The organism is Parageobacillus caldoxylosilyticus (assembly GCF_019272935.1).
Taxonomy (GTDB): Bacteria; Bacillota; Bacilli; order Bacillales; family Anoxybacillaceae; genus Saccharococcus; species Saccharococcus caldoxylosilyticus.
Window position 1 is genome coordinate 2,863,486 of the sequence record NZ_CP040553.1, and the last position, 229,821, is coordinate 3,093,306.

248 protein-coding genes, 5 pseudogenes and 3 riboswitches (2 of these 256 cut by a window edge) are annotated in these 229,821 nt (G+C 46.2%); of the genes and pseudogenes, 225 read left to right on the plus strand and 28 right to left on the minus strand.

The window, feature by feature from the left end; translation table 11 throughout:
- The 9 genes from BV455_RS14700 to BV455_RS14740 form a co-directional block, all read left to right on the plus strand.
- On the plus strand, positions 1-61 hold the 3' end of the coding sequence (locus BV455_RS14700; RefSeq protein ID WP_218687353.1) for a hypothetical protein. 110 nt of this gene lie to the left of the window's left edge; the window shows 61 of its 171 coding nt (coding positions 111-171); its start codon lies beyond the left edge, outside the window; it ends in the stop codon at positions 59-61.
- Between the two features lie 124 nt (positions 62-185).
- On the plus strand, positions 186-1,361 hold the full coding sequence (locus BV455_RS14705; protein ID WP_245005285.1) for an FtsK/SpoIIIE domain-containing protein: 1,176 nt from the start codon (positions 186-188) through the stop codon (positions 1,359-1,361).
- Between the two features lie 34 nt (positions 1,362-1,395).
- Positions 1,396-1,911, plus strand: coding sequence for a replication-relaxation family protein (locus tag BV455_RS14710; protein WP_245005359.1), 516 nt, complete (start codon positions 1,396-1,398; stop codon positions 1,909-1,911).
- 85 nt (positions 1,912-1,996) lie between these two features.
- Positions 1,997-2,263 carry a competence type IV pilus major pilin ComGC gene (gene comGC / locus BV455_RS14715; protein WP_218687355.1) on the plus strand — a complete coding sequence of 89 codons (267 nt, stop codon included), beginning with the start codon at positions 1,997-1,999 and terminating at the stop codon, positions 2,261-2,263.
- The gene (gene comGD / locus BV455_RS14720; RefSeq protein WP_017435168.1) at positions 2,253-2,690 is read left to right on the plus strand and encodes a competence type IV pilus minor pilin ComGD; all 438 of its coding nucleotides are present in this window, start codon (positions 2,253-2,255) and stop codon (positions 2,688-2,690) included. Before comGC ends, comGD begins: the two co-directional genes overlap by 11 nt.
- On the plus strand, positions 2,674-2,997 hold the full coding sequence (gene comGE / locus BV455_RS14725; protein WP_017435169.1) for a competence type IV pilus minor pilin ComGE: 324 nt from the start codon (positions 2,674-2,676) through the stop codon (positions 2,995-2,997). The genes comGD and comGE overlap by 17 nt, the downstream gene beginning before the upstream one ends.
- Positions 2,994-3,416, plus strand: a complete 423-nt coding sequence (comGF, locus tag BV455_RS14730; protein WP_017435170.1) for a competence type IV pilus minor pilin ComGF — start codon at positions 2,994-2,996, stop codon at positions 3,414-3,416. The genes comGE and comGF overlap by 4 nt, the downstream gene beginning before the upstream one ends.
- A gap of 16 nt (positions 3,417-3,432) precedes the next feature.
- Positions 3,433-3,825 (plus strand): competence type IV pilus minor pilin ComGG, encoded by a 393-nt coding sequence (gene comGG, locus BV455_RS14735; protein WP_017435171.1) that lies wholly within the window; start codon positions 3,433-3,435, stop codon positions 3,823-3,825.
- Positions 3,826-3,875: 50 nt separating this feature from the next.
- Entirely contained in the window at positions 3,876-4,055 is a 180-nt protein-coding gene (locus BV455_RS14740; protein WP_017435172.1) for a YqzE family protein, read from the plus strand.
- Between the two features lie 48 nt (positions 4,056-4,103).
- Here BV455_RS14740 and BV455_RS14745 read toward each other — a convergent pair whose 3' ends face one another.
- Positions 4,104-4,895: a YqhG family protein gene (locus BV455_RS14745; RefSeq protein ID WP_042408556.1), complete on the minus strand. Its 792-nt coding sequence runs from the start codon at positions 4,893-4,895 to the stop codon at positions 4,104-4,106.
- Positions 4,882-6,552: a DEAD/DEAH box helicase gene (locus BV455_RS14750; protein WP_033313715.1), complete on the minus strand. Its 1,671-nt coding sequence runs from the start codon at positions 6,550-6,552 to the stop codon at positions 4,882-4,884. Before BV455_RS14750 ends, BV455_RS14745 begins: the two co-directional genes overlap by 14 nt.
- 221 nt (positions 6,553-6,773) lie before the next feature.
- A riboswitch (glycine riboswitch) is annotated at positions 6,774-6,862 on the plus strand.
- A 155-nt stretch (positions 6,863-7,017) separates the two neighbouring features.
- Between BV455_RS14750 and gcvT the strand changes: the two genes are divergently transcribed.
- The 5 genes from gcvT (at position 7,018) to BV455_RS14775 (ending at position 13,360) form a co-directional block, all read left to right on the plus strand.
- Entirely contained in the window at positions 7,018-8,112 is a 1,095-nt protein-coding gene (gcvT, locus tag BV455_RS14755) for a glycine cleavage system aminomethyltransferase GcvT (RefSeq protein ID WP_017435175.1), read from the plus strand.
- A 21-nt stretch (positions 8,113-8,133) separates the two neighbouring features.
- Entirely contained in the window at positions 8,134-9,480 is a 1,347-nt protein-coding gene (gene gcvPA, locus BV455_RS14760) for an aminomethyl-transferring glycine dehydrogenase subunit GcvPA (RefSeq protein WP_042408553.1), read from the plus strand.
- Positions 9,473-10,930, plus strand: a complete 1,458-nt coding sequence (gene gcvPB / locus BV455_RS14765; protein WP_017435177.1) for an aminomethyl-transferring glycine dehydrogenase subunit GcvPB — start codon at positions 9,473-9,475, stop codon at positions 10,928-10,930. Before gcvPA ends, gcvPB begins: the two co-directional genes overlap by 8 nt.
- A gap of 102 nt (positions 10,931-11,032) precedes the next feature.
- Positions 11,033-11,758, plus strand: coding sequence for an MOSC domain-containing protein (locus tag BV455_RS14770; RefSeq protein ID WP_017435178.1), 726 nt, complete (start codon positions 11,033-11,035; stop codon positions 11,756-11,758).
- A gap of 408 nt (positions 11,759-12,166) precedes the next feature.
- Positions 12,167-13,360, plus strand: a complete 1,194-nt coding sequence (locus BV455_RS14775) for an ROK family transcriptional regulator (RefSeq protein ID WP_017435180.1) — start codon at positions 12,167-12,169, stop codon at positions 13,358-13,360.
- Positions 13,361-13,530: 170 nt separating this feature from the next.
- Here the strand turns inward: BV455_RS14775 and BV455_RS14780 are convergent, their stop codons facing one another.
- The gene (locus tag BV455_RS14780) at positions 13,531-13,905 is read right to left on the minus strand and encodes a rhodanese-like domain-containing protein (RefSeq protein ID WP_218687356.1); all 375 of its coding nucleotides are present in this window, start codon (positions 13,903-13,905) and stop codon (positions 13,531-13,533) included.
- A gap of 191 nt (positions 13,906-14,096) precedes the next feature.
- Here BV455_RS14780 and BV455_RS14785 point away from each other — a divergent pair, with 191 nt between their 5' ends.
- The 8 genes and pseudogenes from BV455_RS14785 to BV455_RS14820 all read left to right on the plus strand — a co-directional run bounded on the left by BV455_RS14785 (position 14,097) and on the right by BV455_RS14820 (position 23,115).
- Positions 14,097-14,933, plus strand: coding sequence for a lipoate--protein ligase family protein (locus BV455_RS14785; RefSeq protein ID WP_017435182.1), 837 nt, complete (start codon positions 14,097-14,099; stop codon positions 14,931-14,933).
- A 258-nt stretch (positions 14,934-15,191) separates the two neighbouring features.
- Positions 15,192-16,625, plus strand: a pseudogene (locus BV455_RS14790) (vitamin B12-dependent ribonucleotide reductase); the annotation flags it as partial.
- 261 nt (positions 16,626-16,886) lie between these two features.
- Positions 16,887-18,023 (plus strand): annotated as a pseudogene (locus BV455_RS14795) (vitamin B12-dependent ribonucleotide reductase); the annotation flags it as partial.
- Between the two features lie 120 nt (positions 18,024-18,143).
- Positions 18,144-19,553 carry a glycoside hydrolase family 18 protein gene (locus tag BV455_RS14800; protein WP_061579913.1) on the plus strand — a complete coding sequence of 470 codons (1,410 nt, stop codon included), beginning with the start codon at positions 18,144-18,146 and terminating at the stop codon, positions 19,551-19,553.
- 215 nt (positions 19,554-19,768) lie between these two features.
- A pseudogene (locus BV455_RS14805) lies at positions 19,769-20,347 on the plus strand (DUF2332 domain-containing protein); the annotation flags it as partial.
- 260 nt (positions 20,348-20,607) lie between these two features.
- Positions 20,608-21,633 carry a spore photoproduct lyase gene (splB, locus tag BV455_RS14810; protein ID WP_017435189.1) on the plus strand — a complete coding sequence of 342 codons (1,026 nt, stop codon included), beginning with the start codon at positions 20,608-20,610 and terminating at the stop codon, positions 21,631-21,633.
- 82 nt (positions 21,634-21,715) lie between these two features.
- Positions 21,716-22,144, plus strand: coding sequence for a transcriptional regulator MntR (gene mntR / locus BV455_RS14815; protein WP_017435190.1), 429 nt, complete (start codon positions 21,716-21,718; stop codon positions 22,142-22,144).
- A gap of 89 nt (positions 22,145-22,233) precedes the next feature.
- Complete coding sequence (locus BV455_RS14820) at positions 22,234-23,115, plus strand: patatin-like phospholipase family protein (RefSeq protein WP_042408545.1); 882 nt, start codon at positions 22,234-22,236, stop codon at positions 23,113-23,115.
- 97 nt (positions 23,116-23,212) lie between these two features.
- Here BV455_RS14820 and BV455_RS14825 read toward each other — a convergent pair whose 3' ends face one another.
- Together BV455_RS14825 and BV455_RS14830 are read right to left on the minus strand one after the other, a co-directional pair.
- Positions 23,213-23,578 (minus strand): SA1362 family protein, encoded by a 366-nt coding sequence (locus tag BV455_RS14825; protein WP_017435193.1) that lies wholly within the window; start codon positions 23,576-23,578, stop codon positions 23,213-23,215.
- Positions 23,579-23,598: 20 nt separating this feature from the next.
- Positions 23,599-24,543, minus strand: coding sequence for a DUF1385 domain-containing protein (locus BV455_RS14830; protein ID WP_017435194.1), 945 nt, complete (start codon positions 24,541-24,543; stop codon positions 23,599-23,601).
- A gap of 194 nt (positions 24,544-24,737) precedes the next feature.
- Here BV455_RS14830 and BV455_RS14835 point away from each other — a divergent pair, with 194 nt between their 5' ends.
- The 4 genes and pseudogenes from BV455_RS14835 to efp all read left to right on the plus strand — a co-directional run bounded on the left by BV455_RS14835 (position 24,738) and on the right by efp (position 27,425).
- Positions 24,738-25,265: a YqhR family membrane protein gene (locus BV455_RS14835; protein ID WP_218687357.1), complete on the plus strand. Its 528-nt coding sequence runs from the start codon at positions 24,738-24,740 to the stop codon at positions 25,263-25,265.
- A gap of 74 nt (positions 25,266-25,339) precedes the next feature.
- Positions 25,340-25,700 (plus strand): annotated as a pseudogene (gene aroQ / locus BV455_RS14840) (type II 3-dehydroquinate dehydratase).
- A 78-nt stretch (positions 25,701-25,778) separates the two neighbouring features.
- On the plus strand, positions 25,779-26,840 hold the full coding sequence (locus BV455_RS14845; RefSeq protein WP_061579914.1) for a M24 family metallopeptidase: 1,062 nt from the start codon (positions 25,779-25,781) through the stop codon (positions 26,838-26,840).
- Positions 26,841-26,867: 27 nt separating this feature from the next.
- Entirely contained in the window at positions 26,868-27,425 is a 558-nt protein-coding gene (gene efp / locus BV455_RS14850) for an elongation factor P (RefSeq protein ID WP_017435198.1), read from the plus strand.
- 61 nt (positions 27,426-27,486) lie between these two features.
- Here efp and BV455_RS14855 read toward each other — a convergent pair whose 3' ends face one another.
- Positions 27,487-27,684: a hypothetical protein gene (locus BV455_RS14855; protein WP_017435199.1), complete on the minus strand. Its 198-nt coding sequence runs from the start codon at positions 27,682-27,684 to the stop codon at positions 27,487-27,489.
- A gap of 174 nt (positions 27,685-27,858) precedes the next feature.
- On the opposite strand from BV455_RS14855, the gene BV455_RS14860 reads away from it, so the two are divergent.
- The 23 genes from BV455_RS14860 to spo0A all read left to right on the plus strand — a co-directional run bounded on the left by BV455_RS14860 (position 27,859) and on the right by spo0A (position 47,494).
- Complete coding sequence (locus BV455_RS14860) at positions 27,859-28,140, plus strand: YqhV family protein (protein WP_017435200.1); 282 nt, start codon at positions 27,859-27,861, stop codon at positions 28,138-28,140.
- Positions 28,141-28,199: 59 nt separating this feature from the next.
- Positions 28,200-29,126 carry a stage III sporulation protein AA gene (gene spoIIIAA, locus BV455_RS14865; protein ID WP_017435201.1) on the plus strand — a complete coding sequence of 309 codons (927 nt, stop codon included), beginning with the start codon at positions 28,200-28,202 and terminating at the stop codon, positions 29,124-29,126.
- Positions 29,123-29,635, plus strand: a complete 513-nt coding sequence (spoIIIAB, locus tag BV455_RS14870) for a stage III sporulation protein SpoIIIAB (RefSeq protein ID WP_017435202.1) — start codon at positions 29,123-29,125, stop codon at positions 29,633-29,635. The genes spoIIIAA and spoIIIAB overlap by 4 nt, the downstream gene beginning before the upstream one ends.
- Before the next feature lie 17 nt (positions 29,636-29,652).
- Complete coding sequence (gene spoIIIAC, locus BV455_RS14875; RefSeq protein ID WP_017435203.1) at positions 29,653-29,859, plus strand: stage III sporulation protein AC; 207 nt, start codon at positions 29,653-29,655, stop codon at positions 29,857-29,859.
- 18 nt (positions 29,860-29,877) lie between these two features.
- Positions 29,878-30,264, plus strand: a complete 387-nt coding sequence (spoIIIAD, locus tag BV455_RS14880) for a stage III sporulation protein AD (RefSeq protein WP_026078462.1) — start codon at positions 29,878-29,880, stop codon at positions 30,262-30,264.
- A gap of 21 nt (positions 30,265-30,285) precedes the next feature.
- Positions 30,286-31,452, plus strand: a complete 1,167-nt coding sequence (gene spoIIIAE, locus BV455_RS14885) for a stage III sporulation protein AE (protein WP_042408526.1) — start codon at positions 30,286-30,288, stop codon at positions 31,450-31,452.
- A gap of 10 nt (positions 31,453-31,462) precedes the next feature.
- Entirely contained in the window at positions 31,463-32,098 is a 636-nt protein-coding gene (gene spoIIIAF / locus BV455_RS14890) for a stage III sporulation protein AF (RefSeq protein ID WP_017435206.1), read from the plus strand.
- Complete coding sequence (gene spoIIIAG / locus BV455_RS14895) at positions 32,082-32,714, plus strand: stage III sporulation protein AG (RefSeq protein WP_017435207.1); 633 nt, start codon at positions 32,082-32,084, stop codon at positions 32,712-32,714. Before spoIIIAF ends, spoIIIAG begins: the two co-directional genes overlap by 17 nt.
- A gap of 25 nt (positions 32,715-32,739) precedes the next feature.
- Positions 32,740-33,312: a SpoIIIAH-like family protein gene (locus BV455_RS14900; RefSeq protein ID WP_042408571.1), complete on the plus strand. Its 573-nt coding sequence runs from the start codon at positions 32,740-32,742 to the stop codon at positions 33,310-33,312.
- 150 nt (positions 33,313-33,462) lie between these two features.
- Positions 33,463-33,981: an acetyl-CoA carboxylase biotin carboxyl carrier protein gene (gene accB, locus BV455_RS14905; RefSeq protein ID WP_017435209.1), complete on the plus strand. Its 519-nt coding sequence runs from the start codon at positions 33,463-33,465 to the stop codon at positions 33,979-33,981.
- Between the two features lie 15 nt (positions 33,982-33,996).
- Positions 33,997-35,349 (plus strand): acetyl-CoA carboxylase biotin carboxylase subunit, encoded by a 1,353-nt coding sequence (accC, locus tag BV455_RS14910; RefSeq protein WP_042408522.1) that lies wholly within the window; start codon positions 33,997-33,999, stop codon positions 35,347-35,349.
- A gap of 14 nt (positions 35,350-35,363) precedes the next feature.
- Positions 35,364-35,765 carry an Asp23/Gls24 family envelope stress response protein gene (locus BV455_RS14915; RefSeq protein ID WP_017435211.1) on the plus strand — a complete coding sequence of 134 codons (402 nt, stop codon included), beginning with the start codon at positions 35,364-35,366 and terminating at the stop codon, positions 35,763-35,765.
- Between the two features lie 245 nt (positions 35,766-36,010).
- Entirely contained in the window at positions 36,011-36,409 is a 399-nt protein-coding gene (gene nusB / locus BV455_RS14920; protein ID WP_017435212.1) for a transcription antitermination factor NusB, read from the plus strand.
- Positions 36,410-36,427: 18 nt separating this feature from the next.
- Positions 36,428-37,282 (plus strand): bifunctional methylenetetrahydrofolate dehydrogenase/methenyltetrahydrofolate cyclohydrolase FolD, encoded by an 855-nt coding sequence (folD, locus tag BV455_RS14925; protein ID WP_017435213.1) that lies wholly within the window; start codon positions 36,428-36,430, stop codon positions 37,280-37,282.
- Positions 37,283-37,311: 29 nt separating this feature from the next.
- A complete protein-coding gene (xseA, locus tag BV455_RS14930; protein ID WP_042408518.1) occupies positions 37,312-38,667 on the plus strand; it encodes an exodeoxyribonuclease VII large subunit in 1,356 nt (451 codons plus the stop codon).
- On the plus strand, positions 38,660-38,893 hold the full coding sequence (locus BV455_RS14935; protein WP_017435215.1) for an exodeoxyribonuclease VII small subunit: 234 nt from the start codon (positions 38,660-38,662) through the stop codon (positions 38,891-38,893). Before xseA ends, BV455_RS14935 begins: the two co-directional genes overlap by 8 nt.
- A 12-nt stretch (positions 38,894-38,905) precedes the next feature.
- Positions 38,906-39,790 (plus strand): polyprenyl synthetase family protein, encoded by an 885-nt coding sequence (locus BV455_RS14940; protein WP_174407481.1) that lies wholly within the window; start codon positions 38,906-38,908, stop codon positions 39,788-39,790.
- 212 nt (positions 39,791-40,002) lie between these two features.
- Positions 40,003-41,895, plus strand: a complete 1,893-nt coding sequence (gene dxs / locus BV455_RS14945; protein WP_042408512.1) for a 1-deoxy-D-xylulose-5-phosphate synthase — start codon at positions 40,003-40,005, stop codon at positions 41,893-41,895.
- Between the two features lie 3 nt (positions 41,896-41,898).
- Positions 41,899-42,732 carry a TlyA family RNA methyltransferase gene (locus BV455_RS14950; RefSeq protein WP_042408509.1) on the plus strand — a complete coding sequence of 278 codons (834 nt, stop codon included), beginning with the start codon at positions 41,899-41,901 and terminating at the stop codon, positions 42,730-42,732.
- A gap of 67 nt (positions 42,733-42,799) precedes the next feature.
- The gene (gene ahrC / locus BV455_RS14955; RefSeq protein WP_017435219.1) at positions 42,800-43,249 is read left to right on the plus strand and encodes a transcriptional regulator AhrC/ArgR; all 450 of its coding nucleotides are present in this window, start codon (positions 42,800-42,802) and stop codon (positions 43,247-43,249) included.
- Positions 43,250-43,268: 19 nt separating this feature from the next.
- Positions 43,269-44,990: a DNA repair protein RecN gene (gene recN / locus BV455_RS14960; RefSeq protein WP_042408507.1), complete on the plus strand. Its 1,722-nt coding sequence runs from the start codon at positions 43,269-43,271 to the stop codon at positions 44,988-44,990.
- A gap of 125 nt (positions 44,991-45,115) precedes the next feature.
- A complete protein-coding gene (gene spoIVB / locus BV455_RS14965; RefSeq protein ID WP_042408504.1) occupies positions 45,116-46,408 on the plus strand; it encodes a SpoIVB peptidase in 1,293 nt (430 codons plus the stop codon).
- Positions 46,409-46,714: 306 nt separating this feature from the next.
- Positions 46,715-47,494: a sporulation transcription factor Spo0A gene (gene spo0A, locus BV455_RS14970; RefSeq protein ID WP_017435222.1), complete on the plus strand. Its 780-nt coding sequence runs from the start codon at positions 46,715-46,717 to the stop codon at positions 47,492-47,494.
- A 943-nt stretch (positions 47,495-48,437) separates the two neighbouring features.
- Here the strand turns inward: spo0A and BV455_RS14975 are convergent.
- The gene (locus BV455_RS14975) at positions 48,438-48,584 is read right to left on the minus strand and encodes a YycC family protein (protein WP_070104534.1); all 147 of its coding nucleotides are present in this window, start codon (positions 48,582-48,584) and stop codon (positions 48,438-48,440) included.
- A 103-nt stretch (positions 48,585-48,687) separates the two neighbouring features.
- On the opposite strand from BV455_RS14975, the gene BV455_RS14980 reads away from it, so the two are divergent.
- Positions 48,688-49,416 carry a glycerophosphodiester phosphodiesterase gene (locus BV455_RS14980; protein ID WP_042408501.1) on the plus strand — a complete coding sequence of 243 codons (729 nt, stop codon included), beginning with the start codon at positions 48,688-48,690 and terminating at the stop codon, positions 49,414-49,416.
- A gap of 10 nt (positions 49,417-49,426) precedes the next feature.
- On the opposite strand, the gene BV455_RS14985 is transcribed toward BV455_RS14980, so the two are convergent.
- Positions 49,427-49,675: a DUF2627 domain-containing protein gene (locus BV455_RS14985; protein ID WP_026078465.1), complete on the minus strand. Its 249-nt coding sequence runs from the start codon at positions 49,673-49,675 to the stop codon at positions 49,427-49,429.
- Positions 49,676-49,813: 138 nt separating this feature from the next.
- On the opposite strand from BV455_RS14985, the gene BV455_RS14990 reads away from it, so the two are divergent.
- From BV455_RS14990 to BV455_RS15095, 22 genes are all read left to right on the plus strand, one after another.
- Entirely contained in the window at positions 49,814-51,880 is a 2,067-nt protein-coding gene (locus BV455_RS14990; RefSeq protein WP_042408499.1) for a sigma-54 interaction domain-containing protein, read from the plus strand.
- 143 nt (positions 51,881-52,023) lie between these two features.
- Complete coding sequence (gene yqiS / locus BV455_RS14995; RefSeq protein ID WP_218687358.1) at positions 52,024-52,923, plus strand: phosphate butyryltransferase; 900 nt, start codon at positions 52,024-52,026, stop codon at positions 52,921-52,923.
- A gap of 21 nt (positions 52,924-52,944) precedes the next feature.
- The gene (locus BV455_RS15000; protein ID WP_218687359.1) at positions 52,945-54,048 is read left to right on the plus strand and encodes a leucine dehydrogenase; all 1,104 of its coding nucleotides are present in this window, start codon (positions 52,945-52,947) and stop codon (positions 54,046-54,048) included.
- Between the two features lie 74 nt (positions 54,049-54,122).
- On the plus strand, positions 54,123-55,235 hold the full coding sequence (gene buk, locus BV455_RS15005) for a butyrate kinase (protein WP_218687360.1): 1,113 nt from the start codon (positions 54,123-54,125) through the stop codon (positions 55,233-55,235).
- Positions 55,236-55,250: 15 nt separating this feature from the next.
- Positions 55,251-56,672: a dihydrolipoyl dehydrogenase gene (gene lpdA / locus BV455_RS15010; RefSeq protein WP_218687361.1), complete on the plus strand. Its 1,422-nt coding sequence runs from the start codon at positions 55,251-55,253 to the stop codon at positions 56,670-56,672.
- A 23-nt stretch (positions 56,673-56,695) separates the two neighbouring features.
- On the plus strand, positions 56,696-57,691 hold the full coding sequence (locus BV455_RS15015) for a thiamine pyrophosphate-dependent dehydrogenase E1 component subunit alpha (RefSeq protein WP_061579915.1): 996 nt from the start codon (positions 56,696-56,698) through the stop codon (positions 57,689-57,691).
- 13 nt (positions 57,692-57,704) lie between these two features.
- Entirely contained in the window at positions 57,705-58,688 is a 984-nt protein-coding gene (locus tag BV455_RS15020; RefSeq protein WP_017435234.1) for an alpha-ketoacid dehydrogenase subunit beta, read from the plus strand.
- Positions 58,689-58,746: 58 nt separating this feature from the next.
- Positions 58,747-60,054, plus strand: coding sequence for a dihydrolipoamide acetyltransferase family protein (locus BV455_RS15025; protein ID WP_061579916.1), 1,308 nt, complete (start codon positions 58,747-58,749; stop codon positions 60,052-60,054).
- Between the two features lie 262 nt (positions 60,055-60,316).
- Positions 60,317-61,453, plus strand: coding sequence for a tyrosine-type recombinase/integrase (locus BV455_RS15030; protein WP_042409702.1), 1,137 nt, complete (start codon positions 60,317-60,319; stop codon positions 61,451-61,453).
- Complete coding sequence (locus BV455_RS15035) at positions 61,450-63,558, plus strand: tyrosine-type recombinase/integrase (RefSeq protein ID WP_218687362.1); 2,109 nt, start codon at positions 61,450-61,452, stop codon at positions 63,556-63,558. Before BV455_RS15030 ends, BV455_RS15035 begins: the two co-directional genes overlap by 4 nt.
- Positions 63,551-63,931, plus strand: coding sequence for a DUF6262 family protein (locus tag BV455_RS15040; protein WP_042409697.1), 381 nt, complete (start codon positions 63,551-63,553; stop codon positions 63,929-63,931). Before BV455_RS15035 ends, BV455_RS15040 begins: the two co-directional genes overlap by 8 nt.
- A gap of 154 nt (positions 63,932-64,085) precedes the next feature.
- Complete coding sequence (locus BV455_RS15045) at positions 64,086-64,457, plus strand: DUF3888 domain-containing protein (RefSeq protein WP_052510034.1); 372 nt, start codon at positions 64,086-64,088, stop codon at positions 64,455-64,457.
- 244 nt (positions 64,458-64,701) lie between these two features.
- Positions 64,702-65,868, plus strand: coding sequence for an IS256 family transposase (locus BV455_RS15050; RefSeq protein WP_218687363.1), 1,167 nt, complete (start codon positions 64,702-64,704; stop codon positions 65,866-65,868).
- Positions 65,869-66,375: 507 nt separating this feature from the next.
- The gene (locus tag BV455_RS15055) at positions 66,376-68,421 is read left to right on the plus strand and encodes a methylmalonyl-CoA mutase family protein (RefSeq protein WP_218687364.1); all 2,046 of its coding nucleotides are present in this window, start codon (positions 66,376-66,378) and stop codon (positions 68,419-68,421) included.
- Positions 68,414-70,609, plus strand: a complete 2,196-nt coding sequence (scpA, locus tag BV455_RS15060) for a methylmalonyl-CoA mutase (RefSeq protein ID WP_042408488.1) — start codon at positions 68,414-68,416, stop codon at positions 70,607-70,609. Before BV455_RS15055 ends, scpA begins: the two co-directional genes overlap by 8 nt.
- The gene (meaB, locus tag BV455_RS15065) at positions 70,606-71,706 is read left to right on the plus strand and encodes a methylmalonyl Co-A mutase-associated GTPase MeaB (protein ID WP_218687365.1); all 1,101 of its coding nucleotides are present in this window, start codon (positions 70,606-70,608) and stop codon (positions 71,704-71,706) included. Before scpA ends, meaB begins: the two co-directional genes overlap by 4 nt.
- A 39-nt stretch (positions 71,707-71,745) precedes the next feature.
- Positions 71,746-72,177: a BrxA/BrxB family bacilliredoxin gene (locus tag BV455_RS15070; RefSeq protein ID WP_017435240.1), complete on the plus strand. Its 432-nt coding sequence runs from the start codon at positions 71,746-71,748 to the stop codon at positions 72,175-72,177.
- A gap of 228 nt (positions 72,178-72,405) precedes the next feature.
- Positions 72,406-73,185 (plus strand): transporter substrate-binding domain-containing protein, encoded by a 780-nt coding sequence (locus BV455_RS15075; RefSeq protein ID WP_218687366.1) that lies wholly within the window; start codon positions 72,406-72,408, stop codon positions 73,183-73,185.
- Between the two features lie 75 nt (positions 73,186-73,260).
- On the plus strand, positions 73,261-73,920 hold the full coding sequence (locus BV455_RS15080) for an amino acid ABC transporter permease (RefSeq protein WP_017435242.1): 660 nt from the start codon (positions 73,261-73,263) through the stop codon (positions 73,918-73,920).
- Positions 73,913-74,635, plus strand: a complete 723-nt coding sequence (locus BV455_RS15085) for an amino acid ABC transporter ATP-binding protein (RefSeq protein WP_081159904.1) — start codon at positions 73,913-73,915, stop codon at positions 74,633-74,635. The genes BV455_RS15080 and BV455_RS15085 overlap by 8 nt, the downstream gene beginning before the upstream one ends.
- Positions 74,636-74,699: 64 nt before the next feature.
- The gene (locus BV455_RS15090) at positions 74,700-75,659 is read left to right on the plus strand and encodes an aromatic acid exporter family protein (RefSeq protein WP_017435244.1); all 960 of its coding nucleotides are present in this window, start codon (positions 74,700-74,702) and stop codon (positions 75,657-75,659) included.
- An 87-nt stretch (positions 75,660-75,746) separates the two neighbouring features.
- On the plus strand, positions 75,747-76,253 hold the full coding sequence (locus BV455_RS15095) for a L,D-transpeptidase (protein WP_017435245.1): 507 nt from the start codon (positions 75,747-75,749) through the stop codon (positions 76,251-76,253).
- Between the two features lie 97 nt (positions 76,254-76,350).
- Here the strand turns inward: BV455_RS15095 and prli42 are convergent, their stop codons facing one another.
- Positions 76,351-76,443 carry a stressosome-associated protein Prli42 gene (gene prli42 / locus BV455_RS20815; protein ID WP_017435246.1) on the minus strand — a complete coding sequence of 31 codons (93 nt, stop codon included), beginning with the start codon at positions 76,441-76,443 and terminating at the stop codon, positions 76,351-76,353.
- A 389-nt stretch (positions 76,444-76,832) separates the two neighbouring features.
- On the opposite strand from prli42, the gene mce reads away from it, so the two are divergent.
- From mce to BV455_RS15135, 7 genes are all read left to right on the plus strand, one after another.
- On the plus strand, positions 76,833-77,249 hold the full coding sequence (mce, locus tag BV455_RS15105) for a methylmalonyl-CoA epimerase (protein WP_017435247.1): 417 nt from the start codon (positions 76,833-76,835) through the stop codon (positions 77,247-77,249).
- Positions 77,250-77,252: 3 nt separating this feature from the next.
- Positions 77,253-78,803, plus strand: coding sequence for an acyl-CoA carboxylase subunit beta (locus BV455_RS15110; protein WP_042408466.1), 1,551 nt, complete (start codon positions 77,253-77,255; stop codon positions 78,801-78,803).
- Between the two features lie 141 nt (positions 78,804-78,944).
- Entirely contained in the window at positions 78,945-80,063 is a 1,119-nt protein-coding gene (locus tag BV455_RS15115; RefSeq protein WP_017435249.1) for a tripeptidase T, read from the plus strand.
- Between the two features lie 71 nt (positions 80,064-80,134).
- Complete coding sequence (locus BV455_RS15120; protein ID WP_081159907.1) at positions 80,135-80,593, plus strand: chemotaxis protein CheW; 459 nt, start codon at positions 80,135-80,137, stop codon at positions 80,591-80,593.
- A gap of 296 nt (positions 80,594-80,889) precedes the next feature.
- On the plus strand, positions 80,890-81,060 hold the full coding sequence (locus BV455_RS15125; protein ID WP_017435252.1) for a hypothetical protein: 171 nt from the start codon (positions 80,890-80,892) through the stop codon (positions 81,058-81,060).
- A gap of 178 nt (positions 81,061-81,238) precedes the next feature.
- On the plus strand, positions 81,239-82,651 hold the full coding sequence (gndA, locus tag BV455_RS15130; RefSeq protein WP_017435253.1) for an NADP-dependent phosphogluconate dehydrogenase: 1,413 nt from the start codon (positions 81,239-81,241) through the stop codon (positions 82,649-82,651).
- A gap of 152 nt (positions 82,652-82,803) precedes the next feature.
- Positions 82,804-84,171 carry a glycoside hydrolase family 1 protein gene (locus BV455_RS15135; protein WP_042408475.1) on the plus strand — a complete coding sequence of 456 codons (1,368 nt, stop codon included), beginning with the start codon at positions 82,804-82,806 and terminating at the stop codon, positions 84,169-84,171.
- Positions 84,172-84,218: 47 nt separating this feature from the next.
- Here BV455_RS15135 and BV455_RS15140 read toward each other — a convergent pair whose 3' ends face one another.
- Positions 84,219-84,836 (minus strand): cyclase family protein, encoded by a 618-nt coding sequence (locus BV455_RS15140; RefSeq protein WP_017435255.1) that lies wholly within the window; start codon positions 84,834-84,836, stop codon positions 84,219-84,221.
- Positions 84,837-84,856: 20 nt separating this feature from the next.
- Positions 84,857-86,335: a glucose-6-phosphate dehydrogenase gene (gene zwf / locus BV455_RS15145; protein ID WP_409978126.1), complete on the minus strand. Its 1,479-nt coding sequence runs from the start codon at positions 86,333-86,335 to the stop codon at positions 84,857-84,859.
- Between the two features lie 188 nt (positions 86,336-86,523).
- Between zwf and rnz the strand changes: the two genes are divergently transcribed.
- The gene (gene rnz / locus BV455_RS15150; protein WP_218687367.1) at positions 86,524-87,450 is read left to right on the plus strand and encodes a ribonuclease Z; all 927 of its coding nucleotides are present in this window, start codon (positions 86,524-86,526) and stop codon (positions 87,448-87,450) included.
- A gap of 21 nt (positions 87,451-87,471) precedes the next feature.
- Here rnz and namA read toward each other — a convergent pair whose 3' ends face one another.
- Both namA and proI read right to left on the minus strand, forming a co-directional pair.
- Positions 87,472-88,494 carry an NADPH dehydrogenase NamA gene (gene namA, locus BV455_RS15155; RefSeq protein ID WP_218687368.1) on the minus strand — a complete coding sequence of 341 codons (1,023 nt, stop codon included), beginning with the start codon at positions 88,492-88,494 and terminating at the stop codon, positions 87,472-87,474.
- A 91-nt stretch (positions 88,495-88,585) separates the two neighbouring features.
- Positions 88,586-89,428 carry a pyrroline-5-carboxylate reductase ProI gene (gene proI / locus BV455_RS15160; RefSeq protein WP_218687369.1) on the minus strand — a complete coding sequence of 281 codons (843 nt, stop codon included), beginning with the start codon at positions 89,426-89,428 and terminating at the stop codon, positions 88,586-88,588.
- 465 nt (positions 89,429-89,893) lie between these two features.
- On the opposite strand from proI, the gene BV455_RS15165 reads away from it, so the two are divergent.
- Complete coding sequence (locus tag BV455_RS15165) at positions 89,894-90,859, plus strand: MBL fold metallo-hydrolase (RefSeq protein WP_218687370.1); 966 nt, start codon at positions 89,894-89,896, stop codon at positions 90,857-90,859.
- On the plus strand, positions 90,856-91,644 hold the full coding sequence (locus BV455_RS15170) for an SDR family NAD(P)-dependent oxidoreductase (RefSeq protein WP_218687371.1): 789 nt from the start codon (positions 90,856-90,858) through the stop codon (positions 91,642-91,644). The genes BV455_RS15165 and BV455_RS15170 overlap by 4 nt, the downstream gene beginning before the upstream one ends.
- Positions 91,645-91,670: 26 nt before the next feature.
- On the opposite strand, the gene BV455_RS15175 is transcribed toward BV455_RS15170, so the two are convergent.
- Positions 91,671-91,865, minus strand: a complete 195-nt coding sequence (locus BV455_RS15175; protein WP_017435262.1) for a YqzH family protein — start codon at positions 91,863-91,865, stop codon at positions 91,671-91,673.
- Positions 91,866-91,883: 18 nt separating this feature from the next.
- Positions 91,884-92,102 (minus strand): CDGSH iron-sulfur domain-containing protein, encoded by a 219-nt coding sequence (locus tag BV455_RS15180; protein ID WP_017435263.1) that lies wholly within the window; start codon positions 92,100-92,102, stop codon positions 91,884-91,886.
- A gap of 89 nt (positions 92,103-92,191) precedes the next feature.
- On the opposite strand from BV455_RS15180, the gene BV455_RS15185 reads away from it, so the two are divergent.
- The 4 genes from BV455_RS15185 to BV455_RS15200 all read left to right on the plus strand — a co-directional run bounded on the left by BV455_RS15185 (position 92,192) and on the right by BV455_RS15200 (position 94,606).
- Positions 92,192-92,530, plus strand: a complete 339-nt coding sequence (locus tag BV455_RS15185) for an iron-sulfur cluster biosynthesis family protein (RefSeq protein ID WP_042408455.1) — start codon at positions 92,192-92,194, stop codon at positions 92,528-92,530.
- Complete coding sequence (locus BV455_RS15190; RefSeq protein WP_017435265.1) at positions 92,520-92,759, plus strand: YqkC family protein; 240 nt, start codon at positions 92,520-92,522, stop codon at positions 92,757-92,759. Before BV455_RS15185 ends, BV455_RS15190 begins: the two co-directional genes overlap by 11 nt.
- 372 nt (positions 92,760-93,131) lie before the next feature.
- On the plus strand, positions 93,132-93,374 hold the full coding sequence (locus BV455_RS15195; RefSeq protein WP_218687372.1) for a DUF3886 domain-containing protein: 243 nt from the start codon (positions 93,132-93,134) through the stop codon (positions 93,372-93,374).
- A 26-nt stretch (positions 93,375-93,400) separates the two neighbouring features.
- On the plus strand, positions 93,401-94,606 hold the full coding sequence (locus BV455_RS15200) for a CynX/NimT family MFS transporter (protein ID WP_244380189.1): 1,206 nt from the start codon (positions 93,401-93,403) through the stop codon (positions 94,604-94,606).
- Positions 94,607-94,654: 48 nt separating this feature from the next.
- Here BV455_RS15200 and BV455_RS15205 read toward each other — a convergent pair whose 3' ends face one another.
- Positions 94,655-95,575, minus strand: a complete 921-nt coding sequence (locus BV455_RS15205) for an aldo/keto reductase (RefSeq protein ID WP_017435269.1) — start codon at positions 95,573-95,575, stop codon at positions 94,655-94,657.
- A gap of 115 nt (positions 95,576-95,690) precedes the next feature.
- Between BV455_RS15205 and BV455_RS15210 the strand changes: the two genes are divergently transcribed.
- The 21 genes from BV455_RS15210 (at position 95,691) to lysA (ending at position 113,201) form a co-directional block, all read left to right on the plus strand.
- Positions 95,691-96,251 carry an NUDIX domain-containing protein gene (locus BV455_RS15210; protein WP_017435270.1) on the plus strand — a complete coding sequence of 187 codons (561 nt, stop codon included), beginning with the start codon at positions 95,691-95,693 and terminating at the stop codon, positions 96,249-96,251.
- Positions 96,244-97,407: an endonuclease Q family protein gene (locus BV455_RS15215; RefSeq protein ID WP_218687373.1), complete on the plus strand. Its 1,164-nt coding sequence runs from the start codon at positions 96,244-96,246 to the stop codon at positions 97,405-97,407. The genes BV455_RS15210 and BV455_RS15215 overlap by 8 nt, the downstream gene beginning before the upstream one ends.
- 128 nt (positions 97,408-97,535) lie before the next feature.
- The gene (gene spoIIM / locus BV455_RS15220; protein WP_017435272.1) at positions 97,536-98,180 is read left to right on the plus strand and encodes a stage II sporulation protein M; all 645 of its coding nucleotides are present in this window, start codon (positions 97,536-97,538) and stop codon (positions 98,178-98,180) included.
- Positions 98,181-98,294: 114 nt separating this feature from the next.
- Entirely contained in the window at positions 98,295-98,759 is a 465-nt protein-coding gene (gene fur, locus BV455_RS15225; protein ID WP_017435273.1) for a ferric iron uptake transcriptional regulator, read from the plus strand.
- A 98-nt stretch (positions 98,760-98,857) separates the two neighbouring features.
- Positions 98,858-99,070: a YqzK family protein gene (locus BV455_RS15230; protein ID WP_017435274.1), complete on the plus strand. Its 213-nt coding sequence runs from the start codon at positions 98,858-98,860 to the stop codon at positions 99,068-99,070.
- A gap of 6 nt (positions 99,071-99,076) precedes the next feature.
- Positions 99,077-99,973: a site-specific tyrosine recombinase XerD gene (gene xerD, locus BV455_RS15235; protein ID WP_017435275.1), complete on the plus strand. Its 897-nt coding sequence runs from the start codon at positions 99,077-99,079 to the stop codon at positions 99,971-99,973.
- A 248-nt stretch (positions 99,974-100,221) separates the two neighbouring features.
- Positions 100,222-101,403, plus strand: a complete 1,182-nt coding sequence (deoB, locus tag BV455_RS15240) for a phosphopentomutase (protein WP_042408451.1) — start codon at positions 100,222-100,224, stop codon at positions 101,401-101,403.
- 12 nt (positions 101,404-101,415) lie between these two features.
- Positions 101,416-102,240, plus strand: coding sequence for a purine-nucleoside phosphorylase (locus BV455_RS15245; RefSeq protein WP_042408448.1), 825 nt, complete (start codon positions 101,416-101,418; stop codon positions 102,238-102,240).
- Between the two features lie 15 nt (positions 102,241-102,255).
- Positions 102,256-103,557 (plus strand): pyrimidine-nucleoside phosphorylase, encoded by a 1,302-nt coding sequence (locus tag BV455_RS15250; RefSeq protein WP_026078470.1) that lies wholly within the window; start codon positions 102,256-102,258, stop codon positions 103,555-103,557.
- Positions 103,558-103,680: 123 nt separating this feature from the next.
- Complete coding sequence (locus BV455_RS15255) at positions 103,681-104,862, plus strand: D-alanyl-D-alanine carboxypeptidase family protein (protein WP_218687374.1); 1,182 nt, start codon at positions 103,681-103,683, stop codon at positions 104,860-104,862.
- Positions 104,863-104,969: 107 nt separating this feature from the next.
- On the plus strand, positions 104,970-105,341 hold the full coding sequence (spoIIAA, locus tag BV455_RS15260; RefSeq protein ID WP_221198337.1) for an anti-sigma F factor antagonist: 372 nt from the start codon (positions 104,970-104,972) through the stop codon (positions 105,339-105,341).
- On the plus strand, positions 105,342-105,782 hold the full coding sequence (gene spoIIAB, locus BV455_RS15265; RefSeq protein ID WP_015864379.1) for an anti-sigma F factor: 441 nt from the start codon (positions 105,342-105,344) through the stop codon (positions 105,780-105,782).
- 13 nt (positions 105,783-105,795) lie between these two features.
- Positions 105,796-106,548, plus strand: a complete 753-nt coding sequence (sigF, locus tag BV455_RS15270) for an RNA polymerase sporulation sigma factor SigF (RefSeq protein WP_017435281.1) — start codon at positions 105,796-105,798, stop codon at positions 106,546-106,548.
- A gap of 141 nt (positions 106,549-106,689) precedes the next feature.
- Complete coding sequence (locus BV455_RS15275) at positions 106,690-107,313, plus strand: stage V sporulation protein AA (protein WP_017435282.1); 624 nt, start codon at positions 106,690-106,692, stop codon at positions 107,311-107,313.
- Positions 107,303-107,731 carry a stage V sporulation protein AB gene (locus BV455_RS15280; protein WP_017435283.1) on the plus strand — a complete coding sequence of 143 codons (429 nt, stop codon included), beginning with the start codon at positions 107,303-107,305 and terminating at the stop codon, positions 107,729-107,731. Before BV455_RS15275 ends, BV455_RS15280 begins: the two co-directional genes overlap by 11 nt.
- Before the next feature lie 14 nt (positions 107,732-107,745).
- Entirely contained in the window at positions 107,746-108,183 is a 438-nt protein-coding gene (locus BV455_RS15285; RefSeq protein ID WP_042408442.1) for a SpoVA/SpoVAEb family sporulation membrane protein, read from the plus strand.
- Between the two features lie 19 nt (positions 108,184-108,202).
- Positions 108,203-109,216 (plus strand): stage V sporulation protein AD, encoded by a 1,014-nt coding sequence (gene spoVAD, locus BV455_RS15290; RefSeq protein ID WP_042408440.1) that lies wholly within the window; start codon positions 108,203-108,205, stop codon positions 109,214-109,216.
- Positions 109,217-109,219: 3 nt separating this feature from the next.
- Entirely contained in the window at positions 109,220-109,570 is a 351-nt protein-coding gene (locus BV455_RS15295; RefSeq protein ID WP_042408438.1) for a SpoVA/SpoVAEb family sporulation membrane protein, read from the plus strand.
- A 5-nt stretch (positions 109,571-109,575) separates the two neighbouring features.
- Positions 109,576-110,154: a stage V sporulation protein SpoVABEA gene (locus BV455_RS15300; protein ID WP_042408432.1), complete on the plus strand. Its 579-nt coding sequence runs from the start codon at positions 109,576-109,578 to the stop codon at positions 110,152-110,154.
- Complete coding sequence (locus BV455_RS15305) at positions 110,135-111,607, plus strand: spore germination protein (protein ID WP_017435288.1); 1,473 nt, start codon at positions 110,135-110,137, stop codon at positions 111,605-111,607. Before BV455_RS15300 ends, BV455_RS15305 begins: the two co-directional genes overlap by 20 nt.
- Before the next feature lie 274 nt (positions 111,608-111,881).
- Complete coding sequence (gene lysA, locus BV455_RS15310) at positions 111,882-113,201, plus strand: diaminopimelate decarboxylase (RefSeq protein WP_017435289.1); 1,320 nt, start codon at positions 111,882-111,884, stop codon at positions 113,199-113,201.
- Between the two features lie 42 nt (positions 113,202-113,243).
- Here lysA and BV455_RS15315 read toward each other — a convergent pair whose 3' ends face one another.
- A complete protein-coding gene (locus tag BV455_RS15315; protein WP_017435290.1) occupies positions 113,244-114,134 on the minus strand; it encodes a DUF1002 domain-containing protein in 891 nt (296 codons plus the stop codon).
- A 338-nt stretch (positions 114,135-114,472) separates the two neighbouring features.
- Between BV455_RS15315 and BV455_RS15320 the strand changes: the two genes are divergently transcribed.
- The 6 genes from BV455_RS15320 (at position 114,473) to BV455_RS15345 (ending at position 120,335) form a co-directional block, all read left to right on the plus strand.
- Positions 114,473-114,913 (plus strand): peptidylprolyl isomerase, encoded by a 441-nt coding sequence (locus tag BV455_RS15320; protein WP_017435291.1) that lies wholly within the window; start codon positions 114,473-114,475, stop codon positions 114,911-114,913.
- 256 nt (positions 114,914-115,169) lie between these two features.
- Positions 115,170-115,303, plus strand: a riboswitch (FMN riboswitch).
- 334 nt (positions 115,304-115,637) lie between these two features.
- Positions 115,638-116,729 carry a bifunctional diaminohydroxyphosphoribosylaminopyrimidine deaminase/5-amino-6-(5-phosphoribosylamino)uracil reductase RibD gene (gene ribD / locus BV455_RS15325; protein WP_190977356.1) on the plus strand — a complete coding sequence of 364 codons (1,092 nt, stop codon included), beginning with the start codon at positions 115,638-115,640 and terminating at the stop codon, positions 116,727-116,729.
- A gap of 14 nt (positions 116,730-116,743) precedes the next feature.
- Entirely contained in the window at positions 116,744-117,391 is a 648-nt protein-coding gene (gene ribE, locus BV455_RS15330) for a riboflavin synthase (RefSeq protein ID WP_017435294.1), read from the plus strand.
- Between the two features lie 23 nt (positions 117,392-117,414).
- Positions 117,415-118,608 carry a bifunctional 3,4-dihydroxy-2-butanone-4-phosphate synthase/GTP cyclohydrolase II gene (locus tag BV455_RS15335; protein WP_017435295.1) on the plus strand — a complete coding sequence of 398 codons (1,194 nt, stop codon included), beginning with the start codon at positions 117,415-117,417 and terminating at the stop codon, positions 118,606-118,608.
- 791 nt (positions 118,609-119,399) lie between these two features.
- Positions 119,400-119,864 (plus strand): 6,7-dimethyl-8-ribityllumazine synthase, encoded by a 465-nt coding sequence (ribH, locus tag BV455_RS15340; protein ID WP_017435297.1) that lies wholly within the window; start codon positions 119,400-119,402, stop codon positions 119,862-119,864.
- 123 nt (positions 119,865-119,987) lie between these two features.
- Positions 119,988-120,335, plus strand: coding sequence for a GNAT family N-acetyltransferase (locus tag BV455_RS15345; protein WP_042408418.1), 348 nt, complete (start codon positions 119,988-119,990; stop codon positions 120,333-120,335).
- Positions 120,336-120,358: 23 nt separating this feature from the next.
- Here the strand turns inward: BV455_RS15345 and BV455_RS15350 are convergent, their stop codons facing one another.
- Positions 120,359-120,907: a DUF309 domain-containing protein gene (locus tag BV455_RS15350; protein WP_042408415.1), complete on the minus strand. Its 549-nt coding sequence runs from the start codon at positions 120,905-120,907 to the stop codon at positions 120,359-120,361.
- 106 nt (positions 120,908-121,013) lie between these two features.
- Here BV455_RS15350 and BV455_RS15355 point away from each other — a divergent pair, with 106 nt between their 5' ends.
- The 4 genes from BV455_RS15355 to BV455_RS15370 all read left to right on the plus strand — a co-directional run bounded on the left by BV455_RS15355 (position 121,014) and on the right by BV455_RS15370 (position 123,358).
- Complete coding sequence (locus BV455_RS15355) at positions 121,014-121,769, plus strand: segregation/condensation protein A (RefSeq protein ID WP_026078473.1); 756 nt, start codon at positions 121,014-121,016, stop codon at positions 121,767-121,769.
- Between the two features lies 1 nt (position 121,770).
- Positions 121,771-122,361, plus strand: a complete 591-nt coding sequence (scpB, locus tag BV455_RS15360; RefSeq protein WP_017435301.1) for an SMC-Scp complex subunit ScpB — start codon at positions 121,771-121,773, stop codon at positions 122,359-122,361.
- A 61-nt stretch (positions 122,362-122,422) separates the two neighbouring features.
- Positions 122,423-122,842, plus strand: a complete 420-nt coding sequence (locus tag BV455_RS15365; protein ID WP_042408413.1) for a hypothetical protein — start codon at positions 122,423-122,425, stop codon at positions 122,840-122,842.
- 24 nt (positions 122,843-122,866) lie between these two features.
- Complete coding sequence (locus tag BV455_RS15370) at positions 122,867-123,358, plus strand: YpuI family protein (protein WP_042408411.1); 492 nt, start codon at positions 122,867-122,869, stop codon at positions 123,356-123,358.
- 39 nt (positions 123,359-123,397) lie between these two features.
- Here the strand turns inward: BV455_RS15370 and BV455_RS15375 are convergent, their stop codons facing one another.
- Positions 123,398-124,204, minus strand: coding sequence for a DUF2935 domain-containing protein (locus BV455_RS15375; protein ID WP_042408408.1), 807 nt, complete (start codon positions 124,202-124,204; stop codon positions 123,398-123,400).
- Between the two features lie 117 nt (positions 124,205-124,321).
- Here BV455_RS15375 and BV455_RS15380 point away from each other — a divergent pair, with 117 nt between their 5' ends.
- The 36 genes from BV455_RS15380 (at position 124,322) to BV455_RS15555 (ending at position 159,608) form a co-directional block, all read left to right on the plus strand.
- Positions 124,322-125,320: a superoxide dismutase gene (locus tag BV455_RS15380; RefSeq protein ID WP_042408406.1), complete on the plus strand. Its 999-nt coding sequence runs from the start codon at positions 124,322-124,324 to the stop codon at positions 125,318-125,320.
- Between the two features lie 180 nt (positions 125,321-125,500).
- The gene (locus BV455_RS15385; protein ID WP_218687375.1) at positions 125,501-126,664 is read left to right on the plus strand and encodes a D-alanyl-D-alanine carboxypeptidase family protein; all 1,164 of its coding nucleotides are present in this window, start codon (positions 125,501-125,503) and stop codon (positions 126,662-126,664) included.
- Positions 126,657-127,253, plus strand: a complete 597-nt coding sequence (locus BV455_RS15390; RefSeq protein WP_042408401.1) for a nucleoside recognition domain-containing protein — start codon at positions 126,657-126,659, stop codon at positions 127,251-127,253. The genes BV455_RS15385 and BV455_RS15390 overlap by 8 nt, the downstream gene beginning before the upstream one ends.
- Positions 127,253-127,786, plus strand: a complete 534-nt coding sequence (locus BV455_RS15395) for a spore maturation protein (protein ID WP_042408399.1) — start codon at positions 127,253-127,255, stop codon at positions 127,784-127,786. Before BV455_RS15390 ends, BV455_RS15395 begins: the two co-directional genes overlap by 1 nt.
- 156 nt (positions 127,787-127,942) lie before the next feature.
- A complete protein-coding gene (gene rluB / locus BV455_RS15400; protein ID WP_042408397.1) occupies positions 127,943-128,674 on the plus strand; it encodes a 23S rRNA pseudouridine(2605) synthase RluB in 732 nt (243 codons plus the stop codon).
- Positions 128,675-128,771: 97 nt separating this feature from the next.
- Positions 128,772-129,296 (plus strand): thiol-disulfide oxidoreductase ResA, encoded by a 525-nt coding sequence (resA, locus tag BV455_RS15405; protein ID WP_042408394.1) that lies wholly within the window; start codon positions 128,772-128,774, stop codon positions 129,294-129,296.
- Positions 129,297-129,309: 13 nt separating this feature from the next.
- Positions 129,310-130,977: a cytochrome c biogenesis protein ResB gene (locus BV455_RS15410; protein ID WP_042408390.1), complete on the plus strand. Its 1,668-nt coding sequence runs from the start codon at positions 129,310-129,312 to the stop codon at positions 130,975-130,977.
- On the plus strand, positions 130,961-132,148 hold the full coding sequence (ccsB, locus tag BV455_RS15415) for a c-type cytochrome biogenesis protein CcsB (protein WP_017435311.1): 1,188 nt from the start codon (positions 130,961-130,963) through the stop codon (positions 132,146-132,148). The genes BV455_RS15410 and ccsB overlap by 17 nt, the downstream gene beginning before the upstream one ends.
- Positions 132,149-132,265: 117 nt before the next feature.
- Entirely contained in the window at positions 132,266-132,982 is a 717-nt protein-coding gene (locus BV455_RS15420) for a response regulator transcription factor (protein ID WP_017435312.1), read from the plus strand.
- Positions 132,982-134,787 carry an ATP-binding protein gene (locus tag BV455_RS15425; protein ID WP_081159951.1) on the plus strand — a complete coding sequence of 602 codons (1,806 nt, stop codon included), beginning with the start codon at positions 132,982-132,984 and terminating at the stop codon, positions 134,785-134,787. The genes BV455_RS15420 and BV455_RS15425 overlap by 1 nt, the downstream gene beginning before the upstream one ends.
- A 383-nt stretch (positions 134,788-135,170) precedes the next feature.
- Positions 135,171-136,343: an N-acetylglucosamine-6-phosphate deacetylase gene (gene nagA / locus BV455_RS15430; protein ID WP_218687376.1), complete on the plus strand. Its 1,173-nt coding sequence runs from the start codon at positions 135,171-135,173 to the stop codon at positions 136,341-136,343.
- 17 nt (positions 136,344-136,360) lie between these two features.
- Positions 136,361-137,116: a glucosamine-6-phosphate deaminase gene (nagB, locus tag BV455_RS15435; RefSeq protein ID WP_042410988.1), complete on the plus strand. Its 756-nt coding sequence runs from the start codon at positions 136,361-136,363 to the stop codon at positions 137,114-137,116.
- Entirely contained in the window at positions 137,113-137,841 is a 729-nt protein-coding gene (locus BV455_RS15440) for a GntR family transcriptional regulator (protein WP_218687377.1), read from the plus strand. Before nagB ends, BV455_RS15440 begins: the two co-directional genes overlap by 4 nt.
- Before the next feature lie 16 nt (positions 137,842-137,857).
- Positions 137,858-139,222 (plus strand): N-acetylglucosamine-specific PTS transporter subunit IIBC, encoded by a 1,365-nt coding sequence (gene nagE, locus BV455_RS15445; protein WP_218687378.1) that lies wholly within the window; start codon positions 137,858-137,860, stop codon positions 139,220-139,222.
- 95 nt (positions 139,223-139,317) lie between these two features.
- Positions 139,318-140,235, plus strand: a complete 918-nt coding sequence (locus tag BV455_RS15450; protein ID WP_218687379.1) for a DUF7916 family protein — start codon at positions 139,318-139,320, stop codon at positions 140,233-140,235.
- 551 nt (positions 140,236-140,786) lie between these two features.
- Positions 140,787-141,536 carry a sensor histidine kinase gene (locus tag BV455_RS15455; RefSeq protein ID WP_017435320.1) on the plus strand — a complete coding sequence of 250 codons (750 nt, stop codon included), beginning with the start codon at positions 140,787-140,789 and terminating at the stop codon, positions 141,534-141,536.
- Entirely contained in the window at positions 141,533-142,234 is a 702-nt protein-coding gene (locus BV455_RS15460; protein ID WP_017435321.1) for a response regulator transcription factor, read from the plus strand. The genes BV455_RS15455 and BV455_RS15460 overlap by 4 nt, the downstream gene beginning before the upstream one ends.
- On the plus strand, positions 142,231-143,574 hold the full coding sequence (locus BV455_RS15465; protein ID WP_017435322.1) for a hypothetical protein: 1,344 nt from the start codon (positions 142,231-142,233) through the stop codon (positions 143,572-143,574). The genes BV455_RS15460 and BV455_RS15465 overlap by 4 nt, the downstream gene beginning before the upstream one ends.
- 81 nt (positions 143,575-143,655) lie before the next feature.
- A complete protein-coding gene (locus BV455_RS15470) occupies positions 143,656-144,561 on the plus strand; it encodes an acetamidase/formamidase family protein (RefSeq protein WP_081161260.1) in 906 nt (301 codons plus the stop codon).
- A 14-nt stretch (positions 144,562-144,575) separates the two neighbouring features.
- Positions 144,576-145,955 carry an APC family permease gene (locus BV455_RS15475; protein WP_017435324.1) on the plus strand — a complete coding sequence of 460 codons (1,380 nt, stop codon included), beginning with the start codon at positions 144,576-144,578 and terminating at the stop codon, positions 145,953-145,955.
- A 116-nt stretch (positions 145,956-146,071) separates the two neighbouring features.
- Positions 146,072-146,686, plus strand: a complete 615-nt coding sequence (locus BV455_RS15480) for a PH domain-containing protein (RefSeq protein WP_042410975.1) — start codon at positions 146,072-146,074, stop codon at positions 146,684-146,686.
- 125 nt (positions 146,687-146,811) lie between these two features.
- Positions 146,812-147,025, plus strand: a riboswitch (cobalamin riboswitch).
- 126 nt (positions 147,026-147,151) lie between these two features.
- Positions 147,152-148,114 (plus strand): ABC transporter substrate-binding protein, encoded by a 963-nt coding sequence (locus tag BV455_RS15485; RefSeq protein WP_017435326.1) that lies wholly within the window; start codon positions 147,152-147,154, stop codon positions 148,112-148,114.
- Positions 148,080-149,135, plus strand: coding sequence for a FecCD family ABC transporter permease (locus BV455_RS15490; RefSeq protein ID WP_042410971.1), 1,056 nt, complete (start codon positions 148,080-148,082; stop codon positions 149,133-149,135). Before BV455_RS15485 ends, BV455_RS15490 begins: the two co-directional genes overlap by 35 nt.
- The gene (locus BV455_RS15495) at positions 149,135-150,619 is read left to right on the plus strand and encodes an adenosylcobinamide amidohydrolase (protein WP_042410995.1); all 1,485 of its coding nucleotides are present in this window, start codon (positions 149,135-149,137) and stop codon (positions 150,617-150,619) included. Before BV455_RS15490 ends, BV455_RS15495 begins: the two co-directional genes overlap by 1 nt.
- Entirely contained in the window at positions 150,616-151,587 is a 972-nt protein-coding gene (cbiB, locus tag BV455_RS15500) for an adenosylcobinamide-phosphate synthase CbiB (RefSeq protein ID WP_042410969.1), read from the plus strand. Before BV455_RS15495 ends, cbiB begins: the two co-directional genes overlap by 4 nt.
- Positions 151,544-152,614, plus strand: coding sequence for a threonine-phosphate decarboxylase CobD (gene cobD / locus BV455_RS15505; protein ID WP_042410968.1), 1,071 nt, complete (start codon positions 151,544-151,546; stop codon positions 152,612-152,614). The genes cbiB and cobD overlap by 44 nt, the downstream gene beginning before the upstream one ends.
- On the plus strand, positions 152,611-153,168 hold the full coding sequence (locus BV455_RS15510; RefSeq protein WP_042410966.1) for a bifunctional adenosylcobinamide kinase/adenosylcobinamide-phosphate guanylyltransferase: 558 nt from the start codon (positions 152,611-152,613) through the stop codon (positions 153,166-153,168). The genes cobD and BV455_RS15510 overlap by 4 nt, the downstream gene beginning before the upstream one ends.
- Complete coding sequence (gene cobS, locus BV455_RS15515; RefSeq protein ID WP_061579934.1) at positions 153,168-153,956, plus strand: adenosylcobinamide-GDP ribazoletransferase; 789 nt, start codon at positions 153,168-153,170, stop codon at positions 153,954-153,956. The genes BV455_RS15510 and cobS overlap by 1 nt, the downstream gene beginning before the upstream one ends.
- Positions 153,914-154,567: a histidine phosphatase family protein gene (locus BV455_RS15520; protein WP_042410962.1), complete on the plus strand. Its 654-nt coding sequence runs from the start codon at positions 153,914-153,916 to the stop codon at positions 154,565-154,567. Before cobS ends, BV455_RS15520 begins: the two co-directional genes overlap by 43 nt.
- Positions 154,501-154,917 (plus strand): bifunctional adenosylcobinamide kinase/adenosylcobinamide-phosphate guanylyltransferase, encoded by a 417-nt coding sequence (locus tag BV455_RS15525; RefSeq protein WP_042410959.1) that lies wholly within the window; start codon positions 154,501-154,503, stop codon positions 154,915-154,917. The genes BV455_RS15520 and BV455_RS15525 overlap by 67 nt, the downstream gene beginning before the upstream one ends.
- Before the next feature lie 14 nt (positions 154,918-154,931).
- The gene (locus tag BV455_RS15530) at positions 154,932-155,507 is read left to right on the plus strand and encodes a cob(I)yrinic acid a,c-diamide adenosyltransferase (protein ID WP_017435335.1); all 576 of its coding nucleotides are present in this window, start codon (positions 154,932-154,934) and stop codon (positions 155,505-155,507) included.
- The gene (locus BV455_RS15535) at positions 155,504-156,001 is read left to right on the plus strand and encodes an ECF transporter S component (RefSeq protein WP_017435336.1); all 498 of its coding nucleotides are present in this window, start codon (positions 155,504-155,506) and stop codon (positions 155,999-156,001) included. The genes BV455_RS15530 and BV455_RS15535 overlap by 4 nt, the downstream gene beginning before the upstream one ends.
- The gene (locus BV455_RS15540) at positions 155,994-156,707 is read left to right on the plus strand and encodes an AIR synthase related protein (RefSeq protein WP_042410957.1); all 714 of its coding nucleotides are present in this window, start codon (positions 155,994-155,996) and stop codon (positions 156,705-156,707) included. Before BV455_RS15535 ends, BV455_RS15540 begins: the two co-directional genes overlap by 8 nt.
- A gap of 128 nt (positions 156,708-156,835) precedes the next feature.
- Positions 156,836-157,381 carry an RNA polymerase sigma factor SigX gene (gene sigX / locus BV455_RS15545; protein WP_042410950.1) on the plus strand — a complete coding sequence of 182 codons (546 nt, stop codon included), beginning with the start codon at positions 156,836-156,838 and terminating at the stop codon, positions 157,379-157,381.
- The gene (locus BV455_RS15550) at positions 157,359-158,510 is read left to right on the plus strand and encodes a GerMN domain-containing protein (RefSeq protein ID WP_218687380.1); all 1,152 of its coding nucleotides are present in this window, start codon (positions 157,359-157,361) and stop codon (positions 158,508-158,510) included. The genes sigX and BV455_RS15550 overlap by 23 nt, the downstream gene beginning before the upstream one ends.
- A 285-nt stretch (positions 158,511-158,795) precedes the next feature.
- Positions 158,796-159,608 (plus strand): histidinol-phosphatase, encoded by an 813-nt coding sequence (locus tag BV455_RS15555; protein ID WP_017435341.1) that lies wholly within the window; start codon positions 158,796-158,798, stop codon positions 159,606-159,608.
- A gap of 52 nt (positions 159,609-159,660) precedes the next feature.
- Here BV455_RS15555 and serA read toward each other — a convergent pair whose 3' ends face one another.
- Together serA and BV455_RS15565 are read right to left on the minus strand one after the other, a co-directional pair.
- The gene (gene serA, locus BV455_RS15560; protein WP_042410946.1) at positions 159,661-161,235 is read right to left on the minus strand and encodes a phosphoglycerate dehydrogenase; all 1,575 of its coding nucleotides are present in this window, start codon (positions 161,233-161,235) and stop codon (positions 159,661-159,663) included.
- A 181-nt stretch (positions 161,236-161,416) separates the two neighbouring features.
- Entirely contained in the window at positions 161,417-161,920 is a 504-nt protein-coding gene (locus tag BV455_RS15565) for an inorganic diphosphatase (protein ID WP_017435343.1), read from the minus strand.
- Positions 161,921-162,033: 113 nt separating this feature from the next.
- On the opposite strand from BV455_RS15565, the gene BV455_RS15570 reads away from it, so the two are divergent.
- Positions 162,034-162,207, plus strand: a complete 174-nt coding sequence (locus BV455_RS15570) for a hypothetical protein (RefSeq protein WP_190977357.1) — start codon at positions 162,034-162,036, stop codon at positions 162,205-162,207.
- Between the two features lie 37 nt (positions 162,208-162,244).
- Here BV455_RS15570 and BV455_RS15575 read toward each other — a convergent pair whose 3' ends face one another.
- Positions 162,245-162,493 (minus strand): ferredoxin, encoded by a 249-nt coding sequence (locus BV455_RS15575; RefSeq protein ID WP_003249499.1) that lies wholly within the window; start codon positions 162,491-162,493, stop codon positions 162,245-162,247.
- A gap of 258 nt (positions 162,494-162,751) precedes the next feature.
- Between BV455_RS15575 and BV455_RS15580 the strand changes: the two genes are divergently transcribed.
- The 5 genes from BV455_RS15580 (at position 162,752) to BV455_RS15600 (ending at position 167,032) form a co-directional block, all read left to right on the plus strand.
- On the plus strand, positions 162,752-163,804 hold the full coding sequence (locus tag BV455_RS15580) for a YpbB family protein (RefSeq protein WP_042410944.1): 1,053 nt from the start codon (positions 162,752-162,754) through the stop codon (positions 163,802-163,804).
- Entirely contained in the window at positions 163,798-165,294 is a 1,497-nt protein-coding gene (locus tag BV455_RS15585; RefSeq protein ID WP_033313725.1) for a RecQ family ATP-dependent DNA helicase, read from the plus strand. The genes BV455_RS15580 and BV455_RS15585 overlap by 7 nt, the downstream gene beginning before the upstream one ends.
- A gap of 18 nt (positions 165,295-165,312) precedes the next feature.
- Complete coding sequence (locus tag BV455_RS15590; RefSeq protein WP_017435347.1) at positions 165,313-165,915, plus strand: CPBP family intramembrane glutamic endopeptidase; 603 nt, start codon at positions 165,313-165,315, stop codon at positions 165,913-165,915.
- Positions 165,912-166,484, plus strand: coding sequence for a LysM peptidoglycan-binding domain-containing protein (locus tag BV455_RS15595; RefSeq protein WP_017435348.1), 573 nt, complete (start codon positions 165,912-165,914; stop codon positions 166,482-166,484). Before BV455_RS15590 ends, BV455_RS15595 begins: the two co-directional genes overlap by 4 nt.
- Before the next feature lie 98 nt (positions 166,485-166,582).
- Positions 166,583-167,032, plus strand: a complete 450-nt coding sequence (locus BV455_RS15600; protein ID WP_017435349.1) for a YpbF family protein — start codon at positions 166,583-166,585, stop codon at positions 167,030-167,032.
- 28 nt (positions 167,033-167,060) lie between these two features.
- Here the strand turns inward: BV455_RS15600 and BV455_RS15605 are convergent, their stop codons facing one another.
- The 3 genes from BV455_RS15605 to BV455_RS15615 are packed head-to-tail and all read right to left on the minus strand — an operon-like array spanning position 167,061 to position 168,151.
- A complete protein-coding gene (locus tag BV455_RS15605) occupies positions 167,061-167,630 on the minus strand; it encodes a manganese catalase family protein (protein WP_017435350.1) in 570 nt (189 codons plus the stop codon).
- Positions 167,631-167,663: 33 nt separating this feature from the next.
- Positions 167,664-167,924, minus strand: coding sequence for a spore coat protein CotJB (locus tag BV455_RS15610; protein WP_017435351.1), 261 nt, complete (start codon positions 167,922-167,924; stop codon positions 167,664-167,666).
- Positions 167,921-168,151: a spore coat associated protein CotJA gene (locus BV455_RS15615; RefSeq protein WP_017435352.1), complete on the minus strand. Its 231-nt coding sequence runs from the start codon at positions 168,149-168,151 to the stop codon at positions 167,921-167,923. The genes BV455_RS15610 and BV455_RS15615 overlap by 4 nt, the downstream gene beginning before the upstream one ends.
- Positions 168,152-168,258: 107 nt before the next feature.
- Here BV455_RS15615 and BV455_RS15620 point away from each other — a divergent pair, with 107 nt between their 5' ends.
- The 5 genes from BV455_RS15620 to BV455_RS15640 all read left to right on the plus strand — a co-directional run bounded on the left by BV455_RS15620 (position 168,259) and on the right by BV455_RS15640 (position 172,761).
- On the plus strand, positions 168,259-168,654 hold the full coding sequence (locus BV455_RS15620; RefSeq protein ID WP_218687381.1) for a hypothetical protein: 396 nt from the start codon (positions 168,259-168,261) through the stop codon (positions 168,652-168,654).
- A gap of 12 nt (positions 168,655-168,666) precedes the next feature.
- A complete protein-coding gene (locus tag BV455_RS15625; protein ID WP_017435354.1) occupies positions 168,667-169,452 on the plus strand; it encodes a metallophosphoesterase in 786 nt (261 codons plus the stop codon).
- Positions 169,453-169,557: 105 nt separating this feature from the next.
- Positions 169,558-170,148 carry a genetic competence negative regulator gene (locus BV455_RS15630; RefSeq protein WP_017435355.1) on the plus strand — a complete coding sequence of 197 codons (591 nt, stop codon included), beginning with the start codon at positions 169,558-169,560 and terminating at the stop codon, positions 170,146-170,148.
- Positions 170,149-170,406: 258 nt separating this feature from the next.
- Entirely contained in the window at positions 170,407-171,690 is a 1,284-nt protein-coding gene (locus BV455_RS15635) for a Glu/Leu/Phe/Val family dehydrogenase (protein WP_061579939.1), read from the plus strand.
- 90 nt (positions 171,691-171,780) lie between these two features.
- A complete protein-coding gene (locus BV455_RS15640) occupies positions 171,781-172,761 on the plus strand; it encodes a YpdA family putative bacillithiol disulfide reductase (RefSeq protein ID WP_026078478.1) in 981 nt (326 codons plus the stop codon).
- Positions 172,762-172,795: 34 nt separating this feature from the next.
- Here BV455_RS15640 and BV455_RS15645 read toward each other — a convergent pair whose 3' ends face one another.
- A complete protein-coding gene (locus tag BV455_RS15645; protein ID WP_081162012.1) occupies positions 172,796-173,767 on the minus strand; it encodes an asparaginase in 972 nt (323 codons plus the stop codon).
- Positions 173,768-173,876: 109 nt separating this feature from the next.
- On the opposite strand from BV455_RS15645, the gene prsW reads away from it, so the two are divergent.
- From prsW to BV455_RS15715, 14 genes are all read left to right on the plus strand, one after another.
- The gene (prsW, locus tag BV455_RS15650; protein WP_017435359.1) at positions 173,877-174,551 is read left to right on the plus strand and encodes a glutamic-type intramembrane protease PrsW; all 675 of its coding nucleotides are present in this window, start codon (positions 173,877-173,879) and stop codon (positions 174,549-174,551) included.
- Positions 174,552-174,705: 154 nt separating this feature from the next.
- The gene (sleB, locus tag BV455_RS15655) at positions 174,706-175,458 is read left to right on the plus strand and encodes a spore cortex-lytic enzyme (protein WP_409993900.1); all 753 of its coding nucleotides are present in this window, start codon (positions 174,706-174,708) and stop codon (positions 175,456-175,458) included.
- Between the two features lie 17 nt (positions 175,459-175,475).
- Positions 175,476-176,819: a germination protein YpeB gene (gene ypeB, locus BV455_RS15660; protein WP_218687383.1), complete on the plus strand. Its 1,344-nt coding sequence runs from the start codon at positions 175,476-175,478 to the stop codon at positions 176,817-176,819.
- 85 nt (positions 176,820-176,904) lie between these two features.
- Positions 176,905-177,591 carry a flagellar brake protein gene (locus BV455_RS15665; protein ID WP_081162006.1) on the plus strand — a complete coding sequence of 229 codons (687 nt, stop codon included), beginning with the start codon at positions 176,905-176,907 and terminating at the stop codon, positions 177,589-177,591.
- Between the two features lie 36 nt (positions 177,592-177,627).
- Positions 177,628-177,807, plus strand: coding sequence for a YpfB family protein (locus tag BV455_RS15670; protein WP_081162003.1), 180 nt, complete (start codon positions 177,628-177,630; stop codon positions 177,805-177,807).
- A gap of 174 nt (positions 177,808-177,981) precedes the next feature.
- Positions 177,982-178,152: a hypothetical protein gene (locus tag BV455_RS20455; RefSeq protein ID WP_245005286.1), complete on the plus strand. Its 171-nt coding sequence runs from the start codon at positions 177,982-177,984 to the stop codon at positions 178,150-178,152.
- A gap of 331 nt (positions 178,153-178,483) precedes the next feature.
- Entirely contained in the window at positions 178,484-179,158 is a 675-nt protein-coding gene (gene cmk, locus BV455_RS15680) for a (d)CMP kinase (RefSeq protein ID WP_081160947.1), read from the plus strand.
- A complete protein-coding gene (locus tag BV455_RS15685) occupies positions 179,155-179,742 on the plus strand; it encodes a lysophospholipid acyltransferase family protein (protein ID WP_218687384.1) in 588 nt (195 codons plus the stop codon). The genes cmk and BV455_RS15685 overlap by 4 nt, the downstream gene beginning before the upstream one ends.
- 152 nt (positions 179,743-179,894) lie before the next feature.
- Positions 179,895-181,058 carry a 30S ribosomal protein S1 gene (rpsA, locus tag BV455_RS15690; RefSeq protein ID WP_081160942.1) on the plus strand — a complete coding sequence of 388 codons (1,164 nt, stop codon included), beginning with the start codon at positions 179,895-179,897 and terminating at the stop codon, positions 181,056-181,058.
- A 13-nt stretch (positions 181,059-181,071) separates the two neighbouring features.
- Positions 181,072-182,121, plus strand: a complete 1,050-nt coding sequence (fni, locus tag BV455_RS15695) for a type 2 isopentenyl-diphosphate Delta-isomerase (RefSeq protein ID WP_218687385.1) — start codon at positions 181,072-181,074, stop codon at positions 182,119-182,121.
- Between the two features lie 332 nt (positions 182,122-182,453).
- On the plus strand, positions 182,454-184,064 hold the full coding sequence (locus BV455_RS15700; protein WP_081160937.1) for a spore germination protein: 1,611 nt from the start codon (positions 182,454-182,456) through the stop codon (positions 184,062-184,064).
- A gap of 2 nt (positions 184,065-184,066) precedes the next feature.
- Positions 184,067-185,176 (plus strand): GerAB/ArcD/ProY family transporter, encoded by a 1,110-nt coding sequence (locus BV455_RS15705; RefSeq protein WP_218687386.1) that lies wholly within the window; start codon positions 184,067-184,069, stop codon positions 185,174-185,176.
- 41 nt (positions 185,177-185,217) lie between these two features.
- A complete protein-coding gene (locus tag BV455_RS15710; RefSeq protein WP_218687387.1) occupies positions 185,218-186,420 on the plus strand; it encodes a Ger(x)C family spore germination protein in 1,203 nt (400 codons plus the stop codon).
- Positions 186,420-186,647, plus strand: coding sequence for a hypothetical protein (locus BV455_RS15715; protein WP_042412302.1), 228 nt, complete (start codon positions 186,420-186,422; stop codon positions 186,645-186,647). The genes BV455_RS15710 and BV455_RS15715 overlap by 1 nt, the downstream gene beginning before the upstream one ends.
- 289 nt (positions 186,648-186,936) lie before the next feature.
- Here the strand turns inward: BV455_RS15715 and BV455_RS15720 are convergent, their stop codons facing one another.
- A complete protein-coding gene (locus BV455_RS15720) occupies positions 186,937-187,071 on the minus strand; it encodes a YpzI family protein (RefSeq protein ID WP_071532948.1) in 135 nt (44 codons plus the stop codon).
- Between the two features lie 120 nt (positions 187,072-187,191).
- On the opposite strand from BV455_RS15720, the gene BV455_RS15725 reads away from it, so the two are divergent.
- From BV455_RS15725 to ypjB, 37 genes and pseudogenes are all read left to right on the plus strand, one after another.
- A complete protein-coding gene (locus tag BV455_RS15725) occupies positions 187,192-187,788 on the plus strand; it encodes a YphA family membrane protein (protein WP_042409805.1) in 597 nt (198 codons plus the stop codon).
- Complete coding sequence (locus BV455_RS15730; protein WP_017436772.1) at positions 187,785-187,928, plus strand: hypothetical protein; 144 nt, start codon at positions 187,785-187,787, stop codon at positions 187,926-187,928. Before BV455_RS15725 ends, BV455_RS15730 begins: the two co-directional genes overlap by 4 nt.
- A 71-nt stretch (positions 187,929-187,999) precedes the next feature.
- Positions 188,000-189,310 (plus strand): ribosome biogenesis GTPase Der, encoded by a 1,311-nt coding sequence (gene der, locus BV455_RS15735; protein WP_042409804.1) that lies wholly within the window; start codon positions 188,000-188,002, stop codon positions 189,308-189,310.
- A gap of 58 nt (positions 189,311-189,368) precedes the next feature.
- Positions 189,369-190,406, plus strand: coding sequence for an NAD(P)H-dependent glycerol-3-phosphate dehydrogenase (locus BV455_RS15740; protein ID WP_017436774.1), 1,038 nt, complete (start codon positions 189,369-189,371; stop codon positions 190,404-190,406).
- Between the two features lie 224 nt (positions 190,407-190,630).
- Positions 190,631-190,834, plus strand: coding sequence for a DUF2768 domain-containing protein (locus BV455_RS15745; protein ID WP_061579952.1), 204 nt, complete (start codon positions 190,631-190,633; stop codon positions 190,832-190,834).
- A 27-nt stretch (positions 190,835-190,861) separates the two neighbouring features.
- Entirely contained in the window at positions 190,862-191,584 is a 723-nt protein-coding gene (locus tag BV455_RS15750; protein ID WP_061579953.1) for a hypothetical protein, read from the plus strand.
- Between the two features lie 162 nt (positions 191,585-191,746).
- Positions 191,747-193,225 (plus strand): stage IV sporulation protein A, encoded by a 1,479-nt coding sequence (spoIVA, locus tag BV455_RS15755; protein WP_017436777.1) that lies wholly within the window; start codon positions 191,747-191,749, stop codon positions 193,223-193,225.
- A 507-nt stretch (positions 193,226-193,732) separates the two neighbouring features.
- Entirely contained in the window at positions 193,733-194,005 is a 273-nt protein-coding gene (locus BV455_RS15760) for an HU family DNA-binding protein (protein WP_017436779.1), read from the plus strand.
- A gap of 128 nt (positions 194,006-194,133) precedes the next feature.
- Positions 194,134-194,700: a GTP cyclohydrolase I FolE gene (gene folE, locus BV455_RS15765; protein WP_017436780.1), complete on the plus strand. Its 567-nt coding sequence runs from the start codon at positions 194,134-194,136 to the stop codon at positions 194,698-194,700.
- A 34-nt stretch (positions 194,701-194,734) separates the two neighbouring features.
- On the plus strand, positions 194,735-194,959 hold the full coding sequence (gene mtrB, locus BV455_RS15770) for a trp RNA-binding attenuation protein MtrB (RefSeq protein ID WP_017436781.1): 225 nt from the start codon (positions 194,735-194,737) through the stop codon (positions 194,957-194,959).
- Between the two features lie 94 nt (positions 194,960-195,053).
- Positions 195,054-195,860 (plus strand): heptaprenyl diphosphate synthase component 1, encoded by an 807-nt coding sequence (locus tag BV455_RS15775; protein ID WP_017436782.1) that lies wholly within the window; start codon positions 195,054-195,056, stop codon positions 195,858-195,860.
- A 4-nt stretch (positions 195,861-195,864) separates the two neighbouring features.
- Positions 195,865-196,569, plus strand: a complete 705-nt coding sequence (gene menG, locus BV455_RS15780; protein ID WP_017436783.1) for a demethylmenaquinone methyltransferase — start codon at positions 195,865-195,867, stop codon at positions 196,567-196,569.
- 17 nt (positions 196,570-196,586) lie between these two features.
- Complete coding sequence (gene hepT, locus BV455_RS15785; protein ID WP_017436784.1) at positions 196,587-197,555, plus strand: heptaprenyl diphosphate synthase component II; 969 nt, start codon at positions 196,587-196,589, stop codon at positions 197,553-197,555.
- Between the two features lie 102 nt (positions 197,556-197,657).
- Positions 197,658-198,104: a nucleoside-diphosphate kinase gene (gene ndk / locus BV455_RS15790; RefSeq protein WP_017436785.1), complete on the plus strand. Its 447-nt coding sequence runs from the start codon at positions 197,658-197,660 to the stop codon at positions 198,102-198,104.
- Positions 198,105-198,232: 128 nt separating this feature from the next.
- Positions 198,233-199,003 carry a CheR family methyltransferase gene (locus BV455_RS15795; protein WP_017436786.1) on the plus strand — a complete coding sequence of 257 codons (771 nt, stop codon included), beginning with the start codon at positions 198,233-198,235 and terminating at the stop codon, positions 199,001-199,003.
- A 122-nt stretch (positions 199,004-199,125) separates the two neighbouring features.
- Positions 199,126-200,292 (plus strand): chorismate synthase, encoded by a 1,167-nt coding sequence (aroC, locus tag BV455_RS15800; protein WP_017436787.1) that lies wholly within the window; start codon positions 199,126-199,128, stop codon positions 200,290-200,292.
- Between the two features lie 2 nt (positions 200,293-200,294).
- The gene (gene aroB, locus BV455_RS15805) at positions 200,295-201,434 is read left to right on the plus strand and encodes a 3-dehydroquinate synthase (RefSeq protein WP_218688055.1); all 1,140 of its coding nucleotides are present in this window, start codon (positions 200,295-200,297) and stop codon (positions 201,432-201,434) included.
- Positions 201,391-201,771: a chorismate mutase gene (gene aroH, locus BV455_RS15810; protein ID WP_017436789.1), complete on the plus strand. Its 381-nt coding sequence runs from the start codon at positions 201,391-201,393 to the stop codon at positions 201,769-201,771. The genes aroB and aroH overlap by 44 nt, the downstream gene beginning before the upstream one ends.
- Positions 201,772-201,973: 202 nt before the next feature.
- Positions 201,974-203,515 carry an anthranilate synthase component I gene (gene trpE, locus BV455_RS15815; protein WP_218687388.1) on the plus strand — a complete coding sequence of 514 codons (1,542 nt, stop codon included), beginning with the start codon at positions 201,974-201,976 and terminating at the stop codon, positions 203,513-203,515.
- The gene (gene trpD / locus BV455_RS15820) at positions 203,493-204,512 is read left to right on the plus strand and encodes an anthranilate phosphoribosyltransferase (RefSeq protein ID WP_218687389.1); all 1,020 of its coding nucleotides are present in this window, start codon (positions 203,493-203,495) and stop codon (positions 204,510-204,512) included. The genes trpE and trpD overlap by 23 nt, the downstream gene beginning before the upstream one ends.
- Complete coding sequence (trpC, locus tag BV455_RS15825; RefSeq protein ID WP_218687390.1) at positions 204,505-205,284, plus strand: indole-3-glycerol phosphate synthase TrpC; 780 nt, start codon at positions 204,505-204,507, stop codon at positions 205,282-205,284. The genes trpD and trpC overlap by 8 nt, the downstream gene beginning before the upstream one ends.
- A pseudogene (locus tag BV455_RS15830) lies at positions 205,241-205,908 on the plus strand (phosphoribosylanthranilate isomerase). Before trpC ends, BV455_RS15830 begins: the two are co-directional and overlap by 44 nt.
- Positions 205,901-207,121: a tryptophan synthase subunit beta gene (gene trpB / locus BV455_RS15835; RefSeq protein ID WP_061579960.1), complete on the plus strand. Its 1,221-nt coding sequence runs from the start codon at positions 205,901-205,903 to the stop codon at positions 207,119-207,121. The pseudogene BV455_RS15830 and the gene trpB overlap by 8 nt, the downstream one beginning before the upstream one ends.
- Complete coding sequence (gene trpA / locus BV455_RS15840) at positions 207,090-207,908, plus strand: tryptophan synthase subunit alpha (RefSeq protein ID WP_033313976.1); 819 nt, start codon at positions 207,090-207,092, stop codon at positions 207,906-207,908. Before trpB ends, trpA begins: the two co-directional genes overlap by 32 nt.
- A 24-nt stretch (positions 207,909-207,932) precedes the next feature.
- Positions 207,933-209,030: a histidinol-phosphate transaminase gene (gene hisC, locus BV455_RS15845; RefSeq protein ID WP_061579961.1), complete on the plus strand. Its 1,098-nt coding sequence runs from the start codon at positions 207,933-207,935 to the stop codon at positions 209,028-209,030.
- A 275-nt stretch (positions 209,031-209,305) separates the two neighbouring features.
- On the plus strand, positions 209,306-210,409 hold the full coding sequence (locus tag BV455_RS15850) for a prephenate dehydrogenase (RefSeq protein ID WP_061579962.1): 1,104 nt from the start codon (positions 209,306-209,308) through the stop codon (positions 210,407-210,409).
- 219 nt (positions 210,410-210,628) lie between these two features.
- Complete coding sequence (locus BV455_RS15855; RefSeq protein WP_218687391.1) at positions 210,629-212,197, plus strand: IS200/IS605 family accessory protein TnpB-related protein; 1,569 nt, start codon at positions 210,629-210,631, stop codon at positions 212,195-212,197.
- Between the two features lie 221 nt (positions 212,198-212,418).
- Entirely contained in the window at positions 212,419-213,702 is a 1,284-nt protein-coding gene (aroA, locus tag BV455_RS15860) for a 3-phosphoshikimate 1-carboxyvinyltransferase (protein WP_061579964.1), read from the plus strand.
- A 143-nt stretch (positions 213,703-213,845) separates the two neighbouring features.
- Positions 213,846-214,748, plus strand: a complete 903-nt coding sequence (locus BV455_RS15865; protein WP_061579965.1) for a hypothetical protein — start codon at positions 213,846-213,848, stop codon at positions 214,746-214,748.
- Positions 214,749-214,764: 16 nt separating this feature from the next.
- Positions 214,765-216,021 carry a tetratricopeptide repeat protein gene (locus BV455_RS15870; protein ID WP_218688056.1) on the plus strand — a complete coding sequence of 419 codons (1,257 nt, stop codon included), beginning with the start codon at positions 214,765-214,767 and terminating at the stop codon, positions 216,019-216,021.
- Positions 216,022-216,075: 54 nt separating this feature from the next.
- On the plus strand, positions 216,076-216,612 hold the full coding sequence (locus tag BV455_RS15875; RefSeq protein WP_026078515.1) for a ReoY family proteolytic degradation factor: 537 nt from the start codon (positions 216,076-216,078) through the stop codon (positions 216,610-216,612).
- Positions 216,613-216,699: 87 nt separating this feature from the next.
- Positions 216,700-217,155 (plus strand): YpiF family protein, encoded by a 456-nt coding sequence (locus BV455_RS15880; RefSeq protein ID WP_017435858.1) that lies wholly within the window; start codon positions 216,700-216,702, stop codon positions 217,153-217,155.
- 147 nt (positions 217,156-217,302) lie between these two features.
- The gene (locus tag BV455_RS15885) at positions 217,303-217,809 is read left to right on the plus strand and encodes a Rieske (2Fe-2S) protein (protein WP_017435857.1); all 507 of its coding nucleotides are present in this window, start codon (positions 217,303-217,305) and stop codon (positions 217,807-217,809) included.
- A 3-nt stretch (positions 217,810-217,812) separates the two neighbouring features.
- Entirely contained in the window at positions 217,813-218,487 is a 675-nt protein-coding gene (gene qcrB / locus BV455_RS15890; RefSeq protein ID WP_017435856.1) for a menaquinol-cytochrome c reductase cytochrome b subunit, read from the plus strand.
- A 45-nt stretch (positions 218,488-218,532) separates the two neighbouring features.
- Positions 218,533-219,300, plus strand: coding sequence for a menaquinol-cytochrome c reductase cytochrome b/c subunit (locus tag BV455_RS15895; protein WP_017435855.1), 768 nt, complete (start codon positions 218,533-218,535; stop codon positions 219,298-219,300).
- A gap of 80 nt (positions 219,301-219,380) precedes the next feature.
- Complete coding sequence (lhaT, locus tag BV455_RS15900; protein WP_042409737.1) at positions 219,381-219,974, plus strand: lipoprotein heptaprenylglyceryl N-acetyltransferase LhaT; 594 nt, start codon at positions 219,381-219,383, stop codon at positions 219,972-219,974.
- A 58-nt stretch (positions 219,975-220,032) separates the two neighbouring features.
- The gene (gene ypjB / locus BV455_RS15905) at positions 220,033-220,824 is read left to right on the plus strand and encodes a sporulation protein YpjB (protein WP_017435853.1); all 792 of its coding nucleotides are present in this window, start codon (positions 220,033-220,035) and stop codon (positions 220,822-220,824) included.
- A 20-nt stretch (positions 220,825-220,844) separates the two neighbouring features.
- Here the strand turns inward: ypjB and BV455_RS15910 are convergent, their stop codons facing one another.
- Positions 220,845-221,714 carry a YitT family protein gene (locus BV455_RS15910; RefSeq protein ID WP_017435852.1) on the minus strand — a complete coding sequence of 290 codons (870 nt, stop codon included), beginning with the start codon at positions 221,712-221,714 and terminating at the stop codon, positions 220,845-220,847.
- 142 nt (positions 221,715-221,856) lie between these two features.
- Here BV455_RS15910 and BV455_RS15915 point away from each other — a divergent pair, with 142 nt between their 5' ends.
- The 10 genes from BV455_RS15915 to panD form a co-directional block, all read left to right on the plus strand.
- Positions 221,857-222,192, plus strand: a complete 336-nt coding sequence (locus BV455_RS15915; RefSeq protein ID WP_017435851.1) for a nucleotide pyrophosphohydrolase — start codon at positions 221,857-221,859, stop codon at positions 222,190-222,192.
- A 2-nt stretch (positions 222,193-222,194) separates the two neighbouring features.
- Positions 222,195-222,995 (plus strand): 4-hydroxy-tetrahydrodipicolinate reductase, encoded by an 801-nt coding sequence (gene dapB, locus BV455_RS15920; protein WP_017435850.1) that lies wholly within the window; start codon positions 222,195-222,197, stop codon positions 222,993-222,995.
- Between the two features lie 54 nt (positions 222,996-223,049).
- Positions 223,050-223,469 carry a methylglyoxal synthase gene (gene mgsA, locus BV455_RS15925; RefSeq protein WP_017435849.1) on the plus strand — a complete coding sequence of 140 codons (420 nt, stop codon included), beginning with the start codon at positions 223,050-223,052 and terminating at the stop codon, positions 223,467-223,469.
- A complete protein-coding gene (bshB1, locus tag BV455_RS15930) occupies positions 223,462-224,166 on the plus strand; it encodes a bacillithiol biosynthesis deacetylase BshB1 (RefSeq protein WP_061579967.1) in 705 nt (234 codons plus the stop codon). Before mgsA ends, bshB1 begins: the two co-directional genes overlap by 8 nt.
- 2 nt (positions 224,167-224,168) lie before the next feature.
- The gene (bshA, locus tag BV455_RS15935; protein WP_061579968.1) at positions 224,169-225,296 is read left to right on the plus strand and encodes an N-acetyl-alpha-D-glucosaminyl L-malate synthase BshA; all 1,128 of its coding nucleotides are present in this window, start codon (positions 224,169-224,171) and stop codon (positions 225,294-225,296) included.
- Positions 225,297-225,300: 4 nt separating this feature from the next.
- The gene (locus BV455_RS15940) at positions 225,301-226,515 is read left to right on the plus strand and encodes a CCA tRNA nucleotidyltransferase (RefSeq protein ID WP_017435846.1); all 1,215 of its coding nucleotides are present in this window, start codon (positions 225,301-225,303) and stop codon (positions 226,513-226,515) included.
- Positions 226,473-227,462 (plus strand): biotin--[acetyl-CoA-carboxylase] ligase, encoded by a 990-nt coding sequence (locus BV455_RS15945; protein WP_061579970.1) that lies wholly within the window; start codon positions 226,473-226,475, stop codon positions 227,460-227,462. The genes BV455_RS15940 and BV455_RS15945 overlap by 43 nt, the downstream gene beginning before the upstream one ends.
- Before the next feature lie 264 nt (positions 227,463-227,726).
- On the plus strand, positions 227,727-228,566 hold the full coding sequence (gene panB / locus BV455_RS15950) for a 3-methyl-2-oxobutanoate hydroxymethyltransferase (RefSeq protein WP_026078514.1): 840 nt from the start codon (positions 227,727-227,729) through the stop codon (positions 228,564-228,566).
- Positions 228,563-229,411, plus strand: coding sequence for a pantoate--beta-alanine ligase (gene panC / locus BV455_RS15955; RefSeq protein ID WP_017435843.1), 849 nt, complete (start codon positions 228,563-228,565; stop codon positions 229,409-229,411). Before panB ends, panC begins: the two co-directional genes overlap by 4 nt.
- 27 nt (positions 229,412-229,438) lie before the next feature.
- Positions 229,439-229,821, plus strand: the 5' portion of a protein-coding gene (panD, locus tag BV455_RS15960; protein ID WP_017435842.1) for an aspartate 1-decarboxylase. Its footprint extends 1 nt past the window's final position; 383 of the gene's 384 nt are visible here — the first part of the coding sequence; its start codon is at positions 229,439-229,441; its stop codon straddles the right edge of the window (only 2 of its three bases are visible, at positions 229,820-229,821).

Consider the following 229,821-nt stretch of genomic DNA (forward strand, 5'->3'; position numbering starts at 1 on the left):
AGCGGGAATATGCGCGAGCATGTTTTATTTCATTCATAAGCTGTCCATTTTGTTTTTGTGACATGTTCCCACGCATATTCCCCTATGGACGGGGAGCGGGTTCATTTGAAACCCTATTATCATGCGTATGCCCAAGCCATCGGGAATATGCTCGATGATTGGGATAGTATCTCTTTTTTCTGGGGGTGTTTTTCTTGTTCGAATTGTTAGCGATTCCTGTCCTTGCTGGTTCAGCGGCAATCTTGGCCGGAGTTAAGAACAAGCATAAAGAGGAACGAGTGATTGATACAGTATTTCGTAATTTGAAAGTCGGAGCAGTCGAGGGAAAGGAGTTTGTCTATCCGAAGCTTGTTGCAACAGAACAAAAGGACTACTGTGTGCGTTATGTGTATCGCGTACCGTTAGGGATACCTAAAAAAGCGTTGGAACCAGTTGAAGAAATACTTGCTGCTACTCTGGATCGACCAGTTGAAGTCACGTTCAAGAAATGGTTATACATCGATGTTTTTCAAAACGACATTCCAGAAAAAGTACCATATAGTGATGTTCCGAACATGCCAGGCTGGGTCGTTCCACTAGGTTTCAATGAGAAAGGCTGGATTTTCCACGATTTCGATAAAACGCCGCATTGTGTAGCAGGAGGGACGACGAGATTCGGGAAAACAGTGTTTTTAAAAATGATGATGACATATCTCATTGAGCATCATCCCAACGATGTGGAATTTTTGATTATTGATATGAAAGGCGGTTTGGAATTTGATCGGTACCGTGAAATCAAACAAGTCATAGACGTCGCCAGTGACCCAATAGAGGCGTTTGAATGCCTAACGAGTATAAAGGTACTGCTCGAACAAAAAATGGCTGAATTTAAGCGAAATGGATGGTCTAACGTGGTGCATACGCCTATACAAAAACGAATGTTCATCATTGTCGATGAAGCAGCACAGCTCGTTCCAGAAAAGTTCATGGAAAAACCAATGCGTGATTTACTTTCGTATTGCCAAAGCATTCTTTCTGAAATCGCACGAATCGGTGGCGCGCTAGGAATTCGCCTCATTTTCTGCACGCAATATCCGACCAGCGACACTCTGCCAAGGCAGATTAAACAGAACGCGGACTTGAAAATCTCGTTTCGCCTGCCGACCGGATATGCGTCAGCTGTCGTGATCGACGAACAAGGCGCAGAAGAACTTCCGTCTGACATCCCAGGCCGCGCGATCATCAAGACGCATGAGAAAAAAATAGTCCAAGTACCATACATCACTGATGATGAAATGACGAAAAGGCTGGAGGTGTACCGCGTTGCTAAAGTTAGAAAAACTAACCGAACGGCAGATGAAGATACTATATTCTTTGAATAGCCTAGGCGCATTAAGCCGTTCGCAAATTCAATATATGTTCGACCTGGGAAGCAAACGGAATGCAAATCGGGTGCTACAGTCTATCCGGGAATATTTGAACTATAAAGCATTGAGGGAGCATGTGTACTATCTCAATAAAAAGGGGGCAGAAATGATCGGTGGCGAAGTGACGGTGACAGGAAACAGTCCACTCGAACACATAGTCATGCGGAATGACATCTATATCTTCTACCACTATCCGCACGACTGGAAAGCAGAAGCGAAAACAAGATGGAAAGAAGATGGCAAAGAATACAGTATTGTATCTGACGCACGGTTCACGTATCACGGGCAGATGTACTTCTTGGAAGTCGATATTCTGCAAAAAATGGCCGAAAACAAGCGAAAGGTCGAGAAGTACGCGTATTTGTTCCGATTCATACAGCGCCAGCAGATTGGAGAGCCAATTTTGTTGTGGTATACCGTTTCTCAAACGAAGAAAGAACAGCTTGAAGCATGGTGCCAGGAATATGGAGTACCATGCGAGGTGATGTATAAGCAGGATTTTTAAAGCATAAAAAGAAGGCGGAGTAAGACTCCGGCCTTCTTGATGAGCCATAACACGAAAATATGGGTATTTCCCTATATTTATTGAAATGCTAATCGTATTAATGGTTATTTCTGTCTTATTGTTGATTGTCATTCCAAATATAACCAAACATAACGGAATGATTAACAATAAAGGATGCGCGGCGTTTGTCAATACCGTCCAAGCGCAGGTTAAGGCTTATGAGATGGAGAATAACAAAATTCCTACTGTACAGGAGCTGATCGATGGAAAGTACATTAAGTCGGATAAATGCCCAAACGGCCACTCCATTCAAATTAATAGCGACGGGGAAGTAAGCGAAAGTGGAACGTGATCGCGGGTTTACCTTTACCGAAATGCTTCTCGTTTTATCCGCCATCACCGTGTTGATGGCGGTTTCACTTCCTTCATTAAGCAGCTTGGTGCGGCAGAAAACAGAAACATATGTCATTACGCAGCTGCGTGATGATTTACTATACGCGCAGCAATATGCGATGACGCATAAAACGCCGGTGGCAGTGACATTTTCGGAAAGCCGCCCCGAGTATCAGATGATGGAAGCGAAAACCGGAAAAATGATTTTCACCCGCACGCTTCCGAATCCATGGGAGTTTCAGATGACGACGCTGACGCTACCGCTTCTCTTTTTGGAAAACGGAAATGTGAATAAAGCGGGAGCGCTTTTATTAAAAGGAAAAGACAGTACCTATAAAATTATATTTTTGCTTGGGAAAGGGAGGTTTTATGTGCAAAAAATGTAGCGGATTTACGTTAATGGAAGCGGTTTTTGCCCTCGCGCTGCTGCTTGCTGTAACAACGGTATTGCTGCCGTTGTTTACGCAAATGGTGATGGAGCGGCAAAATATAGCGCTAAAAGCTAAAGCGCAGCAATTATTGTCTGTCGCCCTGCATGAAGAACATATGAAACCGGAAGCAACGGTAGTAGATGGAAGGACTACGTTTGTCCTTCATTCGTACTATGAAGAAAATGACATGTGGAAAGTGTGCGTGCGCTGGAACGACTATGCAGGACGTAACGTGGAAAGGTGTGGGTATGGAAAACGATGATTCATGCAAAAAAAGGCTTTACATTTTTAGAAATGATTGCCGTATTGTCTATCGTTTTATTGGTCACCTCGCTGTTGCCGTTTTTGTTCGATGCCCGTTTATTTACCTATGATAATGTGAACGGATTTCACCGTACGGAGTGGCACATTTTCCTGCAGCAACTGCAGGGGGAGCTGAACGAATCGAAACGATGGAAAAGCAGCGGGACGGTGTTATATTTAGAAAAGTTTACAGGGGAGCAAGTCAGTTTTGATCTATACAAATCGACCATCCGCCGGCAAGTAAACGGAACCGGCAACGAAACGGCATTGCAGTCTGTAAAGAGTGTCGCCTATACCGCGACAAATAACGGAATTTTTCTTCGTGTAATGGCGACGGACGGAAAAACGTATGAAGCGTTTCTTTCCCGACTTTTTTAGCAAGGTGGCGGTGTGCATGCGCAAGCAGAGTGGTGTCATTTTTCCGCTGACGGTCGTGGTTTCGTTTTTCTTTCTTCTTATGCTTGCTCACGTTCTCGCGCTGTATGAGGTAGAAATGGAAACGATGAAGTATGAGCAACAATCTTCTGAAGTGGAGTCTGTTATGCAAATGGCTGTCTTTGACATCAAAAAACAGCTGGCCTCCTTTTCTGATTTACAGCCGGGAAATGAAGGGACATTTTTGTACCCGATTGGAAAAGCGGATTATCAGTGGAAAAGGATAGATGAAACGACCATCCATGCAACGGTTTCCGCCTATTCCAGCGGAGGAATCCGCTATAGCGCCACTTTTCTCGTGTTGCTTCCGTCGCTCGATATTATCGAGTGGACGGAGAATGACGAGCCATGATTAAAAAATGACAGCAATGGAAAGGATAATATAAAAAGGGGGTGGCATCGATGGCGGCAAACGATTATGTAAAGTTTGTCACCCAACAATTGGTCGCTTATATGGATTTGCCGAAGGAAGAGCGAAAAAAGAAACGAATGCAACGAAAACAAGAAAAACCGCCGCTAGCGTATCACTGGTTTGGGATGATTCCCCTTTCCCTTCGCCTCCTGTTTCGGCGTCATTCCTAAAGGAGCGCTCTCGTATAGAGGGACGCTCCTTTTTTTACATAAAAACCGTTAAGAACGAGGAAGCAAATAAAATATTCCTCCGTTAATGACGGAAACGATAATGCGCGGCTTGTACTGCTGTTCCAGCGCCTCTTTTTCAATATAATAACATTCCGGCTTCTCTTCGATTCCTTCATAAAAGTGGTCAAGAAGCGCCAAGTCTTCCTTCCAGCGTTCTTTTGCTTTTTCCGCCCATGTATGATCGTCCGCGGCAATGCGGCTGCGAATATATTGTTCTAAACGACCAATCCCGCTTTTCGGTTTGATGAGCGGCGAAATCGTAAAACAGTAATCAGGAATTTTCGGCGTGAGCTTCCGTTTTTGCAGCCGCTCATGAAATGATTCGATAATGGTCCCGCCAATTAAGTGCAAACCGAGCGATAAAATTTGATCTTTTTTGCGATCGCATTGATACGAAATTTTTACATTCAAGCCAAGCCAGGGATGGAGCGGAACGTGTTTGTGCTGGAAAGCATCGGGTTCTTCATAAAGACGGATGAAGCTGCCGCGTTTTTGCGCAGAGCGGAAAATTTGATGCAATCGCGGTGAGCCGAAATGCAGCCGCTCCCCCTGCAGAGTTTTTGTCTTTTCCGTTGGTTTTGTAATCAGCGTCAGCTGCATCGGTTGCGGCGTGCCTCCAGTCCGTTCGATATAGTGCCAATAAAACGGCCGGTTCATTAACTCTTTGTCCATTTCGACCGTCAGCTGCACTGTCATATATTCGTCGTTCGCTTCAAGAATTGCGCATTCATTAGCGCGGAAATACCGCTCGACAAAGTGACGTATTTCATGTTGCTGCATACTGCTCTCCTCCTTTGGCAAGCTGGTCGGCTAATTCAATCATGGCTGTGATATTTTCCATTTTGATTTTCATTTCTCCTTCGCTTCTAGAGTGAACTAACGCATCTTGCAAATAACGCTCCAAGTTGGCAAAGTTCATTTTCGCCAAGATGTCGTCGAGTTCGCCGATGACCCGCTCAAACAGGCGGATTTTTTCATATAGGAGCGTTAAAATATGTTCTTCGACCGTGTTTTTAACTGCGAAATTATAAATATAGACGTCGTCCGTCTGGCCGAGGCGATGAACGCGGCCAATCCGCTGTTCAAGCCGCATCGGGTTCCAAGGCAGGTCATAGTTAATGACATGGCGGCAAAACTGCAAGTTGATTCCTTCCCCGCCCGCCTCGGTGGCGATAAAAACTTGGGCATGGTTTTTAAACAGCTCTTTCATCCAATCTTTTTTTCCGCGTTTAAAGCCGCCGCGAAACGGGACGGAAGAGATGCCGTGCTGCTTTAAAAACCATTGCAAATACAGCTGGGTTGCCCGGTATTCAGTAAAAATAATGACTTTGTCATTAATGGAGCGAATCAGCTCCAGCGCTTTTTCCGCTTTCGAATTGGTGGTGACGGCATTGATTTTTTCCATCAGTTTATGGAACGAATCCGGAACATCGCCTTCGTATTTGTCCATCATATTTTTGACGGTGAGAAACAGGGCTTCCCGGCTGCTGCACGCCTCCCTTAGCATCGTGATAAGGGAAAATTGACTGCCAAACAACAATTCCCCATCATGCTTTAATGCTTGCACCGCCTCATACAATTCACGTTCTTCTTTTGTAAATTCGATGAGCACCGGCTCTACATGGCGTTTCGACCATTCGATGCCGGTATCGGCGCGGCGATTGCGGATCATGACTTTATTGACTAGCGCTTTTAAATGCTCGTTGGTTTGCAGGGAGCGCGTTTTGCCGTACGTTTTTGCGAAATATTCGGCATTCCCTAAATGGCCGGGCTTCAGCAAAGAAACAAGGTTGAAAATCTCCTCGATCCGATTTTGAATCGGGGTGGCGGTCAGCAATAAACAAAACTTCTTTTTTAAATTTTGTACGAATTCATAGTTTTTGGTTTTGTTATTTTTCAGCTTATGCGCCTCATCAATGATGACCATGTCGTATTGCTGTTTGTAAATGATTTCGCGGTGCGGGCTTTTTTTGGCGGTGTCGAGCGAGGAGACGACGACATCGCATTGTTCCCATACATAGCTTTTTTTCTGCTGCACGGCGGGAATAAAGAACTTTTCATTCAATTCTTTCACCCATTGCGATACGAGGGAGGCGGGAACGAGAATGAGCACCTTCTTTACCAGCCCGCGGATCATATATTCTTTTAAAATTAGTCCAGCTTCAATCGTTTTGCCGAGTCCGACTTCATCGGCAAGGATCGCTTTTCCGTTCATATTCTCGACGACCTGTCTTGCGACTTCGAGCTGATGCGGAAGCGGCGTTAAGTGCGGCAAATGCTTTGGCGCCTGCAGACCGTCAAATTCAGGCACGCTTAAATGCATAGCCGCCTCCAATGCGAGCTGGTACATTTCCCAGCTCGCCCATGGACCATCTTTTTCAAACCGCTCGATAAATTCTTCCTTCCACGTCTCATCCATTTCAATGTCTAGCATCACATTCATCTCCTTCCCTTACTACGAATATTTATTTTTTTGTTTATGTAAACATCCCAGTAATTACTAACGTTTATTATTTATTAATATTTAAAAGTTCGTTTATTTTGTTATTGCCCTTCTCTGTTTGTTAATGGTAGTATAAAGTTAGAAAGTTAAAAGTTATTTTTCGATTTTTACCTTCATTAGTTTGCCCGTTTTCTTGAAAATTATATATGCGGCGGATGAGAACAAGGGGAGAGACTACGTGATGTAGCGCCGAAGGAGCAAGCGGAAACGCGAATCTCTCAGGCAAAAAGACTCTTGTTTGACGCAGCTCTGGAGAGCGTTCACCACCGGTGAACCACCCAAGAGGAAACCTATTTTAAATAGGGAAACTTTCAGGTGCCAGGACAGAGCCCACCACTCATGATGATGAGGGGGGAGTCTGTCCTTTTTGCGTTGATGGAAAAACGAGGAGGGAACAAAATGTTAAAACGCACGCCGCTATTTCCTGTTTACGAGCGCTATGGCGCAAAAACGATCGATTTTGGCGGATGGGAACTTCCTGTCCAATTTACGAGCATTAAAGAAGAGCATGAAGCAGTGCGCACACGCGCAGGTCTATTCGATGTATCGCATATGGGCGAGTTGGTCGTCAAAGGGAGAGACAGCCTTGCGTTTTTGCAAAAAATGATGACGAACGATGTTGCGAAATTGACAGACGGCCGTGCGCAATATACGTTAATGTGCTATGAAGACGGCGGTACCGTTGATGATTTATTAATTTATAAAAAAGCGGACGAGGAATATCTTCTTGTTGTAAATGCCGCAAATATAGAGAAAGATTTTGCCTGGTTGAATAAGCACGCATTTGGCGGCGTGCAGTTAGAAAACGTTTCAGCGGAAATTGCCCAGCTTGCGCTGCAGGGACCGCTTGCGGAACAAGTGCTGCAAAAATTAATCAATCTGGATTTATCCGCACTCAAGTTTTTTGCGTTTCAAGATAATGTCGACCTCCAAGGAGTGAAAGCGCTTATTTCCCGCACCGGCTATACGGGGGAAGACGGATTTGAAATTTATTGCCGCGCTGAAGATGCGATCGCCCTTTGGGAAGCGATTTTAGAAGCGGGAAAAGAAGAAGGCGTTATTCCGTGCGGGCTTGGTGCGCGCGATACGCTTCGTTTTGAAGCGGCATTGCCGCTTTACGGCCAAGAGTTGTCAAAAGATATTACGCCAATCGAGGCAGGACTTGGATTTGCGGTGAAAACGAATAAAGAAATAGATTTTATCGGAAAAGATGTGTTGAAAAAACAAAAAGAAGAGGGAACCGCGCGAAAACTGGTCGGTATTGAAATGATTGACAAAGGCATTCCGCGCCACGGCTATAAAGTATTTGCCAAGGGGGAAGAAATCGGCTTTATTACGACAGGAACGCAATCGCCGACGTTAAAGAAAAATATCGGCTTGGCGCTGGTGAAAACGGAATTTGCCGGACTTGGCAGCAAAGTAGAAGTGGAAATCCGCAACAAACGCCTAAAAGCAAAAGTCATTGCGACGCCGTTTTATAAGCGGGCAAAGTAATAGAAAAGGGGAGAATGAAACGTGCTGCATCGATATTTGCCGATGACGGAAGAAGATAAGAAGGAAATGTTAAAAGTAATTGGCGTTGACTCGATTGACGATTTGTTTGCCGATATTCCGGAAAGCGTGCGCTTCCGCGGCGAGTTAAATATAAAAAAAGCGAAGTCGGAGCCGGAGTTGTTCAAAGAATTGGCCGGACTTGCCGCGAAGAACGCCGATGCGAAAAAATACGTCTCCTTTTTAGGAGCGGGAGTGTATGACCATTATATTCCGGCCATTGTCGACCATGTTATTTCCCGTTCTGAGTTTTATACGGCATATACCCCGTATCAGCCGGAAATTTCGCAAGGCGAGCTACAGGCGATTTTTGAATTTCAAACGATGATCTGCGAGCTGACCGGCATGGACGTGGCTAACTCGTCGATGTATGACGGCGGAACGGCGCTGGCGGAAGCGATGCTGTTAAGCGCTGCGCACACGAAACGGAAAAAAATATTGCTGTCGAAAGCCGTTCATCCGGAATATCGCGATGTCGTGAAAACGTATGCGAAAGGACAGCGTCTTGAGGTGGTTGAAATTCCGTTTGCAGGCGGCATTACTGATTTAGAAGCGCTAAAGTCGGAAATGGCTGGCGATGTAGCTTGCGTCATCGTCCAATATCCGAACTTTTTCGGACAAATTGAACCGCTAAAAGACATTGAGCCGATTGTGCACGCTGAAAAAAGCATGTTTGTTGTTGCCAGCAATCCGCTCGCGCTTGGCGTGCTCACCCCGCCGGGACAGTTTGACGCCGACATTGTCGTCGGTGATGTGCAGCCGTTTGGCATTCCGATGCAATTTGGCGGACCGCATTGCGGCTATTTTGCCGTCAAAGCGGCGCTGATGCGGAAAATTCCGGGCCGGCTTGTCGGGCAGACGACCGATGAAGAAGGACGAAGAGGGTTCGTATTGACGCTACAGGCGCGCGAGCAGCACATTCGCCGCGATAAGGCGACGTCCAACATTTGCTCGAACCAGGCGCTAAACGCGCTTGCTGCATCGGTGGCGATGACGGCGCTCGGCAAAAAAGGCGTTAAAGAAATGGCGACGATGAACATTCAAAAAGCGCAGTATGCGAAAAATGAATTGGCAAAACGCGGCTTTGCCGTGCCGTTTACCGGTCCGTTCTTTAACGAATTTGTCATCCGCCTGTCTAAACAGGTGGGAGAAGTCAACAAACATCTTTTGACAAAAGGCATCATCGGCGGATACGACCTCGGCCGCGACTATCCGGAATTGGCGAACCATATGCTTATCGCTGTCACGGAATTGCGGACAAAAGAGGAAATCGACACGCTTGTGAAAGAATTGGGGGATTGCCATGCATAAAGATCAGCCGCTTATTTTTGAAATCAGCAAACCAGGACGCATCGGGTACAGCTTGCCGGAATTGGACGTTCCGGCGGTCGATATCGGCGAAATCGTGCCGGCAGATTATATACGCATGCAAGAACCGGAGCTTCCGGAAGTATCGGAACTCGATATTATGCGCCATTACACGGCTTTATCGAAACGAAACCATGGCGTCGATTCCGGTTTTTACCCACTCGGCTCATGCACGATGAAATACAATCCGAAAATCAATGAAAACGTCGCCCGCTTGGCAGGGTTTGTCCATATCCACCCGCTCCAGCCGGAAGAAACGGTGCAGGGCGCGCTTGAATTAATGTACGACCTGCAGGAGCATTTAAAGGAAATTACCGGCATGGACGCCGTGACATTGCAGCCGGCCGCAGGCGCCCACGGCGAATGGACGGGGCTGATGATGATTCGCGCCTATCATGAGGCAAACGGTGATTTCCAGCGGACGAAAGTAATCGTTCCTGACTCGGCCCACGGCACCAATCCGGCTTCGGCGACAGTCGCTGGCTTTGACACGGTGACGGTCAAGTCGACAGAGGATGGGCTTGTCGATTTGGAAGATTTAAAACGGGTCGTCGGTCCGGATACAGCAGCATTGATGCTGACAAACCCGAACACGCTCGGCTTGTTTGAAGAAAACATTTTAGAAATGGCGAATATCGTTCACGAAGCCGGCGGAAAGCTGTATTATGATGGAGCGAACTTAAACGCGGTGTTAAGCAAAGCAAGGCCGGGGGACATGGGTTTTGATGTCGTCCATCTCAACTTGCATAAAACGTTTACCGGTCCGCACGGCGGCGGCGGTCCAGGCTCCGGCCCAGTCGGGGTCAAAGCCGACCTTATTCCGTTTTTGCCGAAGCCGGTCGTGGAAAAAGGAGAAAGCGGCTATTATCTCGATTATGACCGCCCGCAGTCCATCGGCCGTGTGAAGCCGTTTTACGGCAACTTCGGCATTAACGTCCGCGCCTACACATATATTCGTTCGATGGGACCGGACGGGCTGAAAGCGGTCACCGAATACGCGGTATTAAACGCCAACTACATGATGCGCCGTCTCGCAGAATATTATGATTTGCCGTATGACCGCCATTGCAAGCATGAATTTGTGTTGTCGGGCAAACGGCAAAAGAAACTCGGCGTCCGCACGCTTGATATCGCGAAGCGTTTGCTAGATTTCGGCTTCCATCCGCCGACGGTTTATTTCCCGCTTATTGTCGAGGAATGCATGATGATCGAGCCGACGGAAACGGAATCGAAAGAAACGCTCGATGCGTTTATCGACGCGATGATTCAAATCGCCAAAGAAGCGGAAGAAAATCCGGAAATCGTACAAGAGGCGCCGCATACAACCGTTGTCAAACGCCTCGACGAAACGACAGCGGCGCGCAAGCCGATTTTGCGCTACCAAAAACAATAAAGCGAATGCTGCAGGCGATTCATTCTGCTGGGAATGGATCGCTTGTTTTTGTATATTAATGATAAACAGAAAAATGAGAAAATAAATGAAGGAAGTGAAAAGATGCTCATCGGTTACATACAGGAAATCATGCGTTATCCTGTCAAATCGTTTCAAGGAGAAAGTGTACAAAAAACGAGAGTAATGAATTATGGGCTGTACGGTGATCGAAGCCATGCATTTTTGGATGAAACGAGGCCGGGAAAGTTTTTAACGATTACGCAATTTCCGGAAATGATCCAGTACCGCCCGAAATTTATCGGTGAAGAAAGTTTAGAGGAATATCCGGCTGTAGAAATCATTGCTCCAGACGGAACCTGCTATCAATGGGGCGATAAAGAACTGATAAAAGAAATCGAAAGAAAATCAAACCGGAAAGTCTCCCTCATTCGTTATACTCCTGATCACGTTCCTTTTGGGGCAATTGAAGAAGAACATATTCAATTAGTAACGGACGCTTCTGTACAAAAGCTGGAGGAAATATGGGGAAAACCGGTAGATTATCGGCGATTTCGGCCGAATTTATTGCTGTCATTAGTTCATAAAGCTCCTTTTATCGAAGAAACGTGGTTTGGCCGCCGACTGAAAATTGGACAAGAGGTAGAAATTCAGCTAAAAAGGCATTGCGAACGGTGCATGATTATCACCGTTGAACCGGAAACAGGAGAAAAGGATCCTTCACTATTAAGAACGGTCGTTCAACATCGAAATAATTATTTTGGCGTTTATGCTTCTGTCATCAAGACGGGAGAAATTCATGTCGGCGACGAAGTGCATCTTTTAGATTAATGAAAGTAATGCTTCATAACTTCAAACAGATAGTTTCTTTCTCTGCAAAGAAGATAAATTCATCTGTTTTTTATTGACATAAAAACTATGTTAGTTTAGTATATAAACTAACATTATGAAACAGAAGCAGTAAGTCGTTTTTATTTTGCACATCACAGAGGAAAGAAAAAGATAAAATATAGAAGACTGGGGAACACCGATTTAGTAGGGAGTGGAATCAGCTTTGGCCGTGGGCGATCGGCGGATCGTGGAAAAAATAAACGATAAAGGATTGCTGCGTGCGTTTGCATATGTCATGGATCACGGGATAAATTTTTTTAATACAGCCGATATCGATGATATTGGCTAGAGGCTCATCCGCCTATTTGCGCGGCATGCTAAAAAAGTTTGCAGAAGGAATGGCTGTATATGGTGCGAACAGGAAATATAGGACTCGTCAAAAAAATCAATAAACATATCGTATTAAAGCTGATTCGTGAAAAAAATAATATTTCACGGGCGGAGATCGCCAAAATCACCGGATTAAACAAGGCGACGGTATCAGCGTTAGTCGATGAATTAATTTCCGAACATTTTGTCAGCGAAAGCGGAATTGGCGTTTCCACCGGCGGCCGCCGGCCGCTCATGCTCCGCTTTAACGAAGCGGCTGGCTCATTAATTGGCATAGAGTTAGGGGTCAACTACATTTATGCTGTGTTAACTGACTTAAACGCTGAGATTATTTGGGAAAAGATGTGCCATTTCCGCGCCAATGAAAAGCAGGAAGCAATCATTGAAAAAATGATCGCGATGATTCACGAAGCCATTCGCCATGCGCCAACGACTCCGTATGGAATAATGGGCATCGGCATTGGCGTGCCGGGGATTGTGAATACAGAGGAAGGACTTGTCATATTTGCCCCAAACCTTCATTGGGATCATGTTGCTCTTGCTTCCATTCTTCAAAAGCAATGGCCAAATTATCCGATTATTATCGAAAACGAAGCAAAGCTGGCGGCGCTTGGCGAGAAATGGTTTGGCGCCGGCAAAGAGTTTGCGAATTTTGTATATGTCAGCGCCGGAATCGGGATCGGCGCCGGAGTCATCATTCACAACCAGCTATACCGCGGGATTGATGGCATTGCCGGCGAAATCGGCCATCATGTCATTGACATTCACGGCGTTCGCTGCAACTGCGGCAATAACGGATGCTGGGAGATGTACGCATCAGAAAAGTATATTCAGCGCCGGCTCGAGCAAGAACATCATCATTCCATGCTAGAAGACTTTTCCATAGAAAAAGTGCGCGCATTGGCTGAACGCGGCGACAAGCAAATGGCGCAAATATTGGCGGAGGTCGGCCGCTACCTGGGAATTGGCATTTTACATATCATTTATGCGTATAACCCGGAAGCCGTCATCGTTGGCAGTACGATTGGCAAGGCGGGCAAATGGGTGCTGGAGCCGGCACGGGATGAAGTCGAAAAAAGGATATTGGTAAAAAACGGGAACGGCCCGTTCATTATTCCATCGCAGTTATTGGAAAAAAGCTGTGCGATCGGCGCTGTGGCTTCCGTATTAGAAAAAGTAGTGATGCCTTCGGAGTTAGAAGTCATTTCCTAGCAGTCTAAACCAGGTGCCCTAAAAGTTTTTTGGGACACCTTATTTTTGTATCATAAATTCTTCACTTTGGCAGAAAGTAAAGAGGTGCCTGCTGTTTTCTTTATATGACAACGAGAAAAAAGGATAGATGAAAGCAGTTTATGGCTTCCATCTATCCTTTCTAACGATCATTAAGCTTTTTTCTTAATTTTCCCTGTCCACGTTTTAAAACCGCCTTTTAAATGGTACAAATCGCGGTAGCCTTTGCGGTACAGCATTTGCGCGGCGCGGCCGCTGCGCAGCCCGTTTTGGCAATATAAGTAAATTGGCTGATCTTTTCGCAGCTCTTTCATGCGCATGCGTAGTTGGGTCAAAGGAATATTGCGCGCCCCTAAAATATGTCCAGCCGCAAACTCATCCGGTTCGCGGACGTCAATTAATTGTGCTTTGCGATAACCGGCGCGGAATTCTTCTTCCGTCAACGCTTTCACCATTTTTCGCTGCATCAAGTAGGTGATGACCGAATAAATGACAATCGCGCCGAGAATGATCAATAGTACTTTCACAAGCCAGTCCTCCTTTTTGTACATTCGCTAACATCTATTATATAAAGGTTGCTATTTGGAAGCAAAGCATTTTCATAGCAACGCCATGAAAGGAAAGAGGAACTTTTTTCACGATATAGCGTTTTTCTTTCCATGTTCCGTTTTGTTTGCTAAACTAGTAAACGCGAACTTAAAAAAAGAAGGGTTGAAAGATGGCAAAAGAAGTATGGCGCTTTATTGATTCGGGCTATTGTTCCCCATCGTTTAATATGGCGCTTGATGAAGCGCTGCTCGATTGGCATAGCGAAGGAAAAATTCCGCCGACAATTCGTTTTTACGGCTGGAATCCGCCGACGCTATCGATCGGTTACTTTCAAAAAGTCGAAAAGGAAATTGATTTAGAAGCGGTAAAACGCCATGGCCTCGGATTTGTGAGACGGCCGACAGGAGGACGCGGCGTTCTCCATGATAAAGAGCTGACGTACAGCGTGATTGTTTCCGAGGAGCATCCAGATATGCCAAAAACGGTAACCGAGGCGTATCGGGTGATTTCGCAAGGAATTTTAGAAGGATTTCGTTTTCTCGGCTTAAATGCCTATTTTGCCGTGCCAAGAACGGAAGAGGAAAAAGCCGATTTAAGAAGCCCAAGATCCGCCGTCTGTTTTGATGCGCCGTCATGGTACGAGCTCGTCGTCGAAGGCCGCAAAATTGCCGGCAGCGCACAGACTCGGCAAAAAGGGGTTATTTTGCAGCACGGCTCGATTTTGCTTGACTTAGATGAAGATTTGCTTTTCAGTTTGTTTAAATATCCAAACGAACGGGTAAAAGAGCGCCTGCAGCGAAATTTTAAAAACAAGGCGGTGGCGATTAACGAATTGACCGACCGCAAGATTACGATCGAAGAAGCGAAAGAAGCGTTTTATAAAGGATTTGAGAAAGGGCTCAATATCGTGCTGGAACCGTATACGTTATCGCCGGAAGAGCTCGAATATGTTCATAAGTTGGCGCGTACGAAATATGAAAGCGATGAATGGAATTTCAAACGCTGATTGGCAACATGGAAAATCATTCATTTATCGGCAAAAAAGGCGGGATTTTTCCGTTTCTCTCCCTTTTTCGCCGTTTTCTATTGTTTTTTTTATTTGACAAAATGAAAAACAGTTGACCTAAACACAATATATAGTATGTTTTTTAGTAAAAACCATACTATATATTGTTTTTTTATGGTTAATATGGTAAGGTAGAAAAGACAGAACATGCAGGCAGAAAAGTGATGAAGAAATAGAAAGAAGAGGAGAGATTGAAGAATGACGGTCGCGTCTTCAGAAAAAATGAAAATTGATATCGAAAAGCTGAATGAGGATATTCGCCTTTTTCCACAAGTGCATCCGATTACGGAGGACATGAAAATTACGCATAAAGGTGTTTCTCGTTTAGTGATGTTGGATCGCTACTCATTTAAAGATACGGAAAAATTAACGCTGGGAGTCGGCGATTTTGTCGTATTGACGATTAAAGAAGATCCGAAATTTCCGGCTCGCGGCTTGGGGTTTATCGTCGATATCGATTGGGAGACGAAAAAAGCGAAAGTGCTCGTTGAGGAAGAATATCGGCACGTGCTTGAAGGAGAAGAAGCAGAGACGGGAATCGTCGTCCGCTCGCTTGATGTGATCGACAAACCGCTCGAAATCTTTTATGAACAAATTGCCAAACGCAATGCGACAGGTTTGGCGGCGGTGGAAAAAACGGAGGAAAAACGGAAAGAGTGGTTTGAAAAGTTTTATCAAGAACTTGTCAGCTTAAACTTTGTGCCGGCGGGACGCGTATTGTACGGCGCTGGGTCTGGCAAAGAGGTAACGTATTTTAACTGCTATGTCATGCCGTTTATAAAAGATTCGCGTGAAGGGATTTCCGAGCATCGCAAACAAGTGATGGAGATTATGAGCCGCGGCGGCGGCGTCGGCACGAACGGTTCGACATTGCGTCCGCGCAACACGCTGGCGCGCGGGGTAAACGGCAAATCGTCCGGGTCGGTCTCCTGGCTTGATGATATTGCGAAATTGACCCACCTGGTTGAACAAGGTGGCTCCCGCCGTGGCGCGCAGATGATCATGCTTGCTGACTGGCATCCGGACATTATCGAATTTATCGTATCGAAAATGCAAAACCCGCGCATTTTGCGCTACTTGATTGAAAATATGGAAGACGAAGGCATTAAAAAAGCGGCACAAGACAAATTGAAATTCACGCCGCTTACCGAGCGGGAACGCGCGATGTACCAGGCCATCGTTAACTACAAAAACGTTCCGGGTTACGGCGGCTTCAGTGAAGAAATTATTAAAGAAGCCGAAGAAAAATTACGGACAGGCGGGACATACACGGTACATAACCCGGACTTTTTAACGGGCGCCAACATTTCCGTCTGCCTGACGAAAGAGTTTATGGAAGCCGTCGAAAAAGATGAAGAGTACGAACTGCGCTTCCCGGATGTTGAAACGTATTCCGAAGAAGAAATGCGGATTTACAATGAAAAATGGCACGAAGTCGGCGATGTGCGTGAATGGGAGAAAATGGGATACCGCGTGCGCGTGTACCGCAAAATTCGCGCCCGCGAGCTTTGGAAGCTGATTAATATTTGCGCAACGTACTCCGCGGAACCAGGCATTTTCTTTATCGATAACGCCAACGAAATGACAAACGCCCGCGCGTACGGTCAAAAAGTGGTTGCGACCAACCCGTGTGGTGAATAATCGCCTCACGTAAAAAACTGCGGAATTAAGCGGGGAGGCTGAGATGCTAACCCGAACCGAAGGCTGAGCCTAAAAACTCAGTCAGGGGCAACGCATAGGTGGTGAACCTGCGAAAGCAGAATATAATCCACCCACGAGGCCGCAGCATTGCACACGCTTATGAAAAATGTGTGCAATGAAGATGTATGCTGAGCTAACGGGAAATGAACCGTTAGAACTAGGGGATAAAAAGCCCCTAGGGTAACATAACTGGAACAACCTCTCGCACCATATTCCGTCTGCAACCTGGCCGCCATTAACTTAGCGAATATGGTCGATAAAGAAAAGAAAGTCGTCGACTATGAAAAATTAAAACGCACCGTCGAAATCGGCGTAAGAATGCAGGACAACGTCATTGACGCAACACCGTATTTCCTGGAAGAAAACAAAAAACAAGCGCTCGGGGAGCGCCGCATCGGCCTTGGCGTCATGGGATTGGCTGATTTGCTTATTTATTGCGAAAAAGAATACGGTTCCGAAGAAGGGAACAAGCTGGTCGATGAATTGTTCAAAACGATTGCGACGACCGCTTACCGCGCGTCGATTGAACTGGCCAAAGAAAAAGGCAGTTTCCCGTTCCTTGTCGGGGAAACGGAAGAGGAAACGCAAAAACTGCGGGAAGCGTTTATTAACACCGGCTATATGAAACGGATGCCGGAAGATATTCGTCAAGACATTTTAAAATACGGCATTCGCAATTCGCATTTGCTGACTGTGGCTCCGACAGGATCCACTGGGACGATGGTCGGGGTTTCTACAGGACTTGAACCATATTTTTCCTTTTCTTACTACCGGAGCGGCCGCCTCGGCAAGTTTATTGAGGTGAAAGCCGATATCGTTCAAGAATATTTAGACAAGCATCCAGAAGCGGATCCGAACAACTTGCCGCACTGGTTTGTGACCGCGATGGACCTATCGCCGGAAGCGCATGCCGATGTGCAATGCATCATTCAGCGTTGGGTCGACTCGAGTCTATCGAAAACGGTGAATGCGCCGAAAGGATATACCGTTGAGCAAGTGCAAAAGGTATACGAACGTTTATGGCGCGGCGGCGCAAAAGGTGGCACGGTCTATGTGGACGGAAGCCGCGATGCGCAAGTATTGACGCTGAAAGCAGAAGAAAATACGCTCGAAGAGCAGCTCGAACTGCTTCCGGAAGAGGGAGAGGATAAAGAAACAAAACGCGCCGTTGTTCTCGTCGATACGATTCAAGACTTACGCGCGACCGATGTAACGATCGGCTCTGAAGTCGGCAACATTTGTCCCGTTTGCCGCGAGGGTACGGTCGAAGAAATCGGCGGCTGCAACACGTGCACGAGCTGCGGTGCGCAGCTAAAATGCGGGCTGTAAGCAAAATTAAGTAGAGAAAGCTGGCTTCAACCATGAGGCCGGCTTTTTTTTTCATTCATGAAAGCATGGAAAAGAAAATATAGTAATATAAGGCGTAATTACTGACTAAGGGGGATAACAATGCTGATCCATGTTGTGCAGCGAGGGGAAACGCTTTGGGCGATTGCCCAACGCTACAGGGTGCCGCTTGACCAGGTCGTAGCGGCCAATGAGCTGAAAGATGTTAACCGTCTCGCGGTCGGTCAGGCGCTCGTCATTCCGGTTCCGTATCGCTATCATACCGTTCGTCCGGGAGAAACATTATGGGCTATCGCCAGACGATACGGCGTTTCGTTGGATGCGATTGTTCAGGCCAACCGAATCAGCAACCCTTCCGTCCTTTATCCAGGAACGGTTCTTTTTATTCCGCCTAGGACCCATACGGTGCAGCGGGGGGAAACGTTGTCGCAAATCGCCGCGCGATATGGGACGACCGTGCAAGACATCCTGCGAGTCAATCGGATTGCTGATCCGAATGTGATTTCCCCTGGCATGGTATTAACGATTCCTCATTCTAAGCCGATCATTGAAGTGAATGCGTTTACGATTGATCCAGGGGAAAAAGGAGCGCAGCAAGTCCGGGAAGTAGGCCGCCATTTAACGTACGCATCTGCGTTTGCGTACACGATCAGAGCAGATGGCGGACTCGATCCGTTCAATGATTCGGCCATCATTCAGGCAGCAACGGCAGAAAGGGTCGTTCCGATGATGGCGATCACCAATTTTACGTATAAAGATCCGGGGTCAAGATTGGCTCAGACGGTCCTTTCCAATACACAGTTGCAAAACCGGCTGCTTGACAATGTTGTCCGTGCGATGCGGGAAAAAGGATATCGCGGGTTGAACATTGATTTTGAAAATGTCTATCCGTCTGATCGTGAGCGGTATAATCAATTTTTGCAGCGCGTTGTGGAGCGGCTTCATCGGGAAGGATACTTTGTTTCGACTTCTCTCGCCCCAAAAACAAGCGGGGAGCAAAAAGGACTGTTATATGAGGCTCATGACTACCCGGCACATGGGAGAATTGTCGACTTTGTCGTGCTGATGACGTATGAATGGGGATACCGGCTCGGGCCGCCGCAGGCGATTTCCCCGATTCATCAAATTAGAAGAGTGCTCGATTACGCGGTCAGCGTGATACCAAGAAACAAAATTTTTATGGGGTTTCAAATTTACGCGCGCGACTGGGTGCTTCCGCATGTACAAGGGCAAGAGGCGGAAACGTTCAGTCCGCAGGAAGCAGTAGAACGCGCCATTCGTTATGGAGCAACGATTCAATACGATCCAATCGCCGCATCGCCGTTTTACCGCTATGTCGACAGCCAAGGGCGGGCGCATGAAGTTTGGTTTGAGGATGCCCGCAGCGCCCAGGCGAAATTTGAGTTGGTGAAAGAATATCAGCTAAGGGGAATTAGCTATTGGGTGCTTGGTTATTCTTACCCGGAAAATTGGGTATTATTAGAAGATAATTTTCGTGTTCGTAAGTTATGATAAATGGCTTTTTCAGGCGAGGTGCGTGTAAGCGGGCTACTCCGGCAGCACGCGCTTTTTTGTTTGAAATATTCCGTTTTCCTTTTTTGACTGTGAAGGATGGACGATGGAAGAAATGCTCGAGGCAACCTATGATATTTATACGAAAGAGAAGGGGAGTCGGCCATCCATATACCATTGCTAGAGGAATTAGAAAAAGAGAGGAGAAGACAAAGATGTCGTTAGAGGTTATTTCTGAACGGTTTCGCCGTTTTGCTATTCGTGAATGCCGAGACTCTAGTGAACTATATGAACAGTTGGCATTAAATATCGCCGAAGATGACGAACTATTGCGCCTTGCTTCAGCCGCTCGAAGCGGTCAGCCGATTCCGAACTTGTTATTTGGTGCGGTACACTATTTATTGCTTAAAGGATATAGGCATGAGCTGCGTGAATTTTATGGAAGTATAGTTGATCAGCCGCGAAACCCGCAACACGCTTTCCCTTATTTCCGTGATTTCTGTATCCACTATCAAGAAGACATTACAGCGATGTTGACAAGTAAACTTGTGCAGACGAATGAGGTTCGGCGTTGCGCGTATTTATATCCTAGTTTTTGTTTTATTTATAATATAGCCAAAAAGCCTCTATCGCTCATTGAAATTGGCACAAGCGCCGGTTTGCAGCTGGCGTGGGACAAGTACCGATATGATTACGGTTTGCACGAGACATACGGAAACCCGCATTCCAATGTTGTGATTACCTCCGAAATTTGCGGAGAGCGTTTGCCATTTTTGCTGCCGAAAAGTCCTCCTGCTTATGATTCGCCAATCGGCAAGATAACAGTGATCGCCGTTCCATTTCCTTTGCTGTTTACATTTCTATGGCACATGATGCATGAGCCCTAATCCACTTCCGCCTGAACGGTCCGCTTTATAGAATCGTTTAAACGTGCGCATTGTGAAAGATGAACAAAGGTTTTGCTATATAGTTGCAAGGCGACATCAATACGATATTTTTCCATTTTCCGTTCATACTAACGGTGGGTGAGTATGAATGGAAATGAGGTGAACGGATGAAACCTTTTGTTCCGCAGCTTGTTTATTTTGAGCCAGAAGCGCTTTCATATCCACTTGGAAAAGAATTGAAAGAGAAATTTGAAAACATGAACATTGAAATTCGCGAAACGACGTCACACAATCAAGTGCGCGGCATTCCAGGAGAAAATGAATTGCAGCGCTATCGGAACGCAAAATCCACGCTTGTCGTGGGGGTGAGGCGGACGCTGAAATTTGATACATCAAAGCCATCAGCGGAATATGCGATTCCGCTGGCAACTGGCTGTATGGGCCATTGCCATTATTGTTATTTGCAAACGACTTTAGGAAGCAAACCGTACATTCGTGTCTATGTCAACTTGGACGATATTTTTGCGCAAGCAGAAAGGTATATTAACGAACGAGCCCCGCAAATTACCCGCTTTGAGGCAGCTTGTACGTCCGATATTGTCGGTATTGACCATCTGACCCACTCGCTTAAAAAAGCAATTGAATTTATTGGCGCGACCGAATATGGACGCTTGCGTTTTGTCACGAAATATGAGCATGTGGATCATTTACTTGATGCGAAACATAACGGAAAAACTCGCTTTCGCTTCAGCGTGAATTCCCGCTATGTCATTAAAAACTTTGAACCGGGCACGTCATCGTTCGAGGCGAGGATCGAAGCGGCGCGCAAAGTGGCGAACGCGGGATATAAACTTGGATTTGTCATTGCGCCGATTTATATGCACGAAGGCTGGGAAGAAGGGTATTTGGAGCTGTTTAAACGTTTGTCCGAACAGCTCCAAGGCGTTGATTTGTCTGACTTGACGTTTGAATTGATTCAACATCGTTTTACGAAGCCGGCTAAGGCGGTGATCCAAAGACGTTATCCAAAAACCAAGCTCGATCTTGATGAAAGCAAACGCAAGTATAAATGGGGGAGGTACGGAATCGGCAAATACGTGTACCCGGATGATGATGCCCAGCGGCTGGAGATGACAATGCGCCGCTATATCGCCGAATTTTTCCCGGAAGCAGCGGTGCAATATTTTACGTAATCCTTGTCATTTTGCGCCTCCATGATATAATAATACTGATTGCTATTTTTTTCTTACAATGGTTTACGGGAGGGGACAGAAATTGCCGACACCAAGCATGGAAGATTATATTGAACAAATATATATTTTAATTGAAGAAAAAGGATATGCCCGCGTATCTGATATCGCAGAGGCATTGTCCGTACATCCCTCCTCGGTGACAAAAATGGTGCAAAAATTGGACAAGGATGAATATTTGGTTTATGAAAAATACCGCGGTTTAGTGTTGACGGCGAAAGGTAAGAAAATCGGCAAGCGGCTTGTATATCGCCACGAACTGCTCGAACAGTTTCTGCGCATTATCGGCGTGGATGAGGAAAATATTTATCGCGACGTCGAGGGAATTGAACATCACTTAAGCTGGAATGCAATCGACCGCATCGGCGATTTAGTGCAATATTTTCAGGAAGATCCCAACCGCATTGAGACGCTTCGAAACATTCAAAAACGTAATGAACAGGCAGAAGAGTAAGAGAGAATCTTACTCTTTTTTTATTGCTGTACTAAATCGAGGTTCTCTCTCTTACATATATACAAACGGCAAGTAAGGGGGAGACAAGGTTGGACATTGACATCGTATTTTCCGGAGGTGGAATAAAAGGATTTGCGTTCCTTGGCGCTTATGAAGCGATTGAAGCCAAAGGACTGCGATGGAGACGGCTTGCTGGGACGAGCGCGGGGGCGCTCATTGCCACGTTGATTGCCGCGGGTTACACAAGCAAGGAAATGATTGACTTGTTGGATGGATTGGAACTGCAGTATTTTTTGGATGAGCGGAAATGTCTTTTGCCATTTCCTGTATGGAAATGGGTGCGAATTTATTGGCGAATGGGATTGTATAAAGGCGAAGCATTGGAGCAATGGTTGGAAGGGGTATTAGCGGCACGGGGCATAAAAACGTTTGCCGATTTGCCAAAAGAAAGTTTATATCTTGTTGCATCGGATGTAACAAATGGACGAATGCTAATTTTGCCGGATGATTTGCCGCAATACGGGATGGATCCGTCATCGTTTTCTGTCGCAAAGGCGGTGCGGATGAGCATTAGCATTCCGTACTTTTTCGAACCGGTCAAACTGCAGACGAAGAAAGGAAAATATATTATCGTCGACGGAGGCGTGCTTAGCAACTTCCCTCTATTTTTATTCGATGAAGAAAAAAAGGTAAAAAAACGGCCTGTCCTTGGCATACAGTTAAGCGCAAAGCTGGCGGAAAGGCCAAAGCGGAAAATTAACAATGCGATTGATTTATATGAAGCGCTGTTTGTCGCCATGAAAGAAGCTCATGATGCCCGTTACATCTCACGGCGCCATGAAAAAAATATTGTCTTTCTCCCCGTCGAAAACGTTTTATCCACGGAATTTTCCGTCACCCCTGATACGAGAGACCGCTTAATTCAATATGGAAGAGAAAGAACGGAACAATTTTTAAAAACATGGCCATAATGAAACAGGAGGCGAGCACGACGGCTTCACCCGGCATCGTGTTGCTGTATTTGTTCTATGCCGCAGAAAACAAAGGCGAAAATAAAAAAGAATCAAGCTAGAAAGACGCTCGATTCTTTTTTTTGCCTTTTTTTCCGTCGATGACCGTTAAATGGGTCGTTGTCGCCCGTTTTCTCGGCGGCCGTTTCATTTTTAAATGCGCATGGTTTGTTTTTTGCTTTCTCACCGCTTGGGGATGGAGTTTTTTCGATTGACGCACCGCTTTTAAATAGGCAAGATGGTCTTTGTTTGTACGGCGTTTATAGATAAAGTGATAGAAAACGGATATTGCCGCGATGACAAGCATGACGAACACGATTTTGCGAAATAGAGCAGTTGGATGTGCGAAAAGCGTGTATAGGATGCCGAACACTCCGAGAAAAAGGGTAATCCCGACAAGCGGATGAATGGTACCGCGCCGCAATGAGTCCACCCCCTTACATGTTACTGGACAGCTTTTGTTTCCATTTCGATGTTTTCTTCTAAGCGGAGCAGCTCTTGGAAGGAAGCAATTGCCACTTCCACTTGGTCATCGGTCGGCTCTTTGGTTGTCAAAAGCTGCAGCCATAACCCCGGATAGCCGAGCCAGCGTAAAACGGGGATATCCCTCAATTTATTTGTAAACTGTAACACCTCAAATGAAACACCAAGCACGACCGGAATGAGGGCGATCCGGTTAACGACTCTTAGCCAAAGCGGATCTGTCGGCACAAACATATAGACAAAGATGCCGACGATGACGGTGAATAGAATAAAGCTGCTGCCGCAACGGTAGTGAAGCCGTGATGAACGCTGAACATTTTCCACCGTAAGCGGCAGTCCCGCTTCATAGGCGTTGATGACTTTATGTTCTGCGCCATGATATTGGAAAACGCGTTTAATAAGCGGCGTCATCGAAATAAAGTAAATGTACGCGAGAAGCAAAGCGAGCTTAAATGCTCCCTCGATCAAAATTTGTGCCATTTTCCCCGGAAACAGCGGCTTAAAGCATGCTGCTAAAAAGACGGGAACGAGCGTAAAAATCGTTTTGGCAAATAGAAAGGACAACACGCCGACGACCGCCACACCAAGAACGAGAGAAAGTTTGGACGAATCCGCTTTCGCTGTTTGCAATGCTTCCTCTTCACCTGGATCGAGATCATAGCGTTCGCTAGCAAACTGCAAATGTTTTGCTCCATTTGCGCTCGCTTCAATAATCGCGACGATGCCGCGAACAAACGGAATTTTTTTGAGAAACGCGAGCGTCGGATTTGCCTGGCGCGGCAAACGAAAGTATTCAATGGTATGATCTTTGCGGCGAACGGCAGTGACAGAATGGGTTTTTCCAGCAAACATGACCCCTTCGATTACTGCTTGACCGCCGTACATTGGTTTTGCGGTTTTTTCCATTGCTGACACCAACCTATTCTTTATCTTTATTATTTTATTCTACAAAAAACGTCTAGAAACCTCTAGGTTGATGTTATTATTATCATTTCCAAAAATTTCAACGTTTACACCTGCGGCTGTTGCACTTTTTTGCCGCTTTATTCATGACTTTGCAAATAACCGGTCATACTACGTACAAGGAGGTGCAAAACAAAATGGCGGAAAATCAAGAGCAGCTCGAACAAAATAAGAAAGAACGGCCGATGTCTCTTTTGTTGAAAACAGTCATTACAGGATTTGTTGGTGGCGTGTTTTGGAGCTTAATTGGATATTTAGCGTATTTTTTCCATTTCAGCGAAATAAGCCCGAATATGATTTTGATCCCATGGGTTGCCGGTGATTGGAAATATGGAAAGCTTGGCAATTATATCGCCATTTTGCTCATTGGATTATTATCCATATTAGTCGCCCTCATTTATTATGCTACACTAAGGCGAATAAAAGGAATGTGGGCGGGCATATTGTATGGCGTTGCCTGGTGGCTGCTTGTATTTTACGTATTGAATCCTCTCTTCCCTAATTTAGAAACTGTTTCCCATTTACAGCGGAATACCATCATTACGACGCTTTGCTTGTACATTTTATATGGCGTTTTCATCGGGTACTCGATTTCATTTGAAACGGAGGAAATGAATCGGCAAACGCAATCAACATCAACACCATCAACATCATCAAATAAGTAGTGGGAAGCGCCGGCTTTATGGTAAAATAAAGAATGTTTCAATATTTCTTTCGCTGGGTTAAAGGAGTTAAGAATATGGTGCATCTTCTTCTCATTAACGGTCCGAACTTGAATCTTCTCGGCAAGCGGGAGCCGCATATTTACGGAAGCACAACGCTTCATGAGCTTGAGCAAGAACTGATGTCGTTTGCAGGCGAACAAGGGGCGGAACTGACAAAGCAATCATGAAGGCGCGATTATGACCGAATTCATGAGGCGGAAGGAAAATACGACGGCATCGTTTTAAATGCCGGCGCGCTTACGCATTTATAGTTATGCGATTCGCGACGCGATTGCCAGTGTCAGCATCCCAGTGGTGGAAGTACATATTTCCAATATTCATGCGCGCGAGCCCTTTCGCCATCAGTCTGTGATTGCTCCGGTTGTTGCCGGATAAATTGTCGGTTTTGGATTAATGGGTTATCGGCTAACCATTTTAGCATTATTACAAATACAGGGAAGAGGAGATTGAAAGATGGAAAAACTCGAAAAATTACGCGCATTGTTTGACGAACATGATATTGACGGCCTGCTTGTCACCAATCCGTACAACCGCCGCTATATTACCGGTTTTACGGGAACGGCCGGCGTCGCGGTTATTAGCCGGGACAAAGCTGTGTTTATTACCGATTTCCGCTATGTCGAGCAAGCATCCCAGCAAGTGAAAGGCTTTGAAATTGTCCAACATACCGGCCCGATTGTCGACGAGGCTGCGAAGCAAGTCGCCCGCCTTGGCATTCAAAAGCTCGGCTTCGAGCAGGAAGATGTTTCGTATGCGACGTTTAGGGCGTATGAAAGCGCCGTAAAGGCGGAACTCGTCCCAACTTCGCATGTCATTGAAAAGTTGCGCTTGATTAAGTCGGAATCAGAGATTAAGATATTAAAGGAAGCAGCGGAAATTGCCGATGCGGCATTTGAACACATTCTTTCCTTTATTCGTCCAGGTGTAAAAGAAATTGACGTGGCGAATGAGCTGGAATTTTTTATGCGTAAACAGGGTGCGACTTCCTCTTCGTTTGATATCATTGTCGCATCTGGCTACCGCTCTGCATTGCCGCACGGAGTGGCGACGGAGAAATCCATCGAAAAAGGCGAACTCGTCACCTTGGATTTTGGCGCCTATTACAAAGGATATTGTTCCGACATTACAAGAACGATTGCCGTCGGTGCCATTAGCGAGGAGCTAGAAACGATTTATGACATTGTGCTTCAAGCGCAATTGCGCGGCATGGAAGGAATCAAGCCGGGAATGACCGGAAAAGAAGCGGATGCGCTGACGCGCGATTACATTAGCGAAAAAGGCTATGGCGAATATTTCGGACATTCCACCGGCCATGGAATCGGCCTTGAGATTCACGAGGGACCGGCGTTATCCGTCCGTTCCGATGTCGTGCTGGCGCCGGGCATGGTAGTCACCGTGGAGCCGGGGATTTATATCCCAGGACTTGGCGGCGTGCGCATTGAAGACGATACGGTTGTCACGGAAAACGGCAATGAATCGCTGACTCATTCGCCAAAAGAACTGATCATTTTATAAATTTATCGTGTGGGAGGATTTTAACGGATGATTTCAGTGAACGATTTTCGTACAGGATTAACGATTGAAGTAGATGGCGACATTTGGCGCGTCATCGAATTCCAGCACGTCAAACCAGGAAAAGGGGCAGCGTTCGTCCGCTCGAAGCTTCGCAACCTTCGCACAGGTGCGATTCAAGAAAAAACGTTCCGCGCCGGCGAAAAAGTAAACCGCGCCCAAATCGATACGCGCAAAATGCAGTATTTATATGCCAACGGCGATCAGCACGTATTTATGGATATGGAAACATATGAGCAAATCGAACTTCCAGCGAAACAAATCGAACATGAATTGAAATTTTTAAAAGAAAACATGGAAGTTTACATCATGATGTACCAAGGCGAAACGATTGGGATAGAACTTCCGAACACCGTCGAATTAAAAGTAGTAGAAACAGAACCGGGCATTAAAGGCGATACCGCTTCTGGCGGATCGAAGCCAGCGAAGCTGGAAACCGGTCTTGTTGTACAAGTTCCGTTCTTTGTCAACGAAGGCGATACGCTTATTATCAATACGTCAGACGGCACATACGTGTCCCGTGCGTAACGTTGTTTGCCCCTTGCGCTTGACGCAAGGGGCTTTTTTGCTGCGATGAAGCCTTTTTCAGCTAAGGTTTTTCTGAACCTTTTTTCTTTTCGTATAAAAATGATGTACTGATGAGCATGATGCCAATCAAGACATAACTAATCGATGCCGGTGTATCTCCCGATAGCAAAAAAACATGGAACAGACCAAGAATTCCGAGAACCGCAAATATACATCCAACCCAAAATGTCATTTTCCCGAACGTAGAGAGTTTTCTCATGATTTTCCCCCTTTACAACCTGCCTCTATTTCCATTATGAAACTATTTCCGCAAACATGGCCATATATTTCCTCTTAAGGGTTCTTTGCCACAAAAGAAAAAAATCCCTTCTGAAATTCTCTGTTCCGGCATACGTTTGTACTAACCATCTCATTTTTATATTAGGAGGAATATATGAAACGGTGGCTACCATTCATTGAACCAGCCGTTTTGTCAATGGCAGGAATGCGGTTGCTGTCAGCGACTCTGGAGATGATCGCTGCGCTTGCCATGCTGCTGTTCAATGATGTCAAAAAAGCGTTGGCCGTCAATGCGCTTCTTGCGGTGATTGGACCGACTATTTTTATCGTCACGATGACGATTGGGCTGCTTTCTTTAGCGGACGAGCTTTCTTATACGAAATTAGGTTTGATCGCTTTAGGAGTCATTCTTATTCTCATCGGCATTTATAAGTAAGTCATAAATTCGTTTTCCATCCCATACATATGAACTAGTCCAGCAGGGAGGGGAATAAAATGCAAGCAATATGGGATATACTTCCGAAAACGATTGCCGCCATACTGCAGCAACAGCCTCCTTCATGGCATGAACAGATGGAAGAAATTCGCATAAGGGTTCTTCGGCCATTAGAAATTATTGTGAAAGGAAAGTCTCAATTTCTCCCATATAAAGTGACTTGCGAAGATGGAATGCATTTGCTTAATAAATTGAGTCAATATTCGATTTATGCAATAGAAGAAGAATTGAAACGAGGGTTTATTACCGTACAGGGAGGCCATCGTGTTGGACTAGCAGGAAAAGTCGTAACCGAGGGCGGAAGCGTGAAAGCGATTCGTCATGTGACTTCTTTCAATATCCGTATTGCGAAACAGAAAATCGGCATCGCTGAACCGCTTGTGCCGTATGTGTATGACGGGCGCTGGCATAATACGATGATCATCGGTTCGCCGCAGACAGGGAAAACGACGCTGCTGCGCGACGCGGCGCGAATGATCAGCACTGGGGTTCGCGCGAAACATATTCCATCACAAAAAGTAGGGATTGTCGATGAACGTTCGGAAATTGCCGGGTGTGTGAAAGGCATTCCGCAATTTGAATTAGGCGACCGCATCGATGTGCTCGATGCATGCCCAAAAGCAGAGGGAATGATGATGATGATCCGCTCGATGAGCCCGGATGTGTTGATCGTTGATGAAATTGGCCGCGCCGAAGATAGCGAAGCAATTTTAGAAGCGGTGAACGCTGGGGTATGCATATGGACGACAGTCCACGGAAGAAGTTGGAAGGATGTGCTGCAGCGCCCGACATTGCGCCCCATCATTGAGCAAGGGGTATTTGAACGGTTTGTTGAACTGACGAACGAGTTCGGTCCGGGCACGGTAAGACGCATTACAGATGCGTATGGAACGGCGCTGTATGAGCGGATGGTGAAAAGTAGATGAAGCTGATCGGCGCAATGTTGATTCTCCTTACGACAACGTGGTTTGGATTTGAAGCGGCGCGAATGCTAAAGGAGCGTCCGAGACAGCTGCGCCAGTTGAAAGCGGCGCTCAAGGTGCTAGAAGCAGAAATTATGTATGCGCACACTCCGCTATCTGAAGCCGCGTTGCATATTAGCAAGCAAATATCGCTGCCGCTTTCCAAACTGTTCGAGCAATTCGCCGCCAAGCTGCAAAAAGGAGAAACGAGCGTTCAACAAGCGTGGGAAGAAAGCCTGCAAACGGTATGGAGTTCGACGGCGCTCAAGCAAGGGGAATTAGAGATTATGAGGCAATTCGGAGATACGCTTGGGCAGTACGACCGCTTGACACAGCAGAAACAAATCACGCTGGCGCTCGTTCATTTGGAGCGGCAAGAGGCCGAGGCACTCGAACGGCAGGCACGCTATGAAAAAATGGCGAAAAGCCTAGGAATTCTTACAGGATTGTTGCTTGTGATTTTACTGATTTGAACAGGAGGCAGAACGAAATGGGCATTGATGTCGATATTATTTTTAAAATTGCTGGCGTTGGAATCGTGGTGGCCTTTTTGCATACGGTGCTTGACCAAATGGGGAAAAAGGAGTATGCCCAATGGGTTACGCTGCTTGGCTTTATTTATATTTTGTTTATGGTCGCCTCGATTGTGAGCGACTTGTTTCAAAAAATTAAAGACGTATTTTTATTTCGCGGTTAGGAGGGATGGGCGATTGAAATTTTACAAATTGTCGGTCTTGGTTTGATTGCGACGTTTTTAGTCGTGCTCCTGAAAGAACATAAGTCGAGTGTTGCCTTTTTGCTAACGGTATTTGTCGGCTGTCTCATTTTCCTGTTTCTTGTCGACAAAATCAGCGCGATTTTAAATATGCTGCAAAAAATGGCAGCTAGCACCAAAATCAATATGGTTTATTTGGAAACGATTTTGAAAATTATTGGCATTGCCTATATTGCGGAATTTGCTGCGCAAATTTCCAAAGACGCCGGTCAAGGAGCGATTGCCTCGAAAATTGAATTGGGGGGGAAAATTATTATTTTGGCGCTGGCGATCCCGATTTTAACAGCGATTATTGAAACGGTCATCGGCTTGATTCCTGCGTCGTGACGGGAGAATGGGGGTGATGAATTGATCCGAAAAATCATAACAGCGGCAAGTTTCTTTTTCTTCTTTTTATCCCCGTTTGTTGTACAAGCTGCCACTTCTAATGAGCAGTTGGTGCAAAAGCAAATCGAACAGCTGGATGTCAGCGAAATTCGTCAATTTTGGGAAGATATTGTGACGAAATACGGCGGCTTTTTGCCGGAAAGCCAAAAAGGATCGCTTATGGATTTTTTAAGGGGCGAAAAAGAATTGTCGTTAAAAGAATGGCTTGTCGCGTTGATGAAATTTCTCTTTTACGAATTGCAAGTAAACGGAAAATTGCTAGGAACGTTAATTGTATTAACGGTGTTTAGCATGGTGCTGCAATCATTGCAAAACGCGTTTGCGCAACAAACCGTCAGCAAAGTCGCCTATGCCGTTGTTTACATGGTGTTGCTGATTATTGCGTTAAACAGTTTTCGCCTCGCAATGGACTATGCGCTCGACGCTGTAAGGACGATGAGCCATTTTATGATCGCGATGATTCCTCTGTTGTTGGCGCTGCTCGCGTCTTCCGGAGGAGTGATATCGGCGGCGTTTTTTCATCCGATTATTCTATTTCTGATGAATATGACAGGAACGATTGTTGAATATGTAACGTTGCCGCTTTTGTTTTTGGCCGCACTTTTAAGCATTGTCAGCACGCTCACGGATCATTATAAAGTCACACAGCTAGCGGGGCTGCTGACGAAAATCGGCGTCGGGATACTCGGAGTCATTTTGACGGTTTTTCTTGGAGTCATGTCGGTAAAAGGAACGACATCGGCGATTGCCGACGGGATTGCGCTGCGGACGGCGAAGTTTGTGACGGGAAACTTCATTCCTGTTGTCGGCAAAATGTTTACCGATGCGGCCGATACCGTCGTGGCTGCCTCGATGTTATTGAAAAATACGGTCGGCATAGTCGGAGTTGCCATTTTATTGATGATCGCCGTGTTCCCAGCGCTGAAAATTTTTGCCATTGCGTTGGTGTACAAAATTTCCGCAGCGATCATGCAGCCCTTAGGGGGAGGGCCAGTCATTTCTTGCCTCAGCATTATGAGCAAAAGCATTGCCTATGTATTTGCAGCGCTGGCCATCGTCTCGCTGATGTTTTTCCTCAGTTTGACTATTATTATTACGGCCGGAAATATTACAATGATGGTTCGATAGGGGGAAAACGATGCAATTTGTAACGGAATGGATCACCAATATTCTTATTTTTATTTTATTTGCGACCATCATTGATTTTCTGCTTCCCTCTAGCAACATGCAGAAGTACGTAAAAATGGTAGTGGGACTCATTTTGCTGTTGCTCATGCTATCACCGATTTTGCAGCTTATGTCCATCCATCCTGACCGTCTCGTCGCCTCTGCCATATCCAGTCTATCGGAAAAGGGGAATGAACAAGGAATGATAAAAAATGAAATGGAAATGAAGAAAAAAGAAATACAAGCCTCACAACGTGCATATATTTTAGAACAAATGGCTGTCCAGATGAAAAAACAGGTAGATGGGGAGTTGATGAAGGAATATGGATTAAGCGTGGAAGACGTCTCTCTGCAAGTAAAAGAAAAAGAGGATTTACAAATTCCGAGAGACATTGAAACGATTGAAGTAGTGCTTTCCAAACAAGAGACGCCGGAAAGGATTCAGCCTGTGGTAATTGACACATCAAGGCCGGTCCATTCACCAGATAGCAATCTTCAACTAGAAAAAGAACTACGCACTTTTTTAGCAGGCAAATGGGAAGTCGATGAAAATAAAATTGCGGTGGTAGTCAAAGGGAGGGAATGGGGGGATGCGCGAGCTCATTAAACGTTTTTTCTCATCGCCAAAAAAAGAAGCAGACGAACAGAAGAAAACGCCTTTTTCGTATATCGTCTTGCTGTTATTAGTAGGGATTGGGCTTATGGTGATGAGCCATTTTTCGAAGGAAGAGGAAGTGGCATCCGTTCATAAAGAAACAGCCGCGCCATCATCGCAGCAAGCAGAACCTGCTTTTGGAATCAAACAAGAGACAAAATCGAAAGCGATCGCCGCTTATGAAGAACGCTATGAAAAAGAGCTAAAAACAGCGCTCGAAGCGATTGAGGGAGTAGAAGATGTCACCGTTGTCGTCAATCTCGATACAACAGAAACGAAAATATTAGAGAAAAACCGCGTTTCTCAGCAACAAACGACCGAAGAAACGGACCGTGAAGGAGGAAAACGGAAGATTGAAAACAACTCTACGAATGACGAAGTTGTCATTGTCCGTGATGGCGATAACGAAACACCGATCGTCTTGACAACGAAAAAGCCGGAAATTCGCGGAGTGTTAGTAGTCGCGAAAGGTGCGGATAACTTGCAAATAAAGAAATGGATTGTCGAGGCAGTGACGCGCGTGTTAAACGTTCCAAGCTACCGCGTTGCCGTATTGCCGAAAAAATAATAGGATTTGGGGGAGGATGGTTATGATGTTAAGAAAACAGACGGTTTGGCTATTAACGATGTTAAGTTTAGTTGTTGTTTTGTCGGTGTATTATGTAACAGCGCCAAAAGATATGAATGACAATATCGCTTTTACGAGCCATGAAGATGCAACGAAACAAAAAGAAAGCAATAAAGATCAAGCCGATGTGGCGGTAGAAGAAATGGAAACGACAGATGGAAAAGTCACTTCCAGCACTTCCAGTGATGATATGTTTACTGCGCTCCGCATGCAAATTGAGGATGAGCGCAGCCGTCTGCGCGACCAATTAAATGCTATTGTTGCTTCCGCCAATGCCACCGCACAACAAAAAAGCGAAGCGATGGATAAAATTGAAAAGCTTCAGGCGTTAGCGGAAAAAGAGGCAACGTTAGAAACATTAATCAAATCGAAAGGCGGCTATGAGGATGTATTGGTGCGCGCGGAAGATGACCAAGTGCGAGTAACGATTAAAGCAAAAGAGCATTCCAAGAAATCGGCCAACGAAGTGATCCATATGGTAAAAAGTGAAATTCCGGAAGCCAATGATGTAGCGGTTGAATTTCAGCCGGCTGGATAATGAAAAGCTGCTCTTACCAAGGGCAGCTTCTTTTTTATGATAAAAAACCTTTTTATTGTGTGATTATTATGTGTATAATCGTTATGAGTAGATTTTATAACTAGCAGACAAAAAACTTAACACTTTGTATCGTAGAAAGGTGTGAGGAAAATGAAAATCCAAGAAATCCGCGAATTGATCCGTTTAATTGATCAATCAAGCATTGACGAATTTGTTTATGAACAAGATGGAACGAAAGTACATATGAAAAAAGCTGCGGCAGGAGCACCAGTCCAGGCAGTGGTTGCGGCACCGCCGGCAGAGCCGATAGCGAAGCCGGCAGCAGAAGAAGCAAAACCACAGGTGCAGGCGCCAGTGCAAGCGGCTAATGTGCAAGTGGAAACAATACCACAAGAAGCGCCGAAGCCAAAGACGGAAAATACAGAAAACTTACATAAAATCACTTCGCCGATGGTCGGTACGTTTTACGCTGCGCCGTCCCCAGATGCCCCTCCATACGTCAAAGTGGGAGATAAAGTGCAAAAAGATACGGTCGTCTGCATTATTGAAGCGATGAAGCTATTTAATGAAATCGAGGCAGAGGTAAACGGGGAGATTGTCGAAGTGCTTGTCCAAAATGGACAGCTTGTTGAGTATGGACAACCTCTATTTTTGGTAAAGCCTGAATAAGGGAGAGAACGAGCGATGATCAAAAAAGTATTAATTGCCAACCGCGGGGAAATCGCCGTTCGCATTATTCGCGCCTGCAAAGAGCTGGGAATTGAAACGGTGGCTGTTTTCTCTGAAGCAGACCGCGAGGCGCTGCACGTCCAGCTCGCCGATGAAGCGTACTGCATCGGACCGACCGCTTCCAAGGACAGCTATTTAAATTTCACCAACATCATGAGCGTCGCTACATTAACAGGATGCGATGCGATTCATCCGGGATACGGGTTTTTGGCAGAAAACGCGGCGTTTGCCGAACTTTGCCGTGAATGCAATATCACGTTTATCGGTCCGAGTCCGGAAGCGATTACAAAAATGGGGATTAAAGATATTGCCCGCGAGACGATGCGGGAAGCAGGAGTGCCGGTCGTTCCTGGATCAAAGGGCGTTATTGAAAATATCGACGAAGCGCTTGCCATTGCCAATGAGATTGGCTATCCGGTCATTATTAAAGCGACGGCAGGCGGCGGCGGCAAAGGCATTCGCGTAGCCAGAAATGAGCAAGAACTCATTAAAGGCATTAACATTACACAGCAGGAAGCGGCTACCGCATTTGGCAATCCGGGCGTATATATTGAAAAATATATTGAAGACTTCCGCCATGTGGAAATTCAAGTGCTGGCTGACTCCTACGGAAATGTGATTCATCTTGGCGAGCGGGATTGCTCGATTCAACGCCGCCTGCAAAAGCTGGTCGAAGAGGCGCCGTCGCCGGCGCTTGATGAAGAAACTCGCAAGCAGATGGGAGAAGCGGCGGTACAGGCGGCCCGCGCGGTGAACTACACCGGCGCCGGCACGGTAGAATTTATTTTTGACCATAATGCGAAAAAATTTTACTTTATGGAAATGAACACACGCATTCAAGTAGAACACCCAGTGACGGAATTAATTACGGGGGTGGATTTAGTAAAAGAACAAATCCGCATCGCCTCCGGCGAAAAACTGTCGCTGACCCAAGAGGAAGTCACCTTTAACGGCTGGGCGATCGAATGCCGGATTAATGCGGAAAATCCAGCGAAAAACTTTATGCCATCACCGGGCAAAATAGAAATGTATTTGCCGCCGGGAGGCTTGGGAGTACGGGTCGATTCCGCTGCGTACCCTGGCTATACGATCCCGCCTTATTACGACTCGATGATCGCGAAACTGATTGTGCACGCCCCTACGCGTGAGGAAGCGATCGCCCGTATGAAACGGGCGTTAAGCGAGTTTATTATCGATGGCATTCATACAACGATTCCGTTTCACATAAAATTATTTGAACACGAAAAATTTGTGAGTGGCGAGTTTAATACAAAGTTTTTGGAGTTATATGATATTATGAAGTCATGACGGGAGGTGGTATCATGTCAGAACATATTTTTGAGATGGAGCAAGATCATGGCACATTAGGAAAAGTGGAAATCGCCCCGGAAGTGATTGAAGTGATCGCGGGAATCGCCGCCAGCGAGGTGGAAGGAATCGCGCAAATGCGAGGCAACTTTGCCGCTGGTGTTGTCGAGCGGTTTGGCAAGAAAAATCATGGCAAAGGCGTCAAAGTCGATTTACGGGATGACGGCGTGGCCATTGATATTTACTGTCTTGTTCAATTTGGCGCATCGATTCCGAATGTAGCCAAAAAAGTGCAGGAAAACGTCCGCCAAGCATTGTTTAACATGACGGGGCTGGAAACGAGCGAAGTCAACGTTCATATTGTCGGTATTCAGTTTGAAACAGCAAAGCAGGAACAGGAAGTGGAGCAGGGATAAATCGGAAAAGGGCGCATTCGCTTGAGGCGATCGTGCCCTTTTGTTTTTGTATTTTTGCCGAAAGTTTGTTATTGTATTGAACGAGCCTTTTTGCAAAGAGGCCTCGAAGCATAAGGAGACGAATGGATGTTCCAAAATAAATAAAAAAATCAAGGCTAATGATTTGTGCGTAGGGGAGTGCCTTTTATCCGAAAAATATGGTATGATTCTGATATAAATGTTCGTGTTTGGAAAGGAGGAGCAAAATGAAGAGGCATGAAGCTCGGGAAAAGGCGCTGCAGGCATTATTTCAAGTCGATGTAGGCCACATCCCTCCGGAGGAGGCGCTGCAAAACGTGACAGGAGGAAAAGAAGCGGACCCGTTTTTGCAGCAGCTTGTGTATGGCGTGGTGGAACATCAGCAAGAAATTGACGAATTGCTGCGCGCCAACCTGGAAAAATGGACATTAGAGCGGGTAGCGAATGTCGACCGCGCGATTTTGCGCATGGCCACTTATGAAATGAAATATGTCGATGATGTTCCTGTCAAAGTGAGCCTAGATGAGGCTGTTGAATTAGCCAAAAAATTTGGCGATACGAAATCAGGGAGTTTTGTCAACGGTGTGCTTTCGAAAGTAAAAGATGCATTGCATATTCAAGAATAGAAAGGAGAAAGGTTGCCCATGACAGCACAAATCATTAGCGGCGCCGAGCTGGCAAAGGAAATAAGAGGACAATTGGCAAAAGAAGTAGAGGTGCTAAAGCAAAAAGGAATCGAGCCGGGGCTTGCGGTCATTCTTGTCGGCGATGATCCCGCTTCCCATTCTTACGTAAAAGGAAAGCAAAAAGCGTGTGCGGAAGTCGGCATTCGTTCAACACTGTTGACGTTTCCGGCGACGATTACGGAACAATTTTTATTAGAAAAAATTCAAGAATTGAACGCCGATCCATCCGTGCACGGCATTTTAGTGCAGCTTCCGCTTCCTAGCCATATTAACGAGCTAAAAGTGATTGAAACAATCTCTCCAGAAAAAGATGTGGATGGGTTTCATCCTATTAACGTCGGCAGAATGATGGTCGGACAAAAAGCGTTTCTCCCTTGTACGCCATATGGTATTTTAGTAATGGTGAAATCGATCGGCGTGGATATTGCAGGGAAACATGTGGTTGTTGTCGGCCGCAGCAACATTGTCGGTAAGCCGGTTGGACAGCTGTTTTTGCGCGAGCATGCGACGGTGACGTATTGCCATTCGAAAACAAACAATTTAGCTGCCATTACGCGTCAGGCCGATATTTTAATCGTTGCTGTCGGCAAAGCACGGTTGATTGGCGCTGATTATGTCAAACCAGGGGCGGTGGTCATTGATGTCGGCGTAAACCGGCTGGAAAATGGAAAGCTGTGCGGAGATGTCAATTTCGATGAAGTAAAGGAAGTAGCAAGTTACATTACACCGGTTCCAAAAGGGGTCGGGCCGATGACGATTACGATGCTGCTTCATAATACGATTGAAGCGGCAAAGGAGCTTATGCACCGGTAAAGTTCATTCCATAAGAGAGGGTTAAAGCGGTGGCAGAGATAAAATATGTAACCGTCGGAGCGCTGACGAAATACATTAAACGCAAGTTTGATGTGGATCCGCATTTGCGCGATTTGTGGATTAAAGGGGAAATTTCCAATTTTAAATATCATTCTCGCGGCCATATGTATTTTACGCTGAAAGATGAACAAGCCCGCATTCAGGCGGTCATGTTTGCCGGATATAATCAATATTTGCATTTTCGTCCGGAAGATGGCATGAAAGTGCTCGTTCGCGGCGAGATTTCCGTTTACGAGCCGAGCGGAAACTATCAAATTTACGTAAAAGAAATGCAGCCGGAAGGAATCGGAAATTTATATTTGGCGTATGAACAGCTAAAAAAGCGGCTTGAGGCGGAAGGATTGTTTTCGCCGCAGCATAAAAAGCCGCTTCCCGCCTTCCCACGCTATATCGGAGTCGCCACTTCGCCGACCGGAGCGGCGATCCGCGATATTATCACAACGATTCGGCGCCGTTATCCGATTGCCACGATCATTTTATTTCCGACGCTCGTTCAAGGGGAACATGCGGCAGAATCAATCGTCCGTTCCATCGAAAAAGCGAATGAACTTGGCTATATTGATGTTCTGATTGTCGGTCGCGGAGGCGGCTCGATTGAAGAATTATGGGCGTTTAATGAGGAAATCGTCGCCCGCGCCATTTTTGCCTCCGAAGTGCCGATTATTTCTGCGGTTGGCCATGAGACTGACTTTACGATCGCTGATTTTGTTGCCGACTTGCGCGCACCAACCCCAACGGGTGCGGCGGAATTGGCCGTACCGCATATAACCGAGCTGATTGAACGTATTTCCCAGAGAAGAGTTCGGCTTATACGCGCCATGAAAGAAAAAATAGCGATGGAATCAGAACGGCTGTCACGTGTGCAAAAGTCCTACGCCTTTCGATACCCGGAAAAACTGTATGAACAAAAAGAACAGCAGCTAGACGCTTTGCTGGAACGATTGCAGCGTCATACCGAGCGGATGTTCGATAAACAGCGCGAACGGCTTGAACAGCTGCGCTTGACTTTGTTGCGCTACCATCCGGCTGAACAGCTTTCGAGAATGAAAGAAAAACAGCAATCATTGGCGAAAACACTGGAAAAAGAGATGCGTACGATTATGCATCAACACGAGCTTCGTTTTGCATCGCTTGTTTCCCATTTGCATGCGCTTAGTCCGCTGAAAATTATGGAGCGAGGGTATAGCTTAGTTTATAATGAAAAAAAGGAACTTGTAAAAAGCATTCGCCAGCTTCAGATCGGAGATATGATTCAAGTACGCTTGCAAGATGGACAAATTGACTGCCACGTATGGGGAATGGAGGAGAAGCAGCTACATGAGTGAGGAAAAAGAACTGACGTTTGAAGAAGCAATACAAAAGTTAGAAGAGATCGTCGAAAAATTAGAAGAAGGAAATGTGCCGCTGGAACAGGCGATTTCTTTTTTTCAAGAAGGAATGAGACTTTCCAAGCTTTGTCACGATAAACTGCAGCATGTCGAAAAGCAGATGGAATATATTTTGCGAGAGGATGGACAGCTCGCTCCTTTCTCGATGCAGGAGGAGGAATAACGCTTGAACCGGATGGCAGTAGAACAATTTTTGCAGCAGCAAAAACAGCGTTTGGAAGCAACGCTGCCGCGTTATATTGCAAGGCTGCAAGCGCCTGATACGCTGAAACAGGCGATGGCGTACTCGCTGGAAGCAGGCGGGAAGCGGATTCGACCGCTGCTTCTGTTTGCCACTTTGCATTCGTTTGAAAAAGATCCGGATATTGGCCTTCCCGTCGCCTGTGCGATTGAGATGCTCCATACATACTCATTAATTCATGATGACTTGCCGAGCATGGATGACGACGATTTGCGGCGCGGCAAACCGACAAACCATAAAGTGTTTGGCGAGGCGATGGCGATTTTGGCTGGAGACGGATTGCTGACATACGCGTTTCAGGTTATCGCAGAGATGAAGGATGACCGCATCGCACCGGAAGTCCAAATTCGTTTAATCGAAGAGCTGGCGAAAGCGGCGGGGCCGGAAGGAATGGTCGCGGGACAAGTTGCTGATATCGAAGGAGAAGGTCGGGAACTGTCGCTTGCACAGCTCGAATATATCCATCGCCATAAAACCGGAAAAATGCTGCAATACAGCGTATTGGCAGGCGCATTGCTTGCTGGGGCTAGCGAAAGACAGCAACGTGATTTATATGAATTTGCCTCCCATCTTGGCCTTGCTTTTCAAATTCGCGATGATATTCTCGATATTGAAGGTTCGGAAGATAAGATTGGCAAACGGGTCGGCAGCGATGTGGAAAAGAAAAAAGTGACATATCCGTCGTTATTGACGATGGAGGGAGCGAAAGGGAAGTTAGCTTTGCACATTGCCGAGGCAAAGCGCTGTTTGCAAAAAGCAGGAGTGAAGGATGACGTATTGCAATATATTTGTGATTTAGTTGCTACACGCGACCATTAACACAGTGTTCATTGCTGATTGCAAACTAATATGTTATAGTGAAATAATGAGAGTTTTTCCTTGTATGCCGTTATCACATTCGTGTTAGCGGCTCTTTTTCTCTTACTAACAAAAATCGATTTTTTATGTCCAATCATGTATAATAATAACTAACTTCTTATTATAGCAACGTGGTTAGAGGAAAGGATAAAAACGAAAGCGAGTGATCTCGTTTGGATGTTACGAAAATCGAAAATCCGCGCTTTTTAAAAAATATGTCGACAAAGCAACTCATTGAGCTAAGCGCTGATATTCGCAAATTTTTAATTGAAAAGCTGTCGAAAACAGGCGGGCATATCGGCCCAAACCTAGGCGTCGTCGAGCTGACGATTGCGCTTCATAAAGAGTTTGACAGTCCAAAGGACAAGCTAATTTGGGACGTCGGCCATCAGGCATATGTTCATAAAATTTTAACGGGACGTGCCGCCGAATTTGATACATTGCGGCAGTACAAGGGGCTGTCCGGATTTCCAAAACGAAGCGAAAGCGAACATGACGTATGGGAAACGGGTCATAGTTCCACATCGCTATCCGCAGCGATGGGAATGGCCATTGCCCGCGATTTGAAGGGAACGGATGAATATATCGTTCCGATTATCGGTGATGGGGCGCTGACGGGCGGCATGGCGCTTGAGGCGCTCAATCATATCGGGCATGAGAAAAAAGATATTATTGTCGTTTTAAACGATAATGAGATGTCGATCGCTCCGAATGTTGGCGCGCTTCACAATGTGCTTGGGCGTCTGCGGACAGCAGGGAAATATCAATGGGTCAAAGATGAATTAGAGTTGTTATTAAAACGAATTCCGGCTGTCGGCGGCAAATTGGCGGCAACGGCGGAGCGCATTAAAGACAGCCTGAAATATTTGCTTGTTTCCGGTGTTTTTTTTGAGGAATTAGGATTTACGTACCTTGGCCCTGTTGATGGCCATAATTTCGATGATTTGTTCGAAAATTTGCGTTACGCCAAAAAGACAAAAGGCCCGGTGCTTCTCCATGTGATTACGAAAAAAGGAAAAGGGTATAGTCCGGCAGAAAATGATAAAGTAGGAACTTGGCACGGCACCGGCCCGTATAAAATCGAAACTGGCGATTTTCTAAAACCGGTGGAGACGGCCCCGTCGTGGAGCGAACTTGTCAGCGAAACGGTGCGGAAGCTGGCGCGCACCGATAAGCGAATTGTCGCGATTACACCGGCGATGCCGGTCGGCTCGAAATTAGAAGGGTTTGCAAGCGAATTCCCGGATCGGATGTTTGATGTCGGAATTGCCGAACAGCATGCGACAACGCTCGCGGCAGGTCTGGCGACGCAAGGAATGAAGCCGTTTTTGGCGATTTATTCGACATTTTTGCAGCGGGCGTATGACCAAGTTGTTCATGATGTGTGCCGGCAAAACTTAAACGTCTTTTTTGCGATTGACCGTGCCGGGCTTGTCGGTGCGGACGGGGAAACGCATCAAGGAGTGTTTGATATCGCCTTTTTGCGACACATTCCGAACCTTGTCATTATGATGCCAAAAGACGAAAACGAAGGCCAGCACATGGTATATACGGCCATCCAATATGACGACGGGCCGATCGCACTTCGCTTTCCGCGCGGCAATGGGCTTGGCGTGAAATTGGATGAGGAACTCAAGGAAATTCCGATCGGCACATGGGAAGTATTGCGTGAAGGCAGCGATCTGGCGATTTTAACATTCGGTACGACGATTTCCATGGCGCTTGAGGCGGCGGAGAAGTTGGCGAAAGAAAATGTTTCTGTAAAGGTCGTCAATGCCCGCTTCATTAAGCCAATGGATGAAAAAATGCTGCACGATTTGCTGGAAAGCAATGTACCGATTTTAACAATTGAAGAAGCGGTACTACAGGGCGGATTTGGCAGCGCTGTTTTGGAGTTTGCCCATGATCATGGCTACCATCAAGCAGTGATTAACCGCATGGGCATTCCTGATCGTTTTATTGAACATGGCAGTGTCAAAGAGCTGCTCAATGAAATCGGCTTAACCACTTCTCATATTATTGATCGAGTCAAAACGATCATACCAAAAAAGCAAAAAAGGGCATGAGAGATGAAAGCGAAAAAAGAACGTCTAGATGTGCTATTGGTAGAACGCGGCTTAATGGAAACACGGGAAAAAGCAAAACGTGCGATTATGGCTGGACTTGTTTATTCGAATGAAGTCCGCTTAGACAAGCCCGGAGAAAAGGTGCCCGTAGACATCCCGCTAACGGTGAAAGGAAACGCTATTCCGTATGTCAGCCGCGGCGGCTTAAAATTGGAAAAAGCGCTGCGTACGTTTGACGTCAGCGTCAAAGATAAAATTGTTTTAGATATTGGGGCATCTACCGGTGGGTTTACCGATTGCGCCTTGCAGCACGGCGCGAAACTATCTTACGCGCTTGATGTCGGCTATAATCAATTGGCGTGGAAACTGCGCCAAGACGAGCGCGTCGTCGTGATGGAGCGGACCAATTTCCGCTACGTTACGCCGGATTATTTTACGAAAGGGCTTCCACAATTTGCGACGATCGATGTTTCCTTTATTTCTTTGAAATTAATATTGCCGGTATTAAAAACGGTACTGGTACCCGGCAGCGACGTCATCGCGCTGGTAAAGCCGCAGTTTGAAGCGGGGCGGGAAAAAGTCGGCAAAAAGGGGATCGTTCGCGATCCGGCCGTGCACGAGGAAGTGTTGGAGTCGATCATAGCGTTTGCCCTTCGTGAAGGATTTGATGTCATGGATATATCTTATTCTCCGATTACCGGCGGCGATGGCAATATTGAATTTTTGCTCCACCTTCGCTTTCCGGGAAATCATGAAGAAGGAGAGAATCATTTGGTAGAGACGGTCGCTGAAGTGGTAAAAGAAGCCCATGTACAGCTAAAAAACAGTTCTGCTTAAGAAAAGGGAATAACGGTTGTTGTTATTCCCGTTTTTACCGTGACATTATTTTGGTGAGGTGGCGGATTTGAACAAAGGACAAAGGCACATTAAAATTCGCGAAATTATTATGACTCACGACATCGAAACGCAAGATGAATTAGTCGATATGCTGAAGAAAGCAGGGTTTAACGTAACGCAGGCGACGGTATCAAGGGATATCAAAGAAATGCAGCTTGTCAAGGTGCCGATGGCCAACGGGCGCTATAAATACAGCCTGCCTTCTGATCAGCGCTTCAATCCGGTGCAAAAACTCAAACGCGTTTTAGTAGATGTGTTTGTCAAATTGGATGGGGCCGGAAACTTGCTTGTTTTAAAAACGTTGCCGGGGAATGCGCATGCCATCGGTGTTTTATTGGATAATTTGGATTGGAACGAAATCGTCGGCACGATTTGCGGCGATGATACATGCCTCATTATTTGCCGCACGGAAAAAGATGCAAAAAAGGTGTCAAAACAGTTGATGGAAATGCTTTAAATAGAGGTGGTGATTCCCTTTGCTTGCGGAATTATCCATAAAAAATTTCGCCATTATCGAATCGCTGTCGATTTCGTTTGAGAAAGGGCTAACAGTATTAACAGGGGAAACGGGAGCAGGAAAATCGATTATTATTGATGCCATTTATTTGCTGATTGGCGGCCGCGGTTCCGCAGAATTTGTCCGTTATGGAGAAGAAAAGGCGGAAATAGAGGGACTTTTTTTATTAAACGATGAAACTCATCCGTGTTATGGCAAATGCGCCGAAGTCGGCATCGATATTAGCGAGGGAATGGTCGTGCTACGCCGCGAAATTTTCGCGACCGGAAAAAGCGTATGCCGCGTAAACGGAAAATTAGTAACGACAGCGGTATTGCGGGAGATTGGTTCGACGCTCGTTGATATTCACGGGCAGCATGAACATCAAGAATTGATGGATCCGGCCCGGCATCTTCCGCTACTGGATGAATTCGGGGGAGCGGAAATTGCAGAAGCGCTTGCCGAATACCGCTCGGTTTATGAGAAATATGAACAATTGCGGAAGAAGCTGAAAAAATTAAATGAAAATGAACAGCAAATGGCCCATCGACTTGATTTGTTGACGTTCCAGCTTAATGAAATTCAGCAGGCGAATTTGCAGCCAAATGAAGACGAACAATTGATGGAGGAAAAAGTAAAAATCGTTAATTTCCAAAAAATTTACGAAGCCTTGAAACATAGCTATGAAGCGCTGTCTGGCGAGCAGCGCGGCCTCGATTGGATAGGGCTGGCGATGAGCCATTTAGACGATGTTGCTTCCATTGATCCGGAGCTAAAGGAAGTGTATGAAACGATCGCCAATAGCTATTATTTATTAGAAGACATCATGTATAAATTGCGCGATCAACTTGAACAATTAGAATATGATCCATACCGTCTCGACCTCATCGAAAGCCGCCTAGGCGAGATTAATCAATTAAAACGAAAATACGGCCCGACGATTGAAGAAATTTTGCAATACGCGGAAAAAATTAGCGAAGAAATTGATACGATTCGAAACCGGGAAATCCATGTTGATGAGTTGCAGAAAGAACTAAAATCGGTGACGGAAGATTTATTAATTGAAGCAAAAAACGTAACCAATGTCCGCAAAAAATATGCAAAAATGTTAATCGACCGTATCCATCAGGAACTAAAAGATCTATATATGGAAAAAACGCAGTTTGACATCGTATTTGCCAAGCGGGAAGGGCCGCTCGATGCGCCGCTTTTGGACGGGGTGCCCGTCAAGTTCCATGAAGACGGCGTGGATGTGGTCGAATTTTATATTTCCACCAATGTCGGCGAACCACTTAAACCGCTTGCCAAAATTGCTTCCGGCGGTGAGCTGTCGCGCATCATGCTGGCGCTAAAAAGCATTTTCTCGAAACACCAGGGGGTTACATCGATCATTTTTGATGAAGTGGATACAGGCGTCAGCGGCCGTGTGGCTCAAGCGATTGCCGAAAAGATTTACCGCATTTCCATCGATTCGCAAGTGCTCTGCATTTCCCACTTGCCGCAAGTAGCAGCAATGGCAGATACGCATCTGTTTATCGCAAAAGAAACGGACGGAACCCGAACGAAAACGCTTGTGAAAGCATTGACAGAGGAAGAAAAAGTAAAAGAAATTGGGCGGATGATTTCCGGTGTGGAAATTACGGAGCTGACAAAAAAACATGCAAAAGAATTGCTTGAGCTAGCAACAAAAATCAAACAATGAAGGGCTATCCATTATGGGTAGCTTTTTTTATAGACCCATCGATTATATTTCCACTGTTTAAGGCAAAATTAAAACTGTAGCCGCCTTTTAAAGGGTGTAGGTGGGAGCGAGGAGAGTGAACAAGATTGAATACAGAAACCATCCGAAAAATCGTTGGGATGTTTCTCCTTATTTTATTAATGATTATTGGCATGTCTAAACCGATGAAGGAATATTTACAAATTCCAAAACAAATCGTTCTGTTTGAAGGAGAAGCGGTACGATTTCCTACCGCAGCACTTCCAGTTCAGGCAACGGTAAAAAACGCTCCCAAATCAATAGAAGTTCAGCGACAGACTCATTCGCTTTCTATAAAGGCAAAACAAAGTGGAGAAAAGAAAATGGTATTAGAAGTTGCCGGAGTGCCGATCAAACAAGTGGATGTAAAAGTACTGCCGACGTTAAAGGTCATTCCTGGCGGTCAATCGATTGGCGTTAAGTTAAATACGGTAGGAGTTCTGGTTGTCGGCTACCATCTCGTCGAAACCGAAAACGGCAAAAAATCGCCGGGAGAAATAGCCGGAATTAAAGTAGGAGATATAATTACAGGTATTAATGGCAAAAAAATTGAAAAGATGAGCGATCTCTCCCCTTTCATTGAGGAAGCAGGAAAAACAGGAAAACCGCTTCATCTCCAAGTTCTGCGTGACCAACACTCCTTTACGACTAAATTGATTCCGCTCAAGGATAAACATGACCACGCTTATCGTATTGGTCTATATATCCGCGATTCCGCAGCGGGAATTGGCACGATGACCTTTTATGATCCTATTTCGAAAAAATACGGAGCACTCGGCCATGTCATTTCTGACATGGATACGAAAAAGCCGATTGTCGTGCAAAATGGGCAAATTATGAAATCAACGGTTACGTCGATTGAAAAAGGAAGCAGCGGCAATCCCGGGGAGAAATTAGCACGATTTTCTGAGAATGAAGAAGTCATTGGAAATATTACAGAAAACAGCCCGTTCGGCATTTTTGGGACGCTGACGAAACCAGTGGAAAACGGAATTTTTACCAAACCGATCCCCATTGCTTTAGCGAACCAAGTAAAAGAAGGTCCAGCGAAAATATTGACGGTGGTGGAAGACAACAAAGTCGAGCAATTTGATATTGAAATTGTCAGCACCATTCCGCAAAAATTTCCGGCCACTAAAGGTTTGGTCATCCGCGTTACCGACCCGCGGCTATTGAAAAAGACGGGTGGAATCGTTCAAGGAATGAGCGGAAGCCCGATCATTCAAGACGGGAAATTAGTTGGCGCTGTTACACACGTATTTGTGAATGATCCGACTTCAGGATATGGCGTTCATATTGAATGGATGCTGAACGAAGCGGGAATTGATATATATGGCAAGCAGAACAAAAAGGCAAGCTGATCGATTCAGCTTGCCTTTTTCCAATTCAGTAAAAAATTTTATAAAAAACGTCAATAAATTCATTTTTTTTGCATAGATATTTGGTGAAACATTATATAAAATGAATGTATAAGGATTTTTCGACAAAAATGTAAAGATTTCCATTTACAATTGTCAAATTCACTCAATTTTTGTTATAATTTTTTGATCATTTGTTTTTTGATATTTTGTAAAAAATAAAAGGATTTTGTTATCCTATTGTCGAATGTACCTAAATGGAATTTTTCTACACAGCATGAAAAATAGGGAGTGGGGAGGAAGATATTCTTGAAAATTAAAGTATGTATCGCCGACGATAATCGCGAATTAGTTAGCCTGCTCGAGGAATATATTTCCAGCCAAAGCGATATGGAAGTAATCGGCACGGCTTATAATGGCCAAGATTGCTTATATATGCTCGAAGAAAAGCAACCGGATATTTTGCTGTTAGATATTATTATGCCACATTTAGACGGGTTGGCGGTGCTGGAAAAAATCCGCACGAAGCTGAAGCAGCAGCCGAACGTCATTATGCTAACGGCATTTGGCCAGGAGGATGTAACAAAAAAAGCAGTTGAACTTGGCGCCTCTTACTTTATTTTAAAACCGTTTGATATGGAAAATTTGGTGCATCATATCCGACAAATTCATGGAAAAACAACGCCGCTCATGAAAAAGACAGCTCCATCTTACCAGGCGCGCGACAACAAGCCGAAAAACTTGGATGCCAGCATTACGAGCATCATCCATGAAATCGGCGTTCCCGCTCATATTAAAGGGTATTTATATTTACGCGAAGCAATCGCCATGGTGTATCATGATATTGAATTGCTCGGCTCGATTACAAAAGTGCTCTATCCGGATATCGCGAAAAAATACAACACCACTGCTAGCCGTGTCGAACGGGCGATCCGCCATGCGATTGAAGTTGCCTGGAGCCGCGGCAATCTTGAATCCATTTCTTCCTTATTCGGCTACACTGTAAGCATGTCAAAAGCAAAACCGACGAACTCGGAATTTATCGCGATGGTGGCAGATAAGTTAAGATTGGAACATAAGGCTTCTTAAAGGCGCTAATTATCAAAGGTTTTATGGCTTCGAGTAAACATTCGTTACCGATAAATATCGAAATGAAGCCAGATAAATATTTATACGTACGCATACGAAAGGAAAACACCTCTTATTGCCGGCAAAACAACGGTAAGTAGGAGGTGTTTTGATTTTGTCCGATTTTGATATGGAATTAGACAGATGGTGGTGAGACAACTGGCGGATTTGTTAAGTTTATCATTGCCGTAAAATAAAAAACATCTCTCACAGAAGCAAACGAGAGATATTTTTTATACATAAGTCGTCGGATGCGAAATTCAACGCTTTGTAAAAATAATTTATCGATTTATATTTTTTAACCTTCGGAAGCATGATATAATATGATATGTGTGTGTCAACACCACAGTTTAAGTCAATCGCACGTCACAAGATGAGCGATTGGCAAAACTTCATTGGGATTTTTAGGAAAAGTAATCCACCCTCCGTCCGCCAAACACAGGGTGGGTTACTTTTTTATTTTATCGATCAGCAACACGACCAACGTTACCAACGAGATCATAAACATTGCTGTCGGCATGTCCATCGGATTCCCCTCCTTATTGGAGGCTCAACCGCCCACCCTGCTCGCACGATTGACCCTAAGTTAATATTACCCCAAATTAGGTAAAAAAGCGACTATTTCCCATTATTTTCCCAATGAACCACGAAAAAAATGGTGTTAATGCGCGGTGAGCCTTCCGCATCTCTTGACTTAGCCGCTTTGCGAATCCCTCTTGTTTGAATACGTTACTGACGTGATATGATGAGTAGTAGGCAAATTTTTTTGTCTGGCAGGAAAAGAACAGAAAAGAGTAGAACTCCCGTGAGGATGATTGGTTTGCCTAGTGAGTGTCGAACTCGGGGTTAAGATGGGGACATAAGGCTTCCTAATAAAAAAGGCAGTCCACATCGGACTGCCTTTTTATGATTGCTCGTTTTGCTTTTTTTCCAGTTCGAGCAATTTTTGCACTAAAATATGCTGCGGCATGTGCATGATTCGTTCGATCGGCATTCCTAGCGCTTTGGCCAGCTTTTGCGCCGTTTCCAAAGAAATTTTCAGCGGCTGCATCGTATCACCTCGCTTGCTTATAAAAAGTATAGCAACTTTTTGTTTTCTCGCATATATTTTTATGATCGCTTTTGCATCGGGAACGGAAAGGAGTAACAAACAGATGACGAAAATTTTCGCGCACCGCGGTTCCGCCGGCACGCATCCGGAAAATACGATGATTGCTTTTTATGAAGCAGAGAGGGTGGGAGCAGACGGCATTGAATTAGATGTGCAACTGACAAAAGACGGACAAATTGTCGTCATTCATGATGAAACGATCGATCGCACGACCGATGGGACAGGATGGGTCAAAGACTTTACGTACCATGAACTGCAGCAGTTTAATGCAGCATATAAATTTGCCGATCAATATGGCGTCTGCCGCATTCCGTTGTTAGAGGAAGTGCTTGCCTGGATTTGTTCGAAACCCCTCCTATTGAATATCGAATTAAAAAACAGCCTGATTGCCTACGAAAAGTTGGAACAAAAAGTGATTGACATGATCCGTCACTACCATCTTGAGGATAGGACCGTTCTCTCGTCCTTTAACCATAACAGCATGGCGTTGTGCCACCGCCTTGCTCCCGTGATCGAAACGGCTTTGTTGTATATCGAGCCGTTATATGAACCGTGGCACTATGTCCGCGTTATGCAGGCAAAGGGGCTGCACCCTTATCATCGCACGGTGACAGAGGCGTTTATCCGCCAAGCCCGCCATCACCAAATTGCTGTTCGCCCTTTTACCATTAACGGAGAATCTTTAATGAAAAAAATGTTCCAATACAAAGTCGATGCCATTTTTACCGATTATCCGCGCCAGGCAAGGGAAGTATTAAAAAAAACGCCTTAAACAAAAATGTTTAAGGTGTTTTTTTCTTGTTTTGAAACCGCGGCTGCACTTTATTGCGCTTGCGGTCGCGATGTAAAATAAATCCGCCGATAAATGCTAGACCGCCTGCAAACAAAAGGAAACCTGCTAAAAACTGCAGGGAAAGAAATGGAAATGGTGAATGCAAAATACCAAATAAGGTGTCGCGCATCCATTTAATTCCAAGCGCCGCCAATAAGCCGGGAATCACTAAAATAAGAAGAGCGATCATTCGTACCATCGTCATCGTGATCCTTTCGCGAAAAGGTAGTTTCATGAACCATCTTAACTGTTCCTCTGCGTTTGTCAAGCAAGGAAAAAACCGTTATGATAAAAATGCCTGCAAAAAATTGCATATGCCAAAGCGTGGTGAAGAACGATGAAAAAAGTATTAATTGTTGGCGCTGGAACTGGGGGAACGGCGCTGCTAAAACTGCTGCATAAAACGGCGGTGTTTCAAGTAACAGCCGTAGTAGATATCGATGAGATGGCTCCAGGAATCAAACTGGCGCGAGAGATGGATATCGCTGTCGGCACGGATTGGCGTGCTTTTATTAATAAAGAAATTGATCTCGTGATTGAAGCAACAGGGAAGCAGGAAGTGTTGGATGACATTCGCAGGGAGTGCGCTCCTAACATCACTGTCGTACCAGGAGCCGTTGCCCATATGATGGCAGAACTGGTGAAAGAAAAGGAAATGTTGATTGCAAAGTTGAAAAGCGAAACGACGAGACGCGGCTTAATTTTTAACGCTTCGCATGATGGCATGATTGTCGTGGATGAATATGCTTACATTACCGATATTAATAACAGCGCCGCCGAAATGATTGAAGTGGACAAGGAAAAAGTAATCGGGAAACACATTTTAGAAGTTCTGCCGACAAGCGGGCTGCCGCGGGTATTAAAAACGAAACAGACGGAATTTCACCAAGAAGTAAAGCTAGCCAACGGGAAAAAAGTTATCACGACAAGAATTCCGATGATCGATGAGACCGGGAAACTGTTCGGCGCTCTGGCGATTTTTAAAGATATTACCGAATTGGTGAAACTGGCCGAGGAAATTACCGATTTAAAAGAAATGCGCATGATGCTCGAAGCGATTATTCATTCATCAGAGGAAGCGATTTCCGTTGTCGATGAGCATGGAAACGGCATTTTAATTAACCCGGCGTATACGCGCATTACCGGCCTGTCGGAAGAAGAAGTAATCGGCAAGCCGGCGACAGCCGATATTGCCGAAGGGGAAAGCATGCATATGCAAGTGCTAAAAACGCGACGGCCTGTCCGCGGGGTGCGCATGAAGGTCGGCCCGAAAAACCGCGATGTGGTCGTGAATGTGGCGCCGATTATTGTCGACGGAGTGCTGAAAGGCAGCGTCGGGGTGATTCATGACGTATCCGAGATTCAGCGGCTGACAGCGGAGCTCAATCGGGCAAGGCAAATTATCCGCACGCTTGAAGCGAAATATTCGTTTGCCGATATTATCGGCACGTCGGAGGAAATAAAGGTAGCAATTGAACAAGCGAAAGTGGCCGCAAAAACGCCGGCGACGATATTGCTGCGCGGTGAATCCGGCACGGGAAAAGAATTGTTCGCCCATGCGATTCATAATGCAAGTGATAGAAAATACAACAAATTTATCCGTGTCAATTGTGCGGCCATTTCTGAAACACTGTTGGAGAGCGAGCTATTTGGTTATGAAGAAGGAGCATTTTCCGGGGCAAAACGCGGCGGCAAACGCGGTTTATTTGAAGAGGCGAACAACGGCAGCATTTTCCTTGATGAAATCGGCGAGCTTTCCGCGAATACACAGGCGAAATTGCTTCGCGTTCTGCAAGAAGGGGAAATCGTCCGTGTCGGCGGCACAAAGCCAATACCGATTAACGTCCGCGTCATTGCCGCCACGAATGTCAACTTAGAGAAAGCGATTGCCGAAGGGACATTCCGCGAAGATTTATATTACCGCTTAAACCGCATGCCGATTTACATTCCGCCACTGCGGGCAAGGAAGGAAGATATCCCGGCGTTGTGCCAGCATTTAATTCAGAAGCTGAACCAAGATTACGGGCGCAACGTCGAAGGAGTCACACCGGCCGCTCTTGATCGCTTGCTCGCTTACGATTGGCCGGGGAATGTGCGTGAATTGGAAAACGTATTAGGCAGGGCGATGATTTTTATGAAGTTTAATGAAGTGATGATCGATGTTCATCATATTCCGCCCCTTGATATTTCGCGGGCCGATTCCCCTTTCCGCAAAAATGAAAAGGAGCTGGAAATTCGTCCGCTTGAAGAGATGGTAGAGCAATACGAAGCGGGCATTATCGAGCAGGCGCTGCGAAAATACAACAACAATAAAACGGCGACAGCGCGGGCGCTTGGCATTTCTATTCGTAATTTATATTACAAGCTGGAGAAATATGGAATTGACAAAAATAGCACGCAATAATTTGCACGGTATGCAAATTATTGCGTATAACCAGCAAAATAAAATCCGAAAAAATAAAGCGCTTTCAATTTTTTGGGTTGGCACGCTTTTTGCATGTTAATAAAGTGCCACCGTAAATTTTGACGAAGAGGTTGGTGTATAAGATGAAGCTGCAATCGTTGATCGATCATGCAACCAAATATACCGATATGACGGTAGCTGTTGCGGCAGCGGAAGATGAAGAAGTGATTGATGCCGTGACGATGGCGCTCGATCGCCATTTCGGAAAGTTTGTGTTGTATGGAGACCGTGAACAAATTGTGCAATTGTTAAGGCGAAAAGGCTATGCGGATTCCGACCATATTCAAATCGTCCATGCCAATTCTACTGTGCAAGCCGCTGAGCTGGCGGTAAAATCTGTTCACTTAAATGAGGCAAATGTCCTGATGAAAGGAAACATCCCAACCGCTACGTTGTTAAAAGCAGTGTTAAACAAAGAGTACGGCTTGCGGACGGGAAAGGTGCTTTCCCATGTGGCTGTATTTGAAATTCCTGGCTATGACCGTTTCATCATGGTGACGGATGCGGCAATGAACATTTCGCCGGATTTAGAACAAAAAGTACAAATTGTGGCGAATGCCGTTGCCGTAGCACGGTCGATTGGCATTGACGCACCGAAAGTGGCGCCGCTGGCGGCGGTGGAAGTAGTCAACCCGGCGATGCCAGCCACTGTTGATGCGGCAGCGCTGACCATGATGCAAAAACGTGGACAAATAAAAGGTTGCATCATTGATGGACCGCTTGCCCTTGACAATGCTGTTTCGTCTATAGCGGCGGAACATAAGCGCATTGACAGCGAAGTGGCGGGCAGGGCAGATATTTTGCTCGTTCCCGACATTGAAGCGGGAAACATGCTGTATAAATCGCTTGTTTATTTTGCCAATGCCAAAGTCGGAGCCGTCATCGCTGGGGCGAAGGCGCCGATTGTCCTTACATCACGCGCCGATTCGGCGGAAAGCAAACTGTATTCGTTAGCGCTCGCGGTTTGTTCCGCGTCCAAATAAACTATTAGGGAGGAAGTCATCATGGAACTGTTTAAATATATGGAAAAATACGATTATGAACAATTGTTGTTTTGCCAAGACAAAGAATCGGGATTGAAAGCGATTATCGCTATTCATGATACAACGCTCGGCCCAGCATTAGGCGGTACGCGCATGTGGATGTATAACTCGGAAGAAGAAGCGATTGAAGACGCGCTCCGCTTAGCGCGCGGCATGACGTATAAAAACGCTGCGGCAGGACTCAATCTTGGCGGCGGGAAAACGGTCATTATCGGCGATCCGCGCAAAGATAAAAATGAAGCAATGTTCCGCGCGTTCGGCCGCTTTATTCAAGGATTAAACGGCCGCTATATCACTGCGGAAGACGTCGGCACCACCGTTGCCGATATGGATATCATCTACCAAGAAACCGATTATGTGACAGGCATTTCACCAGAATTCGGCTCATCGGGCAATCCGTCCCCAGCAACGGCATATGGGGTGTACCGAGGCATGAAAGCAGCGGCAAAAGAAGCGTTTGGAAGCGATTCATTAGAAGGAAAAGTCATTGCCGTGCAAGGGGTTGGCAATGTCGCCTATCATTTATGCCGCCATCTTCATGAAGAGGGGGCGCAACTTATTGTCACTGACATTAACAAAGAAGCGGTGCAGCGCGCCGTTGAAGAGTTTGGCGCCAAAGCGGTAGACCCGAACGATATTTACGGCGTCGATTGCGATATTTTTGCCCCATGTGCGCTTGGCGGCATCATTAACGACCAAACGATTCCGCAATTAAAAGCGAAAGTCATTGCCGGTTCGGCGAACAACCAGCTAAAAGAGCCGAAACATGGTGATGTCATTCATGAAATGGGCATCGTGTATGCGCCGGATTATGTCATCAATGCCGGCGGTGTCATTAACGTCGCGGATGAACTGTATGGCTACAACCGGGAACGGGCGATGAAAAAAATTGAGCAAATTTACGACAACATCGAAAAAGTATTTGCCATTGCGAAACGCGACGGCATTCCGACGTATCAAGCGGCAGACCGTCTTGCGGAGGAACGCATTGAAACGATGCGCAAGTCCCGCAGCCAATTCTTGCAAAACGGTCATCATATTTTAAGCCGCCGTCGCGGTCGTTAAGGACAATATAAGCGGAAGCGGAAAAGCAGGAAAATATTTTCTGCTTCCGCACCCAGAAATGGAGGTAGCAACCGTTGCAAGAGCAGAAGTTTCGCATTTTAACCATTAATCCCGGATCGACCTCGACAAAAATTGGCGTGTTTGAAAATGAACGCTCCATTTTTGAAAAAACGATTCGCCATGACGCAGAAACGCTGCAGCGCTATCCATCGATTATTGATCAATATGAATTTCGCAAACAAACGATTCTAGACGCTCTCGATGAAGAGGGAATTAATCTTTCCAAGTTAAGTGCTGTTTGCGGCCGCGGCGGGCTTTTGCGCCCAATTGAAGGCGGCACGTACCGTGTCAATGAACAGATGCTTGAGGATTTGCGCAAAGGCTATTCCGGCCAGCATGCTTCGAACCTTGGCGGCATTTTAGCTCATGAAATTGCTTCGGCGTTAAATATTCCTGCCTTTATCGTTGATCCTGTTGTCGTCGATGAACTTGAGCCAATCGCCCGCATTTCTGGATTTGCGCTCATTGAACGGAGAAGTATTTTTCACGCGCTCAATCAAAAGGCGGTAGCGCGCCGCGTCGCCAAGCAGCTCGGCAAATCGTATGAAGAGCTCAACCTCATTGTCGCTCACATGGGCGGCGGAATTACCGTCGGCGCTCATAAAAAAGGCCGGGTAGTCGATGTCAATAACGGATTGGATGGCGAAGGCCCATTTAGCCCGGAACGCGCCGGAACTGTACCAGCAGGCGACCTTGTTTCTCTATGTTTTTCCGGCGAATACTTCCGTGATGAAGTGATGAGCATGCTCGTTGGCAAAGGCGGATTAGTCGGTTATCTCGGCACCAACGACGCAGTAAAAGTCGAAAAAATGATTGAAGCAGGCGATGAAAAGGCGAAACTAGTATATAGTGCAATGGCCTATCAAGTCGCAAAAGAAATCGGAGCGGCAAGTGCTGTATTGGAGGGAAAAGTCGACGCGATTATTTTGACAGGCGGTCTTGCCTACGGAAAACAGTTTGTGAAGGAAATTAGCGACCGCGTTTACTGGATTGCCGATGTCATTGTCCATCCCGGCGAAAACGAATTGCAAGCGCTTGCGGAAGGAGCGTTGCGCGTGTTGTGCGGCGAAGAAAAGGAAAAAGTATATCCAAGCGGAAATGTGGCACACACAACCGTTTTGCGATAGAAAGGAGAAAAAGATATGGCAAAAGAATATGATCTCGTCATCCTTGGCGGCGGAACTGGAGGATATGTGGCGGCGATTCGTGCTTCCCAATTAGGGTTAAAAACAGCCGTTGTCGAAAAAGGCAAGCTGGGCGGAACGTGTCTGCATGCGGGCTGCATTCCAAGCAAGGCGCTGCTGCGGAGTGCGGAAGTATATGCGCAAACGAAAAACAGCGAAACGTTCGGCGTCGTGGCAAACGATGTGCGCCTTGACTTCGCCAAAGTGCAGGCGCGCAAAACAGCCATTATCGAACAGCTCCATAAAGGCGTCCAACACTTGATGAAAAAAGGAAAAATTGACGTCTATGCCGGCACGGGGCGCATTTTAGGACCATCGATTTTCTCGCCAATGCCGGGAACGATTTCCGTGGAAATGAATGACGGTTCGGAAAATGAGATGCTCGTGCCAAAAAACGTCATCATCGCCACAGGTTCGCGCCCGCGGACGCTGCCGGGTCTTGACATTGACGGCAAATTGGTCATGACATCCGATGAAGCGCTGCAAATGGAAACACTTCCTTCTTCGATTATTATCGTCGGCGGCGGTGTCATTGGCATTGAATGGGCATCCATGCTGAATGATTTCGGCGTTGACGTGACGGTGCTAGAATACGCCGACCGCATTTTGCCGACGGAAGATCACGACGTCTCCAAAGAAGTGGAAAAGCTCTTAAAACGCCGCGGCATTACGATTGTGACAGAGGCGAAAGTGCTTTCAGAAACATTGGAAAAAGGAAACGGGGTCACGATTAAAGCGGAATATAAAGGCGAACAAAAAACATTTACCGCCGAAAAAATGCTCGTTTCCGTCGGCCGGCAGGCAAACATTGAAGGAATCGGCATCGAAAATACAGATATTGTCGTAGAAAAGGGATTTATTCAAACGAACGAGTTTTATCAAACGAAAGAGTCGCATATTTATGCGATTGGCGATGTCATTGGCGGTTTGCAGCTAGCGCACGTAGCGTCTCATGAAGGAATCGTTGCTGTAGAGCATATCGCTGGCCAAAATCCATCACCAATCGACTATACCATGATTTCGAAATGCGTCTACAGCCGTCCGGAAGTCGCAAGTGTCGGCTTGACGGAAGAAGAAGCGAAAGCAAAAGGATATGAAGTAAAAGTCGGCAAATTCCCGTTTAAAGCGATCGGCAAAGCGCTCGTGTTTGGCGAAGCGGAAGGATTTGTGAAAATCATAGCCGATCAAAAAACGAACGACTTGCTTGGTGTTCATATGGTCGGTCCTCACGTAACCGATATGATTTCCGAAGCGGGACTCGCCCGCGTCCTCGACGCGACGCCATGGGAGGTCGCGCATACGATTCATCCGCATCCGACGTTATCAGAGGCGATGGCAGAAGCGGCGCTTGCTGTGGATGGAAAAGCGATTCATTTTTAAGCGAATAAAGGGAGGTTGTTTCGATGGCAGAAAATCGTCACCAAGCGCTAGGCTTAAGCGATGAAACGGTATTGCAAATGTATGAAACGATGTTGTTGGCTCGCAAAATCGACGAGCGTATGTGGTTATTAAACCGCGCTGGAAAAATTCCGTTCGTTATCTCTTGCCAAGGACAAGAAGCGGCGCAAGTCGGCGCGGCATTTGCCCTTGACCGCACGAAAGATTACGTTTTGCCTTATTACCGTGATATGGGCGTTGTTTTAACATTTGGAATGACACCGACGGAATTAATGCTTTCCGCGTTTGCAAAAGCCGAAGATCCGAACTCCGGCGGCCGGCAAATGCCGGGTCACTTCGGGAAAAAGAAAAATCGCATCGTCACCGGCTCATCTCCAGTAACGACGCAAGTGCCGCATGCAGTTGGCATCGCGCTGGCGGCGAAAATGGAAAAGAAAGATTTTGTCGCTTTTGTGACGTTCGGGGAAGGATCATCGAACCAAGGCGATTTCCATGAAGGTGCCAACTTTGCCGGCGTGCATAAATTGCCTGTCATTTTCATGTGCGAAAACAACAAATACGCGATTTCCGTGCCAATTTCAAAACAATTGGCATGCGAAAAAGTATCGGACCGCGCCATCGGCTACGGCATGCCGGGCTATACGGTAGACGGAAACGATCCGCTTGAAGTGTACAGAGTTGTCAAAGAAGCAGCGGACCGCGCCCGCCGCGGCGAAGGACCGACATTGATTGAAACGGTTTCCTATCGTTTAACCTCGCATTCTTCCGACGACGACCAACGCGCATACCGTTCCGAAGAAGAGTTGGAAGAAGCGCGCGCCAAAGATCCGATTATTTCGTTTGCGAAATATTTGAAAGAAGTCGGTGTATTGACAGATGAACTGGAGAAAAAAATTCACGACCGCGTCATGAAGCAGGTGAACGAAGCGACGGATTATGCAGAAAAAGCGCCGTATGCAGAACCAGAACATGCCTTAAAGTACGTATACGCAGAGAAGTAAGGGGGAATGGACGATGCCAGTGATTTCCTATATTGATGCTGTGACGATGGCGATTCGTGAGGAAATGGAACGCGACCCGCGCGTTTTCGTATTAGGGGAAGACGTGGGCAAAAAGGGCGGAGTATTTAAAGCGACGCAAGGATTGTATGAACAGTTCGGCGAAGAGCGAGTCATTGACACTCCGCTGGCCGAATCCGCGATCGTTGGCGTCGGCATTGGCGCGGCGATGTACGGACTGCGCCCGATTGCCGAAATTCAATTTGCCGATTTCATCATGCCGGCGGTCAACCAAATTATTTCTGAAGCGGCCCGCATTCGCTACCGTTCAAACAACGACTGGAACTGCCCGATCGTCATCCGCGCCCCGTACGGCGGCGGCGTTCACGGCGCATTATATCATTCACAATCGGTGGAAGCGATTTTTGCGAACCAGCCAGGTTTAAAAATTGTCATGCCATCGACTCCGTATGATGTGAAGGGGCTTTTGAAAGCGGCGATTCGCGATGAAGATCCGGTTCTTTTCTTTGAACATAAGCGCGCGTATCGTCTGATTAAAGGCGAAGTGCCGGAAGACGATTACGTATTGCCAATCGGCAAAGCCGACGTTAAACGCGAGGGCGACGATATTACCGTTATTACGTATGGGTTATGCGTTCATTTTGCGCTGCAAGCGGCAGAACGGGTAGCGCAAGACGGCATTTCCGTTCATATTCTTGATTTGCGTACGGTATATCCGTTAGATAAAGAAGCGATTATTGAAGCAGCAAGCAAAACAGGAAAAGTGCTTCTGATTACGGAAGATAACAAAGAAGGAAGCGTCATGAGCGAAGTGGCCGCCATTATCGCTGAACATTGCTTGTTTGATTTAGATGCGCCAATTATGCGCCTTGCCGGTCCAGACGTTCCGGCGATGCCATACGCGCCAACGATGGAAAAATTCTTTATGGTCAACCCGGATAAAGTGGAAAAAGCGATGCGCAAGCTAGCAGCGTTTTAAGCAGGCGGATTTTTGCGATTCAAAATGCAGATTTGAACGGAGATAGGAGGTCATCTACGTGGCAATTGAACAACTTACCATGCCCCAGCTTGGGGAAAGCGTCACCGAAGGCACGATCAGCAAATGGCTCGTTTCCGTCGGCGACAAAGTCAATAAATACGATCCGATCGCCGAAGTCATGACCGATAAAGTAAACGCGGAAATTCCTTCGTCATTTACGGGCGTGATCAAAGAAATTATCGCGAAGGAAGGAGAAACGCTGCCGGTTGGCGCCGTGATTTGTACGATGGAAGTGGAAGGAGAAGGAACAGCAGCGGAAACGAAACAAGAGGAAGCACCGAAAGCAGAAGAAACAAAGGAAGAAGCTGCCCAAGCTCCGAAAAAAGCGGATCGGGCCAATAAAGGGCGCTATTCGCCAGCCGTTCTTCGCCTCGCTCAAGAACATAATATTGATTTGGAGCAAGTGCAAGGAACGGGGCTGGGCGGACGGATTACGCGCAAAGATTTGTTAAAACTCATCGAATCCGGAAATATCCCGAAAACCGGTGGGCAGCCAGCCGCTTCGGCCCAGCCTGCACCGCAGCCGACACCAGCGCAGGAAGCGCCAAAAGCAGAACCAGCAGCTGCTCCAAAACAACCAACGGCTCCAAACGTCCCTGTTCAAGCAGGAGACATCGAAATTCCGGTCACACCGGTGCGCAAAGCGATCGCCGCGAACATGCTTCGCAGCAAGCACGAAGCGCCGCACGCCTGGACGATGGTCGAAGTCGATGTCACAAACTTGGTTGCGTATCGCGACTCAATCAAAGACGAATTCAAAAAACGCGAAGGCTTCAATTTAACGTATTTTGCCTTCTTCGTCAAAGCGGTCGCCCAGGCGCTCAAAGAATTCCCGCAGCTCAACTCGATGTGGGCGGGCGACAAAATCGTGCAGAAAAAAGATATCAATATCTCAATCGCCGTTGCAACAGATGATGCGTTATTCGTGCCAGTCATTAAGCACGCCGACGAAAAATCAATCAAAGGCATCGCCCGTGAAATCGCCGAGCTCGCCGCCAAAGTGCGCGCCGGCAAACTCCGCCCGGAAGACATGCAAGGCGGCACGTTTACAGTGAACAACACCGGCTCTTTCGGTTCGGTGCAATCGATGGGCATCATCAACTATCCGCAAGCAGCGATTTTGCAGGTCGAATCGATTGTCAAACGCCCGGTTGTCAAAGACGGCATGATCGCGATCCGCGACATGGTGAACTTATGTTTATCGCTTGACCACCGCGTTTTAGACGGTCTCATTTGCGGCCGCTTCCTGGCGCGTGTCAAAGAGATTTTGGAAAACGTATCGAAAGACAATACGCCGATTTATTAATATAGGAGAACCTCACCGCAAATTCGTTTAACTATACTATAATGATTAGAGGATATTATGTTCAGTATAAGGACATATATCCTCTTTTTTCATACATAATAGATTCATTATATAGATATTGAAAATATGGTCTATTATGTATACTTATAGGCAAAACATATTTTTGTTTTAAAAGAGGTGGAGGACATAGCCCACAGCGGGAGGCGTAGCGAGGTCTTTCGACCGAGCGTAAAAAAGAAAAGATATTAGGTGGTGAAGATCTATGAGGGTGCAAGAGGTTTTCTTAGAGAATAACATTAGATACATATTAGTGGATGAAAAAGGATTTCCTGTGATTCCTGTGGTAAAGTATCTGAAGTATTTAGATACAACAGGGAAAAGCAGGAATACACTGAAGACCTACTGTTATGCGTTAAAGCAGTATTTTGTGTTTTTACAGGAAAAGAAGAAGGATTACAGGAAAGTTCGTTTAGAGGACTTGGTGGAGTTTGTCGCATGGTTGAGGAATCCATATGAAAGCACAAAGGTGACTCCCCTCCAACCTGTGAAAGCAAAGAAAACAGAAAAAACGATTAATCTGACGATTACAGCCGTCACCAATTTTTATGACTATTTGTATCGAAATGAGGAACTTCCAAATGATCTGGTCGATAAGTTGATGAAGCAAGATTTTACAGGAGGAAGAACCAGATACAAGGATTTTCTGTATCATGTCAATAAAAATAAGCCTTCTAACCGTCATATTCTGAAGGTCAAAGAGCCAAGAAAAAAGCTGAAAGTTTTAACGAAAGAAGAAGTACAACAATTGATAAAAGCAACCACTAACATCCGAGATAGATTGTTAATTCAATTGCTTTTTGAAACAGGATTGCGAATTGGTGAGGTGCTTTCTCTATTCATTGAGGATTTTATTTTTGATCATAAGAACGGACATCGGATTCGTTTAGTCCATCGAGGGGAACTGGAGAACGGAGCAAAACTAAAAACAGGGGAACGGGAAATTTATGTTTCCCAAGCCTTAATGGATTTGTTGGATGATTACTTGTATGAGGTAGTGGATGAGTTGGACTTCAATACAAATTTCTTGTTTATCAAATTGCGCGGCAAGAACGTAGGTCAACCCATGACCTATAGCGATGTAGAAGCCTTATTTAAGCGATTGAAAAAGAAAACAGGGATCCATGTTCATCCTCACCTTTTACGCCATACACACGCTACCATGTACTACCAACAAACGAAAGATATTAAACAAGTACAAGAACGATTAGGACATTCTCAAATCCAAACCACGATCAATTTGTATCTCCATCCTTCGGATGAAGAAATCCGTAAGAATTGGGAGAAGGCACAACATGCGTTTGACATCACAAAAAAATCTGGAAAGGATTCGATCGAATGAATATTCAACAACACCCTATTCATCAATTAAGTTTCCATGAACGTTTACAGCAAGAGTTATCAACCTATACCGAAAAAACCATCCATAAAGACGGCTCGATAACTACCAAAGTTGAACCAAATCCATATTTTTTAGTCAATGATAAATGGGACATTAATGTAATAGGAACTATTTCTAACTTCAAAGAACAATTTTCAAACTATAAGGATTCACATAGATATATTCTATTTCAAGTGAAAAGCCCATCTGTCAACTTGGAAATTAAGTATGTGTTCTACCATAAGTTATTTCGGGATGAATGGAGTTTAACAACTGTTTGGATTGGACTGGCTGCAATTCTTCGAAAATTGACCGCCTTCCTAAATGCAAAGTACCCCACCTTATATTCCCTACTTGATTTGGAGATAAATCAAGTAGAGCGAGAATGGTTGCTTTGGTTAACCGAGCAAAGGATTAAAACACAAAAAATTAAAAAACATTATTATGGTGAACGCACAGTTAAATCACAAACAGCAACCATTTTACGAGTCTTACAAACGAAGCTTTTTGAATTAACTGACAATCGTGAAGAATGGGAAAAAGACCGATGGGATGTAAGGGTCCTACATGATAAGTATGGGATTGAGTACAACAAAAGTAAGTCTGACCATTACATTGACTTCACCAAGTTTGAAAACATGAACATACGTCAGCAAGTAAAACAGTATATCAAGCAACGCTTATTAAGTAAAAACCGTTTCGCTTGGAGTAGCGCAATAAACTATTTTACCAATTTACTAAAATTCTTCTCTTTCTTGTTTTCTTTAGAACCGACTTGGAATGATTTAAGTGGGTTAAAGCGTTCCCATATGGAACAGTACATTCAATGGTTGCATGAATATGCGGAAAGCAACTTAAAGCAAAAGAATGCGCATCCTGAACGCTATATATCATATGCCCTATATATCGTAGGAAGGTTTCTTGAAGACATTCAACGATATGGATACGATATCGCTCCCGAAACTAATGTAAATTTGTTAATTTTCCCAGAAGACAAACCAAAACCAAAGAAGAAATCCATTGACCAAATTGACTATATTCCTGATTATGTGTTGGAGCAACTATTCACTCATATCAATCATCTTCACAAAGATATTCAGACTATAATATGGGTAGCCTTTAAAACAGGATTGCGGATTTCCGATGTACTAGGCTTAACACAAGATTGTTTAGTCAAACTAAACGGAAAATATTATATCGAGACCGATATTGAAAAAACCTACGTAAAAGGACATCGGATTCCGATTGATGAAGAATTAGCCAATATTCTTGCGGTATTGATTGATAAATCCATAAAAAATAGCAATGACGACAACAATCCTGAAAAATTTATTTTCGTTCGTTATCGAGGTTCCCGCAAAGGAAAACCATTTAGTCAAGCTTTCATTCGGTATGAACTAAATAAATTAGCAAAAACCAAGAATATTATAGACGAAAACGGTCATGTCTTTCATTTTAAAACACATCAATTCCGCCATACCTATGCGGTCAAAATGTTAAATAGTGGAGTCGATATTTTAACGGTTCAAGAATTATTAGCACATGCTTCACCTGAAATGACCCTACGATACGCTAAGTTATTAGACGATACCAAGCGTAAAGCATTTGAGGAAGCAATAAAACAAGGTGTATTTAGTTTTGACCTAAATGGGGAGGTTCGGGAAGTAAAACCTAATAAGGATATTCCAGAAGATATCTTGGAAACATTGTGGCGTGATCATAAATTGAATGCGATTGATAATCCATACGGAACTTGTCACGCAAGAATCAACGGAAATTGTCCGTATGCCGAAGAACCACCATGTCTAACATGTAACGGTGGAAGCCCATGTAAGGACTTAGCCATCGGTTTTTCTGATTTGGATATACAGAAGTATGAATTATTAATCAAAACAACCACAAAAACGATAGAAGCTTTGGAACAGCGTGGCAGGAATGATATCGCTGAAAAGAATAAAAGGAATTTAGAGCGTTACGAGAAAATCTTAAACACCATTAAAGAAGGCAATATCATCTTTGGGCGATTAGAACGAATCAAACGAAAGCAAGGTGTTTCCAATGGCTAACTATGACCGTAGAGAGCATTTGAAAGCCATTCATGCCTCCAGAAAGGCTCTCACCTATCAAAAGGTCGATGAAGCCATTAAAAGGCTCATACGAGCCAATGAGAGCATTAATTTTAATAGCGTAGCAAATGAAGCAGGGGTAGCGAAAGCAACACTTTACAACCATTCTGAACTGCGTGAGCGTATTGAAACCTTACGCCAACAACAAGCACAAGCTCCTACTGCGAAACAAATAAAGCGAGAAATGAATGAGAGCAACAAAGACGCTCTTATTGAATCGTTGAAACGAAAAATCAAAAAGTTAGAAGACGAAAACAAGCAATTACGGGAACAGTTAAAATTAGCTTACGCAGAGGTATATAAGAAGTTATAGTAACAAAAGGGAACATTGTTTCCTTTCTTCTTCAACTAACGGTCAAGTTAGTTGAAGAAGAATTTATTATATTTAGGAGATTTTGAAGGCAAATTAACCAAAATAAATCATCTTTTTTAGGGGAGGCTATCTAAAAAAGGAGGTAGCTTTTTATATGAAACGGATTCTAATTTCACTTGTTATATGTTTATTATTCTGGAATTTATCATTGTCCTACCAAGTTGTAGCAAAGACTAATATTACTGGCGAGGAAAAACATACTGATTTTTATGATGCTTTGTTAGTTTTATTAGACCCATATGCGAGGAAAGCAATAAACAACAAGTACCCATCTCGCAGTTATGGGTTATGGAATGCAGAAATATTAGAAGTGAATCGGAAAACTGAAGGATATTCTCAATATGACTTTACAATAAAGGTTAAATATGATACTTATACAGGTCCTCATAATCCACCAGAAGGTCCAGTCATTCTAACTTTTGATGTAAAGTTAGATAGGGTTACTGTAACTAAGGTTGAAGGATGATTTTTGAAATCGTTTTGTTTAAGCTAACGGGATGCTTTAGTTGAATAAGAAAGGACATTACATATTAGTCATATACAATATGTAATGTCCTTTTATTTACTTATATTTCTCTAATTTAGGTCTTGATAAGCTTTTTTGGATGATGTATAAAATTTTGTGTAAAGCATTTTACTAGATCAAAATAAAAAAGGTAGGGTATTCTCTGATTGAACCCAAACATTCCAGAGAAAGGAGAACCCTACCTATGTCTAAAAGTATACCGAATGTCGACTGGGCAAATCAACTGGAAAGTGTCATTCGTCAGTTTGTAAAGGAAAAATTAGAACTGATCATGCGGGAAGAAATCAAGAATTTCCTCGAAATAGAACAGGCCGGAACATCAAATATGAGAAACGGCTACTATCAACGAAATCTAGATACGCAATATGGCCGGATTGAAGGTCTTTTGGTCCCTAGAGACCGAAACGGAGAATTTCAAACCCAATTGTTCGCTCCTTACCAACGCCACACCGGCTGGCTGGAGGAAGCCATCATCAGGATGTATCAAAGTGGCATGAGTACGCGTGAAATTGGCAAGTTTATTGAACGAATTTTAGGCAATGCCTATTCTCCTGCAACGATCAGCCGTATTACCGATGTAGTGAAGGAAGACATCGAGAAATGGCACACTCGTCCACTGCACAAGCGTTATTCCGTCTTATATTTGGATGGTTTATACGTAAAACTTCGTCGCGAAACCGTGGAGAAAGAAGTCATTTATGTGGTGTTAGGGGTGAACGAAGAAGGATATCGCGAAATTCTTGATTTTTTTGTGGGAGGACAAGAAAGCGCCTATGTATGGCAGGAAATTCTTCAACACCTCTACCAAAGAGGCGCCAAGGAAGTGCTTCTGGGCGTATTCGATGGACTACCAGGGTTGGAGGAAGCCTTTAAGGCGGTTTATCCGAAAGCCGATGTGCAGCGTTGTGTCGTTCACAAAGTCCGTAACACGCTCCATCGTGTTCGGAAAAAAGACCAATTTGAAGTGGCCGAGGATCTCAAGCTGATTTATCGCGCGCCGAATAAGGAGATGGCGTTACAGATGTTTCAACAGTTTGAGTCGAAATGGTCAAGCAAGTATCCGAGAGAAGTCCAATCTTGGGCCAATGAGTTGGATGTCCTCCTTACATTTATGGATTATCCAAGCAGTATTCGAAGTGTGATTTATACGACCAATGCCATCGAACGAACGATCAAGGAGATTCGGAAACGTCTAAAGCCGATGAACAGTTTGAATAGTTTAGAAGCCGCTGAAAAAGTCGTATATTTGACCATTCAAGATTTTAATGAGAAATGGGCAGGACGAAAGTTACGAGGATTTGCCGAAGCACAGGAAGCCCTCGAGCGAATGTTTGAAGAACGTTATCATTAACCAAATACTGTAAATAAACAAAATAGGGGGATTCTCCCTTTCCACACAGGAGACTGAATATTCAGTCTCCTGTGTGGAGGAAACTAGTTCCCTATTCATTCCAAATCCATTTCAGAGAAACCCTACCCCCATTATATTACACAAAATTCTTGACGGTACCCTTTTTTGTGGTGAGGTTTTTCGTGTTATAATACTCTTTAATAGAAATTTCTCTTAGAAAAAATGATTTATTATTACTGAAGTGATGGAACAGGAAAAATGAAAGCCGATAATTGTTGGTATGCATTGCAAGAATATACGGCCCATGGCATTGTTTTTGTTTTAGCGTCTATGAAAAAGCAAATGGAATTTGATCGATTTTAGGCTTTGTCTTTTCGCAAACGTTTTTTGTTCGTTGCTAGAACGATGCACATGTACTACAATAAAAAATATCAGTAATATTTTTAAAAGTGCAAAAGAAAGCGGTTTCTATGGATGGGAGAAAGCACTGAAAAGGGGGAAAACATAGTGAGCGATATTTCAACGATGAAAAATGTGACGTTTCCCGCTCCAAGCTTTGCGGAGTGGAAGCAGGAAGTGGAAAAGTCATTAAAAGGGAAACCGTTCGAAAAATTGTATTCGACTACATATGAGAATATCACGATTCAGCCTATTTATACGCGCCATGATGTAGAGAAGCTTGCCTATATCGAACAGTATCCGGGTTTTGCTAATTATATCCGCGGCACCAGGCCAAATGGATATATCAAAGAACCTTGGAAAGTAAGCCAGGAAATTTCCGCAAGCAGTCCAACCGAGTGGAACGAGATCGTCAAGCATGATTTGGAAAAAGGGCAAACGGAAATCCATATCGTATTGGAGCGGTTAGGGTTTCCAGTTACATCGCTTGACGATATCGAAGCTATGTTTTCCGGTATTTCATTGGATATGTATTCGCTTCGCGTCGATGCGGGAGCACAGTCGCTTTCATTTTTAGCGCTGTTCGCCGCTTATTTGCAACAACGGCAAATACCGTTTAATACGGTGCGCGGAACGATTGGCATGGATCCCATCGGCGCGCTGGCGGAAACAGGAAAGCTCTCTCCATCGGTTGCGGCTTTGTATGATGTCATGGCGGATGTAACGAAGTGGGCGCAAGAACATATGCCAAACGTAAAAACGGTGATCGTCCGCGGCGAGCCGTATCATAATGGCGGAGCGAACGCGGTGCAAGAGCTGGCTTTCGCCTTTGCAACAGCAGTGGAATATATCCGTGCTTGCTTGGATAGAGGAGTGGCGGTTGATGCCATTGCGCCGCGAATCCAGTTTTCGTTCTCTGTCGGCTCCAACTTTTTTATGGAAATCGCCAAGCTTCGCGCGGCAAGGCTCATTTGGTCCAATATTGTCAAAGCGTTTGGCGGCAGTGAGTCATCGCAAAAAATCGCGATGCATGCACGCACGTCCTATTTTACGAAAACGGTGTACGATCCGTATGTCAACATGCTTCGCGCGGCGGCCGAGGCGTTTGCGGCAACGGTTGGCGGCACAGACAGCCTTCATGTTTCTCCGTTTGACGAAGCGATCGGCCCAGCTGATGAATTTTCGCGGAGAATTGCCCGCAACACGCAGCTGATTTTGTTGGAAGAAGCGCATATCGCCAATGTCATTGACCCGGCTGGCGGTTCGTACTATGTGGAAACGTTGACGGCTCAAGTGGCGGAAGAAGCGTGGAAGCTGTTCCAGCAAATTGAAGCAAGAGGCGGCATCGTTCAGGCGCTCGCGGACGGCTTTGTGCAGGAGCAAGTGGAAGCAGTCGCAAGGCAGCGCAAGAAAAACGTCGAAACGAGAAAAGAAAAAATTGTCGGCACCAATTTTTACGCGAACTTGGCGGAAGCACCGGTTGAAAAAACGAATATAAGCAACGAACATCAGCGGTCTTCATCCGTCATCAACAAAGAGCATGCTGCCGCGCTGCAGGCGGGCTTTGCCAATCAGCAATGGATCGAAACGGCAGTTGACATGGCTTTGCGCCGAGCAACCGCTCGGGAAATCGAAGCAGCATTGAAAACAGAGGAAGCGTCCATCCATGTCAAGCCGATTACACAATGGCGCCTTGCCGAACCGTTCGAACGGCTGCGCAAAGCTTCGGAAGCCTATCTGAAAAAATACGGTTCTCGCCCTGCCGTTCATCTCATCAATATCGGAAATATTCCAAACTATAAAGCGCGCGCCGATTTTATTACCGGCTTTTTTGAAGCCGGCGGGATGGCTGTTGAAAAAAGCGAAGGCGTTCATAGCGCTGAGGAAGCGGTGTCAGAAGCAATCAATGCAAACGGGACGCATTATGTTATTTGCGGCTCGGATGAAAGCTACACTGATATTGTTCCGGCGATCGCCAAAGCGTTCAAGCAGGCAAAGCCAAACGTGAAGCTGTATGTCGCCGGAAAACAGCCGGCCGATATCGAACAGACTTTCATCGAGGCTGGGGTCGATGGCTTTATCCATATCGGTTCGAACTGTTATGAAATGATTGTATCGTTTATGAAAGAGATGGGGGTGGCCCTCAATGAATAAACAAGTTGATTTTACCAATCTTTCGCTAGAAATCACAAAACAAACGGCAGATGAGCGACAATGGAAACAGGCGATCGAAGACAAGGTGCGGGCATCCATCGATGACCTGCTGTTTCAGACGAATGAGCATATCGCCATTAAGCCGCTTTATACGAAAAAAGATATCGAAGATTATGATTTTCTTGATTATATGCCGGGAATCCCACCGTATTTGCGCGGGCCGTATCCGTCGATGTACGTGAATCGGCCGTGGACGATCCGGCAATATGCGGGGTTTTCGACAGCGGAAGAAAGCAATGCCTTTTACCGCCGCAATTTGGCGATGGGGCAAAAAGGGCTGTCCGTTGCCTTTGACCTTGCCACCCACCGCGGCTATGACTCCGATCATCCACGCGTCGTCGGCGACGTCGGCAAAGCAGGGGTGGCGATCGATTCGGTTTTGGATATGAAGATTTTGTTTGACGGCATTCCGCTTGACCAAATGTCGGTGTCGATGACAATGAACGGTGCAGTGCTGCCGATTATGGCGTTTTATATTGTCACGGCCGAAGAGCAAGGCGTCACGCAAGACAAGCTTTCCGGGACGATTCAAAACGATATTTTAAAAGAATATATGGTGCGCAACACTTACATTTATCCTCCGGAAACGTCGATGCGCATCATTGCGGATATTTTTGAGTACACTTCAAAATACATGCCAAAGTTTAACAGCATCAGCATTTCCGGCTACCATATGCAAGAAGCGGGGGCGCCGGCCGATATTGAATTGGCGTATACGCTCGCTGACGGATTGGAGTACGTGCGCACTGGCTTAAAAGCAGGAATTGATATCGACTCCTTTGCGCCACGGCTTTCCTTCTTCTGGGCGATCGGCATGAATTATTTCATGGAAGTTGCGAAAATGCGCGCGGCGCGCATCATGTGGGCGAAAATGATGAAAACGTTCAACCCGAAAAACCCGAAATCGCTCGCATTGCGGACGCACTCGCAAACATCGGGATGGAGCTTGACCGAACAAGATCCGTTTAACAATGTCGTGCGCACATTGATCGAAGCGCATGCGGCGGCGCTTGGCCATACGCAGTCGCTCCATACGAACGCGCTCGATGAAGCGATCGCGCTTCCGACCGATTTCTCGGCGCGCATTGCCCGTAATACACAGCTTTACTTGCAAGATGAAACGGGGATTTGCAATGTCATTGACCCATGGGCAGGTTCTTATTATGTAGAAACGTTAACGAACGAATTGATGAAACGGGCGTGGAAGCATATTGAAGAAATCGAAAGCCTTGGCGGCATGGCCAAAGCAATTGAAACGGGGATTCCGAAAATGCGCATTGAAGAAGCGGCGGCAAGACGCCAAGCACGCATTGACTCCGGGGCGGAAACGATCATCGGCGTCAACAAATACCGTCCGGAAAAAGAAGAGCCGATTGAAATTTTAGAAGTCGACAATACGGCGGTGCGGATGCGCCAGATTGAAAGATTAAAACAGCTGCGCGCCTCCCGCGATGAGCAAAAAGTACAAGAGGCGCTTGACGCGATTACGAAAGCGACGGAAACAGGAGAAGGAAATTTGCTTGAATTGGCCGTGCAGGCGGCGCGCGTCCGTGCGACATTGGGCGAAATTTCGTATGCGATTGAAAAAGTGGCGAAGCGCCATAAAGCGGTGATCCGCTCGATTAGCGGCGTGTACAGCTCCGAATTCCAAAATGAAGAGCAATTTGAACGCGTCAAAAAAATGACCGATGAATTTTATGAATTGGAAGGGCGTCGCCCGCGGATTATGATTGCGAAAATGGGGCAGGACGGCCATGACCGCGGGGCGAAAGTGATCGCGACGGCGTTTGCCGATTTAGGATTTGACGTTGACATCGGCCCGCTGTTCCAGACGCCGGAAGAAACGGCGCGCCAAGCGGTTGAAAACGATGTCCATGTCGTCGGCATCAGCTCGCTCGCCGGCGGTCATAAAACGTTGCTGCCGCAATTGGTGGAAGAACTGCGCAAGCTTGGCCGCGAAGATATTATCGTTGTTGTCGGCGGCGTCATTCCGCCGCAAGATTATGAGTTTTTATATCAACACGGCGCATCTGCCATTTTCGGGCCGGGAACAGTTATTCCAGTTGCCGCCGAAAAAGTGATCGAAGAAATTTATAAACGTCTCGGTTACGAGGAAGTGAGCCAATGAGCGACGAACGAACACAGCGCCCCGAATGGGTGGAAGAGGACAAGGGAGACGAATTTGCCACTACGTATGTGAAAGCGGCTCCTCCGTCCGCCCCAAAGCGGTGGGTGAAACGAAAAGAACGGTCCGTGGAGGAGTATGTCGCCGGCGTGCTAAACAATGACCGCACGATTTTGGCGCAGGCGATCACCTTGGTGGAAAGCAATGCCGCGAAGCATATGGACATCGCCCAGCAAGTGCTAAATAAACTTTTGCCGCACGTCGGCAAGTCGATCCGCATCGGCATCACCGGTGTGCCGGGAGCGGGGAAAAGCACGTTCATCGAAGCGTTTGGCACGTTTTTATGCGAAAAAGGCCATCGCGTCGCTGTGCTGGCGGTCGATCCGAGCAGTTCCATTACCGGCGGCAGCATCCTCGGCGATAAAACGCGGATGGAAACGCTGGCCCGCCATCCGCGCGCTTTTATTCGTCCGTCCCCGTCAGGCGGAGCGCTTGGCGGCGTGCACCGCAAAACGCGGGAAACGATGATGCTTTGCGAAGCGGCGGGCTATGACATCATTTTAGTCGAAACGGTCGGCGTCGGGCAAAGCGAGTTTGTCGTCCGCGGCATGGTCGATTTCTTTTTAATGCTGGTGTTGACCGGAGCAGGTGACGAATTGCAAGGAATGAAGCGCGGAATTATGGAATTAACCGATGCGATTGTGATTAACAAAGCGGATGGCGACAATAAGCCGAAAGCGTTGGCGGCCCAAAAAGAATACAATCAATTTCTCCACTATTTGCGTCCAGCAACGCCGGGCTGGGAAACAAAAGCGTATACGTGCTCGGCGCTTTTAGGAGAAGGCATCGAAGAGATTTGGAACGTGATTGAGAAGTTTGTGGAAACGACGAAACAGTCGGGCGTGTTTGATATGCGCCGGCGCCATCAACAAAAAGATTGGATTTACTCGATGATTAAAGATTATTTAGAAACAAGTTTCTTTTCCCATCCTGCGGTAAAAGAGAAGCTGCCGGTCATTGAAAATAAGGTTATTTCTGGAACACAATCCGTTACTTCCGCGGTACGGGAACTCATTAAGATATATGAAAGTAGGTCATAATGGAAAAATGTGATACGATAGGAGAAGGAGGTGCTTAGCATGTTTCAATTTCCACTATTTAATGATATTGTGGAACAATCACGCCGCGAAATCGTGGAGGCTGGCTTTGAAGAGTTGCGTACTCCTGAAGAAGTTGATGCGGCATTCAAGCGTCCAGGCACAACGCTTGTGATGATTAACTCGGTATGCGGTTGTGCGGGGGGCATTGCTCGTCCTGCAGCGGCACACGCGATTCATTATGACAAACGTCCAGACCATCTTGTAACCGTATTTGCCGGACAAGATAAAGAGGCAACGGCGCGGGCAAGGGAATATTTTGAAGGACAGCCGCCTTCTTCTCCATCTTTCGCTTTATTAAAGGATGGCAAGCTTTGTATGATGATTCATCGCCATGAAATCGAAGGGCATGAGCCGATTGAAGTCGTTCAAAAGCTGCAGGCGGCATTTGATCAATATTGTGATGAAGTATAACGGAGCTGAATTTTTCAGCTCCGTTATTTATTTGCTTGTTATTTTCAAAAAGTAAAAATGATTTATTTATAATAAAAAAATGAATTGCATAATTATTACTTAATGTGTTAATATACAAAACGTAGAATATATATTCAAAAACAAAGTGTGTATTATTAATCTTTAAAACTTATTCATAATATTATAAAAATTATTTAATTTTTTTGAGCAGAGAGGGAGAGACACCGTATGAAAAAATCGTTGTTGCTTTTTATTGCTAGCATTCTATTAATTGGTTTGCTCTCGGCGTGTGGCACAGGGGGGCAGAAAAACGGAAGCGGAGAGCAAAAGAAAGTATTAAAAATGGGCACTTCCGCCGACTATGCGCCATTTGAATATATTGATACGGCGAAAGGGAATGACATTATTGGCTTTGATGTCGATTTGGCGAAAATGATTGCGAAAGAATTGGGATATGAAATTCAAATCGTGGATATGGATTTTACTGGTCTTATCCCAGCACTGCAGTCGGGAAAAGTCGATTTTGTGTTGGCGGGAATGACACCGACGGAAAAACGCAAGAAAAGCGTTGATTTCTCGGATGTGTATTATGTAGCGCGAAACATGATCGTTTCCAAAAAAGGAAGCGGCATTAAAACGGTCGAAGATTTAAAAGGAAAAACGGTTGGTGTTCAAACTGGCTCGATTCAAGAAGGAGAAGCAAATAAAATTGCAAAGACAGTTGACATGAAAATTGAAAGCCGCAACCGCATTCCGGAGTTAATTCAAGAGATTCAAGCAGGGCGCTTTGATGCAGCGATTATCGAAGATACAGTCGCAAAAGGGTATTTGAAAAATAGCAATGGCAAATTAGAAGGGCACACGATGCCAACAAGCGAACAAGAAGCAGGCTCCGCTATCGCCTTCCCGAAAGGCAGCAAGCTGCGCGATGAGTTTAACAAAGTATTGCAAAAAAAAATGAAAAACGGCGAAGTGGACAAGTTGATTAAAAAATGGTTTGACCAGTAAAGTTATGCGTTCAAAAAGGATCTGATCTCCTTTTTGAACGTTTTCACTATGTTGCAAGGAAGGATGAAGGCTCACGTGAATTTAGATTTTTCGCAAATTGTTCCATCAATTCCGTATATATTGCAAGGAATCGCAGTTACGTTAAAAATTGTCGTTTTTGCGGCGTTGTTAGGGTTTGTGTTTGGAGTTATTTTAGCGTTAATGAAGATTGGCGGAATGAAGGTTTTGACATGGTTTGCCGATGCCTATACATCCGTGTTTCGCGGCACGCCGCTTGTATTACAGCTTGTTCTTATTTATTTTGGAATACCGCAGCTTACCGGTTTTGAAATTGACGCGTTTCCCGCAGCGGTCATCGCGTTCGGGTTAAACTCCGCCGCCTATGTCTCTGAAATTATCCGTGCCGGCATTTTAGCCGTTGATAAAGGACAGCGGGAAGCGGCGCTGGCGCTTGGTGTTCCGTATAAGCTAATGATGCGAGACATTATTTTGCCGCAAGCGCTGAAAAATATTTTGCCGGCATTGATGAATGAATTGATTACATTGACGAAAGAATCTGCGGTTGTAACGGTAATTGGAGCAATGGATGTCATGCGGCGGGCTTACATCGTTGGCGGACAAGTTTATCGGTATATTGAGCCGCTATTGATTGCTGGATGTATTTACTATGTTTTAGTCATGCTTCTTACGCTGCTTGGCAAAGCGTTAGAAGGGAGATTGAGAAAAAGTGATTAAAGTCGAGGATTTGCATAAATCGTTTGGGAAATTAGAAGTATTAAAAGGAATTACGACAACGATTAAGCAAGGCGAGGTAGTGGCGGTGATCGGTCCATCCGGGTCGGGAAAATCGACGTTTTTACGCTGCTTAAACTTGTTGGAGGAACCGACGCGGGGGAGAATTTGGATTGGTGACCAGGAAATTACGGATAAAAAGACAAACATTATGAAAGTGCGCCAGCATGTCGGCATGGTGTTTCAACATTTTCATTTGTTTCCTCATATGACCGTGCTTGAAAATGTCACGTATGCCCCGATTAAAGTAAAAGGAATGACGAAAGCCGAAGCGGAGGCAAAAGGCATCGAGTTGTTGAAAAAGGTCGGATTGGAACAAAAGGCAAACGAATATCCAAGCCGGCTGTCGGGCGGGCAAAAGCAGCGCGTGGCGATTGCAAGGGCGCTTGCTATGTCGCCGGATGTGATGCTGTTTGACGAACCAACGTCAGCGCTTGACCCGGAAATGGTCAAAGAAGTTCTTGAAGTAATGAAGTCGCTTGCCCATACGGGAATGACGATGGCGATTGTCACTCATGAAATGGTCTTTGCCCGTGAAGTCGCTGACCGGGTGTTGTTTTTAGACGGCGGCCAGCTTGTCGAGGACGCGCCGCCACATGAATTTTTTGCATCTCCGAAAAGCAAGCGGGCTCAAGAATTTCTTGAAAAGATGTTATAATGAAGTACAATAAAAAGATGATCTTTGGATCATCTTTTTTAATTTTGGTCAGGGGAATGAAGAAATGGTGAAAATCGGATACCGCACAGCGAAAACAGCAATAGGCACCGCGCTTTCGATTAGCATCGCCCAGCTAGCAGGGTTACATAATTTTGCCTCTGCCGGCATTATTACGATTTTATGCATTCAAGTCACAAAAAAACGATCGCTGCAAACGGCATGGGCTCGCTTTGTCGCCTGTGTCGTAGCGATGTTGTTTTCTTATATCTTTTTCCGAGGGATCGGCTATTATCCGTTTACGGTCGGACTATTGCTTCTCTTTTTTATTCCGACGACCGTATGGCTGAAGGTAAATGAGGGGATCGTCACCAGCTCGGTCATTATTCTCCATTTGTACGCAGCAAGGCAGTTTACATGGTCCATTATTTTCAATGAACTGCTGCTGATTGCCATCGGTATGAGCGTGGCGCTGTTGATGAATATGTATATGCCAAGCGCAGAAAAGAAGCTAAAGGAATATCAGCGCATTGTCGAAGATTTATTCCGCATTATTTTAAAAGAGATTGTCCGCTATTTGCGCACAAATGAAACGGATTGGGACGGAAAAGAATTGCCGCTTGCGGCCGAGACGCTGCAGCAGGCAAAGCAATTGGCGCTGCGCAATGTCGAAAATCGCATGCTGCGGTACGAGGACGAATATGTTCATTATTTTCGCATGCGGGAAAGACAGCTGGAAATTATAGAAAGAGTGCTGCCGCTTGTTACTTCGCTGACGTATACGGTAGAGCAACGCATGATGATCGCCGATTTTATCGACAAATTAAGCGATGCCATTCATCCGGGCAATACGGCCGACCGTTTTCTCCGCGAGCTTTATGATATGCGAAAACGGTTTGAAACGATGCCGCTTCCAAAAACACGCGAAGAATTTGAGGAACGCGCCGCGCTATTGCATTTAGTAAAAGAGTTGGAGCAATATTTGATTATTAAAAGTCAGTTTGGTGTATCGGAAAGGAAAAAATAAACTTCCGCTGCGATGGGCGAACGATGCATGCTTGCACTGCGTTTGTTTCACACTATAATAAAAACAACGGAAAAAGGGTGAAACAAAATGGTACGCTTTCTGCTAGCAGCCATGTTGTTCGTTTCTTCGTTCTTGTCGTTTCTTGACTTTTCCGCAGCGGAGATAACTCCGTTGATCATTATCAATAAGACAACCAATAAAATGGCCTTTATCCGTAACGGAAGAATTGAATCAGTATATCCAGTGGCGACGGGCGTCAATGCGTCATTAACGCCGGAAGGGCTGTTTACCGTGACGGTGAAAGCGAAAAATCCGTATTACCGCAAAAAAAACATTCCAGGCGGTGCGCCAAACAATCCGCTTGGAACGCGATGGATCGGTTTTAATGCGCGAGGAACGGGCGGCCGCATATATGGAATCCACGGCACCAACAACCCAGCCTCCATCGGAAAATATGTCTCGCTAGGCTGTGTGCGCATGTATAATCAAGACGTCGAACAGGTATACGAAAAAGTGCCGATCGGCACAAAAGTGCTGATTATCCGCAGCAATGAATCGTTTTATTCGATTGCCAAGCGATATGGGGCGCTTTGATGAAAAGGCAAGCTTCCTCATCACGGAGCTTGCCTTTTTCGTGCAGACAAAGCGACCTGTTGAAAAACGGATGACCCCGCCGCCTCCGCTTTTCTAATTAAAACCACATGCTAATGCCGGCTAAAATCGTGGTAATGAGCATGGAAATCAACATTAAATAAACGACGAACTTTTGTGTTTTCCGGGACATTGTATTTCCTGGTTACTAAAATCTATAAAAATCGACTCCTCGCGATGGAACCGGGAAACACCGCTTGCCGCTCAGGAAACACCTGAGTTCCATCAGGAAGGGAATCCCTCATGTCTCACCAGCTGCGAAAGACACCCCGTGGCTCGCTGTCAGCGACGGCGCCCGTCGCACACCATTCCTTCCCTCGGTCCGTACACGACAACGATTTTAGCAACCAGGTCTACACCTCCTTCTGCAAGACGGGCGTTTCTGTTTACCATTGTACAGTGGCGGAAAAATAAGGACAAGGGAAAAACTTGTCCATGATTGTCATGAAAAAGCAGGATTTTTTGTCGAAAGAGCGAACATACATAATGTTCACATTATTTTAACAGCAAAGGGGATTGACAATGAACGTAAAAAAGGTTGATCATGTCGGCATCGCCGTTAAATCGCTTGAGAAAACGCTGCCATTTTATGTCGATATACTGCAGCTAAAATTTCTCGGCGTGGAGGAAGTAGAATCGGAAAAAGTAAAAGTCGCCTTTTTGAAAGCAGGAGAAACGAAAATCGAACTGCTTGAACCTACATCGCCGGAAAGCGCGATTGCAAAATTTATTGAAAAGCGCGGTGAAGGGATTCATCACGTCGCGCTTGGAGTGGACGATATACAAGAACGGATCAACGAGTTGAAAGAAAAAGGAATTCGCATGATTCAAGAAACGCCAAAACGCGGCGCCGGCGGTGCGCTTGTCGCCTTTATGCATCCGAAGTCAACCGGAGGAGTTTTGTACGAACTTTGCGAGAGAAAGGATGCGGAGGTGTAAGCGATGGCTGACATGTATGACAAAATTAATGAGCTGTATGACCGGCGCCGCGAAATCGAGCTTGGCGGCGGCGATGATAAAATTGAAAAGCAGCACGCCAAAGGAAAACTGACCGCGCGCGAACGCATTGATTTGCTTCTCGACGAAGGGACGTTTGTCGAGTTGAATCCGTTTATTGAACATCGCTGCACCGATTTTGGCCTTGATGGAAAAAAAGGCCCTGGAGACGGCGTTGTGACCGGATACGGGAAAATCAACGGCCGCACCGTATTTGTCTTTTCACAAGATTTCACGGTATTCGGCGGTGCGCTTGGAGAAATGCACGCGAAAAAAATCGCCAACATTATGGATTTAGCGGCTAAAACGGGAGCGCCAGTCATCGGTCTGAATGATTCCGGTGGCGCGCGCATTCAAGAAGGGGTATTGTCGTTAGACGGATATGGACATATCTTTTACCGCAACGCCATTTATTCCGGTGTCATTCCGCAAATTTCCGTCATTATGGGACCATGCGCGGGCGGCGCTGTCTATTCGCCGGCGATCACCGATTTTGTATTCATGGTCGAAAAGACGAGCCAAATGTTTATTACAGGTCCGAAAGTGATCGAAGCGGTGACGGGAGAAAAAATTAGCGCTGAAGATTTAGGCGGTGCCCGCGTCCATAACACGATCAGCGGCAACGCCCACTTTTCCGGAGCAACCGAGGAAGAAGTGCTCCATCAAGTACGGCAGCTATTAAGCTATTTGCCGCAAAACAGTCAAGAAAAACCGCCGTTTGGCCCGATTCCAAACGAAGACGACTATCGTCCCGATTTAGCCGATGTCGTGCCGATTGATGCGGTCCGGCCGTATGATGTGCGCAACGTTATTTTGCAGGTCGTCGATGAAGGCTCGTTTATGGAAGTACAAAAAGATTTCGCGAAAAACATCGTTGTTGGCTTTGCCCGCATCAAAGGCGAAGTCGTCGGGCTGGTGTGCAATCAGCCGAAATTTATGGCCGGCGGGCTTGACATTGATTCGTCTGACAAAGCAGCGCGCTTTATCCGCTTCTGCGATTCATTTAACATCCCGCTTATTACGTTTGAAGATGTCACCGGCTTTTTCCCGGGTGTCAAGCAGGAGCACGGCGGCATCATTCGCCACGGCGCGAAAATTTTGTATGCGTATTCTGAAGCGACGGTTCCAAAAATTACTGTCATTTTGCGGAAAGCATACGGCGGCGCGTATGTGGCGCTTAACAGCAAGTCGATCGGTGCCGACGTCGTTTACGCGTGGCCGAACGCCGAAATCGCCGTGATGGGGCCGCAAGGAGCGGCGAACATTATTTTTGCGAGCGAAATCGAAAACAGTCCGAATCCGGAAGAAACTCGCGCGCAAAAGATTGAAGAATATCGGCAAAAGTTTGCCAACCCATATGTCGCTGCCAAATACGGCATGATCGATGACGTCATCGACCCGCGCGACACGAGAATCAAGCTTATTCAGGCGCTGGAGATGCTCCGACATAAACACGAGGAACGCCCTCAGAAAAAGCATGGCAATATTCCGCTATAAAATAGTAAACCCCGCTGTCCATTCGTGGCAGCGGGGTTGATTCATTCGCTTCTTATTCTTCAAAAACAATTTTTCGCAATCATTGGCAAAATCGGTTATACTTTTAAGTGAGTACATACATAAGCAGGAGGAAGAATGAAGATGATCAATCAGCAACGTTTGGTCGACGAATTTTTGGAACTCGTGCAAATCGATTCGGAAACAAAGCATGAAGGAGAAATCGCCAAAGTATTAAAGCAAAAATTCGAAGCGCTTGGACTGCATGTCATCGAAGATGATGCCGCGGCAAAAACCGGACACGGCGCCGGCAATTTAATTTGTACGTTAGAGGCGACAAAAGAAGGTGTTGATCCGATTTATTTCACGTCGCACATGGATACAGTCGTGCCGGGAAAAGGCGTCAAGCCGTCGATTCAAGACGGATATGTCGTCACCGATGGAACAACGATTTTAGGAGCGGACGATAAAGCGGGCTTGGCGGCGATGTTTGAGGCGATTCGCGTCTTAAAAGAGCAAAACATTCCGCACGGCGTGATTCAATTTATTATTACTGTAGGGGAAGAATCTGGGCTTGTCGGGGCGAAAGCACTCGATTCGTCATTGATTCAAGCAAAATTTGGCTATGCGCTAGACAGCGACGGCAAAGTTGGCAACATTGTCGTTGCCGCTCCGACACAGGCGAAATTGAAAGTCGTCGTGCACGGCAAAACGGCGCATGCCGGTGTCGCTCCAGAAAAAGGAGTATCAGCGATTACGATTGCCGCAAAAGCGATTGCAAAAATGCCGCTTGGACGCATCGATGAAGAAACGACGGCAAACATCGGCCGCTTTGAAGGCGGAACACAAACAAATATCGTTTGCGACCGCGTCGATATTTTAGCAGAAGCGCGCTCCTTAGTGCCTGAAAAAATGGAAGCGCAAGTCGCGAAAATGAAGGAGGCATTTGAAACGGTTGCGGAAGAAATGGGCGGACGTGCGGAAGTAGAGGTTGAAGTCATGTATCCAGGCTTTAAGTTCGGCGACGGCGACCATGTTGTCGAAATTGCGAAACGTGCCGCGGCAAAAATCGGGCGTCCTTGTGAATTATTGCGCAGTGGCGGCGGCAGCGATGCGAACGTTATTGCCGGTTTCGGCATTCCGACGGTCAACTTGGCGGTCGGCTACGAAGACATTCATACGACGAACGAACGCATGCCGATTGAAGAGCTTGTCAAATTAACGGAAATGGTTGTCGCAATCGTTGAAGAAGTAGCGAAATAATAACGGGGCATCCATGTTTGGATGCTCCTTCTATATAAGAAGAGTTGTGAGCAATGAGGGGAGACGGTGGAATGAACAAGTTTGTTGTTTTTCAGCTCGAGCGCGAGCAATATGCGGTTCCGATCGAATATGTCATTTCCATTGAAAAAATGGTGGAGCCGACCATTATTCCGCAAATGCCTGACTATATGGTCGGGGTCGTTCGTATTCGCGGCGAGTTGGTGCCGGTGCTTGATACACGCAAACTGCTGTACGAGCGCCCGTTTGAAGAAACGGACAAGACGCGGCTTGTTGTCACCATGGCCAAAGATATTTCGGTTGCTTTTATTGTGGATGAGGCGAAAGAGATTCTCGATATTCCGGAAGAAGCGGTAAAGCAAGTCAATATGCTTGCCTATCAGCAAACACCTTATCTTGTCGGGGTCGCCAGCCTGCCGGAGCGGTTGATTATATTAATGGACCCGAACCGATTATTTGCCCATTTGGAAGAAGCAGACGAGATTAAGGAGCATATCCATAGTCACCAATGATTGGTGGCTTTTTCCTTAGACAGTGATGATATTGTGGTTCATGATGATCAGGCGATCAATTTGCAGATCGTTCGAATGATTGTCGAAAAACATCTGGAGGATTTTCGCGAGTATGCGAAGCAAGTGCTGGCGCAAGAAGACGAGGAATAGTGATGAGGGGTTGCTGTACGCAGCCTTTTTATTTTTAGGTGTTTGCCCATACATTTTTGTATTCCGCACATATCCTAGAAAAGGAGAGAACGAACTCCACTCGTTTTCTTGTCATTACCACGTGAAGTGCCAAAGGAGGATCTTAAATGGACGAAAGACAATTTGGAATGTATCCGGGTGGCGGATACTATCCGTATCATCATTATCCGTATCATCATTACCCGTATTATCCTTATTACTATCATCACCACTATCATTACCCGCACTATCCGCACTATCCATACGGCCATCAATACGGCGGATATGGCGGATATTAAGATTATCTTAAAGAGTCCTGGGTTCGGGACTCTTTTTTTATTTAAGAAATATCGTGTTACGTACGCGGCAAGCTTTTCTAAATCGCTCTAAATGTAATTCAAAACTTGATATGATAAAATGAACTGTGGTATGTTCTTTCATGAACAAATAAAAAGTTATAGAAAGGAACGTTTGACGATGGCAAAACAACAAATTGGCGTCATTGGGTTAGCAGTAATGGGAAAAAACCTTGCGTTAAATATTGAAAGCAAGGGATATTCAGTTGCCGTGTATAACCGTTCCCGCGAAAAGACGGATCAATTTTTACAAGAAGCGCAAGGAAAAAATATTGTTGGTACATATAGCATTGAAGAATTTGTCAATGCGCTTGAAAAACCGCGGAAAATTTTGTTGATGGTGAAAGCGGGCGCACCGACGGACGCAACCATTGAACAATTAAAGCCATATCTAGAAAAAGGCGATATTTTAATCGATGGCGGCAACACGTATTTCAAAGATACACAGCGCCGCAACAAAGAATTAGCCGAACTTGGCATTCATTTTATCGGCACGGGCGTTTCCGGCGGCGAAGAAGGCGCATTAAAAGGCCCGTCGATCATGCCGGGCGGTCAAAAAGAGGCGCATGAGCTTGTGCGCCCGATTTTCGAAGCGATCGCCGCGAAAGTGGACGGCGAGCCGTGCACGACGTACATCGGTCCGGACGGCGCCGGCCATTATGTAAAAATGGTGCATAACGGCATTGAATACGGCGATATGCAGCTCATTGCCGAAGCGTACTTCTTGCTGAAGCATGTGCTTGGCTTAAATGCCCAAGAATTGCACGAAGTATTTGCTGAATGGAATAAAGGCGAATTAAACAGCTATTTAATTGAAATTACGGCCGATATTTTCACGAAAATCGATGAAGAAACAGGCAAGCCGCTTGTCGATCTGATTTTAGATAAAGCCGGTCAAAAAGGAACAGGGAAATGGACAAGCCAAAATGCGCTTGATTTAGGAGTGCCGCTTCCAATCATCACGGAATCGGTGTTTGCCCGCTTTATTTCTGCAATGAAAGATGAGCGCGTGAAAGCGAGCAAGCTTCTTTCCGGTCCGGCGGTGAAACCGTTTGAAGGCGATCGCGCCCACTTTATCGAAGCGGTGCGCCGAGCGCTTTACATGAGCAAAATTTGTTCGTATGCCCAAGGTTTCGCACAAATGAGAGCAGCGTCTGAAGAGTATAATTGGAATTTGCAATACGGCAATATCGCGATGATTTTCCGCGGCGGCTGCATCATTCGCGCCCAATTTTTGCAAAAAATTAAAGAAGCATACGATCGTGATCCACAGCTGCCAAACTTATTGTTGGATCCGTATTTCAAAGACATCGTCGAAAATTATCAGGAAGCGCTGCGTGAAATTATTGCGATTGCCGTCATGCGTGGTATCCCAGTTCCGGCGTTCTCGAGTGCATTAGCTTATTACGACAGCTACCGGACAGAAACATTGCCGGCAAACTTAATTCAGGCGCAGCGCGATTATTTTGGTGCGCATACGTATGAGCGCGTCGATAAAGAAGGTATTTTCCACACAGAATGGCTGAAAAAATAATAGGTGAAAACCCCAACCGCCAAGCGGTTGGGGTTTTTGTTTTTTTTATATAGACGTTTTATCTAGTTATCTGTTATTATTTTAAATAGGTATATACATATTTAAATAAAATAATATATAAATTTATATGACAGAAGAGGGGTATAAAAATGATGGATCAATCACGTCGAAATATTATTCCAGATGGGTTTCTTTGGGGAGGCGCGGTTACCTCTTTCCAAACGGAAGGAGCATGGAATGAAGGGGGAAAAGGGCTGTCGATCGTCGATGCCAGACCGATACCGGAAGGGCACTCCGACTGGAAAGTCGCTGTTGACTTTTATCATCGCTACAAAGAAGATATCGCGTTGTTTAAAGAGTTAGGTTTTAATGCATACCGTACAAGCATCGCCTGGACTCGGATTTTCCCAGACGGCGAAGGGGAAGTAAACGAAGAGGGTCTGGGGTTTTACGATGCGGTGTTTGATGAACTATTGGCGAATGGGATTCAGCCGGTCATTACCCTTTACCACTTTGACTTGCCGCTTGCTTTGGCGAAAAAATATAACGGCTTTGCTTCGCGAAAAGTGGTCGACTTATTTGAAACGTATGCAAGAACGGTATTTGAACGCTATCGTGATAAAGTGAAATATTGGCTTACGTTTAATGAACAAAATCTCGTATTAACGAATCCGCATTTATGGGGCGCGACATTGCCGGAAGGGGAGGATCCTGAGGCCTTCGCCTATCAAGTATGCCATAACGTATTTGTCGCTCATGCGAAAGCGACAAAAGCGCTTCATGAAATCATTCCCGATGCAAAAATGGGCGGAATGGTCACCTATTTGACGACATATCCGGCGACGTGCAAGCCGGAGGATGCGCTGGCAAACATGAAAGCGAAAGAACTTTTAGTCGATTTTTATTTCGATGTGTTTGCCCGCGGCGCTTATCCGAAATATGTGACTCGCCGTTTGGAAGCGAAGGGGATCATGCCGGTATTTGAAGAAGGAGATGTAGAGCTGTTAAAAGAAAACACGGTTGATTATTTATCTTTCAGCTATTATCAAAGTCAAACGGTGCGCCATACGGAAGAAACGGGACAACTAATTTCCGGATTAACGCCAAATCCATATTTAGAAAAAACGGAGTGGGGCTGGGCCATCGACCCAATCGGACTACGCATCGCGTTAAAAGATATATACGCCCGCTACGAGATGCCGATTTTTATTACGGAAAACGGAATAGGAGTCAAGGAAGAATTGAACGAGCATGGCACCGTCGAAGACGATTACCGCATCGATTATTTGCGCAGACACATTGAACAAATGAAACTGGCGATGGAGGAAGGCGTCGAAGTCATCGGCTATTTAATGTGGGGATCAACTGATATTTTAAGTTCGAAAGGGGAAATGAAAAAACGGTACGGGGTTATTTTCGTCAACCGTGATGACACCGATTTGCGCGATTTAAAACGGTATAAGAAAAAAAGCTTTTACTGGTTCCAGCGCGTCATCGCGACCAATGGAGAAGAGCTGTAAAAAGAGAAAGCACCCTTGGCCCAGGCTAAGGGTGCTTAATGATTCTCTTATAAACTTTCCGTAAATAATAGCACACGCGCCGGTGCGGCGTCCGTGCCGACGAGTTTGAGCGGTGCGGCGACCATAAAATATGAACCTTCTGGCACCTCTTTTAGCCGCAGCCCTTCAATGACGATCACACCTGCGGAAAATAGCGTTTTATGCGTCGGATGCCCCGGCTGGCTTCGCTCAATGCCCAGAGCATCGATGCCGACGCCGCGGATCTTTTTATCGGCGAGGTATCGCGCCGCATCTTCGGCTACATAAATAAACTCAAAGTTAAACGCGTCTTCAAGCGAGTTTTTCGTCTTGAACAAGACAAAATCGTTTTCTTGAATGTCTAAAGCGGCGATGTCGTCTTTCGAAATTTTGTCGCTGACATGCGTTAGATCAAACAATTTGCATGGGCCGACGAGGCGGTCGAGAGAAATCGTTTCAAACGTTTCGCCGCCTTTGACCATATGAAGCGGCGCATCAATATGCGTGCCGGTATGCACGTCCATGTCGATGCGCGATTCCGTGACGTAGTCGTTTGTCACGCTTGTTAGTTTCGGCTGTTTTTCCGGCTTATTTTTATATACAGGCATTCCTTCAAAAATGGGTGCAGTAACATCATAAAACTTCATCACTAAGCGTTCTCCCTTCTTTATTGATGATAATGAATGGGCCACCAATGGAATCCATCTTTTTTCAGTAATGCATCAGAAGCTTTCGGTCCCATCGATCCGGCTTCATAGTTTGGAAAGTCGACTGCTTTTGTGTTTTCCCATACTTCTGAAATAGGGTCGACAAATTGCCATGACGCGGCTACTTCATCCCAGTGCGTAAAGTTGGTGGCGTCGCCGTGCATGCAGTCATACAACAGCTTTTCATACGCTTCCGGCGTGTTAATGCCGTCGATGCAGTTGTTGCAGTAATCTAGTTCGATCGGAGTCGTTTTCATGCTTTCGCCGCTTTTTTTGCCGTTTAAATGAAGGGTGATGCCTTCATCCGGCTGAATGTGGATGATTAACAGGTTTGGTTCGATTTTTTCATTTGTTCGGTAATACAAGTTCATTGGTACATCTTTAAATTGAACGACAATTTTCGTTGATTTTTCCGTCATCCGCTTGCCGGTGCGAATGTAAAACGGCACGCCGGCCCAGCGGAAATTGTCGATCATCAGCTTTCCGGCGACAAACGTTTCCGTGTTAGAATTCGGATCAACGTTGTTCTCCTCGCGATAGCCGACAACTTCTTTTCCATTCACAACGCCTCTGCCGTATTGTCCGCGTACAAAATATTGATCTACTTCCTCATGGGAAATTGGCCGAAGCGCGCGCAGCACTTTTACTTTTTCGCTGCGGATTTCGTCGGTCGTCAGTTTAATCGGCGGCTCCATCGCCAAGAGCGCAACCATCTGCAGCATATGGTTTTGCACCATATCGCGCAGCGCCCCTGAATGGTCGTAATAGCGGCCGCGGTCCTCCACGCCAAGCGTTTCGCTGGAGGTAATTTGAATGTTGGAAATAAAGCGGTTGTTCCAAAGAGGTTCGAAAATCGCGTTCGAAAAACGGATCACCTCGATGTTTTGCACCATTTCCTTGCCAAGATAATGGTCGATCCGGTAAATTTCGTTCTCCGAAAACACTTGGCGAATTTCTTCATTCAGTTTTCGGGCGCTTTCAAAATCATGGCCAAACGGTTTTTCAATGACGAGGCGCTTCCAGCCGTTGGTTGCCGTAAGGCCTTCCGATTTTAGGCGCGATGTAACCGTACCGAAAAATTCCGGCGCCATCGCTAAATAAAAAATGCGGTTGCCATTGCTATGGTATGTGTCATCAAGCTCCTCAAGCAGCGACTTTAGCTGCCGATAGGAGGCGGTATCGGTCACATCAAATGGATGATAATAAAAATGGGATACGAATTGTTCATTGTTTAGCTCTTGCCGGAGCGCGTTTTCTATCGATTCGCGGACATAGTTGCGAAATTCATCGTTTGACAGTGGTCGGCGTGCGACTCCGACAACGGCAAACTCCTCAGACAAATTTCCTTTTTCATATAAACGGTAAATGGAGGGGAACAGTTTGCGCTTTGCCAAATCTCCCGTAGCGCCAAAAATCACGATTAATGATTTCGGATTCATGTTGTTCACGGTATGTACCTCGCTTTAGCCAAATTTGTCTCTTCAAGTAAATAATTGTAGAGATTTATGGCGGTGAACGCAAACATTTTAGCGTTTTGTTATAAAAGAGTGTTGAAATCATCCGGCAACCATTGGTACGCTAACAACAGGCGACCATCATAGATCGTTTTGCATAAGGAGTGGGTGTTTTGGAGCTATTGTTTTTAGGTACAGGGGCGGGAGTGCCGGCAAAGGAACGAAATGTTACAGCGATTGCGCTGCAGCTGTTGGAAGAACGCGGGGCGACATGGCTGTTTGACTGCGGTGAGGCGACACAGCATCAAATCTTGCGCACATCCATTCGTCCGCGTCGCATTGAAAATATTTTTATTACTCATCTTCACGGCGATCATATTTTCGGATTGCCGGGGCTGCTTGGCAGCCGTTCTTTTCAAGGCGGGGAAACGCCGTTAACGGTGTACGGACCGAAAGGAATTCGCGCGTTTATAGAAACGGCGATTTCCGTTAGCTTCACCCGGCTGAAATATAATTTGCAAGTGGTAGAAATCGAGGAAGGAACGGTGTTTGAAGATGAACGGTTTGCGGTCATCGCCAAACAGCTTGATCACGGCGTTCCTTCCTATGGTTTTCGCGTTGTGGAAAAAGATTTGCCTGGCACGCTTTTAGTTGATAAATTAAAGGCGCTCGGCATTCGTCCAGGTCCGATTTATCAGGAAATTAAGCTTGGGAAAACGGTGAAGCTAGAAGATGGGACGGTCATTGACGGCCGCGAGTTTGTCGGTCCGCCGCAAAAAGGAAGAATAGTTGCGGTCCTTGGCGATACGCGCTATTGCGAAGCAAGCATCGAGCTGGCCAAAGAGGCGGACGTGCTGGTGCATGAAGCGACGTTTGCCGCGGAAGAAAGCGATTTGGCGCACGATTATTTTCATTCCACCGCCGTGCAGGCAGCGGAAGTGGCAGTGCGAGCCGGCGCCAAAAAACTGATTTTAACGCATATCAGTTCACGTTATCAAGGAATGCTAAGCGAACAATTGCTCGTAGAGGCAAGAAACGTGTTTCCAAACACAGAATTGGCTGCCGATTTTTCTTCCTTTGCTATTGCCCGCAAAAAATAAGGCTGCCGAACATCGGCAGCCTTAAAAACGCCATCCTCGTTCGTATTGCACCGGCGCAGGGATCGTCGTTCCCAACTCTTTGGCGGCGGTGTATGGCCAATATGGATTGCGCAGCAATTCGCGTGCGAGAAACACTAAATCGGCGCGTCCGTTGCGCAAAATTTCTTCCGCCTGCCATCCGGAAGTAATCAAGCCGACTGCTCCAGTAGCGATTTCTGCTTCGCGGCGAATCAATTCGGCAAACGGAACTTGGTACCCTGGATACGCGTTAATCGTTGCCGGAACGACCGCACCGGAGCTGACGTCGATCAAATCGACGCCTTGTTCTTTCATGCGCTTGGCGTATGGAATGTAATCTTTCGCCGTCAATCCCTCCGGATGATAATCGGAAGCGGAAATGCGGACAAAGAGCGGTCCGTCCCATACTTGCCTTACCGCGTCGATCACTTCCCCTAAAAAGCGGTAGCGGTTTTCCGAGGAACCGCCGTATTCATCTTGCCGTTTGTTGGCAAGCGGCGATAAAAATTCATTAATCAAATAGCCGTGGGCGCCGTGAATTTCAATGACGTCAAAGCCGGCCTCCTTCGCGCGGCGCGCTCCGTTTTGAAACGCTTGAATCGTTTCTTCAATGTCCGTTTTCGTCATTTCTTTTGGCGTCCGTGTTTTTTCATTAAACGGAATCGCCGAAGGAGCGATAATTTCTCCTTCCACCTCCGCTTTGCGCCCGGCGTGGGCAAGCTGAATGCCGATTTTCGCGCCGTGTTCTTTCACTAGCGAAACTAATTCGCGCAAGCCGTCTACATGTTCATCGCTCCAAATGCCTAAATCGCGGGCGGAAATTCTTCCTTGCGCTGTAACGGCCGTCGCTTCGACGATAATCAGTCCGACTTGGCCAACCGCACGTGTCGGATAGTGGATTTTATGCCAAGTTCGCACTTTCCCGTCTTCCGTGTCGCACGAATACATGCACATCGGGGACATGACAATCCGGTTTTTCAGCGTCACGCCGCGGATCGTATACGGTGAAAAAAGCATCGTTTCCATTTGGCTATTCTCCCTCCAAGTCTTGTATCATTCTTCCAATTGAATGATAGCACGTTTTTTTGAGGGAAACAAAGTCAAACGCCTTGTCATGTCATGATTGCATCGCCGCGGAAGAAAGTAACGCTTTTCCTAATTCCTCCGACCGTTCCGTCGCCCGTTTAATACAAGCAGCGACCGCCTCTTGAAAACGGTATTGTTCCAGCACTTCGATGCCGGCTTCCGTCGTTCCGCCCGGGCTTGTGACTTCTTTGCGCAAGATGGATGGATGTTTGTTGGTTGACTGCAGCATGTGCGCGGCGCCGATAATCGTTTGCAAAATTAATGGTTTCGCTACAGAGCGGTCAAGGCCAATTTCTTCGGCTGCTTTTTCCATCGCTTCGACTAAATAATATACGTAGGCAGGACCGCTCCCGGAAAGGCCGGTGACGGCATGCAGATCCTGTTCGGGAACGATCGCAACGATGCCGACGGTCTCAAACAGTTTTTTGGCAATCGCTACATGGGCGGCTGTTGCAAAGCGGCCTTGGGAAATGGCCGTAGCGGATTGGCCGATGGCGGCCGATGTATTCGGCATTGCTCGAATGACAGCCACATTTTTGCCGACTAAAGAAACAATCGTGTCGGTGGTGACGCCGGCTAACAAGGAAATGATCAACTGATGCCCGTGGATTGCTGAGGCGACAGCGCCCATTGCCTCCGCTACATCTTTTGGTTTCATCGCTAAAATAATAATATCCGCCTCTTTGACTGCTTTTCTTTTATCCGTTTCGCTGCGAACCCCGTATGTTTTGTTCATGTATTCAAGCCGTGTTCGGTCGCAGCGGTTGGTCACGATAATTTGTTCAGGCACGTACAGCGTCTTTGTCATCCCGGAAATAAGCGATTCCGCCATGGAGCCAGCTCCGATAAACGTAATGGTTGGTCTGTTTTTCATCGCTGCATTCCTCCTTCTTGTTTAGAAAATAAAAAAGACCTTCATCCCCAAAAAGGACGGAAGGTCTTTTATTCCGCGGTACCACCTTTTTTGGCTCTGCCGGCAACTATCCCGAAAAAGAGCCCACCTCTGCACCGATAACGCCGGTGATGCGTTTAGGTTTTCCTAACAGCTCATAGGGTAGGTTCAACCATGAAGAGGGTAATGAAACCTTCCAGCCCCTGGGTTTCACTCTCTGGCTACCATTCATGGTTTACTGGCCCTACTCATCGCCCATTTGCAAATATTAATTTGTTTGCAATTATGCAATGAAATAAAGGGTGTTGTCAATAGAAAAGAGACAAAATTTTTTATATTTTTTTGCGAATTGTTTAAAAAAAATGACAAACAGCGAAAATCAGTGTAAACTGTAAAATAATGAATAACGATTCATTTTTTATTGCTGGAAAGAAGGGGAATGCAATCATGAAGGAACGCGTTTACCGCATTACTGTGCCAACACCGTTTCCGGTCGGAAATGTAAACATGTATGTTATTGAAGGCGACAACTTGACGCTGATTGATGCCGGAGTGAAAACGGAGGAGGCGTGGCAGTCGTTTCAACAACAACTTCGCGAATTAGGCTACACTCCTCGAGACATTGATCAAGTCGTGATTACGCATCATCATCCTGATCATGTCGGACTGATTGATTATTTGTCTGAGGAAATTCCGGTCATCGGGCATAAAAAAGCGGACCGCTGGGTTCGCCAAGACGAGACGTTTTTTCAGCAGCAACAGCAGTTTTTTGCGCAGTTTTTAGCCGAGTGCGGCGTTGACCAGTCATTTATTGCTCAGTTGCCTCAGTTGCGCCGCTCTCTTCGCTACGCATGCCGCCGTCCGCTTGCCGGTACGGTCCAAGAAGGGGATTCTTTGCCGGGGCTGCCGCATTGGAAAGTAATCGAAACGCCGGGGCATGCGCAAAGCCATATTGTATTTTATCGGGAAACGGATGGGGTGATGATCGGCGGCGATCATTTATTGCTCCACATTTCGCCGAATCCGATGATGGAGCCGCCTTTTGTCGGGGAGACGGAGCGGCCGAAGCCGCTATTGCAGTATAACGACTCCTTGCGGAAAATGCTCCGTTATGATATTGCTTATTGCATGACAGGGCATGGGGAAGACGTGACCGACGTGCCCGCTTTAGTGGAAAAGCGGCTCCGCAAACAGCGGGAGCGCGCCGAGCAAGTGCTCGAAATGATCAAGCAAGGTCCGCATACCGTATTCCAAGTTTGCCAAAAGCTATTTCCTGCCGTCTACCGGCAAGAGTTTATGCTGACGATGTCGGAAACGATCGGGCAGCTGGATTACTTGGAAGCAAACGGTGCGGTGAAAAAGAGACAGACAGGGGATTATTACGTGTATGAAGCAGTGGAGGTGTCTGTTTGAAACTAGAGGGAAAACATATTGTCATCACTGGAGCGTCGGGCGGCATCGGTGAGCAAATCGCCTATGAAGCGGCGCGGCAAAAAGCGGTTCCGATCCTCTTGGCCAGAAATGTAGAAAAGCTGCAAGCGATCGCACAACAAATTGAACGTACATATCGCGTGCCATGCCATTATTTCCGTCTGGACGTAAGCGACATAGCCGCGGTGGAAGATGTATTTCAACAGTTGTTCGATCAGCTCGGCGCCGTCGATGTATTGGTGAACAATGCCGGTTTTGGCGTGTTCCGCTATGTGGAGGATATCGATGTTGAGGAAATGAAGGTGATGTTTGCCGTCAATGTGTTTGGCTTAATCGCCTGTACGAAAGCGGTATATTCCCATATGAAGGCGCGACGCAGCGGCCATATTATCAATATCGCTTCGCAGGCGGGAAAATTAGCCACGCCAAAATCAAGCGTATATGCCGCCACCAAGCATGCCGTGCTTGGGTTTACGGACAGTCTGCGTATGGAAGCGGAACGATATGGGATTTTTGTAACGGCAGTCAATCCTGGGCCGATCCGCACTAATTTTTTCCAAATCGCCGACCAATCAGGGGAATATGTGAAAAATGTGGAGCGCTGGATGCTTGCTCCGGAGAAAGTAGCGAAACGGGTGGTGTCCGTCATGATGACGCCGACACGAGAAGTCAATATGCCGCGCTGGATGAACGCAGGCAGCCAGCTGCATCGATTATTTCCATCACTCTTCGAAAAAGTGGCTAAACGGGCGTTTTTCAAAAAATAGCACTCCTTGCCAAAAAGCAAGGAGTGCTATTTCGTAATATAGTCGTAAATGACATCGTGGACGATTTCGTACAGATCCATGTCGCCATCGTCCGTTTTTTTCGCTAAAATTTTCGCACATAACTGTTTCCATTCTTCGTTATTTAGCGGCAGTGATTCGTTGTCATATCCATATTGCAAAAAACAATTGCGAATGAGTTTACGCAGCCATTTTTCCTCCAATTGTGCCACTTCCTGAGCTTATTGCGATTCGGATTCAGAAGGGGTAGCGCGGACAACGGAATGGAATTTTCCTTTATGCGCGCCGTCGCAAAATGGTTTGTTATTCGACAATCCACAACGGCAGAGGGAAAACGTCTGTTTTGTTACGAATTTATTCCCTTCCGCATCAATCAGCTCGACATCGCCTGTCACCCGATACGATCCGTTGTCATTGACTTTAATTTGCACTTTGGCCATGATCCGTTCCTCCTTTTTATTTTGACAGCATCTTGCTTAAGTAGGTACAATAAAAGCAAAAACGAGAAGGAAAAGGAGCATCATTCGGCGTGAACATCACATTTACCGAGAAAGCAATCCAGCAACTTACTCCTATTTTAACGCAATCAAAGCGAATGTTAAAGCTAAAATATGACACAGATGGATGTGGCTGCCTTGTTGACGGCGTCATTGCCTTATGGCTCGTCGATGAGACGGATGAGGACGATCTTGTCATCGAAACGAACTTTGTTCCTATTCTCATCGAAAAGTCCCGTCTTGTCTTTTATGATGATGTAATGACGATTGACGCCGGGCAAGGGGCGAACGTATTTCAGCTGAAAAGCCCTAGGCAAATTTTAAATCCGCGCATGGCGCTTGTCGAAGCGAGTGAACAGCATGAACGATAAATTAAAGCAACTAAAAGATGTAGCAAAGCAGAAAACGTGGGTGTCGTTTTTGCATGGAAGCGACCCGTACAGTTTGCTGCATTGGTCGATCGCCGGCCCTTATCACGAGCCAAAAGACGTTTGGCTTTTGCAGAATGAAATGACGTTTGAAACGAAAGAATTTGCCACGCTCGACGAGGCGGTGTCGTGGATAGATGAACATATGCCGCATATTACAGAAATTTTATAAAAACCGTAACCATTCCGGTTACGGTTTTTCTGCTCGCCTCCGCTTTTCCGATTGTCTAGCTACAGCGCCTAGCCTTCTTCTGCCAAATAACCTTCGCCCTCGGGGTGGCAAGCACCCCTGCGGTCGAAGAACATTTGGCTTCGAAAGCTAAACACGGCGCTTCCGCTTTTCGTTATTGTGGGGTGTTTTGCCGCTTGGTCGGATGGACCGCTTTTTCTAGTTCTTCTTTGGCGATTGTTGGTTTGACGGTATCTGCGGTCGGTTTTCCTTTTTGGGCGCGATTTTCTGCCATTTTCTTTCGCTCCTTTGCGTAAAATTGGTTCGTTTTTATCATGCAGGAAGAAATAATGTTTTATTCATGGGGGGATGGATATGAATAAACGGAAAAAAGATCGGGGCAAGCAAGAAGAAGAGCCGCTTTTGCTAAAGGATCGTTTGAATGACGAATTATTTATGAGGCTAAAGAAGAAAAAAGAGGAGCTCATGCAGCAAGAAGAGCGGCGGAAAGCGGAAGAAGAAGCGCGGAAGCGGGAGGAGGCGCGGAGGAAGGAGCAACAGAAAACGTTTGCCCAGCTGCTGGATGAGAGCGACTTAGATTGGCGCCAATTTAAGTAAAAGTCGAAAAAAGGAAGGAGATTGCCATGGACGCTCATTCGATGGAAAGAACGGGTGAGTCGCGTCGTAAAGCCGCATGGATCTTTTTAGCGGTCGGCGTCGTTTTTCTTGCCGCCAACTTGCGCGCCCCGATTACCGCGGTCGGGCCGCTTGTTCCATCCATTCAGCAAAGCCTGCATCTTTCCAATACGGCGGCCGGCATATTGACAACCATTCCGCTGCTGGCATTTGCGGTTCTGTCTCCGTTTGCTTCGCGGCTGGCGCGAAGGTTCGGCATGGAGGCTGTTTTGTTATATTCCCTTCTTTTCCTGCTGATTGGGCATATCATGCGCCCGCTGGACAGCGCCTTTTTCCTGTTTGCCGGGACGATTTTCATTGGCACTGCGATTGCGGTAGATAATGTATTGATGCCGGCGCTAATAAAAGAAAAGTTTGCAAACCAGCTTGGCGCGATGATGGGAACGTATACGGTGGCGATGAATCTTAGCGCGGCGCTCGCTTCTGGATTCAGCATTCCGCTGGCGGAAACATGGGGGCTTGGCTGGAGAGGTTCGCTTCGCTTTTGGGCGGTGCTGACGATTGCTGCCTTCCTATTATGGGCGCCGCAAGTCCGCTATCGCAAAAAAGTTCCGCTGCTGCCGGCGGCACATGCAGGAAGAGCGCCGCTCTGGAAGTCGCTATTGGCCTGGCAAGTGACGATATTTATGGGAGTGCAGTCATTTTTGTTTTATTCGTTGATCACATGGCTTCCTGTTCTGCTGCAGAGCAAAGGAATGAATGAGGAAATAGCGGGATGGATGCTGTTTTTGTTTCAATTCGCCCAGCTGCCATTTATGTTTATCGTTCCGGTGATGGCAGAGAAAATGGAAAATCAAAAGCTGCTTGTGTTCCTTACTTTTTTGTTAATGGCAGCGGGAATAGTCGGCTGTTTGTTCCAAAGCGCATCGTTCATGTGGCTGTCGGCGGTTTTATTAGGGATAGGAGCAGGCTTTGCTTTTTCGCTAGCGATGATGTTTTTTACGCTTCGTACGCGTCATGCCATGCAGGCGGCCGATTTATCGGCGATGGCACAATCGTTCGGCTATTTGCTGGCCGCGTTTGGGCCGCCGGCGTTTGGGTGGCTTTACGACATCACGAAAGGATGGACCGCTCCGCTGGGCTTGCTGCTCTTCGCTTCTGGCTGTTTGCTTTTCTCCGGCCTCGGTGCGGCGCGAAACAAATATATCTCATAAAAACGAAAGCGGAAAGAACGCTGCTCTTTCCGCTTTTTGGCCGTTAACTTATCGATGCGCTTGATAGGTGGACGCTTTTGTTTGCTGGCGCAACCATTCGTATTCCTCTTCACTCAAAGGCGGCGCAGAAGCGGCATGGACATTTTCGATAAGCTGTTCAACGCTGCTTGCTCCTGGAATGACGGCGGCGACAACCGGGTCATACAAGCAAAACTGCAGCGCCGTTGCCGTAAGTGAGCGGCGTTCGCCTGTTTTCTCCTTCAGTTTTGGGAGCAGTGTCTTCAATTCCTCATATGTATAATCAAGATAGCCGTTTTCTTTGACGGAATCGCTTGCCGCCTCTAATGGCCGCTCCGTCAGCAGCCCTTTGGCCACAGGTCCGCGGACGATGACGCTGATATGATGCTCGCTTAGTAGCGGAAACCACTCTTCCGGACGGCGATCAAGCAAGCTGTATTGCATCATGACGCTGACGATGTTTGAGCGCTTGACGTATTCGCGGATGACATTGGGACGAATCGAGGAAATGCCGTAGTAGCGGATTACTCCTTCTTGTTTTAATTCTTCAAATGCTTCAATCGTTTCATCGATCGGATCGTCGATCGTGCCGCCATGGAGCTGGTATAAATCGATGTAATCCGTTTGCAGGCGGCGCAAGCTTTCTTTTACTTCCGCTTTAATGTATTGTTTCGATGGATCCCAAAACCAGCCGTCTTTTCCTTCTTCCCAGCGGTTGCCGACTTTTGTTGCGATGATGACTTGGTCGCGTTTCCCTTTGACCGCCTTGCCGACGAATTCTTCATTCAGTCCGCGGTCATACAAATCCGCCGTATCCAAATAGTTAATGCCCCGTTCGAGCGCCTCGTGAATAATGCGGATCGCTTTTTTCTCATCCGTGCCAAGCGACATGCAGCCAAGCCCGATTTCGCTCACATATAAATCGGATAAGCCGATGCGGCGTTTTTTCATGATAGGCATCCTCCCTTAATGATTGTTTTTTCATTAGTATACTGTAAAGTAAAACTTTCTCAAATGATGTAGTACAATAAATGGGAAAATAATTATTTTGACGGGAGAGAAGAACATGGACCATTTAGTAGAAAAAACGATTCGCAAAGAAAAAATATTTAGCGGCAAAGTTGTTCAACTATATGTGGAAGACGTACAACTGCCAAACGGAAAAACGAGCAAGCGGGAAGTCATTAAACATCCAGGAGCGGTGGCGGTGATTCCGATTACCAAAGACGGGAAGCTCGTGCTTGTCCGCCAATACCGTAAAGCGCTTGAACGAGTATTAGTGGAAATTCCGGCGGGCAAGTTAGAAAAAGGGGAAGAGCCGTTTGCCTCAGCACAGCGTGAATTAGAAGAGGAAACAGGCTACCGCGCCCAGTCGATGCGCCATATCGTGTCATTTTATACGTCGCCGGGATTTGCTGATGAACTGATTCATTTATATGTGGCGGAAGGGCTGGAGAAATTGGAAGATGCCGCATCGCTCGATGAAGATGAATTCGTTGATGTTTTAGAAGTGACGTTGGAGGAGGCGTTGAAAATGCTGGAGAAGCAAGAAATTTATGATGCAAAAACGGCGTACGCCTTGCAATATTTGCAACTGCGCCGTGTCACGGGAGAAAAACATGCATAACTATTATGTCGATTTACATATTCACATCGGCCGTACTGCTTCCGGCCGGCCGGTCAAAATTACCGGCGCGAAATCATTAACGCTGACGAACATTTTGTACGAGGCGGCGCATGTCAAAGGACTGAATATGGTCGGCATCATTGACTGCCACGTTCCTGAAGTGCTCGATGAATTAGAACAAGGGATGAACGCAAAAGGCTGGTACGAGCATAAGGACGGTGGTGTCATCGCCGGCGAGGTGACGCTTTTATTAGGAAGCGAAATCGAAGTTTATGACGAACATTGTCAAGGACCGATTCATGTGCTTGCTTTTTTGCCGACGGTTCTGGCGATGCGCGCATTTTCCGGGTGGCTGAAGGAGCGGGTGAAAAACATTTCACTCAGCTCGCAGCGCATGTACGGCACAGGTCGCGAGCTGCAAGGCGTCGTTAAACAATTAGGCGGATTGTTTATTCCCGCCCATGCGTTTACGCCGTTTAAAAGCTTGTACGGCAAAGGAGTGAAGAAAAGCTTAACGGAAGTGTTTGCACCTGATTGGATTGACGCCATCGAATTGGGGTTAAGTGCGGATACAGAGATGGCAGATCAAATCGCCGAATTGCACCGCTACCCATACCTTTCCAATTCCGATGCTCATTCGCTGCGGAAAATCGCGCGAGAGTACCAAGAGGTGCGCATGAACGCCCCGACATTTGCCGAGCTGAAAAAAGCGCTGCAACAACAGGATGGGCGAGGCGTCGCCGCCAATTATGGTTTAAATCCAAAACTCGGCAAATACCACCAAACGACATGCGAACGATGCTTTCAGCCGATGAATCCCGATGATGAACGCTGCCCAGCCTGCGGCCATCATCGGAAAGTGAAAGGGGTATTTGACCGGCTGCAAGAGCTGAAAACAGGCGGCGTTCCGCCAAAGCGCCCGCCATATATTTATCAAGTGCCGCTTGAGTTTATCCCTGGTCTTGGCCCGAAAACGTATAAAAAACTGCTCGATCGCTTCGGTACGGAAATGTACGTGCTTCATCAAGCGACAGAGGAAGAGCTGGAACAGGCCGTCGGGGAAAAGCTAGCGAAAGTTATTATTCTCGCGCGCCGGGGAGATCTCTCGATTCAAGCCGGGGGTGGCGGAAAATATGGAAAAGTTTTTTCCGAATAGTACAAGCTACGCATTTTCTACAAGGCTCGTCTTTTGTCAGACGGGCTTTTCTTTTTGCCGAAAATGTGTCATACATACAAGACTTGCACATACAATCTACTAAGAGAAAAATAGGAGGACGGAAAAAGATGAGAAGACATCCGCTGAAATCAATCGTTGCTGTACATATGCGCGAGCATGCGTCCATGTATTTATTTGTCATCGTCCTATTTTTAATGGGAGTTATTTTCGGTTCAATTGTTGTTAACAGCCTTAATTTCAGCCAAAAGCAAGATTTGTACTATTATTTGACGCAATTTTTTGGACAAGTGTCGAAAGGAAACCTTGCCAGCGCGCAGGATATGTTTCAACAAAGCTATTTTCATAATTTAAAATATATCGGTTTAATGTGGGTGTTGGGCATTTCCATTATCGGTCTTCCGATCATTTTAATTTTGCTATTTTTAAAAGGGATTGTCGTCGGGTTTACGGTTGGATTTTTAGTAAATCAAATGGGGTGGCAAGGCTTTCTATTGTCCTTTGTCTCGGTCATGCCGCAAAATTTAATTATCATTCCTGCTTTTATTGTCATGGGAGTCATTTCTGTGTCGTTCTCCCTGCAGATGGTGCGCAACCAGTTTATGAAGCGGACGCATGAACCGATTTTCCCAATGATTATGCGCTATACGATGGCAATGCTCGTCATTAGCGTCAGTTTGTTTGTTTCCTCTTCGTTAGAGGCGTATGTTTCCCCATTTTTTATGAAGCAAATTATTCAACTTATCGGAAATTAATAATTATTTTTATATAATAATCATTTTTATTCTCTTGTAATAATAACTTTATTTTGATACTTCCCTCTTTCTTTTGTTATAATGGTAGTTGAATGGCGAGGGAGGGAATAAAACATGGAAGATCGAGTTGAACGAATTAAGAAGCAGTTGCATACGGCTGGCTACAAGTTAACACCGCAGCGGGAAGCGACGGTGCGTGTTTTATTAGAGCATGAGGAAGATCATTTAAGTGCAGAAGACGTCTACCTCCTCGTTAAAGAGAAATCCCCGGAAATCGGGTTAGCTACTGTGTATCGGACGCTTGAGCTATTAACCGAGCTGAAAATTGTCGATAAAATTAATTTTGGAGATGGGGTGTCCCGCTACGACCTTCGCAAAGAAGGGGCAGCGCATTTTCATCATCACTTGGTGTGCATCGAATGCGGTTCGGTAGCGGAAATTGAAGAGGATTTATTAGAGGAAGTAGAAGCGATTGTGGAGCGAGATTGGAAGTTTAAAATTAAAGATCACCGCTTAACATTCCACGGCATTTGTTATCGCTGCCAGCAAAAACATATGGAAGAACAAAATGAAAAATAAAAAACCTTTTCCAGCGGGAAAGGTTTTTTATGTATAAACAGGAAAAATCATGGCATATCCTCATAGTAAGCATATATTTGAAAATGAGGAGGAGCGCCATGAGAACGTTATGGCAGATGGTGAAAGTATTTCTTTTATTTACGGGGTGTACAATTTTATTTTATTATAGTCTTGTATGGTTTAACCACGAATACGACAATTACCACCGTTACGATGAACCGCAGGGATCGGCCATAAAAGTTTCGACCGTTGAAAGCCCGTCATTCGACTGGCTTAGTCGGCTACTATTTTTTTATCGCGATGGGGAGTAGAGAGCGTTGGAACATGAAATGAAAGATTTCCTTCATTATTTAACAGTGGAGCGGAATTTGGCGAACAATACCATTGTTTCCTATGAAAGAGATTTAAAGAAGTATGCGCACTATTTGCGCCACGTCGAGCAAATTCATTCGTGGAACGATGTATCGCGTCTGCATATTATGCAATTTTTAAAGTTTTTAAAAGAAAAGGGGAGCTCGGCGAAAACGATTGCCCGCCATATCGCTTCCATCCGTTCGTTCCATCAGTTTCTTCTGCGCGAAAAAATAGCGGAGCAAGATCCGTCGGTACATATTGAATCGCCGCAGATGGAACGGACGCTGCCAAAGGTGCTGTCCATGGAGGAAGTAGAGGCGCTGCTCGAGGCGCCGAAGACGAATACACCGTTTGGCATTCGCGACAAGGCGATGCTTGAGCTATTGTATGCGACCGGCATGCGCGTTAGCGAGCTCGTAAACTTAAATCTTTCCGATGTGCATTTGACGATGGGATTTGTCCGCTGCTACGGAAAAGGAAATAAAGAGCGCATCGTACCGATCGGCAGCATGGCGATTAAAGCCTTAAAAGAATATTTGGAACACGCGCGCCCGCAGCTCATCGATCCAAAAAAACGGACAACCGATGCCTTGTTTTTAAACCATCATGGACAGCGCTTGACGCGGCAAGGGTTTTGGAAAATTTTGAAGAAACTTGCGAAAGAAGCAAACATTGAAAAAGAACTGACGCCGCATACGCTAAGGCATTCATTTGCGACGCATCTCCTTGAAAACGGTGCCGATTTGCGCGCCGTGCAAGAGCTGTTAGGACATGCTGATATTTCCACAACGCAAATTTATACGCATGTCACAAAAACACGCTTAAAAGATGTATATAAGCAGTACCATCCGCGCGCATAGCTTTCCGTCCCTGCAAGAAACGCCCGCTTAGTACGAGCGGGTTTTTTAGTTTGGCCATAAACAGGCTAATCAGTTGGAGAATGCGGCAGCTTCTGCATTCTTTGCCGATTTTTTTATTGCGTGTATTGTTGAAAACGTTTTATAATATAGTTGTCAGACTTCTGACCAATATAACATGGATGTGTTTCTTATTGCTGTTTCGGGAATGATAAGGAAAAATAGTTTTATGATGCTAGGAGGCATAGTAGATGGTTCATACATATAAACGCGTATTTTTAATTGTCATGGATTCGGTCGGGATTGGCGAGGCGCCCGACGCCGAAAAATATAACGATAAAGGCGCGGATACGCTCGGTCATATCGCCGAGCATCGCGGCGGTCTATACATGCCGAACATGGCAAAGCTCGGTTTAAGCAACATCCGCGAGATTAAAGGAGTACCGAAAGCAGAAAAACCACTTGCTTATTATACAAAAATGCAAGAAGCATCTGCCGGAAAAGATACAATGACGGGCCATTGGGAAATTATGGGCCTTCGTATTGACAAACCGTTTCAAGTGTTTCCAAACGGGTTCCCAAAAGAGCTGATTGATGAACTAGAAAAACGGACAGGGCGCAAAGTGATCGGCAACAAACCGGCAAGCGGTACGGCGATTATTGAAGAGCTTGGCAAAGAGCATATGGAAACAGGAGCGATCATCGTTTATACTTCGGCGGACTCCGTATTGCAAATTGCCGCTCATGAAGAAATTGTGCCGCTTGAGGAGCTGTATCATATTTGCAAAATCGCCCGTGAATTGACGCTTGATGAAAAATATATGGTCGGCCGCGTCATCGCGCGCCCGTTTATCGGTACGCCGGGCAACTTTAAACGTACGGCGAACCGCCATGATTATGCGTTAAAGCCGTTCGGCCGCACGGTCATGAATGAGCTGAAAGACGCGGGCTATGAAGTGATTGCGATCGGGAAAATTTCTGATATTTACGATAATGAAGGAGTAACGCAGTCGCTCCGCACCAAATCGAATATGGACGGCATGGATAAGTTAGTGGATACGTTGAAAATGGATTTCACCGGACTCAGTTTCGTCAATCTCGTTGATTTTGACGCGCTATACGGCCATCGCCGCGACCCAGAAGGATACGGGGATGCGCTCGAGGAGTTTGACGCCCGCCTTTCCGACGTGTTTCCGCTTTTAGAAGACGATGATTTATTGATCATTACGGCGGATCATGGAAACGATCCGGTTCACCACGGGACCGATCATACGCGCGAATACGTCCCGCTTCTTGTTTACAGTCCAAGCATGAACGGCGGCAAAGAACTGCCGGTCCGCAAAACGTTTGCCGATGTCGGCGCAACGATTGCAGATAATTTCCAAGTCAAGATGCCGCCCCACGGAACAAGCTTTTTAGCCGATCTAAAGTAGGAGGAAGAAGCGATGAATAAACAAGCGATTGAAAAAGCAGCGAGCTATTTGCGAGACAAAATTTCGACACCGCCGCGCATCGGCTTGATTCTTGGCTCTGGTCTCGGCGTACTCGCCGATGAAATCGAAGAAGCAGTGAAAATTCCGTACGAGAAGATTCCTGGGTTTCCTGTTTCCACTGTGGAAGGGCATGCCGGCCAGCTTGTTTATGGCCGGCTTGAAGGTGCGATGGTTGTCGCCATGCAAGGCCGTTTTCACTACTATGAAGGGTACCGCATGGATCAAGTGACATTCCCGGTTCGGGTCATGAAAGCGCTTGGCGTCAAAGAACTGATTGTCACCAACGCGGCCGGCGGAGTGAATGAGCGCTTTCAGCCGGGGGATTTAATGATTATTACTGACCATATCAACAATATGGGGAACAATCCGTTAATTGGCCCGAACGATCCGGAGCTTGGCGTCCGCTTCCCGGATATGACGGAAGCGTACAGCAAGCGGCTGCGCAACATTGCAAAAGAAGTAGCAGCAAATCTTGGCATTCCGATTCAAGAAGGGGTGTATGTTGCCAACACGGGTCCGTCTTATGAAACGCCGGCGGAAATCCGTATGATTCGCGCGTTCGGCGGCGATGCGGTCGGGATGTCGACCGTTCCCGAAGTAATTGTTGCGCGTCATGCGCAAATCGAAGTGTTAGGGATTTCGTGCATATCGAATATGGCGGCCGGGATTTTAGATCAGCCGCTTACCCACGACGAAGTCATGGAAACGACGGAACGAGTGAAAGCCAACTTTTTGCGGCTTGTCAAGGGAATTATCGCGGAAATGGCGAAACAATAGAAAAAGGTGATAAAGATGAGAATGGTCGATTTAATTGCGAAAAAACGAGATGGCCACGCGCTTTCAAAAGAAGAAATTGATTTTATCATCCGCGGCTACACCAACGGCGACATTCCTGATTATCAAATGAGCGCACTAGCAATGGCGGTGTTTTTCCGCGGCATGACCGAAGAAGAAACGGCCGCGCTGACGATGGCGATGGTTCATTCCGGAGATGTCATTGATTTATCGAAAATTGACGGAATTAAAGTCGATAAGCACTCGACTGGCGGCGTCGGCGATACGACGACGCTTGTGTTAGGCCCGCTTGTTGCGTCTGTCGGTGTGCCGGTCGCGAAAATGTCCGGCCGCGGCCTCGGGCATACAGGCGGGACGATCGATAAGCTGGAATCCGTTCCTGGGTTTCACGTGGAAATTGATAACGAGCAATTCATTGAACTGGTCAATAAAAACAAAATCGCCATTATCGGGCAGACCGGCAATTTAACCCCAGCCGATAAAAAATTGTATGCGCTTCGCGATGTGACTGCGACGGTTAACAGCATTCCGCTTATTGCTTCGTCGATTATGAGCAAAAAAATCGCGGCTGGCGCCGACGCGATTGTCTTAGATGTTAAAACGGGCACCGGCGCGTTTATGAAAGATTTAGAGGGAGCGAAACAGCTGGCAAAAGCGATGGTGGATATCGGCAAGCGTGTCGGCCGGAAAACGATGGCGGTCATTTCTGATATGAGCCAACCGCTTGGCTTTGCCATCGGCAATGCGCTTGAAGTGAAAGAAGCGATTGATACGCTCAAAGGAAAAGGGCCGGAAGATTTACAAGAGTTATGCTTGACGCTTGGAAGCTATATGGTATATCTAGCGGAAAAAGCGTCTTCATTAGAGGAAGCGAGAGCGTTATTAGAGAATTCGATTCAAGCAGGAAAGGCGCTAGAAACGTTCAAAGTGTTTCTCGAGGCACAAGGCGGCGATGCCACCGTTGTCGATAATCCGGAGAAACTGCCGCAGGCGAAATATCAATGGGAGTTGGAAGCGGCGGAAGATGGATATGTCGCGGAAATTGTCGCCGACGAAGTCGGAACGGCCGCGATGCTGCTTGGAGCCGGACGGGCGACAAAAGAATCGACGATCGATCTTTCCGTTGGGCTTGTCTTGCGCAAAAAAGTTGGCGATCCAGTGAAAAAAGGGGAATCGCTTGCGACGATCCACAGCAATACGGAAAATATTGAAGAAGTAAAAGAAAAGCTGCAAAAAAATATCCGCATCTCCCCAACTCCTGTCCGTAAACCGACGCTGATTTACGAAACGATTTCTTAGTAGAGAGGCTGAATCCCAGCCTCTTTTTTTTATGGCTAAAAATGGTTGAATTTCACTGCCTCTCTTGTATAAAAATATCTCTTTTGGAAAAAATGGCATGTATAAAGAATGGAGGTTTGGGAGATGAACAAGACACTGACTCGCTTACTAATATTTATCCTTGTTTTTCTCGTTCCTTTTTCCGCAAACGTCCATGCGGAAGAAAAGAAAACAGAAGCAAAAGGCCTTGAGCTAGCTGATGATGCGAAATCTGCCATTTTAATTGAACGTGATACAGGAGCTATATTGTATCAAAAAAACGCCCATGAAAAACTGCCGCCGGCTAGTATGACAAAAATTATGACCATGCTTTTGATTATGGAAGCGATTGATAAAGGAGAGCTTTCTTATAAGGAAAAAGTACGGGCGAGCGAATATGCCGCGTCGATGGGCGGATCACAAATCTTTTTAGAGCCCGGCGAAGAAATGACGGTAGATGAGCTGCTGCGCGGCATTGCCATCGGCTCTGCGAATGACGCTTCCGTCGCCATGGCGGAACGAATTGCGGGGTCAGAAGAAGCTTTTGTAAAAATGATGAATAAAAAAGCAAAAGAGCTCGGCCTGAAAGATACGATGTTTCAAAACGCGACAGGATTGCCTGCCGAAAAGCATTACAGCAGCGCCTATGATATGGCAATGCTGGCGCGCGAATTGCTGAAATATGAAGATATTACGAAGTATACCAGAATGTATGAAGATTATTTGCGCGAAAACACGGATAAAAAGTTTTGGCTTGTCAATACAAACCGGCTTGTGAAATTTTATCCAGGAGTGGATGGGTTAAAAACCGGATTCACAAGCCAAGCGAAATACTGCTTAACCGCAACGGCGAAAAAGAACGGCATGCGCGTCATTGCCGTTGTCTTCGGCGCATCGACGCCAAAATCACGAAACGCGCAAATTACAAAAATGCTTGATTATGCGTTTAGCCAGTATAAAACCCATCCTGTTTATAAACGGAATGAAGTATTAACCCGTGTCCACATCAATAAAGGAAAGAAAAAAACGGTCGCGCTCGTTACTTCCGAACCGATTTCTGTATTAACGAAAAAGGGGCAGTCGATCGATCAAATTAAAAAAGTGATTAAAGTCAAGGACGGCGTAAAAGCGCCGATTCAAAAAGGTGATGAGCTCGGGGTCCTTATTTTGAAGCAGGATGGAAAAGAGATATTGCGTAGCCCGATTGTTGCTAAGGAAAGTGTCGCGGAAGCTAGCTGGTGGGATTTGTTTAAGCGGACATTGCAAAATTTTACGAAATCCGCATAAGTGCTGTCAGTTTTTGCAGCAAGCGTTCTACATTTAGCGAATCGCCACTAGTTTTGTCGTAAAGCAGGATTTCTAGAGGGATGCAGCGAAACTTCTCCTTATCCGAAATGAATAAGGAGGAAAACGCTGTGAGTCTAATGATGGACTTTGAAGTAAAACGAGATGTGCTAATCATTCGACTGTCAGGCGAGCTGGACCATCATACAGCGGAAGAGCTCCGCGAAAAAGTAACGGACACGCTGGAAAGGGAAGCGATCCGCCACATTGTGTTGAATTTAGAGGGTCTAACGTTCATGGATAGCTCGGGGCTTGGCGTCATTTTAGGACGCTACAAACAAATAAAAAACCTTGGCGGGGAAATGATCGTATGCGCTGTTTCTCCGACGGTAAAGCGTCTGTTTGATATGTCGGGGCTGTTTAAAATTATCCGCTTAGAAAACAATGAACAGTTCGCATTACAGACATTGGGGGTGGCATAAATGCGCAACGAAATGCACCTCCAATTCTCCGCCCTCAGTCAAAATGAATCATTTGCCCGCGTTACAGTTGCCGCGTTTGTCGCGCAGCTGGATCCGACGATGGATGAATTAACGGAAATTAAAACGGTTGTTTCCGAAGCGGTGACAAACGCAATTATTCATGGCTACAATAACGACCCGAACGGAATTGTCTATATTTCCGTCGTCATTGAAGACGGAGTCGTCCATTTGACGATTAAAGATGAAGGGGTTGGCATTGCCAATATTGAAGAGGCGCGCCAGCCATTGTTTACGACAAAGCCGGAGTTGGAACGGTCCGGAATGGGATTTACCATCATGGAAAATTTTATGGACGAAGTCGTTGTTCAGTCGGAAGTCAACAAAGGCACAACTGTTTACCTAAAGAAGTATATAACGAAGAGCAAAGCCTTGTGTAACTAAGGGAGACATGCCTATGGATGTCGATGTCAAGCAAGATCAGTCGCAAATCAAAGATCATGAAATGAAGGAGCTGATTCGTCGCAGCCAACAAGGGGACCAAGAGGCGCGCGATGAAATTATTGAAAAAAACATGCGCCTCGTTTGGTCCGTCGTCCAGCGTTTTTTAAACCGCGGTTATGAGCCGGACGATTTATTTCAGATTGGCTGCATCGGCTTGCTCAAGTCTGTTGATAAGTTTGATTTGTCGTATGATGTGAAGTTTTCCACCTATGCGGTGCCGATGATCATCGGTGAAATTCAGCGTTTTATTCGCGATGACGGAACGGTAAAGGTGAGCCGTTCCTTAAAAGAGATGGGGAATAAAATCCGCAAGGCGAAAGACGAGCTTGCAAAAAAGCATGGGCGGGCGCCGACAGTGACAGAAATCGCCGGTTATTTGGAAATTTCCCCGGAAGATGTTGTGCTCGCCCAAGAGGCGGTCCGTTCTCCCGCTTCGATTCATGAGACGGTATATGAAAACGACGGCGATCCGATTACGCTTCTTGACCAAATCGCCGATTCCGACGAAGTTTCGTGGTTTGATAAAATCGCGCTAAAAAAAGCGATTGAGGAACTTGATGAACGGGAGCGGCTCATTGTCTATTTGCGCTATTACAAAGACCAGACCCAATCAGAAGTGGCATCTAGATTAGGCATCTCTCAAGTGCAAGTATCCCGGCTTGAAAAAAAAATATTGCAGCAAATAAAAGAGAGAATGGATGGATAGCCATCCATTCTTTTTTATTTTTATGAAATTGGTGGTAAGGGCTGCACGACCGCATGATTCCTTTTTTGGCCAAACATACTAAAGAAAAGCGAAGGGGCAACTTTAATATACAAAAAAATTACAAATTAAGGTGTGAGGCAGATGGGAGAAACTGTCTTTATCAAGTTGCGGCATCGTGTCCAAGTAAAACCCAACGCCGCTATCACTGTCGGCGATGTTGCGCAAGTCATGGCAACGGATAGCGGTATGGCGAAGCAATTGCAGACAATCCCGCTGTATCAAATTCAGCCGAGCGATAAAAATATCGTCATTATCGATGTCATGAAAGTAGTGAGAGCTGTGTTGCAAGCAGATCGTTCTCTTGATGTGCAAACGGTCGGACCATCGCAGACGATTATCGAGGTCGTCTACGAAAAGAGACGTTTTTCCACTGCTTATTTCCTTTTGATATGGTTGTTGCTTTTTGTCGGCTCGGCTATGGCTATTATGAACTTCCATGAAGATGTCAGCATGCAGCAAGTGCATCAGCATCTTTACGAAATAATCACGGGAAAAAAAGTCGATAAGCCGTTGTTGCTGCAAATTCCATATTCGCTTGGATTGGGGATCGGCATGATTTTATTCTTTAATTATGTGTTTCGTAAACGAATTAATGAGGAGCCTAGCCCTTTGGAAGTCGAGATGTTTAATTATCAGCAATCGATTGATCAATATGTCATTTTACATGAAAACAAAGAAAGTATGAGAAAAATTGATGACGATTGAGATTTTAACGGTGATCTTTGTCGGCTTCGCAGGAGGGCTGGCTGTTGGAACAGGGTTTGTTGCCTTTTTAGTCGTTCTTGGCGTCATTCCCCGCTTAACGCAATTAACGAAAACGATGAAACGAATTCATGCTTATGAATGGAGCGCAGTAGTCGGCGCGGTTGTAGGCGGGTGGATGAGTTTGCGTCACTCTATTTTATATGTATCCAAATATTGGCTGATTCCGATCGGCTTGCTCCATGGAGTATTTATCGGAATGCTTGCTGCTGCGTTAACGGAAGTGCTGAACGTATGGCCGATTTTAGCGAAACGAATCGGGGTGGAGGATAAAATTGTCATTTTATTGATGGCGATTGCTTTTGGCAAGGTCGTCGGCTCGCTGTTTCACTGGATTTATTTTGTCGATTACTTTCAATAAGGGGGGAAGGAAAGATGAGCTTAAAAACAAATTATCGCCAGGCAGTAAAAGCGTTTCAGCCTGCTCCCCCGTATTTTTTCAACAGCGTGAAAGCATTTGTTGTCGGCGGTTTGCTTTGTGCACTGGCGGAATGGCTGGCAAAATGGTACAGCAGTTTCTTCTCTATTTCCGCTATTTCCGCACAGCAGCTGGCGGTGATGACGATGATGTTTTTCGCGATTGTCCTCACGGGAGCAGGAAAGTATGACGATTTCAGCCAGTTTGCCGGTGCGGGGGCTACGATGCTGATGACAGGGTTGGCGAATGCGCTGGCAAGCGCGGCGATCGAACATCGCAGTGAAGGATGGACGGCAGGAATTGCTAGCCAAATGTTTAAATCAGGCGGTGCGGCGATTGTCTATGGCATTGTTGCTGCCTATTTGCTCGGTCTTTTCTATTACATCGTGTCTTGAGGAGAAAGAGGGATTTCTCATGAAGCTGGTTGGAAAACAAACATGGGTGTTTGAACATGGCATTTATATTCAAGAGGCGGGAACGGCAGTCGGGCCGTTAGAAGCAGAAGGGCCGCTGCGCGACAGTTTTGATATCGTGCACGATGACTTGTATTGCGGGGAGAAAACATGGGAGTTGGCTGAGCGGCGTTTAATGCAGGAAGCGATCCAAATTTGCCTAGAAAAAGCGCGCCTTTCTTTCGCTGATATTGATTTGTTTCTCGCTGGGGACTTGCTGAATCAAAACGTAACTGCCAACTACGTGGCTCGGGAGATTCCTGTCCCGTTTTTGTGTATGTTCGGTGCTTGTTCGACTTCCATGCAAACCATAGCGGCTGCTGCTGCTTTTATTGATGGAGGTTTCGCCCGATCGGTGCTGGCGGCAACAAGCAGCCATAATGCTACTGCGGAGCGGCAGTTCCGTTATCCGACCGAGCTGGGCATTCAAAAGCCGAAGACGGCGACGTTTACGGTGACCGGAGCAGGAGCGGTGGTACTTGGACGCAAGCCGGGACGATGGCGCATCGCCGCAGCGACGATCGGCAAAGTCGTGGACGCTGGAATGACGAATCCTTTAGATATGGGCTCGGCGATGGCCCCCGCTGCGGCAAGCACGATTGAGCAGCATTTTAACGATTTAGGCATTTCTCCTAGTGATTATGACTTGATTGTCACCGGTGATTTATCCAGGGTCGGAAGCGTGATCGTCAGACAGCTGCTTGCCGAATCAGGATATGATGTCACAAACAACTATAATGACTGCGGTTTAATGATTTACAATCCCGATCAAAAAATATTTGCCGGTGGAAGCGGCTGTGCTTGCTGTGCGGTCGTCACTTATGGGCATTTGTTGAAAGAAATGGAACGCGGGGCGTTTCGCAAAATTTTCGTTGTCGCAACCGGGGCGCTATTAAGCCAGACGATGGTACAGCAAAAACAGTCGATTCCAGCGATCGCCCATGGTGTGGTCATTGAAGCAGCGAAGGAGGAATGAGGAATGGATTATGTAGTGGCGTTTATGGCTGGAGGGGGGATTTGCGCGCTGGCACAGTTGGCCATGGATGTGGGCAAACTGCCACAACTGCATGTCATGAGCTTGCTTGTGGCCGTTGGCGTCATTTTGGGAATCAGCGGGATTTATGATCGAATTGTTGCGTTTGCCGGGGCAGGCGCGACGCTGCCGCTTAGCGGTTTTGGCTATTTTCTCACCAAAGGTATATTGTCGCAAAAAGAGCTGGACGGATGGCTGACGATCGGCGCGGCGATGTTTCAATTTACCGGCGCCATTCTTTCCTTTGCTATTGTCCTTTCCTTTTTCACTGCGCTTATATGCAAGCCGAAAGGATAATCGCTATGAAAAAAAGACGGGTCATATTAGTAACCGATGGGGATGAGTTCGCCTATCGAACAATTCAATATATTGCTGGGCAAATCGGCGGACGCTGTATTTCTCGCTCTCATGGCAATCCCACCAGACTAGCCGGCAAAGAGCTGGTGCAGCTGATTTTACAAACTCCATATGATCCTGTATTCGTCATGTTTGACGATTGTGGTGCTATTGGTGAAGGAGCGGGGGAACAGGCGCTCAAATATGTGGCAACCCATGAGCAAATAGAAGTGTTAGGAGCGCTTGCCGTCGCTTCCAATACACGTAAGCATGAATGGGCAAAAGTGCATGTCAGCATCGACCGTGACGGAAATGTAACAGAGTATGGGGTAGATAAAGAAGGAATTCGCGAGCTGGAAGTCGGACGGATTAACGGAGATACCGTCTATTGTTTGGATCAATTAAAGATTCCGATCATCGTCGGAATCGGCGATATTGGCAAAATGGGATACCGCGATCATATTAAATACGGTTCACCGATTACGCGAAAAGCAGTGGAGTTGATCCTGGAAAGGAGTGGTTATCATGCCGACCAAAACGAATAACATTCCTATTTTCGAAAAACTAGTCGACAACGAAAAATTTTTTAGAGAAAAAATTGGTATTGGGACAAGTTTTGATTTAGGAGTACGGAAGGTTCATGTATTAAACCGCGAAGTACATATTTACTATTGCAACGGTTTATGTGACACGCAATATTTAATGGAGCTGCTCAAACAAATTGTCCGCATTAATGACAATGAACGGCAGACGGAGCGGGCAAAGCAAATTATTGAAAATCGCCTTGTTCATCAGCAGGTAAGTCCAGTCACTAATTTAGACGAAGCAGTGGATAAGCTTCTGTCTGGTTTAATTGTCATTTTAATTGAAGGGGAATCAACAGGGTTCGTCGTTGACGTGCGTAGCTATCCGGGGCGGCAGCCGGAAGAACCAGATACAGAAAAAGTGGTGCGCGGGGCGCGGGACGGCTATGTCGAAAATATTATCGTCAATACTGCGTTGACGCGGCGGCGCATCCGTGATGAGCGGCTTCGTTTTGAAATCCTGCAGGTTGGCGAGCGTTCAAAAACCGATGTTTGCATCGCTTATATTAAAGATGTAGCTGACCCGGGACTGGTGGAGCTAGTAAAACAGGAGCTGCAACAAATGAGTGTTGACGGATTGACAATGGGGGATAAAACGATAGAAGAGTTTTTAGTGAAACAAGGATATAATCCGTATCCGCTCGTTCGGTATACGGAACGGCCGGACGTGGCTGCCACCCATTTGCTTGAGGGGCACGTTTTGATCATGGTCGATACATCGCCAAGCGTCATTATTACTCCGACGACATTTTTTCACCATGTGCAGCATGCCGAAGAATACCGGCAGTCTCCTGCGGTCGGAACATTCGTGCGCTGGGTGCGTTTTTTAGGAATCCTGACATCGCTGTTTTTGCTTCCGCTTTGGGTATTGTTTGTCCTTGAACCATCTTTATTGCCGGATTCGTGGGCATTTATCGGGCCCAACAAACACACGAATATCCCAGTTTTTATTCAAGTTTTATTGGCGGATTTCGGGATTGAGTTTTTGCGCATGGCCGCGATTCATACGCCAACGCCGCTTTCTACCGCGATGGGGTTAATTGCTGCTGTGTTAATCGGAGAAATTGCGATTGAAGTCGGACTGTTCGTTCCGGAAGTAATTTTATATGTTTCTGTCTCCGCCATCGGCTCGTTTGCGACACCAAGTTACGAATTGAGTATTGCGAATAAAATATCACGCCTAATTCTTGTCATTCTAGTGGAGATGTTTAAAGTGCCGGGACTTGTGATCGGCACAACGGTCTACTTGCTTTGGCTCGCTCATATTCGTTCCTTAAACACGCCGTATTTATGGCCGTTTATTCCGTTTAACCCGGCGGCGTTTATGCAAATTATCGTCCGTCGTTCTGTTGCAGGCGCTAAAGTAAGGCCAAGTATTGTTCATCCGCAAAACCAACGCAAGCAACCGTCCTAAATTTGCGAAAATGACGCGTGTGAATGATCCATATTGCAGCTGTCCCGCCGGCAAAGCGCAAAGCTGGCGGGCTTTAGCATGATCGATGCATAACTGGTTTTTATTAGTTCATCCACACACATGTTGCAACTTTTTTATAATTATGATAAGTTATACGTAATCTTTTCTCTGCAAAAAGGCAGTTATCCTGGATGTTAACTGTCTTTTTTGCTTTCGATATGCGTAAAAATTTCTTATATTGAATAATTTTATTTTTGGGGAATGAGGGATTTGTATGTTCTTTCATGGGACAAGCCGAGTCAATGACAAAGGGCATTTGGAAATCGGCGGTGTCGATGCGGTCGAGCTAGCGAAAGAATACGGGACGCCGCTGTATATTTATGATGTGGCTTTAATCCGTGCGCGGGCGCGCGCGTTTAAAGAAGCATTTCGTAAACAAGGCGTCGCAGCGCAAGTCGCTTACGCAAGTAAAGCATTTTCTTCGATTGCAATGGTTCAGTTAGCCGAAGAAGAAGGGCTGTCGCTCGATGTCGTATCAGGCGGGGAATTGTATACAGCGATACAAGCAGGATTTCCGCCCAAGCGCATCCATTTCCATGGAAACAATAAAAGCCGCGAAGAGTTAATGATGGCGCTGGACCATGGAGTTGGCTGCATCGTTGTCGATAATTTTTACGAACTGGAATTGCTAGAACAGCTCGGAAAACAATACGGAAAAACGATTGCCATTTTGATACGCGTTACTCCTGGAGTTGAAGCCCATACACACGATTATATTTTAACCGGTCAAGAAGATTCGAAATTTGGTTTTGATTTAAACAACGGTCAAGCGGAGCAGGCGCTTGTGAGAACATTATCTTCTTCCTCTTTTTCTGTATTAGGCATTCACTGCCATATCGGTTCGCAAATTTTTGAAACAACGGGGTTTGTGTTGGCAGCGCAGAAAATTTTCCAAAAAATTGCTCATTGGAAAGAAGCATACGGGTTTGTCCCTGCCGTTGTCAACCTCGGCGGCGGCTTTGGCATCCGTTACACCGAGGAAGATGATCCGATTCCGGTTTCCGAATATGTGGACCAAATCGTCAGTGAAGTGAAAAAACAAGTGAGCGAACAAGGCATCGCGATGCCAGAAATTTGGATTGAGCCGGGCCGTTCCCTTGTCGGTGATGCCGGGACGACGATTTATTCGATCGGTTCGCGCAAAGACGTACCGAACGTCCGGCATTATGTGGCCGTCGACGGCGGCATGAGCGACAATATCCGTCCAGCTCTGTATGAAGCGAAGTATGAAGCGGTGCTGGCGAATCGGGTGCTCGATGAAAAAAATGAAATTGTCTCCATCGCAGGGAAGTGCTGCGAATCAGGAGATATGCTGATTTGGGATTTGCCGCTTCCAAAAGCCAAGCCAGGGGACTATTTAGCCGTTTTTTGTACGGGTGCATACGGCTATTCGATGGCAAACAACTATAACCGCATTCCGCGCCCGGCTGTTGTGTTTGTCGAAAACGGCGAAGCGCAGCTCGTGGTGAAGCGGGAAACGTATGAAGATTTAGTGCGGCTGGATTTACCGCTAAAGACAAAAGTGAATAAGTAAGCAGACGAAAAAGGCGCCCTGTTTCCTTGGGCGCCTTTTTCGCTATTGATTGTTTTGCGGCTCGGAAGAAGAAAAGGCTGATTTAATGGCGTTCCAAATTTCCTTTAAAATGTCGATAATGTTTTGGATAAACGTTTTTCCCTCGTCTGATTGCAGAAAAGCGGATAGTTTGTCTTTCGCCTTGCTTAATTGATCATTTACTTGATTCCAATCAATATTAGCGTTTTTCATTTTATTGAATAATGAAATTAAACTGTTTATTTCATCTTCCGTTAACGTAATTCCAAGGTCCTTTGCTACTTTTTCAATAAGCGCTCGCAAATCGGCATCCGTTTGCGGCGGATTGTTGGCGATTTCCTCTTTTATTTTGGCAAGGAGAGCCACTGCTTTATCCTGTCCGATGGAATCACCAAGCTTTGCGGTTTTTACCATTTCTTCCGTTGCTACTTTTTTCACCTCATCAGGAATCACTTTATCGGAAGAAACTTCATACGCTTTCATCAACCCGGTCAATGCAGCTGTGCCGGATACCGGAGACGGAGCGGTGACATAAATTTTCGCGTCTTTTACCCCGGCTGTAATCAGCGCGTTTGTATACATCTCTTTTGTTACCCATGTAATGTTATGCGTTTCCACGTCCAATCCGGAACCTTGGGCGCCGATCGTGATCATCGCTGATGAAATCGCCCGCGTTCCAATTTGCGCTTTCGGGATTAGCCCATCGAGATATTTATGTTCTTCAGCGTTGGAAACGGTGATGATTTGCGCGTTATCCGGCGCGTTCATCTCTTCTAATACTTTTTGCTTTTGCGGCTCGGTCAAGTTCTCGCCCAACGTAATAATGACATCACCTTCCGCGGCATCGGCAGCCGCCATCGCCGGGAATGTAAAGAACAGCGCTGCAAGCAAGCAACTTGCCAATATTCGTTTCATAACGACATATCCCCCTTTGGTAAAGGTAAATTGATTATAACGTTTTCCGCCATTTTTTTCTACTAAAATGCCGTCTCTTGCATTTCCCTCACCATCCATTTTGTAAGTTTAACGTTTATAGGAGCAGGAGGGGTATGTAAGCGAGAATACCATAGCTTCCATCATTATATTAAAATATATGCGTTTTTAGTGCTATCATTTTATTGTATCATATGCGTTTGGCTATATTGCTTGCTGGATCTGCCAATATCAATGTGCTATGTGAAGTTTCTTGCTTTTTTTATATCAACTATAATAGTATGATAATGATGCGTAAGTCAAAAAAGGAGTTGGAATGTATGGCGAAAAAAGGATATATTTTAATGGAAAATGGCGGAAAAATCGAGTTTGAACTGTTTCCAAATGAAGCGCCGATTACGGTTGCTAACTTTGAAAAATTAGCGAATGAAGGTTTTTATAATGGGCTAACGTTCCATCGCGTCATTCCTGGGTTTGTCAGCCAAGGCGGATGTCCGTATGGCAACGGCATGGGGGATGCAGGCTATACGATTCCATGCGAAACGGACAACAATCCACATAAGCATGTGACTGGTGCGATTTCGATGGCGCACCGTGGACGAGATACAGGAAGCTGCCAGTTTTTTATTGTGCATGAACCGCAGCCGCACCTTGATGGCATCCACACGGTGTTTGGCCAAGTGACATCGGGAATGGATGTAGTAAAATCCATGAAAAACGGGGATGTCATGAAAGAAGTTAAAGTGTTTGATGAGGAATAAACAGGCGGAAAAAAGACTTGGCAGACGGCGGGGCTGTTAAGTCTTTTTTCCATGTCGTGTTCAGATCATAGCAAGAGGTGAAAAAATGAAGCGAAGAAATTGGCTTTTATTTTTTCTTCTGCTCGGAGCAAGCCTGCTGTGGGGAGCGATTTACTGGATATTCATTGCCAAATAACGACAATGCTATGGAAGAATGGACAAACGGTTATCATGTGATATAATAATTAAAAATTAAAAAATTTCAATTTCATACCGGTGTATCCTTCGGGGCAGGGTGAAATTCCCGACCGGCGGTGATGAAGCGATGCGCTTCTCAGCCCGCGAGCCGTATAGGCACGATCCGGTGCGATTCCGGAGCCGACAGTATAGTCTGGATGGGAGAAGGATCACAACGTATAAATGATTGCCTGTTCGTGTTGCGTAGGCATTTTTTCCCTGCGCGGTTTCTGCCTTTGTTGCAGGATGTCAAGGCATTTCGAACGGCAGCTGTTTGAGCGGGGAAACATCGCTTTTCGCAGTTCATTTTTCGTTTTTTTACGGATAGACGGCAACCAGTTTGTTAAAAATATCCATAGACGATATTTGTTTTTATGTCGGTCGGTTTATCTAAAAAAGAAACGAGCCCCGCTTTACGGTTTTTTACATACGTTGCTGATGATTCTGCATAACTTTGCCCCAGGATGTTGCGCCTGGGGCTTTTCTTTATGAAAAAAAGGAGGCAAACATGGTGCGAAGCGATGAACAATATATGCGCATGGCCCTTGAAATCGCCAAAGCAGGGATCGGGCAGACGTCTCCTAATCCGGTTGTCGGGGCGGTGGTCGTGAAAGATGGAGAAGTGGTCGGATTGGGCGCCCATTTAAAAGCAGGGGAGCCGCATGCGGAAGTACATGCCGTCCGCATGGCCGGCGAAAAGGCGAAGGGTGCGACGGTCTATGTCACATTGGAGCCGTGCAGCCATTACGGGAAGACGCCGCCCTGCGCCGATTTGTTGATCGAAACGGGCGTCCGCCGCGTCGTCATCGCTACGACGGATCCGAATCCGCTTGTGGCCGGAAAGGGAATCGAAAAGCTACAAAAGGCGGGAATTGAGGTACAGCTTGGCGTGCTGAAAGAAGAAGCAGATGAATTAAACCGCGTATTTTTCCACTATATTGCAACGAAAACGCCGTTTGTGACGCTCAAATATGCAAGCAGCCTGGACGGAAAAATCGCGACGTCGACCGGGGAAAGCAAATGGATTACATCGGAAGCGGCCCGGGAAGACGTGCATCGTTACCGGGCGCTGCACGATGCGATTCTTGTCGGGGTCAATACGGTGATTGCCGACAATCCGAGCTTGACAGTAAGGCTTGTGGAGGGCGGAAAAAACCCGATCCGCATCGTCTTGGATACGCATTTGCGCACCCCGCTCGATGCCAACGTGATCCGTGACGGCGCGGCGGAAACGTGGATCGTTGTCGGCAGTGAGGCCAGTGAGAAAAAAAAGAGACAGTATGAGAAAGAATATGTAAAAGTGATTTCCATGGATAAACCTTACATCGATATCAAAGAATTATTGCGCGTGCTTGGCGGAAAACGAATTACTTCGCTTTTTGTCGAAGGTGGGTCGCATGTGCATGACAGCTTTATCCGCGCGGGGGCAGTAAATGAAATTGTCGCCTATTTTGCCCCGAAAATCATCGGCGGAAAACAGGCGCCGACGCCAATCGGCGGGGTCGGTTTTGCCAATATGGCGGAGGTGATGGAGCTTCAAATCCGCCAAGTGGAAAGGATCGGTCCCGATATAAAAATCGTTGCCATACCGAACATATAAAGGGTGAATGAAGGATGTTTACCGGAATTGTGGAAGAAATCGGCACGATCGAACAAATACAGCAGTCGGGTGAAGCGATTGTGATGATGATCGGTGCAAAAAAAATTTTGACGGATGTCCATCTTGGAGACAGCATTGCGGTCAACGGGGTTTGTTTGACGGTCACGTCCTTTACCGACCGTACGTTTACGGTCGATGTGATGCCGGAAACAGTCAAAGCGACGTCGCTCCGCACATTAACAAAAGGGTCCAAAGTCAATCTGGAACGGGCGATGGCGGCGAATGGACGTTTCGGCGGCCATTTCGTTTCCGGGCATGTGGACGGCATCGGCCGGATTGTCCGCAAATGGCCGTCGGCCAATGCGGTATACTACGAAATTGAAATTCCAAAAGAACTGCGCAAATATATGATTTTAAAAGGATCGGTCGCGGTCGACGGCACAAGTTTAACGATTTTTGGGCTGACGGATCATACGTTTACGATTTCCCTCATCCCCCATACGCGTGCGGAAACGATTTTAGGGGAAAAACATCCAGGGGATATTGTCAACATTGAGTGCGATATGATCGGGAAATATGTTGCCCAATTTATGGAAGAAAAAAAGGAAGCAACGCAATCGGCCATTACGCTCGAATTTTTGGAACGGCACGGCTATAAGTAAAGCTAAAAAGGGGGCACAAACAGATGTTTGATACGATTGAAGCAGCACTTGAGGCATTGAAGCAAGGAGAAGTAATTATCGTATGCGATGACGAAGACCGGGAAAATGAAGGGGATTTCGTGGCACTGGCCGAAAAAGCGACGCCGGAAGTGATCAATTTTATGATTAAATACGGGCGCGGGCTTGTTTGCGTGCCGATTACCGAAGAATTGGCGGACAAGATGGACCTTGCGCCGATGGTGAACCATAATACCGATTCCCATGGCACGGCGTTTACCGTCAGCATCGATTATAAATCGACGACGACGGGAATCAGCGCCTATGAACGTTCGATGACAATTCAGGCGCTGCTCGATCCTGACGCCAAAGCAAGCGATTTTAAACGGCCGGGACATGTGTTTCCGCTCGTCGCGAAAAAAGGCGGTGTATTGCGGCGCGCCGGCCATACGGAAGCGGCGGTGGATTTAGCTCGGTTATGCGGAGCAAAGCCGGCCGGAGTGATTTGCGAGATTATTAAAGAAGACGGCACGATGGCACGCGTTCCGGATTTGCGCAACATCGCGGATGAGTTTGGATTGAAAATGATTACGATTAAAGATTTAATTCAATATCGCAGCCAGAGAGAAAAGCTTGTAAAACGCGAAGTGGAAGTGATGCTGCCGACAGAATTCGGTCGGTTTAAAGCGGTCGGCTATACCAATGTAGTTGATGGAAAAGAACATGTGGCGCTCGTAAAAGGCGAAATTGTTCCGGACGAACCGATTCTTGTCCGCGTGCATTCTGAATGTTTAACAGGAGATGTGTTTGGCTCGTATCGCTGCGATTGCGGACCGCAGCTTCATGCAGCACTCCGCCAAATTGAAGAAGAAGGGCGCGGCGTTCTCTTATATATGCGCCAAGAAGGGCGCGGCATTGGATTAATGAATAAACTGCGCGCGTATAAGCTGCAAGAGCAAGGCTATGATACGGTAGAAGCCAATGAAAAGCTCGGGTTTCCTGCCGATTTGCGCGATTATGGCATCGGCGCGCAAATTTTAAAAGACCTCGGTGTGACAAAAATACGTTTATTGACGAACAATCCGCGCAAAATCGCCGGCTTAAAAGGACACGGCCTTGAGGTAGTCGAACGCGTTCCGCTGCAAATGCCGATGAAAAAAGAAAATGAAAAATATTTGCGCACCAAGTATGAAAAGTTAGGGCATATGCTCCATTTATAAGCAATAGTTCGTGTCTTTTGCTGTTTTGGATTATGATAAAATCGATGGGTGGAAAAGATAGGAGGTATAAGCAGTTTGTTAAACATCTATAAAATCATGTAAATATCTCCTGTTATTTGTTATTGAACGCAAGGAGGCGGATGTTCTCCATCTTTTCCATCGTCTCCTGTCTTAGGATAAAAAATCCTCTCTCCTTTCCGCATGTAAAAAGGAAAGGAAAAAGAGTTAGCGAATATATGTTCTAAGGAATCCAAACAAGGGGGACGTCAAGGGGATGAAAACGTTCGGGTGATGAAAATTGTTTCCGATGATGAATCACAACTTCGTTCATATAAATGAATCACAACTTCGTTCATATAAAAACGAAAGTGAAACGCCATTTGGTTGCTGTGTTAGGATCGATGGAAGAATCCTACAAGCACTCAAAAAGCGGAATGAAACAACGACAATATCCTAGGTATGACGCTGAAAAAGATCGAGAACTTCAAAGAGAAACATGAATGGCCATTATGGAACATTCTGCACAAATGTTGTTGGCTAAGTCAGTATCAAATTCAACTAAAGGAGGTGTAGACCTGGTTGCTAAAATCGTTGTCGTGTGCTGACCGATGGAAGGAATGGTGCACGACAAGTGCCGCCGCTGACAGCAAGCCACGGGGTGTCTTTCACGGCAGGTGAGACATGAGGGATTCCCTTCCTGATGGAACTCAGGTGTTTCCTGAGCGGCAAGCAGTTTTGCTGGTTCATCGCGAGGGGTCGATTTTTACAGATTTTAGTAACCAGGACTAGCAATGAGAGTAATGGAAGGCAATTTAGTTGGCACAGGATTGAAAATCGCGATCGTCGTTTCCCGCTTTAATGAATTTATTACAAGCAAATTGTTGTCTGGAGCGCTTGATGGCCTGAAACGGCACGGGGTCAACGAAGACGAGGTGACGGTCGTATGGGTGCCGGGGGCGTTTGAAATTCCGCTGTTGGCGAAAAAATTAGCAGAATCGAAGCAATATGATGCGGTGATTGCGCTTGGCGCTGTCATCCGCGGCGCGACAAGCCATTACGATTACGTATGCAATGAAGTGGCAAAAGGAGTTTCGCACGCAGCGCTATCGACCGGAACACCGGTTATATTTGGCGTGTTAACGACTGATACGATTGAACAAGCGATTGAACGGGCTGGCACGAAAGCAGGAAACAAAGGCTGGGAAGCAGCAGTAAGCGCCATTGAAATGGCGAACTTGCTGCGGACGCTTGCATAAGTTGTGTTAAAAATGCGCGAAATAGTTCACAATATCATTAAGAACGTTTATAATACGTAATGAGAAAAATGACAAAAACTTTTCTGTTTTGGAAAAGTCTTTGTCGATAATGAGGGATTTTTTATGCTGATTCGTTATCGGAAAAACTATGAAAAGATTGCCATGGGGCTTCTGTCGTTCATGCCGACAGAAAAAGATCTAAAAAAGCTGCAGCAAACGATCAAACAGTATGAAACAAACGACGACTGGCAACTGTTTTTATGGAAAGAAGACGATGACATTGTCGGCATTATCGGAGTACTGCTGCGCGATCCAGACGTTGTCGAAATCCAGCATATCAGCGTCAACCCTTCGCACCGCCATCAGGGGATTGGAAAGCAAATGGTCAAAGCTCTAAAAGATATGTATCCAAACCATCGATTGCAGGGAAATGAATTTACCTCGTCCTTTTTCGATAAATGCGAGTGTTAACACCAATGCAAAAGAGCTGCCGCTTAACGGTCCGGCAGCTCTTTGTTCTTTCTTTTTCTTTCTCGAGCCGCGATCACTTCCGTGCGGTCGCGCAATTTATGCTTGTGCATTAAATAAACATTGTTTAAGTCGCTTGCTTGTCCCCAAGTAAGCCCCTGTTTTTCACATATCGTTTGACATATTTTCCGCAATGTTTCATCGCGAATTGGCAGTTCGATGCTTTCATATCCTTTATTTTGCATAATCCGTTCTATATAGCGTTCGAGCTGTTCGGCAAGCAGCTGTTCATCCAGACCCAGTCCATGGATGGCTCGCTCTTCTTTTTCTAAAAGCGATCGCGCTTTTTGCATCATGCGCAGCGCCCCTTGATTGTTGCCGCGACGATGATGGTACAGCGCGACGGCAATTTGAATAAGCACCACCCATACTTTTTTGTAACCATCTTTTTTCCAATGTTCTTCTAATATTTCATGACACTCGAAATAATCGCGGTCGGTATGAAAATGAACTAAATAACGGATATAGGCTTCAGGGATACATGACTTCACGACCTTTCCTATTGTTGTATCCATTTGTTGTATCCATATGGTATCCATTGTATCATATTAGTCGTAAAAAATTGCTTGGACAATGCCAGATTATCGTCTATACTTATCGATAGTGTCATAAAATGGTGGGATGAACGTGCAATATAACGTGAAAATTGATGCGTTTGAAGGTCCGCTTGACCTTTTACTGCATTTAATTAATCGCTATGAAATTGATATTTATGATATTCCAGTCGCGCAAATTACCGAGCAGTATATGGAGTATATTCATACGATGCAAGAATTGCAGTTGGATATCGCCAGTGAATATTTAGTGATGGCAGCAACGCTGTTGGCGATCAAAAGCAAAATGCTGCTGCCGAAACATGAGGAAGAAATATTGGACGAAGGAATGGAGCTGCCGGAAAGCGACCCGCGTGAAGAACTGATGCAGCGGCTGTTAGAATATAAAAAATATAAAGAAGCGGCGCAGGAGTTAAAAAAGAAGGAAGAAGAACGGGCGCTTTTATTTACGAAGCCGCCGAGTGATTTAAGCATATACGCGGACGAAAAGGAACTGATGCAGCGGCCGCTTCAAGTCAATGTGTACGACATGCTTGGCGCGCTCTCCAAGCTGTTGCGTCGTAAAAAATTGCAAAAGCCGCTGCGGACAAAAATCGCCCGGCAAGACATTTCCATTGAAAAGCGCATGGAAGAAATTTTACAAGAGCTAAAGCGCACGAAAACGCGCAAAAATTTTTATGATTTATTTCCGTATTATGACCGTGGATATATTGTCGTCACGTTTTTAGCGATTTTAGAGCTGATGAAAAAAAACGCAATCATTATTGAACAAGAACGGAATTTTGCCGACATTTTCATCTCTAGCAATGAAAGGATGGAATAACATGGAGATGAGCGAATATAAAGCGATTGTCGAGGGGCTGTTGTTTGCGGCCGGCGACGAGGGGCTGTCCCTTCAGCAAATCGCTTCCGTATTAGAAATCAAAGAGGAGCAGGCGAAAGAGATTATTTCTGCTTTAAAAGAAGAGTATGAACGCGGGCAGCGCGGCATTCAGCTTGTGGAGTTGGCGGGGGTGTTTCAGCTGGCGACGAAAAAAGAACATGCCCCTTATTTAAAAAAGCTTGTCGAATCGCCTAGCTCTACTTCATTGTCGCAAGCGGCGCTCGAAACGCTGGCAATTATTGCGTACCGCCAGCCGATCACCAGGGCGGAAATCGAAGAAATCCGCGGGGTGAAAAGCGACAAGCCGATCCAAACGTTAATGGCGAGAGCGCTGATCAAAGAAGTCGGGCGTGCGGAAGGAACAGGACGCCCGATTTTATATGGCACGACAAAAGAATTTTTGGACTACTTTGGGCTCAAAACGTTAGAGGAACTGCCCCCGCTTCCGGAATTACAGGCGGACGGCGAAATGGAGAAGGAAGCGGATTTATTTTTTGAAAAATTTGAAGAAAATTTTAACGAGTCAACGTGAGTATGATAAGATAAGAGTAAAGGGGGCATATCGTTTCGGATGTGAATAAGGGGGTCGTTTTATGCAAATTTGCCGCTTGCAAGGGCATGAACTGGAAAAATCGCAATCGAATACGTTTGAGGATTATTTCAACCGTTCAGAAGTAACGTTTCGTGAAGACGGAGTGGAAAAGACGCTTCATGTCTTATATTTGCGTTATTTTGAGCAATCCATTTCCGCGTATACGCCATATGAGGGCGATCCGATTTTTGCTGTTCCGGGGCGTGACGTTTATTTCCGCGACATTGTTGCCTTTGTCTGCTTATTGCAAAACCCGAGCTTCCGCCACCGCAAACGCGTATATATCAATGAGGAAGAAGAATTCCGTCGCTATTTTGCGCACATGGACTTTACGAAACTGCCGGAACTATTTACGGAGCTGGAGACAAAAGGGCAATATTCATTATCGTCGCCGCTCCTTTTTGTCCGTCAGCCATCTTAAACTAAGCAACGGGGGTTTTTCTGTATGGCAAACTCAATCGTTTTCCAGCAAACGAAACAAGTTGAAGCTTTTTTGCAAAACACGGTGCAGACGCTTACCGATTATTTAAACGAGACGACGCTGTCCAAACTATTGGAAGAACAAAGAGATGGAGATAAAGCATATTATCAATTGCTGCTTTCCAATTTGCGCCGCCTTGTTGTCTATTGTGAAGAGGGGCTTGAGGCGTGCCGCATCGTATTGAGTGAAGAGCCGTTTCGCAAAACGGCGGCGGAAAAGACGCTGTATCGCGTTTATCATTTATGTGTCGCGGAATATTTTACGCCGAAAAGCGATGCCTGGTATGAAGACAGCCGTTCTGCATACACGGGGCGCAACTCGCTGAAATTTCGCCAAACTCCTCCTACTTCGTTCAAGAAGCTGCTGCTGTCGCTGGAAAGCGAATTTCAGACGATTCGCGAAGAGCTGGAATTTTATGAAACAGACTATCGCACGAAGGCGATTCAATCCAAATAGGCAAGCTGTCCCCATAGGCGGGGCAGCTTTTTCTTTTCGTTATTCCACCCGTGGTTTCGTTGGATCGCAGACAGGCGGCTTTACTTCCGCCGTCGTTTCCGCTAATTTTTGCAAATAATAACATTCTTCCCTTGCCATATGGTCCGCCATCAGCGGCGTCAGGACGCCAAGCACTTCTTTGTTCAGCTCCATTTCTTCCAATTCACGTAAAAAGCACTGAAAAATAACCATTTCCAATTCAATGTCGTGATGGAAGCGATGCAGTGCTGGAAACTGATAAATATGGGCCCGTAAATACCCGGCCATTTCGATCGCTTTTAAGTAAAGCTCTTCCCATTCTTTTGCAAATACATGGCTCTGTCGTTTCAAATTTTTTTCCGCATGGTCAAGGCGGTCATGGATCGCATCGGCATGACCAGCAGCGTCAAGCAGCCATAACAAATCATGATGAAGCGGATGGACGCTAGGCGGACGCTTTCCTTGCGCGTAATAGCCGGCAAGCCGCAGCCATTCTTCTAATTCATTTACCATATGGTTGACGAAAGTGGGAGGAAGGGAAAAGCTGATTTTTTCTGTCAAAAGTCGTTTCAACAAATGAAGTTTAAATGCCCGCAGCTGTTCACCCGCCTCTTTTCCGCGCTGAATAAGCGCAGTCCAAGATTCTGCTGGCGGCCGGCGCGCTTCTTCTAACAGTTCATCAAATACATGCATGAATCGTTTCGCTTGATCGATTTCCGCCTTTTCTTTTTCTGCTAAAGATTCAAGAATAAATCGACAATGGTCGCCAAGAATTTGCATCCAAAAGCGCATTTCCCATAATGCTTCTTGTTCCAATGTTTTGTTCATTTGTTCCTCACCTCGATTTTATATGTATGAACGTAAAGGAAATGGGTGAATGCGGACAAGAACGAGTTTTAGGTTGTTGGCATACGATATGGGTGATAAAAAAAGGAGGGTTTCGAGATGAACGAACAAGAACTATTTCAACAATATGTGGCGGAAGTAAAAGAATGGGGAAAACAAGTGGAACAAATTTTGCTGCAACGGGGAGAGGGCAGCGACGATTGCCGCGTTGATTCCTTGCTTTCCTACATTGAAAATCATGGCGGCGAATGGGTGGAAGACGCCATTTATGAACTTCAGCGCATGGTGGACGAAGTATATGAAAAAGCGCTGGCGCTTCAGCAAAATGGACAGTCGGCCATCGGACAGGAGGAAAGCAGGATAGAAGAAAGGCAACAAACGGCTATCAGACAGGAAGAAAGCGGGATAGAAGAAAGACAACAAACAGCCATCGGCCAGGAAGAAAGCGAGGCAGAAGAAAGACAAGAAACATATGTGGCAGCAGGCAAGCATGTCCTCCCGCCGCTACCATACGGCTACGATGCGCTTGAGCCGCATATTTCCAGAGAAATTATGCAGCTGCATCATACAAAGCATCATCAAAGCTATGTGGACGGCTTAAATAAAGCGGAAAAAATGATGAAAAAAGCGCGCGAAACGAATGACTATGAACTGTTGAAGCACTGGGAGCGGGAAGCGGCGTTTCACGGTTCTGGCCATTATTTGCACACGATTTTTTGGAATAATATGCATCCAGAAGGCGGCGGGGAACCGCGCGGTGAGTTGCTAGAACAAATAAAACGTGATTTTGGCAGTTTTGAAAGATTTAAGCGTCATTTTACCGAGGCGGCAAAGAACGTCGAAGGAGTCGGCTGGGCGCTGCTCGTTTGGTCGCCGCGGTCGCACCGTTTGGAAATTTTACAGACGGAAAAGCATCAATTCATGACGCAATGGGATACGATCCCGCTGTTGGTGCTGGACGTTTGGGAACATGCTTATTATTTACAATATAAAAATGACCGTGCTGCATATATTAAGAGCTGGTGGAACGTCGTCAATTGGCGTGATGTGGAAGAACGGTTTGAGCAGGCACGAAAGCTGCGCTGGAAACCGTTTTGACGAGGGAGTAGCTCCTTCGTCTTTTTTTGTGTTAGTATCACCGACAAGCGATTTCGTTCGTTAACAAGCCGAGTGTATACTAACAATGACGCTTACGTTAGTGAACTTGTACATTTTACATTCATATCTATTTGTTTTGCGCATAAACTTGTACAAAACAGCAAAAGGGATGGGGATTACATGAAGATACGGAAACAAATTGTACTGTTCATCGCAGCGATGATGGTGCTTTTTTCATGTATTCCGGATCGAGCAAAGGCAATAGGCCAAGAAAAGGAAATGAACGGAATAAGTGCGCAAAGCGCGATTTTGATGGAACAGCGTTCGGGACGCGTGTTGTTTGAAAAAGACGCCCATACGAAGCGGCGCATTGCCAGCATTACAAAAATTATGACGGCGATTTTAGCGATTGAATCAGGAAAAATGAATGACACGGTAACGGTAAGCGCCCGCGCTGTCCATACAGAAGGGTCGTCGATTTATTTAAAGGAAGGAGAAAAAATAAAGCTTCGCCATCTTGTCTATGGGCTGATGCTTCGTTCGGGAAATGACGCAGCGGTAGCGATTGCCGAACATGTTGGGGGCAGTGTCGAAGGATTTGTTTTTTTAATGAACCAAAAAGCGGCAGAAATTGGTATGCGCAATACCCATTTTGCCAATCCGCACGGATTAGATGATTCGGAAAATCACTATTCCACTGCCTATGACATGGCGCTCCTTATGCAATATGCGATGAAAAATAAGGAGTTTCGCAAGATTTCCGGAACAGAAGTATACCGGGCTCCTGCTGCTCCCGGAGAAGATTGGGATCGGGTATGGAGGAATAAAAATAAGCTGCTCACCAGTTTGTATGAGTATTGTACGGGAGGAAAAACCGGCTATACAAAACGGGCAAAGCGAACGCTTGTGACTACCGCTTCCAAAGGCGGTATGGATTTAATTGCGGTAACATTGGATGCACCGGATGATTGGAACGACCACATCGCCATGTATGAATATGGTTTTAACCATTATATGACGGCAAAAGTAAATCGAAAGCGAATGGTGAAAAAGGTTCGAGATTCCTTTTACCGAAAAAACATACAAGCAAGCCGTGACCTACGATATCCTGTGACGGAAGAAGAAATAAAAGAACTGCATGTAAAAGTTTATCTTTTGCGTCCACAAAAGGAGTGGAAAAAAGACGAAAGCAGCATCCCAACCATCGTTGGGAAAGCAGTGCTTTACTTAGGAGATAAAGCAGTTGATGAAGTTCCGCTTTTGTATAAAAAAAGCATGAGCAAGGAAACAGATCATTCCATTTGGAACGTATTTCATTTTTTAGGTGTGGGAAGCGATGGTTAATCTTATTTGGGTAGCGATGGCTATAATCGGAATTGTGTTTGCGATGTTTCATGGCACGATGAATGAAGTGAACGAAGCAATTTTTAAAAGCGCGAAAGAAGCAGTCACGATCGCTATCGGCATGATCAGTATCCTGGTGTTTTGGCTTGGCTTGATGAGAATCGCAGAAGAAGCAGGGCTGCTTGAGAGGCTCTCGCGTTTTTGCAAGCCGCTCGTCCGCCGCCTTTTTCCGGAAGTGCCGCCCAACCATCCCGCGCTCGGCTATATCGTCTCCAACATGATTGCCAATATGTTTGGGCTTGGCAACGCCGCCACTCCAATGGGAATTAAGGCGATGGAAGAATTAAAAAAGCTCAATGGCCATAAAGATGTAGCAAGCCGCTCGATGGTGACGTTTTTGGCGATTAATACTTCAAGTATTACCTTGATTCCGGCCACAGTCATTTCGATCCGCATGACATACGGCTCGGCATCGCCGGGAGAAATCATCGGCACGACGCTTGTCGCTTCGACGATTTCAACCATCGGGGCCGTGCTGATTGATCGTTATTATTACTGGAAGCGCACGCGGAAGGGCGGGAAGAGGTAATGACGTTTATTCAAATTATTTCTACTTGGCTTATTCCGGTAACGATCGCATTTATCCTTTTATATGGAACAATAAAAAAAGTGCCGACTTATGAAGCGTTTGTCGAAGGTGGAAAAGAAGGAATACAGATTGCGTTTTCGCTTATTCCGTATTTAGTCGGCATGCTGGTGTCCATTTCCATTTTCCGAGCGTCCGGCGCGCTTGATTATATGATGAACGGGATTAAGCCGCTTGCCGATGCGCTCGGTCTTCCGGCTGAAGTGGTGCCGCTGGCGATGATTCGCACCATTTCCGGCACCGCCGCGCTTGGAATGACAACCGATTTAATTGCTACCTATGGCCCGGATTCGTTTATCGGACGATTGGCTTCCACGATCCAGGGAAGCACGGAAACAACGCTGTATGTGCTAACGGTATATTTCGGAGCTGTTGGGATTAAAAAGATGGGAGATGCGCTGAAAGTCGGAATTTTAGCTGATATTCTCAGTTTTATTGTTTCCTTCTTTATTGTTTTGCTTGTCTTTGGCAAATAGGCCGCCTTTATTGAGGCGGCTTTTTGCTTTTGCTGTTTTTCTGTCGGTATAGCTTTTGTATTTGTCGAAAAAAAGCGAGTATGATAAAAATAATGAGAGGGCACGCTTGTATCTTTTTTACGGAAAGAGTAAGATGATGAAAGAGGTGAAACAGCGATGGAACGCTTGCAAAAAGTGATTGCCCATGCAGGAATCGCATCAAGGCGGAAGGCTGAACAACTTATCCTGCAAGGGAAAGTAAAAGTAAATGGGAAAGTCGTTACCGAACTTGGCGTGAAAGTAGGCCCGCAAGATAAAGTCGAAGTAGACGGAATACCGGTTGAACGGGAGGAGCCGGTATATTATCTTCTTTATAAACCGCGTGGAGTAATTTCGAGCGTGAAAGACGACAAAGGCCGCAAAGTGGTGACCGATTTTTTCAAAGATGTTGATAAACGTATTTATCCGATTGGACGTCTTGATTACGATACGTCGGGAATTCTTTTGCTGACGAACGATGGCGATTTTGCCAATTTATTAATGCATCCGCGCTATGAAATCGAGAAAGTATATATCGCAAAAGTGAAGGGAATTCCGACGCGGGAGCAATTAAAACAGCTTGAAAAAGGGATTATGCTGGAAGATGGCATGACGGCGCCGGCGAAAGTAAAAATGCTTTCTATCAATAAACAAAAGCAGACAGCGATTATTGAAATCCGCATTCATGAAGGGCGGAACCGTCAAGTGCGCCGCATGTTTGAAGCGATCGGCTGCAAAGTGATGAAATTGAAGAGGGAACGTTACGCGTTTCTTGATCTAAAGGGGCTGAATCCCGGGGATTACCGCGAACTGACGCCGCATGAAGTAAAACAGTTGCGCGCGCTCGCGTTATCAGGCGGCGGAAAGTAAAACATTGTCACATAACGTTCATACAATGACGGTTAGGATGGTAAACAACACTGTTATAATGAAAAATGGGATATTACGATTTCAAGGGGTTTGAAAGATGAAAAAACAGCAGCGGCTTATCATGAGAACGGTGATTTTATTACTGTTATTGGCGGCGGTGGGATATACGATTTACGCGAACTTTTTTACGGAAAAGGCGCGTGTCACCGTCGGTTCGACGGCACCTGATTTTGTTTTGACCGATTTAAACGGAAAAGAACACCGTCTGTCTGACTATCGCGGCAAAGGCGTATTTTTAAACTTCTGGGGAACGTGGTGCAAGCCATGTGAGAAAGAAATGCCGTACATTAACGCGCAATATGGCACCTATAAAAACGAAGGGGTTGAAGTGCTCGCAGTCAATGTCGGCGAGACGAAACTGAGCGTGCAAAAATTTGCCGATCGTTTTGGCCTGACGTTTCCGATTATGATCGACCGCGAAGATCAAGTGATGAACGCCTATGATGTCAATCAATTGCCGGCTACGTTTTTGATTGACAAAAACGGCAAGGTGAAAAAGATTATTACTGGAACGATGACAGAAGAAATGGTAAAGCAGTATATGGAAAGCATTAAACCGTAAGGAGTTTTGCCAAATGGAACATGTAAAATGCGAATGCGGCCATGTTAATCCGCATGGGACTGCTTTTTGCGAATCGTGCGGAAAGCCGCTCGAAGAACACTCGGAAACGAAAAAGCAACTGTTGGATATGCGCTATGAAGGAAGCGCGCGCCGTTCCCAAACGTACAATAAGACCATTATCGATAAAATTTGGGCGTTTTTCTCTTCGGTGAAGGTCGGAGTGACGCTTATTGTCATTACGCTCATCGCTTCGGCGATCGGAACGATTTTTCCGCAGGAAATGTATCTTCCGCCAAATGTCAGTCCCGCTGAATATTACGCGGACCAATACGGCTGGCTAGGAAAGTTATATTATCAGCTTGGTTTTAATAATTTGTACGGTTCATGGTGGTACATGCTTTTAATCGCGTCGATCGGCGTATCGCTCGTCATTTGCAGTTTAGACCGCGTCATTCCGCTTTATCGTGCTTTAAAACAGCAGGGGGTTACTCGACATCCAAACTTCTTGCGGCGGCAGCGGTTGTTTAGCGTTTCGCAAGTTGCCGATATGGACGGCGTGCTAAAGCGGGTAAAAGAGAATTTGGCGGAGCGCCGTTATCATATTCGTGAAGAGAATGGCAATATTTTAGCGGAAAAAGGCCGTTTTTCCCGCTGGGGGCCGTATGTCAACCATATCGGATTAATTATTTTTTTAATCGGAGCGATGCTTCGTTTTGTCCCTGGGATGTATGTTGATGAAGTGATGTGGATTCGCGAGGGGGAAACGAAGGAAATCCCGGGAACCCATGGGAAATACTTTTTAAAGAGCGAAAAATTTATTTTTGAAACATACCAAAAAGGAAAAGACAATGAAGTGTTCAACGCGGCCATCGACCGGGTCGGCAACGGTATGGTGGCGAAAAACTACCAAACGAACGTCGTGCTTTACAAACGCATCGGGCCGGTGATTGCCGGCGAAGAGCCGAAGCTGAAAAAAATCAAAGAGTATAAGATTCGCGTCAATGAACCATTAAAATATGACCATTATGCACTATATCAAGTCGATTTTAAACAAAATGAGCCATATAAAATGGCGTTTCAGTTAATGGATAAAACGTCGGGAAAAACGTTTGGCACGGTTGATATTAATTTGCACAATCCAGAAGCTTCCTATAACCTTGGTCACGGTTACCGCGTCGAACTATTAAGCTATTTTCCTGATTTTTATTTCGATGAAGACGGAAATCCAGCGACGAAGTCGAAAATTCCAAACAATCCGGCGTTTGTGTTTAAAATGTTTGCCCCGGACAAGCCAAAAGGGGAAGTGAGTTTTGTAGCGATTCAGCAAACGATTGAACCGTTTGGAAACAACAAGTATAAAATGGCGTTTGCTGGATTGGAAACGCGGAACGTATCTGGCCTTACAGTGCGCCGTGATTTTACGCTTTGGATTTTGGGATTGGGCGGCGCTGTTTTCATGATTGGCCTCATCCAAGGCATGTACTGGAACCACCGCCGCATATGGGTGCAGCGCATCAATGGCGAAGTATGGCTTGCCGCGCATACGAATAAAAACTGGTTCGGTTTAAAAAATGAAATTCGCCGCATCCTTGATGGAACCGGATTAGCGATGCCGGTGGATCAGGCGGATCGGGAGAAAAACGCGGGACAAGGAGGGCAAGCGCATGGCGCAGCTCAGTAGCACGTTACTATATATTGCTTTTATTCTTTACTTAATCGGGACGTTTTTTTTCGGCGGCGCGATTCGCGATAAAAGAAAAGAACGAACGGGAAAAAATCGCTGGTCACAACTTGGAATTACCACGGCGATTATCGGTTTTCTTTCTCAATTAGGCTACTTTATTACACGGTGGATTGCAGCGGGACATGCTCCGGTCAGCAATTTGTTTGAGTTTACCACCTTTTTCGGAATGATGCTTGTCGCCGCCTTTATCATTATTTATTTTATTTATAAAATAAGCATTCTCGGCTTATTCGCACTGCCAGTCGCGTTATTGGTGATTGCTTATGCCAGCATGTTTCCGCGCGAGATTACGCCGCTTATCCCTGCGCTGCAAAGCGATTGGCTGCAGATCCATGTCACAACAGCGGCGACGGGGGAAGCAATTTTGGCCGTTAGTTTTGTTGCCGGCCTCATTTATTTAATCCGTGTCGTCGACCAATCGAAGCCAAGCAAGCGCACGTTCTGGCTCGAAGTGGTGATGTTCTGTTTGATCACAACGCTTGGCTTTGTGCTTGTATCCACGTCATTTGGCCTTGCGGATTATGAAGCAAAATTTACGTGGATTGATAAAAACAAACAACAGGCGGAAGTCGTTTACGATATGCCTGCATTAGTCGGCCCGCACGAAGGAAAATTGACAAAAGAAAGCGCTGGCCGTTTCGAGCCGCTTGTTTATATGCCGGCAATTATCAATGCGAAAAAATTAAATACAGTCATTTGGTCGTTGATTGGGGGAATCGTGTTATACGTACTATTCCGCCTCGTGCTGCGGAAGCGCATTGCCGCGGCGTTGCAGCCGCTCGTGAAAAACGTCAATTTAGATTTAACGGATGAAATCAGCTATCGCGCGGTGGCGATCGGCTTTCCAGTATTCACACTCGGGGCGCTTATTTTCGCGATGATTTGGGCGCAAATTGCCTGGACGCGTTTTTGGGGCTGGGACCCGAAAGAAGTATGGGCACTCATTACATGGCTGTTTTACGCCGCATTTTTGCATCTTCGTTTATCAAAAGGCTGGCATGGCGAAAAATCGGCATGGCTTGCCGTGATTGGTTTTGCGATCATTATGTTTAACCTCGTAGCAGTGAATTTAGTGATCGCGGGGCTGCATTCTTATGCTGGAACATAATGGGAAGGACGATTTGCTTTATGAAAGGATGCCCCAATATTGGCGTGGGCATCCTTTTTTACAGTAAAATATATATGGGGGATTTTTTGTACAATAGTGAACTAGGGAGGATGTTCTATGGATAAACAAGTGAAGATTTTGGTGGTAGACGATGAAGAACGAATTCGCCGCTTGTTGAAAATGTATTTAGAGCGGGAAAATTATGTCATTGATGAGGCGGACAACGGGGATGATGCGCTAACGAAAGCGCTCGAAAATGACTACGACGTCATTTTGCTTGACTTGATGCTGCCGGGGAGGGACGGCATCGAGGTTTGTAAAGAAATCCGCGAAAAGAAAGCAACACCAATTATTATGCTGACGGCAAAGGGAGAAGAATCGAACCGCGTTCAAGGGTTTGAAGCGGGAACAGATGATTATATTGTAAAGCCATTTAGTCCGCGCGAGGTCGTATTGCGCGTGAAAGCGCTGTTGCGGCGCGCGGCCAATACCGCGTACGTTCTTACAGATACGACGGCAAAAGATGTGCTTGTGTTTCCGCATTTAACGATTGATAACGACGCCCACCGTGTCACTGCTGATGGAAAAGAAGTGAATTTAACGCCGAAAGAATACGAGCTGCTTCTGTTTTTAGCAAAGTCGCCGGATAAAGTATTTGACCGCGAGCAGCTGTTAAAAGAAGTATGGCATTATGAATTTTTCGGCGATTTACGCACCGTTGATACCCATATTAAACGATTGCGGGAAAAATTAAATAAGGTATCCCCGACCGCGGCAAAAATGATTGTTACGGTGTGGGGAGTCGGTTATAAATTTGAGGTAGTGAACGACTGATGTGGCTGTTTCGCAGTGTTGTCGGAAAATTATGGTTTACCATTCTCTTACTGGTGTCGTGTGTATTGTTCATTCTAACGATTCTCCTTTTAAAGTTTTTTGAAAACTATTATGTACAGGAAGCAGAAAAGGAGCTAACGCGGCTGGCGACGAAAGTGTCAGAAGTGATGCATGATTACGAAGATGAAAAACTGGCTCGTTCCATTGCCTGGACGCTTGTCGGTAATATGTCCAAAGCTGTTATTATCGTTGATTCATCACATTACTGGTATTCGCCAACAAACGATGAATTGCGCGATTTGCCGTTATCATTAATTAAGCAAGATAAAGATTTGCGAAAAGTATGGACGGAAGGAAAAAGCGTAAAAAAGAAAACATATTTGCCAAACGTACAAACTGGTAAAAGTCAATATAGTGATGTTATTATTGTTGGCGTGCCGTTTGAGGTGGCAGATGGAAAACAGGGCGCGGTATTTATTTACCAATCATTGCGGGCAATTGAAGATACGACAGAGCAAACGAAAAAGTTAATTTTTCTTGCCGCATTTATCGCGATTGTGTTAACAACCTTTTTTGCTTTTTTCTTGTCCACCCGCATTACCGCGCCGCTGCGAAAAATGCGGCAGGCGGCGTTTGAAGTGGCGCGCGGCAAGTTTGATACAAAAGTGCCGATTTTGACGCACGATGAAATCGGTGAACTGGCAATGGCGTTCAACCAGATGGGAAGACGGCTGCAGTTTAATATCAATGCCCTAAATCAGGAAAAAGAGCAGTTGGCAAGCATTTTAAGCAGCATGGCTGACGGGGTCATCACCTTTAACCGCGACGGCGAAATATTGATTACAAACCCGCCGGCGGAGCGGTTTTTGCAAGCGTGGTATTTCGAGCAAGGAAACGGCTCCGAAACAATTGCGCCGCTGCCGCCGCAAGTAAAAGAACTGTTTGTCCGTGTTGTCCGCGAGGAAAAAGAGCAGTCGATCGAATTGACGATCCAAGGGCGGACGTGGGTCATTTTAATGACCCCGCTCTACGGCAAAACAACCGTGCGCGGTGCGGTGGCAGTGCTTCGCGATATGACGGAGGAGCGCCGTTTAGACAAGTTGCGCAAAGACTTCATCGCCAACGTTTCCCACGAACTGCGCACGCCGATCGCCATGCTTCAAGGCTATAGTGAAGCGATTATCGACGATATTGCCGCCACCGATGAAGAAAAGAAAGAGATGGCGAAAGTGATTTACGACGAGTCGCTGCGCATGGGCCGCCTTGTCAATGACTTATTAGATTTGGCCCGCATGGAAGCGGGACATATTGCGCTAAACTATGAAAATGTTCAGCTTGTACCTTATATCGGTCGGATTATCCGCAAATTTCAAGGTTTGGCGAGAGAAAAGCATATTGATTTGTCGGCCGAGTTTAAAGACGGGGATATCGACATCACGATCGACCCGGATCGAATCGAGCAAGTGCTGACGAATTTAATTGATAATGCGATTCGCCATACCGACCGAAACGGAATGGTCAAAATCATCGTCGAACGCAGCGGAGACGGCGTCACGATTCATGTGCGGGATTCCGGCTCCGGCATCCCAGAAGAAGATTTGCCGTTTGTGTTTGAACGCTTCTACAAAGCGGATAAGGCGCGTACGCGCGGCCGTTCGGGAACGGGATTAGGCCTTGCGATCGCGAAAAACATCGTTGAGGCGCATAAAGGGATGATTTCCGTTCATAGCAAGCTTCATGAAGGCACGACGTTTACGTTTTATTTGCCAAACGGCCACATGAAAACTAATATGCCCTTGCGTTAAGCGAGGGCAGTTTTTTAGGCGGCAAAAATAGCCTGTGCGAAGGCGATGACACCACTTCATCCAAGCAAAAAACATTTATTGGAGTGTGTTGACTTTGTTATCGGCAATTAGGCAGTAAAAAGAGATGCTCGATTAGCACATCCGAACGTCCGCGGGCCGTTTGCGCCAACGCCGACCATTGTAGGGGAGGCCATCTTGCATGCGATTTTCGTTCAGGCGATTACCATCATGACAGAGCAAGGAAACGAGCCGCCAGTTTGGATGAGCGGAAACATAATCAAAAATGGTAAAAGAACAGCCTCTTTTCTTTATGAAGAAAACATATAGTGGTATAGATAACTAGATAATATAATGTTAATATATAGAAAGAGGGTGTAATATTAGTGAAACGGCGGTTGCTGAAAAACGCGGTTATCTATGCGGAAACAGGGAAAATCGAGCAAGGGTATGTGCTGACAGAAGGGGACAAAATTGTAGAAGTAGGCCCGATGTCATCATGCCCGGCTTCGAGTGAAGCGGAGGTGGTGGAGCTCGACCCAAGCTTCTCCGTTGTGCCGGGATTTATTGATGTCCATATCCATGGCGCATTTGGAGCTGATGTAATGGATGCGACAGACGAAGCGTTGCGCACAATGGCAAAAACATTGCCAAAGGAAGGAACAACAAGTTTTTTAGCGACGACGATGACCGCACCTATTGAGCAGATTGAACGTGCTTTACAAAATGTTGCGCAATATATAGATAGAAGCAATCCATCTGGGGAAGCAGAGGTACTTGGCATTCATTTAGAAGGTCCATTTATTTCCCCAAAACGTGCAGGGGCGCAACATCCAAAAAATATCATCGAACCGAATATCGAACTATTTCAAAATTGGCAGAACATCGCAAATGGACATATTCGCCTTGTCACGCTGGCGCCGGAAGAAAAGAATGGCTTGGCGCTCACCGCTTACTTAAAAGAACATGGTGTTGTCGCCTCAATCGGCCATTCTGATGCGGTGTACAAACAAGTAAAAGCAGCGATTGACGCAGGGGTAAAGCATGCGACTCACCTATTTAACGGCATGCGCGGCATTCACCACCGTGAGCCGGGAGTTGCCGGGGCGGTGCTGATGCACGAGGAAGTAATATGTGAACTAATCGCTGATGGCGTTCATGTGGCGCCGGAGATGATTCGCTTCGCTTATCAGAATAAAGGAAGCACTGGGCTCATATTAATTACAGACGCAATGCGCGCCAAATGTCTTGGAGCGGGAACATATGAGCTCGGCGGACAGGAAGTGACGGTGCAAGGGGAAAAGGCGACATTGCGTGACGGCACGTTGGCGGGAAGCATTTTAAAATTAGGAGATGCGGTGAAAAATGCGATGGTGTATACCGGCTGCACTTTAGAAGATATCATCCGCATGACGAGCTGGAATCCAGCAAAGCAATTAGGCGTCTTAGACAGAAAAGGAAGCATCCGCGCCGGCAAAGATGCTGATCTCGTCGTATTAAATGAGCAGCATGATGTCGTAATGACGATATGCCGTGGTAAACTTGCCTATTCCAAATAAAAAGAGGGGGTCGGACGATGAAACTGATCGAAGCAGCCAACTATGAGGAGATGAGTCAAAAAGCGGCTGAAATCATCATTGCCCAAGTAAAGGAAAAACCCGATGCCGTTCTTGGCCTTGCCACGGGATCGACAATGCTCGGCACATATAAACAATTAGTCGAGGATCATCGCCAAAATGGAACATCTTATCGAAACGTTCGCACGGTTAATTTAGATGAATATATTGGTTTGTCGCCCGATCATCCGAACAGCTATCGTTACTATATGAATCAACATTTATTTTCCCATATCGATATTCCGCTTTCGCAAACCTATCTTCCAAATGGGGTGAGCGATGATGTGGAAGCGGAATGTCAGCGCTACGAACAGCTCATTGAAAACTTGGGAGGAATTGATTTACAGCTATTAGGAATTGGAAGAAACGGGCATATCGGTTTTAACGAACCGGGGACATCGTTTTCGACACCAACACATGTCGTCGAGCTGGCGCCATCAACACGGCAAGCGAACGCCCGCTTTTTCCCATCCTTAGAAGATGTACCTCACCAGGCGATTACGATGGGCATTGCAACGATTTTAAAAAGCCGGCATATATTGCTATTAGCGGCCGGAACGGCGAAGGCGCCAATTATGGCGAAGTTGTTCGAAGGAACCGTGACTATAGATATGCCGGCATCGGTGCTTCACACCCACCCGAACGTTACGGTGATTGCCGATCAAGAAGCATTGTCGCTTGTGCCAGATGAAAAACGAAAGGTGCATGCAAAATGATTAACAAAAGCTCGCCACTTCCGATCTATTACCAGTTGGAACAAGGAATTAAAGAAATGATCGAAAAAGGGCAGCTCAAGCCGGGGGAAATGATTCCATCCGAGCGCGAGCTGGCAGAAACCTACGACATTAGCCGAATGACCGTCCGCCAAGCGATCAATAACTTAGTGAATGATGGATATTTAGTAAGAAAACGGGGCAAAGGAACGTTTGTCGCCGCGATGAAAATCGAACAGCCGCTGAAAGGGTTGACGAGCTTTTCCGAAGATATGCGCGCACGCGGCATGGAACCGGGAACAACCGTGTTGGCTTTCAACATTGTTCCTGCCAGCACGTCGTTAGCACAGCTGCTCGATGTTCGCGAAGGAGCGAACCTTTACGAAATTCGCCGCATCCGTCTTGCTGATCAGCTGCCAATGGCGCTCGAAACATTATATATTCCATGTATGCTCGTTCCACATTTAACCCGCGAAATTGCAAACGGTTCCGTTTATGATTTTATTGAAAAAGAATTGGGGTTAATCATTCAATCGGGCGTGCAAGTAATTGAGGCTTCTGTCGCCCGCAAGATGGAGGCGGAGCTGTTGCAAGTGAAAGAAGGAGCGCCGGTGCTTCTTATGCAGCGCAGAAGTTATTTAAATAACGGCCGGCCGTTAGAAGTCGTCAAATCGGTTTACCGCGGTGACCGCTACAAATTAACGATTGAGATGGAACGTTCAAAATAAAAGAGGGGGAATTTCAATGTTAGGATTTTTACAGAGGCTTGGAAAAGCGTTTATGCTTCCGGTTGCCGTTCTGCCGGCAGCGGGATTATTGCTTCGTTTAGGACAGCCGGATTTATTGGATATTCCGTTTATCGCCGCGACGGGGGATGCTGTTTTTTCGAACTTGCCTCTCATTTTTGCGATCGGGGTTGCTGTTGGCTTTGCCAAAGACGGAAACGGTGCGGCGGCGCTGGCCGGGGCGATCGGCTACTTTGTGTTAACAAAAGGGGCCACTGCCATTGATAAAGATATTAACATGTCCGTACTAGGGGGAATCATTTCCGGTGTGATTGCCGGATTGCTGTATAACCGCTACCATAATATTAAGTTACCGGATTGGCTTGGATTTTTTGGGGGCAAGCGGTTCGTCCCAATTGTGACCTCGTTTGTCATGCTTATATTGGCACTGATCTTTGGATATGTATGGCCGACGATTCAGGACGGCATTAACGCGGTCGGCAAATGGATCGTCGGTGCTGGAGCGCTTGGGGTAGGCGTTTTCGGCTTCTTGAACCGATTGCTCATTCCGGTTGGCTTGCATCACGTTTTAAATAGCTTCGTATGGTTTGTGTTTGGCGAGTACAACGGAAAAACAGGGGATTTATGGCGGTTCTTCGCGGGGGATCCAGATGCCGGAATTTTCATGGCGGGATTTTTCCCGATTATGATGTTTGGTCTTCCAGCCGCAGCATTCGCAATGATTGCCGCAGCAAAAAAAGAGCGGCGCAAAGAAGTATCCGGTGCGCTCATCAGCGTGGCGCTCACTGCCTTTTTAACGGGAATTACCGAACCGATTGAGTTTTTGTTTATGTTTTTATCGCCATTGCTTTATGTCGTTCACGCTGTATTAACAGGTCTTTCGTTGGCGATCGCGACAATGCTGGGCATCCACCACGGATTTACGTTTTCTGCCGGTGCGATTGACTTTTTCTTAAACTATGGAATTGCGCAAAAACCGTATCTATTAATCGTGCAAGGAATTATCTATGCTGTTGTTTATTACGTTGTGTTCTATTTCTTGATTGTCAAATTAGATTTAAAAACGCCTGGCCGTGAAGAAATCGAAGGCGAATTTACGGAAAGCGACGCAGCGACATGGGGCGGCGGCTACAAAGATGTCGCGGTGAAGTATATGGAAGCGCTGGGCGGTAAAGATAACCTCATCCAGATCGACAACTGTGTGACCCGCCTGCGCTTAAAAGTAAAAGATATGTCGAAAGTCCATGAGGACGAACTGAAACGTTTAGGAGCAAAAGGAGTCATCCGCCTCAATCAAACGGATGTGCAGGTCGTTGTCGGCACGGATGTCGAGTTTGTCGCCAGCGAGCTGAAAAAGCTATAACCAAGAGGAAAGCGTTCCAGCTCTTTTCGTTAGCAGAGAAGAGCTGGAATCTCTATTTTCATAGAGATATTAATAGATCAAGGAGGAATTTGCTAATGAAGCGGTTGCTAGACTGCAGCGCCTCGGATTTTTGCCGTATGAACGGAAAAGAGCTGAAACAATCGATTCTGGCAGCAGAAGGAAGAACGATCGTCGCGGAAGTGATCGGCTCCGTTGCCCCGCTTTATCCGGCGGTGACGAATGCGGAATTGGCCGCGGCGTTTGGCGCGGATTTGCTTCTATTAAACATGTTTGATGTGTTTCAGCCGCTGGTGAACGGGTTGGATACGAAGGAGCCAAATCAAATGGTGAAGCGTCTGAAGCAGTTAACGGGGTGTCCAATTGGTGTCAATTTGGAGCCTGTTGACCCGAACGCGAAGCAGCTAGAGAGTCTTGCTTCTCTTCCAAAAGGAAGGATGGCAACAGAAGAATCACTGCAAGAAGCAAAACGTCTAGGTTTTGATTTTATATGCCTAACCGGAAACCCGAAAACAGGCGTGACAAATAATGAAATTATCCGCGCGATCGAAACAGCCCGTGATGTTTTTGGCGAATGCGGTCTCATTATCGCCGGGAAAATGCATGGGGCTGGCGTGGCCGGGGAAACGGGAGGCGGCATTATATCGGAAGACGTGGTGCTGCGCTTCGTTCAAGCGGGGGCCGATGTTGTCCTTATGCCGGCGCCGGGCACCGTGCCTGGTGTAACTCCCGAAAAAATAGCGAGCCTCGTCCGCGCTGCCCATGAACATGGGGCGCTGGCGATGCTGACGATCGGCACGAGCCAGGAAGGGGCTGACGAGGATACAATCCGTCAAATCGCACTCGCAAGCAAAATGGCCGGCGCTGATCTGTACCATATCGGCGACGCTGGCTACCACGGTATCGCCATTCCGGAAAACATTATGACGTATTCGATTGCCATCCGCGGCAAGCGTCATACATATATTCGTATGGCGAGATCGCCGCTGCGATAAAAAGATAATGTGAAAGCCTCACTGTGTAAACGAAGAAGGAGCGTTATTCCTTCTTCTTTTTTTCTAAACAGATTGTTCCTTCTTGCTAGAAAATTGATTCCTAAAAGTGAACATATCTACGTATTGCATAAGCGAGAAGTAGTTAGAAGGATTAGAACAGGACCGATATTGCTTACGGAATCCCTTAGGAAGACTTCCGATGAAGCCATCGAGCGGAAGGAAACCTCCTTCTTCTATGCAGAAGCTTCTTCGATGGAGATGGCAAGAAACTCCCGCCTCTAAATAGAATGAAGGTGGGAGAGGTTTATTTTCTACCATTCCTCTGTACTCAGGATAGCCCATATAAACATAAATCGGTTCATTATTTTGCAACCGCTTTGCCACAAACGGAACAAGATGGAGTGTTGGCAAACAACATTCTCATTATTATTTCCAAAATAGCTATAATTTCCTTTTTATTGAATATGTCGAAATATTTGATATTGTATATAAAATGGTGTACGTTGTTATCAAACTATTGTGCAGCGAAAAGGGAGGAAAGGAGGAAGGGGATGATTACCGAAGAATGGTTTCGTATTTTGATTTTTGTTAGTGTATTATTGCCACTTACCTCTCTTATCATGCTCTCATTGTTGAGTGTGGGAGAAAAAGAAATCGACTATTTGCAGTTGGAAAATGCGCGTGTGCGCCTCGAGAAAGAGTTGCAGCAAAGTAAGTACATGCAACTGCATCAGCAAATTCAGCCGCATTTTTTATTTAACACGCTAAATGCGTTTATTTCATTGGCTAGGTTAGGAAAAAATGAAGAAATGGTCAAAGGGATGGAACATTTGTCACTATTTTTGCGATATAGCTATCAATCGAAAGAAGCGCTTATCCCCGTAAAAGAAGAATTAGCCTATACGAAAAACTACTTAGCGATACAGAAACTACGGTTTGGCCGGAAATTAACAGCATTGGTGCGTGTCGATAAAGAGGCGGAAAGAGCACTAATTCCTCCATATACATTGCAAACGTTGGTAGAAAATGCGTTTAAACATGGACTAGAGAAGAAAATAGGAGAAAAATATATAGAAATTACATTATCCCGCGAGGGAAATTGGCTTTATTTGCGGGTTTGCGACAATGGAAACGAGGGACAAGCTGTATCTGTAGAGAAAGGTGGGATAGGATTGGACAATCTAAGGAAGCGGTTCAATCTTCTATTTGATATGCCAACAAGAATATCATTGCAAAAAAATAAGCGCGACTTGACAGAGGCGCTTATCGTTTGGCCTTACGTGCCAGGTGAAGAAAGATGAAAGTACTGGTCGTGGATGATGAATATTTGGAGCTGGAACAGTTAACGTATTTGGTGAAACGGAAGTATCCATATTGGGAAGTGTATGCCGCTGAAGATGCAGCGCAGGCAAAAAAATTAGCTGCGGTGCATCCATTTAAACTGGCATTCATTGATATTCATCTTCCAGGACAATCGGGGCTAGATTTGGTCCATACGTTAAAACAGCTCCATCCAATGATGACGTTTATTATTATTACTGCTTATCAAGATTTCGAATACGCAAAGCGGGCCATTCAGTTAGAAGTGTTGGATTATTTAGTCAAGCCGCTTATTGAGAGTGAACTAGATAGCGCCCTGCAAAAATTTATTCAAAAACACCCAGAGGCGTTAGTAAAATCCTCGATCATCCAGGAAGCAATCGAGTATATTCACGCAAATTATGGACAAAAAATTAGTTTATACGATATAGCAGAAGCAATTCATGTCAATCCAGCTTATTTAAGCAAACGGTTTACGGAAGAAACAGGAATGCATTTCAAAGACTATGTCATCCATTACCGGATTGAAAAGGCGAAAGAGCTACTTATCAAAAGGCAGGATTGGTCAGTGGCACGGATAGCGGAAGAAACTGGGTTTGCCAGCCAGCATCATTTTAGTAACTCCTTTCGAAAATACGTGGGCATGACACCAACCCAATACAAGGAGAAGTATGTATGATAGATTGGTACTCTCTTTTATTTCTCGCCTTTTGTTTATTGCTTACCGTGATCCATTATATCGGGGAACATTCGTCTGAATCTGTTTTGCATTTTTATCCAGAAAAGATAGGACTAAGCAAAGGGACGAATTTTCTGCTGATTCGTTTTGTTACAGGTGAGGTGTTGTTGTTTTCGTGTTACGCTTCTGTACAGTATGGGGCAGTTTCGGGATTTGTTATCGGAGCTGCCGGTGTTTTCTCGATCTACTGGCTGAAAAAGATAATGATGTATGTTACCATCCAGAAAAATCCACAAGAGTCAATGATGCATATATTTGCCGATCTGATGACTTCTCGTGCGTTTTCGTTTATGTATATATGGATTGTCCTTTTTTATGTGAACCGGCTCGTACTAGCTGCAGCGCTATCTTCATTTCTCTTTAGGCATGTATTCCATCTCCCTAATTACGCGTTATTCCTTTTGCTATTATACGTTTATGTTTTTGCTGTTCTTGCCGGTACACGGGGAATTCAGAAGATCGGCACCATTCAATTATATTTGATTTATATAGCCGTTTGCATCGTTCCACTGTCCTATTATTTAGCGAGCGGAATTATGAAGAATTACTCTGTTCTTGTAGACAAGTTTCCTTCTTTCCTGCAGGCCAACTCAACTCAGTTGGTTTCACTGTTTTTCGCCGTACTAGAAGTGATGATGGGGCAGCTTATTGTAGATGAATATATGTGGCGCATTGGTTTAGCTATGAAAAAGGAACGGATGAATATGATCTTTCATGTAGCCGCTTTTTGTTGGATGGCAGTTCCGCTTGCGGTCACCGCGTTGTTTATTCCTTTTGCAGTCCAGCTAGGCGAAGGAAGAAGTATAGCGGGAATGCTTCATAATCTGTTTAAAGCCCCTTCCGCTTTTTTTGTATTTTGCCTGACAGTTGCTTTTCTCGCCTCTTTCTCCTCTAGTATTGCCATATCCCTGCAGTCTCTCCTTCGGCTAATGGAGATGCAGGCTGTTTCACGGTTTAATAGGAAAGTCTTGGATCAAAGCAAATATTGTATCGGTTTTTGTATCGTTATCATTGTTTTTTGGGTGCATCATTGTTTTTCTATGAAGCAGGTGATGCTCTTTTTTGTCATGCTTGCCTCTTCTTTTTATGGATTGCTTGCCTTGTTTTATTTACAAAGAAAGGTAAGACTGGCAATGTTAATCCCAATTGTCGTTTTCTTTTTTATCAATTGGCAATGGATGATGTCGCGTGGGGAAGTGATGATTGTTGTAACCAACGGAATGGAATGTTTTTTCAGTTTGTTTATTTATCGTATAATTCAAAACATAAAGAAATTATAAAAATTAGTGAAGAAAATGCAAAAGGACGCGGATCAACCCCTTTATAATAAGAAATAACAAATGGAAAAGGGGGAAGGAGATATGACGCTCATTCCATGTGAAACATCGATTTATGCGTTTAGTAAACATCACCAGCCTGTCAAAAAGGTGAAATCCGGAGAAACAGTGGTGATTGAAACGTATGATTGCTTTCAAAATCAAATTGCTTCCAACCATACGCCGTTTGACTCCATTGACTGGAACCATATTAATCCGGCGACAGGGCCAATTTATATTGAAGGAGCAGAGCCGGGAGATATTTTATCCGTCAAAATTGAAGCAATTCATTTAAAAGGACAAGGAGTAATGGCGGTTGGGCCGGGACTCGGCGTATTGGGCGAACGGATTCCGCAGTTTGAAGCGAAAATCATCCCGATTCAAGGGAATAAAGCGATTTTTAACGAAAAAATTGCCATTCCATTAAATCCGATGATCGGCGTCATTGGAGTTGCTCCTAGCGGTGAGGACGTTTCCTGCGGAACACCAGGACCGCATGGCGGCAATATGGATACAAAGCTCATTACAACAGGAGCTACTGTATATTTTCCTGTTTTTGTCGAAGGTGCCCTTTTTGCGTTAGGGGATTTGCATGCAGCGATGGGGGACGGAGAAATCGGTGTGTCCGGCATCGAAATTCCAGGGGAAGTGACAGTTACGTTTCACGTTATTAAAGGTCATTCCTTAAAACATCCTCTTTTGCAAAACGAGGAAGGCATCGCGACGATCGTATCTGCCAAAACATTAGATGAAGCGGTGAAGCAGTCGGTGGAAGAGATGGTGGATTTGCTTCTTCCCCATACCGATTTAACATTAAATCATTTAACAATGCTGATGAGCGCGGTTGGACAGACGCAAATCAGCCAGGTGGTAGATCCGCTGGTTACGGCCCGATTCTTCGTGCCACGCTGGGTGCTCGAGGCATATCAAATTGAATTATTCCAATTGTAAAGGGGTGAAGGGCAATGGCACAGATGGAAGCAAAGCAGACGGAACAGATAACTATTGAACAGCTTGGATATAAGCAGGAATTAAAGCGTTCATTAAGCTTTTTGGATTTGCTTATTTATGGACTTGTATTTATGGTGCCAATTGCTCCTTTTGGTATTTATGGATATGTAGCGGAAGGCTCCAAAGGCATGGTTGCCCTTGCCTACCTTATCGGAATGATAGGAATGATTTTTACAGCACTTAGTTATGCGCGCATGTCCGAAGCGTTCCCCATTGCCGGATCTGTCTACTCCTATGCACAGCGGGGGATTAACGAGCATGTAGGTTTTATTGCCGGCTGGGTGATATTATTAGACTATATTTTTGTTCCAGCCTTGCTATATCTCGTCAGTGCGGCGGCTTTAGCTGATATTGTTCCACAAATTCCAATTTATGTATGGTTAGTGCTGTTCATTGGGATTAATACGGTGATCAATATTCTTGGCATTGAAATAACAGCGAGAGCGAATAAAATCATCGTCATTTTAGAGTTAATCGTTTTGACGATTTTCGTGGTAACCGGCATTATTGCCGTCGCGAAAGGGGTAAACGGAGCACAGTTCAGCTTTAAGCCGTTATACGACCCGCATCATTTTAGCATGGGAATGGTAATGGGGGCTGTTTCGATCGCCGTGTTAAGTTTTCTTGGCTTTGACGCCATTTCGACGCTGGCCGAGGAAACGAAAGGCGGAAAAAAATCGATTGGCAAGGCTATTGTATTTTCTTTATTAACAGTAGGGGTGCTTTTCATCATTCAAACGTGGGTAGCCGCTCTCATTTGGCCCGACTATACAACGTTTAAAAACGCGGATGTTGCTTTTTACCAAATTGCTGAAATCGCCGGCGGTTCATGGCTGAAGTGGACAACGATTTTGGCGACGGCATTTTCATGGGGGATTGCCAATGCGCTCGTAGCACAAGCGGCTATTTCGCGAATCCTGTATAGCATGGGAAGGGACAGAAAACTGCCAAAAATATTGTCAAAAGTACACCCAGAATTTCAAACACCATATGTTAGCACCATAATTGTCGCTGTCATTTCCCTTATTGTTACTACCGCTTTTGCCTCGCAAATTGATAAGCTTGCTTCGCTTGTCAACTTTGGGGCATTAACAGCATTTCTGTTCTTGCACGCTTCCGTGATCAACTATTTTCTGCGCAAACAAGGAAGCAAAGATTATTTGAACCACCTTCTTTTTCCACTTATCGGTCTAGTGATTATCGGCTATGTATGGTATAGCCTTGATCCGCTAAGCAAAAAACTTGGGTTGATTTGGCTCGCTATTGGCCTTGTATATTTGCTTTTCTTAAAATTAACAAACAAAGACTCTAGTTTCGGAGATGAACTGCAGTGATAAAATCCAACGCGTTTTCCGAACGCGTTGGATCTTATTTTTGCCTAAAGATTCGGGAATGAAAAACCATATGATATAATAAACTAATAAGTACCTTTAAAGAGAGGGGCTGTATGATGTTTGGAAAAGTCGCCGCTGATGTGCTTGGATTAAGTGATATCGGCTCGGTCATTAAGCCGGAAAACTACGATAAAGTTGATGCCGATGATTACGTAATGCATGAAGATGGGGAAAAGATTTATTTCTTAATTAAATCGAAATCAGATGAGTATTGTTTTACGAATAAAGCGCTTATTCATTTGGATGGCACGAGCGCAACCAGCAAGAAACGCGTATTGCGCCGCTATGATTATTACAAGCATCCGATTTCCGACGTGTCGCTCGAAACAGCGGGAACCGTTGATCTAGACGTGGAGATTAAATTTAAAATCGGTGCCCATGTCTATTCGATTGACGTTCATAAAAAGTATTTAGAAGAACTAAAAGATTTATATAAATCGCTGCTCGCCATCGCCGAGCTTTGTCATGAAAACGAAACGAAGCTGGAGTACGCGCACAAAAGTTTGGAATTGACCGCGAATGTATTCGGGCGCGTAAAAAGTGACACAAATAATTTCTTGGCTGATTTCAAAGCAGTGAATGAACTCGCGTTTCAATGGCTCGTTGACGCGAAGACAAAATATACGGTAAAAGACTTCGGTTTTGTGTTTGAACGCTATATTAATCATTGAATGGTTCCTTTGTCCCCCGCCATCGGGGGATTTTTACATACCTTGAATTCCATGAAACTTTCATTTTTTTATTGCCAAAGTTTTTCTTATCCTTTAATATTATAACTGTCAATTGTTCGACAATTTTATACATTCGCAGCAAGGTGCCAATGGAGCGATTCGCTCCGCACGGCTTAATAGGGAATCTGGTGAAAGTCCAGAACTGTCCCCGCAACTGTAAATGCGGACGAAATGAAATCGCCACTGTACGGTACGATGGCATGCGCCGTTTGCCGTATGGGAAGGTTCAGAGTAGGATGAAGCATGAGTCAGTAGACCTGCCTTGCCTGCTTATGCGTTTCCTAATCTTCGGGGGTGAGAGTAGGAAACGGCAACGGTGGCTGCCTTTATGCATACATATTGCCGTTTCTTGCTCATTCCCATTCGGAATGAGTTTTTTTATTTCTGTAAAAAGGGGGAACAGCAATGAGAAAGTGGAAACAGTACATCGCGCTGCTTGTCGTCGTCCTGACATTCGGCCTATTGTTCGGATGCAGCGGGGCGAACGAAAGCAAAGCGCCTGCGAACAAAGAAGCAACAAAAACGGAACAATCGCAAGCCGCGTTTCCGGTAACGGTGAAAGATGGATTAGGGGAAGAAGTGACGATTAAGTCAGAACCGAAAAAAATCGTTTCCTTAATTCCAAGCAACACGGAAATTGCCTATGCGTTGGGATTAGGCGACAAAATCGTTGGCGTCAGCGATTTTGACAACTATCCGGAAGATGTGAAAAAGAAAGAAAAAATCGGCGGCATGGATTTCAACATTGAAAAAATTATTTCGTTGAAACCGGATTTAGTTCTCGCTCATGCGTCAGGCGCGCACAACTCAAAAGACGGGCTCAAGCAGCTGAAAGATGCAGGCATTACGGTGCTAGTAGTCAATGATGCGAAATCGTTTGCTGATGTATACCATTCGATCGAATTGATTGGCAAGGCAACTGGAACTGCCGGCAAAGCGCAAGAAATTATCAACAATATGAAAACGAAACTGGAAGAAATAAAAGAAAAGGCAAAACAAATTAAACCGGAAGAGCAAACGAAAGTATGGGTGGAAGTATCGCCGCCGCCGCAAATTTATACGGCCGGAAAAGGAACGTTTATAGATGAGATGATTCAGGCCATTTCGGCGAAAAACGTTGCCGGCGGCCTGGAAGGATGGCCGATGGTGACGGAAGAAAAAGCGGTGGCATACAAACCGGATGTGATTGTTACTACCTACGGCGGAGCGAAACAGGTGTTAGAACGCGCGGCGTGGAAAGATGTTCCAGCGGTGAAAAACAAGCGGGTATATGATGTCAATACCGATTTAGTCAGCCGTCCGGGCCCGCGTCTTGTTGAAGGAGTAGAGGAACTTGCAAAAGTTATTTACCCGGAAATCTTTAAGTAATGCATCGATGTATATCATTGCCGCAACGGTTGCGGCGGTCTCGCTTTTATTAGGGATATCGATAGGTTCGTTATCGATTCCCTTTTCTACTATTATCAAGATTCTTTTTTCGGCCTGGCTTGGATTGCCGCTGTCCGGCGGCGATGCTCCCGATGATCTTGTGCAAATCGTGATGATGATCCGCCTTCCGCGCGTGGTGCTCGCGTTTCTCGTTGGTGCGTCGTTGGCGGTCGCGGGCGCGGCGTTTCAAGGGCTGTTAAAAAATGCGCTTGCCGATCCGTATACGCTCGGCGTGTCATCCGGCGCTTCCGTCGGTGCGGTGCTCGTCATTTTTTTCGGTATTCAACTGCCGCTCTTTGGCACGTTTACTTTGCCGATCGTCAGCATTTTATTTGGGCTGGCGACGCTCGCGCTTGTGCTTTTATTTACAAGGGCCGTGGAACGGCAAATGTCGGTGGAGACGATCATTTTGGCCGGGATTATATTTGGAGCGTTTTTCAGCGCCCTTATCTCTTTGATGATTGCGCTGACCGGGGAAGAATTGCGGCAAATTATTGCCTGGCTGATGGGAAGCGTCGCGATGCGGGGCTGGAAATATACGGTGCTTCTCCTTCCGTTTTTTCTGCTCGGAGTCGTCTTGCTTCTTCTGAATGCGCGCGAGCTTAATGCGTTTGCCTTTGGCGAAGCGGCGGCGCTCCATGTCGGGGTGAACGTGATGCGCCGCAAAATCATGATTTTAACGGGGGCTTCGTTATTGACAGGGGCGGCCGTATCGGTGTCGGGGACGATCGGATTTGTCGGGCTCGTCGTTCCCCATATGGTCCGCCTTGTCTGCGGTCCGAACCACCGTTTGTTGTTGCCGTTGTCTTTGCTCTATGGTGGGGCATTTCTCGTGCTTGCCGATTTGCTGGCGCGCACGATCATTTCGCCGCGCGAATTGCCGATTGGTGTCATTACTTCCTTGATTGGCGCCCCGCTGTTTGCGTTATTATTTTTCCGAAGAATGAAAAGAAAGATGTGATCGATGTGCTGGAAGTAAACAACGTGTCTTACCGCTATCAGCGTAAACAAGTGCTTTATGATATTACCTTTACGGTGGAAAAAGGGGAAATATTTGGCATTTTAGGGCCAAATGGCAGCGGGAAAACGACATTGTTGAAGCTATTAAGCAAAGAGCTGTCTGTGCAAAGCGGCAGTATCACCGTGAACGGACGGCCGCTCCCTTCTTTTTCGCATAAAGAGTGGGCTCGTTTTGCCGCAGTGCTTCCGCAAACGATCGATGCGGCGTTTGGCTATACGGTCAAAGAAACGGTGGAGCTCGGACGGTACGCCCATCAGCATCGTTTATTGCCGATGTGGACGGAGGAAGATGAGCAGGCGGTCGATGCGGCGATTCATGAAGTCGGCCTCACCGAAAAAGCGGGAGAGAGCATCGAGCGCTTAAGCGGAGGAGAGCGCCAGCGCGCCTATTTGGCTCGGGCGCTGGCGCAAAATCCCGAACTGCTGCTGCTTGATGAGCCGACGAATCATATGGATATTACCCAACAGCTCCATCTATTAAATCAGCTTGTTCGTTCGGCAAAAGAGAAAAAACTGACCGTGATTGCCATTTTTCATGATATGAATATCGCCAGTTTATATTGCGACAGGCTTTTAATGCTAAAAGAGGGGAAGGCGGTTGCGCTTGGCACGCCGGAAGAGCTGATGGAGCCGGCGCTTCTCCATTCCGTGTTTCAATCTCCGGTAAACAAACAGGCACATCCGACCGTTTCCAAGCCACTGCTGGCCTTTTTGCCAGAAAGAGGATTGTCGGCCATCGAACAGCGGGGGCTGCCTGAACTCCTTACATGGACAACGATGGACGACTGCATCGCCATCACTGCGGCGGAGCCGCTCAAAGTGCTGTCTTCCGCACTTGTTGGCTCGGGGTTTCAATGGGCGACCCATTTTGTCAACCGGCAAGTTTCCAAAGACTATAACCGTGAAGATGCAGAATTAGAGATGAAGCAATATTTACGGAAACGAGGGCTTCCTGTTTCCAGTACGATTGGAATGATGACGGCAGTCGACATACATGATGCCGTTTGCATATATGAAAAACAAGACGCGTTTTCGCTCTGGGCGGTGGTGACGGCGGGAGTAGGAAATGCCGTCGATGCCGCGCATGCGTGGAAACGGAAGCAATTCGAACAAAAAATCGGAACCATTAATATGATGATTTTTATCGATGGAACGTTAACCGATGCTGCCTATGTGCAAGCGGTGATGACGGCGACAGAAGCAAAGGTGAAGGCATTGTATGAAGAAAACGTCCTTGATCCCGAGACGAACACGTATGCGACGGGTACTTCGACCGATTGCATCGTCATTGCCGCGACGCAGACGGGCACCGCTTTTTCGTATGCGGGAACGATCACCCCGATTGGCCAAGTGATCGGGCGCGTCGTTTATGAAGCAACAAAGGAAGCGCTGCGCCGATATCGAAAGCGAAGGGATTTTTCATGAGCCATCTGCTGGCGATTGCGCTGGCATTGATGCTTGATTTTTGGCTCGGTGATCCGCGTTGGCTGCCGCATCCGGTGCGGGGCATGGGAGCGCTTATCGCTTTTTTTGACCGGCGGTTAAACAAAGGAGCATATCGGCGCGTAAAAGGAATGGTGACGGTAACGGCAGTAACAGGAACGGTGTATATCATTTCGTTGCTTGCCGTCAAAATTAGTTATTCGCTTTCTTGGCTCTTTGGGGTTGTCGTAGAAGCGATCCTGATTTTTACCACGATTGCAACGAAAAGCCTACAAGAGGCGGCATGGAATGTGCTGCTGCCGCTCGAGCGGGGAGATATGGAGCAGGCGCGCCGCGAGTTAAGCATGATTGTCGGACGCGATACGGAAAACTTGGATGAACCGGAAATCGTGCGTGCCTGCGTGGAAACGGTGGCGGAAAATACAAGCGACGGCATTACCGCGCCGCTGTTTTACGCATGGATCGGCGGCGCGCCATTGGCGCTTTTTTATCGCGCTGTCAATACGTGCGATTCGATGCTCGGCTATAAAAATGATACGTACCGCGCGTTCGGCTGGGCGTCGGCAAGACTGGATGATGTCATGAATTATATACCAGCGCGTCTGACAGCGGCCGTCATGGTGTTCGCTCATAGCGGCAAGCGGTTCCGCTACTGCTGGCGCGTGCTGCTTCGCGATGCCCGCAAGCATCCAAGCCCAAACAGCGGCTGGCCGGAAGCGGCGATGGCGGCGCTTTTAGGCGTGCGGCTTGGCGGAACGAATACGTATCACGGCGTCGTTTCCAGGCGGCCGACAATCGGTGACCCGCTCGTTCCTTTGCAAACCAATCATATTCGCCGAGCGCTCCGAATTATGGTGGTGACCGTTTTGTCGTTTGTGCTGCTATTGTTGATAGGAGGGATGATCGTTGCGTTTACCGGCGCATGGGGCGAATCCTCGCAAGCTATATGAATACTGCAATATTCCGCTTCCGGAAAGGTACATCGATTTTAGCGTCAATACGAACCCGTATATGCTTCCGCCATCGCTTTGGCCTTCGCAAACGGAGTTTTGCCAATGGGCGATGGAGTATCCCGATCCCGAGGCGCGGCAGTTGGCGGAGCTGCTTGCTGAAACAGAAGGGGTATCGCCAGCAAAATTGCTTATCGCCAACGGTGCTTCCGAGTGCATTTATTTGCTCGCCAAACTGTTTGCCAATAAGCGGGCCGGCATTCTCGAACCGACGTTTTCCGAGTATCGCCGCGCCTGTCAGGCGCACGGCTGTAACATTGTCCTGCTTGTTGCAACGGAAGAACGAAATTGGAAATATGAGCAACAGGAGTTAATGAAATTAATAGAGGAGGTCGATGTTCTCTTTTTATGCCATCCAAACAATCCAACGGGAACGGTGATGAAAGAAGATGAGCTCTATGCGTTGCTTGCCGCGGCGGAGGAAGCAAGGACGTTTACGGTGATTGACGAGGCGTTTTACCCTTTTTGGTTTGGCGGCTTTACGGCAATGCAGTGGATGAATGACTTTTCCCGCTTAATCGTGTTGCGCTCCTTAACGAAAATCCATCATTTAGCAGGAGCGCGTATTGGCTATATGGCTGCAAATGAAGCGGTCATTGAAAAAGTAAAGGCGTTGCAGCCTCCATGGAGTGTAAGCCGGATTGCCCAGCAGCTTGCGCTCCGTTTTTTGCCGCTCGAGGAGTTTGCCGCGCAAACGAAGCAAATGATTGCCCAAGAAAGGGAAAGAATCACGGGCATATTGCGCGCATATGGCTATTCTGTTTCTTCGTCTGTCGCTAACTTTTATTTATTGCGGCGGCCGGGGTGTCCAACAGAAGAACTGTTTTTTTCTTTATTAAAGGAAGGGATCGTGCCGCGCCATACCGTCAATTTTCCTGGTCTTGACGGCCGTTATTTGCGCTTTGCCGTGAAAACGAAAGAAGAAAATGACGAATTATTGCATGTGTTAAAGCGGTGGGGAACATGATGGTGTTTATTAGCGGCGGCGTCCGCAGCGGAAAAAGCAAAGTGGCCGAAGGGTACGCGCGAAAGCTAGCGATCCCGGAATTCTCCTTGCACTATATTGCGACGGCAAGCGCTGATGACGACGAAATGAAGCAACGCATCATCCATCACCAAAAGCGGCGGGAGAAACAGCCGATTCAATGGGCAACGTGGGAGCAACCTGTTTGTCTTGACCAGCTGGTCGGATCGTTTACGAAAGAAGATGTCGTGCTGCTCGATTGTTTGACTAATTGGCTCGCCAATGAGCTGTTTCGTGATGACAGCTGGAAAGAGGAAAAATTATGTTTCCGTAAAGCGGCGTACATGTGGGAAACGCTAGAGCGGCTGGCGGGAGCGTGCAAAGCGTTGATTATTGTTTCCAATGAATTATTTTGCGGGGGAGTACCCGCTGATATCGGGACCTATCACTATATGAAAATGCTCGGCTGGCTTCACCAGCAAATTGTTGCGGAAGCGGAGGTCGCTGTTTTAGTCCAGCACGGGTTGGCAACGGTCAAAAAAGGAGAGTTGTTCTGATGAAAGCAGCTTGGAGCGGGTTATTATTATCGTTGCAATTTTTAACGGTGATTCCGGTTCGGAGGCAAATCGAGTGGAACGGTGACGTAGCGCGCTGGTCTGTCCGTCTTTTCCCGCTTATCGGCGCCATCATCGGAGCTGTCGCGGCCGTGATGTACTACCTGTTTTCTGCTTTTTCTTCCTTTTCTCCGCTGTTTCTGGCGCTGTTTCTTATGTGGCTGTCGGTTTGGCTTGCCGGCGGTTTGCACGCCGATGGTTGGATGGATGTCAGCGATGCGTTTTTTTCGTATCGGGATGTAAAGCGACGCCAAGAAATTATGAGCGATTCGCGCGTTGGAGCGTTTGCGGTATTATCTATTTTGTTTTTGCTTTCATTTCGCTTTTTATTTATGTTTGAAACAATATGTTCCGATTTTGATATATTTCTTATTGCTGTTATTCCGGTGTTTTCGAGAACAGCGATGGCATGGCTGCTTATTTGCGGAAAACCAGCGAAGCAAACCGGCATGGCTGCTGCTTTTCGGGAACATGCCGATCGTTACGATGCGCATGCCGCAATGACAATTGGCAGCTGTTTGCTCGCATGTTTATGCGCTACCCATCTTTCTGTTTTTAACACTATTATTTTTCTAGCATGCGGGACCATATTTGCTGCTTTCGCTGCACGTTTATTTTTTGAAAGACAATTTGGCGGCATTACCGGCGATACGCTTGGGGCGTTTGTGGAAGGGATGGAGACGTGGCTATGGTTTATTATTTGGCTATTACGTTCATACGTCACGGCATGACGCCGGAAAATGAAGCAAGGCGATATATTGGACATACGGATGTGCCGCTTGCAGGTCAGGAAAAAACACGGCTTCTCCAAGCAGACTTGCAGTTTTTCAAGCCTGTTGATTTGCTTGTATCAAGCGATTTGCTGCGCTGCCGGCAAACGTGCGAGAGGTTGTTTAGAAACTATTGCGGCGCGAAATGCGAAATGGAGCAATGGCGGGAAATAAATTTTGGCGATTGGGAAGGAAAAACTTTTCCAGAGTTGAAAGAAATAAAAGAGTATCAGCAATGGCTGCATTCTCCGTTTTCCGTAGCGCCGCCCAATGGGGAAAGCTACAAAGCTTTTTGCCGGCGGGTGGAAGAAGCGCTTGAACAAACCATACTGCTTGCCGAACAAACAAACGCGAGGCATGTCGCCGTTGTCACGCATGGCGGCCCGATTCGTTACGTATTGGAACGCTACGCTCCGGTAGAACGGCCGTTTTGGGAATGGGCAGTGCCATTTGGCGGCGGGTTTACACTGCAATCGACGCTTGAGAGGTGGAAGGAGAAAAAACGATGCATTTCATTGTCGGAGGTGCTTTTCAAGGAAAACGAAAATGGGCGTGCACTTACTACCGAATAACAGAACGGAAGGATGTCGTTTGGTATAACGGATATGAATGCGAATATGGCGAGCCGGATGTGAATATACTCGAACGAATCGTTGTAATGGAAGGATTGGAAGCAGCGATTCGGCGTATTCCAGATTTAACTTATTGGAAACGTATGTTTCAAATGTGGCATGAGTGGGAACGACAAGATTCTGGACGAACGGTTGTGTGGATTGGTTCAGACATTACGCAGGGGGTTGTCCCGGTGGAAAAAGAGGAACGATTATGGCGCGATGTAACCGGTTGGTGTTACCAGCAATTGGCGCAGCTTTGCGACCGCATTGATCGTGTTTGGTGTGGATTAGCAGAACGAATGAAATAAGGGGGAGAAACGATATGAGGCTATATACGAGAACAGGTGACAAAGGGAAAACGAGTTTAATCGGCGGACGTGTCGATAAAGACCATCTGCGCGTGGAGGCGTACGGTACGTTAGATGAAGTAAATTCATTTGTCGGGCAGGCGATGACACTGTTAGATGAGGAGAAATTTCAAGATATTTACGCTGAATTGCAAAAAATTCAACATGAATTATTTGATTGCGGCGGCGACTTGTCCATTGTGAATGGAAAGCTTCCGTATAAAGTAACGGCGGATATGGTAGCCTTTTTGGAAACGCGTATCGATGAATATGTGAAAGAAGCTCCGCCGCTTGAAAAATTTATTTTACCTGGCGGCTCCCCGGCTGCAGCGGCGCTCCATGTTGCCCGTACGGTAACAAGAAGAGCGGAACGGTGCATCGTGTCTTTGAGCAAAGCGGAGCCGGTTAATGAAATTGTATTGCAATATGTGAATCGTCTATCTGATTACTTTTTTGCTGTTGCCCGTGTCATTAACGCGCGTTTGGGAGTAAAAGACGTCGAATATGAGCGGAGCGCCATCGTGTTTCGCGATAAGGAGGAGAAAAAATGATAGGAAGCCGGAAACGATTTGCCGCGACAATCGTGTTGATTAGTTTATCGGTGATCGGTTCGTTATTGAAGCTGCCAACTTCGCTTGGCAGCATTGCATTGGATAGCGCTCCAGCACTTGTTGCGGCAGCGATTCTTGGAGCGAACAGCGGCGCTCTCGTTGCCGCGTTTGGTCATTTCATATCAGCGTTTTTTGCAGGGTTTCCGTTAGGAGCGTTTCATTTGCTAGTCGCTGTGGAAATGGCAGCGCTTGTATATGGATTTGCTTGGCTATATCAACATAAATGGAAAAAGGCTGCTTTTTTCTTTTTCTTTGTTGGCAACGCCTTTTTAGCGCCGCTTCCATTTGCTTTATGGATGGGAAAAGCGTTTGTTTTGGCGATTATTCCTTCTTTGACGGCTGCGACGGCTGCGAACATCATCGTTTCATCTCTCGTTATTCCGGTGCTTTGGAAATTGACAATCATGGAATCGGAGAAGATGCCACGTGCGTGATGTATTGTTTGTACCTTTTTACGATGGCACAGAGTTAGTGGTTGCGACGGATGGTTCGGCAGCTATTGGAGAGAAAGAGAAGGATATTGTACACGCTCCATATGATGTCGTTGCGTATTTCGCTGCGCGCGTTGCATTCATGGAAGTATTGAGTGTTGGAGCAAAGCTGCATGCCGTGGTACTGCAAAATTTTGTGCATGATGAAGCGTGGGAAACACTTTGCAATGGCATTCGCAGGACGTGTCAAGAATTACATATAGACATTCCGGTCATCGGGAGCAGTGAAACGAATTTTCCAACGCTTCAGTCCGCTGTTGGCATAACGGTTGTTGGTACGGTGCAAACAGAGCGGAAACGGGTCGGAATAACACCAAAAGACGCAAAATTTGCGGTAATCGGCGAGCCTCTTGTCGGTGATGAAGTGTTGAAGCGCAATGAACGAGTTCTCTCTCTTTCGTTATTTCAAGCATTATTGAGACAAACGTGTATTTATGAAATTGTCCCGATTGGTTCAAAAGGAATTTATTACGAACTGCAGCAATTGCTACAGGCAAACGGCCTTGCTTTCTCATCATGTTCCTGCAAGCTGCCCCTTTTTGCTTCTGCCGGTCCGTCTACCGCTATATTAATTAGTTACCATCCTTGTGTGGAAGAGGAAGTCAAAAAGATTGCCAAAAGTTTATTTTTTCCGCTCTTCATAGATTAGTAAAATGGAAGAGAAAAGAAGGAAGAATATTTTGCAATATTCTTCCTTTTTTCACGTGGAAATTTTATCATGATTGTAACGAAACGATTTGTCGCGGCGACAAATGAAGTAGAATGGGAGGAGAAAGGATGGACTCCGTCTTTGAGGAGTTGTACGAAAAGTATCATGATGATATTTTTAATTTTTTATTTTATATGGTACGAAATCGAGAGCAGACAGAAGATCTCGTTCAGGAAGTATACATAAAAGTACTGCGTTCTTATAAGCGGTTTAAAGGGGAAAGCAGTGAAAAAACATGGTTGCTGTCGATTGCGCGCCATGTGGCGATCGATTTTTTCCGCAAACAAAAAAGCCGACAGCAGAAATTAGGAAAATTAGATTGGAGTGAAGAACAGCTTGGTGATGGACAGCCGCTGCCGGAGGAAATCGCGATTCAAAAAGAGGAGATTCAGCTAATGTACCGCTGTTTAGAACGTTGTACGATCGATCAGCAGCTTGTTATCGTGCTTCGCTTTATCCAATCGCTGTCGATTACGGAGACAGCGGAGGCGTTAGGATGGACGGAGAGCAAAGTCAAAACGACGCAGCACCGGGCGTTGAAAGTGTTGAAAAAGTATATGGAAGAAGAAATGGAGAAAGGAAGAGGACAGCGTGAAAAAGTTTCGGTGGAATGACGAATGCCTTGAGCATACGCTACAGCAGATGCCGATGATTAAAGATCATCGTTCGAAGGAAGAAATATATCAACAATTAATCAAAGCAAGAAAAACGGCACGCTGGAAAGCCTGGTTTCTTCCATCACTGATTTCCGTCGTTGCGGCGGTGTCTGTGGTGGCGATCTATGCACCTAGCCTTCCATTCACACAACGTCCGGAAAAAAGCTCTGAGAAGTTAGATCGGCATATGATAACGCTACAGGCGGAACAGCCGGCAAAGGAGAGCCAAACGCTTTTGTCTGCTAGGGAGCACGATTCGTTTTTATCGCGCATTGTGACCAAAGATGCATTGAATGATCAAGATATTGTCGTAGTAGGAATCCCTGATCAACAGTCGCAAATCATCATTCCCATTAGCGTTCCGGTAAAAAAATATGAACAAGCGGCTGAGCAGCTCAAAATGGCCAAATCACAAATTGATGAACAAAAATGGGGGTTATCAAAGCGGCTGCTTAATGGTGTCACGATTGCCCCTTCTCGTGAAAGCAATCGAGTCTGGCTGGTCCGGGTGTCAAAACAACATCCAGTTTTTTCCGAAGGATCGATGGGTGAATCATTGTTTCTTGCCAGCGTTGAAGAAACGATTCGCTGGATGGGTGGAAAGAAAGTCCGTTTTTTTACCGAAAAGAAGGAAGGAATGGCGTTTCATCATAAAGGATATATAAAGGAAGTGGAAATTCCGAATAAGAAGCGGGCGTATTATTTATATTGGTCCGGTTCGACGCATTCTGTGTTTCTTGTTCCGTCGCCGCAGCATGTTTCGACGTTTTTAGAAGCATTAAAACAGATGAAAAAAGATGGAGGTGGGCCGTTGCGCTCCACTGTCCCAAAAGGAGTTCGCATTAAGAAGGTGAGCGTGCAGAATGATCATGTCGTGATCCAGTTTACGGAAGATTCCAAGCTAAACGGACTGCCATCGATTCAATGGATGATGGAGGCGATTTTGCTTACGGCGAAAGAGTTCGGCTTTCGCACCGTTACATTTAAAGGCGGGGGAGTCAAGCAAATTGGCCCGTATATGTTTGGGAAAAAAATCGCCGTACCCGTTGGTCCAAATCCGATTACAGTATATGCATCTGCCCAATAAAAAGGAAGCGTTTTTTGTTACAATTTTGTTAATGTAGCAATGGCAACGTTCTATTTGCCGCTTTTCTCACATAATACAATATATGGCGGAATGATAACGAAAGGGAGGAACGGATGATGGGAGATGTGATGAGACGTTTGCTTGTCGTGGCAGGCATGGCTGCCTGCATTCGTTTGCTATTTATGGTTGGTATGGCGGGGTGAATGTGCGAAAATTCGCAAAACCGTTGTCCTCCTCATCTCTATGCGATATAATGATAGAAACGTAGAGGGAGGAGAGAGAAACATGTTAACCGATTATCACAATCATCTTGAGCGGGGAACGCTGACCCTCGAATATTTGCGGCAATTTACGGATGAAGCAGCAAGAAAGGGAATTCAGCATTTTGGCATATCGGAACATGCCTACCATTTTTACCAAACAAAAAATATTTTATCCAATCCATGGGTCGACGCGCGCCGTTACTATGATATGGATGACTATGTCCGGCTGTTCCATGAAGCGTGGGATGCCGGAATTGACGTAAAAATGTCCATTGAAATGGATTATACGCCGGGAAAACATGAAGAAATGGCGCAATTTATCCAATCTTATGAGTTTGATTATGTGATCGGTTCAATTCATTGGGTTGATGATTTTGGCATTGATTTGGCAGAGTACCGTCAAGAATGGGAACGCAGGGATCTATACGATACATACCGCAAATATTTTGACCAAGTTGTCACCTTGGCTGAGTCCAATTTATTCGATATTATCGGTCATCTGGATTTGGTCAAAATATTTAAATACGTTCCAGAAGATGAAGAATTTTTGCTCGAGCAATACGATCGCGCGACAACCGCGCTGGCAAACTCGAAAACATGCGTCGAAATCAGCACAGCAGGGCTGCGGAAACCGGTTGGCGAGCTATACCCGGATAAACGGCTATTGCAAATGTGCTACGATAAAGGCATCCCAATTGTGCTTTCCTCCGATGCGCATGTCCCTGAGCATGTAGGGGCAGATTACGACAAAGCGATTGCGCTTGCGAGAAGTGTCGGTTATACGGAGTTGATGACGTTTCATAAGGGGGAACGGAAGGCGGTGCCGCTAGGATAAAAGCGGTGATCACACAAAAAAGGAATGGGGTCGTGCCCATTCCTTTTTTGTTTTACACTTCTAATCTTTTTACGGTGTCAATATCTTCGATTTCGGTTAATTTTTGCATAACAGCATCATCAATTGGCTTATCTAGCGAAAGCAACATAATCGCTCTGCCGCCCGCTTCTTGTCGTCCGACTTGCATCGTGGCGATGTTTACTTGATGTTCGCCAAGCACGTTTCCGACTTTTCCGATCATCCCCGGGCGGTCTTGGTGTTGAATGTAAAGGAGATGTCCTTCCGGCGCAAAATCAATCGTAAATCCGTCAAAGTGGACGATGCGGTCGCCGTAGTTTGGAATGTGCGTGCCTTTGATCGTAAATGTTCTATTTTCGCCATGAACGGTAAGGGAGATGCAGTTGGCATAGCCGTGTGTTTCGTCAGAAAACTTTTCGCCGTACGTAATTCCCCGTTCCTTTGCGATCATGGCGGCGTTCACTTCGTTGACCGTCGAAGCGACACGCGGCCGTAAAAATCCAGCGAGCAGACTGCGCGTGATATAAGTCGTTTCTAAATCGGCGACGGTTCCTGCATACGTAACGGACAGTTCTTGAACCGGAATATTCATATATTGTGAGGCAATCATGCCCATCTTCTTCGCTAAATGGTAGAATGCTTGAATTTTCTCGTATACGTCTTTGGACAAGGCTGGCAGATTAATAGAAGATGTAACCGGTTTTCCTTCTAAAAACTGTAATATTTCCTCGGCAACTTGAGTAGCGACATTTAATTGCGCTTCGACAGTGGAAGCGCCAAGATGCGGAGTGACGATCACATTATCAAACGACAATAATGGATGGTCTCCCGGCGGTTCTTGTTCAAAGACATCGAGGGCGACCCCTGCCACATGGCCATTTTGCAAAAACGGAATGAGAGCCTTTTCGTCAATAATGCCGCCGCGGGCACAGTTGATGAGATACACGCCTTTTTTCGTTTTTGCCAAATTTTTCTCGCCGAGAAGTCCTTTTGTTTCTTTTGTCAGCGGAGTGTGCACGGTAATAATGTCGGCGCAAGCGAGCACCTCATCGAGCGTATGAATCGACACACCGAGTTTTTCGGCGCGTTCTTTCGTTAAAAACGGATCGTACACGTGCACGGTCATGCCAAAGGCGCGTGCACGTTTCGCTACTTCAGAGCCGATGCGGCCGAATCCGATGATGCCTAAATGTTTTCCTTTCAGCTCCATGCCAACAAACGCGGAGCGATTCCATTCCCGCGATTTGACCGAAATATGCGCCTGCGGAATGTGGCGTACGAGCGCGGCCATCATTGCAAAAGTGTGTTCGGCGGCGGAAATCGTATTTCCATTTGGCGCGTTAATGACGACAATCCCGCGCTTTGTCGCCGCTTCTACATCAATATTGTCAACCCCGACGCCGGCGCGGCCGATAATTTTTAAGTTCGGCATTTTTGAAAGCAGTTCTTCTGTCACTTTTGTCGCGCTGCGAACGAGCAAGGCATCAAATTCATGCAGTTCGTTTTCTGCTTCACTGACATTTTTTTGCACGATTTCAATTTGTTCGGATTTTCGTAGTGGGGCTAATCCTTCTTCGTTAATTGCGTCGGAAACTAAAATGCGAAACACGTCGATGTGCTCCTTTCTTATTCAAGAATTTTAAATTTCTGATAATTTACCATACTAAAGCGCTTTCTGTCAATGATATGAAAAGAAGTCATACCAATGTAAACGTTTTTATCATCGAATGTTCGGATTTTGCTTAATAAAATGCGCCCAAGCCGTTATGGAAACTTGGGCGCTGTTTTGTTTATTTATTTTTTTGTTCGTTGTAGCGGGCGATGCATTCTTCAATTAATTTGGCAGCAGCTTCCGGACCTTCCCATGTGCCGATTTCCGTCCGTTTTCCTTGCAAATCTTTATAACGCTCAAAGAAATGGGCGATTTCTTTTAATTTGTGCTGCGGAAGATCTTCAATGCTGCGGATTTCGTCGAAACGCGGATCTTCAACCGGAACGCCGATCAGCTTTGCATCTTCTTCGCCGCTGTCAACCATGTTTAAATAACCGATGACACGTGTGTCAATCACGCAGCCAGGGAACGTTGGGTTGGTGGTGATGACTAAAATATCGAGCGGGTCGCCGTCTAAAGCGAGCGTGTTTTGCAAATATCCGTATTCTGCTGGATAAAACATCGGTGAGTACAGGACGCGGTCTAGTTTGAAAATGCCCCGTTCTTTGTCGAATTCGTACTTGTTTTGGCTTCCTGCCGGAATTTCGATAAATGCTTCAACCACTTTATTTTCGAATGCCACAACACGTTCCTCCTTTAAATTATGTATGCGTTTCTATTATAGAATAGATGGTAAAGGGTAGCAACTACAGAAATAGGCCGTTCGCAAACACGTGAATGTGGATGATCCATTGCTTGCAAATATTTCATGTTGCGGTGAAAAGCAGTTCAGACGATTCACGCTTTTCTGTCGCAACAGATGGACGAGAACGCCGGCCGGCAAATGCATTTGCCCGCGGAAAAGCAGCTTTTGCATCCATTTCGCTTGATTTTATTGACCAATCAACATTCTCGGCGAAACATAAATAAACCCCTCTTGCATTGTTGGCAAGAGGGTGTATGTTTATCAATCAAATTTATTTGGGTCTCCGTCAAACGGCTCGTCGGCGACTTTAATCGACTCGGTTGGGCAGCCTTCGTAGGCGTCCATCATGTCGTCGATCAGAATTTCCGGAACTTCTACGATGCCTTGATTATCATCTAAAGTAACGTAGGCGATGCCGTCTTCATCGTAGTCGTAAATGTCTGGAGCCGCCGCGCCGCACGCTCCGCAGGCGATACATGTTTCCTTATCCACAATCGTATATTTTGGCATGATAAAAACCTCCCCAAGTTCTATTCGAAACGGACGATTCATCTCCGTGTTCTATACTCGGAAATGAACTTTCAATTTTATAATAAGGCTGTTTCAGCAACTTTTCAATATAAAAATGTCACATCTGCGTTTTTAATATATAAACGGTGTCTACTTTGCCTATTATGCATTCTTTCTAAACAGAAAAACTTTATGCGCGAAACAAGGCAGGTAATTCTGTTACAATATAATGTAGATTTGCATAAAGGAGCAGCTGACATGAAAGACGGATATGCTGCGTTTTTGCTGTCGTTTTGTCTGCACCGCTTCAACGGCGAAAGGTCGTTGGCGGCGGTCTATCACTTATTTTCCGGAAAAAAATCAGCGCAAACGCTGCAGGACAGTAAATGGTTTCAGCTTGCGCCGTTTTTTGGCGTATGGAAAGATATTACGTTCAGCGAGATCGAGGCAGCAGCACAGTCGTTGTTCGAAAACGGCTTGATTGTCCCTGTGCAAAATCGCGCTTATATATTGACAGAAAAAGGAAAAAGATGGCTGGATGAACAGCTGCAGCGGACATTTTTTCCGACGCATCTCAATGGATGGCGCTATCACGACTTGGAAAAATGGTTTTGGTACCGTTTGTCCCTGCTTGTGCAAACATTATCGAACCTCCTTCACCACACCAGTTTTGAGCCGATTCACCGCCATGAAAAAACATTGATGTGGGTGAAGCGCTATTTACTATCACAGCGAAGAACGGTGCGAACATTAGCAGAAACGCTTTATGGGGAGCTATACCGTCTTCTCGATGACGTTTCCGAGGAAGAGGCGACGGTGTTTACCTTGCGTTTGACGAGTTATGCGCGAATCGGCTGGACGAACGAACAAATTGCATCGTATTTGCAAAAAGATCGCGTATGCGTTCAGTTTCAATTTCAAAATGTGCTTCATTACATGATGGCGTCAGCAGAAGCGGACCGCTCCTCTATTTTATATGAATTAATGCACGGATTGTCATTGCCTATACCACTGACGCTGTCCGCACAAAAAACGTATGAATGGCTGTTGCGCGGGAAACCGCTCGGCGAAATTGCGCGGCTGCGCCGTTTAAAAAGAAGCACGATTGAAGATCATGTCGTGGAAATTGCCGCCAATATTCCACAGTTTTCAATCGCGCCGTTTGTGCATGAAAAAAAGGCGGCGAAAATTATCGAGACGGCGCGAAAGCTCAAGACCCGCAAATTAAAGCGGATTCGCGATGCGATCGGTGACGACGTCAGCTATTTTGAAATCCGCCTCGTATTGGCAAAGGAAGGGGAAATGTGGTGACGTTAACGCAACTGCTTCAGAAAAAGTTCGGCTATTCTTCGTTCCGCAAAGGACAGCAGGAGATTATCGAAGATCTTTTGCGCGGATATGATGTGTTGGCGATGCTGCCGACGGGCGGAGGAAAATCGCTTTGCTATCAGCTTCCGGCCTATTTATTGCCAGGCAGCGTCTTGATCATTTCCCCGCTTGTTTCGCTCATGGAAGATCAAGTGCGGCAGCTGCGGGAGCGTGGGGAAAAGCGGGCCATTGCCTTTAATAGTTTTTTAGAAACAAGGGAAAAGTGGCGGGCGCTTGAGCAGCTCGACCAGTTTCGCTTTATTTATGTCTCTCCAGAAATGCTGCAGTCGGAGCGGCTGCTTATTGCCTTAACGAATACTCCTATTTCTTTATTTGTCGTCGATGAAGCTCACTGCATTTCTCAGTGGGGATATGATTTCCGTCCTGATTTTTTAAAGTTAGGGGAGATCCGGCGCCAGCTTGGGTCGCCGCCGTGCCTCGCATTGACAGCTACGGCGCCTCCGGAAGTGATGAATGATATTATCGATATTTTGCAGCTTTCTCCGCTGCGCTGCCATATTCATTCCGTCGACCGTCCGAATATCGCAATCAAGGTAGAAAAGCTGAGCTCACTTTCCGAAAAAGTGGACCGCTTGCTCGACTATGTCAAGCGTCTTCAAGGCCCTGGAATCATTTATTTTTCGAGCCGGCAATGGACAGAAACGATGGCGCGCCAACTGCAGCAGGAAGGAATCGAGCGGGTGGCGTATTATCATGCAGGCATGGATGCCGAACAGCGGATGCTGGTGCAGCAGCAGTTTTTACGCGGCCAGTTAGACATCGTATGCTGCACGGCTGCGTTTGGCATGGGAGTCAATAAAGAAAATATCCGCTTTGTTCTTCATTTTCATATGCCCGGCCAAATGGAAGCATACCTTCAAGAAATCGGCAGGGCGGGGCGCGACGGAGAAAAGAGCATTGCGATTTTACTATATACCAATGGGGACGATGGCATGATACAATCGCTAATGGAAGCGGAACTGCCGGACGACGCGCAGGTGAAACAGCTGTGTGAAAATTTATTATATGGCGCTTCCCGAGATGATGTCGAGCAATACATGGATATGTGTCTGTTTACGGACGTCCAGAAGCGGATTTTTACGTACTTTTTGGAAAAAGAAGGGGTTTTTTCTTCCAACCGGCCGCTTGCCAAGCAAGAAATTGACCGCCTATATGGAAAAGTAACAAAGAACATCGAACTACGCCGGCAATGGAAGCGGAAAAAGTTAAAGGAAATGGAAAAATGGATTTTTCGCCGTTCCTGCCGGCGGGAGGCGATTGTCCAGGCCTTTGGGCAGACCCTGACGGACAAGCCGGAGCAGTGCTGTGATTGTTGCGGGCTGTCATTAGACGGCTACTTGCGTACGAACGAGGAAAAACACCCTACCCGTTTCCTTGGTTGGCGGGTCGAATTGCAGCGTATTTTCTTTTAAAGCGAGGCGTAGTGAAACATGAAGCGGCAAAGTGAACAAATCCAAATGATGAGCGATCGCGAAGTACTGCTCCATTTATATTTGACGCAATTATTGCTAATTGTCGCGTCCGTCGTGATCGCATTTTTTCTTTTTGATCTTTCGACGTTGCGGCGAATTTGGCAGTTTGATTTGGCTGCGGTGATTGCCTATGGCGGGGGAAGCGCCGCCCTCGTGTTAGCGCTTGATTTTTTGGCGATGCGCTATTTGCCGAAACAATGGCAGGATGACGGGGGAATTAATGAAAAAATTTTCCGTAGCCGCTCGATTCCGCATATCTTTTTTTTATGTTTATTGATCGCTTTCAGCGAAGAGTGGCTGTTTCGCGGCGTCATCCAGACATATTTCGGCCTGTTTGTCGCCAGCACGGTGTTCGCCTTGTTGCACATCCGCTATTTAGAAAAATGGTTTTTGTTTGTGATGGTAGTGCTGTTAAGCTTTTTTCTCGGATGTATTTATGAGTGGACTAAAAGCCTGTGGGCAACGATTTTTGCCCATTTTCTGATCGATTTTATTTTAGCGGTAGATATTCGTCTCCATTATGTGCGCGAAAGGAAACAAAACGGGGGTAATCGTGAGTGAGTGAGCAGCGTATCGAAGATCAAGCGGAAGTATTGCGGGAATTGGCGCAGCCAAAAAATAAGCCGGCAAAAGAAGACGGGCTGCCGCTTCCATCGCGCAGCGAGGTGCGTCGACAGAAGAAGACAAGAAAGCGGGAAAAGAAAAAGAAGTGGAAGCTGAAATATCCGCTCATACGTTTGTTAGTACTGTTTTTCATTTTGCTGCCGATTTCGATGTTAAGCATTTATTATGCGAATCAAGACTCAAAAACGGTGACGGTTGTCACCCGCAGCGAAACAGGCAGTTATGAATTAGTTGATATTGATCCAGTGAAGAAGGGAACGACCGAGTCGAGCAGTTCAACAACAAGGGCACAAAATCAGCCTGCATTAAAGAAAAACAAAAAAGAAACAAGAAAAAAAGTAATCACACATATCGTGCAGGAAAATGAAACGCTATACAGTATTGCGATGAAATATTATCAGAGCGATCGCGGAATGGAAATCATAAAAAAATGGAATCATTTGCAAAATGCAAAGCTCCATCAAGGACAAGTATTGCAAATTCCGTTGACAGATGTGGAAAAATAGAGAGATAGACAAACGGTCGTTTTTTCGTTCTAACGAAGCAGGCTCGTACATACGTTTATAATAAGAAAGGGTGGAGGAAAAATCGAGGGGATGGAATGATGGGAAATTTTCTCGAGCATGTGCCGATAGATGAAGTGACAAGGCAAATGCTGATTGGAGTGATTGAAAAAAAACAAAAATGGGAACGGCTGAAGAAAAAAGTTTTTTCCTTGCAGCTCGTTACTTTCGGCGGGTTCGCGCTGTTTTCCATCTACATTTTATTTTATTTAATTTTTCCAAGCGGCACATGGACGGAGCTGATCAACGGATTTTTGGGAAAAACGGTGCATTTATATATATTGTTACTGCTGTTTACCTCGTATTGGGCCGTTTTATATTACAAAGGAAAATGTGATAAAGCGGAAGAGGAATTTCATTCCCTTCGTTGCGAAATCATTCAAAAAAGCATCGATTTATGGAAAGATGAACAGCAATGGAAAGAGCGGCATAAACTGTTTGAAATGATGAAAAAGGAGTACGATATTAATTTGTATTATGAAAATAGCTGAATGGTACTCCCATTCAGCTATTTTCCGATTAGAAAAATTTCTTCCGGTCACGCTCTTCTTTTAAAATTTCGACTGCTTCGCGAAAACGTTGAGCGTGAATGATTTCACGTTCGCGTAAAAAACGAAGCCCATCGTTTAAATCTGGATCATCGCTCATATTAATAATCCATTGATAGGTTGCCCTCGCTTTTTCTTCGGCAGCGATATCTTCATACAAATCGGTAATCGGATCTCCCTTCGCTTGAATGTATGTCGCCGTAAACGGAACGCCGGCGGCATTATGATAAAATAAAGCGCGGTCATGATCGACATAGTGTGCGTCGAGACCTGCTTCTTTCAGCTGTTCTAGAGTGGCGTCTTTTGTTAGTTTGTATACCATTGTTGCAATCATTTCCAAATGAGCCAATTCCTCTGTTCCAATATCTGTGAGTAAACCCATTACTTTATCAGGAATGGTGTAGCGTTGATTTAAATAACGAAGCGCGGCAGCGAGTTCTCCATCCGCCCCTCCATACTGTTCAATTAAATATTTCGCCAGTTTTGGGTTGCACGTGCTGACACGAACGGGATATTGCAATTTTTTTTCATAAATCCACATTATCATTTCCTCCTTTTACAGCGAGTGGCGTTGCTATACTTGCCAAGGCCAAGGAGAATCATTCCAATTCCACGGATAGTTGGAATAGCTGTTTCCATATTGTTGCAGTGGACCATAACAGGACTCAAACTGTTTCTTTAGCTGTTTCCGTTTTTGCGCAAGCTGGTTAAATTGCTGGATCGCTTGGTAGTCGGTAGGATGGGTGTCGAGGTATAACGTTAAGTCGACGAGGGCAAAATCAACTGCTTGGAGCTGCTCTAAAAGTTCATAGTATTCTTGTGGCACCTGCTTCATTGTCCATCACCTTTAGTTTTCATTTCGTAAGGACCGTAATATGGATCATAAAAAATTTTCCAGAGGGTACCTTTTTTCAATGCTTCATGCAAAGGGAATTGCGGCAAGTTAGGCGGTTGAAATCCGACATATTGGTTCGGCGCGGTGACATATGTTTTGACGCGAATTGGCGGACAAGGATCAAATGGGCTTACATAGGGTTCATATTGCTTTCGTGTGGTGAACATAAAAAACCTCCTTTTTATAAAACTTCAGTCTATATTTATGACTGCAACATTTTACTCATGCCTCCCTTTTTCGTGAATACATGTAGAAGAGGGAGGGGGGAAATGGTATGTGGGTTCGTCTGTTGTGTGTGATGGTTGGATTTTTATGCGGATATTTGCTGATTCATTGGATGCCGCCATTGACTCCGTTTGATTTCACCCTTTTTATCACCGAGCTTATTTTTAATCCTTTGCGGACGTTTTTGGCGCTGACCTGCTTTTTTATTGGTTTTTTGGCAAATGCGGTAGTGATTCGCACCGTCATCGAAGGAATTGTGTTATGCCTGCAGGGAAAGCGGGTACTCTGGATGGAATGGTTTGTTTGCTGTGGAGGGATAGCGACCTTTTATTGGTTATTTCAATGGGAAAGAAAGCTGGCTGTTTTATTTTTTATTTTCTCCTTTATTTATGGTATGATATCGATGGATTTGGATCGTTCTCGGCAATATCATCGAAATTTATAGGGGGCATTATACTTGGTTTGGATCGTCTTTTTTTCTTTTTTCTGTATATTGGCTTATATGTGGTGGGAAGCGCATCGAAACCGCGTTGTTCACATTGAGTTGACCTTTCCTCAGTTTCCAAGTAGTTTTCGGGCGTTTTCCATTTTTTTTATTTCCGACCTTCATCGGCGGATATTGGCGAAAAAAATTGTGGAGGAGATCAAAGGAAAGGCGGATATTGTTTTAGTCGGCGGGGACCTTACGGAAAAAGGGGTGCCCGCTGCGCGTGTCAAGGAAAATATTCGCCGCTTAAAAATGATTGGACCGGTTTATTTTATTTGGGGGAATAATGATTATGAAGCGGAATATGATTTGCACTCGCTTTTGCTCGAGGAAGGAGTGCATATATTGGAAAATAGTGCTGTGATGCTGCAATCCCGGGATGGGGAGAAGCTTGCCCTCATTGGAGTGGAGGATATGAGCAAACGGCGCGCAAGATTAGACAAAGCGCTTCAAGGGGTGGATGAGAATGCCTTCCGCATCCTTGCTTCGCATAATCCGAAAATTGTCGGGCGTCTTCGTCCCGAACATCGTATTTCGCTTGTGATCAGCGGTCATACGCATGGAGGGCAAATTCGTTTCTTTTCGTTTGGGCTCTATGAAAAAGGTGGTTTAAAAAGTGTGAACGGCACTGCCGTTTTTGTCAGTAACGGATACGGGACGACAACCATTCCGCTTCGCCTTGGAGCGCCTGCGGAAACGAATTTGATCACCATTCGTTCATGGAAAGAAGAAGATAAAGAAAAAATGCTTGTCTAAATGACGGAAAACGATGTAAACTCATTAATAATAACAACGAACCATTTATGAATTATTTCATACAATAAACATAAGAGATGGCTGTGTAGGTAAGGAGGGGTGTTGATGCGTCTTGAACGCTTAACCCACAATAAAATTAAAATTTTCCTTACGTTTGATGATTTGATGGATCGCGGTTTAACGAAAGACGATTTATGGAAAGATACGTTTAAAGTTCATCAATTGTTTCGCGATATGATTGAGGAGGCAAGCGAAGAGCTTGGCTTTGAAGTAAACGGATCGATCGCGGTGGAAGTATACTCTTTACCGGCACAGGGAATGGTTGTTATCGTAACAAGCGAGGGCGAATACGATGAAATGGAGGAAGAATTTGCCGACGATTACATTGAAATGCAAGTAACGCTCGATGAGAGCGATGACATATTTTACGAATTTCAAACGTTTGAAGATGTCATTCAGCTTGCTCATCGTCTCTATGCGATCGGTTGTTTAGACGGAACGCTTTATTCTTACCAAGACCGATTTTACTTGCATGTTGCGGAAGAACCTCCTATTCCGGTTGATAACTTTGTCGCTTTGTTGGCGGAGTTCGGCAGCCCCTCGACGATAACGATACATCGTGTGCAGGAATATGGCAAAAAACTAATCGAGCATCGAGCGATTGAACAACTCGTTCATTATTTTCCGGCACGTTAACGCATGACCAGACTCCTTCATGTGGACAAGGAGTCTGGTTTTTTTTACCTCGGCTCTGTTGTTCAAGGGCAAGAAAAGCCGCCATATAATAAGGAAAAAACAGCATATAAACATAATAAAGATGGAAATAGTTATAAATAGCCATAAATCGTTTGCCATTTTATTTTTTTTCCTTTGCATAAATAGTAAGAAGGTGTATACTATGACATGGAAGGCGACAATATCAAATATCAGAGTGAACTTATAGGAGGTTTACGTATGGTAGCCGATAAGCATACCAGCGAAGAAAAAGAACAGAAAGAAAAAGAATATGACGTATTAGCAGCAACGCAAATCGTTATACATAGAGCTCTGGAAAAGCTGGGATATCCGGAAGAAGTATACGAGTTGCTAAAAGAGCCGATTCGCATGCTGACAGTGAGAATTCCGGTGCGCATGGATGACGGTACGGTGAAAATTTTTACCGGCTACCGAGCCCAGCATAATGATGCGGTTGGTCCAACTAAAGGAGGGGTTCGTTTCCATCCAAACGTCACGGAGCGTGAAGTGAAAGCGCTATCTATTTGGATGAGCCTAAAATGCGGCATTGTCGATTTGCCGTATGGCGGTGGAAAAGGTGGAATTGTCTGTGATCCGCGTACGATGTCATTCCGTGAATTAGAGCGGTTAAGCCGCGGTTATGTTCGTGCGATTAGCCAAATCGTTGGTCCGACAAAAGACATTCCTGCACCAGATGTCTTTACGAACTCGCAAATTATGGCATGGATGATGGACGAATATAGCCGCATTGACGAATTTAACTCTCCTGGATTTATTACAGGAAAACCGTTAGTGCTAGGTGGATCTCACGGCCGTGAAACGGCAACAGCAAAAGGAGTGACGATTTGCATTCGCGAAGCGGCGAAAAAACGCGGCATTGATTTAAAAGGCGCCCGCGTTGTCATCCAGGGCTTTGGAAATGCGGGCAGCTTTTTGGCGAAATTTATGCATGATGCCGGCGCGAAAGTTATCGGTATTTCCGATGTATACGGAGCGCTTTATGATCCGAACGGTTTGGATATCGATTATTTGCTCGAGCGCCGCGACAGCTTTGGCACGGTAACGAAATTATTTAAAAATACGATTACGAATAAAGAGCTGTTGGAGCTCGACTGCGATATTTTAGTGCCGGCAGCGATTGAAAATCAAATTACGGAAGAGAATGCACCGAATATTAAAGCGAGCATCGTCGTGGAGGCGGCCAATGGCCCGACGACGTTAGAGGCAACGGAAATTTTAACAAAACGAGGCATTTTGCTTGTCCCGGACGTATTGGCGAGCGCGGGTGGCGTAACGGTTTCGTATTTCGAATGGGTGCAAAACAATCAAGGATATTATTGGACGGAAGAAGAAGTGGAAGAGCGGTTAGAAAAAGTCATGGTGAAAGCGTTCAATAACGTATACGAAATGGCGCAAACACGCCGTGTCGATATGCGTTTGGCCGCTTATATGGTCGGCGTCCGCAAAATGGCGGAAGCGTGCCGTTTCCGTGGCTGGGTATAATAAAGATGAATTAACTTATTTGCAACATGCCAAAAAATCCCCTATCATATGATAGGGGATTTTTTGATGCTATAAGGAGTGAAGGGCATGGTGAAAGAAGAAAAGATCATTATTGTCGGCGGGGGGCCTTGCGGGCTTGCTGCAGCGATTGCTTTACAAGATGTCGGTTATCGTCCGTTAGTGATAGAAAAAGGAAATATTGTCCATTCCATTTATCGATTTCCAACTCATCAAACCTTTTTTAGCACGAGCGACCGCCTCGAAATCGGCGGCGTGCCGTTTATTACGGAAAATCGGAAGCCAAAGCGCAATCAAGCGCTTGCCTATTACCGCGAAGTAGTCGCGCGAAAGCAAGTGCGCGTGCAAACGTTTGAGGAAGTGAAGCAAGTAGAAAAACAAAAAGATGGAACGTTCCTTGTAAGCACGACAAAAGGACTATACCGTGCTGAATATGTCATTGTGGCGACAGGATATTATGACCACCCAAACTATATGAACGTGCCGGGGGAAGATTTGCCGAAAGTGACACACTATTTTAAAGAAGCGCATCCATATTTCAATACCGACTGCGTGGTCATCGGCGGAAAAAACTCGAGTGTTGATGCAGCGCTTGAGCTCGTCAAAGCGGGGGCGCGCGTCACGGTTTTGTACCGGGGAAGCGGCTATTCGCCAAGCATTAAACCTTGGGTTTTGCCGGAGTTCGATTCTCTCGTGCGCAAAGGTATCATTAAAATGGAGTTTAACGCTCATGTAAAGGAAATTACTGAAGATGCTGTCATTTACGAAGTAGAAGGAGAAACGAAAAAAATCAAAAACGATTTTGTCTTTGCGATGACGGGATATCATCCTGACCATGAATTTTTAAAGAAAATGGGAGTGGAAGTCGACCCTGAAACGGGGCGGCCGCTTTATAATCCCGAAACGATGGAAACGAACGTCCCTGGCATTTTCATTGCCGGCGTCATCGCCGCCGGCAATGATGCCAATGAGATTTTTATTGAAAACGGCCGCTTTCACGGCGGGCAAATTGCCGCTTGCATTGTCAAACGGGAGCGGGAGAAGCAGCAATAACGGGAGGAGGCTGGAACAAGCCAGCCTCCCTTGATTATTCCATAAACATTTCTTGCAGTTTTTGCGGGTTGTTTGTGATTTCTAGGGCGACAAGCAGTTTGATGCGTGCTTTTTGCCCGTTTAGCCCGTTGGAAAAAATGACGCCCATTTCTTTCAGCTGCTTTCCGCCTCCTTCATATCCGTAGATATCTTGTACAATTCCGTTAAAGCAGCGGGATACAAGAACGACCGGAATGCCGGCGTCAAGCAAAGAGCGCACCCCTTTAGCGGCGCGCGGCGGCAGGTTTCCCTGCCCTAACGCTTCAATGACAACTCCATCAAGCGGAAGCGTTTGAATGGCATGAAAAATTGCTTCATCCATACCTGCATATGCTTTTAATAAAATCACGTTTTTCGATATCGTTTGAACCGGATATGTCGTGCGTTTCGTCGGCGCGTGGTGAAAAAACACCCCTCGCTTTGTGACGATTCCAATCGGTCCGTACTGCGGGCTTTGGAATGTCGCAATGTTGGATGTATGGGTTTTCGTCACGTTTTTAGCTGTGTGGATTTCGTCATTGAGTACGACCAATACTCCTTTTCCGCGCGCTTCGTTACTTATCGCCACTTTTACTGACGAAATTAAGTTGTACAGCCCATCCGCGCCGATTTCATTGCTGGAGCGCATCGCGCCGGTAACGACAATCGGCACATCGGTCCGTGCGGTTAAATCTAAAAAATATGCCGTCTCTTCAAGGGTGTCTGTTCCATGTGTAACAACAATGCCTTCTATTTGTTCATTGGCAATTTTTTCTTCGATGCGATTGCGCAATTGCAGCATTTCCTGCGGCGTCATATGCGGCGATGGCAAGTGGAACAGCTCTTCTACATAAATATCGGCAAGGCTTGCCAATGGCGGCGCCACATCATGCAACGGATGTGTTTCATCAGGACGTACGGCTCCTGTTTCTTCATCCTCTTTCATGGAAATGGTGCCGCCTGTATGAATAATTAAGATTTTTTTCATTATTTTCCCTCCATTCGAAAGTTCGATGATGCAATAATAGAAGAAGGTCATTTTCAAATATTCCATTCTCATGTTACCATAAAGAAAACGAATGGAAACGGGGATTTGTATGTTCACATTAATTTCCGCTGGCGTTGCTCCAGGAATTGCACTGCTTAGCTATTTTTATTTGAAAGATGAATACGAAACAGAACCGTTATCTTTTGTATTGCGAATATTTATCATCGGAGCGCTGCTGGTGTTTCCGATTATGTTTATTCAATATGTGTTTCATGCTGAAGGAATGGCGACTTCTAAAGTCGCCCGCGCCTTTTTTTTGTCAGGATTGTTGGAGGAGTTCGTCAAGTGGTTTATCGTTTATTTTTTTGTTTATGACCATTATGAATTTGACGAGCCGTACGACGGCATTGTGTATAGCGCCAGTGTGTCGCTCGGGTTTGCGACGATGGAAAATATTTTGTATTTATTGGCGAACGGTGTGGAGTTTGCTGTGACAAGGGCGCTTTTGCCGGTTTCCAGCCACGCTTTATTTGCAGTCATCATGGGTTTTTATTTTGGCAAAGCAAAATTTACGAGAAAGAAACGGCGTTACTTATTTTTGGCGTTTTTGTTGTCCTTTCTTCTGCACGGAATGTACGATTTCATTTTGTTAACGCAGGAGAAATGGAGTTATTACATGGTTCCCTTCATGTTGTTATTATGGTGGTTTGCGCTTCGCAAGATAAAACAGGCAAAAGCATTACATGGTTACGAAAAAATTTTTTCTGCAAAAAGTCAAGCATAATAAGCTTGGCTTTTTGCTTTTTTTGCATAAAAAGGCAAATTCGAAAGAAAATAGGGATAAAACAATAGTTGCAATACGGGAGGGTTTGCGCATGGTTAGTAAAATGCAGAGATATCTATGGTTTAGTATTCTTATTGCTTGTCTGTTTATTTGTATGAAACCGGCTGAAGAGGCAAAAGCATTTTCGAACCAGGTGATTCAGCGCGGGGCAGTTGGGGATGACGTCATCGAATTGCAGGCGCGGCTGCAGTATATCGGATTTTACAATGGAAAAATTGACGGCGTTTTCGGCTGGAGAACGTACTGGGCGGTGCGCAATTTTCAATATGAATATGGGCTTCCAGTGGATGGCCTCGTCGGTAATAGCACAAAAGCAAAACTAGTAAAGGTATCGAAATATCATGAGCAATTTGTGAAGGAGCAAATTCGCAAAGGAAATGAGTTTACCCATTATGGAGGCAAGCCGTTAAGCCAGCAAGTAAAGAAAAATAATAGAGGCGGCGACGGAAACAGATCGGTAAAAGCGACAGCAGCCAATGTGCCAAAAGGTTTTTCGCAAAACGATATTCAACTGATGGCAAACGCGGTACATGGGGAGGCGCGCGGGGAGCCTTATATCGGTAAAGTCGCGGTGGCGGCCGTCATTTTAAACCGTCTTGAGCATCCTTCGTTCCCGGATACAGTGGCGGGCGTAATTTTTCAACCTGGGGCATTTACCGCGGTAGCCGATGGACAAATTTGGCTGACGCCGGATGAAACATCGAAAAAAGCGGTACTCGATGCGATTAACGGCTGGGATCCTACCGATGGAGCCATTTATTATTTCAACCCGGCCACCGCAACGAGTTCATGGATTTGGAACCGACCGCAAATTAAAAGAATTGGTAAACATATCTTTTGTAAATAATGCAGGAGGTGAGTGAAATGATACGGAATTTATTAATCGGCGCACTGTCACTTGCTGTGGTAGGAACAGCGTATTGGGGATACCGGGAGCATCAGGAGAAAAATGCCATCTTAATTCATGCGGAAAATAACTATCAGCGTGCTTTCCATGACTTAACGTACCAAATCGATTTGCTGCATGATAAAATCGGAAACACGCTTGCCATGAATTCTTCCACTTCCTTGTCTCCAGCTTTAGCGGAAGTATGGAAAATTGCTGCGGAAGCCCACTCCGATGTCGGGCAGCTGCCGCTTTCCCTGCTACCGTTTAACAAAACACAGGAGTTTCTCGCTAAAATAGGGGAGTTCAGCTACCGGACAGCGATTCGCGATCTAGAAAAAGAGCCGCTTACGAAAGAAGAATACCGTACGCTGCAAGCACTATATAAAAATGCGGCAACCATTCAGCAAGAACTGCGCAACGTCCAGCATTTAGTTTTAAAAAATAACTTGCGCTGGATGGATGTCGAATTGGCGCTCGCAACTAACGATCGTTCCGGAGATAACGTCATTATTGACGGGTTTAAAGCAGTAGAAAAAAATGTAGATACCTTCTCGAAGTCGTCTGAATTTGGACCGACTTTTATTGGCCTCGAAAATACGGAAAAAGGCTTTGTCCGCGCAAAAGGAAAATCGATTTCCAAACATGAAGCAAAGCGCATAGCCCGTTCTTTTCTTGGGTTAAAGGGTACGGAAAGCATTAAAGTAACGGCGAGCGGAAAAGGAGCAGATGAGCGCTTTTACAGTCTGACGATTCATGATCCGAAAACAAAAGGCGATATTTATATGGATATTACAGCAAAAGGCGGTTACCCAATTTGGGTGATCAATAGCCGTCCAATTGTCAAACAAGCGATTAGTTTACATGAAGCGGCAAATAGAGGAATGAAGTTTTTGCAGCAACATCAGTTTAAAAACTTGGAGCTTTATGACAGCACCCAATATGATAACGTTGCGGTATTAACATTTGTGACAAATGAAAACGGAATTCGCATCTATCCGGAAGCAATTAAAATGAAAGTAGCTCTTGACAATGGAACGATTGTCGGCTTTTCTGCGCGTGATTATTTGTCTTCTTCCATCCAGCGTCCGCTCCCGAAACCGAAATTGACGGTGGAACAAGCAAAGAAAAAAATCAATCCGAATTTAAAGATTATGGAACAGCGCCAGGCCGTCATTATGAACGACATGAACGAACCAGTGCTCTGCTATGAATTTTTAGGGACGCTCGGAGAAGACACCTATCAAATTTTTATTAACGCAAACAGTGGAATGGAGGAACAAGTGGAAAGACTGCAAAGCACAGAACCAAGTTATAGTTAAGGTCATTGTTTAGGGAAAAGCTTGATGAAAGCTTTTCCTTTTTGTTTTAATAAAAATATTAAGGGGAAAACGAAAGGGAGAGACCATGTTGAAAATAGGGGACATGTTAACGTTAGAGCCATTGGATGGCGGGAAAGAAAAATATAAAGGAAAAGTAATGGAAATAGGAGATCACCATATCCACATAGGTTATCCGGTTGATGAAAAGGCAGGGAAAACGGTGTTTTTCCTGAACGGAATGCGATTGAAAGCAAGTTTTGTCGGGCAAGATGGCTGCCTTTATTTATTTGAGACAGAAGTGACCGGAAAGCTGCGGCGGCCGGTGCCGATGATCGTCCTTGCTTATCCTAGCGCAGACAAACTCGTGCGCATTCAGCGCCGCCGCTATGTGAGAGTAAAAGTCAATGCCGATGTGGCGATTCACCCGTTTCATCAGGAGTTTGCGCCATTTGCGACGATGACGACCGATATTAGTGCTGGCGGAGCGGCGGTCGTATTGCCGCCGTCATACCATCAGCAGCTGCTCCCTGGAATGGTTGTCGAAACATGGCTAGTGCTCGCAATGAGGTCAGGCGAATATCACTATTTAAAATTAAAGGCAAAAATTATCCGTATATTTCAAGGTGCAAATGGCGTCTATAAAGCATCGCTGCAATTTTTAGACGTAGCTCCCCAGGACCGCGTGCGATTAATTCGCTATAGTTTTGAACGGCAATTAGAAGCAAAAAAGGCAGAGAACATAGTGAATAAATGGGAGGAAAGCGTGGAATAATGGCCTATAAAAAATGAAAGGCAGGCCGATATCGCAATGAAACGCTTTGAATCCCTTTTATGGAAGCTTGTCATTATTCAATTTATTTTTTTAATCATAGCGCAATGGCTTATTTTATATACTCCGCTTCATCTTTATTTGGGAAAAGTTTATGAATATGAAGGGGTTAGCAAGCAGGAAAAAACAAAAACGATCGAAACAACCGTCGACCGTTGACGGTCTATATGATAAAATGACATCGAAGCATGCAGGGGTTTCCTGCTTTTTTCTTTGATAAAAATATTAAGTGAGCAGGAGGTATAAGCAGTTTGTTAAACTTTATAAAATAGTGTCATCGGACGTTTCAAATATAGGAAAAAGTATGGGTTATCCGTCCATGAAAACTCCGCTTTGGTGATTGGCAGACGGGGATTAGGGTATCAGGAACGATTGCCAAAAGAACTCATTCACATCATAAAAACGAAAGTGAAGCGCCATTTGATTGCCGTGTTAGGGTCAATGGAAGAATCCTCTACAAGTAATCAAAAAGCGGAACGAAACAACGCCAATATATCGCGATGATGTTACGCAAAATCGAGAATTTCAAACAAGAGCATGAATGGTCATTATGGACTATATTGCACAAATTCTGCTGGCTGAGCCAGTATCAAATTCAACTGAAGGAGGTGTAACCCTGGTTACTAAAATCGTTGTCGTGTACGGACCGATGGAAGGAATGGTGCGCGACAGGCGCCGTCGCTGACAGCGAGCCACGGGGTGTCTTTCACAATAAATAGGTGAATGACAAGGGGATTCCCTTCCCGATGGAACTCAGGTGTTTCCTGAGCGGCAGGCAGTTTTGCTGGTTCCATCGCGATGTGTCGGTTTTTATAGATTTTAGTAACCAGGAGTTATGGGAAAAAGAATCAATATTGCTATTGACGGACCGGCGGCAGCAGGGAAAAGCACGGTGGCGAAAATGATCGCCAAGCGGCTCTCTTATATTTATATTGACACGGGCGCGATGTACCGGGCGCTCACATATCGGGCGCTGCAGCAAGGAATCTCGCTTGACGACGAACAAGCGTTAATTTCGTTATTAAAAGATACATATATTGAATTAAGGCCGTCGCATGAAGGACAGCTTGTGCTGGTCAATGGAGAGGACGTTACAAACGTAATCCGCAGCAAAGAAGTAACCAATGCGGTGTCATTAGTCGCCAAACATCCGCTAGTCCGGGAAGAGATGGTAGCGCGTCAACGTGCGCTGGCCAAAAATGGCGGCGTCGTCATGGATGGACGTGATATTGGTACACACGTCCTTCCGAATGCGGAAGTAAAAGTGTTTTTAAAAGCCTCCGTAGAAGAGAGGGCAAGACGCCGACACAAAGAGAACATTGCGCGAGGGTTTCCATCCGATTTAGAAACGTTGAAAAAAGAAATTGCCCGCCGCGACCAGCTCGATTCCGAACGGGAAGTAGCGCCGCTTAAGAAGGCGGAAGATGCGATCGAAATCGATACTACATCATTATCCATCGAAGAAGTTGTTGAACGCATTATGGAAATCGTAAACGAAAGGATTGAATGACGTTGGACTTTTATTCGTTTGCCAAGGGAGTTGTAAAAGGGATTTTAACCCCGCTTTACCGCATCAAAGTAATAGGGGTGGAACAGTTTCCAAAAGACGGTGGAGTGCTTCTTTGCGCAAACCATATTAGCAATCTCGATCCGCCGATCCTCGGCATTACCGCGCCAAGGCCGATTCATTTTATGGCAAAAGAAGAATTGTTTCGCGTTCCCATTTTAAAAAACTTGATCAACCATTTGCACGCGTTTCCAGTCAAGCGGGGAATGAGCGACCGCCAAGCGTTGCGAACCGGGTTGGAAGTGCTAAAACAAGGGCAAGTGTTGGGCATTTTTCCTGAGGGAACAAGAAGCAAAGATGGAAAGTTAAAGAAAGGGCTGCCCGGCGTCGGTTTTTTTGCGCTCCGGACAAGCGCCGCCATTGTTCCTTGCGCCATTATTGGTCCGTACCGAGCATTTGTGCCGCTGAAGGTGGTTTACGGGGCACCGATTGATATGGCACCGCTGCGCGAACGAAAAGCGTCTCCGGAAGAAGCGACAGATTATATTATGCAGCATATTCAGGCACTGCTAGATCAACATCGTTAAGCATTCGATTACATGTATATTGAGAAAATATGGTATACTAAATAGAAAAGCGTTCCTATCGTCCGTTATCGTCAACGTTTTTCGATGGTGCGGCGTTGATGAAAGAAGGCACGCTTTTTATAGGATCGTCAGTTGATGGAGGAGGGTTAACGATGGCAGAGGATATGAATTTGCAGGTAAACGTCTATAAAGTAGGTGATATCGTTCGAGGAAAAGTGGTGAAACTAGAAGACAAGCAGGTACTTGTCGATATTGAAGACAGCAAACAAAGCGGGATTATCCCGATTAGTGAATTATCCAACTTGCATATTGAAAAAACAAGCGACGCTGTTTCCGTCGGGGACGAAGTGACAGCGAAAGTGAAAAAAGTAGAGGAAGGCAAAGAGGGAGAAGAGGATTTGCTGATTTTATCGAAAAAAGCGGTAGATGCAGACCGTGCCTGGGAAGAGCTGGAGAGAAAATTTGCCAGCGGCGAAACGTTTGAGGCGGTAGTAAAAGATATTGTCAAAGGCGGGCTTGTAGCGGATATAGGAGTGCGCGGCTTCATCCCTGCCTCCCTTGTTGAACCCCATTATGTCGAGGATTTTTCTGATTATAAAGGAAAGGCGCTTGCCGTGAAAGTAGTCGAGCTGGATCGCGAAAAAAACCGCGTCATTTTATCGCATCGTGCCGTTGTCGAAGAAGAACAGCAACGTCAACGGAAGGAGGCGCTGAACCGTTTACAACCGGGGCAGGTGCTTGAGGGAGTCGTACGCCGCATCACCGATTTTGGTGTGTTTGTCGATGTTGGCGGCTTTGATGGTCTTGTACATATTTCGCAGCTTTCCCATACCCGTGTCGCCCATCCGTCTGAGGTTGTAAAAGAGGGAGAAACCGTCAAAGTAAAAGTGCTTGCGGTTGATGAAGAAAATGGCCGCGTCTCCCTTTCGATAAAAGAAGCAATACCGAGCCCTTGGGAAGGAATTGCGGAAAAAATCGCCCCTGGCGATATTGTCACTGGCAAGGTAAAACGGATTGTGCCGTTTGGCGCGTTTATTGAAATTTTCCCAGGCGTGGAAGGCCTTGTCCATATTTCCCAAATCGCTAATAAACGAATCGGAACGCCGCATGAAGTGCTAAAAGAAGGGGAAGAAGTCAGAGCGAAAGTGCTCGATGTAAATGAAGCGGAACGCCGCATTTCGTTAAGTATACGCGAGCTGATCGAGGAAGAAACAGCCTCCGAAGAAGACTATAGCCAATATACAAAACCGTCCAATGAAGTAAGTGGTTTTCAAATTGGCGAAGTCCTTGGGGAACAGCTAAAAAAATTAAAATAACGAGGATGAGGCAATGGATAGAGCAAAGCGAAAGATAGAACATATTCAGCATGCGCTTTCTACTGCCGACCAAGGTGAAAGCGGATTTGATGACATTACGTTTGTTCATCAAAGTTTACCTGATGTACGCATGAACGATATTCACTTGCATACTACTTTAGGCGAACTTTCGTTAAGTTCGCCTTTCTTTATCAATGCCATGACCGGCGGCGGAGGGAAAAAGACGTTAGAAATTAACAAAGGATTAGCAGAAGCGGCAAAGCATGTCCAAATTGCGATGGCGGTTGGTTCGCAGACGGCGGCGTTAAAAGATGATGCAGAGCGGGAAACGTTTACGGTCGTACGAAAGGTGAACCAAAACGGCATTATTTTCGCAAACGTTGGCAGCGAAGTGAGCGTGGAGGATGCGAAGCGCGCCGTCGATATGATTGAGGCGGATGGCCTGCAAATTCATTTAAATGCGGTGCAGGAGCTTGTCATGCCGGAAGGGGATCGCGATTTTACCGGGGCGCTGCTTCGTATCGAACAAATTGTTCAAACCGTCCAAGTCCCGGTTATCGTAAAAGAAGTAGGATTTGGCATGAGCAGGGAAACCGCTTTGCGTTTAAAAGAAGTGGGCGTGAAAATCGTCGACGTTGGCGGCTTTGGCGGCACCAATTTTGCCCGTATTGAAAATAAACGCCGTTCCAGCATCATAACGCATTTTAATAATTGGGGAATTCCAACGGCAGCGTCGATCGTCGAGGTAGTCCAAACCGCTCCTTCCTTAGCGGTGATCGGCAGCGGCGGTGTTCGCACAGCGCTGGATGCTGCGAAAGCGATCGCGCTGGGGGCATCGGCGGTAGGAATGGCGGGTCCGTTGTTGCGGACGCTTGTTGAACAAGGGGTGGAAGGGCTAGTCGCCTATATCGAGGAGCTTCATCACGATTTAACATTGATTATGGGAGCGCTGGGGGCAAAGACGATCGCCGGGCTGCAGGGTGTGCCGCTTGTCATTCGCGGTGATACGCATCATTGGTTGACAGAAAGAGGTTTTGACACGAAAGTATATAGTTGTCGATAAATTCACCCCTTCATCCCGATGACGAAAATCACGGGATGAAGGGGTTTTTCATTGAACATTTCCCACCCGTTATCTCTAAAAGAAATACTTCAAGCACGAAATGGGCGAAAGACGGCTTCACTATCCATAAAAAACGGAAAAATTCGAATGGTTGATGGGCATCCATCACTTATCGGCTATGCTTCCCATCCCCTTTGGAATTCAGTTTTTCTCAGAAATGAGATTATGCGTTAGCATAACTTTATTGCCAGAAAAGGGATTATCGCATTTTAAAATGGAAAAAATAAAAATAAAGGTTGAGAACGTCGATCGTTAGAAAGAAGGGAAATTGCATGTTTTTTTTTAAACAAAGCAAGAAAAAACGACAAATGGCAAAGAACCAGAAAAAGCAAAATCAAAATCAGCAACAACAGGCCTTTCTTTCTACCGACTTAGATCAAAATCTACAAGAGCTGCAAAATATCTATAAAAATTGTATGGATGTCGTTTTTCGCCAATTTCAAATTGGTGGAAAAACAAAGGCTGCTCTTATCTATATCGACGGTTTAGCTAACATCGAAGAAATCGATGCGGGCGTGCTCACCCCTTTGATGAAAGAAAATCATGCCAAGGAGAATACCGATCAGTTCATTCATGTCAATGATATACTAGAACAAAAATTGACCGTTTCCAAGGTAAAGAGAGTACAAACGACGACAGAGTGCATTGAACAGATCTCTGGTGGAAACCCGGTCTTGCTTATCGATCAACAAAGCGAAGGATTTGCTTTAGGGTTGTCAAATCCAGAAAAGCGTTCCATCGAAGAACCGGGAGGGGAATCCGTGGTAAGGGGACCGCGGGAGGGCTTCACCGAATCATTAGGGACTAACCTTTCTTTATTGCGCAGAAAAATAAGAAGTCCGCAGCTGAAAGCAAAATCAATAAAAATTGGGGAATACACCCAGACCGAAGTAGTCATCTCTTATATTGAAGGAATTGCCGAGCAAACGTTAATCCAAGAAGTAGAGGCCCGGCTTAACCGGATCAAGTTAGACGGGATTTTGGAAACCAGCTATATTGAAGAGTTAATTGAGGACAATCCTTATTCCCCGTTTCCACAAATCTTGAATACCGAACGGCCTGATGTTGTGGCGGCGAGTTTGCTTGAAGGACGAGTAGCAATTCTTCAAGATGGCACTCCTTTCGTTTTGGTTGTACCGGTTTCTTTTTATTCCTTGCTGCAATCAAGTGAAGATTACTACGAACGATCCTTAATCAGCACGGCAACCCGCTGGTTGCGCTACGCATTTCTCTTGGTATCTCTTTTACTGCCCTCGTTGTATGTGGCGATCCTTACCTTTCATCAGGAAATGCTTCCTACTACGCTTTTGGTCACCATCGCTGCTTCTCGGGAGCAGATTCCCTTTCCGGCACTGGTTGAAGCGTTGCTCATGGAAATTGTATTTGAGGCCCTGCGTGAAGCGGGATTGAGGCTTCCTAGACAAGCGGGTGCTGCGGTTAGTATCGTTGGTGCGCTGGTGATTGGGCAAGCTGCGATCCAAGCAGGTCTTGCTTCTGCACCTCTGATCATGGTAGTTGCCTTGACGGGAATTGCCTCTTTTACCATCCCTCGCTATACAGCTGGGATCGCATTAAGGATGCTGCGCTTTCCCATGATCTTTTTGGCAGGGACGCTGGGGCTTCTCGGGATTATGCTTGGGCTGCTCATGATTGTTACTCATATGGCGACGCTGCGTTCTTTCGGCGTTCCCTATTTATCTCCTATGGCTCCAATGCAAGGCCGTGAAATAAAAGATGTGTTGATGCGCGCACCTTGGTGGAAGTTCAATACGCGCCCCCGCTTAACGGGAGACCATAAGAATATTCAACGTCAAGGTCCGAATCAGAAACCGGGTCCTGATTACGGAGATGACAAGACGAGTAAAGACCAAGGAGGATCATGATCATGATCGAGAAAGGAAAAATATCTGCCGCACAAATGGGGATGATGATGTATCCTACGATTATCGCAACAGCCATTCTCTTAGTCCCTGCAATCACCGCCCGGCACGCAAAGCAGGATATGTGGCTCTCTCCTCTTTGGGCTTCTCTCATCGGTTTTTTGACGGTTTATATTACTGTACGGTTACATGAGCTATATCCAGAAAAAACCATCATCGAGTACAGCGAAGATATTCTTGGCAAGTTTCTGGGGAAAGTGATTGGGTTGATCTTTTTATTTTACTATTTGTATGCAAATGGAATTATTATCCGAGAGTATGGCGAATTTGTTGTAGGTAATTTTCTTTTCTATACCCCGTTGGTTGTTGTGATGGGAAGCATGGTCCTGGCGTGCTCTTTTGCCGTCCGCAGCGGTGTGGAAGTGATAGGCAGGCTTGCGCAAATGATCGTGCCTATTGTGATTATTCTGATAGTGATCAATATTATCCTTTTGATCCGGGATATGGAAGTAGCGAATATGTTTCCAATCATGGAAAAGGGGATAATGCCCTCGTTGAAGGGCTCGATAATCCCGCAAGGTTGGTTTAGTGAATTCCTTCTTATCGCTTTTCTGCTTCCTTACGTAGCCGATCGCAACAAAGGAAAAAGATGGGGCATGATCTCGGTTGCCGCGGTCATGTTGACCTTATCTTTAGTCAACATTGCCGTCCTTTTCGTCTTGGGAGGAATCACGGACCGTTTTACCTATCCCGCGTTTAGCGCCGTCCGCTATATTAGTATCGCGGACTTTTTAGAACACATTGAAGCCATCGTAATGGCCCTTTGGGTAGCAGGGATCTTTATGAAGGTTGCTGTCTTTTATTACGCTTTAGTGTTGGGAACGGCGCAATGGATGAATTTGGAAGATTATCGCCCGATCATTTTTCCTATGGGATTTTTAATTCTGTTATTTGCCGTCTGGTCAGCGCCGAGTTTAATGGAATTGACCCATTATCTAGGAAGCACTTCCCCGTTTTATCGGATTTCGATTCAAGTAGGAATTCCTCTCCTTCTCCTATTTGTCGCAAAATGGCGCAAAAGAGCAAACAACCAAAAGTTAACACAACAAGGATAAGGACAGCAACGAAACAAGGGGTAAAAAGGAGATAAACAAGAATGGGCATCTTACAAAGGGTAGCAAAAATTCTTTTGGTTTGCGTGAATCTTATTTTGCTAAGCGGATGTTGGGACCGAAAGGAAGTAAACGATTTGGCGCTAATCGTAGGATTAGGAATTGATCAAAAAAAAGACGGGAAAATCATGATTACAGTAGAACTCATTGCCCCGAAAGCAGCCGGTGGAGGCCAGATGCTGGGTGGCGGCGGTGGCGATGGGGGCGGTGGCGGGGGAGGGAAAATAGTAAGATCGGGAACGGGAGCCACCGTGGCTGACGCAATCTCGAACCTGCAAGAAAAGCTTCCTCGCCGTGTCTTCTGGGGACACACCAAGGTAATCGTGTTCGGGGAGAGAGCGGCAAGAGCAGGGATTCGCCAGCATCTGGACTTTCTGAGCCGCAATCCGCAAGCTCGCCTTCGTTCCAATGTATTAGTGAGTAAAGGAACTGCGAAAAGTGTGCTTGAATTGATCCCCCCGATCGAACAAAGCTCATCAGAAGTGCTGCGGGAATTGTCAGAATCACAACTTTTATTGCGAGTAACGATAAAAGATGCTCTGCAAATGCTAAGCGGCGATACCGGTGCAGCGGCTCTTCCCATGGTGAAGATTTTACCGCGGGAAAAAGGGGCAAAAGAGCTGCAAACCATTGCGTTTACCCAACGTACCGCCATTTTTAAGAAAGATAAAATGATCGGGGACATTGATGATAAGTTGACTCGGGGCGTGCTTTGGCTCAGAAATGAGATCAAACGTGCGAATATCACGGTTTCGCTTAAAGGAGAAAAGGGAAATATCACCGCTACAATGATAAGAGCGCATACGGAATTCGTCCCTAAATATGAGAAAGGTAAATGGAAGATGATCGTGAAAGCGACTACAGAAGACGATATCATATTAAACGGAACAAAATTGGACTTGCTAAATCCTAAGTATGCGAAAATGGTCGAAAAAGAATTAGAAAATCAGATGAATAAGCGTATTAGAGACGCATTGAAAAAAGTACAAAAAGAGATGAAGGCCGATATTTTTGGATTTGCCGAGATTTTCCACCGGAAATATCCAAGAGAATGGAACCGGGTAAAGAATCGTTGGGAAGAGATCTTTCCTACCGTGGAAGTAGTCGTAAAGACGAAGGCATACGTCCGCAGGCCGGGCATAGATACCGCTCCGCAAGGATTGCCTGAACAAGAGGTGAAAAAATAATGAAAACTGGTTCTATACTAGGCACTTTTGTCCTAGTTGCGCTTATCTTTCTATACGAGTGGCCGCGAATCCATCAGACACAGAAAAAAGAAAAAGTTGCTTTTGTTGCGTTGCTGAGTTTAGGAACGATTCTTGCGATGGTGTTAATATGGAATCCCGATCTTCCGGGTCCGACGCAGATGATCGACTACATTTATAAACCTTTCGGACGAATGCTTGAAAAATAAAGGAAAATTCCTTAATTCTCCCTCATGTATTTTGCCTTGAGGAACAAAAACAGTGATGGATGGAAAATAGAAGTACAGAGCAAGATTTATCGATGAAGTTGATCTGGGTTCACCCCCTTGCTGCGATGAAGGGAGGTGAACGCCAAATACATGATAAAAAGCTCTTGATGTTCGGCTTTTTCCATACTTTAAAAGCTGACTCATTGTAATCATTGAGTCAGCTTTTTTCATACTATCTTTCCGATTCCCCCAGCACGTGTCGTAAATAGATGCGCCGTCTCCGTTTTCCTTAGTGTTTATTTCTTTCTCTGGCTGATTCCGGGTCTTCCAGTCTTGTCGCGCCTTTGTATTCGAGGGATTGATCACGGTCTGATTCGACGCGTCTCGATTGTTTTAGCTTTTTTTCTTGCCGGTCTCTACCCAATGAATTTCGCTCCTTTCTTTTAATAGATATCATTCTTACTATGACTATTTTTTGTTTTGCTTATGCACGAATGAATGTTCATAAAAGATGAAATAATGAACATAATAAGGGGTGGAAAATATGGATGGCATTTATTTTTATTCATTTTTTTGGATAGTATGGGTGATTGCCACTTTTTTTATGAAAAAAACAGCTTGGCGGACGATGGTGGCAGCAGCCGCTCTCATCACGATTATTTTTTCTTCTGTTTCGTTAAATATAGGCGGCTTCCAAATAACGCTTTCTTTTCTGTTTCTTTTTTTCTTGTCTTGCTATTACGCCGCAAAGCAATCCCGGCGAAAACTTGTCTATATGGCGATAGCTGTATTGACGATTGCTTTTGCTTACACATCCTTTCAACTGCTCGTTTTCTTTGATCCGGTATGGATATGGATGGACCATAGATGGATGCTGGCAATCCTATTAGTCATTCTATGCTTTTTATTTTACGAAAATATTCAATCGCGCTTACTATGTTTAGTCATTGGCAGCTGCCAAGGGGAAATGTTGTATTCTATTATTTCGCAAAAAATTTCGTTTTCGTATATCATTGGATCTTATTCTTTTTTAGATACGGTCTCCCTTAGCGCATGCTGTACGTTTATTTGGGCGCTAGTCGATTACATTCCGGTGTACATAGACGGAAAGAAACCGATAAGGGGGACAAGACAGCCATGAATGAAGGCACTTTCCCCATTCTATATGGGGTTGGGACGGGGGTGCTGACACGGCTTTATTTATTGCGGACGGACTATCAAATGGCTCATTATCGTCAAACATTAGATGATTGTTGGGAGATGGTGTTTTTGATAAAATAAAACAGTTGTAGCCATGCCCTTCCGAAAAGGGTGTTTTTTACCGTCGCGATACGTAAAGAAAGGGTGATAGTATGACCAATCCAGTCGTGGCTATTGTTGGCCGTCCGAATGTCGGAAAATCAACGATTTTTAACCGCATTGTCGGTGAACGTATTTCCATTGTCGAGGATGTGCCCGGGGTAACTCGCGACAGAATTTACAGCAGTGCAGAATGGCTGAACCATCAATTTTACTTGATTGATACAGGCGGAATCGATATTGGCGATGAACCGCTTCTAGTGCAAATTCGCCAACAGGCAGAAATCGCGATCGATGAAGCGGACGTCATTATTTTTATGACAAACGGCCGGGACGGTGTAACGGCTGCCGATGAGGAAGTAGCGAAAATTTTGCATCGTTCGAACAAGCCGGTCGTTCTCGCCGTCAATAAAATCGATAATCCGGAAATGCGCGACTTGATTTATGATTTTTATGCGCTTGGATTTGGCGATCCATACCCGATTTCCGGCGCACATGGAACAGGGCTTGGCGATTTGCTGGATGCAGTTGTCCGCCATTTTCCGAAACGAGGTCAAGAAGAATATGAAGAAGACGTGATTAAGTTTTGTTTAATCGGGAGGCCGAACGTTGGCAAATCGTCCCTTGTTAATGCCATTTTAGGAGAAGAGCGCGTCATCGTCAGCGATATTGCCGGTACGACGCGTGATGCTGTCGATACATCATTTGTAAGGGAAGGACAAGAATATGTTATTATTGACACAGCAGGAATGAGAAAAAGAGGAAAAATTTATGAGAGTACCGAAAAATATAGTGTGCTGCGCGCGCTAAAAGCGATTGAACGTTCGGATGTCGTTCTTGTCGTCTTAAACGCGGAAGAAGGCATTATTGAACAAGATAAAAAAATTGCGGGATACGCTCATGAAGCAGGGCGCGGTGTCATTATTGTCGTCAATAAATGGGACGCCATTGAAAAAGATGACAAAACGCTGATCGAATTTGAGCGGAAAATTCGTGATCACTTTCCGTTTTTGGACTATGCGCCAATCCTTTTCGTTTCGGCAAAAACAAAGCAGCGGTTACATAAGCTGTTGCCGCTTGTCCGCATGGTGAGTGAAAATCATGCGATGCGCGTGCAAACAAACGTGCTGAACGAAGTGATTATGGATGCCGTGGCGATGAATCCAACCCCGACGCATAATGGGCGGCGCTTAAAAATTTATTACATGACGCAAGTGGCTGTAAAACCGCCAACGTTTGTTGTTTTTGTCAACGACCCGGAGCTGATGCATTTCTCCTACGAGCGCTTTTTAGAAAACCGCATCCGCGATGCGTTCGGTTTTGAAGGGACGCCGATTAAAATCATCGCCAGACCGCGGAAATAAAGAAAAGCGGAGGCGGCGCGATAGATGACAGATCATGGATAAAAGGAAGTGAGAAACGGTGGAGAAGATTGCAGTGCTAGGAGCGGGAAGCTGGGGGACAGCGCTTGCGCTGGTCCTCGCCGATAATGGGCATCAAGTCCGGCTTTGGGGACACCGTGCAGAACAAATCGAAGAAATAAATCAAAAACGAACGAACGAAAAATATTTGCCCGGCATTCAACTGCCGGAAGGAATCGTTGGCTATACGGATCTTTGCCAGGCGTTAGACCGTATTCAAACCGTGGTGCTGGCTGTGCCGACAAAGGCGATTCGCGAAGTGCTGAGGAAAGTGCGCGATTGTATTCGTGAACCGATTACGATCGTCGCTGTCAGTAAAGGAATCGAACCGGATACACATAAGCGTGTTTCCGAAATGGTCGAAGAGGAAATGGGCGAGCTTTTAAAAGATGTTGTCGTTTTATCCGGCCCGAGCCATGCCGAGGAAGTGAGCTTGCGCCATCCGACGACGGTGGCCGTTTCCGCGAAAAACATGGAAGCGGCGGAGTGCATTCAAGATTTGTTTATGAATCATCAATATTTCCGCGTTTATACCAATCCTGATTTAATCGGAGTCGAACTGGGCGGGGCGCTGAAAAATATCATTGCGCTAGCGGCCGGCATTTCGGATGGATTAGGATATGGGGATAATGCAAAAGCGGCGCTTATGACAAGGGGGCTGGCAGAAATCGCCCGCTTAGGCTGCGCGCTTGGCGCCAATCCGCTGACCTTTGCTGGTTTAACAGGGGTTGGTGATTTAATTGTAACATGCACAAGTGTTCATTCACGAAATTGGCGCGCTGGTCATATGTTAGGAAAAGGAAAAAAGCTTGATGAAGTTCTTGAAAGCATGGGAATGGTCGTCGAAGGGGTAAGAACAACGAAAGCGGCCTATCAGCTCGCGAAAAAGCTTGGAGTAAAAATGCCGATTACGGAAGTGCTTTATGAAGTATTGTTCGCCGGAAAGGATCCAAAAGATGCGGTCGATTCGTTAATGTCGCGCGTGAAAACGCAAGAAATGGACGATTTAATGAATATTCTTACGGAACCGCAGCGGTAAAAAATGGAGAAAATAGGCGTTCGAGGATACAAGTTGTTCACGCACTGCATACAATACTACGAACAATTATAGACTTGAGCTTCCGGAAAGGGTATTATAGTTGAACTGAAGTAAAGAAAGCCCCGCTTTACTTCAGTTTTTTTTTGCAAAGGGGAGAAAACAGACTTAGGTGCAATGAAACACATTTGCTGTTATAATAAGTGTCGAAAAAGGAGGAAAAACGGATGTCGCCAGCTTTAGCGAAAATGTGGGTTGCCATCACATCGATGGTATTTATGTTTATTTCCGTCGCTTCTATTTACATTAGCCGCTATAAAGCAAAAAACAAGATCATCCGCTTTATTTTGGCATTCATCGCTTATATTTTGATGATTTTAGCGGGAATTATTATTATTTTTGTCGTCTTTAGCGGCCCTACACCAGAATAACAGTCGCAGTTAAAGGATGGATTGTAAATGAGATGGATCATTCGTTGTATTGCCTCATGTCTGATCATATTATCTCTTTCCGGTTGTTTATACCCAAAAGAGCGCCTAAAACAAAATCAAATTCCGTATGAAGATCAAGTGGCGGCGGTACAATCAGCAGTAAACCAGTACCGCAAAGCAACAGGGGGGCTTTTGCCGATTAAAACGCGCGACATGAAAACACCAATTTATCAGAAATATCCGGTTGATTTCAACAAGCTAATCCCCCGCTATATGCAGGAACCACCGGGAAACGCTTATGAAAGCGGCGGCGTTTTCCAATATGTCATTGTCGATGCGGAAAAGAACCCAACTGTAAAATTGCTGGACTTGCGTCTGGCTGAACGGATTCGCGACTTAAAGCTGCGCTTGCAAATGTACCAAGACAATCATCGATATCCGCCGTTTAAGAAAATGATCGCACCGGGAGTGTTTACCCTGGATTATAAAAAGCTCGGTTATAAAGAACCGCCGTATGCGGTCAGCCCGTTTTCCGGCAACAATTTGCCGTTTGTCATCGATGGAAACGGAGAAATTTATATCGATTATCGCATCGACTTATATAACGCATTAAAAAAAGAGAAACATCACTACCGTCCGGGCGATGATATTCGCGGCATTTTGGTGAAGCATTCGTTATTCGTGCCCGCCTACTCCCTTCCATACACTATTGATGCGAAAACAAATGAACCGATTTTTTTAACAAAATGAGTCATGAACCCTTCTCTAGGAAAATACATTCTAGAGAAGGGATTTTTTATACATTTTTAGTCATAAATGAATAGGACAACATCATATGCATATAGTGTCCTACAATACTAGCAAAAAATTTGGTTGTTTATGATAACGACCCAAAGACTGGAGGGGAGTCATTTGGAAAAAGTCGATATTTTTAAAGATATCGCCGAACGGACAGGTGGCGATATTTATTTAGGAGTAGTCGGTGCGGTCCGAACCGGCAAATCGACTTTCATAAAAAGGTTTATGGAGCTTGTCGTCATCCCGAATATTAAAAATGAAGCAGATAAAGCGCGTGCGCAAGATGAATTGCCGCAAAGCGCCGCAGGGAAAACGATTATGACCACCGAGCCGAAATTTGTGCCAAATCAAGCGGTAACTGTAAAAGTCGACGAAGGATTGGAGGTAAATATCCGCCTTGTTGACTGCGTTGGCTATGCCGTCCCTGGTGCAAAAGGGTATGAAGATGAAAACGGCCCGCGCATGATTCATACGCCATGGTACGAGGAACCGATTCCGTTCCAGGAGGCGGCGGAAATCGGCACCAGAAAAGTCATTCAAGAACATTCAACGATTGGTGTGGTTATTACGACGGACGGCACGATCGGCGAGATTCCGCGCCAACATTATATCGAAGCCGAAGAGCGCGTCATTAACGAATTAAAAGAAGTCGGCAAACCGTTTATTATGATTATTAACACCGTACGTCCGCACCATCCGGAAACGGAAGCGCTGCGCCGCGAGCTTGCGGAAAAATACGATATTCCGGTGTTAGCCATCAGCGTCGAAAGCATGAGAGAAGCCGATGTGTATAACGTGCTTCGTGAAGCATTATATGAATTTCCGGTGTTAGAAGTGAATGTGAACTTACCGAGCTGGGTTATGGTGCTCCGCGAAGATCATTGGCTTCGCGAAAGCTATCAAGAAGCCGTGCGCGATACGGTAAAAGACATCAAACGGCTGCGCGATGTCGACAGAGTGGTGCAGCAATTTAGCGAATATGATTTTATTGAAAGAGCAAGCCTGGCCGGCATTGAAATGGGGCAAGGAATAGCCGAAATCGATTTATACGCTCCGGATGAATTGTATGATCAAATTTTAAAAGAAATTGTCGGCGTAGAAATTCGCGGAAAAGATCATTTATTACAGCTTATGCAGGACTTTGCCCATGCGAAAGCGGAATATGATCAAATTGCCGATGCATTAAAAATGGTGAAGCAAACCGGCTATGGCATTGCAGCGCCGGCGCTTTCCGATATGAGCTTAGACGAGCCGGAAATCATCCGCCAGGGCTCCCGTTTCGGCGTCCGTTTAAAAGCGGTCGCTCCATCGATTCATATGATTAAAGTAGACGTCGAATCGGAGTTTGCTCCAATCATCGGCACGGAAAAACAAAGCGAAGAACTCGTCCGCTATTTAATGCAAGATTTTGAAGATGACCCTCTCTCGATTTGGAATTCCGATATTTTTGGACGTTCGCTCAGCTCGATTGTCCGTGAAGGAATTCAGGCGAAACTAGCGATGATGCCGGAAAATGCCCGTTATAAACTAAAAGAAACGCTAGAGCGCATCATTAACGAAGGCTCCGGCGGGTTAATTGCCATTATTTTATAAAGAAGGACTCCATGTTTGGAGTCTTTTTTTGTTGGCAGCTGGTGCAAATGAATAGAAACCCTTAAAAACAAGGATTTTGTCTTGATAACCTATAACGCATATGGTAATCTTTTATCAGAAAAAGCTGCATTCATTGGCAACGAAAGCCTGTGCCGGAAGTCATCGGGATGAAACGGAACCGCTTTGGAACCGAGCCACAGGACGCAAAGCACGAACAAAAGGGTTGCCGGGAAAGTCTAGCGGAACAGGAATGAGCGTCGACTTAAAGGTGCAGAAAACCCTTTTTGTATGATAAAATGTGCCGATTTCCATCGTGCAGGGGTTTGGTTTTTTGATGAAATATACCTAAATTTTATCGATTCGCGGAAAAATATGTTGAATTATAGCGATAAATTGGTTAATATTAGGCATGTCACCGCATTTTATACGTATAGAAATGCGAGAAAGTGTGAAGAAATGGTATTAAGCAAGTAATTTTGATAATCCTCTTGGGAGGAGGTGAATGGTATGAATAAGACAGAATTAATTAACGCAGTTGCCGAAACTAGCGGTCTTTCCAAAAAAGATGCAACGAAAGCGGTAGACGCTGTATTTGAATCTATTACAGAAGCGCTAAGAAAAGGCGATAAGGTCCAATTAATCGGCTTCGGGAACTTTGAGGTGCGCGAGCGCGCGGCTCGTAAAGGGCGTAACCCGCAAACAGGCGAGGAAATGGAAATCCCTGCGAGCAAAGTTCCTGCATTCAAACCAGGCAAAGCTCTTAAAGACGCTGTAAAATAAGCTTACATAAAAGGAGCTTAGAAGGGAAGGGTAAGCGACGCGCTGCCCTTCTTTTTTGCTTTTTTTTTGCTAGTTATGCTAGAATCGGATTACATTCAGCTTTTATGATGCAGGAGGATGTTGCTTTTATGTCACACGTGAATTATGAACAAATCGAATATGCCGTTCGGTTAATTTTAGAAGCGATTGGCGAAGATCCAAATCGCGAAGGACTGATCGACACGCCGAAGCGGGTCGCGAGAATGTATGCCGAAGTATTTGCGGGATTGCACGAAGATCCGAAGGAACATTTTCAAACAGTGTTTAGCGAAGACCATGAAGAGCTTGTGCTGGTGAAAGATATTCCGTTTTATTCGATGTGTGAACATCATTTAGTCCCGTTTTTCGGCGTTGCCCATGTCGCCTACATTCCTCGTGAAGGGAAAGTGACAGGATTAAGCAAGCTGGCGCGGGCAGTCGAGGCGGTGGCGCGCCGTCCGCAACTGCAAGAACGCATTACCGCGACAGTGGCCGATTCGATTGTGGAAGCGCTCGACCCCCACGGGGTCATGGTGGTTGTCGAGGCGGAACATATGTGCATGACGATGCGCGGCATAAAAAAACCGGGAGCGAAAACAGTGACAACGGCGGTGCGCGGCGTGTTTGAAACCGATCAAAACGCCCGGGCCGAGGTGCTGTCTCTCATAAAATCATAAAAAATGCAAATCATTAAAAAAGGAGGAGAGAATGATGTACGTAAACAGCGATTATGTGGTCATTAAAGCGCTAGAGGACGGAGTGAATGTCATCGGATTAACAAGAGGGGCGGATACACGTTTCCATCATTCGGAAAAGCTTGATAAAGGCGAAGTGTTAATCGCCCAATTTACGGAGCATACATCGGCGATTAAAGTGAGAGGAAAGGCGTATATTCAAACAAGACACGGTGAAATTGAGTCGGAAGGGAAAAAGTAATTGTACTATTTTCTACGAAACTAGAGCGTTTGCAAAAAAATTATGGTATAATTACTCCGTTATATTGTATGCAAATTTTTGGGGGACAAGGGTGATGATTTTGAAACACATCATGAAAAAAATTGCGCTATTAAAAGAGCAAATCGAACGTTTTCTCCATCATTCCTATTTGTTCGAGCATATACCAGCGAGACAAATTGATGAAGACCGCATTTTGTTATCCTTATCCGTATTGGAAGATGCATCCATTGATCCAGAAAAAGTCGATCACTATATTATTCCAATGATGCTTGTACAAATCGCCCTTGATACCCACGATGAAGTAACGAATTCTGTTTCTGAACAGGATGATTTGAAAACGCGGCAATTAGTTGTTCTTGCCGGCGATCTATATAGCGGTTTATATTACGATTATTTAGCGAAGTTGAATGAAATACCGCTCATTCGTCTCTTTGCAGAGGCGATTCGCGACATCAACGAGCAAAAAGTCCGATTGTATCAAAAAGACATCGAGCGGATCGAAACGTTATTTGACAGCGTCGGAACGATTGAATCCGCATTAATTTGCAAGATGGCCGCCCATTTTTCCACACCTGTATGGGGGAAGTTTTCCTATTATTATTTGCTGCTAAGGAGGTTAATCGCGGAAAAGGAAACGTTCGTCCGCTCCGGTTCTTCCGCTTTGTTTGAACTAATGGGAAATATTCTCTTTCCAAAGTCCAAAACGGTAACGAAAGAGCAGAAGCAATATTTGCTTCATATTTGCAATCGATATATCGATCATTGCAAAGAAGCGGTGCTAAACGCGAAATTACAAGTCAATGAGATGTTGCAAATCCGCATTTCTGAGCTAACTGGCGGTTTTTCAACCATCGCGAAAAAGACGGTGGAAGAAGGGTAGAAGTATGCATCAATCGAAAGAAGAACGGGTTCACCATGTGTTTGAAAAAATTTATCAACATTATGACCGCATGAATTCGGTCATTAGCTTCCGGCGCCATCTCAAATGGCGGGAAGATACGATGAAGCGGATGAATGTGCAAAAAGGAAAAAAAGCGCTCGATGTTTGCTGCGGCACGGCTGATTGGGCGATTGCGCTCGCCGAAGCGGTCGGGCCAAGCGGTGAAGTATACGGGCTTGACTTCAGCCAAAACATGTTAAAAGTAGGAGAACAAAAAATAAAAGAGCGGCAGCTGACGAACGTCAAGCTTATTCACGGCAATGCGATGAATTTGCCGTTTCCCGATAACATGTTTGACTATGTGACGATCGGTTTTGGATTGCGCAATGTGCCTGATTATATGACGGTTCTAAAAGAAATGTACCGCGTCGCAAAGCCAGGGGGAATGGTTGTTTGTCTCGAAACATCTCAGCCGACGTTAATCGGTTTTCGTCAGTTATATTATTTTTACTTTCGCTTTATTATGCCTTTATTCGGAAAATTATTGGCGAAAAGTTATGAAGAATATTCATGGCTTCAAGAATCGGCGCGCGATTTTCCGGGCAGAGATGAGCTGGCGCAAATGTTTCGCGAAGCCGGTTTTGTCGATATCGAAGTGAAACCGTACACCTTTGGCGTTGCGGCGATGCACTTAGGTTATAAACGATAATAGTTAAGGTGAACATCATGAAGCTAAAGGCGATGTATTCGTTTTTGAATACGGATTTACGTGAAGTGGAAAAAGAGTTGGAAGAAACAATCCAGTCCGATTATGCGCAGCTTAGCGAGGCGGCGCTGCATTTATTGCAGGCGGGCGGAAAACGGATCCGTCCCGTTTTTGTATTGCTTGCCGCCAAATTCGGCGATTATGATATCGAGCGCATTAAGCATGTAGCGGTGGCGTTAGAACTCATTCACATGGCTTCCCTTGTGCATGATGATGTGATTGACGATGCCGAGCTGCGCCGGGGCAGACAGACGATTAAAGCGAAATGGAGCAATCGTTTTGCCATGTATACCGGCGACTATATGTTCGCCCGTTCCCTCGAACGGATAACACGTCTTGACAACCCGCTTGCCCATCAAGTGTTAGCGAATACGATCGTGGAAGTATGCCGGGGGGAAATTGAACAAATTAAAGATAAATATCGCTTTGAGCAAAATTTACGCTGCTATTTGCGGCGCATTAAACGAAAAACCGCGCTGTTGATTGCCGCCAGCTGCCAGCTTGGGGCGATTGTCGCCGACGCGCCGAAAGACGTGGCGGAGCGCCTCTACTTATTTGGATATTACGTTGGTATGTCGTTTCAAATCACCGATGATATTCTTGATTTTACCGGGACGGAAGCGCAGCTCGGCAAACCGGCAGGGAGCGATTTATTGCAAGGAAATGTAACGCTGCCTGTTTTGTTTGCCATGGAAAATAATGAGCAGCTCAAAGCTAAAATTACAACAGTGGTGCGCCCGGAAACAACGGCGGAAGAAATGAAGGAAATTATTGCGCTAATTAAACAAACGGATGCGATTGAAAAATCGTATGAGCTGAGCGACCGCTATTTACACAAAGCGCTGCGTGTATTAGAAACGCTGCCGAACAATAAAGCGCGTTCGACATTATATGATATAGCGAAGTATATTGGAAAAAGGGATTCTTAGCGTTTTCAAGGATATTATTGCTATTGGCTGAAAACAATGGTACTATTTTGGTGGGGAACCCGGTTTCCTAGTACATATTACAGTAGGGGTGGAGTATACGTGATGGAAAGAACGTTTATCATGGTCAAGCCTGACGGGGTTCAGCGCAATTTAATCGGCGAGATCGTTTCCCGCTTTGAGAAAAAAGGCTTCCAGCTTGTCGGGGCAAAATTAATGCAAGTATCGCGCGAATTAGCAGAACAGCACTATGCGGAGCATAAAGAACGCCCGTTTTTCGGGGAATTAGTCGATTTCATTACATCCGGTCCGGTGTTTGCCATGGTTTGGGAAGGAGAAAATGTCATTGCGACTGCACGGCAAATGATGGGAAAAACGAATCCACAAGAAGCGGCGCCTGGCACGATTCGCGGCGACTACGGACTAACAGTTGGCAAAAATGTGATTCACGGCTCCGATTCACCGCAAAGCGCAGAACGCGAAATCAATCTCTTTTTCAAAGAAGAAGAACTTGTCAATTATTCGAAATTAATCAATCAATGGGTATACTGAAAAGCCGGTCAGCGATATGACCGGTTTTTGTGTTGCGGTTTTTTCTTTCTTCCCTATCAGCATTGCGATATACTTATGGCATAGATAGCTATCGCTGGAAAAAGGGAGAAAAGTGAGGAAAAACAGGGATGAACGACTATCAGCAATTTATCGCAAATATCAAGCGGAAAACGGGCATTGACTTGTCTTTGTATAAAGAAGCGCAAATGAAAAGACGGCTGACATCGCTTTATGAAAAAAGAGGGCTGAAAAACTTTCAGCAATTTTTCGCAGCGATGGAAAAGGATGAAGGGCTGTTTCACGAGTTTTTGGACCGGATTACGATTAACGTATCCGAATTTTATCGAAATGCGAAACGGTGGGAAGTGCTAGAAAGGAAAATACTGCCGAAACTGCTTGCGCAAAACCGCCGTTTAAAAATATGGAGCGCCGCCTGCTCCACCGGGGAAGAACCGTATACGCTAGCCATGATATTATCCAAATTTGTGCCGCTGGCTGATATTTCGATTCTCGCTACCGATATCGATGAAAACGCGATCGCCCGCGCGCAAATCGGGCTGTATACGGAGCGCTCCTTGCAGGAAATTCCGGAAGAAATGAAAAAAAAGTTTTTTACAAAAGAAGGAATGTATTATAAGATAGACGAAAAGATAAAAAAAGCGGTGAAATTTAAAAAACATAATTTGCTTGCCGACCCGTTTGGGCGTTTCTTTGATTTAATTGTGTGCCGCAACGTGCTTATTTACTTTACGGAAGAGGCAAAACAAAAGCTTTATCATCAATTTAACGAAGCCCTGCGGCCAGGCGGGATTTTGTTTGTCGGAAGCACGGAGCAAATTTTTAATCCGGTTTTGTACGGTTTCGAAATAGAAGATACGTTTTTTTATCGCAAAAAGTGAATCATTCGCCAAAGAGTTCATCGCTAAGATGAATTCTTTTTTTATCCAAAACTATTTTCATTTTTTAAATTTATGATATATTTTTACTTAACCGCGTTAAAGAGTTGAAGGGAGAGAAAAACATGCGCTATTTAACAGCAGGAGAATCACACGGCCCGCAGCTGACAGCGATTTTGGAAGGAGTGCCAGCGGGATTGACGCTGCTTGCCGAGCATATTAATAAAGAGCTGGCAAGACGGCAAAAAGGATACGGGCGCGGGCGGCGGATGCAAATCGAAAAAGACGAAGTGAAAATTTTAAGCGGCGTCCGCCATGGAAAAACGCTTGGTTCGCCGATTACGCTTGTCGTCGAAAACCGCGACTGGAAACATTGGCAAAGCATCATGGCTATCGAACCGATCGATAATGCGGAAGAAGTGAAGCGAAAAGTGACGCGTCCGCGTCCGGGGCATGCCGATTTAAACGGCGCGTTAAAATACGGGCATCGTGATATGCGCAATGTGTTGGAACGTTCATCAGCGCGCGAGACAACGGTGCGGGTTGCGGCCGGAGCGGTGGCGAAGCGGATTTTAGAGGAGCTTGGCATCCGCGTGGCCGGACATGTGTTGGAAATCGGCGGCGTCCGCGCCAAGCGGCTTGATTATCAATCGCTCGAGGAGCTGCAGGAAGTGACAGAGGCCTCACCGGTGCGCTGTTTTGATGAAGAAGCAGCCGTTAAAATGATGGAAGCGATCGACAACGCCAAGAAAAACGGCGATTCGATCGGCGGCATCGTCGAGGTGATTGTCGAAGGAGTGCCGGCAGGGGTAGGCAGCCATGTTCATTATGACCGCAAGCTTGATGCTAAAATTGCCGCGGCGGTCGTCAGCATTAACGCCTTTAAAGGGGTGGAGTTTGGCATCGGCTTTGAAGCGGCGCGCCGCCCGGGAAGCGAAGTGCATGATGAGATTATTTGGAGCAAAGAAAAAGGGTTCACGCGCCGGACGAACCGCGCCGGCGGCTTTGAAGGCGGAATGACAACCGGCATGCCGATTGTCGTGCGCGGAGTGATGAAGCCGATTCCGACGCTGTACAAGCCCTTGCAAAGCGTAGACATTGAAACGAAGGAGCCGTTTGCGGCCAGCATTGAGCGCTCGGACAGCTGCGCCGTGCCGGCGGCCAGCGTCGTTGCCGAAGCGGTGGTGGCCTGGGAAGTGGCTGCTGCGATCGTCGACCAATTCGGACAGGATCGCATGGACCTCATCAAGGAAAACGTTGAAAAAATGCGCCGTTATGCGAGGGAGTTTTAATGATGAAACAGCTGCTTATTGAAACGAAAACAAAACAGTATCCGCTCTTTCTCGGGGAGGGGATTATCCATTCCCTGCCGGAAATTCTCCGATCTTTATCTTTCCCTAGAGGAACGAAACTGCTGATTATCACCGATCAAACGCTGGAACCGTTGTATTTAGCGGAGCTTCGTGCAATGCTGGCCGATGACTACGAAGTGTACACGCATGTCATTCCGAGCGGGGAAGGGGCAAAATCGTTCGAGCAATATTATGCATGTCAAACTGCCGCACTCGAGTGCGGCCTTGACCGCCATTCCCTTATTCTTGCCTTTGGCGGTGGCGTGGTCGGCGATCTGGCCGGGTTTGTCGCAGCCACTTATATGCGCGGCATTCGATATATACAAATCCCAACCACGTTGCTTGCGCATGACAGCGCCGTCGGCGGCAAAGTGGCGATCAACCATCCGCTCGGAAAAAACATGATTGGGGCGTTTCACCAGCCGGAAGCGGTTGTTTATGACATCGCCTTTTTGCGCTCTCTGCCGGAAAAAGAACTGCGCTCCGGTTTTGCCGAAGTCATTAAGCATGCGCTGATCCGCGACTGCCGCTTTTACGAATGGCTGCGTCAGGAAATCCATACGCTTGCCGACTTAACGGGAGAGCGGCTTCAATATTGCATTCAAAAAGGAATTGAAATCAAAGCAAGCGTTGTGCGTGAAGATGAGAAAGAAACGGGAGTCCGCGCCCATTTAAATTTCGGCCATACGCTTGGGCACGCGTTAGAAAGCGAACTTGGCTACGGAGCGATCACCCATGGCGATGGTGTAGCGCTTGGGATGCTGTTTGCCATTTTTGTCAGCGAGAGAGTATATAAGCGCTCGTTTGCCGACCATCAGTTTTCAGCCTGGTTTCGTACATACGGATTTCCTGTTTCCATCCCAGCATCGCTAAAACTCGAGTGCCTTCTCAAAAAAATGAAAGGCGATAAAAAAGCAAAGGCGGGAACGGTGCGCATGGTGCTATTAAAAGATATTGGCGAAGTAGACATCGAAACACTGGATGACGACACATTATCCACTTTGCTTCATGAATTTGCCCAACGGGAGGGGGTAGAGTATGATTCGCGGCATTCGGGGAGCGATTACGGTAGAGCGCAATGAAGCAAACGAAATTGTCGACGCCACGGAAACGTTGCTGAGGGAAATGATTCGGGCCAACGACGTCGCAGCAAGCGATGTATCGTTTGTGCTTATTTCGGTGACGGAAGATATTACCGCGACCTTTCCGGCGCAAGCGCTCCGCCGCTTGGAAGGGTGGACGTATGTTCCGGTCATGTGTATGAGGGAAATTCCGGTGCCAAATTCCCTGCCGCGCTGCATCCGGGTGATGATGACCGTTCATACAACGAAAAAGCAAGAAGAAATCTCTCATGTTTATTTGCGGGATGCAGTCGTCCTGCGGCCAGATTTATCGTTGACAAAAAAAAACGAAATGTAATATGATAGAAAGCAAAGTTATCCATAAGCAGAGTGAGAGCAGAGTTTAGGGTAGATGAGAATGAGCGAGTTTAGTTGAGGTGAGCGTTTGTTCAATGAATGCACAGTCTACCCAAAGACATCTCTGTCTTTGGGTTTTTTCATTCCCCTATTTCGCCTCACAAACCCTCATTCTCCATCCGAATAAACGGAGGAGGAGAATCATGTCCAACTACACGCTTGCCGCATTTTTGGAAGATGCGCGCCACTTCCGCACGATTCCGATTGTGCGCCGCTTTTTAGCCGATGTATTCGAGCCGCTAAAAATCTTTGAAAATTTGCGCGAGGATGCGGTGTTTTTGCTAGAAAGCAAAGATGACCAGTCGCCGTGGGCTCGCTATTCTTTCATCGGCTTGTCACCGTTTTTGACGCTGGAAAGCAAAAATGGCCATACGTTTTCCGTCATCGATGAGCGCGGTGAAGAAATAGCAAACACTTCTTCGCTGAAAGAAGCGTTTTGCTTCATTGAGCAGAAGCTTTGCGTCAAACGGCTGAACGAAGCGATTCCGTTTACCGGCGGCGCGGTTGGTTTTTTAGGATATGACTTTATTTCTGCCATCGAAAAAGTTCCCATTCATCCGAACCGGGACCTTTCCATGAAGATCGGCTATTTTACTTTTTGCGAATCTTTGATCGTATTGGATCATCATAAACGTGAGCTTGTCTTCATCCATTACGTCCGTTTAACGGAGCAAGATACGGAAGAAACGAAGAAAAAAAAGTATGAACAAGGACTTAAACAGATCGCCGCATTAATGAAAAAAGCAGCAAGCGGAAGAGAAGAGCGTTTGTTATTGCTTGATCGCGCAGACGAAGAAGCGGGCGTTTCCTTTCAAGGGGTTATCTCCAATTATGACAAGGCAAGATTTTTACAAGATGTAGAGACGATTAAACGGTATATTGCCAGCGGGGACGTGTTTCAAGCGGTTTTATCGCAGCGGTTTGCTGTCCCGGTTCGCGTCAGCGGATTTCAAGTATACCGGATGCTGCGCCACATTAATCCATCGCCGTATATGTTTTATTTTTGCCTTGACAATTTTGAGATTGTCGGCAGCTCTCCGGAAAAGCTCATTCAGGTGTATAACCGCCATATGGAAATTCATCCGATCGCCGGAACGAGAAGACGGGGACGGTCGCCAGAAGAGGATGAGCGGCTTGCCGAGGAGCTTTGCCATGACCCAAAAGAACGAGCCGAACATTATATGCTCGTCGATTTAGCCCGCAACGATATCGGAAAAGTGGCCAAATATGGAACGGTTCGGACGCCTGTATTAATGGAAATCGGCAAGTTTTCGCATGTCATGCATTTAATTTCGAAAGTAACAGGCGAATTAAAGGAAGAGGTGCATCCGATTGACGCCTTGCTTGCCGCGTTTCCGGCCGGGACGGTAAGCGGCGCGCCAAAGGTGAGAGCGATGCAAATTTTACAGGAGCTAGAACCGACGGCGCGCAATTTGTACGCCGGCACGATTGCCTACATCGGCTTTGACGGCAATATTGATTCATGCATTGCGATTCGCACGGCGATCGTCAAAGACGGTTGCGCGTATGTGCAGGCCGGCGCGGGGATTGTCGCCGATTCGGTTCCTGAACTCGAATGGAAGGAAACACGCAATAAGGCGAGCGCTTTAATGAAGGCGATTGAGCGTGCGGAACAATTATTTATGAGAGGGGAGAACCTATATGTTGAAACAACTTCTTCATAAATGTATTGACGGATATGTGCTGACGGAGGAAGAAGCGTATGAAGCGATGATGGCGATGATGTCCGGGGCAGCGACAGCGAGCCAAATTGCTAGCTTTCTATCGATTTTGCGCTTGCGCGGGGAAACGGTCGATGAATTGACGGGATTCGTGAGAGCGATGCGCAGCCGCATGATGACCCTCGATTATGAAGAAGAAGTCATCGATACGTGCGGAACGGGAGGAGACGGGGCATCGACGTTCAACATTTCAACAGCAGCAGCGATCGTCGTTTCTTCGCTCGGCGTCAAAGTGGCGAAGCACGGCAATCGCGCCGTTTCCTCCAAAAGCGGAAGCGCGGACGTGTTAGAAGCGCTTCGCATTGGCATTCAAACCACTCCAGAGGAAGCGAAACGAGCGTTAAAAACGAAAGGGTTAGCGTTTTTATTTGCGCCGCTGTATCATTCGGCAATGAAACATGCCGCACTGCCGCGGAAAGAGATCGGCTTTCGCACCGTATTTAATCTCATTGGGCCGCTTGCCAATCCAGCGCGCTGCAAGCGGCAAGTCATCGGGGTTTATTCGACACAGTATGCGGAAAAACTTGCGGAAACACTGCGCCGCCTTGGTTCTGAACATGTTTTGTTCGTAACGGGGAAAGATGGGCTTGATGAATGCAGCATCGCCGCAGAAACGGATGTGGTCGAACTGAAACACGGAGAAATCTGCCGCTTTGTCATCACGCCGGAACAATACGGGCTTGCGCGCGGAAAATTGGAACATATTCAAGTGAACACTGTGCAGCAAAGCGCCGAGCTGTTAAAAGCGGTTATGGAAGGAAAGGCTAATGAAAGTGCGACCAATATTGTCGTTTTAAATGCTGGCATCGCCTTATATGCGGCGGGGGAAGCGGACACGATTCACGAAGGGGTGGAAATGGCGAAAGAAGCGCTGATGACAAAGAAAGCGTATGAACAATTCGAGCGCTTGCGCCTGAAAGAGGTGGAACAATATGCTTGAACAAATTATTGCTACGAAACGCGAAGAAATGAAAACACTCACCTTGCCGGAGCCGCTGTCAGCGAGAACGCAGCGTTCGCTGCGGGCGGCGCTCGAGCAGCCTAACCGCTCGCTTGGCTTAATCGCTGAGGTGAAAAAGGCTTCTCCGTCCAAGGGGGTCATCCGCCCCGATTTCCATCCAGTCGGTATTGCTAAAGCGTATGAAAAAGCAGGTGCCGATGCGATCAGCGTATTGACGGATGAACGTTATTTCCAGGGACATCGCCGTTATTTGCGCGAGGTGAAGGAGGCGGTAGGCGTTCCGGTTTTGCGCAAAGATTTTATTATTGACCGCTTGCAGATCGAGGAGAGCGTGCGCATCGGCGCCGATGCGATTTTATTAATCGGCGAAGCGCTGCCGCCAAAATTGTTGTACGAACTGTATCAAGAGGCGTATGACAAAGGGCTGGAATGTTTAGTCGAGGTGCATGCGCGCGAAACGCTGGAGCGAATTTTGGACTTGTTTACTCCAGAAATAATTGGGATTAATAACCGTGATTTGCATACGTTTGTGACAGCTTTGGAAACAACCGAAAAAGTGGCTCCGTTCATTCCGGATTCGAGCATCATCGTCAGTGAAAGCGGCATCGCCACTTTCGACGATGTCAAGAAAGTGCAAACGTACGGGGCCAATGCCATGCTTGTCGGCGAAGCGCTGATGCGCAAAGCCGATGTGCAGGCGGCGGTGTATGAATTGTTTGGGGAGGTTGATTCGCTTGCCCGTCCGTCTTAAATATTGCGGCAACCGTTCCGCGTCTGATTTGCAAAAATCGCTGCAAAGTAAAGCGGATTACATTGGACTGATTTTTGCCGAAAGCAAGCGGAAAGTAGAAGTGGAAGCAGTGAAGCAATGGCTGCAAACGATCGAGCTTGGCAATAAGCAGCTTGTCGGCGTGTTTGTCAATGCGCCGACGGAGCTGGTTGTCAACGTTGCATCGCAGCTGCCGCTTTCAGTCATTCAATGCCACGGTCATGAAACGGCGGCGCATGTCGCAGCGATCAAAGAAGCGACAGGACTTGTTGTTTGGAAGGCGATTCATCATGATGATGATGCCGTTAGCAAGATGCAACAATATGCTGGCGTCGCCGACGGCTATGTCGTTGATAGCCGTGTAAGCGGGGCGTGGGGAGGAACGGGAGTTGCCTTTGACTGGAGCAATGTTCCGCTTTATTTAGAAGAAGCGGCCCGACAAGCTGTCCCCTGCTTTATTGCCGGGGGATTACGCCGAAAAATGTTGAGCGGCTTTTAGCCTATCGGCCGTACGGCATTGACATTAGCAGCGGGATTGAAGAAAACGGCGAAAAAAGCGTGGAAAAAATGAGAGAAATCGAAAAGAAGGTGGCGAACTATGTATAACGTTCCAAACGAGAATGGCAGATTTGGAGATTTCGGCGGAAGATTTGTGCCGGAAACGTTAATGCTTCCGCTTGAGGAAATAGAAGAAGAACTAACGAAGGCGCTGGCTGATGAGACGTTTAAAGCGGAGTATATCCGCATTTTGCAGCAATATTCCGGGCGCCCGACTCCGCTTACGTTTGCGCCGAATTTAACGAAACTGTTAAACGGTGCTAAAATTTATTTAAAGCGCGAAGATTTAAACCATACCGGCGCTCATAAAATTAATAATGCCATTGGACAGGCGCTTTTGGCGAAGCGGATGGGCAAGAAAAAAATTATTGCCGAAACGGGTGCAGGGCAGCACGGAGTCGCCGCTGCCACCGTAGCGGCGCATTTCGGCATGGATTGCATCGTCTTTATGGGAGAGGAAGATATGAAGCGGCAGGAATTAAACGTCTTTCGCATGAAATTGCTGGGCGCTGAGGTTGTTCCGGTATACAGCGGCAACCGGACTCTAAAAGATGCGACGAACGAAGCGATTCGCTATTGGGTGCAGCATTGCGACGATCATTTTTATATGATCGGCTCTGTCGTTGGGCCGCATCCGTATCCAAAAATGGTGCGTGAATTTCAGCGCATCATCGGAGATGAAGCGAAGCAGCAGATTCTTGAACGCGAAGGAAAGCTGCCGGACGTCATTGTCGCATGTGTGGGCGGCGGAAGCAATGCGATTGGCATGTTTTATCCGTTTTTGGAGGATGACGTCAAGCTTGTCGGCGTAGAAGCGGCGGGGAAAGGAGTCGATACCCCGTATCACGCCGCGACCATCACCAAAGGCACGAAAGGCGTTATCCACGGCTCTTTAACATACTTGCTGCAAGATGAATATGGGCAAATTATCGAACCGTATTCCGTTTCCGCCGGTCTCGATTATCCAGGCGTCGGCCCGGAACATGCATATTTGGCGAGCATCGGCCGCGTTCGCTACGAAAGTGTGACCGACGAGGAAGCGATCGCCGCGTTTCAATTGTTATCGCGGGAAGAGGGAATTATTCCGGCGATCGAGTCGGCACACGCATTGGCCAAAGCAGTGGAGCTGGCGAAAACGATGGACAAAAGCCAGACAGTGCTCGTCTGCCTGTCGGGCCGCGGGGATAAGGACGTGCAAACGATGATGCGCTATATCAACGTAAAGGAGGATGGCGACGTTGCCGCTGTGTACCGTAACTAAACCGATGTTTATTCCGTTTATTGTCGCCGGGGATCCAACCCCAGATATTACGGTGGAACTAGCGTTTGCGCTTCAAGAAGCAGGCGCCGATATGTTAGAGCTCGGCGTGCCGTATTCCGATCCGCTTGCGGATGGCCCGATTATTCAGCGGGCAGCCGCGCGGGCGCTGCGCGGACAGATGACGCTGCAAAAAGCGGTCGAATTAGTTCCGGAAATGCGAAAAAAAGGCGTAAAAATTCCGATTATTATCTTTACGTATTACAATCCTGTGTTACAATTAGGAGAAGAATCCTTTTTTACTTTAGCGCAACAAAACGGAGTGGATGGGGTGTTAATTCCAGATCTTCCGTTTGAAGAAAGCGGCCCGATCCGCCGGCTTGGCGAAAAAACAGGCATCCCGCTTATTTCGCTAGTGGCGCCGACATCGAAAAAGCGGATTAAAACCATCGCTTCCCATGCGCAAGGGTTTTTATACTGCGTTTCATCGCTTGGGGTAACCGGGGTGCGCGACACGTTGCCGGAAACATTAAACGACTTTTTAACGGAAGTAAAGCAGCATAGCCGCGTCCCTGTCGTTGTCGGATTTGGCATCTCCACTAGCGAACAAGTGAAGATGTTAAAAGACTATTGCGACGGTGTAGTAATTGGCAGTGCGCTCGTGCAAAAAATAGAGCAGCTGAATGAACAGTTGCAAACACCAGCAAACAAAGAAGAGGCGCTTGCTGAGTTTCAACGTTACGCCCGTTCGCTTGTAGCGCCGCTGAAGCATGCGTGTTCATCGCTATGAAAGCTCGAAATAAGGAGTGTCGTTATGGAAATCAAAGCACAGTTAAGGGGGTTGTCCCCTTATCAGCCGGGGAAATCGATTGAAGAAGTGAAGCGGCAGTACGGACTTTCCGATATTATTAAACTAGCATCCAACGAAAATCCATACGGATGTTCACCTGCTGTAAAAGAGGCGATCATCCGCGAATTAGACCGTCTTGCCGTTTATCCAGATGGATATGCGCGCCTGTTGCGGGAAAAAGTGGCGGCACATTTAGGTGTAAAAGAAACGCAGCTTATTTTTGGCAACGGGTCGGATGAAGTCATACAAATTATTTCGCGTGCGTTTTTATCGGCCGGCACGAACACGGTCATGGCTGCGCCGACATTTCCGCAATATCGTCATAATGCGGTCATCGAAGGAGCGGAAATTCGCGAAATCCCGCTTGTTAACGGACGCCATGATTTGGAGGCGATGTTTGCGGCCATTGATGAAAATACGCGTGTCGTTTGGATTTGCAACCCGAATAACCCAACTGGAACGTATGTCACGGAACAGGAGCTGCGATCGTTTTTGGAGCGCGTTCCTAAACATGTCCTCGTGGTGCTGGACGAGGCATATTATGAATACGTGAGGGCGGACGATTATCCGCAAACCGTTCCGCTTCTTGCGCAATATGATAATATGATGATTTTGCGGACGTTTTCCAAAGCATATGGGCTAGCGGCGCTCCGGGTCGGATATGGCATTGCCAGTGAAGCGCTTATTCAAGGGATGGAGCCGGCGCGCGAGCCATTTAATACATCCAGCGTCGCACAAGCAGCGGCGATCGCAGCACTAGATGACCAAGCGTTTATCCGCGCCTGTTCGGACAAAAACAGAGAAGGGCTTGAGATGTTTTACCGTTTTTGTGAGGAAAACGGCTTGCGCTACTATCCTTCGCAGACGAATTTTATCTTGATTGATTTTGCGATCGAAGGAAATGAAGTCTTTCAATATTTGCTTGAGCGCGGCATTATCGTCCGCTCCGGCAATGCGCTCGGCTTTCCGACGTCCGTGCGTATTACCGTTGGTTCGAAAGAGCAGAACGAACGGGTAATTAGCGCGTTGGCGCAAATGATCCGGGAAAAACAACTTGTATAGCGGATGAACCGTCCCGTTGCTTCCCCAGGCAGCGGGCGCATTTTTACAAATGCATATACCACAAAAGCCCGTGACTTAAGGCGCTGGGATGAAGTGGAAAAGAGTTTTGAACCGAGCCGGCAGGGCGCTAAACACCGGTCCGTTGAGGTGTTTGTCGATGAAAGTTTGGCGGAACAAGAGTAAGTGCTTGCACACAGATGTAGGAAAAACTCTTTCGTACGCCAGAACCCACCGACTTTAGTCGTGTGGAAGTTCAGATGAAGAAGGTGAAGCGATTGGAAGGAAACGTCTTTGTCGTTGGTCTTGGTTTAATTGGCGGGTCCATCGCGCTGGCGGTGAAAAAAGTACACCCGGACGCTGTCATTATCGGATATGACGTCAACGAACAGGAGCTGAAACTTGCCCGTTCCTTAAAAGTGATTGATGAAGCCGCTTCGTCACTGGAGCGGGGAATGGAGAATGCGGACTTGATTATTTTAGCGACGCCTGTCATGCAGACGGAAAAAATTTTAGCGCAAATGCCCGTCCATCTACTAAAAGAGAACGTGATTGTCACCGATGTAGGAAGCACGAAACAGCGGATTGTCCACCATGCGCAGCGGTTGGGAAAGCAAGGAATCACGTTTATCGGCGGCCACCCGATGGCGGGCTCGCATAAAAGCGGCGTTGCTGCAGCGCGGGCGCATTTGTTTGAGAACGCTTTTTACGTATTGACGCCGACAAACGGAGTGGCAGCGGAGAAAATCGAGCGCCTCAAAGAATGGCTGAAAGGAACGAAAGCGCAGTTTGTCGTGCTGTCTCCGGAGGAACACGACCGTATTACCGGGGTGATCAGCCACTTTCCGCATATTATCGCCGCAAGTCTGGTTCACCAAGCCCAACAGTATGAAAAAGAAAATCCGCTTGTCAGCCGCCTTGCCGCGGGAGGCTTTCGCGATATTACGCGCATCGCCTCGAGCAACCCGGAAATGTGGCGCGATATTTTTATACATAATAAGGACGAGCTTTTAACGTTGTTTGACCGCTGGATCACGGAGATGAAAAAGCTCCGTTCCATCGTGGAAGAGGAAAACAGCGCAGCGATTTATCATTATTTCCTAGAGGCAAAACAATTTCGCGACGGTCTGCCGGCGCGGACAAAAGGGGCGATTCCATCGTTTTACGATTTATATGTTGATGTACCCGATTACCCTGGAGTTATTTCCGAAGTCACTGGCTATCTAGCCAAAGAGAACATCAGCATCACCAATATCCGCATTATTGAAACAAGGGAAGAAATATACGGGGTATTGCGGCTTAGCTTTCAAAGCGAAGAAGATCGAGCGAAGGCGAAAGCGTGCATTCAAGAACATACGAATTATGAAACGTATGAAGTATAAAATGGAGGTATAAGCAGTTTGAGAAACTCTATAAAAATGTATGAAATCATGTAAATATCCCCTGTTATTGAACGTGAAGAGGTGGATGTTCTCCATCTTTTCCATCGCCACCTGTCTGATGATTAAAAATCATCTCCTCCTTCCTCATGTAAAAAGGAAATGAAGAAGATTTGGCGAATATATGTTCTTAAGGATCCAAACAAGGGGGAAGGCAAGGGGATGAAAACGGTTCGGGGGATGAAAATCATTTCTCATGATGCATCACAACTTTGTTCATTGGATGAGTTGATGCGCGTCTTTGGTTCCGCGAAGCGATACGCGTTCAACCGTTTGCTCGAGGGAAGGAACGCAAAAGACATCATCAAGCACCTTCCGCACCAATTTCAGCTCAACAAACGGTTTGCCGAAGACGCGGTCTTGCTTGCTCAATCGCTGATTTCTTCTCAACGTGAGTTACTTCCAATGCGCTTAGAGGATGTGCAGGCAAAAATCGAAAAAACCGAACAGAAAATCGATGACTACCAACATGGAAGAAAAACACCGAAGAATGTCGATTTTCCAACATGTCTTGGTGGATTGCACCAACGGTTAGAAAAGCTCAAAGCGAAAGAAGCCGAGCTAAAGCAACATCTCGACCAAGGGACGATTCCACGTGTGATTTTTGGCGGAAGAGAGAACTTTTATAAGCGCTTGAAAGGAAACATCACGAACGAAGAATGGAAAGATTTGCGCTCGAATCAGTTGTACGCCAGAGGCGATAAAAGCAAAAAAGGGAATTTAAATATTCGCCTAGTGTATGACGACAACACGAATCAATGGTATGTAGAAATCGCCAACCCGCTGGAACAACAAAAAGGGAAACACGCTCCTCGTTTGAGGTTGCCTGTGTTGGTTCCTGAAGAATATGAAGAGGAAATCATCGATCTCGTCATGGGAGAACAAGTCGGAGTGAATGCAAAAGGAAATCCCATTATCGAATATCGACCATATACCGTTGAAATCCAACGCAAAAACGGGGAATATTATGTCCATCTCATTTATGAGGAAGAAGTGTATGGCAGGGAACTTGCCTATGATGAACCGATTCAAGCGGAACGAATAGCGGGAATTGACATCAACATTGACCGCATCGCCGTAAGCATCGTTTCGAAACAAGGAAACTTCATCCAATCGAAAGTGTTTTACTGTCATGAACTCGAATATGTGCGGGCGAATAAACGAAACAACATCGTTGGTGAAACAGTAAGAGATGTGTATGACTGGCTGCTTCAAGAGAATGTTGGGGCAGTGGTCATCGAAAACATCCAACTAAGACAACAACATGATACGGACAAAAGATTTAACCGTTTCACCCACAACTTCAAAAAGAAAAAACTGACTGACACTATCATTCGTCGGGGGATGCGGCTTGGGTTTCGCATCAAAAAAGTGAATCCGGCGTACACCAGCGTCATTGGACGTTTCAAGTATAGGAAAAAGTATGGGCTATCCGTTCATGAAAGCGCCGCTTTGGTGATTGGCAGACGTGGATTAGGATATCAGGAACGATTGCCAAAAGAACTCATTCACATCATAAAAACGAAAGTGAAACGCCATTTGATTGCGGTGTTAGGGTCGATGGAAGAATCCTACAAGCAATCGAAAAGCGGAACAAAACAACGACAATATCTCAGCATGATGTTACGTAAAATCGAGAACTTCAAACAAGAGCATGAATGGTCGTTATGGAATATCTTGCACAAATGTTGTTGGCTGAACCAATATCAAATTCAACTAAAGGAGGTGTAGACCTGGTTGCTAAAATCATTGTCGTGTACTGACCGACGGAAGGAATGGTGCACGGCAGGTGCCGTCGCTGACAGCGAGCCACGGGGTGTCTTTCACAGCAGGTGAATGACAAGGGGATTCCCTTCCTGATGGAACTCGGTGAGAATCCGAGCGGTAAGCGATGTTACCTGGTTCCGTCGCGATGAGTCGATTTTTATAGATTTTAGTAACCAGGGGACGCCGTGCAGTTACGAACCAATATTTCATCATTGCAAGGAATCATCCATGTACCCGGAGACAAATCGATTTCCCACCGTGCGGTGATGTTGGGAGCGATAGCGCACGGTACGACGACGATCGAAAATTTTTTGCCGGGGGAAGATTGTTTAAGCACGATTGATTGTTTCCGGAAAATGGGGGTAGTGATCAAGCAGGATGGAAGCCATGTCGTTGTCGAGGGAAAAGGGCAGAACGGACTACAGGAGCCGTCTGACATTTTACATGTTGGCAATTCGGGAACAACGGCGCGGCTATTGCTTGGCATTCTAGCCGGATGTCCGTTTCACGCCTGCCTCATCGGCGATGAATCGATCGCCAAACGGCCGATGGGAAGAGTGACGAAGCCGCTGAAAATGATGGGGGCGCGCATTGACGGGCGCGAACATGGAAACTATACCCCGATATCGATCCGCGGCGGTGAACTTCAGCCGATTCATTATGAATCTCCTGTTGCGAGCGCGCAAGTAAAATCGGCCATTTTATTGGCGGGCTTAGCAACGGCTGGCACGACAGCAGTAACAGAGCCAAATCGTTCCCGCGATCATACGGAGCGCATGATTCGGCTGTTTGGCGGCAATGTGGCGGTGGACGGCCTTACGGTGTCGGTTACAGGGCCGCAGCAGCTGGCAGGGACCAGTATATACGTTCCTGGAGATATTTCTTCAGCTGCCTTTTTCTTAGTAGCGGGCGCTGTTGTCCCAAACAGCGAAATTACGTTAAAAAACGTCGGATTAAATCCGACAAGAACCGGAATTATCGATGTACTGCAAAAAATGGGTGCCGATATAACGATTGCGAACGTTCGCAATGAACAAACCGAGCCGTTTGGCGATATTACCGTCCGCACTTCGCGGTTAGCGGCAACGGAAATTAGCGGCGAATTAATTCCACGGTTAATCGATGAGATCCCGATCATTGCCCTCCTTGCCACCCAGGCGGAAGGAACGACGGTTATTAAAGATGCAAGCGAACTAAAAGTGAAGGAAACGAACCGAATTGATACGGTCGTGACTGAATTAAGAAAGCTCGGTGCCGAGATTGAGGCGACGGAAGACGGCATGATCATTCATGGCAAATCAGCTTTACAAACAGAGGAAGCTGTTGTCGACAGTCATGGCGATCATCGCATCGGCATGATGTTGGCGATTGCCGCCTGCATTACGAAAGGAGCCGTCCATTTAAAACGCCCGGAAGCGGTCGCCGTTTCGTATCCGGCGTTTTTTGACCATCTTCATTCTTTAATGTGAGCAAAAAAGCAAGAAACGGTATGCCGGTTTCTTGCTTTTTTATCATAACGAGGCGCCCCACTTTCACCGAAAATAAGTGGGAAGAAGGCCAATCATATGTTGCCTCATTCCCTCATATCCTGTCGTAAGGGGGGAATGAAGACATGCCATATATTATTGAAAGCGCATATGTCATTCGTCAAGAACGGCTGCAACACTGTGCGCTCGTGGTGGATCATAATCGCATTGACTACATAGGTGAACAAGCGAAGCACTATACATGGATGCGCATGGAAATAGGAGAAATGATCGTCACACCCGGACACGTGATGGTCGATTTTTCTTTTCAGCAGCCGCGGACATTTGCCCAATTTAAACAATATGTTCAGCAATATCTCATCAAAAACGGCTGCACCACGCTGCTAGCTGTTTGTGATGTCCCTTCGGAACAGGAGCTCGCTCCCACACTGCGTAAGCTGCGACAGCATTTGTTAAACAGCCCCATCGATTATTTCATCGGTGTAAAAGTACCCGCCCGTATGCTGACCCCGTCCTTTGTGCTTGCCTGCAGGAGATGGAAAATACGAATCATTTTCGTTGAAATTAAGGAGAGCGATGTTTTGCATTCCGTACCATGGTATTGGATTGCCGATATCATAAAAACAGCCCCGCTTGCCTTTGTGCCGTATTGGCCAAACGAAAAACGAATGAAAAAGCAGGAAACGGCATGGCGAAACTTGCTTGCTGCGCACCATATTCCATTTATTCCGTTTCCGCTACGGGAGCGAACGCCGCTAGGGCTGAATGTGTTAAAAAAAATTGGCATTTACCCGCAAAAAGGAGATCTGCGGATTGGCGGCGAAGTAGATTATAATCTATATAGGAAGGAAGCGATGAGCCGTTTAGTTGCCGAAACGCTTATTGTCGATTATGATAATCATGTTCCGGTTATTACGGTTCATAAAGGAAGGTTGCTGAAGGTGGAAAATCAACTTTATTTTTATCCCGGATTTGGCACGGAGCGGATCATCCGTGCGGCTGGGATGTTTGTCGCACATTTTTCGTAAGGAAGGGTTAATGTCTATGACACGCGTCGAAGAAATTGTCCGTTTGGTTGAAAATGGAGAAGTGAATAAAGCGTTATCTTTGGTGCCTGAAGTGAAGAAAAACGGAAGTGATGAAGAAAAATATGAACTTGCCGATTATTTATATTCGTGGGGAATGCTAGAGGAAGCGAAAGAACTGCTTGAAGAGTTGTCCCTTCGCTATTCGGACGAAGGGGAAATCCGTTTGTTTTTGGCGGAAGTATATACAGAGCTCGACGAAGAGGACAAGGCGCTCGAGATTTTAGCGCGAATTGAGGAAGACGATCCGCTGTTTGCACGCGCCTGTCTGCTTGCCGCCGATCTGTATCAAATGCAAGGGCTTGAGGAAGTCAGCGAACGAAAGTTAAAGCAGGCATATGAAAAAATGCCGGATGAACCGATTATTCAATTTGCCTTAGCGGAGTTATATTTTTCGATGGGACAATATACAAAAAGCATTCCATTTTACGAAAAAGTGCGGGAAAAAACAAAGGAAATGGCCGGCACCCTCATTGCTGAGCGGCTTGCCGAGGCGCTCAGCCTATGCGGGGAGTTTGAGCAAGCGCTGCCGTATTATGATGAAGCGCTAAAAACAAAAGTCGACAGCCGGACGTTATTCGGCTACGGGGTGACGGCATTCCAAGCGGAATATTATCAAACCGCCATTGAAAAGCTAAGCGAGCTAAAAGAACTCGATCCGGAATACGTTCCGCTTTACCTGTACTTAGCGAAAGCGTATGAGCATGAAGGAAAGCTGAAAAAAAGCTATGACATTGCCAAGGAAGGCATCCATGTCGATGAGTGGAACAAAGAATTGCTGCTCTATGCCGGAAAAATGGCGCTAAAGCTGGGAAAGCCGGATGAGGCGGAATCATGGCTGAAAAAAGCAATCGAAATTGACCAAGGCTATATTGAAGCGCTGACGACGTTATGTGCGCTGCTCTTGCACGAGGAGCGGTACGAAGACGTTGTTTCCTGCCTAGAAGAAGCGCTGGCGCAAGGAGAGTATGACCCGCAGTTTGAATGGGATTTAGCACGTGCGAAACATAAGCTTGAAATGTATTCCGATGCATTAAACCATTACCAAGAGGCATATACTTTCTTTAAGAACAACATTGATTTCCTTGAGGAGTACGGCTATTTTCTCATCGAAGAAGGCGACAGAGAGAGAGCTAAAGAAATATTCCAGCAAATTGTACGTCTTGATCCTGGGCACATGGAGGCAGCCGACATGTTGCTGCAGTTAGAGGAGTAGGAGAGCCGCGGTCCATATTACCTCTTTCTTGGAAAATGATAGAGGGGGAAGCGCATAATGACGCACGTATCTGTAAATGAAAAAAAAGAGTTTATTCGTTGGTTTTTAAGTAACTACCAGTTGAAGCGTCGCGAATGTGTCTGGATTTTAAACTATTTAATGAGCCATGACCAGCTGATGCAAAAGGTTCATTTTGTGGAAAACGCCCAATATTGTCCGCGCGGCATCATTATGTCAACCCATTGTGTCGATGATGTTCCGTTCCGTTTTTACAAAGGCAATGTGATGACGACCGACGCGGAAAAATCGTTCCATGACATCCGTCTAAACCGTGATGAGGATATTTATATCCAGCTGAATTTCCGCGCTTCTTTTCATTCGCCGCAATATGTTGCCGTACTGGAAGAAAACCCGTATGCGCCAAAACAAGTGCATGTCAGCGAAAATGATCAGCGTTTGGCCGAGCAATTTTTAGAAAAATCGCTGTATGAATTTCAGCGGGAACGGTTAATGAAGCTGATTGATGAGGCGCTAGACCGCCAAGATAAAGAAGCATTCCGCCGTCTTACCGAAGAGTTGAAAAAGTTATGAAACCTTGCTGCATGCAAGGTTTTTCTTTTGCTGAAAAATATGGTATGGTGATAGGGGACATGAACTTTTGAAAAAAGGGGAGTACATATGAAGTGGACAGCAGCGGATGTGGAACTGTATCAAAAAGAAAAAGATTATATTGACACGGCGCTTATTCCTCTTATTCCTATTACGATGGCCGATGGCGCCAAGACGGCTGCTTCTGGGGGAGAGTTTGTGCAGCTTGTTGCCGGGGAATTGGAGCGGCAGTTAAAAGGCAGAGTGTTTTTATTTCCACCGTTTTCCTATTTCCTCAGCGAATCGAGACAATCGCTTGTAGAAAGGCTGACGGATTGGACAAGCCTGCTAATGGAACAAGGAATGAAATATGTGTTTTATGTCACATGCGACCGCGAATGGAAAGGGAAAGAAACAGCGATTTCGGACAGGTTGTGGCTTGTTCCGGCCGTTCCGTTAGAAAATATGGACGAATCATATAAGTACGAGCTGATCCGTGACCAAACATCCGGACTGCTTCGCTTTTTTATTTCACAATGGTCATGATGAGGCGAGGCAGAAAGTTGGCAGGTTAGAGCGAGGACGATATTGACCTTGTCCGCCGATTGAGCTATCATTAGAATGTCCTAGTTTTCTATTGTGTTATACAATACTGTCCGGATGGACTTCATTTTGTATAGAGGGGGGAAGACGATGAGTGACAAACATCGCGTAACGAGACGCCAATTTTTGAACTATACGCTAACTGGCGTAGGCGGCTTTATGGCTGCTGGAACTTTAATGCCGATGCTCCGTTTTGCTTTTGATCCGATTTTAAAGGATGAAGCGGGAACGGAGATGGTAGCGGTAGCGGATGTAAAAGACATTACGGCCGAGCCAAAGCGTTTTGACTTCAAAGTAAAAGTAAAAGACGCTTGGTATGAGTCGGAAGAGCCGAGATCGGCATGGGTGTACAAAAACGAAAAAGGAGAAATCGTTGCACTGTCTCCGATTTGTAAGCACCTTGGCTGTACGGTAGACTGGAATACGGATAAGGAACATCCGAACCAATTTTTCTGTCCGTGCCATTACGGGCGCTACACGAAAGACGGCACGAACGTTCCGGGAACGCCGCCACAAGCTCCACTAGATCGTTACGAGTACAAAGTGAAAGACGGAAAATTATACTTAGGAAAAGCGAAACCACGAGGGGAGGCGTAATACATGTTAAACAAACTGTATGACTGGGTTGACGAACGTTTGGATATTACGCCTTTGTGGCGGGATATCGCTGACCATGAAGTTCCGGAACATGTGAACCCGGCCCACCACTTTTCCGCATTCGTTTACTGCTTTGGCGGGTTAACGTTCTTTGTTACGGTCATTCAAATTTTGTCCGGAATGTTTTTAACGATGTATTACGTTCCGGATATTAAAAACGCTTGGGAATCTGTTTATTACTTGCAAAACGAAGTGGCGTTCGGTCAAATCGTGCGCGGTATGCATCACTGGGGTGCAAGCCTTGTTATTGTCATGATGTTTTTACATACATTGCGCGTCTTTTTCCAAGGTGCATACAAAAAGCCGCGGGAATTAAACTGGATCGTTGGCGTGCTTATTTTTATGGTCATGATGGGGCTCGGCTTTACTGGCTACCTGTTGCCATGGGATATGAAAGCGCTGTTTGCGACAAAAGTAGGTTTGCAAATCGCGGAGGCAACACCGGTGATCGGTCCGGCGATCAAAACATTGCTCGCAGGGGATCCGGAAATTGTCGGGGCACAAACATTGACAAGATTCTTTGCGATTCACGTTTTCTTCTTGCCTGCCGCACTGCTCGGCTTAATGGCAGCGCACTTTTTAATGATTCGCAGACAAGGTATTTCCGGTCCACTATGATGCGATGAACGTTGCTGATTGATAGAAAAAAGGAGGGAAATATGAATGCATCGCGGTAAAGGAATGAAATTCGTCGGCGATTCCCGCGTTCCCGCCGTGAGAAAGCCGAATATTCCAAAAGATTATTCGGAATATCCTGGGAAAACGGAAGCGTTTTGGCCAAACTTTCTATTAAAAGAATGGATGGTCGGTTCTGTCTTTTTGATTGGCTTTTTATGTTTGACGGTCGCCCATCCGTCTCCGTTAGAACGTATTGCTGACCCGACGGATACGGCATATGTTCCGCTGCCAGACTGGTATTTCTTGTTCCTGTATCAATTGCTCAAATATTCGTATGCGTCAGGTCCTTATACCGTCATTGGAGCCATTGTCATACCAGGTTTGGCATTCGGTGCGTTATTATTGGCGCCATTTTTGGATCGCGGTCCGGAACGCCGTCCATGGAAGCGTCCAGTCGCTACCGGGATGATGCTTCTAACGCTTGCGGCAATGATATATTTAACTTGGGAAGCAGTTGTGACGCATGACTGGAAAAAAGCTGCGGAACAAGGGAAAATCCGTGCGGAAGTGGAAATTGACAAAAACGCCGAAGGGTATAAAATTGCCCAAGCTAACACATGTACGTCCTGCCACGGCGAAAACTTATCCGGCGGCGCGGCTGCACCATCGCTTATCGGTACAGGCTTGAAGCCGGAAGAAATCGCAAACATTGCGAAAAATGGTAAAGGCAACATGCCTAAAGGCGTTTTCAAAGGTACGGATGAAGAGCTGAAAAAGCTTTCTGAGTTCATTGCGGGATTAAAAGAGAAATAAACGATTCATCGAGAAAAAAGCTGGCTATGGTTAGTCAGCTTTTTTCATTCACGACAAGCATAGAGAGCAGGTGCATAGGAGTGAAATGGCTGTATCCGATATTAGCATATCGGCCATTTTTATGGCTTTTATTCATCATAAATATCCTTGGAACGATTTACGGGTATATATGGTACCGTTATCAATTGGCGGAAACACCGCCCATTTTTTTGCCGTTTGTGCCTGATAGCCCGACGGCAAGTCTCTTTTTTGTGTTCGTTTTGCTCGCGTTTTTGTGCCGCCGCCATTTTCCTTTATTAGAAGCATTAGCGCTTGTCACGTTAGTAAAGTATGGGATTTGGGCGGTAGTGATGAACTTATTGGTATGGAAAGTGACAGGAGAGCTCGATGTGGCGGGCTGGATGTTAATCGTTTCGCACGGCGCGATGGCGATAGAAGGAATGCTCTACGCGCCGTTTTATCGCTTTCGCGGCATGCACCTAGCGATTGCTGCGGTTTGGGCGCTGCACAATGACATCATCGATTATGTATTTGGAATGATGCCCCACTATAGCGTGCTGCAGCAGTATGCTGCCCAAATCGGCTATTTTACGTTTTGGCTCAGCATTGTTTCGATTGCGATTAGCTATTTATTATGTGTACGAAAAAACCGTTTTGTCCTCCCGCTAAATTAATGGTCTACTCTTGTCCACTCCTTCATACATTGTAGTAGTTAATGGAGGAGGGACAAGGATGAAGCGAATATGGCTGCTTGCTTTGATGGTATTCGTCTTTTTATTTCCATCGCTAAACGATGCCGCGGAACAGGATGATGGCTGGAAAAAACTAGATCAAATTTCGGATCAAGCGCTGCGATTGGCGAAAAATGGACAATTTGAAGAAGCAAAAGAAGTATTGCTCTATTTTTCCGAGCAGTTTTTTGCAACGAATGCGCGCGACCGGCTGAAATCAGCCGACGAACTCCGCGCTGTTACGATCACTCATGAAAACGCCCTGAAAACGGTTGCCGCCTCTTCATTGCCGGCGGAAGAAAAAATCGATAAAATCACGCAGTTTCGTCTTGTTGTTGATGCCATTCATTCGGCTCATCAGCCGCTTTGGTCAGAGATGGAATCAACGGTGATGGAAACATTTGACCAGCTTGAGAAGGCGGTAGATCAAGAAAGGGATGAATCGTTTGCCGCTTCCCTCCACAACTTTTTAAATCGTTATGAACTAATTGAGCCGAGCGTCAAAATCGATGTGCCGGTTGAGGAAGCGAAAAAAATAGATAAAGACATAGAAATGTTACAAGCTCCCGCTTTTGGGCAACTAAGCCTCAAGGAGAAGCACGAACATTTAAAACAGATGCGCGAAGATTTGCAGGCGTTGTTTGACGATGTTCGAAAAGATGAAGCTGATCCGTCTTTAATATGGGTGATGGTTTCGACAGGAGGAATTATTATATTGACGCTATCTTACGTAGGCTGGAGAAAATATCAAGGCGAGAAGGAAAAAAACCGTACCCGCCAAAAAGAAGAGTAAAAGGGGCATTGTGCCCCTTTTTATTGTTCAATCGGCTGTTTTCGCTCATCAAGCGTAAAGCCTTCGCCGAGCACATCATGAACGTCTGTGACCGCCACAAACGCATGGGGATCGACGGAAGTAATGACACTTTTCAGACGCGGCAGTTCATTTTTTGCTACCACGCAGTACAGCACATCGCGGTCGCGTTTCGTGTAGGAACCTTGCCCCTTTAATATCGTGACACCGCGGTCCATTTCTGTTAAAATCCGGTTGGCGATTTCCTCGCTCTTTTCCGAAATAATCGTCGCTCCTTTTGCCGCATAGCCGCCTTCCTGCATAAAATCAATGACGCGGGCCGCGATGAACACCGCCACAAGCGTATACATCGCCTCACGATATGAAAGATACAGCAAGGAAAGGGTGATGACGACCACATCAAACGTAAACATCGTTTTTCCCATGCTGATTCCTTTATATTTATAGACGAGTCTGGCGATAATGTCGACGCCGCCGGTCGTTCCGCCGTAGCGGAAAATAATGCCAAGGCCGACGCCGATAAAGACGCCGGCAAACAATGCGGCCAACGTCATATCGTGTTTCAGGGGCATATGAATGGTGTAGCGTTGAAAAATCCAAAGAAAGAGAGAAACGCTAATGGTTCCGATAATCGTGTATAAAAAAGTTTGGCGGCCAAGCAATTTCCAACCAATAAAAAAGAGCGGAATATTTAATGCCAAGTTTGTATAGGACGGATCAATGTCAAACAAAAAGTAAAGCAGCAGCGTGATTCCGGTAAAGCCGCCTTCTGCTAAATTATTTTGCATGTTAAAATGGACAAGCCCAAACGCAAAAATCGCAGCGCCAAGCAAAATGAAAAGGATGTTTTTTATTTTTAGCCCGAAAATCATACATTCCCTCCATATTCAGAGTAGTCGGCGTCCTTAATTATAGATGAAGTTGTCCATTCAGGCAACGCGGACAGGCGGCGTGCGAAAATATTTGTCAAAAACGCCGCTTTTCGCTAACATGAAAACATGAGAGGTGACATGGATGCAGGAAAAAACAATCAAGCAACTGCAACAAGAAGTCGACGAATATATTAGCCAATTTAAAGAAGGGTATTTCAGCCCGCTGGCAATGCTGGCACGGCTGACGGAAGAGCTTGGCGAACTGGCGCGGGAAGTCAACCATTATTATGGGGAAAAGCCGAAAAAACAGACGGAAAAAGAAAAAACGGTGGCGGAAGAACTCGGCGATTTGTTATTTGTGCTCATTTGTTTTGCCAACTCTTTAAACATTGATTTAGAAGAGGCGCATGATATGGTGATGAAAAAGTTCCGCACCCGTGATAAAGACCGTTGGACACGAAAAGAGGAGGAGAAATAGTCATGGAAACGATTCGCATTGCCATTGCTGGCCCGCGCGGCCGCATGGGGCGTGAAGCCGTTTTGCTTGTACAAAAGACCGAGCATTTTCAACTTGTCGGCGTCATTGACCGGAAAAATGACGGCGGAGACTTAGCGGACATCGAAGGGTTTTTCGGCATCCACGCTCCGATTTACACCGATGCGGCCCGATGTTTTGAGGAAGTCAGACCGGATGTGCTCATCGATTTAACGACACCGGAAGCAGGAAAAAAACATGCGGAAATCGCGCTTCACTACGGAGTCCGTCCGGTTGTCGGCACGACCGGCTTTACGGATGAAGATATTAAACGGCTGACTGCATTGGCGGAAGAAAAAGAAATTGGCGCGATCATTGCTCCTAACTTTGCGGTCGGCGCGGTGCTAATGATGAAATTTGCGCAAATGGCAGCCAAATATTTTCCTGATGTCGAAATCATTGAATTGCATCACGATCAAAAATTAGACGCTCCATCGGGAACAGCATTGAAAACAGCGCAGCTCATTTCCACGGTGCGTCCATCGAAAAAACAAGGGCACCCCGATGAAAAAGAAACGCTTGCCGGGGCGCGCGGCGCAACATATGATGGCATTCCGATCCACAGCGTCCGGCTGCCTGGATTGGTCGCCCATCAGGAAGTGATTTTCGGCGGCAACGGCCAATCGTTAACGATTCGCCACGATTCTTTTCACCGAGGTTCGTTTATGTCAGGCGTAAAGTTGTCTGTCGAAACGGTGATGAAGTTACATACGCTTGTATACGGGTTAGAACATATTATCGAGTAGCGCTGCTGCAGGCCTAGCGAGAAACAATAAGCAAAAACGAGCGGGGGTGCTATCGTGAAAATCGCATTAATCGCGCATGATAAAAAGAAAGAGGATATGATTGCATTCGTAACCGCCTATCAGCCGATTTTGGCGCAGCATGAATTATATGCGACCGGCACAACCGGCCTTCGCATTCAAGAAGCAACCGGGCTGCACATCCATCGCTTTCAATCTGGTCCGTACGGAGGAGACCAGGAAATCGGCGCAATGATTGCCCGCAATGAAATAGATATGGTTATTTTTCTGCGCGACCCGCTTACGGCGCAGCCGCACGAACCGGATGTGAGCGCCTTGATTCGTTTATGCGACGTGTACTCTGTACCGCTGGCAACGAATATGGGGACGGCGGAAATTTTAATCAAAGGATTAGAACGCGGCGATTTTGCGTGGCGCAATATTGTCCGCGGCAGAAAAGGTGAAGACGATGAATGAGGAGCTGCATATACTGGCGTTTGGCGCCCATCCCGATGATGTCGAAATCGGCATGGGCGGAACGATTGCGAAGTACGCGGAGAAAGGCTACCGCATCGGCATTTGCGATTTAACGCTTGCCGAATTGTCGTCCAACGGCACGGTCGAACGGCGGCAACAGGAAGCGAACAATGCCGCGCGTATTTTAGGCGTTGCCACGAGAATCAACCTTGGACTCCCCGACCGTGGTTTATATCCGACCGAGGAAGCAATTAAAAACATTGTTACTGTCATCCGGCGCTATCGTCCACTTGTAGTGTTTGCGCCTTACTGGGTGGATCGCCACCCGGACCACGGACATTGCGCCCGGCTTGTCGAAGAAGCAGTTTTTTCCGCCGGCATCCGCCGTTACCAAGCGGAACCGGATTTGCCGGCTCATCGTGTGTCTTCTGTCTATTATTACATGATTAACGCCTGGGACCGTCCGCATTTTGTCATCGACATTAGCGATACGATCGAGAAAAAAATCGCCAGCTTGCGCGCTTATGAAAGCCAATTTACAAAGACAGCGGGTTCGGTTGATACGCCGCTTACAAACGGTTATATTGAAACCATCGAAAGCCGCGAACGCCTGTTTGGGAAAGAAGTCGGCGTTATGTTCGCTGAAGGCTTTTTCACCAAAAAGCCAATTCATATTCATGATTTGCTAGGAGTGTGACGATGAAGCTAAAAATAGGCATCGTTTGTTACCCGTCTGTAGGGGGTTCGGGCGTTGTCGCCACAGAGTTGGGAAAACTGCTGGCGGAAAAAGGCCATGAAATTCACTTTATTTCTTCAAGCATGCCGTTTCGCCTAAATAAAATATACGGCAATATTTATTATCATGAAGTGAGCGTCAACCAATATTCCGTTTTTCAATATCCGCCGTACGATTTAGCGCTTGCCAACAAAATTGCTGCAGTGGCGAAACGCGAGCAGCTGGATGTGCTGCATGCCCATTATGCCGTCCCGCACGCCGTTTGCGCCGTGCTCGCGCGGCAGATGGTCGGGGGGAAATTAAAGATTGTCACGACATTGCATGGGACGGATATTACCATTTTAGGATACGATCCTTCGCTGAGCGATATGATTAAATTCGGCATTGAACAATCCGATGTCGTTACCGCCGTTTCTAACGCGCTCGTTCGGCAGACGTATGAGCTGCTTGACGTGCAAAAGCCGATCCAAACCGTCTATAATTTTGTCGATGAACGGGTATATTGCCGCAAAGATGTCAGCTACTTAAAAAAGGAATACGGAATTGGCGAAAATGAAAAAGTGATCATTCATGTATCCAACTTTCGCAAAGTGAAGCGGGTCCCTGATGTCGTGCGTGCGTTCTCGCTTATTCGCAAACAGTTGCCGACAAAGCTTTTGCTTGTTGGCGATGGCCCGGAAATGCCGGTCGTTTGCCGCTTAGTCAGGGAGCTTGGGCTTCAGGAAGACGTGCACTTTTTAGGAAAGCAGGACAAGCTTGATGAGCTGTATTCGATCAGCGATGTCATGTTGCTATTGTCGGAAAAAGAAAGTTTTGGTCTCGTCCTTCTCGAGGCAATGGCTTGCGGCGTGCCGTGCATCGGCACAACGATTGGCGGCATTCCGGAAGTGATTGAAGACGGGGAAACAGGATTTTTATGCGAACTTGGCAATGTCGAAGAAATAGCAGAGAAAGCAATGCGGATTTTAACCGATCCACATCTTCATATGTATATGGCCAAACAGGCAGTCCAAACCGTATATAAAAAGTTTCATTCCAGAGAAATTGTCGAACAGTATGAAGATATTTATGTTTCGCTCGCAAAGAGGTGAGTCCATGAAAGAACCTTTTCAAAAAGCGCTTGGCATTATTCGCCAGCTAAAACAGCACGGGTATGAAGCGTATTTTGTCGGTGGGGCGGTGCGCGACCTTTTGCTCGGGCGGAAAATTGGCGATATCGATATCGCGACAAGCGCGCTGCCGCATGAAGTCATGAAATTGTTTCCGAAAACGATTGATATCGGTTCGCAGCATGGCACCGTCGTCGTTATTTGCGGAGGGACTCCGTATGAAGTGACTACGTTCCGCACGGACGGCGACTATGAAGACCACCGCCGGCCGGAATCAGTGACATTCGTCCGTTCTCTTTATGAAGATTTAAAGCGCCGTGATTTTACGATGAATGCGATCGCCATGGACGAAGAAGAAAAGCTGATCGATCCGTTCGGCGGGCAAGATGCCATAAAAAAGCAGGTCATTTGCACCGTTGGTGAAGCAAAGCAGCGCTTTTCCGAAGACGCTTTACGAATGATGCGGGCGATCCGCTTTGTCAGCCAGCTCGGCTTTTCTCTTGCCGAAGAAACAAGGCGGGCGATTGTCGAAAACGCCTCGCTGCTTTCTCATATTTCGGTAGAGCGGATGACGATGGAATTTGAAAAGCTGCTCGAGGGGCCGTTTGCCAGCCGCGGCTTATCCCTGCTGGTGGAAACGGGTCTGTTTTCCTACTTGCCTCAGCTTCACGATAAGGAGCGTGAACTAAAGGAAGCGGCCGGCTACGACTGGAACCTGCTTGACTCGCGCGGACAGCGCTGGGGGCTGTTGTGCCAAGCGCTTCATATCGGCGATGCCGATGCCTTTTTGCGTGCCTGGAAATTGCCGAATCGGCTGATTAAAGAAGTGAAGGCAGTGCTCTTGATTTTGCAGACGATCCGTTCATTTGGCGACTGGACGAAAGAGCGGTTATTTGTTTTTGGATTGGAACACGCCATTTCCGCGGAAACGGTTCGTTCGGTGATAAGCGGAGAACCGGTCGAAAAGCATCGCCAAATATTAAACGAGATGTTTGCTGCCCTTCCGATTAAAACAAAAAATGAGCTGGCTGTAAGCGGAAAGGATTTGATGGAATGGTTCGAAAAACCGGGCGGCCCTTGGGTAAAAGAAATGCTCGCCGCAATTGAGCACGCCGTGATTCATGGAGAAGTAGATAATCATAAGGAGCGGATTTACGAATGGCTCATGGATCGCAATCGGATACAAGAAAAAAATTGTTAGAGCTATTTGCGGAAGCGAACGGCGATTTTATTTCCGGGCAAAAAATCAGCGAAATACTTGGCTGTTCGCGCGCCGCTGTGTGGAAGCATATTGAAGAGCTGCGCAAAGAAGGATTTGAACTCGAGGCGGTGCGCCGTCTCGGCTACCGGATCGTCAGCACTCCCGATAAAGTGACCGCCAATGAAATTCAGCTCGGCCTCAAGACGAAAACGTTTGGTCATTTCGTTCATTTTGTGGAAGAAGTCGATTCCACGCAAAAAATCGCCTTGAGGCTTGCCTATGATGGGGCGAAAGAAGGAACGCTCGTCATTGCTGAGCAGCAGACAGCAGGGCGCGGCCGCATGGATCGCAAATGGTTTTCGCCAAAAGGGACGGGCATCTGGATGAGCCTCATTTTGCGCCCGCCAATTCCGCCGCAAAAGGCGCCGCAGCTGACGTTGTTAACAGCGGTGGCGGTCTGCCAGGCGATTCAGCAAGCAACCGGTCTCGTGCCCGATATTAAATGGCCGAACGATATTTTATTGAACGGAAAAAAGTGTGTCGGCATTTTAACGGAGCTGCAGGCTGATCCGGACCGCGTTCATTCCGTCATTATCGGCATCGGCGTGAACGTCAACCAAACGATCGAGCAGTTTCCGGAAGACATTCGCACCGTCGCGACATCGCTTGCCATGGAAAAGGGCGAACGGATCAAGCGCGCGCATCTCGTGCAGGAAATTTTGCTTCAGCTCGAGCGGCTGTACCACCAATATTTGCAGCATGGATTCCGTCCGATTAAGCTGTTATGGGAAGGGTATGCCGTCAGCATTGGTAAAAAAATTACGGCGCACACGTTAAACGGCTCCATAAAAGGAACCGCTCTTGGCATCACCGACGAGGGGCTGTTGATGCTTGAGGATGAGGACAAACATATTCATTATATTCATTCAGCGGATATTCAATTATAAAATACCGTCTAGAAAACTTGTGACAATTTTGTTAAAATACAAACGAACAAGGAAAAGGGCAGTATCTTTCGCGAAAGAACTGCACCGTGCATCAAGGGAAACAACAAAAAATGCGATCTGCCTTGATCCTTAGAAGGACTGGGACAGAGGGGTGAACTCAGCCGATGATGGTCAAGAACGTCCTTCTTTCTCAAGGTAGAGAAAGAAGGCTTTTTTGTTCGGTCGATTCATCTCCTCTGCAAAAAAAAGAGGAGGGAATAAGTGGTGAAAACGAAAACGGACTTTCTGAAAATGAAAAAAACGAATGAGCCGATTGTCATGGTAACCGCCTATGATTTTCCGTCGGCGAAACTGGCGGAAGCGGCGGGGGTGGATATGATTTTGGTTGGCGATTCGCTCGGCATGGTCGTTTTAGGATATGATTCGACGATTCCAGTTACCGTCGAAGATATGATTCACCATACGAAAGCGGTCCGCCGCGGCGCGCCGAATACGTTTATTGTCACCGATATGCCGTTTATGTCCTACCATTTATCAAAAGAAGAAGCGCTCCGCAACGCACAGCGGATTATGCAGCAATCCGGGGCGAACGCCGTGAAGGTCGAAGGTGCGGACGATGTCGTTCAGGTGATTCGCGCCTTGACACAGGCGGGAGTTCCGGTCGTCGCCCATCTTGGTCTGACGCCGCAGTCTGTTGGGGTTCTCGGCGGTTATAAAGTGCAAGGAAAAGATGCGGAAAGCGCGAAAAAATTAATCGATGATGCCAAGCTTTGCGAACAGGCTGGCGCGATTGCGCTCGTATTGGAATGTGTGCCAAAGCAAATCGCCGCCGCCGTTACGAAAGAGCTGGAAATACCAGTCATTGGCATCGGCGCCGGCGATGAAGTCGATGGCCAAGTGCTCGTCTATCATGATATTCTCGGTTATGGAGTGGATCGGGTTCCGAAATTTGTGAAAAAATACGCCAATATTCAAGAAGCGATTACCCACGCGCTTGCCAATTACGTCGCTGACGTCAAACTGCGCCAGTTTCCGGAGCCGAGCCATATGTTTATGATGAAAGAAGAAGAGTGGACTGCGCTTTATGGAGGAAAACAATCATGATGGTGATAACGAAGATAAAAGATATGCAAACAGCCATGCAGCAATACCGACGCGAAGGAAAAACGATCGGCTTTGTCCCGACGATGGGCTATTTGCACGAAGGCCATGTCGCTTTAATCAAAAAAGCGCGTGAGGAAAATGACATCGTTGCTTTAAGCGTGTTTGTCAATCCATTGCAGTTTGGACCAAATGAAGATTTTGAGCGCTATCCGCGCGATCTCGAACGCGATCAGCGCATTGCCAAAGAACATGGCGTCGATGTTTTCTTTTCTCCAGACGTCAAGGAAATGTATCCGCACCCGTTAAGCGTGCAAGTAGTCGTCAAAGAGCGTGTCGATGTCCTTTGCGGCAAATCGCGGCCAGGCCATTTTGACGGAGTGGCTACCGTGTTAACCAAGCTGTTTCACATTGTGATGCCGGACCGCGCTTATTTTGGTTTGAAAGATGCCCAGCAAGTGGCGGTGGTGGACGGGTTGATTCGCGATTTTCATTTTCCGATTCAATTAGTGGCGGTGCCGACCGTTCGCGAGGAAGACGGTCTTGCCAAAAGTTCCCGCAATGTTTATTTATCGCCGGAGGAACGAAAAGAGGCGCCAGCATTATACAAAGCGCTGCTGCAGGCAAAAGCGGCTGTCGAAAACGGGGAAAGAAACGCAGAGGCAGTTTGTGCGCTAGTAAAACAATATATTCAAACCCATACTCACGGTGAAATTGATTATGCGGAAATTTATTCTTATCCGGACTTAAAACCGCTCGAAACGCTCGCTGGAAAAGTGATCATTGCGGTGGCGGTCCGTTTTGCAAATGCACGTCTGATCGACAACATTATCTTAGATATAGCGTAACAGCCGGTTTCTAAGGAGGGATTGCTTATGTTCCGCACATTAATGAACGCGAAAATTCATCGTGCCCGTGTGACAGAAGCCAATTTAAATTATGTTGGCAGCATTACGATCGACGCCGATATTTTAGACGCCGTCGGCATGGTTGCTAATGAAAAAGTGCAAATCGTCAACAATAATAATGGTGCGCGTTTTGAAACGTATATTATTCCCGGCGAGCGGGGCAGCGGGGTATTTTGTTTGAACGGGGCAGCCGCGCGCCTCGTGCAAAAGGGGGACATCATTATTGTCATTTCTTATGTCATGATTCCGGAGGAGAAAATCGCCCAGCACCGTCCGAAAATCGCCATTATGGACGAGAATAACCGTATCCAGCAGCTTATTGTCGAAGAGCCGGCGCATACGGTTTTATA

Excerpts from the sequence above, each read along its gene's own strand:
- BV455_RS14710 (WP_245005359.1), top strand. The coding sequence starts at position 1,396 with ATGTTCGACCTGGGAAGCAAACGGAATGCAAATCGGGTGCTACAGTCT.
- comGC (WP_218687355.1), top strand. The coding sequence starts at position 1,997 with ATGCTAATCGTATTAATGGTTATTTCTGTCTTATTGTTGATTGTCATT.
- comGE (WP_017435169.1), top strand. The coding sequence starts at position 2,674 with ATGTGCAAAAAATGTAGCGGATTTACGTTAATGGAAGCGGTTTTTGCC.
- comGF (WP_017435170.1), top strand. The coding sequence starts at position 2,994 with ATGATTCATGCAAAAAAAGGCTTTACATTTTTAGAAATGATTGCCGTA.
- comGG (WP_017435171.1), top strand. The coding sequence starts at position 3,433 with ATGCGCAAGCAGAGTGGTGTCATTTTTCCGCTGACGGTCGTGGTTTCG.
- BV455_RS14740 (WP_017435172.1), top strand. The coding sequence starts at position 3,876 with ATGGCGGCAAACGATTATGTAAAGTTTGTCACCCAACAATTGGTCGCT.
- BV455_RS14745 (WP_042408556.1), bottom strand. The coding sequence starts at position 4,895 with ATGCAGCAACATGAAATACGTCACTTTGTCGAGCGGTATTTCCGCGCT.
- gcvT (WP_017435175.1), top strand. The coding sequence starts at position 7,018 with ATGTTAAAACGCACGCCGCTATTTCCTGTTTACGAGCGCTATGGCGCA.
- gcvPB (WP_017435177.1), top strand. The coding sequence starts at position 9,473 with ATGCATAAAGATCAGCCGCTTATTTTTGAAATCAGCAAACCAGGACGC.
- BV455_RS14770 (WP_017435178.1), top strand. The coding sequence starts at position 11,033 with ATGCTCATCGGTTACATACAGGAAATCATGCGTTATCCTGTCAAATCG.
- BV455_RS14775 (WP_017435180.1), top strand. The coding sequence starts at position 12,167 with ATGGTGCGAACAGGAAATATAGGACTCGTCAAAAAAATCAATAAACAT.
- BV455_RS14785 (WP_017435182.1), top strand. The coding sequence starts at position 14,097 with ATGGCAAAAGAAGTATGGCGCTTTATTGATTCGGGCTATTGTTCCCCA.
- BV455_RS14800 (WP_061579913.1), top strand. The coding sequence starts at position 18,144 with ATGCTGATCCATGTTGTGCAGCGAGGGGAAACGCTTTGGGCGATTGCC.
- splB (WP_017435189.1), top strand. The coding sequence starts at position 20,608 with ATGAAACCTTTTGTTCCGCAGCTTGTTTATTTTGAGCCAGAAGCGCTT.
- BV455_RS14830 (WP_017435194.1), bottom strand. The coding sequence starts at position 24,543 with ATGGAAAAAACCGCAAAACCAATGTACGGCGGTCAAGCAGTAATCGAA.
- BV455_RS14835 (WP_218687357.1), top strand. The coding sequence starts at position 24,738 with ATGGCGGAAAATCAAGAGCAGCTCGAACAAAATAAGAAAGAACGGCCG.
- BV455_RS14845 (WP_061579914.1), top strand. The coding sequence starts at position 25,779 with ATGGAAAAACTCGAAAAATTACGCGCATTGTTTGACGAACATGATATT.
- efp (WP_017435198.1), top strand. The coding sequence starts at position 26,868 with ATGATTTCAGTGAACGATTTTCGTACAGGATTAACGATTGAAGTAGAT.
- BV455_RS14855 (WP_017435199.1), bottom strand. The coding sequence starts at position 27,684 with ATGAGAAAACTCTCTACGTTCGGGAAAATGACATTTTGGGTTGGATGT.
- BV455_RS14860 (WP_017435200.1), top strand. The coding sequence starts at position 27,859 with ATGAAACGGTGGCTACCATTCATTGAACCAGCCGTTTTGTCAATGGCA.
- spoIIIAA (WP_017435201.1), top strand. The coding sequence starts at position 28,200 with ATGCAAGCAATATGGGATATACTTCCGAAAACGATTGCCGCCATACTG.
- spoIIIAB (WP_017435202.1), top strand. The coding sequence starts at position 29,123 with ATGAAGCTGATCGGCGCAATGTTGATTCTCCTTACGACAACGTGGTTT.
- spoIIIAC (WP_017435203.1), top strand. The coding sequence starts at position 29,653 with ATGGGCATTGATGTCGATATTATTTTTAAAATTGCTGGCGTTGGAATC.
- spoIIIAF (WP_017435206.1), top strand. The coding sequence starts at position 31,463 with ATGCAATTTGTAACGGAATGGATCACCAATATTCTTATTTTTATTTTA.
- spoIIIAG (WP_017435207.1), top strand. The coding sequence starts at position 32,082 with ATGCGCGAGCTCATTAAACGTTTTTTCTCATCGCCAAAAAAAGAAGCA.
- BV455_RS14900 (WP_042408571.1), top strand. The coding sequence starts at position 32,740 with ATGTTAAGAAAACAGACGGTTTGGCTATTAACGATGTTAAGTTTAGTT.
- accB (WP_017435209.1), top strand. The coding sequence starts at position 33,463 with ATGAAAATCCAAGAAATCCGCGAATTGATCCGTTTAATTGATCAATCA.
- accC (WP_042408522.1), top strand. The coding sequence starts at position 33,997 with ATGATCAAAAAAGTATTAATTGCCAACCGCGGGGAAATCGCCGTTCGC.
- BV455_RS14915 (WP_017435211.1), top strand. The coding sequence starts at position 35,364 with ATGTCAGAACATATTTTTGAGATGGAGCAAGATCATGGCACATTAGGA.
- nusB (WP_017435212.1), top strand. The coding sequence starts at position 36,011 with ATGAAGAGGCATGAAGCTCGGGAAAAGGCGCTGCAGGCATTATTTCAA.
- folD (WP_017435213.1), top strand. The coding sequence starts at position 36,428 with ATGACAGCACAAATCATTAGCGGCGCCGAGCTGGCAAAGGAAATAAGA.
- BV455_RS14935 (WP_017435215.1), top strand. The coding sequence starts at position 38,660 with ATGAGTGAGGAAAAAGAACTGACGTTTGAAGAAGCAATACAAAAGTTA.
- BV455_RS14940 (WP_174407481.1), top strand. The coding sequence starts at position 38,906 with ATGGCAGTAGAACAATTTTTGCAGCAGCAAAAACAGCGTTTGGAAGCA.
- BV455_RS14950 (WP_042408509.1), top strand. The coding sequence starts at position 41,899 with ATGAAAGCGAAAAAAGAACGTCTAGATGTGCTATTGGTAGAACGCGGC.
- BV455_RS14975 (WP_070104534.1), bottom strand. The coding sequence starts at position 48,584 with ATGCAGCCGCTGAAAATTTCTTTGGAAACGGCGCAAAAGCTGGCCAAA.
- BV455_RS14980 (WP_042408501.1), top strand. The coding sequence starts at position 48,688 with ATGACGAAAATTTTCGCGCACCGCGGTTCCGCCGGCACGCATCCGGAA.
- BV455_RS14985 (WP_026078465.1), bottom strand. The coding sequence starts at position 49,675 with ATGGTACGAATGATCGCTCTTCTTATTTTAGTGATTCCCGGCTTATTG.
- BV455_RS14990 (WP_042408499.1), top strand. The coding sequence starts at position 49,814 with ATGAAAAAAGTATTAATTGTTGGCGCTGGAACTGGGGGAACGGCGCTG.
- yqiS (WP_218687358.1), top strand. The coding sequence starts at position 52,024 with ATGAAGCTGCAATCGTTGATCGATCATGCAACCAAATATACCGATATG.
- BV455_RS15000 (WP_218687359.1), top strand. The coding sequence starts at position 52,945 with ATGGAACTGTTTAAATATATGGAAAAATACGATTATGAACAATTGTTG.
- lpdA (WP_218687361.1), top strand. The coding sequence starts at position 55,251 with ATGGCAAAAGAATATGATCTCGTCATCCTTGGCGGCGGAACTGGAGGA.
- BV455_RS15015 (WP_061579915.1), top strand. The coding sequence starts at position 56,696 with ATGGCAGAAAATCGTCACCAAGCGCTAGGCTTAAGCGATGAAACGGTA.
- BV455_RS15020 (WP_017435234.1), top strand. The coding sequence starts at position 57,705 with ATGCCAGTGATTTCCTATATTGATGCTGTGACGATGGCGATTCGTGAG.
- BV455_RS15030 (WP_042409702.1), top strand. The coding sequence starts at position 60,317 with ATGAGGGTGCAAGAGGTTTTCTTAGAGAATAACATTAGATACATATTA.
- BV455_RS15035 (WP_218687362.1), top strand. The coding sequence starts at position 61,450 with ATGAATATTCAACAACACCCTATTCATCAATTAAGTTTCCATGAACGT.
- BV455_RS15040 (WP_042409697.1), top strand. The coding sequence starts at position 63,551 with ATGGCTAACTATGACCGTAGAGAGCATTTGAAAGCCATTCATGCCTCC.
- BV455_RS15045 (WP_052510034.1), top strand. The coding sequence starts at position 64,086 with ATGAAACGGATTCTAATTTCACTTGTTATATGTTTATTATTCTGGAAT.
- BV455_RS15050 (WP_218687363.1), top strand. The coding sequence starts at position 64,702 with ATGTCTAAAAGTATACCGAATGTCGACTGGGCAAATCAACTGGAAAGT.
- scpA (WP_042408488.1), top strand. The coding sequence starts at position 68,414 with ATGAATAAACAAGTTGATTTTACCAATCTTTCGCTAGAAATCACAAAA.
- meaB (WP_218687365.1), top strand. The coding sequence starts at position 70,606 with ATGAGCGACGAACGAACACAGCGCCCCGAATGGGTGGAAGAGGACAAG.
- BV455_RS15070 (WP_017435240.1), top strand. The coding sequence starts at position 71,746 with ATGTTTCAATTTCCACTATTTAATGATATTGTGGAACAATCACGCCGC.
- BV455_RS15075 (WP_218687366.1), top strand. The coding sequence starts at position 72,406 with ATGAAAAAATCGTTGTTGCTTTTTATTGCTAGCATTCTATTAATTGGT.
- BV455_RS15090 (WP_017435244.1), top strand. The coding sequence starts at position 74,700 with ATGGTGAAAATCGGATACCGCACAGCGAAAACAGCAATAGGCACCGCG.
- BV455_RS15095 (WP_017435245.1), top strand. The coding sequence starts at position 75,747 with ATGGTACGCTTTCTGCTAGCAGCCATGTTGTTCGTTTCTTCGTTCTTG.
- prli42 (WP_017435246.1), bottom strand. The coding sequence starts at position 76,443 with ATGTCCCGGAAAACACAAAAGTTCGTCGTTTATTTAATGTTGATTTCC.
- mce (WP_017435247.1), top strand. The coding sequence starts at position 76,833 with ATGAACGTAAAAAAGGTTGATCATGTCGGCATCGCCGTTAAATCGCTT.
- BV455_RS15110 (WP_042408466.1), top strand. The coding sequence starts at position 77,253 with ATGGCTGACATGTATGACAAAATTAATGAGCTGTATGACCGGCGCCGC.
- BV455_RS15115 (WP_017435249.1), top strand. The coding sequence starts at position 78,945 with ATGATCAATCAGCAACGTTTGGTCGACGAATTTTTGGAACTCGTGCAA.
- BV455_RS15120 (WP_081159907.1), top strand. The coding sequence starts at position 80,135 with ATGAACAAGTTTGTTGTTTTTCAGCTCGAGCGCGAGCAATATGCGGTT.
- BV455_RS15125 (WP_017435252.1), top strand. The coding sequence starts at position 80,890 with ATGGACGAAAGACAATTTGGAATGTATCCGGGTGGCGGATACTATCCG.
- gndA (WP_017435253.1), top strand. The coding sequence starts at position 81,239 with ATGGCAAAACAACAAATTGGCGTCATTGGGTTAGCAGTAATGGGAAAA.
- BV455_RS15135 (WP_042408475.1), top strand. The coding sequence starts at position 82,804 with ATGGATCAATCACGTCGAAATATTATTCCAGATGGGTTTCTTTGGGGA.
- BV455_RS15140 (WP_017435255.1), bottom strand. The coding sequence starts at position 84,836 with ATGAAGTTTTATGATGTTACTGCACCCATTTTTGAAGGAATGCCTGTA.
- zwf (WP_409978126.1), bottom strand. The coding sequence starts at position 86,335 with ATGAATCCGAAATCATTAATCGTGATTTTTGGCGCTACGGGAGATTTG.
- namA (WP_218687368.1), bottom strand. The coding sequence starts at position 88,494 with ATGGAAACGATGCTTTTTTCACCGTATACGATCCGCGGCGTGACGCTG.
- proI (WP_218687369.1), bottom strand. The coding sequence starts at position 89,428 with ATGAAAAACAGACCAACCATTACGTTTATCGGAGCTGGCTCCATGGCG.
- BV455_RS15165 (WP_218687370.1), top strand. The coding sequence starts at position 89,894 with ATGAAGGAACGCGTTTACCGCATTACTGTGCCAACACCGTTTCCGGTC.
- BV455_RS15180 (WP_017435263.1), bottom strand. The coding sequence starts at position 92,102 with ATGGCCAAAGTGCAAATTAAAGTCAATGACAACGGATCGTATCGGGTG.
- BV455_RS15190 (WP_017435265.1), top strand. The coding sequence starts at position 92,520 with ATGAACGATAAATTAAAGCAACTAAAAGATGTAGCAAAGCAGAAAACG.
- BV455_RS15195 (WP_218687372.1), top strand. The coding sequence starts at position 93,132 with ATGAATAAACGGAAAAAAGATCGGGGCAAGCAAGAAGAAGAGCCGCTT.
- BV455_RS15200 (WP_244380189.1), top strand. The coding sequence starts at position 93,401 with ATGGACGCTCATTCGATGGAAAGAACGGGTGAGTCGCGTCGTAAAGCC.
- BV455_RS15205 (WP_017435269.1), bottom strand. The coding sequence starts at position 95,575 with ATGAAAAAACGCCGCATCGGCTTATCCGATTTATATGTGAGCGAAATC.
- BV455_RS15210 (WP_017435270.1), top strand. The coding sequence starts at position 95,691 with ATGGACCATTTAGTAGAAAAAACGATTCGCAAAGAAAAAATATTTAGC.
- BV455_RS15215 (WP_218687373.1), top strand. The coding sequence starts at position 96,244 with ATGCATAACTATTATGTCGATTTACATATTCACATCGGCCGTACTGCT.
- spoIIM (WP_017435272.1), top strand. The coding sequence starts at position 97,536 with ATGAGAAGACATCCGCTGAAATCAATCGTTGCTGTACATATGCGCGAG.
- fur (WP_017435273.1), top strand. The coding sequence starts at position 98,295 with ATGGAAGATCGAGTTGAACGAATTAAGAAGCAGTTGCATACGGCTGGC.
- BV455_RS15230 (WP_017435274.1), top strand. The coding sequence starts at position 98,858 with ATGAGAACGTTATGGCAGATGGTGAAAGTATTTCTTTTATTTACGGGG.
- deoB (WP_042408451.1), top strand. The coding sequence starts at position 100,222 with ATGGTTCATACATATAAACGCGTATTTTTAATTGTCATGGATTCGGTC.
- BV455_RS15245 (WP_042408448.1), top strand. The coding sequence starts at position 101,416 with ATGAATAAACAAGCGATTGAAAAAGCAGCGAGCTATTTGCGAGACAAA.
- BV455_RS15250 (WP_026078470.1), top strand. The coding sequence starts at position 102,256 with ATGAGAATGGTCGATTTAATTGCGAAAAAACGAGATGGCCACGCGCTT.
- BV455_RS15255 (WP_218687374.1), top strand. The coding sequence starts at position 103,681 with ATGAACAAGACACTGACTCGCTTACTAATATTTATCCTTGTTTTTCTC.
- spoIIAA (WP_221198337.1), top strand. The coding sequence starts at position 104,970 with ATGAATAAGGAGGAAAACGCTGTGAGTCTAATGATGGACTTTGAAGTA.
- spoIIAB (WP_015864379.1), top strand. The coding sequence starts at position 105,342 with ATGCGCAACGAAATGCACCTCCAATTCTCCGCCCTCAGTCAAAATGAA.
- sigF (WP_017435281.1), top strand. The coding sequence starts at position 105,796 with ATGGATGTCGATGTCAAGCAAGATCAGTCGCAAATCAAAGATCATGAA.
- BV455_RS15275 (WP_017435282.1), top strand. The coding sequence starts at position 106,690 with ATGGGAGAAACTGTCTTTATCAAGTTGCGGCATCGTGTCCAAGTAAAA.
- BV455_RS15280 (WP_017435283.1), top strand. The coding sequence starts at position 107,303 with ATGACGATTGAGATTTTAACGGTGATCTTTGTCGGCTTCGCAGGAGGG.
- BV455_RS15285 (WP_042408442.1), top strand. The coding sequence starts at position 107,746 with ATGAGCTTAAAAACAAATTATCGCCAGGCAGTAAAAGCGTTTCAGCCT.
- spoVAD (WP_042408440.1), top strand. The coding sequence starts at position 108,203 with ATGAAGCTGGTTGGAAAACAAACATGGGTGTTTGAACATGGCATTTAT.
- BV455_RS15295 (WP_042408438.1), top strand. The coding sequence starts at position 109,220 with ATGGATTATGTAGTGGCGTTTATGGCTGGAGGGGGGATTTGCGCGCTG.
- BV455_RS15300 (WP_042408432.1), top strand. The coding sequence starts at position 109,576 with ATGAAAAAAAGACGGGTCATATTAGTAACCGATGGGGATGAGTTCGCC.
- BV455_RS15305 (WP_017435288.1), top strand. The coding sequence starts at position 110,135 with ATGCCGACCAAAACGAATAACATTCCTATTTTCGAAAAACTAGTCGAC.
- lysA (WP_017435289.1), top strand. The coding sequence starts at position 111,882 with ATGTTCTTTCATGGGACAAGCCGAGTCAATGACAAAGGGCATTTGGAA.
- BV455_RS15315 (WP_017435290.1), bottom strand. The coding sequence starts at position 114,134 with ATGAAACGAATATTGGCAAGTTGCTTGCTTGCAGCGCTGTTCTTTACA.
- BV455_RS15320 (WP_017435291.1), top strand. The coding sequence starts at position 114,473 with ATGGCGAAAAAAGGATATATTTTAATGGAAAATGGCGGAAAAATCGAG.
- ribD (WP_190977356.1), top strand. The coding sequence starts at position 115,638 with ATGGTGCGAAGCGATGAACAATATATGCGCATGGCCCTTGAAATCGCC.
- ribE (WP_017435294.1), top strand. The coding sequence starts at position 116,744 with ATGTTTACCGGAATTGTGGAAGAAATCGGCACGATCGAACAAATACAG.
- BV455_RS15335 (WP_017435295.1), top strand. The coding sequence starts at position 117,415 with ATGTTTGATACGATTGAAGCAGCACTTGAGGCATTGAAGCAAGGAGAA.
- ribH (WP_017435297.1), top strand. The coding sequence starts at position 119,400 with ATGAGAGTAATGGAAGGCAATTTAGTTGGCACAGGATTGAAAATCGCG.
- BV455_RS15345 (WP_042408418.1), top strand. The coding sequence starts at position 119,988 with ATGCTGATTCGTTATCGGAAAAACTATGAAAAGATTGCCATGGGGCTT.
- BV455_RS15350 (WP_042408415.1), bottom strand. The coding sequence starts at position 120,907 with ATGGATACAACAATAGGAAAGGTCGTGAAGTCATGTATCCCTGAAGCC.
- BV455_RS15355 (WP_026078473.1), top strand. The coding sequence starts at position 121,014 with ATGAACGTGCAATATAACGTGAAAATTGATGCGTTTGAAGGTCCGCTT.
- scpB (WP_017435301.1), top strand. The coding sequence starts at position 121,771 with ATGGAGATGAGCGAATATAAAGCGATTGTCGAGGGGCTGTTGTTTGCG.
- BV455_RS15365 (WP_042408413.1), top strand. The coding sequence starts at position 122,423 with ATGCAAATTTGCCGCTTGCAAGGGCATGAACTGGAAAAATCGCAATCG.
- BV455_RS15370 (WP_042408411.1), top strand. The coding sequence starts at position 122,867 with ATGGCAAACTCAATCGTTTTCCAGCAAACGAAACAAGTTGAAGCTTTT.
- BV455_RS15375 (WP_042408408.1), bottom strand. The coding sequence starts at position 124,204 with ATGAACAAAACATTGGAACAAGAAGCATTATGGGAAATGCGCTTTTGG.
- BV455_RS15380 (WP_042408406.1), top strand. The coding sequence starts at position 124,322 with ATGAACGAACAAGAACTATTTCAACAATATGTGGCGGAAGTAAAAGAA.
- BV455_RS15385 (WP_218687375.1), top strand. The coding sequence starts at position 125,501 with ATGAAGATACGGAAACAAATTGTACTGTTCATCGCAGCGATGATGGTG.
- BV455_RS15390 (WP_042408401.1), top strand. The coding sequence starts at position 126,657 with ATGGTTAATCTTATTTGGGTAGCGATGGCTATAATCGGAATTGTGTTT.
- BV455_RS15395 (WP_042408399.1), top strand. The coding sequence starts at position 127,253 with ATGACGTTTATTCAAATTATTTCTACTTGGCTTATTCCGGTAACGATC.
- rluB (WP_042408397.1), top strand. The coding sequence starts at position 127,943 with ATGGAACGCTTGCAAAAAGTGATTGCCCATGCAGGAATCGCATCAAGG.
- resA (WP_042408394.1), top strand. The coding sequence starts at position 128,772 with ATGAAAAAACAGCAGCGGCTTATCATGAGAACGGTGATTTTATTACTG.
- BV455_RS15410 (WP_042408390.1), top strand. The coding sequence starts at position 129,310 with ATGGAACATGTAAAATGCGAATGCGGCCATGTTAATCCGCATGGGACT.
- ccsB (WP_017435311.1), top strand. The coding sequence starts at position 130,961 with ATGGCGCAGCTCAGTAGCACGTTACTATATATTGCTTTTATTCTTTAC.
- BV455_RS15420 (WP_017435312.1), top strand. The coding sequence starts at position 132,266 with ATGGATAAACAAGTGAAGATTTTGGTGGTAGACGATGAAGAACGAATT.
- BV455_RS15425 (WP_081159951.1), top strand. The coding sequence starts at position 132,982 with ATGTGGCTGTTTCGCAGTGTTGTCGGAAAATTATGGTTTACCATTCTC.
- nagB (WP_042410988.1), top strand. The coding sequence starts at position 136,361 with ATGAAACTGATCGAAGCAGCCAACTATGAGGAGATGAGTCAAAAAGCG.
- BV455_RS15440 (WP_218687377.1), top strand. The coding sequence starts at position 137,113 with ATGATTAACAAAAGCTCGCCACTTCCGATCTATTACCAGTTGGAACAA.
- nagE (WP_218687378.1), top strand. The coding sequence starts at position 137,858 with ATGTTAGGATTTTTACAGAGGCTTGGAAAAGCGTTTATGCTTCCGGTT.
- BV455_RS15450 (WP_218687379.1), top strand. The coding sequence starts at position 139,318 with ATGAAGCGGTTGCTAGACTGCAGCGCCTCGGATTTTTGCCGTATGAAC.
- BV455_RS15455 (WP_017435320.1), top strand. The coding sequence starts at position 140,787 with ATGATTACCGAAGAATGGTTTCGTATTTTGATTTTTGTTAGTGTATTA.
- BV455_RS15460 (WP_017435321.1), top strand. The coding sequence starts at position 141,533 with ATGAAAGTACTGGTCGTGGATGATGAATATTTGGAGCTGGAACAGTTA.
- BV455_RS15465 (WP_017435322.1), top strand. The coding sequence starts at position 142,231 with ATGATAGATTGGTACTCTCTTTTATTTCTCGCCTTTTGTTTATTGCTT.
- BV455_RS15470 (WP_081161260.1), top strand. The coding sequence starts at position 143,656 with ATGACGCTCATTCCATGTGAAACATCGATTTATGCGTTTAGTAAACAT.
- BV455_RS15475 (WP_017435324.1), top strand. The coding sequence starts at position 144,576 with ATGGCACAGATGGAAGCAAAGCAGACGGAACAGATAACTATTGAACAG.
- BV455_RS15480 (WP_042410975.1), top strand. The coding sequence starts at position 146,072 with ATGTTTGGAAAAGTCGCCGCTGATGTGCTTGGATTAAGTGATATCGGC.
- BV455_RS15485 (WP_017435326.1), top strand. The coding sequence starts at position 147,152 with ATGAGAAAGTGGAAACAGTACATCGCGCTGCTTGTCGTCGTCCTGACA.
- cbiB (WP_042410969.1), top strand. The coding sequence starts at position 150,616 with ATGAGCCATCTGCTGGCGATTGCGCTGGCATTGATGCTTGATTTTTGG.
- BV455_RS15510 (WP_042410966.1), top strand. The coding sequence starts at position 152,611 with ATGATGGTGTTTATTAGCGGCGGCGTCCGCAGCGGAAAAAGCAAAGTG.
- cobS (WP_061579934.1), top strand. The coding sequence starts at position 153,168 with ATGAAAGCAGCTTGGAGCGGGTTATTATTATCGTTGCAATTTTTAACG.
- BV455_RS15520 (WP_042410962.1), top strand. The coding sequence starts at position 153,914 with ATGGTTTATTATTTGGCTATTACGTTCATACGTCACGGCATGACGCCG.
- BV455_RS15525 (WP_042410959.1), top strand. The coding sequence starts at position 154,501 with ATGCATTTCATTGTCGGAGGTGCTTTTCAAGGAAAACGAAAATGGGCG.
- BV455_RS15530 (WP_017435335.1), top strand. The coding sequence starts at position 154,932 with ATGAGGCTATATACGAGAACAGGTGACAAAGGGAAAACGAGTTTAATC.
- BV455_RS15535 (WP_017435336.1), top strand. The coding sequence starts at position 155,504 with ATGATAGGAAGCCGGAAACGATTTGCCGCGACAATCGTGTTGATTAGT.
- sigX (WP_042410950.1), top strand. The coding sequence starts at position 156,836 with ATGGACTCCGTCTTTGAGGAGTTGTACGAAAAGTATCATGATGATATT.
- BV455_RS15555 (WP_017435341.1), top strand. The coding sequence starts at position 158,796 with ATGTTAACCGATTATCACAATCATCTTGAGCGGGGAACGCTGACCCTC.
- BV455_RS15575 (WP_003249499.1), bottom strand. The coding sequence starts at position 162,493 with ATGCCAAAATATACGATTGTGGATAAGGAAACATGTATCGCCTGCGGA.
- BV455_RS15580 (WP_042410944.1), top strand. The coding sequence starts at position 162,752 with ATGAAAGACGGATATGCTGCGTTTTTGCTGTCGTTTTGTCTGCACCGC.
- BV455_RS15590 (WP_017435347.1), top strand. The coding sequence starts at position 165,313 with ATGAAGCGGCAAAGTGAACAAATCCAAATGATGAGCGATCGCGAAGTA.
- BV455_RS15600 (WP_017435349.1), top strand. The coding sequence starts at position 166,583 with ATGGGAAATTTTCTCGAGCATGTGCCGATAGATGAAGTGACAAGGCAA.
- BV455_RS15605 (WP_017435350.1), bottom strand. The coding sequence starts at position 167,630 with ATGTGGATTTATGAAAAAAAATTGCAATATCCCGTTCGTGTCAGCACG.
- BV455_RS15610 (WP_017435351.1), bottom strand. The coding sequence starts at position 167,924 with ATGAAGCAGGTGCCACAAGAATACTATGAACTTTTAGAGCAGCTCCAA.
- BV455_RS15615 (WP_017435352.1), bottom strand. The coding sequence starts at position 168,151 with ATGTTCACCACACGAAAGCAATATGAACCCTATGTAAGCCCATTTGAT.
- BV455_RS15620 (WP_218687381.1), top strand. The coding sequence starts at position 168,259 with ATGTGGGTTCGTCTGTTGTGTGTGATGGTTGGATTTTTATGCGGATAT.
- BV455_RS15630 (WP_017435355.1), top strand. The coding sequence starts at position 169,558 with ATGCGTCTTGAACGCTTAACCCACAATAAAATTAAAATTTTCCTTACG.
- BV455_RS15635 (WP_061579939.1), top strand. The coding sequence starts at position 170,407 with ATGGTAGCCGATAAGCATACCAGCGAAGAAAAAGAACAGAAAGAAAAA.
- BV455_RS15645 (WP_081162012.1), bottom strand. The coding sequence starts at position 173,767 with ATGAAAAAAATCTTAATTATTCATACAGGCGGCACCATTTCCATGAAA.
- prsW (WP_017435359.1), top strand. The coding sequence starts at position 173,877 with ATGTTCACATTAATTTCCGCTGGCGTTGCTCCAGGAATTGCACTGCTT.
- sleB (WP_409993900.1), top strand. The coding sequence starts at position 174,706 with ATGAAACCGGCTGAAGAGGCAAAAGCATTTTCGAACCAGGTGATTCAG.
- ypeB (WP_218687383.1), top strand. The coding sequence starts at position 175,476 with ATGATACGGAATTTATTAATCGGCGCACTGTCACTTGCTGTGGTAGGA.
- BV455_RS15665 (WP_081162006.1), top strand. The coding sequence starts at position 176,905 with ATGTTGAAAATAGGGGACATGTTAACGTTAGAGCCATTGGATGGCGGG.
- BV455_RS15670 (WP_081162003.1), top strand. The coding sequence starts at position 177,628 with ATGAAACGCTTTGAATCCCTTTTATGGAAGCTTGTCATTATTCAATTT.
- cmk (WP_081160947.1), top strand. The coding sequence starts at position 178,484 with ATGGGAAAAAGAATCAATATTGCTATTGACGGACCGGCGGCAGCAGGG.
- BV455_RS15685 (WP_218687384.1), top strand. The coding sequence starts at position 179,155 with ATGACGTTGGACTTTTATTCGTTTGCCAAGGGAGTTGTAAAAGGGATT.
- rpsA (WP_081160942.1), top strand. The coding sequence starts at position 179,895 with ATGGCAGAGGATATGAATTTGCAGGTAAACGTCTATAAAGTAGGTGAT.
- fni (WP_218687385.1), top strand. The coding sequence starts at position 181,072 with ATGGATAGAGCAAAGCGAAAGATAGAACATATTCAGCATGCGCTTTCT.
- BV455_RS15700 (WP_081160937.1), top strand. The coding sequence starts at position 182,454 with ATGTTTTTTTTTAAACAAAGCAAGAAAAAACGACAAATGGCAAAGAAC.
- BV455_RS15705 (WP_218687386.1), top strand. The coding sequence starts at position 184,067 with ATGATCGAGAAAGGAAAAATATCTGCCGCACAAATGGGGATGATGATG.
- BV455_RS15710 (WP_218687387.1), top strand. The coding sequence starts at position 185,218 with ATGGGCATCTTACAAAGGGTAGCAAAAATTCTTTTGGTTTGCGTGAAT.
- BV455_RS15715 (WP_042412302.1), top strand. The coding sequence starts at position 186,420 with ATGAAAACTGGTTCTATACTAGGCACTTTTGTCCTAGTTGCGCTTATC.
- BV455_RS15725 (WP_042409805.1), top strand. The coding sequence starts at position 187,192 with ATGGATGGCATTTATTTTTATTCATTTTTTTGGATAGTATGGGTGATT.
- BV455_RS15730 (WP_017436772.1), top strand. The coding sequence starts at position 187,785 with ATGAATGAAGGCACTTTCCCCATTCTATATGGGGTTGGGACGGGGGTG.
- der (WP_042409804.1), top strand. The coding sequence starts at position 188,000 with ATGACCAATCCAGTCGTGGCTATTGTTGGCCGTCCGAATGTCGGAAAA.
- BV455_RS15745 (WP_061579952.1), top strand. The coding sequence starts at position 190,631 with ATGTCGCCAGCTTTAGCGAAAATGTGGGTTGCCATCACATCGATGGTA.
- BV455_RS15750 (WP_061579953.1), top strand. The coding sequence starts at position 190,862 with ATGAGATGGATCATTCGTTGTATTGCCTCATGTCTGATCATATTATCT.
- BV455_RS15760 (WP_017436779.1), top strand. The coding sequence starts at position 193,733 with ATGAATAAGACAGAATTAATTAACGCAGTTGCCGAAACTAGCGGTCTT.
- folE (WP_017436780.1), top strand. The coding sequence starts at position 194,134 with ATGTCACACGTGAATTATGAACAAATCGAATATGCCGTTCGGTTAATT.
- mtrB (WP_017436781.1), top strand. The coding sequence starts at position 194,735 with ATGTACGTAAACAGCGATTATGTGGTCATTAAAGCGCTAGAGGACGGA.
- BV455_RS15775 (WP_017436782.1), top strand. The coding sequence starts at position 195,054 with ATGATTTTGAAACACATCATGAAAAAAATTGCGCTATTAAAAGAGCAA.
- menG (WP_017436783.1), top strand. The coding sequence starts at position 195,865 with ATGCATCAATCGAAAGAAGAACGGGTTCACCATGTGTTTGAAAAAATT.
- hepT (WP_017436784.1), top strand. The coding sequence starts at position 196,587 with ATGAAGCTAAAGGCGATGTATTCGTTTTTGAATACGGATTTACGTGAA.
- ndk (WP_017436785.1), top strand. The coding sequence starts at position 197,658 with ATGGAAAGAACGTTTATCATGGTCAAGCCTGACGGGGTTCAGCGCAAT.
- BV455_RS15795 (WP_017436786.1), top strand. The coding sequence starts at position 198,233 with ATGAACGACTATCAGCAATTTATCGCAAATATCAAGCGGAAAACGGGC.
- aroC (WP_017436787.1), top strand. The coding sequence starts at position 199,126 with ATGCGCTATTTAACAGCAGGAGAATCACACGGCCCGCAGCTGACAGCG.
- aroB (WP_218688055.1), top strand. The coding sequence starts at position 200,295 with ATGAAACAGCTGCTTATTGAAACGAAAACAAAACAGTATCCGCTCTTT.
- aroH (WP_017436789.1), top strand. The coding sequence starts at position 201,391 with ATGATTCGCGGCATTCGGGGAGCGATTACGGTAGAGCGCAATGAAGCA.
- trpE (WP_218687388.1), top strand. The coding sequence starts at position 201,974 with ATGTCCAACTACACGCTTGCCGCATTTTTGGAAGATGCGCGCCACTTC.
- trpD (WP_218687389.1), top strand. The coding sequence starts at position 203,493 with ATGTTGAAACAACTTCTTCATAAATGTATTGACGGATATGTGCTGACG.
- trpC (WP_218687390.1), top strand. The coding sequence starts at position 204,505 with ATGCTTGAACAAATTATTGCTACGAAACGCGAAGAAATGAAAACACTC.
- trpB (WP_061579960.1), top strand. The coding sequence starts at position 205,901 with ATGTATAACGTTCCAAACGAGAATGGCAGATTTGGAGATTTCGGCGGA.
- trpA (WP_033313976.1), top strand. The coding sequence starts at position 207,090 with ATGGCGACGTTGCCGCTGTGTACCGTAACTAAACCGATGTTTATTCCG.
- hisC (WP_061579961.1), top strand. The coding sequence starts at position 207,933 with ATGGAAATCAAAGCACAGTTAAGGGGGTTGTCCCCTTATCAGCCGGGG.
- BV455_RS15855 (WP_218687391.1), top strand. The coding sequence starts at position 210,629 with ATGAAAACGGTTCGGGGGATGAAAATCATTTCTCATGATGCATCACAA.
- BV455_RS15865 (WP_061579965.1), top strand. The coding sequence starts at position 213,846 with ATGCCATATATTATTGAAAGCGCATATGTCATTCGTCAAGAACGGCTG.
- BV455_RS15870 (WP_218688056.1), top strand. The coding sequence starts at position 214,765 with ATGACACGCGTCGAAGAAATTGTCCGTTTGGTTGAAAATGGAGAAGTG.
- BV455_RS15880 (WP_017435858.1), top strand. The coding sequence starts at position 216,700 with ATGAAGTGGACAGCAGCGGATGTGGAACTGTATCAAAAAGAAAAAGAT.
- BV455_RS15885 (WP_017435857.1), top strand. The coding sequence starts at position 217,303 with ATGAGTGACAAACATCGCGTAACGAGACGCCAATTTTTGAACTATACG.
- qcrB (WP_017435856.1), top strand. The coding sequence starts at position 217,813 with ATGTTAAACAAACTGTATGACTGGGTTGACGAACGTTTGGATATTACG.
- BV455_RS15895 (WP_017435855.1), top strand. The coding sequence starts at position 218,533 with ATGCATCGCGGTAAAGGAATGAAATTCGTCGGCGATTCCCGCGTTCCC.
- ypjB (WP_017435853.1), top strand. The coding sequence starts at position 220,033 with ATGAAGCGAATATGGCTGCTTGCTTTGATGGTATTCGTCTTTTTATTT.
- BV455_RS15910 (WP_017435852.1), bottom strand. The coding sequence starts at position 221,714 with ATGATTTTCGGGCTAAAAATAAAAAACATCCTTTTCATTTTGCTTGGC.
- BV455_RS15915 (WP_017435851.1), top strand. The coding sequence starts at position 221,857 with ATGCAGGAAAAAACAATCAAGCAACTGCAACAAGAAGTCGACGAATAT.
- dapB (WP_017435850.1), top strand. The coding sequence starts at position 222,195 with ATGGAAACGATTCGCATTGCCATTGCTGGCCCGCGCGGCCGCATGGGG.
- bshB1 (WP_061579967.1), top strand. The coding sequence starts at position 223,462 with ATGAATGAGGAGCTGCATATACTGGCGTTTGGCGCCCATCCCGATGAT.
- bshA (WP_061579968.1), top strand. The coding sequence starts at position 224,169 with ATGAAGCTAAAAATAGGCATCGTTTGTTACCCGTCTGTAGGGGGTTCG.
- BV455_RS15940 (WP_017435846.1), top strand. The coding sequence starts at position 225,301 with ATGAAAGAACCTTTTCAAAAAGCGCTTGGCATTATTCGCCAGCTAAAA.
- BV455_RS15945 (WP_061579970.1), top strand. The coding sequence starts at position 226,473 with ATGGCTCATGGATCGCAATCGGATACAAGAAAAAAATTGTTAGAGCTA.
- panC (WP_017435843.1), top strand. The coding sequence starts at position 228,563 with ATGATGGTGATAACGAAGATAAAAGATATGCAAACAGCCATGCAGCAA.